The organism is Flagellimonas sp. S3867, from assembly GCF_014698935.1.
Lineage (GTDB): Bacteria > Bacteroidota > Bacteroidia > Flavobacteriales > Flavobacteriaceae > Flagellimonas.
Genome location: NZ_JACVMN010000002.1, coordinates 692,060 through 922,745, shown reverse-complemented (window position 1 = coordinate 922,745; position 230,686 = coordinate 692,060). Strand labels below are relative to the sequence as shown.

Annotated in this window: 214 protein-coding genes, 2 tRNA genes and 1 pseudogene (2 of these 217 cut by a window edge); 100 read left to right on the top strand and 117 right to left on the bottom strand. The window is 38.9% G+C overall.

The annotated features are described in order from the left end of the window. Positions 1–2,139, bottom strand: the 5' portion of a protein-coding gene (locus IAG46_RS11880; protein WP_190810567.1) for a glycosyl hydrolase. It extends 996 nt beyond the left edge of the window; only the first 2,139 of its 3,135 coding nucleotides appear in the window; the start codon lies at positions 2,137–2,139; the stop codon falls past the left edge of the window. 221 nt (positions 2,140–2,360) lie between these two features. On the opposite strand from IAG46_RS11880, the gene IAG46_RS11875 reads away from it, so the two are divergent. The 8 genes from IAG46_RS11875 (at position 2,361) to IAG46_RS11840 (ending at position 10,688) form a co-directional block, all read left to right on the top strand. Continuing rightward, positions 2,361–3,494, top strand: coding sequence for an SPFH domain-containing protein (locus tag IAG46_RS11875; RefSeq protein WP_190810566.1), 1,134 nt, complete (start codon positions 2,361–2,363; stop codon positions 3,492–3,494). 63 nt (positions 3,495–3,557) lie between these two features. Further along, the gene (locus IAG46_RS11870; protein WP_190810565.1) at positions 3,558–4,646 is read left to right on the top strand and encodes a DNA helicase PriA; all 1,089 of its coding nucleotides are present in this window, start codon (positions 3,558–3,560) and stop codon (positions 4,644–4,646) included. A gap of 102 nt (positions 4,647–4,748) precedes the next feature. Next, positions 4,749–4,955, top strand: coding sequence for a hypothetical protein (locus tag IAG46_RS11865; RefSeq protein ID WP_190810564.1), 207 nt, complete (start codon positions 4,749–4,751; stop codon positions 4,953–4,955). Between the two features lie 18 nt (positions 4,956–4,973). Beyond that, on the top strand, positions 4,974–5,591 hold the full coding sequence (locus tag IAG46_RS11860; RefSeq protein WP_190810563.1) for a hypothetical protein: 618 nt from the start codon (positions 4,974–4,976) through the stop codon (positions 5,589–5,591). A gap of 153 nt (positions 5,592–5,744) precedes the next feature. Continuing rightward, complete coding sequence (locus IAG46_RS11855) at positions 5,745–6,506, top strand: LytTR family DNA-binding domain-containing protein (RefSeq protein ID WP_190810562.1); 762 nt, start codon at positions 5,745–5,747, stop codon at positions 6,504–6,506. Positions 6,507–6,601: 95 nt separating this feature from the next. Further along, the gene (locus IAG46_RS11850; protein ID WP_190810561.1) at positions 6,602–8,827 is read left to right on the top strand and encodes a DUF5916 domain-containing protein; all 2,226 of its coding nucleotides are present in this window, start codon (positions 6,602–6,604) and stop codon (positions 8,825–8,827) included. A gap of 11 nt (positions 8,828–8,838) precedes the next feature. After that, positions 8,839–9,303 carry a DUF4440 domain-containing protein gene (locus tag IAG46_RS11845; RefSeq protein WP_190810560.1) on the top strand — a complete coding sequence of 155 codons (465 nt, stop codon included), beginning with the start codon at positions 8,839–8,841 and terminating at the stop codon, positions 9,301–9,303. 98 nt (positions 9,304–9,401) lie between these two features. Beyond that, positions 9,402–10,688 (top strand): SMP-30/gluconolactonase/LRE family protein, encoded by a 1,287-nt coding sequence (locus IAG46_RS11840; protein ID WP_190810559.1) that lies wholly within the window; start codon positions 9,402–9,404, stop codon positions 10,686–10,688. Between the two features lie 6 nt (positions 10,689–10,694). Here the strand turns inward: IAG46_RS11840 and IAG46_RS11835 are convergent, their stop codons facing one another. Next, positions 10,695–11,798, bottom strand: coding sequence for a lactonase family protein (locus IAG46_RS11835; protein ID WP_190810558.1), 1,104 nt, complete (start codon positions 11,796–11,798; stop codon positions 10,695–10,697). Positions 11,799–11,879: 81 nt separating this feature from the next. Here IAG46_RS11835 and IAG46_RS11830 point away from each other — a divergent pair, with 81 nt between their 5' ends. From IAG46_RS11830 to IAG46_RS11820, 3 genes are all read left to right on the top strand, one after another. Continuing rightward, on the top strand, positions 11,880–12,893 hold the full coding sequence (locus IAG46_RS11830) for an AraC family transcriptional regulator (protein WP_190810557.1): 1,014 nt from the start codon (positions 11,880–11,882) through the stop codon (positions 12,891–12,893). Between the two features lie 75 nt (positions 12,894–12,968). Continuing rightward, positions 12,969–14,129 carry a PQQ-dependent sugar dehydrogenase gene (locus tag IAG46_RS11825; protein ID WP_190810556.1) on the top strand — a complete coding sequence of 387 codons (1,161 nt, stop codon included), beginning with the start codon at positions 12,969–12,971 and terminating at the stop codon, positions 14,127–14,129. Positions 14,130–14,142: 13 nt separating this feature from the next. Then, complete coding sequence (locus IAG46_RS11820; RefSeq protein ID WP_190810555.1) at positions 14,143–14,568, top strand: nuclear transport factor 2 family protein; 426 nt, start codon at positions 14,143–14,145, stop codon at positions 14,566–14,568. A 6-nt stretch (positions 14,569–14,574) separates the two neighbouring features. Here the strand turns inward: IAG46_RS11820 and IAG46_RS11815 are convergent, their stop codons facing one another. Both IAG46_RS11815 and hemH read right to left on the bottom strand, forming a co-directional pair. Beyond that, positions 14,575–15,960, bottom strand: coding sequence for an MATE family efflux transporter (locus IAG46_RS11815; RefSeq protein ID WP_190810554.1), 1,386 nt, complete (start codon positions 15,958–15,960; stop codon positions 14,575–14,577). Then, positions 15,961–16,992, bottom strand: coding sequence for a ferrochelatase (gene hemH, locus IAG46_RS11810; protein WP_190810553.1), 1,032 nt, complete (start codon positions 16,990–16,992; stop codon positions 15,961–15,963). It lies immediately after the preceding gene. Positions 16,993–17,123: 131 nt separating this feature from the next. Between hemH and IAG46_RS11805 the strand changes: the two genes are divergently transcribed. Beyond that, positions 17,124–17,972 (top strand): N-acetylmuramoyl-L-alanine amidase-like domain-containing protein, encoded by an 849-nt coding sequence (locus tag IAG46_RS11805; protein WP_190810552.1) that lies wholly within the window; start codon positions 17,124–17,126, stop codon positions 17,970–17,972. Here IAG46_RS11805 and IAG46_RS11800 read toward each other — a convergent pair. After that, positions 17,958–18,704, bottom strand: a complete 747-nt coding sequence (locus IAG46_RS11800) for a ThuA domain-containing protein (RefSeq protein WP_190810551.1) — start codon at positions 18,702–18,704, stop codon at positions 17,958–17,960. The two genes, IAG46_RS11805 and IAG46_RS11800, sit on opposite strands and share 15 nt — an antisense overlap. A 9-nt stretch (positions 18,705–18,713) precedes the next feature. Then, positions 18,714–19,592, bottom strand: coding sequence for an AraC family transcriptional regulator (locus IAG46_RS11795; RefSeq protein WP_190810550.1), 879 nt, complete (start codon positions 19,590–19,592; stop codon positions 18,714–18,716). A gap of 211 nt (positions 19,593–19,803) precedes the next feature. On the opposite strand from IAG46_RS11795, the gene hemA reads away from it, so the two are divergent. The 13 genes from hemA to IAG46_RS11730 are packed head-to-tail and all read left to right on the top strand — an operon-like array spanning position 19,804 to position 30,994. After that, the gene (hemA, locus tag IAG46_RS11790) at positions 19,804–21,060 is read left to right on the top strand and encodes a glutamyl-tRNA reductase (protein WP_190810549.1); all 1,257 of its coding nucleotides are present in this window, start codon (positions 19,804–19,806) and stop codon (positions 21,058–21,060) included. Beyond that, complete coding sequence (hemC, locus tag IAG46_RS11785; protein WP_190810548.1) at positions 21,057–21,983, top strand: hydroxymethylbilane synthase; 927 nt, start codon at positions 21,057–21,059, stop codon at positions 21,981–21,983. The genes hemA and hemC overlap by 4 nt, the downstream gene beginning before the upstream one ends. After that, positions 21,961–22,626, top strand: coding sequence for a uroporphyrinogen-III synthase (locus IAG46_RS11780; protein WP_190810547.1), 666 nt, complete (start codon positions 21,961–21,963; stop codon positions 22,624–22,626). Before hemC ends, IAG46_RS11780 begins: the two co-directional genes overlap by 23 nt. Beyond that, positions 22,619–23,644, top strand: coding sequence for a uroporphyrinogen decarboxylase (hemE, locus tag IAG46_RS11775; protein WP_190810546.1), 1,026 nt, complete (start codon positions 22,619–22,621; stop codon positions 23,642–23,644). Before IAG46_RS11780 ends, hemE begins: the two co-directional genes overlap by 8 nt. A 13-nt stretch (positions 23,645–23,657) precedes the next feature. Beyond that, positions 23,658–24,203 (top strand): GNAT family N-acetyltransferase, encoded by a 546-nt coding sequence (locus IAG46_RS11770; protein ID WP_190810545.1) that lies wholly within the window; start codon positions 23,658–23,660, stop codon positions 24,201–24,203. Next, entirely contained in the window at positions 24,200–24,697 is a 498-nt protein-coding gene (locus tag IAG46_RS11765) for a hypothetical protein (RefSeq protein ID WP_190810544.1), read from the top strand. The genes IAG46_RS11770 and IAG46_RS11765 overlap by 4 nt, the downstream gene beginning before the upstream one ends. Further along, complete coding sequence (gene hemF / locus IAG46_RS11760) at positions 24,694–25,596, top strand: oxygen-dependent coproporphyrinogen oxidase (RefSeq protein WP_190810543.1); 903 nt, start codon at positions 24,694–24,696, stop codon at positions 25,594–25,596. The genes IAG46_RS11765 and hemF overlap by 4 nt, the downstream gene beginning before the upstream one ends. Before the next feature lie 27 nt (positions 25,597–25,623). Next, entirely contained in the window at positions 25,624–26,412 is a 789-nt protein-coding gene (locus IAG46_RS11755; RefSeq protein ID WP_190810542.1) for a PhzF family phenazine biosynthesis protein, read from the top strand. A 14-nt stretch (positions 26,413–26,426) separates the two neighbouring features. Further along, positions 26,427–27,035: a hypothetical protein gene (locus IAG46_RS11750; protein WP_190810541.1), complete on the top strand. Its 609-nt coding sequence runs from the start codon at positions 26,427–26,429 to the stop codon at positions 27,033–27,035. A gap of 12 nt (positions 27,036–27,047) precedes the next feature. Next, entirely contained in the window at positions 27,048–28,037 is a 990-nt protein-coding gene (hemB, locus tag IAG46_RS11745; RefSeq protein WP_190810540.1) for a porphobilinogen synthase, read from the top strand. Positions 28,038–28,060: 23 nt separating this feature from the next. Continuing rightward, positions 28,061–29,359: a serine hydrolase gene (locus tag IAG46_RS11740; RefSeq protein ID WP_190810539.1), complete on the top strand. Its 1,299-nt coding sequence runs from the start codon at positions 28,061–28,063 to the stop codon at positions 29,357–29,359. Between the two features lie 43 nt (positions 29,360–29,402). Continuing rightward, positions 29,403–30,524 (top strand): CNNM domain-containing protein, encoded by a 1,122-nt coding sequence (locus IAG46_RS11735; RefSeq protein WP_190810538.1) that lies wholly within the window; start codon positions 29,403–29,405, stop codon positions 30,522–30,524. Further along, a complete protein-coding gene (locus IAG46_RS11730) occupies positions 30,524–30,994 on the top strand; it encodes a methylated-DNA--[protein]-cysteine S-methyltransferase (RefSeq protein ID WP_190810537.1) in 471 nt (156 codons plus the stop codon). Before IAG46_RS11735 ends, IAG46_RS11730 begins: the two co-directional genes overlap by 1 nt. Here the strand turns inward: IAG46_RS11730 and IAG46_RS11725 are convergent. Further along, positions 30,991–32,094 (bottom strand): hypothetical protein, encoded by a 1,104-nt coding sequence (locus IAG46_RS11725; RefSeq protein WP_190810536.1) that lies wholly within the window; start codon positions 32,092–32,094, stop codon positions 30,991–30,993. The genes IAG46_RS11730 and IAG46_RS11725 overlap by 4 nt on opposite strands. 80 nt (positions 32,095–32,174) lie before the next feature. Between IAG46_RS11725 and IAG46_RS11720 the strand changes: the two genes are divergently transcribed. Continuing rightward, on the top strand, positions 32,175–32,888 hold the full coding sequence (locus tag IAG46_RS11720; RefSeq protein WP_190810535.1) for a 3'-5' exonuclease: 714 nt from the start codon (positions 32,175–32,177) through the stop codon (positions 32,886–32,888). A gap of 77 nt (positions 32,889–32,965) precedes the next feature. On the opposite strand, the gene IAG46_RS11715 is transcribed toward IAG46_RS11720, so the two are convergent. Continuing rightward, positions 32,966–35,161, bottom strand: a complete 2,196-nt coding sequence (locus IAG46_RS11715; protein WP_190810534.1) for a S8 family serine peptidase — start codon at positions 35,159–35,161, stop codon at positions 32,966–32,968. Positions 35,162–35,421: 260 nt separating this feature from the next. After that, on the bottom strand, positions 35,422–36,369 hold the full coding sequence (locus tag IAG46_RS11710) for an endonuclease (RefSeq protein ID WP_223826665.1): 948 nt from the start codon (positions 36,367–36,369) through the stop codon (positions 35,422–35,424). Between the two features lie 96 nt (positions 36,370–36,465). Here IAG46_RS11710 and hflX point away from each other — a divergent pair, with 96 nt between their 5' ends. Continuing rightward, positions 36,466–37,671, top strand: a complete 1,206-nt coding sequence (gene hflX, locus IAG46_RS11705; protein WP_190810533.1) for a GTPase HflX — start codon at positions 36,466–36,468, stop codon at positions 37,669–37,671. 2 nt (positions 37,672–37,673) lie between these two features. Here hflX and IAG46_RS11700 read toward each other — a convergent pair whose 3' ends face one another. The 4 genes from IAG46_RS11700 to IAG46_RS11685 form a co-directional block, all read right to left on the bottom strand. After that, complete coding sequence (locus IAG46_RS11700) at positions 37,674–38,093, bottom strand: hypothetical protein (protein ID WP_190810532.1); 420 nt, start codon at positions 38,091–38,093, stop codon at positions 37,674–37,676. Positions 38,094–38,125: 32 nt separating this feature from the next. Next, a complete protein-coding gene (locus IAG46_RS11695; RefSeq protein ID WP_190810531.1) occupies positions 38,126–39,100 on the bottom strand; it encodes a carboxypeptidase-like regulatory domain-containing protein in 975 nt (324 codons plus the stop codon). Between the two features lie 151 nt (positions 39,101–39,251). After that, complete coding sequence (locus tag IAG46_RS11690) at positions 39,252–42,188, bottom strand: tetratricopeptide repeat protein (RefSeq protein WP_190810530.1); 2,937 nt, start codon at positions 42,186–42,188, stop codon at positions 39,252–39,254. Between the two features lie 460 nt (positions 42,189–42,648). After that, positions 42,649–43,581 carry a DUF3078 domain-containing protein gene (locus IAG46_RS11685; RefSeq protein WP_190810529.1) on the bottom strand — a complete coding sequence of 311 codons (933 nt, stop codon included), beginning with the start codon at positions 43,579–43,581 and terminating at the stop codon, positions 42,649–42,651. A gap of 154 nt (positions 43,582–43,735) precedes the next feature. Here IAG46_RS11685 and IAG46_RS11680 point away from each other — a divergent pair, with 154 nt between their 5' ends. From IAG46_RS11680 to IAG46_RS17675, 3 genes and pseudogenes are all read left to right on the top strand, one after another. Then, on the top strand, positions 43,736–44,110 hold the full coding sequence (locus IAG46_RS11680; protein WP_190810528.1) for an IPT/TIG domain-containing protein: 375 nt from the start codon (positions 43,736–43,738) through the stop codon (positions 44,108–44,110). After that, positions 44,088–44,252, top strand: a pseudogene (locus tag IAG46_RS17850) (Ig-like domain-containing protein); the annotation flags it as partial. The gene IAG46_RS11680 and the pseudogene IAG46_RS17850, both read left to right, overlap by 23 nt. 645 nt (positions 44,253–44,897) lie before the next feature. Continuing rightward, on the top strand, positions 44,898–45,221 hold the full coding sequence (locus tag IAG46_RS17675) for a hypothetical protein (protein ID WP_223826664.1): 324 nt from the start codon (positions 44,898–44,900) through the stop codon (positions 45,219–45,221). 5 nt (positions 45,222–45,226) lie between these two features. Here the strand turns inward: IAG46_RS17675 and IAG46_RS11670 are convergent, their stop codons facing one another. The 11 genes from IAG46_RS11670 to IAG46_RS11620 all read right to left on the bottom strand — a co-directional run bounded on the left by IAG46_RS11670 (position 45,227) and on the right by IAG46_RS11620 (position 55,530). Continuing rightward, the gene (locus IAG46_RS11670; protein ID WP_190810527.1) at positions 45,227–45,730 is read right to left on the bottom strand and encodes a DUF2480 family protein; all 504 of its coding nucleotides are present in this window, start codon (positions 45,728–45,730) and stop codon (positions 45,227–45,229) included. A gap of 67 nt (positions 45,731–45,797) precedes the next feature. After that, positions 45,798–46,127: an SUF system Fe-S cluster assembly protein gene (locus IAG46_RS11665; protein WP_190810868.1), complete on the bottom strand. Its 330-nt coding sequence runs from the start codon at positions 46,125–46,127 to the stop codon at positions 45,798–45,800. 7 nt (positions 46,128–46,134) lie between these two features. Next, positions 46,135–46,557 carry a SufE family protein gene (locus IAG46_RS11660; RefSeq protein WP_190810526.1) on the bottom strand — a complete coding sequence of 141 codons (423 nt, stop codon included), beginning with the start codon at positions 46,555–46,557 and terminating at the stop codon, positions 46,135–46,137. Positions 46,558–46,629: 72 nt separating this feature from the next. After that, positions 46,630–47,856, bottom strand: coding sequence for an aminotransferase class V-fold PLP-dependent enzyme (locus IAG46_RS11655; RefSeq protein ID WP_190810525.1), 1,227 nt, complete (start codon positions 47,854–47,856; stop codon positions 46,630–46,632). A 30-nt stretch (positions 47,857–47,886) separates the two neighbouring features. Then, positions 47,887–49,203, bottom strand: a complete 1,317-nt coding sequence (gene sufD / locus IAG46_RS11650; RefSeq protein WP_190810524.1) for a Fe-S cluster assembly protein SufD — start codon at positions 49,201–49,203, stop codon at positions 47,887–47,889. 64 nt (positions 49,204–49,267) lie between these two features. Then, complete coding sequence (sufC, locus tag IAG46_RS11645) at positions 49,268–50,020, bottom strand: Fe-S cluster assembly ATPase SufC (RefSeq protein ID WP_190810523.1); 753 nt, start codon at positions 50,018–50,020, stop codon at positions 49,268–49,270. A gap of 17 nt (positions 50,021–50,037) precedes the next feature. Beyond that, the gene (locus tag IAG46_RS11640; RefSeq protein WP_190810522.1) at positions 50,038–50,916 is read right to left on the bottom strand and encodes an N-acyl homoserine lactonase family protein; all 879 of its coding nucleotides are present in this window, start codon (positions 50,914–50,916) and stop codon (positions 50,038–50,040) included. Between the two features lie 44 nt (positions 50,917–50,960). Beyond that, positions 50,961–52,406, bottom strand: coding sequence for a Fe-S cluster assembly protein SufB (gene sufB / locus IAG46_RS11635; protein ID WP_190810521.1), 1,446 nt, complete (start codon positions 52,404–52,406; stop codon positions 50,961–50,963). Between the two features lie 39 nt (positions 52,407–52,445). After that, positions 52,446–52,775, bottom strand: coding sequence for an iron-sulfur cluster assembly accessory protein (locus IAG46_RS11630; protein ID WP_190810520.1), 330 nt, complete (start codon positions 52,773–52,775; stop codon positions 52,446–52,448). A gap of 121 nt (positions 52,776–52,896) precedes the next feature. Further along, the gene (locus tag IAG46_RS11625) at positions 52,897–54,237 is read right to left on the bottom strand and encodes a hypothetical protein (RefSeq protein ID WP_190810519.1); all 1,341 of its coding nucleotides are present in this window, start codon (positions 54,235–54,237) and stop codon (positions 52,897–52,899) included. A gap of 12 nt (positions 54,238–54,249) precedes the next feature. Continuing rightward, positions 54,250–55,530, bottom strand: a complete 1,281-nt coding sequence (locus IAG46_RS11620; protein WP_223826663.1) for a choice-of-anchor B family protein — start codon at positions 55,528–55,530, stop codon at positions 54,250–54,252. Positions 55,531–55,594: 64 nt separating this feature from the next. On the opposite strand from IAG46_RS11620, the gene thiL reads away from it, so the two are divergent. Next, a complete protein-coding gene (gene thiL / locus IAG46_RS11615; RefSeq protein WP_190810518.1) occupies positions 55,595–56,641 on the top strand; it encodes a thiamine-phosphate kinase in 1,047 nt (348 codons plus the stop codon). A gap of 124 nt (positions 56,642–56,765) precedes the next feature. On the opposite strand, the gene IAG46_RS11610 is transcribed toward thiL, so the two are convergent. After that, entirely contained in the window at positions 56,766–57,020 is a 255-nt protein-coding gene (locus IAG46_RS11610; RefSeq protein WP_190810517.1) for a hypothetical protein, read from the bottom strand. A gap of 270 nt (positions 57,021–57,290) precedes the next feature. Here IAG46_RS11610 and brnQ point away from each other — a divergent pair, with 270 nt between their 5' ends. Next, complete coding sequence (brnQ, locus tag IAG46_RS11605) at positions 57,291–58,562, top strand: branched-chain amino acid transport system II carrier protein (protein WP_190810516.1); 1,272 nt, start codon at positions 57,291–57,293, stop codon at positions 58,560–58,562. Here the strand turns inward: brnQ and IAG46_RS11600 are convergent. The 7 genes from IAG46_RS11600 to IAG46_RS11570 form a co-directional block, all read right to left on the bottom strand. After that, a complete protein-coding gene (locus tag IAG46_RS11600) occupies positions 58,559–59,209 on the bottom strand; it encodes a LamG domain-containing protein (RefSeq protein ID WP_190810515.1) in 651 nt (216 codons plus the stop codon). The genes brnQ and IAG46_RS11600 overlap by 4 nt on opposite strands. Before the next feature lie 181 nt (positions 59,210–59,390). Then, entirely contained in the window at positions 59,391–59,801 is a 411-nt protein-coding gene (locus IAG46_RS11595; protein WP_190810514.1) for a hypothetical protein, read from the bottom strand. 256 nt (positions 59,802–60,057) lie between these two features. Then, positions 60,058–60,264 carry a hypothetical protein gene (locus IAG46_RS11590; RefSeq protein ID WP_190810513.1) on the bottom strand — a complete coding sequence of 69 codons (207 nt, stop codon included), beginning with the start codon at positions 60,262–60,264 and terminating at the stop codon, positions 60,058–60,060. Positions 60,265–60,856: 592 nt separating this feature from the next. Beyond that, the gene (locus IAG46_RS11585; RefSeq protein WP_190810512.1) at positions 60,857–61,096 is read right to left on the bottom strand and encodes a hexameric tyrosine-coordinated heme protein; all 240 of its coding nucleotides are present in this window, start codon (positions 61,094–61,096) and stop codon (positions 60,857–60,859) included. Positions 61,097–61,227: 131 nt separating this feature from the next. Then, positions 61,228–61,398, bottom strand: coding sequence for a hypothetical protein (locus IAG46_RS11580; RefSeq protein ID WP_190810511.1), 171 nt, complete (start codon positions 61,396–61,398; stop codon positions 61,228–61,230). 72 nt (positions 61,399–61,470) lie between these two features. Further along, positions 61,471–62,763: an aminopeptidase P family protein gene (locus IAG46_RS11575; protein ID WP_190810510.1), complete on the bottom strand. Its 1,293-nt coding sequence runs from the start codon at positions 62,761–62,763 to the stop codon at positions 61,471–61,473. 95 nt (positions 62,764–62,858) lie between these two features. After that, positions 62,859–63,140 (bottom strand): hypothetical protein, encoded by a 282-nt coding sequence (locus tag IAG46_RS11570; RefSeq protein ID WP_190810509.1) that lies wholly within the window; start codon positions 63,138–63,140, stop codon positions 62,859–62,861. Between the two features lie 177 nt (positions 63,141–63,317). Between IAG46_RS11570 and IAG46_RS11565 the strand changes: the two genes are divergently transcribed. The 4 genes from IAG46_RS11565 to IAG46_RS11550 all read left to right on the top strand — a co-directional run bounded on the left by IAG46_RS11565 (position 63,318) and on the right by IAG46_RS11550 (position 68,449). Beyond that, positions 63,318–66,161, top strand: coding sequence for a sialidase family protein (locus IAG46_RS11565; RefSeq protein ID WP_190810508.1), 2,844 nt, complete (start codon positions 63,318–63,320; stop codon positions 66,159–66,161). After that, positions 66,162–66,779 (top strand): hypothetical protein, encoded by a 618-nt coding sequence (locus IAG46_RS11560; RefSeq protein WP_190810507.1) that lies wholly within the window; start codon positions 66,162–66,164, stop codon positions 66,777–66,779. 133 nt (positions 66,780–66,912) lie between these two features. Next, a complete protein-coding gene (locus IAG46_RS11555; protein ID WP_223826662.1) occupies positions 66,913–67,773 on the top strand; it encodes an AraC family transcriptional regulator in 861 nt (286 codons plus the stop codon). A gap of 118 nt (positions 67,774–67,891) precedes the next feature. Beyond that, on the top strand, positions 67,892–68,449 hold the full coding sequence (locus IAG46_RS11550; protein ID WP_190810506.1) for a hypothetical protein: 558 nt from the start codon (positions 67,892–67,894) through the stop codon (positions 68,447–68,449). Positions 68,450–68,489: 40 nt separating this feature from the next. On the opposite strand, the gene IAG46_RS11545 is transcribed toward IAG46_RS11550, so the two are convergent. Genes IAG46_RS11545 through IAG46_RS11535 form a run of 3 tightly spaced genes read right to left on the bottom strand, consistent with a single transcriptional unit; the run spans position 68,490 to position 70,929 of the window. Then, positions 68,490–69,083, bottom strand: a complete 594-nt coding sequence (locus IAG46_RS11545; RefSeq protein WP_190810505.1) for a DUF1080 domain-containing protein — start codon at positions 69,081–69,083, stop codon at positions 68,490–68,492. A 6-nt stretch (positions 69,084–69,089) separates the two neighbouring features. Next, entirely contained in the window at positions 69,090–70,061 is a 972-nt protein-coding gene (locus tag IAG46_RS11540) for a succinylglutamate desuccinylase/aspartoacylase family protein (protein WP_190810504.1), read from the bottom strand. Continuing rightward, positions 70,039–70,929 (bottom strand): RimK family alpha-L-glutamate ligase, encoded by an 891-nt coding sequence (locus tag IAG46_RS11535; protein WP_190810503.1) that lies wholly within the window; start codon positions 70,927–70,929, stop codon positions 70,039–70,041. The genes IAG46_RS11540 and IAG46_RS11535 overlap by 23 nt, the downstream gene beginning before the upstream one ends. Before the next feature lie 240 nt (positions 70,930–71,169). Between IAG46_RS11535 and IAG46_RS11530 the strand changes: the two genes are divergently transcribed. From IAG46_RS11530 to IAG46_RS11520, 3 genes are read left to right on the top strand one after another with little or no spacing between them, the layout of a single operon-like run. After that, entirely contained in the window at positions 71,170–71,838 is a 669-nt protein-coding gene (locus tag IAG46_RS11530; protein WP_190810502.1) for a succinate dehydrogenase cytochrome b subunit, read from the top strand. Positions 71,839–71,840: 2 nt separating this feature from the next. Continuing rightward, positions 71,841–73,844 carry a fumarate reductase/succinate dehydrogenase flavoprotein subunit gene (locus IAG46_RS11525; RefSeq protein WP_190810501.1) on the top strand — a complete coding sequence of 668 codons (2,004 nt, stop codon included), beginning with the start codon at positions 71,841–71,843 and terminating at the stop codon, positions 73,842–73,844. A gap of 5 nt (positions 73,845–73,849) precedes the next feature. Beyond that, positions 73,850–74,596: a succinate dehydrogenase/fumarate reductase iron-sulfur subunit gene (locus IAG46_RS11520; protein ID WP_190810500.1), complete on the top strand. Its 747-nt coding sequence runs from the start codon at positions 73,850–73,852 to the stop codon at positions 74,594–74,596. An 83-nt stretch (positions 74,597–74,679) separates the two neighbouring features. Here the strand turns inward: IAG46_RS11520 and IAG46_RS11515 are convergent, their stop codons facing one another. Beyond that, positions 74,680–75,267, bottom strand: coding sequence for a YceI family protein (locus IAG46_RS11515; protein WP_190810499.1), 588 nt, complete (start codon positions 75,265–75,267; stop codon positions 74,680–74,682). A 107-nt stretch (positions 75,268–75,374) separates the two neighbouring features. On the opposite strand from IAG46_RS11515, the gene IAG46_RS11510 reads away from it, so the two are divergent. From IAG46_RS11510 to IAG46_RS11500, 3 genes are read left to right on the top strand one after another with little or no spacing between them, the layout of a single operon-like run. Beyond that, a complete protein-coding gene (locus IAG46_RS11510; RefSeq protein WP_190810498.1) occupies positions 75,375–76,250 on the top strand; it encodes a helix-turn-helix domain-containing protein in 876 nt (291 codons plus the stop codon). A 15-nt stretch (positions 76,251–76,265) separates the two neighbouring features. After that, the gene (locus IAG46_RS11505; protein ID WP_190810497.1) at positions 76,266–76,745 is read left to right on the top strand and encodes a very short patch repair endonuclease; all 480 of its coding nucleotides are present in this window, start codon (positions 76,266–76,268) and stop codon (positions 76,743–76,745) included. Then, positions 76,738–77,883: a methionine aminotransferase gene (locus IAG46_RS11500; RefSeq protein ID WP_190810496.1), complete on the top strand. Its 1,146-nt coding sequence runs from the start codon at positions 76,738–76,740 to the stop codon at positions 77,881–77,883. The genes IAG46_RS11505 and IAG46_RS11500 overlap by 8 nt, the downstream gene beginning before the upstream one ends. Before the next feature lie 104 nt (positions 77,884–77,987). On the opposite strand, the gene IAG46_RS11495 is transcribed toward IAG46_RS11500, so the two are convergent. After that, positions 77,988–78,686: a helix-turn-helix domain-containing protein gene (locus IAG46_RS11495; protein ID WP_190810495.1), complete on the bottom strand. Its 699-nt coding sequence runs from the start codon at positions 78,684–78,686 to the stop codon at positions 77,988–77,990. A 146-nt stretch (positions 78,687–78,832) separates the two neighbouring features. Between IAG46_RS11495 and IAG46_RS11490 the strand changes: the two genes are divergently transcribed. Further along, entirely contained in the window at positions 78,833–79,153 is a 321-nt protein-coding gene (locus IAG46_RS11490; protein ID WP_190810494.1) for a hypothetical protein, read from the top strand. Here the strand turns inward: IAG46_RS11490 and IAG46_RS11485 are convergent. After that, the gene (locus IAG46_RS11485; protein ID WP_190810493.1) at positions 79,142–79,657 is read right to left on the bottom strand and encodes a GNAT family N-acetyltransferase; all 516 of its coding nucleotides are present in this window, start codon (positions 79,655–79,657) and stop codon (positions 79,142–79,144) included. The genes IAG46_RS11490 and IAG46_RS11485 overlap by 12 nt on opposite strands. 498 nt (positions 79,658–80,155) lie before the next feature. Further along, positions 80,156–80,503: a helix-turn-helix domain-containing protein gene (locus IAG46_RS11480; protein ID WP_190810492.1), complete on the bottom strand. Its 348-nt coding sequence runs from the start codon at positions 80,501–80,503 to the stop codon at positions 80,156–80,158. Between the two features lie 106 nt (positions 80,504–80,609). Between IAG46_RS11480 and IAG46_RS11475 the strand changes: the two genes are divergently transcribed. Together IAG46_RS11475 and IAG46_RS11470 are read left to right on the top strand one after the other, a co-directional pair. Next, positions 80,610–81,677 carry an alkene reductase gene (locus IAG46_RS11475; protein WP_190810491.1) on the top strand — a complete coding sequence of 356 codons (1,068 nt, stop codon included), beginning with the start codon at positions 80,610–80,612 and terminating at the stop codon, positions 81,675–81,677. Between the two features lie 24 nt (positions 81,678–81,701). Further along, positions 81,702–82,169 carry a RidA family protein gene (locus IAG46_RS11470; RefSeq protein WP_190810490.1) on the top strand — a complete coding sequence of 156 codons (468 nt, stop codon included), beginning with the start codon at positions 81,702–81,704 and terminating at the stop codon, positions 82,167–82,169. A gap of 53 nt (positions 82,170–82,222) precedes the next feature. Here the strand turns inward: IAG46_RS11470 and IAG46_RS11465 are convergent, their stop codons facing one another. The 6 genes from IAG46_RS11465 to IAG46_RS11440 all read right to left on the bottom strand — a co-directional run bounded on the left by IAG46_RS11465 (position 82,223) and on the right by IAG46_RS11440 (position 88,781). After that, positions 82,223–82,876, bottom strand: a complete 654-nt coding sequence (locus tag IAG46_RS11465) for a CoA transferase subunit B (RefSeq protein WP_190810489.1) — start codon at positions 82,874–82,876, stop codon at positions 82,223–82,225. A gap of 2 nt (positions 82,877–82,878) precedes the next feature. Continuing rightward, positions 82,879–83,580, bottom strand: coding sequence for a CoA transferase subunit A (locus tag IAG46_RS11460; RefSeq protein ID WP_190810488.1), 702 nt, complete (start codon positions 83,578–83,580; stop codon positions 82,879–82,881). A 99-nt stretch (positions 83,581–83,679) separates the two neighbouring features. After that, on the bottom strand, positions 83,680–86,010 hold the full coding sequence (locus IAG46_RS11455; RefSeq protein WP_190810487.1) for a penicillin-binding protein 1A: 2,331 nt from the start codon (positions 86,008–86,010) through the stop codon (positions 83,680–83,682). 2 nt (positions 86,011–86,012) lie between these two features. After that, the gene (locus tag IAG46_RS11450) at positions 86,013–86,501 is read right to left on the bottom strand and encodes a gliding motility lipoprotein GldH (protein ID WP_190810486.1); all 489 of its coding nucleotides are present in this window, start codon (positions 86,499–86,501) and stop codon (positions 86,013–86,015) included. After that, positions 86,491–87,648 (bottom strand): regulatory iron-sulfur-containing complex subunit RicT, encoded by a 1,158-nt coding sequence (locus tag IAG46_RS11445; RefSeq protein WP_190810485.1) that lies wholly within the window; start codon positions 87,646–87,648, stop codon positions 86,491–86,493. Before IAG46_RS11445 ends, IAG46_RS11450 begins: the two co-directional genes overlap by 11 nt. Positions 87,649–87,749: 101 nt before the next feature. Then, positions 87,750–88,781 (bottom strand): rhodanese-related sulfurtransferase, encoded by a 1,032-nt coding sequence (locus tag IAG46_RS11440; protein WP_190810484.1) that lies wholly within the window; start codon positions 88,779–88,781, stop codon positions 87,750–87,752. Between the two features lie 287 nt (positions 88,782–89,068). Between IAG46_RS11440 and recA the strand changes: the two genes are divergently transcribed. The 5 genes from recA (at position 89,069) to IAG46_RS11415 (ending at position 94,840) form a co-directional block, all read left to right on the top strand. Continuing rightward, positions 89,069–90,076 (top strand): recombinase RecA, encoded by a 1,008-nt coding sequence (recA, locus tag IAG46_RS11435; protein WP_190810483.1) that lies wholly within the window; start codon positions 89,069–89,071, stop codon positions 90,074–90,076. Between the two features lie 95 nt (positions 90,077–90,171). Next, positions 90,172–90,594: a hypothetical protein gene (locus tag IAG46_RS11430; RefSeq protein WP_223826661.1), complete on the top strand. Its 423-nt coding sequence runs from the start codon at positions 90,172–90,174 to the stop codon at positions 90,592–90,594. 28 nt (positions 90,595–90,622) lie between these two features. Then, positions 90,623–91,153, top strand: coding sequence for an RNA polymerase sigma factor (locus tag IAG46_RS11425; RefSeq protein ID WP_190810482.1), 531 nt, complete (start codon positions 90,623–90,625; stop codon positions 91,151–91,153). Continuing rightward, positions 91,146–92,771 (top strand): outer membrane beta-barrel protein, encoded by a 1,626-nt coding sequence (locus tag IAG46_RS11420; protein WP_223826660.1) that lies wholly within the window; start codon positions 91,146–91,148, stop codon positions 92,769–92,771. The genes IAG46_RS11425 and IAG46_RS11420 overlap by 8 nt, the downstream gene beginning before the upstream one ends. 206 nt (positions 92,772–92,977) lie before the next feature. Continuing rightward, a complete protein-coding gene (locus IAG46_RS11415) occupies positions 92,978–94,840 on the top strand; it encodes a sensor histidine kinase (RefSeq protein WP_190810480.1) in 1,863 nt (620 codons plus the stop codon). Here IAG46_RS11415 and IAG46_RS11410 read toward each other — a convergent pair. Further along, positions 94,837–95,580, bottom strand: coding sequence for a 1-acyl-sn-glycerol-3-phosphate acyltransferase (locus IAG46_RS11410; protein ID WP_190810479.1), 744 nt, complete (start codon positions 95,578–95,580; stop codon positions 94,837–94,839). The two genes, IAG46_RS11415 and IAG46_RS11410, sit on opposite strands and share 4 nt — an antisense overlap. A 57-nt stretch (positions 95,581–95,637) precedes the next feature. On the opposite strand from IAG46_RS11410, the gene IAG46_RS11405 reads away from it, so the two are divergent. After that, positions 95,638–95,880 (top strand): GlsB/YeaQ/YmgE family stress response membrane protein, encoded by a 243-nt coding sequence (locus IAG46_RS11405; RefSeq protein ID WP_190810478.1) that lies wholly within the window; start codon positions 95,638–95,640, stop codon positions 95,878–95,880. 79 nt (positions 95,881–95,959) lie between these two features. Next, positions 95,960–96,928: a tryptophan--tRNA ligase gene (gene trpS / locus IAG46_RS11400; protein ID WP_190810477.1), complete on the top strand. Its 969-nt coding sequence runs from the start codon at positions 95,960–95,962 to the stop codon at positions 96,926–96,928. On the opposite strand, the gene dprA is transcribed toward trpS, so the two are convergent. Beyond that, positions 96,925–98,031, bottom strand: coding sequence for a DNA-processing protein DprA (dprA, locus tag IAG46_RS11395; protein ID WP_190810476.1), 1,107 nt, complete (start codon positions 98,029–98,031; stop codon positions 96,925–96,927). The two genes, trpS and dprA, sit on opposite strands and share 4 nt — an antisense overlap. Before the next feature lie 105 nt (positions 98,032–98,136). On the opposite strand from dprA, the gene IAG46_RS11390 reads away from it, so the two are divergent. After that, positions 98,137–99,081, top strand: coding sequence for an SPOR domain-containing protein (locus tag IAG46_RS11390; RefSeq protein ID WP_190810475.1), 945 nt, complete (start codon positions 98,137–98,139; stop codon positions 99,079–99,081). A gap of 58 nt (positions 99,082–99,139) precedes the next feature. Continuing rightward, complete coding sequence (locus IAG46_RS11385) at positions 99,140–99,652, top strand: acyl-CoA thioesterase (protein ID WP_190810474.1); 513 nt, start codon at positions 99,140–99,142, stop codon at positions 99,650–99,652. 4 nt (positions 99,653–99,656) lie between these two features. On the opposite strand, the gene IAG46_RS11380 is transcribed toward IAG46_RS11385, so the two are convergent. Genes IAG46_RS11380 through IAG46_RS11350 form a run of 7 tightly spaced genes read right to left on the bottom strand, consistent with a single transcriptional unit; the run spans position 99,657 to position 106,397 of the window. Further along, entirely contained in the window at positions 99,657–100,493 is an 837-nt protein-coding gene (locus IAG46_RS11380; protein ID WP_190810473.1) for an aldo/keto reductase, read from the bottom strand. Between the two features lie 3 nt (positions 100,494–100,496). Next, complete coding sequence (locus IAG46_RS11375) at positions 100,497–101,720, bottom strand: murein hydrolase activator EnvC (protein ID WP_190810472.1); 1,224 nt, start codon at positions 101,718–101,720, stop codon at positions 100,497–100,499. Position 101,721: 1 nt separating this feature from the next. Further along, positions 101,722–102,507 (bottom strand): DUF4292 domain-containing protein, encoded by a 786-nt coding sequence (locus IAG46_RS11370; protein ID WP_223826659.1) that lies wholly within the window; start codon positions 102,505–102,507, stop codon positions 101,722–101,724. Then, a complete protein-coding gene (locus IAG46_RS11365) occupies positions 102,507–103,415 on the bottom strand; it encodes a lipopolysaccharide assembly protein LapB (RefSeq protein ID WP_190810471.1) in 909 nt (302 codons plus the stop codon). Before IAG46_RS11365 ends, IAG46_RS11370 begins: the two co-directional genes overlap by 1 nt. 37 nt (positions 103,416–103,452) lie before the next feature. Continuing rightward, entirely contained in the window at positions 103,453–104,469 is a 1,017-nt protein-coding gene (locus IAG46_RS11360; protein WP_190810470.1) for a sugar phosphate nucleotidyltransferase, read from the bottom strand. 34 nt (positions 104,470–104,503) lie between these two features. Then, the gene (dut, locus tag IAG46_RS11355; RefSeq protein WP_190810469.1) at positions 104,504–104,938 is read right to left on the bottom strand and encodes a dUTP diphosphatase; all 435 of its coding nucleotides are present in this window, start codon (positions 104,936–104,938) and stop codon (positions 104,504–104,506) included. Next, positions 104,928–106,397, bottom strand: coding sequence for a lipopolysaccharide biosynthesis protein (locus tag IAG46_RS11350; RefSeq protein WP_190810468.1), 1,470 nt, complete (start codon positions 106,395–106,397; stop codon positions 104,928–104,930). The genes dut and IAG46_RS11350 overlap by 11 nt, the downstream gene beginning before the upstream one ends. A 112-nt stretch (positions 106,398–106,509) precedes the next feature. Here IAG46_RS11350 and IAG46_RS11345 point away from each other — a divergent pair, with 112 nt between their 5' ends. Then, positions 106,510–108,147, top strand: coding sequence for a sulfatase (locus IAG46_RS11345; RefSeq protein WP_190810467.1), 1,638 nt, complete (start codon positions 106,510–106,512; stop codon positions 108,145–108,147). A 193-nt stretch (positions 108,148–108,340) separates the two neighbouring features. Here IAG46_RS11345 and atpG read toward each other — a convergent pair whose 3' ends face one another. The 11 genes from atpG to IAG46_RS11290 all read right to left on the bottom strand — a co-directional run bounded on the left by atpG (position 108,341) and on the right by IAG46_RS11290 (position 118,401). Continuing rightward, the gene (gene atpG / locus IAG46_RS11340) at positions 108,341–109,201 is read right to left on the bottom strand and encodes an ATP synthase F1 subunit gamma (RefSeq protein ID WP_190810466.1); all 861 of its coding nucleotides are present in this window, start codon (positions 109,199–109,201) and stop codon (positions 108,341–108,343) included. A gap of 12 nt (positions 109,202–109,213) precedes the next feature. Beyond that, complete coding sequence (atpA, locus tag IAG46_RS11335) at positions 109,214–110,794, bottom strand: F0F1 ATP synthase subunit alpha (protein ID WP_190810465.1); 1,581 nt, start codon at positions 110,792–110,794, stop codon at positions 109,214–109,216. A gap of 2 nt (positions 110,795–110,796) precedes the next feature. Continuing rightward, positions 110,797–111,336, bottom strand: a complete 540-nt coding sequence (gene atpH, locus IAG46_RS11330; RefSeq protein ID WP_190810464.1) for an ATP synthase F1 subunit delta — start codon at positions 111,334–111,336, stop codon at positions 110,797–110,799. A gap of 6 nt (positions 111,337–111,342) precedes the next feature. After that, a complete protein-coding gene (locus IAG46_RS11325) occupies positions 111,343–111,843 on the bottom strand; it encodes a F0F1 ATP synthase subunit B (protein WP_190810463.1) in 501 nt (166 codons plus the stop codon). 81 nt (positions 111,844–111,924) lie between these two features. Further along, positions 111,925–112,116: an ATP synthase F0 subunit C gene (gene atpE, locus IAG46_RS11320; RefSeq protein WP_045801726.1), complete on the bottom strand. Its 192-nt coding sequence runs from the start codon at positions 112,114–112,116 to the stop codon at positions 111,925–111,927. A gap of 70 nt (positions 112,117–112,186) precedes the next feature. Next, positions 112,187–113,311: a F0F1 ATP synthase subunit A gene (gene atpB / locus IAG46_RS11315; RefSeq protein ID WP_190810462.1), complete on the bottom strand. Its 1,125-nt coding sequence runs from the start codon at positions 113,309–113,311 to the stop codon at positions 112,187–112,189. 116 nt (positions 113,312–113,427) lie between these two features. Further along, positions 113,428–113,820, bottom strand: a complete 393-nt coding sequence (locus tag IAG46_RS11310; protein WP_190810461.1) for a DUF6168 family protein — start codon at positions 113,818–113,820, stop codon at positions 113,428–113,430. Next, positions 113,820–114,050 (bottom strand): AtpZ/AtpI family protein, encoded by a 231-nt coding sequence (locus IAG46_RS11305; protein ID WP_190810460.1) that lies wholly within the window; start codon positions 114,048–114,050, stop codon positions 113,820–113,822. Before IAG46_RS11305 ends, IAG46_RS11310 begins: the two co-directional genes overlap by 1 nt. Then, positions 114,028–114,462: a polymer-forming cytoskeletal protein gene (locus tag IAG46_RS11300; protein WP_190810459.1), complete on the bottom strand. Its 435-nt coding sequence runs from the start codon at positions 114,460–114,462 to the stop codon at positions 114,028–114,030. The genes IAG46_RS11305 and IAG46_RS11300 overlap by 23 nt, the downstream gene beginning before the upstream one ends. Positions 114,463–114,468: 6 nt before the next feature. Then, positions 114,469–117,015 (bottom strand): lipopolysaccharide assembly protein LapB, encoded by a 2,547-nt coding sequence (locus tag IAG46_RS11295; protein WP_190810458.1) that lies wholly within the window; start codon positions 117,013–117,015, stop codon positions 114,469–114,471. Between the two features lie 372 nt (positions 117,016–117,387). Then, positions 117,388–118,401: a GlxA family transcriptional regulator gene (locus IAG46_RS11290; RefSeq protein WP_190810457.1), complete on the bottom strand. Its 1,014-nt coding sequence runs from the start codon at positions 118,399–118,401 to the stop codon at positions 117,388–117,390. A 110-nt stretch (positions 118,402–118,511) separates the two neighbouring features. Here IAG46_RS11290 and IAG46_RS11285 point away from each other — a divergent pair, with 110 nt between their 5' ends. The 5 genes from IAG46_RS11285 to IAG46_RS11265 are packed head-to-tail and all read left to right on the top strand — an operon-like array spanning position 118,512 to position 120,528. Continuing rightward, positions 118,512–118,826 (top strand): hypothetical protein, encoded by a 315-nt coding sequence (locus tag IAG46_RS11285; protein ID WP_190810456.1) that lies wholly within the window; start codon positions 118,512–118,514, stop codon positions 118,824–118,826. Position 118,827: 1 nt separating this feature from the next. After that, positions 118,828–119,154, top strand: a complete 327-nt coding sequence (locus IAG46_RS11280) for a TfoX/Sxy family protein (RefSeq protein ID WP_190810455.1) — start codon at positions 118,828–118,830, stop codon at positions 119,152–119,154. A gap of 2 nt (positions 119,155–119,156) precedes the next feature. Beyond that, the gene (locus IAG46_RS11275; RefSeq protein WP_190810454.1) at positions 119,157–119,447 is read left to right on the top strand and encodes a putative quinol monooxygenase; all 291 of its coding nucleotides are present in this window, start codon (positions 119,157–119,159) and stop codon (positions 119,445–119,447) included. A 12-nt stretch (positions 119,448–119,459) separates the two neighbouring features. Then, positions 119,460–120,119: a DUF2461 domain-containing protein gene (locus tag IAG46_RS11270; RefSeq protein ID WP_190810453.1), complete on the top strand. Its 660-nt coding sequence runs from the start codon at positions 119,460–119,462 to the stop codon at positions 120,117–120,119. A 37-nt stretch (positions 120,120–120,156) separates the two neighbouring features. After that, complete coding sequence (locus IAG46_RS11265; RefSeq protein ID WP_190810452.1) at positions 120,157–120,528, top strand: nuclear transport factor 2 family protein; 372 nt, start codon at positions 120,157–120,159, stop codon at positions 120,526–120,528. A gap of 47 nt (positions 120,529–120,575) precedes the next feature. On the opposite strand, the gene IAG46_RS11260 is transcribed toward IAG46_RS11265, so the two are convergent. Both IAG46_RS11260 and IAG46_RS11255 read right to left on the bottom strand, forming a co-directional pair. Further along, the gene (locus tag IAG46_RS11260) at positions 120,576–121,271 is read right to left on the bottom strand and encodes an ABC transporter ATP-binding protein (RefSeq protein ID WP_190810451.1); all 696 of its coding nucleotides are present in this window, start codon (positions 121,269–121,271) and stop codon (positions 120,576–120,578) included. A 41-nt stretch (positions 121,272–121,312) separates the two neighbouring features. Then, a complete protein-coding gene (locus IAG46_RS11255) occupies positions 121,313–122,782 on the bottom strand; it encodes a DUF5687 family protein (protein ID WP_190810450.1) in 1,470 nt (489 codons plus the stop codon). Between the two features lie 125 nt (positions 122,783–122,907). Here IAG46_RS11255 and IAG46_RS11250 point away from each other — a divergent pair, with 125 nt between their 5' ends. The 4 genes from IAG46_RS11250 (at position 122,908) to arsS (ending at position 126,622) form a co-directional block, all read left to right on the top strand. Beyond that, on the top strand, positions 122,908–123,957 hold the full coding sequence (locus tag IAG46_RS11250) for a ferredoxin--NADP reductase (RefSeq protein WP_190810449.1): 1,050 nt from the start codon (positions 122,908–122,910) through the stop codon (positions 123,955–123,957). 277 nt (positions 123,958–124,234) lie between these two features. Beyond that, positions 124,235–124,936: a DUF2064 domain-containing protein gene (locus tag IAG46_RS11245; RefSeq protein ID WP_190810448.1), complete on the top strand. Its 702-nt coding sequence runs from the start codon at positions 124,235–124,237 to the stop codon at positions 124,934–124,936. A 187-nt stretch (positions 124,937–125,123) separates the two neighbouring features. Next, positions 125,124–125,459 (top strand): arsenosugar biosynthesis-associated peroxidase-like protein, encoded by a 336-nt coding sequence (locus IAG46_RS11240; protein WP_190810447.1) that lies wholly within the window; start codon positions 125,124–125,126, stop codon positions 125,457–125,459. A gap of 74 nt (positions 125,460–125,533) precedes the next feature. After that, positions 125,534–126,622 carry an arsenosugar biosynthesis radical SAM (seleno)protein ArsS gene (gene arsS, locus IAG46_RS11235; RefSeq protein WP_223826658.1) on the top strand — a complete coding sequence of 363 codons (1,089 nt, stop codon included), beginning with the start codon at positions 125,534–125,536 and terminating at the stop codon, positions 126,620–126,622. Between the two features lie 229 nt (positions 126,623–126,851). Here the strand turns inward: arsS and IAG46_RS11230 are convergent, their stop codons facing one another. From IAG46_RS11230 to IAG46_RS11220, 3 genes are all read right to left on the bottom strand, one after another. Next, positions 126,852–127,226: a hypothetical protein gene (locus IAG46_RS11230; RefSeq protein WP_223826657.1), complete on the bottom strand. Its 375-nt coding sequence runs from the start codon at positions 127,224–127,226 to the stop codon at positions 126,852–126,854. Between the two features lie 374 nt (positions 127,227–127,600). Further along, entirely contained in the window at positions 127,601–128,548 is a 948-nt protein-coding gene (locus tag IAG46_RS11225) for a hypothetical protein (RefSeq protein ID WP_190810446.1), read from the bottom strand. Beyond that, positions 128,548–129,954 (bottom strand): MBOAT family protein, encoded by a 1,407-nt coding sequence (locus IAG46_RS11220; protein ID WP_190810445.1) that lies wholly within the window; start codon positions 129,952–129,954, stop codon positions 128,548–128,550. The genes IAG46_RS11225 and IAG46_RS11220 overlap by 1 nt, the downstream gene beginning before the upstream one ends. A 297-nt stretch (positions 129,955–130,251) precedes the next feature. Here IAG46_RS11220 and IAG46_RS11215 point away from each other — a divergent pair, with 297 nt between their 5' ends. Further along, positions 130,252–130,869, top strand: coding sequence for a TetR/AcrR family transcriptional regulator (locus tag IAG46_RS11215; protein WP_190810444.1), 618 nt, complete (start codon positions 130,252–130,254; stop codon positions 130,867–130,869). Here the strand turns inward: IAG46_RS11215 and IAG46_RS11210 are convergent. Genes IAG46_RS11210 through IAG46_RS11200 form a run of 3 tightly spaced genes read right to left on the bottom strand, consistent with a single transcriptional unit; the run spans position 130,866 to position 133,474 of the window. After that, positions 130,866–131,915: a glycosyltransferase family 9 protein gene (locus IAG46_RS11210; protein WP_368668179.1), complete on the bottom strand. Its 1,050-nt coding sequence runs from the start codon at positions 131,913–131,915 to the stop codon at positions 130,866–130,868. The genes IAG46_RS11215 and IAG46_RS11210 overlap by 4 nt on opposite strands. Then, positions 131,899–132,504 (bottom strand): DUF4254 domain-containing protein, encoded by a 606-nt coding sequence (locus IAG46_RS11205; RefSeq protein WP_190810443.1) that lies wholly within the window; start codon positions 132,502–132,504, stop codon positions 131,899–131,901. The genes IAG46_RS11210 and IAG46_RS11205 overlap by 17 nt, the downstream gene beginning before the upstream one ends. 37 nt (positions 132,505–132,541) lie before the next feature. Next, a complete protein-coding gene (locus IAG46_RS11200) occupies positions 132,542–133,474 on the bottom strand; it encodes an EpsG family protein (RefSeq protein WP_190810442.1) in 933 nt (310 codons plus the stop codon). A gap of 39 nt (positions 133,475–133,513) precedes the next feature. Here IAG46_RS11200 and IAG46_RS11195 point away from each other — a divergent pair, with 39 nt between their 5' ends. After that, the gene (locus tag IAG46_RS11195; RefSeq protein WP_190810441.1) at positions 133,514–133,735 is read left to right on the top strand and encodes a uracil phosphoribosyltransferase; all 222 of its coding nucleotides are present in this window, start codon (positions 133,514–133,516) and stop codon (positions 133,733–133,735) included. Here the strand turns inward: IAG46_RS11195 and purD are convergent. From purD to IAG46_RS11110, 17 genes are all read right to left on the bottom strand, one after another. Next, positions 133,730–135,001: a phosphoribosylamine--glycine ligase gene (purD, locus tag IAG46_RS11190; RefSeq protein ID WP_190810440.1), complete on the bottom strand. Its 1,272-nt coding sequence runs from the start codon at positions 134,999–135,001 to the stop codon at positions 133,730–133,732. The two genes, IAG46_RS11195 and purD, sit on opposite strands and share 6 nt — an antisense overlap. Before the next feature lie 58 nt (positions 135,002–135,059). After that, positions 135,060–136,046 carry a UDP-glucuronic acid decarboxylase family protein gene (locus IAG46_RS11185; protein ID WP_190810439.1) on the bottom strand — a complete coding sequence of 329 codons (987 nt, stop codon included), beginning with the start codon at positions 136,044–136,046 and terminating at the stop codon, positions 135,060–135,062. A 2-nt stretch (positions 136,047–136,048) separates the two neighbouring features. Then, the gene (locus tag IAG46_RS11180; protein WP_190810438.1) at positions 136,049–137,419 is read right to left on the bottom strand and encodes a sugar transferase; all 1,371 of its coding nucleotides are present in this window, start codon (positions 137,417–137,419) and stop codon (positions 136,049–136,051) included. 21 nt (positions 137,420–137,440) lie between these two features. Beyond that, positions 137,441–138,187 (bottom strand): glycosyltransferase family 2 protein, encoded by a 747-nt coding sequence (locus tag IAG46_RS11175; protein ID WP_190810437.1) that lies wholly within the window; start codon positions 138,185–138,187, stop codon positions 137,441–137,443. Further along, positions 138,184–138,837, bottom strand: a complete 654-nt coding sequence (locus tag IAG46_RS17845) for an O-antigen ligase family protein (protein WP_223826698.1) — start codon at positions 138,835–138,837, stop codon at positions 138,184–138,186. The genes IAG46_RS11175 and IAG46_RS17845 overlap by 4 nt, the downstream gene beginning before the upstream one ends. Before the next feature lie 608 nt (positions 138,838–139,445). Further along, a complete protein-coding gene (locus IAG46_RS11165) occupies positions 139,446–140,321 on the bottom strand; it encodes a glycosyltransferase (protein ID WP_223826656.1) in 876 nt (291 codons plus the stop codon). Between the two features lie 272 nt (positions 140,322–140,593). Then, entirely contained in the window at positions 140,594–141,808 is a 1,215-nt protein-coding gene (locus tag IAG46_RS11160) for an O-antigen ligase (RefSeq protein WP_190810434.1), read from the bottom strand. 27 nt (positions 141,809–141,835) lie between these two features. Next, positions 141,836–142,822: a D-glucuronyl C5-epimerase family protein gene (locus IAG46_RS11155; protein ID WP_190810433.1), complete on the bottom strand. Its 987-nt coding sequence runs from the start codon at positions 142,820–142,822 to the stop codon at positions 141,836–141,838. A 43-nt stretch (positions 142,823–142,865) separates the two neighbouring features. Then, positions 142,866–144,005 carry a glycosyltransferase gene (locus tag IAG46_RS11150; RefSeq protein ID WP_190810432.1) on the bottom strand — a complete coding sequence of 380 codons (1,140 nt, stop codon included), beginning with the start codon at positions 144,003–144,005 and terminating at the stop codon, positions 142,866–142,868. Continuing rightward, positions 143,989–145,509, bottom strand: a complete 1,521-nt coding sequence (locus IAG46_RS11145; RefSeq protein ID WP_190810431.1) for an oligosaccharide flippase family protein — start codon at positions 145,507–145,509, stop codon at positions 143,989–143,991. The genes IAG46_RS11150 and IAG46_RS11145 overlap by 17 nt, the downstream gene beginning before the upstream one ends. Positions 145,510–145,558: 49 nt before the next feature. Continuing rightward, a complete protein-coding gene (locus IAG46_RS11140) occupies positions 145,559–146,257 on the bottom strand; it encodes an FkbM family methyltransferase (protein ID WP_190810430.1) in 699 nt (232 codons plus the stop codon). Between the two features lie 33 nt (positions 146,258–146,290). Then, entirely contained in the window at positions 146,291–147,169 is an 879-nt protein-coding gene (locus IAG46_RS11135; protein WP_190810429.1) for an SDR family oxidoreductase, read from the bottom strand. Between the two features lie 63 nt (positions 147,170–147,232). Further along, positions 147,233–148,246, bottom strand: a complete 1,014-nt coding sequence (gene pseB / locus IAG46_RS11130; RefSeq protein WP_190810428.1) for a UDP-N-acetylglucosamine 4,6-dehydratase (inverting) — start codon at positions 148,244–148,246, stop codon at positions 147,233–147,235. An 82-nt stretch (positions 148,247–148,328) separates the two neighbouring features. After that, a complete protein-coding gene (locus IAG46_RS11125; protein WP_190810427.1) occupies positions 148,329–149,321 on the bottom strand; it encodes a hypothetical protein in 993 nt (330 codons plus the stop codon). Between the two features lie 2 nt (positions 149,322–149,323). Next, entirely contained in the window at positions 149,324–151,009 is a 1,686-nt protein-coding gene (locus tag IAG46_RS11120; protein WP_190810426.1) for a hypothetical protein, read from the bottom strand. A gap of 57 nt (positions 151,010–151,066) precedes the next feature. Beyond that, positions 151,067–152,563, bottom strand: coding sequence for a GH3 auxin-responsive promoter family protein (locus IAG46_RS11115; RefSeq protein ID WP_190810425.1), 1,497 nt, complete (start codon positions 152,561–152,563; stop codon positions 151,067–151,069). Beyond that, positions 152,564–153,436: a M23 family metallopeptidase gene (locus IAG46_RS11110; protein ID WP_190810424.1), complete on the bottom strand. Its 873-nt coding sequence runs from the start codon at positions 153,434–153,436 to the stop codon at positions 152,564–152,566. It abuts the gene before it with no gap. Between the two features lie 169 nt (positions 153,437–153,605). Between IAG46_RS11110 and tatA the strand changes: the two genes are divergently transcribed. From tatA to IAG46_RS11095, 3 genes are all read left to right on the top strand, one after another. Further along, on the top strand, positions 153,606–153,800 hold the full coding sequence (tatA, locus tag IAG46_RS11105) for a twin-arginine translocase TatA/TatE family subunit (protein WP_305069276.1): 195 nt from the start codon (positions 153,606–153,608) through the stop codon (positions 153,798–153,800). A 230-nt stretch (positions 153,801–154,030) separates the two neighbouring features. Further along, on the top strand, positions 154,031–156,094 hold the full coding sequence (locus IAG46_RS11100) for an OmpA family protein (protein ID WP_190810422.1): 2,064 nt from the start codon (positions 154,031–154,033) through the stop codon (positions 156,092–156,094). 257 nt (positions 156,095–156,351) lie between these two features. Then, on the top strand, positions 156,352–156,522 hold the full coding sequence (locus IAG46_RS11095) for a DUF6747 family protein (RefSeq protein ID WP_190810421.1): 171 nt from the start codon (positions 156,352–156,354) through the stop codon (positions 156,520–156,522). An 88-nt stretch (positions 156,523–156,610) separates the two neighbouring features. Here IAG46_RS11095 and IAG46_RS11090 read toward each other — a convergent pair whose 3' ends face one another. The 3 genes from IAG46_RS11090 to pgk form a co-directional block, all read right to left on the bottom strand. Beyond that, a complete protein-coding gene (locus IAG46_RS11090; RefSeq protein ID WP_190810420.1) occupies positions 156,611–157,597 on the bottom strand; it encodes a DUF4837 family protein in 987 nt (328 codons plus the stop codon). 12 nt (positions 157,598–157,609) lie between these two features. Further along, positions 157,610–159,241, bottom strand: coding sequence for a lytic transglycosylase domain-containing protein (locus IAG46_RS11085; protein ID WP_190810419.1), 1,632 nt, complete (start codon positions 159,239–159,241; stop codon positions 157,610–157,612). Between the two features lie 119 nt (positions 159,242–159,360). Then, positions 159,361–160,551 carry a phosphoglycerate kinase gene (pgk, locus tag IAG46_RS11080; RefSeq protein WP_190810418.1) on the bottom strand — a complete coding sequence of 397 codons (1,191 nt, stop codon included), beginning with the start codon at positions 160,549–160,551 and terminating at the stop codon, positions 159,361–159,363. A gap of 132 nt (positions 160,552–160,683) precedes the next feature. Between pgk and IAG46_RS11075 the strand changes: the two genes are divergently transcribed. The 3 genes from IAG46_RS11075 to IAG46_RS11065 are packed head-to-tail and all read left to right on the top strand — an operon-like array spanning position 160,684 to position 162,765. Beyond that, the gene (locus IAG46_RS11075; protein ID WP_190810417.1) at positions 160,684–161,835 is read left to right on the top strand and encodes an ATP-binding protein; all 1,152 of its coding nucleotides are present in this window, start codon (positions 160,684–160,686) and stop codon (positions 161,833–161,835) included. Positions 161,836–161,847: 12 nt separating this feature from the next. Next, entirely contained in the window at positions 161,848–162,243 is a 396-nt protein-coding gene (locus IAG46_RS11070) for a DoxX family protein (protein WP_190810416.1), read from the top strand. A gap of 30 nt (positions 162,244–162,273) precedes the next feature. Then, positions 162,274–162,765 (top strand): YdcF family protein, encoded by a 492-nt coding sequence (locus IAG46_RS11065; RefSeq protein ID WP_190810415.1) that lies wholly within the window; start codon positions 162,274–162,276, stop codon positions 162,763–162,765. Between the two features lie 26 nt (positions 162,766–162,791). Here IAG46_RS11065 and IAG46_RS11060 read toward each other — a convergent pair whose 3' ends face one another. Next, positions 162,792–163,724 (bottom strand): AraC family transcriptional regulator, encoded by a 933-nt coding sequence (locus IAG46_RS11060; protein ID WP_190810414.1) that lies wholly within the window; start codon positions 163,722–163,724, stop codon positions 162,792–162,794. A 131-nt stretch (positions 163,725–163,855) separates the two neighbouring features. Here IAG46_RS11060 and IAG46_RS11055 point away from each other — a divergent pair, with 131 nt between their 5' ends. From IAG46_RS11055 to IAG46_RS11015, 9 genes are all read left to right on the top strand, one after another. Continuing rightward, positions 163,856–164,320 (top strand): YHS domain-containing (seleno)protein, encoded by a 465-nt coding sequence (locus IAG46_RS11055; RefSeq protein WP_190810413.1) that lies wholly within the window; start codon positions 163,856–163,858, stop codon positions 164,318–164,320. Positions 164,321–164,445: 125 nt separating this feature from the next. After that, positions 164,446–165,009 carry a Crp/Fnr family transcriptional regulator gene (locus IAG46_RS11050; RefSeq protein WP_190810412.1) on the top strand — a complete coding sequence of 188 codons (564 nt, stop codon included), beginning with the start codon at positions 164,446–164,448 and terminating at the stop codon, positions 165,007–165,009. Between the two features lie 76 nt (positions 165,010–165,085). After that, positions 165,086–165,865, top strand: coding sequence for a sterol desaturase family protein (locus IAG46_RS11045; protein WP_190810411.1), 780 nt, complete (start codon positions 165,086–165,088; stop codon positions 165,863–165,865). Between the two features lie 124 nt (positions 165,866–165,989). Beyond that, positions 165,990–166,967 carry a PHB depolymerase family esterase gene (locus tag IAG46_RS11040; protein WP_190810410.1) on the top strand — a complete coding sequence of 326 codons (978 nt, stop codon included), beginning with the start codon at positions 165,990–165,992 and terminating at the stop codon, positions 166,965–166,967. Between the two features lie 42 nt (positions 166,968–167,009). After that, entirely contained in the window at positions 167,010–167,567 is a 558-nt protein-coding gene (locus tag IAG46_RS11035) for a hypothetical protein (RefSeq protein ID WP_190810409.1), read from the top strand. Positions 167,568–167,698: 131 nt separating this feature from the next. Further along, on the top strand, positions 167,699–170,050 hold the full coding sequence (locus tag IAG46_RS11030) for a TonB-dependent receptor (protein WP_190810408.1): 2,352 nt from the start codon (positions 167,699–167,701) through the stop codon (positions 170,048–170,050). A gap of 40 nt (positions 170,051–170,090) precedes the next feature. Continuing rightward, the gene (locus tag IAG46_RS11025; RefSeq protein WP_190810407.1) at positions 170,091–170,732 is read left to right on the top strand and encodes a class I SAM-dependent methyltransferase; all 642 of its coding nucleotides are present in this window, start codon (positions 170,091–170,093) and stop codon (positions 170,730–170,732) included. A gap of 73 nt (positions 170,733–170,805) precedes the next feature. Then, the gene (locus IAG46_RS11020) at positions 170,806–171,615 is read left to right on the top strand and encodes an AraC family transcriptional regulator (protein ID WP_223826655.1); all 810 of its coding nucleotides are present in this window, start codon (positions 170,806–170,808) and stop codon (positions 171,613–171,615) included. Positions 171,616–171,709: 94 nt separating this feature from the next. Next, entirely contained in the window at positions 171,710–172,060 is a 351-nt protein-coding gene (locus IAG46_RS11015) for a cupin domain-containing protein (RefSeq protein ID WP_190810406.1), read from the top strand. A gap of 70 nt (positions 172,061–172,130) precedes the next feature. On the opposite strand, the gene IAG46_RS11010 is transcribed toward IAG46_RS11015, so the two are convergent. The 5 genes from IAG46_RS11010 to IAG46_RS10990 form a co-directional block, all read right to left on the bottom strand. Beyond that, positions 172,131–172,640 carry an OmpH family outer membrane protein gene (locus IAG46_RS11010; RefSeq protein ID WP_190810405.1) on the bottom strand — a complete coding sequence of 170 codons (510 nt, stop codon included), beginning with the start codon at positions 172,638–172,640 and terminating at the stop codon, positions 172,131–172,133. Between the two features lie 239 nt (positions 172,641–172,879). Further along, positions 172,880–173,710: a class I SAM-dependent methyltransferase gene (locus IAG46_RS11005; protein ID WP_190810404.1), complete on the bottom strand. Its 831-nt coding sequence runs from the start codon at positions 173,708–173,710 to the stop codon at positions 172,880–172,882. A 112-nt stretch (positions 173,711–173,822) separates the two neighbouring features. Beyond that, the gene (gene mnmG, locus IAG46_RS11000) at positions 173,823–175,691 is read right to left on the bottom strand and encodes a tRNA uridine-5-carboxymethylaminomethyl(34) synthesis enzyme MnmG (protein ID WP_190810403.1); all 1,869 of its coding nucleotides are present in this window, start codon (positions 175,689–175,691) and stop codon (positions 173,823–173,825) included. Between the two features lie 2 nt (positions 175,692–175,693). Next, positions 175,694–176,113, bottom strand: coding sequence for an rRNA maturation RNase YbeY (ybeY, locus tag IAG46_RS10995; RefSeq protein ID WP_190810402.1), 420 nt, complete (start codon positions 176,111–176,113; stop codon positions 175,694–175,696). Next, a complete protein-coding gene (locus IAG46_RS10990) occupies positions 176,106–179,528 on the bottom strand; it encodes a hypothetical protein (RefSeq protein ID WP_190810401.1) in 3,423 nt (1,140 codons plus the stop codon). The genes ybeY and IAG46_RS10990 overlap by 8 nt, the downstream gene beginning before the upstream one ends. A gap of 129 nt (positions 179,529–179,657) precedes the next feature. Here IAG46_RS10990 and gltX point away from each other — a divergent pair, with 129 nt between their 5' ends. Continuing rightward, positions 179,658–181,172: a glutamate--tRNA ligase gene (gltX, locus tag IAG46_RS10985; protein ID WP_190810400.1), complete on the top strand. Its 1,515-nt coding sequence runs from the start codon at positions 179,658–179,660 to the stop codon at positions 181,170–181,172. An 86-nt stretch (positions 181,173–181,258) separates the two neighbouring features. Further along, positions 181,259–182,185, top strand: coding sequence for an SPFH domain-containing protein (locus IAG46_RS10980; RefSeq protein ID WP_190810399.1), 927 nt, complete (start codon positions 181,259–181,261; stop codon positions 182,183–182,185). A 261-nt stretch (positions 182,186–182,446) separates the two neighbouring features. Here the strand turns inward: IAG46_RS10980 and IAG46_RS10975 are convergent, their stop codons facing one another. Beyond that, a complete protein-coding gene (locus IAG46_RS10975) occupies positions 182,447–184,132 on the bottom strand; it encodes a glutamine--tRNA ligase/YqeY domain fusion protein (RefSeq protein WP_190810398.1) in 1,686 nt (561 codons plus the stop codon). A 263-nt stretch (positions 184,133–184,395) separates the two neighbouring features. On the opposite strand from IAG46_RS10975, the gene IAG46_RS10970 reads away from it, so the two are divergent. The 7 genes from IAG46_RS10970 to IAG46_RS10940 all read left to right on the top strand — a co-directional run bounded on the left by IAG46_RS10970 (position 184,396) and on the right by IAG46_RS10940 (position 204,134). Then, on the top strand, positions 184,396–186,657 hold the full coding sequence (locus tag IAG46_RS10970; RefSeq protein WP_190810397.1) for a gliding motility-associated C-terminal domain-containing protein: 2,262 nt from the start codon (positions 184,396–184,398) through the stop codon (positions 186,655–186,657). 5 nt (positions 186,658–186,662) lie between these two features. Then, on the top strand, positions 186,663–188,732 hold the full coding sequence (locus IAG46_RS10965) for a PorP/SprF family type IX secretion system membrane protein (protein WP_190810396.1): 2,070 nt from the start codon (positions 186,663–186,665) through the stop codon (positions 188,730–188,732). A 1-nt stretch (position 188,733) separates the two neighbouring features. Further along, complete coding sequence (locus IAG46_RS10960; RefSeq protein ID WP_190810395.1) at positions 188,734–202,479, top strand: T9SS type B sorting domain-containing protein; 13,746 nt, start codon at positions 188,734–188,736, stop codon at positions 202,477–202,479. Between the two features lie 19 nt (positions 202,480–202,498). Beyond that, on the top strand, positions 202,499–203,449 hold the full coding sequence (locus tag IAG46_RS10955) for a type IX secretion system membrane protein PorP/SprF (protein ID WP_190810394.1): 951 nt from the start codon (positions 202,499–202,501) through the stop codon (positions 203,447–203,449). Between the two features lie 40 nt (positions 203,450–203,489). Next, a complete protein-coding gene (folB, locus tag IAG46_RS10950; RefSeq protein ID WP_190810393.1) occupies positions 203,490–203,846 on the top strand; it encodes a dihydroneopterin aldolase in 357 nt (118 codons plus the stop codon). A 58-nt stretch (positions 203,847–203,904) separates the two neighbouring features. Continuing rightward, positions 203,905–203,979, top strand: a tRNA-Cys gene (locus IAG46_RS10945). An 84-nt stretch (positions 203,980–204,063) separates the two neighbouring features. Beyond that, positions 204,064–204,134, top strand: a tRNA-Cys gene (locus IAG46_RS10940). Positions 204,135–204,147: 13 nt separating this feature from the next. Here the strand turns inward: IAG46_RS10940 and IAG46_RS10935 are convergent. Genes IAG46_RS10935 through rnr form a run of 3 tightly spaced genes read right to left on the bottom strand, consistent with a single transcriptional unit; the run spans position 204,148 to position 207,741 of the window. After that, complete coding sequence (locus IAG46_RS10935) at positions 204,148–204,822, bottom strand: LysE family translocator (protein ID WP_190810392.1); 675 nt, start codon at positions 204,820–204,822, stop codon at positions 204,148–204,150. A 5-nt stretch (positions 204,823–204,827) separates the two neighbouring features. Then, entirely contained in the window at positions 204,828–205,508 is a 681-nt protein-coding gene (locus tag IAG46_RS10930) for a head GIN domain-containing protein (protein ID WP_190810391.1), read from the bottom strand. A gap of 34 nt (positions 205,509–205,542) precedes the next feature. After that, the gene (gene rnr, locus IAG46_RS10925) at positions 205,543–207,741 is read right to left on the bottom strand and encodes a ribonuclease R (RefSeq protein ID WP_190810390.1); all 2,199 of its coding nucleotides are present in this window, start codon (positions 207,739–207,741) and stop codon (positions 205,543–205,545) included. Between the two features lie 682 nt (positions 207,742–208,423). Here rnr and IAG46_RS10920 point away from each other — a divergent pair. The 9 genes from IAG46_RS10920 to IAG46_RS10880 all read left to right on the top strand — a co-directional run bounded on the left by IAG46_RS10920 (position 208,424) and on the right by IAG46_RS10880 (position 214,221). Then, positions 208,424–208,855 carry an RpiB/LacA/LacB family sugar-phosphate isomerase gene (locus tag IAG46_RS10920; protein ID WP_190810389.1) on the top strand — a complete coding sequence of 144 codons (432 nt, stop codon included), beginning with the start codon at positions 208,424–208,426 and terminating at the stop codon, positions 208,853–208,855. A gap of 5 nt (positions 208,856–208,860) precedes the next feature. Beyond that, the gene (locus IAG46_RS10915) at positions 208,861–209,778 is read left to right on the top strand and encodes a cation diffusion facilitator family transporter (RefSeq protein ID WP_190810388.1); all 918 of its coding nucleotides are present in this window, start codon (positions 208,861–208,863) and stop codon (positions 209,776–209,778) included. Then, positions 209,778–210,218 (top strand): GNAT family N-acetyltransferase, encoded by a 441-nt coding sequence (locus IAG46_RS10910; RefSeq protein WP_190810387.1) that lies wholly within the window; start codon positions 209,778–209,780, stop codon positions 210,216–210,218. The genes IAG46_RS10915 and IAG46_RS10910 overlap by 1 nt, the downstream gene beginning before the upstream one ends. Positions 210,219–210,231: 13 nt before the next feature. Continuing rightward, on the top strand, positions 210,232–211,047 hold the full coding sequence (locus IAG46_RS10905) for a helix-turn-helix domain-containing protein (RefSeq protein WP_190810386.1): 816 nt from the start codon (positions 210,232–210,234) through the stop codon (positions 211,045–211,047). A gap of 73 nt (positions 211,048–211,120) precedes the next feature. After that, positions 211,121–211,606: a VOC family protein gene (locus IAG46_RS10900; protein WP_223826654.1), complete on the top strand. Its 486-nt coding sequence runs from the start codon at positions 211,121–211,123 to the stop codon at positions 211,604–211,606. 423 nt (positions 211,607–212,029) lie between these two features. Further along, on the top strand, positions 212,030–212,425 hold the full coding sequence (locus IAG46_RS10895; protein ID WP_190810385.1) for a hypothetical protein: 396 nt from the start codon (positions 212,030–212,032) through the stop codon (positions 212,423–212,425). A gap of 36 nt (positions 212,426–212,461) precedes the next feature. Continuing rightward, positions 212,462–213,328, top strand: coding sequence for a HEPN domain-containing protein (locus tag IAG46_RS10890; protein WP_190810384.1), 867 nt, complete (start codon positions 212,462–212,464; stop codon positions 213,326–213,328). 11 nt (positions 213,329–213,339) lie between these two features. Further along, complete coding sequence (locus tag IAG46_RS10885; RefSeq protein WP_190810383.1) at positions 213,340–213,762, top strand: hypothetical protein; 423 nt, start codon at positions 213,340–213,342, stop codon at positions 213,760–213,762. Positions 213,763–213,879: 117 nt separating this feature from the next. Further along, a complete protein-coding gene (locus IAG46_RS10880) occupies positions 213,880–214,221 on the top strand; it encodes a hypothetical protein (RefSeq protein ID WP_190810382.1) in 342 nt (113 codons plus the stop codon). Between the two features lie 57 nt (positions 214,222–214,278). Here IAG46_RS10880 and IAG46_RS10875 read toward each other — a convergent pair whose 3' ends face one another. From IAG46_RS10875 to IAG46_RS10840, 8 genes are all read right to left on the bottom strand, one after another. After that, positions 214,279–214,893: a hypothetical protein gene (locus IAG46_RS10875; protein WP_190810381.1), complete on the bottom strand. Its 615-nt coding sequence runs from the start codon at positions 214,891–214,893 to the stop codon at positions 214,279–214,281. Further along, positions 214,865–216,109 (bottom strand): DNA (cytosine-5-)-methyltransferase, encoded by a 1,245-nt coding sequence (gene dcm / locus IAG46_RS10870; protein WP_190810380.1) that lies wholly within the window; start codon positions 216,107–216,109, stop codon positions 214,865–214,867. Before dcm ends, IAG46_RS10875 begins: the two co-directional genes overlap by 29 nt. Before the next feature lie 14 nt (positions 216,110–216,123). Further along, positions 216,124–216,612 (bottom strand): GDYXXLXY domain-containing protein, encoded by a 489-nt coding sequence (locus IAG46_RS10865; protein ID WP_190810379.1) that lies wholly within the window; start codon positions 216,610–216,612, stop codon positions 216,124–216,126. After that, on the bottom strand, positions 216,599–217,675 hold the full coding sequence (locus IAG46_RS10860; RefSeq protein WP_190810378.1) for a DUF4401 domain-containing protein: 1,077 nt from the start codon (positions 217,673–217,675) through the stop codon (positions 216,599–216,601). Before IAG46_RS10860 ends, IAG46_RS10865 begins: the two co-directional genes overlap by 14 nt. Next, positions 217,663–218,613 (bottom strand): DUF2157 domain-containing protein, encoded by a 951-nt coding sequence (locus IAG46_RS10855; RefSeq protein ID WP_190810377.1) that lies wholly within the window; start codon positions 218,611–218,613, stop codon positions 217,663–217,665. The genes IAG46_RS10860 and IAG46_RS10855 overlap by 13 nt, the downstream gene beginning before the upstream one ends. 118 nt (positions 218,614–218,731) lie before the next feature. Next, complete coding sequence (locus tag IAG46_RS10850) at positions 218,732–220,171, bottom strand: sulfatase-like hydrolase/transferase (protein ID WP_190810376.1); 1,440 nt, start codon at positions 220,169–220,171, stop codon at positions 218,732–218,734. 111 nt (positions 220,172–220,282) lie between these two features. Further along, the gene (locus tag IAG46_RS10845) at positions 220,283–220,726 is read right to left on the bottom strand and encodes a hypothetical protein (RefSeq protein WP_190810375.1); all 444 of its coding nucleotides are present in this window, start codon (positions 220,724–220,726) and stop codon (positions 220,283–220,285) included. 302 nt (positions 220,727–221,028) lie between these two features. Next, complete coding sequence (locus tag IAG46_RS10840) at positions 221,029–221,457, bottom strand: MarR family winged helix-turn-helix transcriptional regulator (RefSeq protein ID WP_190810374.1); 429 nt, start codon at positions 221,455–221,457, stop codon at positions 221,029–221,031. Between the two features lie 128 nt (positions 221,458–221,585). On the opposite strand from IAG46_RS10840, the gene IAG46_RS10835 reads away from it, so the two are divergent. Continuing rightward, positions 221,586–222,194: a hypothetical protein gene (locus IAG46_RS10835; RefSeq protein ID WP_190810373.1), complete on the top strand. Its 609-nt coding sequence runs from the start codon at positions 221,586–221,588 to the stop codon at positions 222,192–222,194. Between the two features lie 2 nt (positions 222,195–222,196). Here IAG46_RS10835 and IAG46_RS10830 read toward each other — a convergent pair whose 3' ends face one another. From IAG46_RS10830 to IAG46_RS10805, 6 genes are all read right to left on the bottom strand, one after another. After that, a complete protein-coding gene (locus tag IAG46_RS10830; RefSeq protein WP_190810372.1) occupies positions 222,197–223,954 on the bottom strand; it encodes an arylsulfatase in 1,758 nt (585 codons plus the stop codon). Positions 223,955–224,003: 49 nt separating this feature from the next. Continuing rightward, complete coding sequence (locus IAG46_RS10825; RefSeq protein ID WP_190810371.1) at positions 224,004–225,197, bottom strand: hypothetical protein; 1,194 nt, start codon at positions 225,195–225,197, stop codon at positions 224,004–224,006. A 3-nt stretch (positions 225,198–225,200) separates the two neighbouring features. Further along, on the bottom strand, positions 225,201–226,829 hold the full coding sequence (locus IAG46_RS10820; RefSeq protein WP_190810370.1) for a S41 family peptidase: 1,629 nt from the start codon (positions 226,827–226,829) through the stop codon (positions 225,201–225,203). Continuing rightward, entirely contained in the window at positions 226,807–227,208 is a 402-nt protein-coding gene (rnpA, locus tag IAG46_RS10815) for a ribonuclease P protein component (RefSeq protein ID WP_190810369.1), read from the bottom strand. Before rnpA ends, IAG46_RS10820 begins: the two co-directional genes overlap by 23 nt. A 116-nt stretch (positions 227,209–227,324) precedes the next feature. Further along, the gene (locus IAG46_RS10810) at positions 227,325–229,181 is read right to left on the bottom strand and encodes a M1 family metallopeptidase (protein ID WP_190810368.1); all 1,857 of its coding nucleotides are present in this window, start codon (positions 229,179–229,181) and stop codon (positions 227,325–227,327) included. 1 nt (position 229,182) lies between these two features. Next, positions 229,183–230,686, bottom strand: the 3' portion of a protein-coding gene (locus tag IAG46_RS10805) for a S8 family peptidase (RefSeq protein WP_190810367.1). 146 nt of this gene lie beyond the right edge of the window; 1,504 of the gene's 1,650 nt are visible here — the last part of the coding sequence; its start codon lies beyond the right edge, outside the window — the gene reads right to left on this strand; it ends in the stop codon at positions 229,183–229,185.

Below are 230,686 nucleotides of genomic sequence, written 5' to 3'. Positions count from 1 at the left end.
ATCTGTAATGGGAACAATGGGAAGGTTCAATTGGAACTTTTGCCAGTTTCTTCCATCATTAAAGGAAATGTACATTCCTGTTTCTGTTCCAGCATACAATAGGCCTTTTCGTTTTGGGTCTTCTCGAAGTACTCGGGTAAAATGTTCACTATTTATTCCGTTGGTAATCTTAGTCCACGTCTTTCCGAAATCTGTGGTTTTGTATAAATACGGTTGAAAATCTCCCAACTTATATCGTGTTGCTGCCACATAACAGGTGCCCTCATCAAAAGCCGAAGGCTCAATACTATTGATCATATTCCATTCGGGCATATTGGGAGGTGTAACATTTTCCCAGCTTGCACCTCCATCTTTGGTTACATGAATCAATCCGTCATCACTTCCTACCCAAAGTAAACCTTCCTTAATTGGACTTTCGTTCGCCGCAAAAATGGTGCAATAATATTCCACACTAGTGTTGTCCTGTGTGATTGGCCCTCCACTGGAAACCAACTTTGTTGGATCGTTTCGGGTTAGATCATCGCTCAACACTTCCCAGCTTTGTCCCTCGTTGGTGCTCATGTGCACATGGTTGGAAAAAGTATAGAGCTTCTTTGGGTCATGCTTACTAAAAATGATAGGAAAATTCCATTGAAAACGATATTTCATAGCCTCTGCCCCGTGCCCCATTGGATTATCTGGCCATACATTAATACCTCTTACGGTTTTGTTTTTATGGTTGACACGAGTCAAAAACCCATCATAACTACCTCCATAAACAATTTCGTTATTGGTAGGGTCAATAGCAATATGTGCCGACTCTCCTCCGGCAGTAGACTCCCAATCATCCTCACCAATAGATCCATCATCGCTTCGGTGATTGATTCGGATGGTGGAATTGTCCTGCTGCGCAACATAAATGCGATATGGAAAAGCGTTGTCCGTGGTTACCCTATAAAATTGAGCTGTAGGTTGATTGTAGTATGTACTCCATGTTTCACCTCCGTCATAGGAAACTTGAGCTCCCCCATCATCGCCAATAATCATACGTTTGGAGTTTTCTGGTGAAATCCATAAATCATGATGGTCACCATGAGGTGCATTAAAAGTGTTGAAGGTTTTTCCACCATCTGTGGATTTATGGTATCGGACATTTAACACATAGACCACATCCTCATCTTCAGTATCCGCATATACTCGAGTGTAATACCATGCACGTTGTCTTAATTTGCGTTCGCTATTTACTTGGGTCCATTTCTTTCCGCCATCATCTGAACGATACAAGCCTCCCTTTTCCTTGTTCTCCACAATGGCCCATACCCTATCACTGTTTTTGGGCGAAACGGTGACACCGATAATTCCTAAAGTGTCTTTTGGAAAGCCTTCATTTTTAGAAATCTCTTTCCAAGTTTCGCCACTGTCTGTACTTTTCCAAAGTGCTGAGCCATCACCTCCACTGCTTAAACTATAGGGTGTTCTTTTGGCCCTCCAAGTAGAGGCATATAAAATTCTAGGGTTATTTGGGTCGAAGGTTAAATCTACAGCTCCAGCCTGGTCATTAACAAAAAGTACCTTTCTCCAATTTTTTCCTCCATCCGTGCTTTTATATATTCCTCGTTCATTGGTAGGTTTGTAAATATTCCCCAATACCGCCGCATATACTGTATTATAATCAGTTGGATGAATTCTTATTCTAGGCACATGCCGACTATTTTTAAGTCCGGCAAAAGACCATGTCTTTCCGGCGTTTTCAGTTTTCCAAATCCCATATCCACTTGACACGTTTCCGCGTAGCGTTTTTTCACCCCCGCCCACATAAATTACATTCGGGTCGCTTTTGGCCACCTCAACTGCGCCTATGCTTCCGCCAAAATAACCATCGGATATATTTTCCCAGGTGCGACCACCATTAGTGGTTTTCCACACACCTCCCCCAGTGGCTCCAAAATAAAAAAGATTGGGCTCTCCTGGCACTCCGGTCACCGCTGCAGAACGCCCTCCGCGGAACGGTCCCACCAAACGATATTCCAAACTGGAGTATAGTTCCTCAGGATATTCAGGGACAGTTTGATTTTTCTGTTTTCTTTGGGACTGGACAGGAATAACTAACAGGCAAAGTGCAACCAATAGCACTCCCTTTTTGGAAAGCAGTTGTTTCATTTTTTTGATGCTGAATTAGTCGGTCTTAAATGTAGGGAAAAAGTAGATACTTTTTTGAGGAATTAACACGACATTTTCCTTTGATTTTTTATGATAATTCGAATTCCGACAACTCCAAAATGACACCAATTGTAACAATGTGGATAATTTTATACTAATTCATTGGAGGAAGTAATCATCCTATTTCTTACTTTAGAAACATTAACACAAAACACTTTACCATGGATATTTTTAGCAAGATCAAAGAAAAACTCACTCATGAGTTTATTGATATAATTGAGTGGCTCGATTTCACCGATGACACTATAGCTCATCGATTCGAGCGCTACCAAAACGAAATTAAGAACGGAGCTAAGCTCATTGTTCGGGAAGGACAAACCGCAGTCTTTGTAAATGAGGGACAACTAGCTGATGTCTTTACTCCAGGCACCTACAACCTCACCACCAAAAACCTACCTATTTTGTCAACCCTTAAGGGTTGGAAGTACGGGTTCAATTCACCTTTTAAAGCAGAAGTCTATTTTGTAAACACTCATTTGTTTACTGATGAAAAATGGGGTACAAAAAGTCCCATCACTTTGAGTGATGAGCGTTTTGGTTTAGTGGAAATTAGAGCATTTGGCACCTATGCCTTTAAAATTTCTGATGCAGGTAAATTCATAACCGATATCGTTGGAACGGACAATAACTTCACCAATTTTGAAATCAATGAGCATTTAAAAAGTTTGATTGCTACTCGATTCACGGATACCGTTGGCGAAGCCAATCTTCCCATCGAATTATATGCCGCAAATACTTCTGAACTTTCTGATACTTGCAGGGAAGTAATGGCGCCAGAATTCCAAACTGTTGGAATCTCCTTGGAGAAATTCTATATTGAAAATGTCTCCATGCCCGAAGATCTCAAAAAAGAAATCTTTGAGTACAGCAGAATCGATAAATTGGATTTGGACAAGTTGACCAAGTTCAAAACTGCCAAAGCTATTGAAGCCGCCGCCAAAAATGAAGGCGGAACAGCTGGTGCCGGAATGGGTATGGGTATGGGTTTCGTATTGGCTCAGCAAATGGGGGGCATGATGAATCCACAAATGGGAGGAAATCCCCAAATGCAACAAACAGGAGCTCCACTACCTCCACCAATACCAGCAGCCATTCAATATTTTTATGCAGCAAACGGAGCTCAACAAGGACCGGTTTCTTTTGAACAGTTGCAAGCGCTTTTTGCAGGTCGTACCATAAATCGGGACAGTTTGGTCTGGAAACAGGGCATGGCCGGTTGGACAGCCTTAAAGGATGTTGAAGAGTTAAAATCGTTCTTGGGAGGAAATACCCCACCGCCTTTGCCGAACTCATAATATTATTTCTATTAAAACAGGACTCCATAATAATTTGATTTCCGCCTTCGCGGGAATGACAGCATGGATGAAACAGTAAAAAAAACAGAGTTAAAAAAATCCTGTGTCAATTGCGGTGCAGAGCTCAAATACAAACCTGGAACTACCAACATTAGTTGTGAATATTGTGGACATGAAGAGTCCATCAAAATTGATGAAAATGGATTCGAGGAATTAGAGCTATACCCCTATTTACAGGAAATGGGTGCCCAAAAACACAGCGAGGAGATTTCCATGCTCCATTGCAAAAATTGTGGGGCCAATCAGCATGTTGAGGAAAATTACAAATCACTGCATTGTGTGTATTGCAGTATGCCTTTGGTCGTTGAAGATGCCTACAAAGAGGATTGGATCTTGCCTGGGGCCGTACTCCCTTTTCAGGTTGAAAAGGAAAAATCTTTTCTTATTTTTCAGAAATGGGTGGATCGTTTATGGTGGGCTCCCAATAAATTGAAAAAGGCAGCGCTTGATCCTCAATTCACCAAAGGCTTGTACTTGCCCTATTGGACTTTTGATGCGCAACTCTCCGCTTCCTACACCGGGCAAAGGGGTGAATATTATTATGAAACCCAGCGATACCGAGATAATAATGGCAAAACCCAGACACGACAAGTTCGTAAAACGCGGTGGTATCCAGCTTCGGGACATGTATCCGGTTTTGTTGATGATACTCTGATTGAAGCATCTAAGCAACGTTCCGGTAGAATTCCAAATAAAATTGCACATTGGAATTTAAAAAAATTGCAGCCTTTCAACAGTAGTTTTTTATCTGGTTTTGTCACCGAAAAGTATACGATTCCTTTAAAGGAAGGCCATCTCCATTCCAAAGACGAAGCGCGAAATATTGCAGATAGATGGTGCAGGCAAGATATTGGTGGGGATACGCAACGGATCACCAGTATGGATATGAAATTGACTGAAGAGACATTCAAACATATTTTACTTCCAGTGTATGTGAGTGCCTATCGCTATAAAGGCAAGGAGTATAATTTTTATATCAATGGGGAAAACGGACAAATATCTGGAACTCGTCCGTACAGTTTCTGGAAGATTTTTTTCGCTGTTGTCCTTGTTTTATTGGTCATCGCCCTACTAGTTTTTTTAAATGGATAGCAAAGGTTGGTGCAAGCCTATTTTTACCATAGAAAGTGACCAAACGTCTTCTATCGTGTCTTAATCCGTATATAATTCATATTAACCATTAAATCACATAATATGCTGACTAAGAAACTAATGGCCTTCATTATGATGTTTGGCTTTGTTGTTATGTCCTGCAAGGACACCAAAAGGGAGCAGGAAGAGCTTAACCAAAAACTGGAGCAAATTGAAGCTGTTGAAACAGCCGTTGACTCGACACTCAGTGTGGTAAACGAAAAAGCAGAACAAGTAGAAGAACTTATTAAAGAACTGGACAGTATTTAATCCCAAAAACGAGAAAAAATGAAAAACATAGCAAAATCTATATTCCTTTTAATTATGATGTTTGGTCTTGTTGTAACTGTAAATGCACAAGGTAAATCCCAAGAAAAAGGAAAAAGCAAGGCTAAGACCGAAAAAGTAAAAAAAGGCAAAAAGGAAGTTCAAGATACCGCCGAGGATGCTCAGGAAGTAGGTGAGAAAATGAAGGAGAAGGCCCAAAAAACGAAAGGAAAGGGAGAGAAAGATGTTGGGGAGGTGGAGAGTGAAATTGAAAAAGCTGAAAAGGTAAACAAAGGAAATGCCTACGGTAAAAACAAGGGTGACATGTCAGGAAAGGAGTTTGGTCAATACCGTGCTTCACAGGCAAAGGAAAAACTAATGGCTTCTGAAAACATGCTCCATGAAGACGAAGAGGTTCTTAAAAGAGGCAGAAAGTCATTAGAAGATGCCAAAAAGAGGGTTGAAGAGGCAAAAGAAAAAGGAGAAGAGCCTGAGATAATTGCCCAAAAAGAGGAGAAGCTTAAAAAGGTGGAGGAAAAACTGGATGACCTGGAAGTTTCCATTAAAAGAGGAAGGGAAAAGTTAAAGGAAAAGACGGAACAACTTAAAAAGGTTATTGAACCAGAAGTAAAACAATAAATCTCTTTATCAAATAAACACTTGAGACCACCTGTCCATTAAAATGGGCGGGTGGTTCTTTTTAAATTGGTTTTCTATTAACCCACAAGCTATATTCGCCAACTAAATCTTAAAGTTTTGGCTGTCAGCCCTTAGAATCCTTACTTTTAGCTTATGTCAAAACAGATTTCCCTTATTTCCATTTTTGTGCTGTTGAACATGGGTATTGGCCGCATGTTCCAAGAAAGTTTGGGTGCTACCTGTTTTTCTGAGCTATCCATTCTTGCCATTACAAGCTTTTTCTTTTGGAATGTTTCTGCAAACCAGATTAAAGTATTAGCATCGAAATGGGCAGTAGATTCGACAGGAAAAAACATTCTAGTACAGGGAGGAATTGGACTTTCTGCCTCTGCCATAAACATTCTGGTTGGGCAGGTGCTAGTGGTTTTTCTCATGACCACGATATACAATTGCACTTCTCCCAGTTTCAATATGCTCAATGCAAGCCTTACCAATAACATTGCGGTGAATTTGCTCTGCTATTTTTCGTTGCTCTTTTATTTTGTAGGCATTAAAAAAGATACTTCTCTTTCTAAAAATACCAATGGAACCGAGCAAAAAAGTCGTGTTGCCGTTTCAAAAAGAGGGTCACAGTTTCTTTTGGAGCCCCGCGAAATTGTTTATGTGGAAACCAGCAATAACTGCATTGTTTTGCATACCCAAAAAGGCAAGTTTGTAAAATATCAAAGCCTTCGTTCATTTTCAGAAACACTTTGCCCAAACACTTTTAAACGAATTCATCGCTCGTATTTGGTCAATTCGGAATTTATAGATCAAATCCAAAAAAACAATAGCGGAGATGGCAAGCTTCGCTTGAAAACCGGGGTTAATTTGAAGTTCAGTAGAACCTACCTGCAAGAACTATCACATATTTAGATTCCGCAACTCGCCCCTTTTTTCCCGCAGCTTACGTAGCTATTTTTTATTCCCCGCCGGTACACAGCTAGTTTTGGCAAAAACTGGTTTTGCTAATGCGATATCTTTACATGATTCCTGTGCTGTTGGTTTCGACAATTTTGTTTTCCCAAGATTATCTAAACAGTAGTGAAAGCATTCACGGAACGAAAGAAAAACTTGATCTTGATGGTTTTTTGAACGAGACACTTTGGAAGAACGCACAAAGTTTTCCATTTATGGAATGGCAACCAGATTGGGGAACACCTGATAGTCTAACAACACTTTTCATCACCTTTGATAATAACTATTTGTACGTAGGTTTAGATGCCAAAGACCCAAATCCTGATAAAATCATAAGCCGAAATTTAGTGCGTGATGGGTGGTATGGTGATGATTACTTTGCCTTTCAAATTGACCCCAACCGAACCAAAAAAAATGCTTTTATTTTTAGTATCTACCCTTCGGGCAGTAGGTATGATGATGCCATATACAATGACAATGTTCCTTTAGGCAATGCACCCTCCACACCTGCTTATGACATGATCTGGGAGGGCAAAACCCAAATAACCGAAGAAGGCTGGCAGGCGGAGTATCGAATTCCATTGTCCAATTTACGGTTTGAGATCAGGGATGGGGAGGTTTTAGGGGGTATCTCGGCACAACGAACAATCAATTATGATAATAAATTGTTAGTGTATCCAAAAGTTCCACAAAATATTACAGGGGCCAATGGCAAACCCTCTCTTAAAAAACCGGTTCGTTTTGTAGGGTTACAACCCAAAAAGGACCTGCAGATCACTCCATATCTTTTAGCATCGACCCAAACCCAATTTCAACTTTCCGAAGATGAAGCCCAATATCAAGAAAATGCATTCAACGAGCTGGATGTCGGTTTGGATGTCCGCTATGGCATAACTCCAAATTTGACTTTGGACCTGACTTTGAATACCGACTTTTCGCAGGTGGAAATCGATGATCAAGTAGTAAATCTAGGACGTGTTTCCATCTTCTTACCAGAACGTCGGAAATTCTTTTTGCAGCAGTCAGGCCTTTTTGATTTTGACCTAGGCATTCTTTCCCAACTTTTCTACAGCAGAACTATCGGCATAAACAATGGGCAGTTAACACCCATCATCGGCGGGGCAAAATTGACAGGGGAATTGGGAAATTGGGATTTGGGCTTCCTCTCATTACAGACCGAGGGAACAACTATAAATGACAATGCTTTGCCCACGGAGAACTTTTCCGTTTTACGACTTCGACGCAAAGTATTCAACGATAGATCTTTTATTGGATTTATGGCCACTAATCGGATTCGTGAGGATTATGTAAACACTGCCTTGGGTGTGGATGGCGTCATCGATGTGGGTAACGAGAATTTTATCATTACCTCTCTGGCCACAACAGTTGAAGGTAAAAACTATTCCAATTCGAGTTTTAATTTGATAGATAATTCCCGCTTTGCCTTCCAGTTTGCCAAACGAAAGCGCGATGGTTGGTTTTATAGAACTGCCTATGAATACTCAGGAGAAGAGTTTAATCCTGGCATGGGCTTCTTGCTTCGTGAAAAGCACCACAACGTTTATTTGGGTCTCAACCATGGAAAGTTTAAGACCAATAATGAAGAAAACACCTTTCAGTATAGAAGGTGGATGCCCGTTAACTCGGACCTATACTTTACCACAGATTTCAGTAATGTGCTCACTTGGTACAACCGAAGTCAATGGACAGGAAGGTTTTTCAATAACGATGAAATCTCCATTTTCGGGCAGTTGCAATATGAGTTTTTGCAGGACCCTCTGGTATTCTCTAAGGAGATAACCATCCCCGAAGGGGATTATTTCTTCACCTTCTTTGGCGCATCATATTCCAGTGGGTTTCAAAGGGCATTCAAAATTCCCATTTCTGCAGAATATGGAAGTTTTTTTGATGGCGAAAATTTGGAGTTCCGCATAAGCCCGGAATGGAGCATCAATGAGCATTTTACTTTGGAAGGTTCTTGGCGCATAAATTATCTCAACTTTAAAAAAAGAAATGTGGATGAATGGATCAATGTGCCCCAACTTCGTCTAAATTGGGCATATAATCTTCATCTTTCAGGTAGTATGACCGCGCAGTACAATTCTATTCAAGATCAAGTTTTTGCAAGTGCTCGCCTACGTTATAATTTTAAAGATGGACATAATTTGTACATGGTCTTCAACCAAGATTACAATACAGGTTCAGCTCAAATGGGTATTCCATTGCCACGATTCAACAATCGCTTGTTAACACTAAAATATTTATACACCTTTTTCTAAATCAACATATTATGAAAAATTTGATTTTGCTTTTATTTATTTTCATGCTTTCATTCTCCTGCGATCAACAAAACTCTGAAATGGGACAAACATCCATAATTAGTGCTGAAGACCAAAAAATCTTACGAAACTTTAAAGAAGTACAATGGCCAAAGGCATATCGTGAACAGGACACTGTTTTGCTCGACAAAATTTTAGGTAATGATTTTCAAATGATCGATGATGCGGGCAACTGGTCCGACAAAACCAAAGAACTTGAATGGATCAAGGAGAATGCCATGGAAAATGATTCGTTCTTTTATGAAATAAAACGTTTGGATGTACTTCCCAACGGGACTGCACTGATTTGCGGAACGGGACATATTTTTAACGATAGTACCGAGACCATTTATCAGTCCAGTAATGTTTTGATCAAACGCAAAGGAGCATGGAAAGCGGTTGCTTCGCATGTTTCTGGTATCAACAAGCTGGATTGATTATAAGCGTCTGGTTCACTTCATCCCAATTTTAGTTTAACATATTTTTAAAAAGACAAGACTATTTATCACTTAAATTGGAGGAAACAATCAACCCTATGAGAAAACTTTTATGGGCATTCATTTTCATTTCTTCATCCCTTAAAGCTCAATCGGTTGCGTTGGATTTTGAAAAAGATCTGATTCCAGAAGGCATAGCGGTGCACATCGCATCAAACAAAGTATACCTAAACAGTTTAGTAAAGAATAAGATTGTACGTTGCAACCTAGATGGTTCAAACCCGGAAGATTTTGTAAGCACTGATCAGTACGGTTATCTTGCCGGATTTGGAATGATCATAAAGGGCGATATCCTATTCGCTTTGGGAAACAGTCTCCCAAAAATCAACAACACATCCATTTTGTTGTTGCTGGATGTTGCCTCTGGCAAATTGATCAAATCCTATCCCCTAAATATTCCTGATTTTATCTATCTCAACGACATTGCTATTAGCTCAAGCGGAGCTATTTTCATTACCGACTCGGAAAGCAACAATATCTACACGATAAACGAGTCCACTGACAAGCTGGAGGTCTTTTTCTCCAATGACGAAATCAAACATTCCAATGGAATTGCCATTTCTCCTGATGATAAGTTTCTCTATTTTGCCTCATACACCAGTGGGATTCGTATTTTGGATATTGCCACTAAAAAGCTGGTCAATCAACCTAACGACCATAAAGGAATTGATGGCATGAAATTTTACAACAACAGTTTAGTTGGTATAGTAAATGGTAGACGAGACAGAACCCTAAATGGTGTTTATCGCTTTCATTTAAATGAAAATAAGGCTGAAATCGTACATAAAGAAAAGCTACAGAACTTCCCGCGCTTGTCAGATATTCCGACCACTTTTGATTTGCACGGAGACACCATGTATTTTGTTACAGATTCCCAAATGGATTTGCTGGACCAAGAAACCAATGAAATTACAGATGCTTTAAAATTGGAAAACTATCAGTTGTTGATTTCAAATTTGGTAAGCCATAGCAAAAACAATGAAAAAAGTAATGTAATCTCCAAAAGATACTGCACCGAAATTGGCCGTTTTGACCTGCTTTTTGATCATGACGAGGTAGCTGGGGCATATTTTTTAAAACATAAAAGTGTGTTGGGTGGCGTTTGGGGAAAATTGAAGGACAATGTTATGACAGGCCGTTGGCAAGATTCAGACGGAGAGGGTGATATTATCATCACCTTTACAGACGATTTTTCGTTTTTTACTGCAGATTATTGCGCGGACAACGAGCCCGATAAGTGGTACAAAGACACCTGGCATGGCGCACTAAGGCCCAACGAAAATGCTTCCTTTGATTTTAATGGTAAAACCTATCGATGTGAGTAAGTGTTGTTAATCCAAAAACTCCAAGCAAACAGGACTTGCCAGTTGTAGCTCATTTAAGAACTCAAGAGTACCTTTTTCAATATCTCTTTTGTATATGGTAATGTTGTTGCTCCTTTGATTGGCGACCAATAGAAAATTTCCGGAAGGATCCAAAGCAAAATTACGCGGCCAATCACCTCGAACAGATTCCCTTCCCACCAAACTCAGTTTTCCAGAATTGGGATGAACCTCGAATATTACAATAGTGTTTTCACCTCGGTTAGACCCGTACAAAAATTTTCCGTCGGGTGAAAGATGCACATCGGCACAATAGCTTTTTCCTTCAAAGGCCGCGTCAAGTGTACTTTGTGTTTCTATTTCCTTAAAGGAACCATCCATTTTTTGTTTGAACACTGTAATGGTAGAATTCAACTCATTGATCACATACAGAAATTTGCCATCATCAGCAAAAGTGAAATGCCTTGGTCCGGCCCCTTCGGCTAAATTAAGCGTAGCTTGTTCTGATGAAGCAAAAAAATGATTCAAATTGCTGTAGCGTTTGAGCGCATCAAGTCCCAGATCGGCTACAAATAGATCATTCCCTCTAAATTTTGCCATATGGGCATGGGATGTTTTTGTGGTATCCAATATCTTATGATCAATTATTTGAGAGGATAATACAAGCGATCCACTTTCTCTCAGCTTAAAGACAGCAACATTTCCGCCAGAATAATTTGAGGCGGCCAAATAACCATTTCCTGAAAGCGCAACGTGACACGGATGCTTTCCAGCTGTTCCCATACTGTTCAACAGCTCCAACTTGCCATCCTTCAATTTAAACGCAGTGACACCTCCTCCCAAACTGTCATAATCTGCGGTTTCTTGAACGGCATACAGGTTCTTCTTGTCCTTAGAGATTTTGATAAAAGATGGATTGGGCAAAACCGCAGCTAAATTTTTATTCGTCAGTTCTCCTGTACTCCCATCAAAAGTGAATTTATAAATGCCTTCGCTATCTCCATCCGTATAGGTCCCAACAAATAATTGAAACTCCTTTTTTACTTCTTTCTTTTCAGAACATCCAATCAAACCCATCAGCGAAACACTTAATATCAAACTAAAAATTCTCATCTTTTAAATTGTCTTTTGCTAAAAATAACAACTAAATCTGGAATGCGGATTTTATTCATTCCATCTTTATATTTTTGAAGCATGACGAAAGAGGCCATAATATTGGTTTTAAGCTGCCTGGGAGTTGTCCAAGCGCTTTTTCTTTCGGGATATCTCTTTACGCTTAATAAAGGCGATAGGAAGGCTAATATCTTCCTGGCTTTTATCATTTTGGGCTTGACCATCCGTATTGGTAAGTCGGTGCTCAATGTTTATCTGGACTTAATGCCTTGGCAACGTAATCTTGGACTTTCAGGAATCCTTTTGGTAGGACCCTTTTTATGGTTCTACGGAAGAGTATTATTATCAACGACAAAAATAATTCCTCGTAAAGATTATCTCCATCTGGTTCCATTCGTTCTTTTCGCTTTGTTGTGTGATTTCATTCCAAACACTAGGTCATCCGCTTCATATATTATCTATCTCATGGTTTTTGGGCATTTGGCGATCTACATTGGCTTATCGTTCTTCGTGTTCTTTAAATACCGGATGAAAGTACATTCACAACGTGCAAAATGGTTTAGAAATTTAGTTCTGGGGGTGGCACTCATTTGGATTTTTTATATGGGCAATTTGGCCGGGGTATTTTCCTATTACATAGGTGGCGCTCTTTTCTTTTCTTTACTGATATATATATTCTCCTTTCTTTTTCTTCAAAAGCATGCCTTTCAATTGGGCAAATACAATACTTCAACGCTAGACCCATTATCTGCAGAACAGCTTATGTCGTCATTAAAAATACTGTTTGTAGAACAGGAGGTTTTTCTGGACAACTCCATTTCTCTTGAAAGAATAGCAAGAAAATTAGATGCTTCTCCAAGAAAGTTGTCACAAATTATAAATGAAAAAGAGCAAAAGAATTTTTCGGATTTTGTGAATGGCTATCGAATAGAAAAAGCCAAAGCTTTGTTATCCGACCCAAAATACAATAAAGAAAAAATTATTGCCATTGCTTATGATTGCGGTTTTGGAAACGTAACATCCTTCAATTTGGCGTTCAAGGCAAAAACCCAACTAACACCTTCTCAATACCGAAACAAATCCAAAAACCTTTGATTTTCGTTTTAAGAATCATGATTCTTAAAGAAATTCCGAGCTAGTTTTTCATCATTTGCATGAAAATTATAGCTAATGAAGAAACTTGTTCTTTCCTTGTTTGTTCTTTTTTTAAGTTGTGAAAGCCACAAAAAAGCTTCCAATTTAAAATCTATTTCGCCCATTCCCACAAAACAAATTGTCATGGATGGGCTTAACCATCCATGGAGCATCGCTTTCTTATCCGACAAACAGGCTTTGATCTCTGAAAAGGACGGTAACCTATTGAGGGTTAACCTCCAATCAAAAGAAAAACATGTCATTAAAGGATTCCCATCTGATTTAACGGATAGCATTCGCGCAATACATTTTGGTGACAACTCAGGCATCTTTGAGGTTTTGATTGACCCAAATTTTGAAACGGAGTCTTGGGTCTATATGAGCTATGCGGCCAAAAAGAAAGGGTTGGGTACAACTACCAAAGTAGTTCGGGCAAAGTTGGAAAATGATTCGCTTTTTAATCATGAAATCCTAATTGAAGCTGAACCTTATACCCGCGAATATTTCCATTATGGTGGTGGAATGGTGTTTGGGCCTGATGGAAAACTTTATGTGACCATTGGGGAACGATTGTTTTGGGAACGTGATGAACCCGAGGTTCCCATCGCTCAAGACTTATCTGATAAACGTGGAAAAATCTACAGAATAAATCTGGATGGAAGCATCCCAATTGATAACCCTGATTTTGGAAAAGACGCAGTGCCTGGACTTTATGCCTTGGGAATTAGAGCTGCCCAAGGAATAGTGGTACAACCCAAGACAGGCAAAATTTGGTTCAGTGAACATGGAACCATTCAAGGTGATGAAATAAATGTTTTGGAGGCAGGGGCCAATTATGGATGGCCTAATGTCACTTCTGGAAAATTAAGGAGTTCCGATTATACTCCCCCAAAGTTGGAAGGCGTCACTTTTACGCCCCCAGTTTGGTTCTGGCATCATACCATGGCTCCGACTGGACTTACATTTTATACGGGAGATGAATTCCCTCAGTGGAAAAACAACCTGATTGTGCCCGGACTCTCACGCGGTAGTCTATGGCGATTCCGAATAGAGGATGAAACTATTAAAAGTGCTGAAGAATTATTCTTGGATGACCGAGTCCGAATCCGAAAGGCCAAACAAAGCCCTGATGGAAAACTCTACATTCTTACCGACTCAGATAATGGTAAACTTATTCAAATAACCCCTCAATACTAAATTAAAAACAATTATGCGTATACTAATTCTAACACTTGCTTTTTTATTTTCAATGATAACTGTAACAGCCCAATCAGAAGAAGCTGCGATTCGAGAAACCATTCAAAAATATCTTGACGGCTCTTCTCACAGCGACCCTAAATTGATCACTTCGGCATTTTATCCCCATGCAGATTTGTTCCTCTCAAAAAAAGATCAGGAACTCTGGGTACTTTCACCTGAAGAATACGCTAATCTTTTTAAGAATAGGGAAAAAGGAAAGTTCAATGGAAGGTTTGGAAAAATTCTGAATGTGGACTACGCAAACAATATTGCCAGTGCTAAGGCTGAGATTGCCATCCCTTCTAAAAACCTTTTGTTCATTGATATTTTTCTTTTGAAAAAATTAGAAGGTGAATGGAAAATTATAAGCAAAGCTGCAACTGCGGTTAATCCATAAAAGAAGCTATCCTTGAGGAACCAATTTTGTTTTGATTTCCTTCCAAAGATAAAATCCAGTTACTATGGTGGCCAATATATCGGCAATGGGAAAAGAAAGCCAAACTCCCAATTCGCCAATGAAGCTGGGCAGTATTAAAATCAACGGGATAAAAAAGAATCCTTGTCTGGTCAAGGTTAGTAATAAGGCCGGAATCGCTTTCCCAATGGCTTGAAAGTATGCCGCTCCAATAAGTTGCAAAGCAATAATCGGGGTAGCCGCAAAAACCAATCGCATTGCCAAAGGTGCGTGCTCCATTACAAAAGCATTGGTGACCAATTCTTCAGGTGGTAAATCTGGTCTACTGCTTAAAAACAAAGACGTAAAAGCATCTGGAAAAACCATGAGCACAATAAATACCAGTGAAGCCACAAAGGCTGCATATTTTATTGCCGTGTAGATGGATTCCTTTACACGGTCGTACTTAACGGCTCCGTAATTGAATCCTGCAATGGGTAAAAACCCTTGGGTAACGCCAAAAACAGGGAAAAAAGCGAACATCAACATCCTTCCAATGATTGCGTAAACGGCCACCATGGCTTCTCCTCCCAAATTGAATAATATATTGTTCATGAGCAGGTAGGTGATACTGGTAACAGCCTGTCTTGCCAGTGTTACAAAACCGAGTGCACCAATTTCTTGTAGGATGGGCATGTTCAACCCAAAGTGAGGGAGGCTAATTTTTAATTCAGAGTTTTTGGAAAGAAAGAAATAAAGGATATACCCAAAACACAACAGATATCCCACTGTGGTTGCCCAAGCAGCGCCCTGCATTCCCCAATCAAAGACATAGATAAACAGGTAGTCCAAAAACAGGTTTCCCACGGATGGAATTATCATGGCCACCATAGCAAACTTTGGTTTCCCCTCTGCCCGAATTACGGTGTTGCCCATCATACAGAGTGCTAAAAATGGAACTCCGTATAGAATAATGGTATAGTAGATTTTAGCAGGGTCAAAAATTGCGCCCTTACCACCGAAAGCAGGAATAAGATCATTTACAAAGTAAAGTCCCAACACCACCATCCCCGTGGTTACCAAAAACGTCAACGTTATTTGGTTTCCGAATGTTTTAAGTGCTTTTTCCTTATCTCCTGAACCCAGTGCTCGGGAAATAATACTTGATCCACCAATACCTATGGCCATTCCAAGAGCCGCGATAAAAAATGAGACTGGAAGTACTACGTTTATGGCTGCAATGGCAATGGATCCAATCCAGTTGCCCACAAAGATGGAATCGACCAGAACGTTCAGGGACATGACCAAAATACCAATGGATGCAGGTACGGCTTGCTTGATCAGTAATTTACCGATTGGCTCAACCCCTAATTCGTCTGAAGATACTTTTGCCATTTACACGGGCAAAATTTCCGTGGTTTGCCAATCATTGACCCATTTGGCCATCAATGAAACCCAAGCATCATTGTCATTAAGGCATGGGATATGAATATAGTTTTCACCTCCTGCTTTTTTGAACTGTTCCTTGCCTTCCATGGCAATTTCTTCTAAGGTTTCCAGGCAGTCGCTCACGAAAGCCGGAGTGATGACAGCCAATCTTTTCTTACCTTCTTTAGCCAGTCGTTCAAACTCAAAATCAGTAAAAGGCTTTAACCAAGGATCATTGGGTAATCTAGATTGAAAGGAAATACTGGTTTTGTCTTCTGGCAATCCTAGGAATGCTTTTACCTTTTGGGTGGTATTAAAACATTGATGCCTGTAACAGGTATGGTGCGCCACAGAATTGGTCGTGCAACAACTATTATCAATTTTACAATGAAACTTAGTTGGGTCTGATTTTCGGATGTGTCTTTCAGGGATGCCGTGATACGAAAACAGGATATGATCGTATTCAAAATTCTTTAATCCTCCAGCAATACTTTCCGACAATACCTTTATATAATCTGAATTGCCATAAAATGCCGGTAATGTGGTGAGCTGCATTTCAGGAAAGTGGGCTTGTTGTTGTTCCATGGTCTTTACTACGACTGTTTCAAAAGAACTCATGGCATATTGTGGATACAAAGGCACCAATAAAACCTCGTCAACCTTCTTATCCTTTAATTCTTGAAGCGCATTTTTAATGCTCATGGAGCCATATCGCATGCCCAAAGCAACTGGCATATCAGTCTGATTCCGTACTTTCTCGGCAAACCTTTCGGAAATAACAATAAGTGGTGAGCCTTCTTCCCACCATATTTTGGAGTAAGCTTCGGCTGATTTTTTGGGTCTGGTTTGCAGAATAATACCTCTTACGATGATATTTCTAAGCCATTTTGGGGTATCAATGACACGTTCATCCATCAAGAATTCATCCAAATAGGGCTTTACATCTTTTGCCGTTGGACTGTCCGGGGAACCTAAATTGACCAATAATACTCCTTTCATAGCGCTGAGAATGGTTTTTATTAGAAGCGATAAAAATACTACTTGAAGATGATTTAACATTTGATTCCCCCAATTTGTTTCTTTATAATTCCATAGATAATCCTAATTTCGAAGGACAAATCGAAAGCCATATGCTTACAAGAATCCTGTTTTTATTTCTCTTTGCTGTTTCCATAACTAGCAAAGCTCAAATTACCTGTACTCCTTCGGATTCTTCTCTTTTCATCTCTAAAATGAAAGCGTTGCACCAAATTGAGGGTAAAAACTTAGGTGATAGCTTGGTGTTGGTTGGAAAGTCCTTTTTGGACACTCCTTATGTTGAAAAAACATTGGAAGTTGGTGATAAGGAGACCTTGGTTGTCAATCTAAGAGGACTTGATTGCACCACATTTGTGGAGAATGCTTTAGCATTCACTTCCATGCTAAAAAAAGAACAATTGGATTTTGACAATTTCATCAAAAATTTAAAAACCATTCGGTATAGAAATGGAATTTTGGATGGATATCCATCTCGTTTACATTACTTTACGGATTGGATACGCAACAACGAAAAAAAAGGCTTGGTCCAAGATATCACTTCAGAACTTGGTGGCAGGGAACATAAAAAGGTCATTAATTTTATGGGTACGCATCGCGATTTATATCCATTTTTAGAGCAGGACAAAAACTATAATGCCATTTTAAAAGCAGAGGCTGAATTGGCAAAAGAAAGTCTTTGCATTTTAGCACAAGATGAAATTCAAAACAATGAACATTTAATTCAGTCGGGTGATATCATAGCCTTGGCAACTTCCATAAAAGGGTTAGATGTGACCCACACCGGAATTGCTATTCGTAAAGCAGATGGAAGAATTCATTTACTGCATGCATCCATTTCAGGTTCAGTAAGAATCACCAAAAAGCCTTTGGTAGATTATCTCAAAAAAATAAAAAGCAATGTCGGGATTATTGTGGCAAGGCCAACCTTACTTTCTCCTTAGGCACCATTCAATTGCTCCCAGCAAATGCTGTTTAAAATCAGCGTCATCATAAGAAGCTTCGGTATGGCCCAGGCCAGTGTAAAAAGATCTTCCACCATCAAACTCGTGATACCAGGCTATTGGGTGGTTATCTCCATTGGTTCCTCCATTGTAAGTGGATTCATCCAATTTCATGAGCACGTTAACTTTTGGGTTCAGATTTTTGAAATTGTACCATTCATCAAAGTGCAACCATTCGTTTTTTAAATGAACTGTTGAAGGATGGGTTCTGTCTACAACATCAATCTTGGCATTTTGCTGTTCTGGATGGCTTTCAAAATACCCTCCGACCAATCTACCGTACCAAGCCCATTCGTATTCAGTATCTGCTGCGGCATGGATTCCCATAAAGCTCCCCCCATTTTTAATATAATTTTCTAAAGCTCGTTGCTGTTGACCATTTAGAACATCCATAGTAGTGCTCAAAAAAATCACCACTTTGAAATTTTTCAGGTTTTGTGGATTAAAATCTTCTGCTGTTTCGGTTTGCAGAGCAATAAAACCATTAGTTCTACCTATTTGTCGTAAAGTACGCGCTCCTTTTTCAATAGCTTTATGTCGGTACCCTGCTGTTTTGGTAAAGACCAATACCAAATCGGGCATTTTTGCTCCTTCTTGAATATTTATAGGCTCTTGGGCATTGGCCATCAAAGCAAAACAAAAAGTAATCAGAGAAAATTTTATTGGGCGCATGGTGTGGTTTTAAGCGCTTGAAGTTAAATATTTTTTGGGTGTGGTACCATATTTCTTTTTAAATGAAGCGATAAAGTGGCTAGCTGTGCTATATCCAACTTTTAGGCCCACCTCGTTCACATTATGGTTTCCGGTTTCCAACATTTTCCGGGCGTATTCCATTTTATAATCGAACAGAAACCCATAAACGGAGTCCCCGTAAATTTGTTTAAATCCTTCCTTCAATTTCTTTAAACCAAGCCCAATTTCTTGTGAAAGTTCGGCCAAAGTGGGTGGTTCGGCCATTCGGGAAATCATAATTTCCTTGGCCTCTCTAATGCGCCTTACGTTATCCTCATCTGCCAAAAAGGGACATTGCTCTAAATCAGCATCAGGGGTTTTGTTGAAATACAATGAAATCAACTCGTATATTTTCCCTTTGATGTATAGTTCTTTTATGGAAGGATGGAGGTTATAGTTCATCATTTGGCTCAGTACAACCGCAATGGTTGGAGTCACCACCTCTTGGGAATAGTATTTTTTTTCTTTGTTCTCATCGCTCAGAAATGGAATATAGTTAGCTTCCGAAGAGAAAAGGGAGTGAAATTTTCCGATGGTCATAATCACGGACAACAACCATGAATTTGGTGAAATCCGAAGATTTAGCGGTAAATCTTTTTGTGTATTGTAAAGCAAGAGCGAATTTTCTTCAGAAACTTCCAAGTTGTAATTACCCTCATTGAATTGAAACTGTCCCTTTCCCTTCAAACAAAAATGAAATTGGATAAAAGAACTGTCAATTTCTCGTTCCAAGCTAGCATTTTCCTTGCTATCATTCTGAATCTTAAGCACATAAAACCCATCTTCAATTAAAATCTCCTCATAGGAACCTTTGGCGACATTTTTCATACAAAACTTTGGTCAAACGAATCAAAATATTCTATTTATAACGATTCTAAATTATATGTTATCTTATCAAAAGTATCAATAAATGCACTGTTTTTGAAACTTTTTGGCCAAAAACACATCTAAAAGTACAGGAGGTGTTATTTATAGTTCCTCTAGCGTTATTTTTTATATACCAGTGCGCCTATTTTTGTGGTGCGATTTTAAATCCTTTATGAGGAGTTATCATATTTCAAAACATAATTCTTTTTATGCCATTGGCCTAAGCTATAAAAAAGCAGATGCCGAGGTTAGGGGAAAATTCAGTTTGGATGTTCCCGCCATAGATAGAATCATGCTCCAAGCCAAAGAGCTGGGCATTGATGGTCTTCTGGCCATTTCTACTTGTAACCGCACTGAATTGTACGGTTTTGCCCAACACCCTTTTCAACTGATAAAAATGCTCTGCGATGAAACAAAGGGCAGCGTTGAAGAGTTCCAAGAAGTGGCCTACGTCTATAAGAACCATGATGCGATTTCCCATATGTTCAAGGTCGGTACCGGTCTTGACAGTCAGATTTTAGGGGATTTTGAAATCATCAGTCAGATAAAACAAGGTTTTTATCGCGCCAAAAAGCACGAAATGGCGAATCCGTTCCTTGAACGATTATGCAACTCGGTCATCCAAGCAAGTAAGCGCATAAAAAATGAAACGGAATTATCGTCAGGAGCAACATCGGTCGCCTTTGCATCGGTGAAATATATTTTAGATCACGTTTCTAACATCTCTGAAAAGAACATTCTGCTTTTTGGTACGGGCAAAATAGGTAGGAACACTTGTGAAAACCTCATCAAGCATTCCAACAATTCGCATATAACTCTAATTAATAGGACCCGTAAAAAAGCTGAAGCTATTGCGGGGAAGTTTCACCTTACCGTAAAGGATTATGGTGATCTTCAAACGGAAATCCGAAAGACGGACATTCTTGTGGTAGCCACTGGGGCGCAATTGCCAACAGTTTCCAAAGCATTGATCTATCCCAAAAAACCATTATTGATATTAGATCTTTCGGTACCCAAAAATGTTTCGGACGATGTAATGGAACTGGACAATGTTTCCCTAGTTCACCTAGACCAACTTTCCCAAATTACCGACGATACATTGGCCAAAAGAAAGGAATTTGTTCCCAAGGCCGAAGCAATTATCGAGCAGGTGAAAAAAGATTTTCTAAAATGGTTGGAAACCCGAAAATTTGCGCCGGTCATTAAGGCCCTCAAAAAGAAGCTCAAAACGATGAAGGCCGAAGAAATTGATTTTCAGTCAAAAAAAATTTCAGATTTTAATGAAGACCAGGCCGAGGTAATTTCGGAACGCATCATTCAAAAAATCACCAAACAATTTGCAAACCATTTAAAGAGCTCGGAAGTCGATACAGAAGATAGTTTGGCACTTATCCAAAAGGTGTTTCAATTAGAAATCGATTCCCAATGAGCAAAATCATAAGAATTGGCACGCGTGATAGCGAATTGGCATTGTGGCAGGCACATACCGTGCAACACAAACTGGAGGAACTGGGGTATGACACCACTTTGATTCCCATAAAATCTACCGGAGACCAGGTCTTGGACAAACCGCTTTACGAACTCGGAATTACCGGAATCTTTACCAAAACTTTAGACGTTGCCTTGCTAAAAGGACAAATTGATATAGCCGTACACTCCATGAAGGATGTACCCACACAATTGCCCAAGGGAATTGTTCAGGTTGCAGTTTTGGAACGAGCAGTTACCCATGATATTCTTGTGCACAAAGGATTGGATTTTCTGGAATCGGAAGAACATTCAATAATTGCCACAGGGAGTTTGCGCCGAAAAGCTCAGTGGTTACATAAATATCCCAATCATAATGTGGTAGACCTAAGGGGAAATGTGAATACCCGTCTTTTAAAACTTATTGAGAATGATTGGAGTGGGGCCATTTTTGCTCAAGCTGGATTGCAACGGATAAAATTGCTGCCTAAAGATGCTCTAGTGCTCGATTGGATGGTTCCAGCGCCAGCGCAAGGTGCCATGATGGTAGTAGCCCAAGAAACTGATGATTTTTCTAGAGAGGCTTTACAAAAGCTGAATCATCTCGGTTCCGAAATTGCCACTGGCATTGAACGAGAGTTTTTAAGAACTCTTGAGGGCGGGTGTACTGCGCCAATTGGAGCCTTAGTTCAAATTAAAAACCAAACAGTTTATTTTGAAGGGGTGTTGTTTTCGCTTGATGGGAAAGAAAAAATAAGTATTGAAAGGAATATTCCACTATCTAAGGCCAAAGGTTTTGGTCAAACTTGTGCCAAAGAAATTTTGGATAATGGTGGAGATAAACTGATGGAAGCTCTAAGAAATGAAAACAGTGCTCTCCACTAAAATACTCGCCCCTTCGCAAAAAGAATTATTACTGAATTCTGGAATCGGTTTTGTTGAGTATAATGCACTGGAGTTTGAATTTTTAGATGTTGAAATTCCAACGGATTATTCAAATCTCATCTTCACTAGTAAAAATGCCGTAAAGGCTTTTTTTAGACGTTCCAATAAATCTGAGTTTTCGAAATACCTTACTTATTGCGCTGGCGAAAAGACCAAATTGTTTTTAGAAGAAAATGGACTTAAAGTCATAAAAATGACTCTAAATGCAGCAGAATTAGGTGATTTTATAGTAATTAACCACCAAAATGAAGCTTTTTTATTCTTTTCTGGGAATCAAAGAAGACATGAGTTGCCCAAAATATTGACAAAAAATAACATTCGGTATAAAGAAGTTCAGGTGTATAAAACCCACCTAAAACCTAAAAAATTCAATCGAACTTTTGATGGTATTCTTTTCTTCAGTCCCAGTGGGATTCGTAGCTATTTGCAAGAAAACCAGATTGATCAAAGTCTCGCCTTTTGCATCGGGTCAACCACATCAACGGAAGCTGAAAAACATACCAATCAAATTATAATAGCTAATAAACCAACCGTGGAAAACGTGTTGGTTCAGGCCATAAAACATTTTAAACAATATGATTAAAAACGACTTATTCCTTAGGGCCCTAAAAGGTGAAACTGTGGACAGACCACCTGTATGGATGATGCGTCAAGCTGGACGTTACCTTCCAGAATTTATGGCCCTAAAAGAAAAGTATGATTTCTTTACCCGCTGCCAAACTCCCGAATTGGCCTCAGAAATAACGGTTCAGCCCATTCGCAGATATGGAATGGATGCAGCCATTCTGTTCAGTGATATTTTGGTCATTCCCCAGGCAATGAACATTGAAGTAGAGATGAAACCCAATTTCGGTCCTTATTTGCCCAATCCCATCCGTTCTACAAAAGATTTGGAAAAAGTTGTTGTTCCAGATGTTAAAGACTCATTGGGCTATGTGCTGGCTGCCATCACCCAAACCAAGGAAAAATTAGAAGATGAAATTCCGTTGATTGGATTTGCTGGTTCTCCATGGACTATATTGTGTTACTGTGTTGAAGGGCAGGGAAGCAAGAGCTTTGACAAAGCCAGGGGGTTTTGTTTTACCCAACCTAAGGCAGCACATGAATTGCTTCAAAAAATAACAGATACAACCATTGCCTATTTAAAAGCAAAGGTAAAGGCTGGAGTAAATGCCGTTCAGGTCTTTGATTCTTGGGGAGGAATGCTTTCCCCTCAAGATTATCAGGAGTTCTCTTGGAAATATATTCAACAAATTGTTGATGCCTTAAAAGATGAGGCCCCTGTAATCGTATTTGGAAAAGGATGTTGGTTCGCACTAAGAGAGATGGCCCAATCCGGAGCATCTGCTGTGGGTGTGGATTGGACATGTTCCCCTAAAAATGCGCGCTATTTAACTGGCGGAAACATTACACTGCAGGGAAATTTTGATCCGGCCAGGTTGCTCTCGCCTCCACCCGAAATTAAAAGAATGGTCAATCAAATGATCCGCGAATTTGGAAAAGATAAATATGTTGCCAACCTAGGACACGGGATTCTTCCACATATTCCTTTAGAAAATGCGAAGGCGTTCATTGACGCCGTTAAAGAATACAAAGAATAAATTAAAAGATTTAATGCAAATCGAATTTGAAAACTACAGCATAAGTCCCATTCAAGAAAAAGATGCCTGGCGCATCTGCGACTTTGTGGTTTCCAATGAAGAAAGACTTAAAGACTATTTTCCCAAGACCCTAGAACAAAATCTCAATCCAACGCTATCGCAGTTTTTTGTAACAAAAATGACCAAAAAATTCATAGCCCGTGAAGAATTTCTTTTTACCATAAAAGAAAACACCAATAGGACTATAATTGGATTAATCTATGTAAAAGAGCTAGGTCCAGAAAAAAGCCAGGGCGAGTTGGCATTTTGCATCGGTTATCAATACGAGGCTAAGGGCATAATGAAGACAAGCATTAAAAACTTGATTCCATGGTGTTTTAACGATGCGAAATTGAAAACCCTTCAGATCATAGTACATAATAGCAATTTAGGCAGTAAAAAAATTGCGGAATACAATGGATTTCAATGGAAGCAAACTTTATTGAAAGAACACACCACTGGCGATGGCGAAACTTTAGATATGGAATTGTATGAACTTCAAAATCCAGTTTTGGAATGACGAACGTCCTGAAAACATTGAACAGGGTAAGTTTAAAAAGCTTTTGGGCTTTGATAAAACTATGCCTAAGGTTTCCACTTTTTGTTTTTCCAACGCTATTTGCCACCAAAGAATGCATGTCAACCTCAACCGAACTATATAGTCGCTTACATTACAAAAACGGACCAGCCAATGCCTTCAGACATGCCTTTTGGAACTATCTGATTGCCAAAAGATGTTTTAGCTGGCAAAAAAAGGTTGATGGAGTGCTAATTTGGACCAAGAAAATCACCGATTGGCATGAAAATGCTTTTCCCAATCGCAAGTTGGCTAAGAAGATGGATTTGCATAATAACGAAATAGGCCGTACGATTTTCAAAGAGCATTTGTCCAAGATGGAAAATCAAGTGGTGGACATTTTGAGGGAAATGACCTCAAAGGCTATTAAAATAGATACTCAAACCGATTTTACTTTAGTAAAAAACCAATTGGTTTATATAATTGACGACGAATGAAGGACAAGTTTTACAATTACATACAACAGCTTCAAGATACCATTACAAGCAAATTGGAGGAAGTCGATGGCGTAGCAAAATTTCAGGAAGATTTGTGGAAAAGGCCCGAAGGTGGTGGTGGAAGAACAAGGGTTATAGAAAACGGAGCAATCTTTGAAAAAGGTGGTGTCAACATCTCTGCAGTGCATGGAGCTCTTCCTCAAAGTATGCAAAACTATTTTGGGGTAAAAGATGCTGATTTCTTTGCCTGCGGACTTAGTTTAGTACTTCATCCTAAAAGTCCTATGATTCCAACTGTGCATGCTAATTGGCGTTACTTTGAAATGTACGACAAAGAGGGAAACATTGTTGATCAATGGTTTGGCGGGGGTCAAGATTTAACGCCCTACTATCTTTTTGAGGAAGACGCGATGCACTTTCATTCCGTTTGCAAAAAAGCCTGTGATGCCCATAACCCTGAATTTTATGCCAACTACAAAAAACGCTGTGATGATTATTTTTGGAACAGCCATAGAAATGAGGCCAGAGGAGTAGGCGGATTGTTCTTTGACTATTGCAAGGCAACGGATGGAATGTCAATGCAAAATTGGTACAACTTCGTAACCGAGGTCGGAAACAGCTTTTTAGAAGCATATGTACCAACTGTTATAAAAAGAAAAGAGCTTCCCTATACCCAAAAACAAAGGGATTGGCAGGAAATTAGACGTGGCAGGTATGTGGAATTCAATTTGGTTCACGATAAAGGCACTTTGTTCGGTTTAAAGACCAATGGACGTATTGAAAGCATATTAATGAGTCTTCCCCCACATGTGCAATGGCACTATGATCATCATCCAGAAGAAGGCAGCGAAGAGGAAAAATTGATTCAAGCATTGCAAAAGCCTAAGAATTGGGTTTAATCAGTAGTTTTGTTTTAAATCAAGCCTATGAAACAAAAAATATATCAAATAGACGCTTTTACAGATCATGTCTTCGGAGGAAACCCAGCTGCGGTTTGTATTTTGGAAAACTGGCTCGATTCCAATGTCATGCAAAAAATTGCTCAAGAAAACAATCTAGCCGAAACTGCTTTTGCAGTTAAAAATGCAGATGGTTACGAACTAAGGTGGTTCACTCCTGAAATAGAGGTTGATTTATGTGGTCATGCCACCCTGGCAACAGCATACGTACTTTTCAATAACTACAATATCTCTGCAAATGCCATCAAATTTCATTCACCTCGAAGCGGTGAGTTGATTGTTGAGCGAGGAGCAGATGGACTTTTAACATTGGATTTTCCTGCTGATGATACCGTTTCCATCCGTGGAATTCTTGAAATTGATAATGCCATTGGACTTACTCCTATTAAAACTATAAAAGGAAAAACAGACTATTTGCTGATTTATAATTCACAAGAAGAAATTGAAGCCATAACTCCAAACCTCCACCTATTAAATCAATTGGATTGCAGAGGCGTGATAGTATCTGCTCCAGGAAAGGAAGTGGATTTTGTTTCCCGTTTTTTTGCCCCACAATGTGGCATCCCGGAAGATCCGGTAACCGGTTCCGCCCACACAACTTTAACTCCATATTGGGCCGGCGTATTGGATAAAACCAAAATGACCGCCAAACAACTTTCGGAACGTGGAGGAGATTTAATTTGTGAATTTTTAGGAGAACGAGTAAAAATTTCGGGAAAAGCTATGCCTTACCTGAAAGGTGAAATAGAACTCTGATTCGACCCAAACAAATGAAAAAGCTAAGATTAGAATATTCATCCCTTTTACAAGGCGAATTTTCTCTCGGAAAGCGAAACTTGTTGTTCACTTTTCAGGTGAATTGTCCAGGATGTTTTTTCTATGGCTTTCCAGCAATGAATGAGCTGTTTAAAATGTATGACGAACAAATAAACTTTTTAGGCCTATCCACAGCTTTTGAAGATTTTCAATTTAACACCTTGGAAAACACTAGGCTTTTATTGGATGAAAAAAAGCTTGTTGGCGAAACTAAAAAAGCTTTTGACACACATCCTGATGAGTTCCAGCTCTCCGACATTGATTTTCCCATTGCAATGGATGTTTTGGGTGACAAAACGTTCATCACACCAGAAAATGTCGAATACATCGGGAATCATTTTGCAAATTATGGTCAATCCTCTGATGCGAAGCGTGAGCAATTTGATCATAAAATCAAGGATTATTTGAACATGAATCCCATAATCCCCGTTACTTTTACCTTGAATCAATTCAGGGGAACGCCCACCTTTGTACTTTTTGATAAAGATCATACCATTCTAGAGCATTGGTTTGGGCATAAACCCTATGAAGAAGTAGAAAATATTATTAAAAATTGGCTTTAAATATCCTTTCAAATGTTTCCACTAATACGAAATAGAAGACTCCGCTCATCCGAATCCATAAGACGTTTGGTTCGTGAAACTATGGTCTCCCCTGATGATTTTTTAGTACCACTTTTTGTAGTTGAGGGCAAGGGCATCAAAGAAGAAATTCCATCTATGCCTAATTATTACAGGATGAGTTTGGACAATCTCGAAAAAGAAACCAAAGAACTTTGGCAAATGGGCCTTTGTGCTGTTTTGCTTTTTGTGAAAGTCCCTGATAACCTCAAAGACAATAAAGGCTCTGAGGCATTGAATCCCGATGGGTTGATGCAACAAGCCATCAAAATAGTAAAAAATGCCTGTCCTGAAATGTTGGTTATGACCGATGTTGCCCTGGACCCCTATTCCTCTTACGGACATGATGGTATCGTAGCCGAAGGTCAAATCTTAAACGATGAAACTTCTGAGGTTTTGGCTGAGATGAGCGTTTCACATGCACAAGCCGGAGCCGATTTCGTAGCTCCAAGCGATATGATGGACGGCCGCATTTTGACCATTCGAGAAGCCTTGGAAGATGAAGGTTTTCAAAACACTGGAATCATGAGCTACTCCGCCAAGTATGCCAGTGCTTTTTACGGGCCTTTCCGAGATGCGTTGGATTCCGCCCCTGTGGACATTGCCAATGTACCCAAGGACAAAAAGACCTACCAGATGGATTTTTCCAACCGTTTTGAAGCCATCCGCGAAACCCAAATGGACATTGACGAAGGAGCGGACATTGTAATGGTAAAACCTGGTCTGGCCTATTTGGATATTGTTCGGGAAATCAAAAACGAAGTTGATGTCCCTGTAGCAGTCTATCAAGTTTCTGGTGAATATGCAATGTTAAAAGCTGCAGCAGAAAAAGGGTGGCTGGATCATGATAGGGTTATGATGGAGCAGTTGGTTGCTATCAAAAGAGCTGGAGCAAATATCATTGCTAGTTATTTTGCAAAAGACTTTATTCGGGTTTTAGGTTAACTTTATAACCTATTCAACCCAAAATGAAAAGGTCAATCCAATTTCTATTTCTTTTCTGTGTTGTGCAATCTGCTGTTGCGCAATTTAGTTCGGAACCTCCTATTCCGTTAAAAATGGAAATTGATGAAGCCTACATCAACCATCAGGTCGACTCCATAATGACTTTGGGAATTCAAGAACAAGCATTTCCTGGGGCACAGATTCTCGTAGCCAAAAACAACAAAGTAATCTTTCACAAAGCATATGGCTATCATACCTATGACAATGTTCAGCGTGTTGGTTTGGATGATATCTACGATTTGGCCTCCGTAACCAAAATCACCGGTCCCTTACCCGCCCTCATGAAGCTGGTAGATGAAAAAAAGCTTGATTTGGATGTGCCCTTCAGTACCTATTGGAAACCATGGGTCAAAAGAAAAAGCAAAAAAGACCTTACGTTACGACAGATTTTGAGCCATCAAGCTGGTTTGGTGCCCTATATTATCTTTTTGAACAAGGTGATGAAAAATGGGAAAATAAAAAAGAGGTTCATCAAGGAAAAACAGAGCAAAAAATTCCAAAGGCAGGTTTATGATGGTCTTTTTGTGAAGAATCGTTTTCAGCGAAAAATGCATCGCATCATAAATCGTTCAAAAGTATCTCCGGAAAAAAAATACAGATACTCGGGGCTTACCTTTCTTATTTTCCCTGAATTGATTTCCCAATTGACGGGAACCGATTACGAAACCTATTTAAAAAAATCATTTTACGAGCCATTGGGTTGTCAGACCCTAGGCTTTAATCCTTTGAAAAAGGACTTTCCAAATAAGATTGTCCCGGCAGAACAAGACACGCTATTCCGAAAAACTTTGGTGAAAGGATGGGTTCATGACGAAAATGCCTCGTTGTTAGGTGGTGTTTCTGGAAATGCCGGTTTATTCGCTACAGCTGAGGATATGGCCAAAATCATGATGTTTTATCAAAATTATGGTGAAGTTGATGGGAAGCAAATAATTTCAGAGGGAACCGTCAAAGAGTTTATTCGGGTTCAATTTCCGGAAAACGAAAATCGTAGAGGGTTGGGTTTTGATAAACCATTGATTGGTAACGACACCTTGGCGTTAAACGATGCCTATCCAGCCCCATTGGCAAGTAAAACTAGCTTCGGACATGCCGGATTCACTGGCACATTTGCATGGGCTGACCCTGAAAACCAAGTGGTATTTATTTTTCTTTCAAACCGGGTATATCCATCAAGAGATCATCGAAAACTGTATGAATTAAATATTCGAACAGCATTGCATCAGGTTTTTTATAATGCCTTGGTCAATTCGCAAGAGTAGAATTCATTCCTAATCATTACCTTAGTACAACTAGATAAAACGCATGGGCCTCCTCCTTTTTTACGCATTTATTTCCATTTTCTTTTCATTTCTCTGCTCCATATTGGAAGCAGTTTTGTTGAGTATTACCCCCACCTTCATCAATGTTAAAAAGCAGGAGGGCAAGGAATACGCAACTTTGCTAGAAGGATTAAAAAAGGATGTGGACAAGCCGCTTATCGCAATACTCACCTTAAATACCATTGCACATACCGTAGGTGCAATTTTGGTTGGTGTACAGGCAAAAGTTGCCTATGCTGACCTTTATGGAACGACAACACGGAGCTTGTTTGGATTTGAGTTCACCGAGGATTTAATGGTAGGAGTGGTTTCTACCCTAATGACCATTTTGATTTTGGTTGCCTCAGAGATCATCCCGAAAACCATAGGGGCCACTTATTGGAAACAGTTGGCCAATTTTACGGCCAAAGCGCTAAAGTTGATGGTATTTATCCTTAAATGGATCGGACTACTTTGGGTATTGCAATTATTTACCAAACTTATCGGTAAAAAGGGGCACCATGGAAGTGTCCTAAGCAGGGAAGATTTCACGGCCATGACCGATATCGCCCATGAAGAAGGGGTTTTTCAGGAATCAGAATCCAAAGTCATTAAAAACCTTCTAAAATTTGATGAAATTCTGGCAAAGGATATTATGACGCCAAGAACGGTCATGAAAATTGCCTCGGAAGATACTACCATACAAGAATTTTTTGAAGCCAATCGTCCGCTCCGGTTTTCAAGAATCCCCCTTTATAAAGATCGGATGGACAACATCACCGGTTTTTTCCTTAAAGATGAGTTGTTGGAAGCGATTATCAACAAAAAAGGAAAACAAACCTTGAATGCCATTAAAAGGGAAATTTTGGTCACCAATCGGAGCAAGCCCATTCCAGAGCTTTTTGAGAAATTTGTGGAAAAACGCGAACATGTTTCCTTGGTTGTAGATGAATATGGTTCGGTAAGTGGATTGGTCACTATGGAAGATGTCATAGAAACCTTGCTAGGATTGGAAATTATGGACGAAAGTGACAATGTGGAAGACCTTCAAATACTTGCTAGAAAGAACTGGGAGAGTAGGGCCAAGCGTATTGGAATTATTGAAGTTAAAAATGACCTAAAATAGTGGAATTTGCTTATTTACAAACACCTATGGGTATAGCAGAGCTTGAAGGTGATGAAAATGGGCTTGCAGCTATCCGCGTTTTAGACGAAGAAAAACCTATTGGTATAGTTCCAGAGGTTTTAGAAGATGCAGTTTATCAATTTCAGGAATATTTTGAGGGTAAACGCGAAAATTTTGACCTGAAATTGAATCCATCAGGGACAGATTTTCAAAAAAAAGTGTGGCAAGCGCTTAAAGAAGTCCCCTTCGGAAAAACGCTTTCCTATATGGAGCTTTCCAAGAGATTAGGTGACCCAAAAGCCATTCGTGCAGTAGCCGCTGCCAATGGCAAAAATCCGCTTTGGATTGTGATTCCTTGTCATAGGATTATTGGGAGCAACGGAGACCTTGTTGGATATGCAGGAGGACTTCATCGGAAAAAATGGCTTCTCGAACATGAAAGCCCATCTCCCCAACAATCCCTCTTCTAATTTCTAACAAAATAAGTGGGGAAAAAAGGCAAAGTAATATTCTCTAACAATTTACCATCTGTAGAAGCTTGAAAAACGCCTCCTAGCACATCATCGCCTACGGTACCATAGCCTGTAAGAAAAACTTTCTCGGATTTATGATAAACTTGAGTAGTTATTTGTAACGTTTGGCCGATTTCTTCCTCTACCTCATTAGTTAATGCGAACAAATCTAAAATTGCCAATTCTTGGCTATTTAAATCATAAATCGCAGGGCCAGTTGCAAACCTTGAAGGTTGTGGGTATCCAACATTAAAATAGATCTTGTCATCTATTAAAAACGCGTCATCGACCGGGCCAGGAGAAAATCCCAAGTTTATATCCAACGTAACATTCTCGATAAATGCTAGACTTTTTGAATCATATATTTCCAAAGTAGGACTCACCTCATTTTTGAATATCGCCAAATCCCCATTTTCAGTTATCAAAAAGCTAAATGCTGTGGCACCAAAATTCAAAATAGTGCCCACAGTACCTAAATTGGTATCATAAATCGTTAATTTATAATTTCCTTGAAGGTCTCTGTATGATATGTACAGGATACCATCATACAGCATGGGACCCAAGGTTCTTTCAACATTAAAATCGACATTGGCATCTATTTGATTGGATCCATCCAAATCAGCGGCCAAAATTCCTAGATTACGGGAGCCTGCTGGTCCAAAATATGCAAAAAACGCAGTGGTTTCATTATTTACTCCCCAAGCCACAGATCTATCCGCAATATTGTTGTAAAAACTTGGAAAAGTGTTTACTGCACCTGTGGAAATATCTTTGGTAGCCAATGAGAAAGCTCCTGTTGAGAAGGTATAAAAAGACAACAAATCCTCTTTTTGACCTAATGTCAAATACGTGGGAGGAATCCCGAGTTCCTGGGTGAGGTCAAAAGTAATCCCGCTATCGGAAATTGCATTATAATTATATTGAAAAACCTTGTTCAAATCCTCACCCACCGCAACGAAACTCCCTTTTTTAGACGCAGGAGTATCTTCTTGCAGTTGGTCGTCGGAAGAACATCCGGCAAGGCAAAAAGCCACGGCCAACCATATCCAAGTTTTCAATTTCAAAGCATTTATCAATTACAAGATACGATTTATTAGATCATGCAATCGGCATGTCGATTAAATTAGTATTTTCCATTATGCTCAAAAAACTACATATAGAGAACATTCTCTTTTTGGATATTGAAACGGTGCCCCAACAGCCGAACTTCAATGATTTGGATGAAAATACCCAAGTGCTTTGGGAACAAAAATCGCAGTACCAGCGAAAAGATGAAATTTCGGCCGCAGATTTTTATGATCGCGCTGGAATTTGGGCGGAATTTGGAAAAATCGTCTGTATTTCGGTTGGCTATTTCACCTTAAAGGGGGATGCCAGAAATTTTAGGGTTACTTCATTTGCTGGTGAGGAGCAAAAGTTGCTGAAACAGTTTAAACAATTACTCCAAGAACATTTTAGCAAAGCAATGCATCTTTTATGCGCCCATAATGGTAAGGAGTTCGACTTTCCATATATCGCCAGAAGGATGCTGATCCATGATATTGAACTTCCCTATAAATTAAATCTATTTGGAAAAAAGCCTTGGGAAGTTCCTCATTTGGATACCATGGAATTATGGAAGTTTGGTGATTACAAACATTTCACTTCTTTAAAATTGTTGGCCCATGTGCTGGGCATTCCTTCTCCCAAGGAGGATATGGACGGCAGTATGGTGAAAGATGTTTTTTATCAGGACAAAAACTTAGATAGAATTGTAAGCTATTGTGAACTCGATGTTGTCACTACCGCACAGGTACTTTTACGGCTTCGCAACGAAGAATTACTGTCTGAAGATGAAATTAAAAAAGTATAAAAAAGATCAAGGAGTACAAAAAACTTGACCTTTTAGAAGTTTGTGGCACAATCTTAAAATTGGCGATACTATACATTCTAATTCTTATAAAACTTGGTACTTTTTATTCCAGAATAATCTTGAACCACCAATACGTAGAGTCCCGATGCCAAACCTGAAACATCGATGGACGCATCGGCCCCTCCACTTTGTATGGTATTACCGGAAGTCGTTATTATGGAATAGACCGCATCAGCCGATAATTTAGCATCCAATGTCAACCAGTCCGTTGCAGGGTTTGGGTATACCGAAATCTGTAATTCCTCATTAAAAGAAAATGGTTCATTAACAAAAATCTCGGTTTCGGTTCCTTTAAACACAAACTGAATGTCATCTGAAAAATCGGAGGTGATATTTTCAGTACATATGGCTCTTACTTTGGCTTGATAAGTAGTCCCAACCTTAAGGTTGGGAAGTTCAAAATTACTTTCCCATATCGTCTCATTTTGCCAAGCAGTTTCGTTCAAAGCTTTGTATTGCACCTCATAAAAAGTATCTTCGGTATTGGTCCATGAAACGGTTGCTGATTCTTCCGTTGCAACAAGCAATTCAAAATCAGATGGACTGTTAGCCATGCAATTTGTAACCTGTGCCCCTGATACAATTAAGGAAAAATCTTGGGTGCCAAGTTTCAACATTCCTTTATGACTAATGGTAATGGTATAATTTCCTTTTGCATTGGCAATCTCAATACGCTCAAAGGGATCCACACTGTTATCTCCTTTGGTGGCAGCATCATTGGCATTAGCGGGATTTAATTTCCAAGGTAGGTAGGTTTTCCCATTTTGAGTGATTCGAACATCAAGGTCATTAATCAATGCAGGCGTGCTATTGTTCATATCTCCTCTATTGATAAATTCACCCTCTGGGTCGGTCCAGCTAATGGATACCAAAAGGTTTTCAGAATCATTTGCACGTATTTTCAGTTCATATGTATTTCCTTCGGAAAGGTTTTCTTCATGAATCAGGCTACTATAGTCTTTATTTTGTAAAAGTTCCGCTGCAGTTTTGGCATTCATGACACCCCATCCCATTTTGTAATCAGGGCCTTTGGCATTTACGTCATCTGCTGTATGTAGCGCAAGTCCCTTCAAGGTAGCTGCCTTCATATAAGTTCCATACAGTTCTTCGTGATATTGTTGTAATAAAAGCAGAGATCCCGTTACCCCTGGAGTAGCCATTGATGTTCCCATGGAAGTATCATAGCTGGAGTTACTGCTTGAACTTGTTGAAAATATTGAAGAGCCATCTCCAGCCAAATCAGGTTTTATCCGCCCATCATCTATAGGGCCCAAACTACTGTAACTGGTGACATTGGCTTCTTTGAGTTCTCCCTTGTTACCAATTTTTGTGTTTGCCCCTGCTATTGTTAATCCATTTTTGGAAGTGGCAAATCCAAGTAAGAGGTCAAACCCTTCCGCTGTTTTACCAAAATTGGGTGATGCATTGTCATAAGATCGTTGTGCATTACCTGCTGCCGAAACCATTAAATAATAGGGCGCGTTGTACATGATTTTATCCCAATCCTGGGACACTTTAATATAAGAACCGAAATACCAATCAGGAACCCTATCCGATTTTATTCCGTAGGAATGGTTGCTTAACAACAACCCATTTGCGGCAGCTTCAGCCACTTCTATTTTATCCCTCGTCCAATCGTGTGATAAAACCTCAGCGCCATAGGCCACCCCTTTTGCATTTGGCTTTATTCCAGAAGAAATAAGGTGTCCTGTCACTCTGCTGGCGTGCAGACTAACTTCTTTTGAATTGTCAATACTCCTCGCCCGAGTGTCAAATTCCTGGTGTGATGTTAGCGCGCTTCCAGCATCCCAGACCCCAACCTCCAGACCATAACCGTCCAAACCTAAATTCAAAAGTCCATTGGAATACAACGTATTTGCTCTTGAAACTTGTTTGGATGGGTCGTTCAAAGTTGTATAAAAAAGAGGCGTGCCATCCGTTCCAATATCCTTCAATTCCACAACAGTTCCATCCTTCTGCTTTTCCAATCGTTTCCATGCTTTGGTTTTAAGGAGCTGGTTAATTTTGGCTTCATTGGATCTATACTCTGCCTTCATTGCAGTGACCAAAGAGAAAATCTGATGCTTATTATATGTTGATTGAATGAGTTTTTTGTTGGCATCAGACTGGCCAAAAGCAAAAAAAATTCCCAAAAAGAAAAATATGAGAGGCGAAAAAGTTCTTGTTGCCGAGGGCGTTTTTTTGCAATCCATAATTAAGGTTGAGTAGGATTTGGACTACAAAACTATTATTGAATCAAAAAAATGTCGACAAAAAACCCTTTTATTTCGATGAATTACATCACTTTTAAAGACGAGCTGTTGTGAAATCCCATTTTTATGTGGTGTAGTATTTTTCTTTCTTTCAAATCGATCCCCCTCAGGCAACCTATCCTTCATCAAGCTCAGGATGACATTGGTATCAATTTGTGGAATTCGAGTCAAACACTTTACCTTTCATCGAACTTCCACAATCATTTATTCTCCTTTAAAACCACATATACCGGAAAGTGGTCACTATAACCGCCCAAGTATTTTTTTCCCACAAATGTTCGGAACGGATTACCCTTATACTTGCCCTTCCATTCCTTTAAAAATTTAGGTGAAAATATGTTGGCCTTTTTAAAGCTGTGTGTGCCGTTCTCATAATTGAGAAAGCTATGCGATATTAAGATTTGATCAAACAAACTCCACTCACCTTTATAATTGGCACTTCCAGAATTCGGTGACAACAATTTTTGCATCGGATTAATAAATAATCCTGTTTCCATCAATTTTTGAATGCTCTCCGAGTTTGGGTCATCATTAAAATCGCCCATAATAATGCAATTGGGATTCTTTTCTGTCATTATATTTAATTTTCCGATGATGGTTTCTGCCGCCTTGATCCTTTTGTGTTGGGTTTCATCGGATCCAGCCCTTCGGGAAGGCCAGTGGTTTACAAAAACATGTACTTCCTCATTATGTAATTGCCCATGAACATATAATATATCTCTTGTCATGTCCCGGTCCCCATCTTCATCCTCAATAAGAAGTGGAATAATCTCAGCTTCCAAGACTTCAAAATGTTCACGATGATAAATCAATGCGGTATCTATGCCCCTTTCATCCGGAGAATCAAAATGCACATAATAATAGTCCTCATCCCGCATTGCCTTTGATCCCAACAAGGCATTAATGACATTTTTGTTTTCTACCTCCGCAATGCCAACAAGTATTGGGGCTGTTTCACTATCTTCCAAGCCTATCTGCGAGATGGCCTTGGCCATTTTTTTTACTTTTTTTCCAAATTTGCGGTCGTTCCATACCTTCCTCCCTTCGGGAGTGAAATCATCATCCAACGTGTGGGGGTCGTTCTTAGTGTCAAAAAAGTTCTCAAGATTGTAAAAGGCGACAGTATAATGGTCTTTTAGTATACTCAATATAAAATGGTTTGGTGTGTATTTCTAAAGTTATTAAAACCCAATGTACAAAACAGCTTCGTAAACATTGTTTAGATTTGCACTTTAATTGATTCCATGCTAGAAAAGAAGGTTACAAATTATGAAAAGGCGGTGCTCATCGGTGTAATCAACCGAGAACAAGATGAGCGCAAGGTACAGGAGTATTTGGACGAATTGGAGTTTCTTACCTATACTGCTGGTGGGGAAGTCTTCCACAGATTTACACAGCGCATGGACGTGCCCAATCCCAAAACCTTAATTGGTAGTGGGAAAATGGAAGAAGTGGAAAAGTACGTGAAAGAAAATGATATAGGCTCGGTAATTTTTGATGATGAGCTTTCTCCTGCACAACAACGAAATATTGAAAAGCAACTTCGATGTAAAATTATAGATCGAACAAGCTTAATCTTGGACATTTTTGCACAACGGGCACAAACTAGTTATGCACGTACCCAAGTAGAATTGGCACAATATGAATATCTATTACCTAGATTGACCGGACTGTGGACTCACTTAGAGCGACAAAAAGGGGGTATTGGAATGCGAGGTCCGGGTGAAACAGAGATTGAAACGGATAGACGAATTGTTCGTGATAGAATTTCCCTTTTAAAAAAGAAACTTACCAAGATCGACCGTCAGATGGAAACCCAACGTGGAAATCGTGGTGCTCTGGTAAGGGTGGCTTTAGTGGGATATACCAATGTGGGTAAATCTACTTTGATGAACGTCATCAGCAAAAGTGATGTCTTTGCAGAGAACAAACTTTTTGCCACTCTGGACACCACTGTGCGTAAAGTGGTCATTGGCAACCTCCCTTTTTTGTTGAGCGATACGGTTGGTTTTATCCGAAAATTGCCCACACAATTGGTAGAGAGTTTTAAAAGCACTTTAGATGAGGTTCGCGAAGCAGATTTGTTATTGCATGTGGTGGATATTTCCCATCCCAATTTTGAGGAACACATTGCTTCGGTAAACCAAATTTTGGATGAAATCAAAAGCGCCGACAAAAAATCAATAATGGTTTTTAACAAGATTGATCAGTACGTTCCTGAAACGATTGACGAGGATGATCTGGTGACTGAACGAACAAAATCTCATTTCACCTTGGCGGATTGGAAGAAAACTTGGTTCAACAAAATTGGGGATCGGGCGCTGTTTATTTCAGCATTGAATAAAGAGAATTTGGATGATTTTAGAAAACGGGTCTATGACGAAGTCCGTGATATCCATGTGACCCGTTTTCCGTATAACAATTTCCTTTATCCGGAGCATTTGGAATAAATCTAATTTGCTCCAGCAGGTTTGTTTATCCGTACTGTTGTTGCATTGCTTGAAGTGTCTTCAGAACCTTCCAATGTTACTTCATATTCTACCCAAGTTTGGGAGCCAAACCTAAAGCAAGAAGCCCAAACTACGCTACTCCCGTTATCGGTAAACTGCGAATTTGTTTTGTTCTCTGAACCTCCATCAGAAACTTTGGTTTTAATTTGAAGTCTTTGGATATCAACTTCATCAGAAGAAGTATAAGGAATAGTCATAACAAATGTGCTTCCGGAACCACTTGAAGTATTGCAATTATTAAGTCCATTTAGCTCAAAAGTCTGCGCACTAGCGGTTATTGATGTGTTAGGTCCATCATCTTTGCTACAGTTAACAAAAAGGAATGCCGCTGTACAAACCAAGATATTTTTTATTTTTTTCATCTTTTAAAATTATGTGTTCTCTTTTGATTCAATTATTGAAAATATGCCAGCATATGAACCATTTCTTCTGGGTCAGGCACATGACCGCCGCCAAAAGTCTTGCCGTTTATATGGTAAAGAATGGGTATGACCAGGGCAGCCTCATCGGTAAGAATACAGGAGTCATGTTCCAAAACAACATTGATATTTCCTCCGGCATCGGCAATAGCAATATTCTCAGATCCATTTGAAGCTCCAATCGGTGGATTGGTCTGATTCACAAAATCATTCATAAAGTCAATTGCTTCTCCAACTTTTCGGGTTTTGTTCAGGTAAGCCAACCAAAAAGTGTAGGTGCCATTCGGAATCATGCCTTCCAAAGCGACATTGACAATAGCGCCATCACCTTCACAATGCACATTTAATTCTCCCTTGGCCATTTTAAATTCTGAAAGCGTTACATGGTGGCCATCAGGAGCTTTTATTGCGGTAAGCAATCCCAAAGGCTGGTCAAAAATGTTCGCAGCATAAAGCGGTTCATTGGAGGCTACTGGAGTATTTCCATTTTCATCCATTATTTCCTCCAAAATCTGTACACTCCCAAAATTTAAATGGGCTTGGACTGGCTGTGGCTGAATAACAAAATCTACTTTGGATTCATTGTTTGCCACAATTTGTACAGCGACCGAAGCGCTGGTAACCGCTGCGGTGGACAATGGTAACTCAAGGCTAAGCTCATGAGCTCCGTTCGACTTTCCTTTTAATAAAAACTCCCCATCAAAACCAGTAGGTTGAATTGAGGTTTCAGTGCCCTTTTCAAGTGTTATTCGAGCACCAGGATACACATTGCCGTCTTCATCTTTTACAATTCCAGTTACAGATCCCGGTTGTCCATTATCCGGATTTGGGTCTTGTATATCATCTCCGCTGCTACAAAAAAGCAGGGTAAGGATCAAAAGAGAAATAAGTGTTCCCTTTAAAAACTTCATTAAGATTCCCCAATAAGGAATATGTTCTTTTACATACATAGCTCAAATTTTGCGTTATAAAACTTGGGGAACATTCTACACTTCAAAACTAGATTGTGCTGTCCGGGCGTGCTATAAGTAAAGTGCCAAATGGTAACACTGGGGTTCCACTATTTGGAGATATGATCAAAAGGAAGCGGGCAATGGTTATTTAATAGGAAGACGGTGGGACTCCATAGAGTTCCTTAAAGCATTTGGCAAAATAGGAAAGGTTGTTAAATCCAACTGCGTAGGCAATTTGGGTAACCGTATCGGCTTTTTTAGTAAGAAGTTGGGCAGCTCTTTTCAATCGAAAATTTCGAAGCAGTTCGCCCGGTGCTTCATTGGTAAGTGCTTTTAATTTTCTATGAAGTTGCGTCTTGCTCATCGCCAAAGCTTCTTGCATCTGAGTAGTTCCAAAACTAGCATCAAAATGTCGCTCTTCAAGCAAAGTCAAAACTTGTTCCATAAACTTTTGATCAAGGGAGGTAACCGTTACCATTTTTGGATCAATGGTTGATTCGCTTTGAACAAAAAGCTCTCTTAGTTTTCTTCTTTGCTCGATAAGGTTTTTGACCCTGGCCAACAATTCTTTGGGCTCAAAAGGTTTTGTTAGGTAATCGTCCGCCCCTGTTTCCAATCCTTCAATTTTGTTTTCCACTCCTGCTTTGGCGGTCAACATAACTATGGGAATATGGCTTGTGTCCAAATCAGATTTTAAGGTTTTACAAAGCTCAACCCCATCCATTACGGGCATCATCACATCTGTAATAATGAGGTCAGGTGGATTTTTCCTTGCGGCGGCCAACCCTATTTTTCCATTGGTCGCTTCCTTAACATTATATCTGTTCTGAAGGTGTTCTTTGATGAAGAATGACATATCAGGGTTGTCTTCAACCAGCAAGAGTGTGGGCAAAGTCCCGGAATCTTTCAGATTAAACTCATAGGGTTTCTTCTCCATAACCCCGCTAGCATCGGTTTGGAAAGCTGGTGCTTCTTTTAAAGTTCCAGTTTTTATTTTTTGAACTGGCAGTGCCACCGTAAAAATTGTTCCTTTATTAATTTCACTTGTAGCTGTTATGGTGCCATCCATGAGTCCCACCAATTCCTTTGATAACGAAAGCCCAATTCCCGAGCCCTCATGTTCTCTTGTTGTTCCTCCTTGAACTTGATAGAAACGATCAAAAATAAAGGGGAGTTTTTCTTCAGGAATTCCCTTGCCTGTATCCGAAACAACAAGTCGTAAATCATCATTCAAATAGCTCACAGAAAAGGAAATTGTACCTCCGTCATCGCTAAACTTAAATGCGTTACCTAGAAGGTTATAGACAATTTTTTCCAATTTATCTCTATCGAAAGAGGCCCATAACACTTCGTGCGGAATCTGAACTTTATAATCAATACCTCTTTGGGCTGCATGCGAGGCAAAGGAGGACGCTGCTCCCCGGAGGCATTTGAACACTTCTCCCTCAGCTTGTTCCAATTTAAGGTTGTTTTTGTCAATTTTTGACAAATCCAATAGCTGATTGACCAACTGCAATACACGATTGGTATTTCTTCGAATCATTTTAATGCTCTCTAATTGGAGTCCTTCGGATGGATTCTGTTCCATTTGCTCAATAGGTCCTTTGATAAGAGTCAATGGCGTTCTAAACTCATGGGAGATATTAGCAAAGAAATTGGATTTTAATCTATCCAACTCCCTTAACTCCTTATTGGTTTTCTGTTTTATTCGATATAGATTGTAAAGAAGGCCTGCCAGTAGCAGCAAGATAATTGTGAAAGCGATAATGGCATTGCGTTCGTTTACACGTTTGGTAAGTTGAAGGGTTTGTAATTCTTTCTCCGATTCGAGCAAGGTAATTTCTTTGGTTTGTTCTTCATTTTGGTACTTTGCTTCGATTTCTGTTGCGAGGTCTCTTTTTTCTTTGGTGTACAAACTATCCCTTAAAATGGCATACTGATTCTTGCTTTCATAAGCTTTAGTAAAATTGCCTTCTTTAGCGTATGTCTTTGCTAGGGATTCGTACGTCCGCATTTGCCCTAATCTATTATCTGATGCAATGGCAACTTCCAAGGCTTTCAGGTAATTTGATTTGGATTTACTGGCTTCTCCCAATTTTCCATGGCAGTCTCCAATTACCCTGTATGCTGTTGAAATACCTGTGGAGTCTTTTATATCAATGGAAGTTTGCAGCTTTTTTTGAAAATGCACCAAGGCCAAATTCAACTTGTCCTGTTTGAAGTAAATATTCCCCAAAGCATAATTGATCTCTGCCGCCTGACTTCTATTTCCCATATGCTCATAATTGGCAAGAGCCTGTTTATTAAAATCAATCGCCTCTTCCAAATTGCCCGTCTTGCTGGAAATCAATGCCAGGTTGGTCAGCACAAAAGCTCTTCCTGGCCTGAAGTTTATCTCATTAAAGACACTGTCGCTTTTTTTGAGGTATTGTTTTGCGCTATCGTAATTTTCCAATTTTCTTTGGAGCATTCCCATATTTGAAAAGTTGATAGCATAATCTCTTAGGTTTTTTAGCCCCTCATGATTTTTGGAGGACAAAACATAGTTTTCCATTGCTTTTGTGTATTCCCCCATTTCGTTATATACACTACCTATTGCTCCATAAGACCAGGCCATCCTTAGCGTATCTTTCATCTTAATTGATACCTCCAGATTTTTTTGATGATACATTAATGCCTTTTTATAATTGCCTTTTCGCAAGTATATATAACCGAGTCCATTAAAAATATCTGAAATGGATTTTTGAAGATTTGCTTTTTCAGCAAGCTTTGCGCTAATGGCATATATGCTTATGGCAGAATCATTATACGATTGCGTCCTTAGAAATTCAGCATATCTATTATAGCTCGTTACTTGTAGATCTATGTGCTCCGTGTTGTTTGAAAGTTGTATTGATTCTAGCAAAACCTCTTTCGCCTTTTCCGGTGAATCGTAACGGTGGTATTTGTACAGTTCTAGAAGTGCTTTTATTTTAACCGTATCCAAAGTTGTATTGGCATATACCCGTTGCAGGCTATCAATTTTTGATTGCGAAAACAACAGGGAAGTAAAAAAGAACAGGCCAAGGAGGTGTAATTGTTTCATCTCCAAAATATTAAGTTATTAAAGGTACCTTTTTTTTGGGCAGCTTAGCTCAATACAATGTGATGGAAAAAGTAAGATATCGCTAACACTGGGGTTTCAAATTGTAACAAGAAACCGATGGTTAAACCAAAAATCTACTTTAAAAAACATCATAACAATAGTTTGACGGATAGAATCTCGAAATTTACTTCCTAAGTGCATCAGACGATATGTTTTGGTTTCCCGATGAAATACAAGCGTTAACATTTTCTACCACATCTTTTTGCCCGTTCACAACAAAAATTTAGGACCTAACCACAGAAAAATTACTTTCATACTGTTTTTAAGTGATAGTGTTACAGCCTGATCTACTATAAACTTAACCTACTTGTAATATGGCTTAAAAACACCCCAAAATCGTATATAACCCCATAAAAAAGCCCTCCATTTTGAGGGCTTTTTTAGTTTTAAGGATAGCCTATTAAAATGTATAACTCAATCCTAGTGTCCAATAGGTTTGCAACTCATTATCGATAGTATCGAACGTGGCTGTTGGGTCAGGAGTGGGTGCATTGTTCACAATATAGTTCAAGGTCTCTTGCTTGTTGTTTCGTAATCCAAAATCAAATCCAACACCAATAACCTTCCATAGGGTATAAGCAAAAGAGTTGGTCCAGGTCCAATTGCTCAAGTCTCCACTTTCATAGCTTTGGAACATGGATAGGTTTGTTTTAAAACTTACAGCACCAATCTGCTTGGTGTAATCTGCTACAATTTTTGCACCCAAAGACGAGTTAAAAATGGTGTCCTCATCACTAAAAACAAAATTATAATTGAGTGGGTGAATCACCACAACCAAATCGGCAATTGGGGTCCACGTGCCACCCACACCAACATCCAAATATCCGGGGTCATTAAAATTGCTTAGAATGGTAGTCCGGTATTCCCCAAGTGTGGAAATCGCAAACTTATCATTCAATTTATACCCATAGAGCGAAGTGATGTTGAATACATCGGTTGACTCTCTAAAACCATCTTCGTCATTGGGGTCATCCTTGTCATCTAATTTTACCCAGTTCAGGTTGACGTTGGCCGCGTTTCTCCAAAAGAATTTCTCTTCTTGTTGGTTGGCAAATGCATTTACCGTAAATCCGATTGTTCCTGACGAGTTGTTCGGAATACCTTGCGAAAACCAATTGTTAAAGCCTGAAAGGCTTCCCCCAATGGTCCCAAAGGCTCCGATTTTCCAACCTGGTAAAGCATCCAATTGTGCCTGAATTGCATTTACACGGCCTTGAATAGCGGCAATGGAATCTTTTTTAGGGCCTATTTGGGCTTTTAGTTCTTCTTCAGTTTGTGCATGCGCAGCTACTAGCACAAAAAATGCAGTAGCAGCATAAAGTAGTTTTTTCATAGAATGGAGTTTTGTGTTTAGAAACGCAAAATTAAGAAATGTCACCTTCAAAATGGGGAAGCATCAATTGAAATCGAGGCTTGGTCAATTCCCTGTATAAACTTTAAACCGTTTGTTCTTTCTTCACCTTCCTAATTTTTAGAATCAATTTTTCATGAGAAAGATTATCTACTATAATATTCTTTTCTTTGGATTGTTGCTGCTGGGATGTGGAAAGGATGATAACCCAGAACCAACAGCTGAAGAAAACCCCAAGATTAATAGTTTTAGTCCAACTTCAGGTCCAGTGGGAACCAACATTTGGATTACCGGTCAAAATTTTGGTGCCACGCCTGCTGCCAATGTCGTAAAAATTGGAGAAACAACAGCTACTATTACCTCGGCTAAGGCCACCGAAATATTTGTCACCGTACCCGAAGGGGCCACTACCGGAAAAATAAGCGTAATCGCAAATGGCAAAACCAATGTTGGCGGCACATTTACAGTGACCAAAGAGGCAGAACCGGATTGCAGAGAGCATTTCACTTGATAAAGAAGCTTTAGAATTACATACCAATGACAGTGCTACCCTTATTGCAACAGTTACGGGTGAAACCAATTCTGCTGTAGTCTGGAGCTCAGACAATACCGAAATACTTACTGTTGACAATGATGGTAATTTAGCCGCTCTGCAATCCGGTTCTGCGACAATAACCGTAACCGTAGATGATAAACAGGCAACTTGCATTGTAACGGTAAACCCTGACATCTATGTTGCTGGAAGAGAAGTAGAGGATTCCGGCGCGCTTATTCCAAAATTATGGTATAACCGCAATGCCACAGACCTTGAGGGCTTTCATGCGTTTTCCATTTTCCTTACTAATGCCGATACTTACGTAGCTGGTTATCATATCATTAATGGGGATAGGGCTATTCTGTGGAAAAATAGTGAACCTACATATCTCACAGACGTTGGTAATAACTCTCAAGCATTTTCCGTATTTTATTACGAAACGGATGTTTACGTTTGTGGATTTGAAACAATAAATAATAATAGAGTTGCCACATTATGGAAAAATAGTGAACCAATATATCTAAGTGATGGTTCCAAAGATGCAATAGCACGCTCCGTATATGCAAATGAAACAGGTGTTTATATTGGAGGATTTGATGGAAGGATAGGTAAGGTTTGGAAACTAAATGGAGAAACAACCGTATATCAAGAAGAAAACAGTATCGGTATTACTTCTGTGTTTGTAAGTGGCTCGGATATTTACACTGCTGGTTACGAATATGGTAATGGTGGTATTTTTATTGCTAAAGTATGGAGGAATGAAATGCTACTTTATAATTTAACTGACGGCGCAAAAAATGCAGGGGCTGAATCCCTATATGTATCCGATACAGATATCTATGTTGCAGGTTTTGAACGTAGTGAAAATAATTTGAATGTAGCCAAACTTTGGAAAAATGGTGAGGCAATTGATTTAAGTGATGGGCAAAATACCTCTACCGCACATGCAGTGTTTGTCTATGAAAAAGATGTATATGTCGCTGGAAAAGATGGAAAAAAAGCTAAGGTTTGGAAAAATGAGAAAGTCCTTTATGAATTGAACAGTGGTTCTAGATCGGCTAGCGCATATGGCCTATTTGTGAAATAACCGAATTATTTTTTCTTAAACAACGGAACAGCAGAACAGGCTTCGCCATACATCACGCTTTTGGCCACTTGCTGAATTTTGGACATCGCCAGGATATAGGCATTTTCGGGAACTGGTTTGTTGGAGCATCCTTTTATGATCACCGGTCTATCCTTAAATGGTGACAAATCCAATACTTCAAGAATGGTTTGATAAAGTGACGTTTCCAAATCTTCGAGCTTCCCAATAACCACTTTTTTAGCGAATGGATTTAGTTTGGATGCAACCAACATAAAGGCCCATCCGGGAACAATGGCATCGGTGGAACAGGTCAATGCAACATAAGCATCTTGGTAAGCGGACCAGTCCTGATCATCCAAAGCACCTCTAAATTCCTTTTCTTTTAGAATTATGCCTTCGTGGAGCCAATCTTTAATGTCCAATACAACCCTGCGACCTTCGGGATATAATTCCTCTAGATCAAAGGTTATTAGTTTGCTTTGTGCTACTCTGTTAATAATTTCAGACATGAGATTTGAGTATTGAGATTTGAGTATTTGCAGTTCTCACTACTCAATACCCATATCTAACTTCTTTTTACAACATTCCAAGCTCAAGCTTTGCTTCTTCGCTCATCAGTTCTTGTGTCCAAGGTGGATCAAAGGTGATTTCCACTTCCACGTCCTTCAATTCGTCCAAAGACTTTACTTTTTCCTCAACCTCAACGGGCAAAGTTTCAGCAACGGGGCAGTTCGGAGATGTTAGGGTCATTAAAATTTTGACATCATTATCTTCATTCACAAAAACATCGTATATCAGTCCCAATTCGTAAATGTCAACCGGAATCTCTGGGTCATAAATGGTCTTGAGTACCCTTACGATTTTCTCTCCCAGTTCTTGTGTGTCTATGGTGATTTCTTCGCTCATCATTATATTAGTTTAATTGGGTCTGATAGGCAATGGCATACAATTTTAATTGCTTTACCATACTTACCAATCCGTTTGCACGGGTGGGTGACAAATGCTCTTTTAGACCAATTTCATCAATAAAATTAGTGTTGGCATCTATGATGTCCTGTGGTTTTTGATTACTGAAAGCTCGAATCAATATGGCAATTATGCCCTTGGTGATGATGGCATCGCTATCTGCTGTAAAAACCAATTTGTCATTATCCAGTTCAGCGTGCACCCAAACTTTGCTTTGACAACCTTTTATAATATTGTCTTCTGTTTTGTATTGTTCTTCAATCAATGGAAGGGATTTTCCAAGCTCAATCATATATTCATACCGCTGCATCCAATCATCGAACATCGAAAACTCGTCTACAATCTCCTCCTGTATTTCTGTTATGGTCATTTATACGTTTTGTTCAAAAGTACGATTCGGGCAATTGCCAGTCAAAGCCTTTAAGAGAAAGATAACTTCTTGTTACAGCAACATGTTTCTGGCTCTTTTGACCCCCTCTACCAATACATCTACTTCCTCTTTGGTATTGTAAAAGCTAAAACTGGCCCTTACTGTACCAGGAATCTGATAAAAATCCATAATAGGCTGTGCACAATGGTGTCCGGTACGCACTGCAATTCCCAATTTATCTAAAATAGTTCCAATATCATACGGATGGATTTCTTCTATATTGAATGAAATTACCGAAGTCTTATGTGCTGCTGTGCCATATATTCGCAATCCTTCAATCGCCAATAATTGCTCTGTGGCATAGTTAATCAGTTCATCTTCATATTGCGTAATGGCATCAAATCCGATGGAATTCATATAATCCAACGCTGCTCCAAAAGCAATTCCTCCGCAAATATTGGGTGTTCCTGCTTCAAATTTATGAGGTAGATCGGCATAGGTTGTCTTTTCAAAAGTGACCTCTTCAATCATTTCACCACCGCCTTGGTATGGAGGTAGCTTTTTCAGCCATTCCTCTTTGCCGTACAACATTCCAACTCCGGTCGGTCCGCACATTTTATGGGCGGAAACGGTATAGAAATCCACATCCAAAGCTTGCACATCAGGCTTTATGTGCGCCGCCGCCTGGGCTCCATCAATTAAAACAGCAGCGCCTACTTTGTGTGCAGCTTCAATAATTTCTTCAATGGGGTTTATGGTTCCCAAAGCATTGGAAACATGGTTGCAGAACACCAGTTTGGTCTTTTCTGATAGTAGTCCATGGTATTCATCCATGATCAGCTCCCCATTTTGGTTCATGGGAATCACTTTCAATACTCCACCGGTATGTTCGCACAACATTTGCCAAGGCACAATATTGGAATGGTGTTCCATGGCGGAAACCAAAATTTCATCTCCTTCCTTTATAAAGGAAGAAAATCCGTTGGCCACCAAATTTATACTATGGGTAGTTCCTGAAGTTAGGATAACCTCATATGGTTTTGCTATGTTGAAATGTTTTTGGATTTTCCCTCTGGCAGCCTCATACGCATCCGTAGCTTCTTGTGAAAGGCTATGTACACCCCTGTGAATATTGGCATTGTAACCCTGATAATAATCTACAATCACATCGATTACCTGTTGTGGAGTCTGCGAGGTTGCCGCATTGTCCAAATACACCAAGGGACAACCATTTACTTCTCTATTTAAAATAGGGAAGTCTTTTCTTATGGTTTCTATATTGAATGATGTTTGTATCATGGGTATTCCTTCTGTAGTTTTTACAAAAGACTAAAGCTCAAATCCAACACGAACCCCAAGCTTATTCGCAATAATCTTGTTGATTCTAGTTTTTAACTCGGGAATACGGACACTTTCCAAAACGTTATTGGCAAAGGCATACATCAATAATGCTACCGCTTCCTTTTTTGGAATTCCTCTGGATTGCAAATAAAACAAAGCATCTTCATCCAATTGCCCAATGGTGCATCCATGAGAACATTTTACGTCGTCCGCAAAAATTTCCAGCTGCGGTTTGGTATTGATAGTTGCCTTGTCACTGATCAAAATATTGTTGTTTTGCTGAAAGGCGTTGGTCTTCTGCGCAATCTTGTCCACAATGATTTTACCGTTGAAAACTCCGGTTGATTTCTCCCCAAAAATACCCTTGTAATCTTGATGACTTTCACAATTGGGTTGTGCATGGTGTACCAAGGTATGATGATCTACATGTTGCTTTTCACCAAGGATAGTAACTCCTTTGAGAACGGAATCAATTCGTTCTCCGTTCTGATAAAAATTCAGATTGTTCCGGGTCAATTTTCCTCCAAAAGAGAAGGTGTGAACGCGAACAATACTGCTATTTTTTTGCGAGATGTAGGTATTATCTATCAACGAAGCATTATCCCTGTCATTTTGAACTTTGTAATAATCTACAATGGCATCTTTGGCTGCAAAAATTTCTGTAACGGAATTAGTGAACACTTCATTGCTTGTCAAGCTTTGGTGTCTTTCTATAATTTGTACCTCCGCATTCTCCTCAACCACTACCAGGTTTCTTGGCTGTAACATTAATGCTGCTTCATTTCCTGTGGCAAAATGTATAATCTGAATGGGCTTTCTTGGTGCCTTGTTCTTTGGAATATAAATGTATGCTCCTTCTTTACTGAAGGCGGTATTTAGCGTGGTCAAGGATTCATCCTTTGAAGCAACTTTATTAAAGTACAGTTCAATGATTTGGCGGTACATCGGTTTGCTAAACGCAGCGCTCATCAAACAAACATCGACCCCATCATGTGTGGTTTCGGATAGATACGAACTGTACACCCCATCGATAAATACAATCTTATAGGTGTCAATTTCGTGAAGGAAATATTTTTTAATGTCCTTATAGTCCAGCGTGTTCTCCTCCTTTGGAAAAACACTAAAGTCTACCTTTTGAATATTGTTCAAGGAAGTATATTTCCAAGCTTCATCTTTTTTGGAAGGAAATCCTTTGGTCTCAAAATTTTTGATGGCCTCTGAACGTACTTCGTGCACCGGATGATCCAAATCCACATTGTTCTCGAAGGCTATAAATGATGATAATAGTTTATCTTTTAAATCCATGTGCTCAGTGTTCAGCTATCAATACTCAGTGTTCAGTTTCCTGAAACCTGATGCCTGATATCTTTTATACTACAGATTCCTGCTTTAACCAGTCGTATCCTTTTTCCTCCAGTTCCAAGGCCAATTCTTTGGTGCCGGATTTTACGATCTTACCATCGTGCAAAACGTGCACAAAATCCGGAATGATATGTTCCAATAGTCTTTGGTAATGTGTAATTACGATGATGGCATTATCCTTTCCCCGTAATTTGTTCACTCCATTAGCCACAATTCTTAAGGCATCAATATCCAATCCAGAATCCGTTTCGTCCAAAATCGCCAATTTAGGTTCTAACATGGCCATTTGGAAGATTTCATTTCGCTTCTTCTCTCCTCCCGAAAAACCTTCGTTTAAAGAGCGTGACAAAAACTTGCGATCTATTTCCAACAATTCGGATTTCTCACGAATCTGTTTAAGCATTTGATTGGCCGGCATATCTTCCAAACCTCTTGCTTTCCGAGATTCGTTGATTGCCGTTTTCATAAAATTTGTAACCGTAACCCCTGGGATTTCCACAGGATACTGAAACGAAAGGAATATTCCTTTGTGTGCTCGTTCTTCCGGAGCCAATTCTTCCAAATCTTCTCCTTCCAGAAACACACTCCCTTTATTTATTTCAAATTCTTCCTTACCAGCTATGACTGAAGCTAACGTACTTTTTCCTGAACCATTCGGGCCCATAATGGCATGTACCTCTCCTGCATTTACCTGCAGATTGATTCCTTTCAAGATTTCTTTATCCTCTACGCTTGCGTGTAAATTCTTAATTTCTAACATTGTGTTCTTCTTCAATATTATTTTAAATAGTTGGGTGCCTTGGGCAATTTTTCAAAGTCACCTTTAGCATGCTGTAGGTACACTTTTGCTCCTTTTTCTTTTGCAAAGGTTTCAAAAGCTAACATACTGGCCTTAGTCTGTTCTACATCGGTATTAAAAATTGGGATTCTTTTGTGCTCCCTGTTTTCGTAAAAATGGTACATATCACCAGAGAGGAGCAGAGGTCCATGCTCACCTAAATCTAAAAACAAAACTTGGTGTCCAGGAGTATGCCCCGGCATAGATTTTATGACAACACTTCCATCCCCAAAAACATCGTGATCACCATTAATTTTTTGGATATTCTTCAATTCTTTAATGGCGTTATAATTATCGGCTCTGTTTTCTTGCGCTTCTTCGTTGGCCACAAAATCGTATTCAGGTTCTTGAACGATCCATGTTGCACCGGAAAACACGTTGGCATGTCCCGTATGGTCAAAATGGGTGTGCGAAAGGGTGATGTAATCAATATCTTCAACCTTCAGACCAATACTGGCCAACTGATTGGCTACGGAATCCTTTCTGGAAACTGTAAAAGCTCCGCCTGGAGCTGTAAAAGGTTCCGGCTGACCTACCAAGCCTTCGGGAAGACCTGCATCCCACATTAAATTTCCTTTTGGGTGACTGATCACATAAAATGCATCGGCAAATTCTTTGGATTGACCTGTATAGGTAGTATCCTGAGAAAAAAGTTCCAATTTATTGGCTACTACAGTGCCACCACTAAACGTGTACAGTTTAACTTCTGGTTTTGCAACCTCTGCGGTTTTATCTGCGGAGGCATCTGCTTCTTTTTTTGTTTGTTTACAACTTGTGATGGTTGTAAGCAATAATGTAAGTAGTAGTAGTTTTTTCATTTTGTTGTTTTATGGAAAACACCCCTAAAGGGGGCAATCCAATTTTATCCAACTGAGCCTTCAAGGCTGATTTCTAATAATTTTTGGGCTTCAACAGCGAATTCCATAGGAAGTTTGTTCAAAACTTCTTTACTAAATCCGTTTACAATCAGGGCAATTGCTTTTTCGGTATCGATACCTCTTTGATTGCAATAGAAAATTTGATCTTCTCCAATTTTACTGGTTGTGGCCTCGTGCTCTATTTGTGCTGTCTTGTTTTTTGCTTCGATATATGGAAATGTATGTGCTCCGCATCGATTGCCCATCAACAATGAATCGCACTGCGAAAAGTTTCTGGCATTTTCTGCCCTACTGTTCACTTGCACCAACCCTCGGTAACTGTTTTGTGATTGTCCGGCAGAAATTCCTTTGGAAATAATGGTGCTCTTGGTGTTTTTACCCAAGTGAATCATTTTGGTCCCAGTATCTGCTTGTTGAAAATTGTTGGTCACTGCAATGGAATAAAACTCACCTACGGAGTTATTTCCTTTTAAAATACACGACGGGTATTTCCAGGTTACGGCCGAACCAGTTTCGACCTGGGTCCAAGAAATCTTGGAATTTGTCTCACACAAACCACGTTTGGTCACGAAGTTATAGACCCCACCTTTTCCATCTTTATCTCCAGGGAACCAATTCTGGACTGTAGAATATTTGATCTCTGCATTATCCAAAGCAATAAGCTCTACAACAGCAGCATGTAACTGATTTTCATCTCTTGATGGGGCGGTACATCCTTCCAAATAGCTTACATAGCTACTTTCATCTGCAATGACCAATGTGCGTTCAAACTGTCCTGTGCCTCCCTCATTAATTCTAAAATATGTTGATAATTCCATAGGACAACGCACTCCTTTGGGGATGTAACAGAAAGAACCATCAGTAAATACAGCTGAGTTTAAGGCTGCATAGAAGTTATCCGTTTTTGGAACAATTGTTCCCATATATTTCTTTACCAACTCCGGATGTTCCTGAATGGCTTCTGAAATAGGCATGAAGATAATTCCCTTTTCTGCCAAGGTCTTTTTGAAGGTTGTGGCCACAGAAACAGAATCCACTACAATATCAACTGCAACATTTTGCAATCTCTTTTGCTCATCAACGGAAATGCCCAATTTTCGGTACATTTCCAATAAATCGGGATCTACATCTTCCATGGATTTGTTGGGGTCCGCTGCTTTTGGAGCAGAATAGTAACTGATTGCCTGAAAATCCGGTTTTTCATAATGGACATTTGCCCATTGGGGTTCTTCCATTTTTTCCCAAACACGAAAAGCATCCAAACGCCATTCCGTCATCCATTCCGGTTCGTTCTTTTTCTTTGAAATTGCACGAACAATATCTTCGTTTAATCCCTTTGGAAAAGTATCGGATTCAATATCTGTATAGAAACCATATTCGTATTCTTTGGTTTCCAGCTCTTTTTTTAATTCTTCTTCTGTATACGCCATACTCTTCAATCCGTTAATGACCAATGGTCAACTAACAATTTATAGTGAAAAACTCTCCCCGCATCCGCAAGTTCGCTGTGCATTTGGGTTATTGAAAACAAACCCTTTTCCGTTCAACCCGCCGGAGTATTCCAAAGTGGTTCCTACCAGATATAAAAAGCTTTTTTTATCAACAATGATTCGCACTGCGTTATCTTCAAAAACTTTATCGGTATCTGTTGTGGATTTATCAAATTTTAATTCATAGGACAATCCGCTGCAACCTCCGCTCTTTACACCCACACGAACAAAATCCGTAGAAGCATTATAACCTTCTTCGGTCATCATGGTTACCACTTTTTGTCTAGCTGTTTCTGAAACTTTAATCATTCTTACTTGGATTTATTCTAAATAGCTTACAAATATATGGTATAAGTAGGGTTTTACCACATTTCCTAACATTATAATAACGAATGATTCAATAGGGGTTATCTATGGAAAAGTATGGGGATTATTTGATTTTGATAATGACCAGGTCGGTCATCCCCTTGGATTGAAGTTCAGGAAAATCACTGCTTGCTGTTTCCCCAGCTAAAATCAGGCTTCCCTCAGTATTTTCGATGGCATCAAAACCATAATCCAAGCCGGACCCGCCAAATGTTTTTTGATACTCGATATTGCCCTGGGCATCTGTTTTAATGATCCATAAATCATTTTCGCCCATATTTTCCGTGGTGTCGCCGTCAATGCTTTTAGAATTTCCGGCAATGACAAAACCTCCATCAGTGGTAGGGCTTAGCCCCCTAGCGGCATCAAAAGCGGTCCCACCAAAGCTTTTTTCCCAAACGAGGTTCCCATTGTCATCAATCTTAATCAGCCAAACATCAGACTCGCCATTGTTTTTTGAAATATCGGTATCGGTGCTGAAAGTGTTTCCGGTGACAACATAGGCGTTATCGCCAGTTTTGGCAATGTCGTAAGCTTTATCAATGCCCGTTCCTCCAAAAGATTTTTGCCAAAGCATGTCCCCTTTGTCGTTAACCTTAACGACCCAAAAATCGTAGCTTCCTTTAGGGTTGGTAATATCAAAATCGTTGCTTTCAGATGCTCCGGCCATAACAAATCCGCCATCATTTGCCTGAAGCACACCAAATGACCGGTCGTTATTGGTGCCGCCAAAGTATCTGCGCCATAGTAAGTTTCCATTGGCATCCAACTTGGTGCCCCAGAACTCGCCTACGCCATGGCGGGTTAGGTAACTTCCCTTCCCATTGTTTCCGTCACCTCCAGAGGAGGTCACATCCAGAAATCCTGAAAAGAAGAATCCACCATCATCCGTTTGCACAACATCATGGGAATGGTCATGTCCTGAAAAGCCAAAGCTCTTTTCCCATAATATATTGCCATTAGAATCAAGTTTTAGAATCCAATTGTCGTGAAAGCCTTCGTTGTTGCTTCCATCACCATCATCGCTCATGGCATAACCAACAATCGCATACCCCCCATCGATAGTTTGGATTACCGTTTGTCCGCGATCGTCCTTACTTCCACCATAGGTTTTGTTCCACATGAGATTTCCTTCCGCATCCAACTTTAGCAACCAATAATCATTAACATCGGTGGTTTTCCCAACAATATCACCATCAATGCTATTGCTGAATCCCAAAACGGCGTAGCCTCCATCGGAAGTCTGAATTACAGATTGTGCAGTGTCTTCGCCTGTTCCACCAAAGTTTTTGATCCAGTCAACTTCACCCAGAAAAGTAACCTCGTCTACCACCATGGCTTGATCATCGTCATTGTTACATGAGATGATAAAAACCCACAGTAAAACACTTAATATCTTCTTCATTGGAAAGGGAACTTAGTTGGATTTTTTTACCACAAACAACCCGGAGTTGATGTCGTTTATGATAATTTTTCCGCTACTGAAAAAAGGATATACACTCCAAACTCCATCAAATTGGGCAACATTGCTCGATGGGTATGTGTCGAAGAACGCCTTTTCGCTAATATTTTCATTTTCAATATCTGAAATATCCAAGACCCGCATTCCTGCGGTATAGTTTGCCAAGAAGAATTCATCACCGACCACATATCCATTATGATCAATAGCACTTGTTGGGCCTGTGTAGGTTGTATGTAATTGTGGGTCATCTAAATCCGCCATATCAAAAATCAATGTGCGGGAATTGAATCCAAAATCGGTTTCATCCAATTCGTCCCCAAGAATAAAGAATCTATGATCATCGGTAAACCAACCTTGGTGGGTATACCCAATATTACTATAGCTAAGGGTCCCTATTTGTGTTGGATTGGCCTTGTCTGTAATATCTGCTATCGCAATGAAGTTCTCATTTGCTCCTATAAAAATCTCGCGCCCAGTGTAATCAGCATCGGGTCCATTATAGGTGATTACTTGGGCATCATGGGTGTATCCATTCGTGCCATATCCTCCTACTCCATTAGGACTGGTAGGGTTTTGGATGTCAATAAAGTGTACTCCTCCCAAAAAGGTGTCGTTTCTAGCCGTTCCCACGGGATAGGCAAAACCATTCGCTTCATTTACCACTACATTATGGGCGTTGCCGATTCCGGTGTATCTAGCATCCGAAGTAAATTCTTCAGGTGGATTGCCAACATTTCTAAGTCTTTTTAAATCGAATATTTGCATGCCGTGGTTACTTGCTTCGGCTACAATAAGTGCAAAATCTCCGTAAACTTTAACATCTCGCCATGGGCTAGCAGCGGTAGCCGTTGGTAGTTTTCCTAAATACACAGGGTTTTCCTCATCGGTAATATCTACAAATGCAGTACCGTTGTCAAAAGCGACAATTGCATATTCATTATTGGTAGTGGTATCTGTCCATCCCCATATATCATTTCCTGAATTGGCAGCAAAAGACCCAAGGTCTATTTGAAATAAAAGGTCATATCCGTTGCAAGGATAAATAGCTGCCATTCCACCTTCGCAGGAGGTAGCACCACGGGTTACAATACCCGTTCCAATGTCAATTCCTCCATTTCCGTTACCGGAACCGCCATTGTTGTTACCATTTCCTTGATTGTCATCACTGCCATTATCACTTGAGCATCCAATAACCATGAATGCCACAAGAATCATTTGAAGAATCACTCTTGGCATGCTATAGCAATTTTAAGTTTTTATTAAAGATACAACTTATAATTATCCTAGTTATTTTTGCCGAATGCTAGAAGATAAAAGTCCACAACGAACAGCTTTGGAAAACATGGGTGAATTTGCTTTGATCAAACATTTGACCCAGCACTTTGAATTGAAACACGAATCCAGCGTCTACGGTATTGGCGATGATGCCGCCGTTTTGGATTTCAAGGGAAAGAAAACTGTAGTCTCCACAGATTTGCTTGTAGAAGGGGTGCACTTTGATCTAAGCTATATGCCTTTAAAGCATTTGGGGTATAAGTCTGTGGTCGTAAATCTTTCAGATGTATATGCAATGAATGCCCAGGCAACCCAAATAACAGTTTCCATTGCCGTTTCCAACCGATTTCCTCTGGAGGCTTTGGAAGAGTTTTATGCTGGAGTGGCCATGGGCTGTAAAATGTATAATGTGGATTTAGTTGGTGGCGACACCACCTCTTCAACAAAAGGAATGTTGATCAGCATCACTGCCCTAGGTATTGCCGAGGAAAAGGAGATTGTATATAGAAATGGTGCAAATGCCAATGATCTTTTGGTGGTAACCGGGGATCTTGGTGGTGCATATTTGGGACTTCAAGTTTTGGAACGGGAGAAAGAAGTTTTTAAGGTAAATCCAAACAGTCAACCCGATCTTGAACCGTACTCATATATTGTAGAGCGACAACTAAAACCGGAAGCACGAAAAGACATTGTTGAATTGCTGGAAAAATTAGAGGTGAAACCAACCGCCATGATCGATATCAGTGATGGGCTTTCTTCCGAAATTTTACATCTCTGTGAACAAAGCAAGGTGGGCTGCAATCTGTTTGAAGATAAAATTCCATTGGATCCTACGGTGATTTCAACTGCGGAAGAATTTAAAATGGATTCAACCACTATAGCTTTAAGCGGAGGGGAGGATTATGAGTTGCTTTTTACCATAGATCAAGCTGATTTTCCAAAAATCAAGGCCAATCCAAACCTTACGGTAATTGGACACATAACGGATCAGAAGGAAGGTGCTCATTTGATTACACGTGGGGAGACAAAAATTGCGTTGACGGCACAGGGTTGGAATTCTTTCGAAGGATAGCAATCAAAAATCCCGAAAACCAAGAACATTACTCACTAAACGGTCTTGGGGCACGCGACTGAATAGCATGAGGTGTTTGCTCAATCTCCGGGATAAACCTTAAAATTGTATAAATCAGAAATGATCAGGCCACATGTTGAACATGTCTGCCTTGTCTTTTGCGATACATATCTTCCAAAGTACTGTTAATATCCTGCATCTGTGGTGTTAAAGCTGAAAGCTTTCCACTAACATCGGTGGTCACTTGTTTTTGACAGTGCAAGCACTTGTACTCTTTAATGTGCTTAGTGACTTTTTTGGATACTACATAATGATGCCCGAACAAATTGCAGAAGAAAGAAGAAAATTTGTTGCCATGGGAGGTAGTTGTTGTTTTCATAAGTCGGTTTTGTTTGGGTGGAGCATTGGTACGATTTGGGGATCGAAAATGCCTAAATTTCTGTAATTCTATTTTATAATCTTAATATTTACATTTAGACCTTATATTTTAGCAACGGATGTTGATAACTTTTTATTTCATAAACTTTTGCTGAAAGTCTATTTTTCGATGAAATACACAATAATCGACAAAAAGCTGTATTCATCAGCCGAAATACTGATTTGAAATATAGTATATTGATTTATCTTATCAAAAATTTATTAACAATTTATGAGCAGAAAAACCATAGCCATAACCGCCTTTGCACTTTTCTCTTTATTCTTTGGAGCAGGGAATTTGATTCTTCCTCCACAACTCGGTTTTAAATCGGGCAACTTATGGTGGTTGGTCGCCTTTGGTTTTTGCCTTTCCGCAGTGCTAATTCCCATTTTGGGGATTTTGGCCCACGCCAAACTACAGGGCACCATGTTCGACTTTGCCAAAAAGGTGTCACCAACATTTAGTGTAGTGTATTGTTATATTGTATATGTCATTTCCATTGCCTTACCATCTCCAAGAACGGCATCAGTAACACATGAAATGGCCATTCAACCCATTTGGGATTCTGCTTATTTGCTTACGAGCATTATTTATTTTGCTCTGGTCTATGTTTTTGTAGTGAATCGTTCCAAGATCTTGGATGTGATCGGCAAGTTTCTCACTCCGGGAATTTTGATTGTCTTGATGTTGATCATTGGCGCGGTCATCTTTAACCTCGATTTCAATTTTGGCATTACCGAATTCAAAAGTCCATTTAGCCACGGTGTTCTGGAAGGATACCAAACCTTTGATGCCATTGGGGCAGTGGTTGTAGGTGGCGTGATCATTATTTCCATAAATCTAAAAGAAAAAAAGGCTTCCTATGAAGTCAAAAAAAGCTTGATACGAAAAGCAGGTTGGTTGGCCGGACTGGGTCTGTTCTTGATCTATACCGGTCTTATTTTCACAGGAGCTCTCTTCCATGATGCTTTTGATGCCGATGTGTCCCGAACGGCACTTTTAAGTGGAATCAGTACAAAAACATTGGGAAACACCGCCAACCTTGGTTTAAGTATTTTAGTTGGGTTAGCCTGTTTTACCACTGCGGTGGGTATTGTAACGGGAACGGCGGATTTTATAAAAGGCCGATTTAATGATTCCCCATTGGCTTATCGGATTACGGCGATCATCGGTTGTGTACTAGGGGTATTGATGGGTCAGTTTAATGTAGGCTACATTATCGCTGTTGCCATCCCTGCGTTGATGTTTATTTATCCCATTACCATTGTATTGATTCTCTTAAATGTAGTTCCTGATAAATATGCCTCTCCTAAAATCTTTAAATGGGTGATAGTAACAACGATGCTTTTTAGCGTCCCTGATTTTGTGGCCAGCATTGGTCATGCAGATGCCATTGCCTCTTTTACCTCATGGATTCCCTTAAGGGAAAATCACTTGGGGTGGGTATTGCCTGCTTTGGTGGTTTTTGGAACAGGCAATACAATCCAAAAAAAAACATGCTAATTGAGCAATCTTTTTATCTGCCTATCACTGAGTGCTTTATTGTAAAATTTGATTTGATCCAAAAACCCTTCAAAATAGTAGTGAGATCCCTTATGTCCGATTATTGATCTACCTAATTCCAGAGGTTGAATACTCTTGATGCCAGGCCTTAGGGTTTCCGTTTCCACTTGGTTCTCTAATTCACCATCCACCCACAAGGACCATGTATTATCCTTCCATACACAAACCAAATGATGGGGTTTCCCATCAGCGATGAAGGTTCTTCCTTTGCACCGAACATACTCTCCTCCTTTATCTCTTCCATTAAACCTTGCTATTCCATCAATCAAAACCAAGTGGTATCCTGCATCTGTGCTCCAATCGTATTTACCAACTATCCATTGAAACTCCTTGGATTTGGTTTTCATCATTAAAGACAGAGTCAAACCATTTCCAACTTCCAGCGAAAGTGTATCGAGATTAACATACTGATTCCTTCCATTAAAATGAAAATCACTAGAATTATTATCGGTATCACATTGGATATCTATCCTTCTATTATCCCTTATATTGATATTTCCATTTTCTAACGCTATGATTTGATGTTTTGATGTACCACAACCTGAAACAAGGATTAGAAACAATCCAACAACTGATCTTTTAAACATGTAGTGTTTTTTGATTTTAAAACAAGTTCGATGTTTTCACAACAAAATCAGAACCAGATTGACCAGCTAGCATTTTGAAGTGATAAAACTGCAACCCGAATTGACTTCATAAAATACCCTTTAGGGAAACACTCTGCACAAATATGTTATGAGAGACTATGGCGATCTATGGACTACAAGCCTATTTTATATAATAATTTATATCCCCGTTAAGAACTAGCTTCCCTTTCTTGGTTTCAAACTTTATGATTTTCTCAATCTCATCAGAGGATAGAAAGTCTGTTTCAACATTATTTTTCTCTATAAATACCCATAGTCTTTTTGCATCAAATCCTTTGATCTTGCCATTCTCACCAAAATCAAAATCAATCCAAAACTCATCGTTAGAAAAAGTAAGCCCATACCCATGTGGAAATAGCTTAAAATCGTCTTTAAAACTTTGAAGTTTGTTATAGTGTATACTGCTCCAGAATGACCAGCCCAATCCGCTTTTAGGAATGGTACCAAATTGCTTTTCCAAAATTTCAATTACTTCTTGTCGCCTTTTATTAAAAAGGTCGATAATAGCATACAATTCATTTGATTTTTCCATAATTGGATTTAAAAAAAACTTATGCCCCTGAAAACGGATTGAAAACCAATTTTTGCGCTCGAGGCAATAAAATATATGGTGTCCAGCCAGCTCTCCAATTTGCATGAACTGTTGCATTTGGTGAAATTTGCAACAACAGTTCCATCGGTGATTCACATTCGGGACATTCATTCCGACCATTACACCAATGGGGGTAACCACCAAGATTCAATCCCAACTACATCTGAAAGGCTTTTTTTCCAACCAAAAGCTTTATCTATTTTATTGGTATTGAAAAATGATTTATGATTTTCCAAACCGCATTCCCAACAATAAAAAAAAGAAAGAAGTCGAAAGGTTGGGCATGGCCATAAATAGATGAATGCACCTGTACCACAAATTTAAATGGGCTTCCAAATCCATCACCATGCGGCCATTCCATTCCTGTTTTACCTGCGGGACGGCCACCAAAATGGGTTCCCAAAAAATTTGTTGACCGCTCAACACCTTTTTGTGAAAGAATTATGTCCTTTCTTTAACAACATGTTTCAATACTCTTAAAATATGCACCTCATCTACTGATTGGAAAAGTCTACTTGGTCCTTCTTTTTCTATAAAGCCAGATTGATTGACCCAAATAAAATAACCATTGAATCCCAATGGCAATTATCCAGTAGGTCAAAATTGCTATCCCCTCCAATCCTCTGCTATTATGCAAGCTATACCAGAAAAATATGGGATATCCTAGTTACATACTAAGATGCATGGCAGCATTTTTTATTTTCATTGTGGTCAAGCGAAGAACAAAGGCCAATGTTATCCAATTGACCAGATAACATCCAAGTAGAATTATGGCGTCCTCACTAAGAGTAAATAGATTTTCATTCATAACCAATGAGTTATTAAGTGGAATTTGCTCAAGCTACAACCAGAAACAGCTAATGAAAGACTAAAGTTCCTCTATTTAGGCATGAAGATCCAAGCGAAATTCACAAATGGGTGCTCTGAGGCAATAATCCCTTATTTATAATTGACCAGAACACTCTTCCATGACGGAAATATCATTTGTATGCCGATTACCTCCAATAATTATTCGCTTGTGCAATAATTGCAAATTCGGCCGCAACTGTTTGCCCAACGGCAATCAACATAGCAGCATCATTGGCGTAAGTTGGACGGAGTTTCTCCCTAACCTCAGCATCGGGTTGTGTAATTTTTATGGTAAGCCTGGCTATTTTTACAGCAAGTGCCCTTCCTTCTTCAGGGGTCTCGGTGATCAGGGAATTTCCTGGAATCAATTGTGTTTGTTCAGACATAGGTGACATGTTTTATTTTGCACAAAACTAGCGTCCATACACTTGCGAAACAGTGACTTATGTTACTTTAGAGCACTTTTATTTTTCATCCTTGATTTCCAACCTTTCAGGGATAGGTTTTGGTTCTAATGCTAACCCCTCCTCTTTTTATTGTAATGATATATGGCATAGGCGATGACCACTAAAGCAATAAAAGGCAAGTAGGATCCAATGACGACCCCAACTTCATAGGCGCTGTCCGGAGCCTCGTTCATTTTTTCTTCAATGTTAGGTTGTTGTAATAAAAAAAGTATGAATCTCATGACTGCCTAAATTCTGTCCATTTTCAATTCATCCTTCGACAGGCTCAGGATGACAACAATTTTTTCTATGAATCAACCATTCATCAACTCCATAATCTCTTCGGCTTCAATCGGGATGTTGCGCATCAAATTAAAGGGTTCTCCACTTTCTTGAACCACCACATCATCTTCCAAGCGAACTCCAAAACCTTCATCAGGAATATAAATCCCAGGTTCTACCGTGAAAACCATATTGGGTTTCATTGGGGTTTTAAGTTCACCATAATCATGTGTATCCAACCCAATGTGATGACTGGTGCCATGCATAAAGTATTTTTTATAAGCCGGCCAGTTGGGGTCTTCATTCTTAACATCGGCCTTATCCAACAAACCGAGACCCAATAATTCTGAGGTCATGATCTTACCCACTTCTTTGTGGTATTCTGCCCAAATAACTCCGGGAACCAACATTTTGGTTGCTTCATTTTTAACCCGAAGCACAGCATTGTAAACTTCTTTTTGACGGTCAGTGAATCGTCCATTGGCCGGAATGGTTCTGGTCATATCACTAGCATAGTTGGCATATTCTGCTGCCAAATCCATTAGAATTAAATCCCCATCCTTTAGCTGTTGGTTGTTTTCTATATAGTGCAATACGTTGGCATTGTTGCCAGCTGCAATAATCGGGGTATATGCAAACCCTTTGGAACGATTTCGAACAAATTCGTGCAAGAACTCTGCTTCCATTTCATATTCCCAAACCCCTGGTTTGGTGAACTGTAAAATTCTTCGAAACCCTTTTTCGGTAATATCGCAAGCCTGCTGCATCAAGGCTATTTCCTCTGGTTCTTTTACCCCTCTAATTTGCTGCAAAATGGGATTGCCCTTGGCCCATTGATGAGCTGGAAAGTCCTTTTTGCATTTTTCAATAAAACGGTCTTCACGGGTTTGGGTGACAACAGCTTGACGATAATGTTCATTAGTGTTGAAATAGATGGTATCGGCTTCAGTCATCAAATCAAAAAACACCTTGTCAAAATCCGTTAACCAATAAACGGTCTCAATTCCCGAAACCTGGGTAGCTTGCTCTTTTGTGAGCTTGGCTCCTTCCCAAACTGCAATATGCTGGTTGGTTTCCCGCACAAATAAAATCTCATGGTGTTTTTTGTCCATGGCCTCAGGAAAAAGCAACAAAATGGTTTCCTCCTGATCAGCTCCGCTCAAGTAAAAAATATCCCGATGTTGTTCAAAAGCGATGGTACTGTCGGCACTAATCGGATATATGTCATTGGAATTGAACACCGCAATGCTTTTAGGCTTCATCTGAGTCATAAACTTTTTACGATTTTTAATAAAAAGCTGGTTGTCGATTTGATGGTACTTCATTGATAAAAACTATTTGTTCAAATGTAGAAATTTGATAATCGGCTACAAACAAAAAAGGAGCCAATATGGCTCCTTTTACACTTCGTATAATCCGTTTACTTGGACATAGCTCCTTTTATGGCTCCAACAATGGCCATGATAACGCCACCACCAACACCACCTCCGGCAATGCTTCCAAGAATTCCCGTGACATCCATTCCGCCATCGGTCCCTAGACCAAGCATACCTAAAAGATATCCGCCCAATCCACCACCAAGGATTCCGGAAATGGAATTGCCCAGTGTCCCAAGATTGAGTTTTGGTAATAGTTTTGCTGCTAAATTACCTCCAACGGCGCCCGAAATTAGTTGAATAATCAACGGTAAGTACTCTTCCATATTTATAGTTTAAATGGTTAATTCGCAGAAATTAAGCATTTTTTTGTGAATTTGATAAAATCAATTGGCAAAAAATTGCGATTTTCTAACATTTAATCACCTGGATTTCATTTTCCGCAGTTTGTTCCTGCGCCTACTTATTCATACCTTGATCAAAAGAATTTAACCCTGATTTCGATGAAAAAACTTTTTACTTTCTGCCTCATTTTTATTTTCCAAAGCTCCATCGCCCAACAATCTGCAACTATAGCTGATCAGGTAATGAATGGCTTGGTTCAAAAAGCCAAAATGGCCGAAACCTCATTGGTAAAAAATATTCCCATAGAAAATATTGGCCCATCGGTGATGAGCGGACGGGTAGTAGATTTAGAGGTGAATCCGAACGACCCTACAGAATTTTATGTGGCCTACGCTTCAGGTGGGTTGTGGCATACCTCCTCTAATGGAATTTCGTTTGACCCGATTTTGGACAATTCGAACACCCAAAATATTGGAGACATTGCTGTGGATTGGAAAACAGGAACTATTTGGGTAGGAACCGGGGAAAACAATTCATCACGTTCATCCTATGCCGGTATCGGCATATTAAAATCAACCGACAGCGGAAAGACTTGGCAAAACGTGGGACTACATGATTCGCACCATATTGGCAGAATCTTGGTCAACCCAAATAATGCCAACGAAGTTGTGGTCGGGGTTACCGGTCATTTGTATTCCCCTAATCAAGAAAGGGGCATTTACAAAACCATGGATGGAGGTAGCACATGGACACGAACACTTTTTGTAAACGATGCCACGGGAATTATAGATGTTGCCCACGCACCCAATAACTTCAACATTCAATATGCCGCTGCATGGGAAAAAGATAGAAAGGCCTGGAATTTTTCAGGAAATGGCGCTGCTTCTGGAATCTATAAAAGTGTAGACGGCGGTGCAAGTTGGACTTTGGTCACTTCCGAAGGAAGTGGTTTCCCCACGGGAGATGGTGTGGGCCGAATTGGATTGGCGGTTTTTGACGATGATACTGTGTATGCCGTTCATGACAGTCAATTTAGAAGAGATGAAAAATCCGCCAAGAAAAAGGAAGGCCTGACCAAGGATGATTTTAAATCCATGAACACGGAGGCGTTTCTTGCCTTGGAGGAAAAAAAGCTGAACGACTACCTAAAGACCAATGGTTTCCAGGAAAAATATCGCGCCGAAAACGTAAAACAAATGGTTAGAAGTGGGGCGGTAAAGCCCATTGATCTTGCTAAATATTTGGAGACTGCCAATTCACTTTTATTTGATACCCCAGTTGTTGGGGCAGAAGTTTACCGAAGTGACAATGCAGGGACTTCTTGGAAAAAAATTAACGAGAATTATATTGATGATCTCTTTTACAGTTACGGCTATTATTTTGCCCAAATCCGGGTAGATCCCAATAACAAAGATCACATTTATTTGGCTGGGGTTCCCTTGATCAAGTCCGAAGATGGAGGAAATACCTTTACCTCCATTGGAAAAGAAAACGTACATGCCGATCATCATGCGCTTTGGATAAATCCACAAAAACCGGGGCACCTTATCAATGGAAATGATGGAGGCGTCAACATTACCTATGATGATGGAGGTAATTGGATGAAAAACAATTCGCCAACCGTGGGACAATTCTATGCCATCAACATCGACCATGAAAAACCCTATAATGTGTATGGTGGATTGCAGGATAATGGTGTTTGGAAAGGAGCTCATAATAGTGAAGAAAATAGACATTGGCACCAGACCGGAAAAAATCCGTGGAAGATGATCATGGGTGGGGATGGTATGCAAGTACAAATTGACAACAGAAATTCCAATATTGTTTACACTGGCTTCCAGTTTGGAAATTACTATCGATTGAATCTGGAAGATGGAAGCCAAAAATACATTCAACCCAAACATGAATTGGGTGAATCTCCGTATCGGTTCAATTGGCAAACTCCCATATTGCTCTCTAAGCACAATCAAGATATTTTGTATTTGGGAGGCAACAAATTACATCGTTCCTTAAACCAAGGGGATGACTGGGAAGCCATTTCCAACGATTTGACTCAAGGTGGTAAAAAAGGAAATGTAGCTTACGGAACGCTTACCTCCATTTCAGAATCTCCATTCAAATTTGGTTTGATTTATGCGGGTAGTGATGATGGTTTGATCCAGGTTACAAAAAATGCAGGTGGTAGTTGGGAGAAAATATCCAATTCCTTCCCAAAAGATTTATGGGTAAGTGAAGTTGCTGCATCCAAACATAAAAAGGAACGAGTTTACGCCGCCTTGAACGGCTATCGCTGGGACGATTTTACTCCTTATATATATATGAGCGATGATTATGGGAAAAGTTGGAAAAATATTTCGGGCAATATTCCGACCTCGCCGATCAACACCCTGGTTGAAGATTCTGAAAATGAAAATCTGTTGTTTGCAGGAACAGATAATGGGCTGTACGTAAGTTTTGATCGCGGTGCATCATGGGAATTATTTCAAAATGGAATGCCCAATGTGGCGGTGCATGACCTGGTAATTCAGCCCGAGGCCAAACATTTATTGGTTGGCACACACGGCCGAAGTATCTACAAAGCGGATATTGCTTCCCTACAGCAGATAAAAGTCGATGTGCTTTCCAAAGATTTGGTTGTTTTTGATGTTGAAAATATTGAACATTCTAAAAATTGGGGCAATGCCTGGAGTTCTTGGGCCAAACCAAACACCCCTGGGCTGGATATCAATTTTTATTGTTCAGCATCCGGACCTTGCACAGCCAAAGTAATGACCGTTAACGGAACAGAAGTGAGCTCCACAGAAATGCAAGCCAATAAAGGATTGAACCTTTTGTCATATGACCTAGCCTTTTCCAAAAAAGGAAAAAGCAACTTTCTCAAAAAGAATAAAATGAAGTTGGAAGAAGCAAAAAATGGAAAAACTTATTTGCCCCAAGGCAATTATGTGGTTGAAATCTCTGTAAATGGAAATACAGAAAAAATTGAATTCAAGATAGAATAAATGAGATACTTTTTATGGGTTTTTCTGGTGATGCAATGCTCGCTTTATGGGCAAGAGCGTCCCCAACTTTTCTTTCGGGAAGATTTTAAGGAAACCCCTGCTGAAATTCCAGTAAGCCAAAAACATATCAGCAATACGGATGTGGTCATCAATTTATATGGTGAAGATTCGGACCAACTCAAAAAAAGTCATCATGATACACCGAAAGATGACCCCTATTATGTGTGGTCGGGATTATGCAGAAGCACTTGGGCAGTCACATTGAAGCATCGGTCAAAATATGTTGACCTTTCCCGGTTTGGAAAGATTAAATGGCGCTCAAAACAATCTGGCTTTCGTCAACTTCGAATTGTACTCAAACTGCCAGATGAATCTTGGTTGGTCAGTGATGCTTCTGATGGGCCATCAACCGATTGGAGAGTTCGAGAGTTCAATATTTCAGATATTAAATGGAAGTCTTTGGATATGGAGCTGATCGCTGAAACAAAACTGGTGCAAAATCCAGATTTGACCAAAGTAGAAGCAATCGGGTGGACAGATCTAACAGTTGGCGGCAATTCTGATGCATGTTCACGGATAGATTGGATTGAGGTATACGGTTATCCCGTGGAAAAATAAAAGCGCAAGAAAAAGACAACCAACAATATTGTCAGCACCATTCAAACCAATCATAGGGAAAAGTGGTGGCTAAGCTATTTATAGCTTGATATAGTAAAAGTACTATCGGTTTTAAAATTGCTAATTTTAAGGTATGATAGTGGATATTCAACAGTATTTTAGGAGGCATTCAAGGTACAATAAGCTGGTTGGCGACGACTATCTTTTTGTTGAGTATAAGTGTCCTATAGATGTTGAAAATTTTCAATTGTTCACAGATTCCCACATCATTAATTATGTGATAAGTGGCAGAAAAGATTGGTTCTCTCCGGACCAGACTTTTGAAATACAGGGTGGAGACGCTCTTTTTGTTCGCAAAGGGGTTTACACTACGCGTCAACACTTTGAAGTGGATTACTGCGTGATGCTCTTTTTTATCAATGATACTTTCATAAACAACTTCTTTCGAGAACATCCCTCCTTAAAGATTCCCGCCAAACAGAAAGATTATGATCAAATCTTTGAAATTGATATAAATGATTCTTTTGAATCTTTGATTCATAGCATCTTCAATTATTTTAAACAAGCTGGTGAGATTCCAAAAAGTTTGGTCGAAATAAAATTCCGGGAACTGCTGTTCAATATCCTACTGAATCCCAAGAACCAGATGTTGGTCGAATACCTGTATTCCCTTAGCAATTCTGAAAAAGCCGATATGGAATACATCATGCTAAAACACTTTCAGTATGACCTCGGCTTGGATGAATTTGCAAAACTGTGCGGTCGAAGTCTTTCTACATTCAAAAGAGATTTCAAAAACCATTTTAAACAAACCCCGGGCAATTGGATCAAAAACAAACGGCTTGAATGCGCAAAGACCCTGCTTCATCAATCAACATTGAGCATCAATGAAATCTGTTATGAAAGTGGGTTTAAAAATCCATCACATTTCAATAAAGCGTTTAAAGAAAAGTACCATCTGCCACCTCAACAATTCAGGTCTTCACTCCCATAGTTTTACTTTTTAGATTTCCTTTTTTTGTTTGACCCTTAAAACAAATAGTTTGGACTTTTAGGGAAATCCAAAGCAAACACATTGTCCCAATTTTGCATTGTAATCAAATAGCAAAATCATGGAAAATTTTAAATTAAAAGAAAGTAAGAATCTAATAAGCAGCATTTTTGTTTCAGCTATGCTCTGTTTGTTGGCAACAACTGCCAATGCACAGAAAAATGACCTATTGGTGTTCAACCACAATTTTGAAACACGCAGTTACCGCTCATTATCAACAAATCCTAAAAGTGATTATCTCGTCAAGGTATCTGAAAAAGGACAATCGGCCTATCTATCGGCATTGCAACAGAGGGTAATTAATTTTGACATAACCAAGCTTGAAGAATATTCCATCGAGGAGCCATCGACCTACAATGTGGTTTTTAAAGAAAAAAAAGCTTCGGTCTACGCCAAGTATGATAAGAATGGAAACCTTGTTAGCAGTATTGAACGGCATGTGAATATTAAAATTCCATCGGCCATAAGTCAGAAAATTGCAAAACAATTTCCTGGGTGGTCCTTTGAAAAGAGCATTTATTCTGTGAAATACCATAAACACTCGGGTTCTGAAAGAACCATAAAGGTGTTTCTTAAAAAAGGTGGCCAAAAAAAGATAGTAAAAATGGAATTGGATTAATGAACAAAAAGGAGCAGGGGAATACCCTGCTCCTCATAATTTAGTCCGTTATTTTTTTGAGCTTGATATTTCGAAACTTTATGGTTCCATTACCCATGGCTTGAAGTCCGATATGCCCTTCCATCAAAGTGTCTTTTTCTATACTTGAGGTAAGCACATCATTCACATAGACCTGGATGTTACCCTCTTTTGTAATAGCTTTATAGGTATTCCAAACGTTCAAGGTCTCCACAATTTCATAGGGTTTTACTTTTGTCACTATAGATCCAGTTCTAAAATCCTGGTTAGGGTGCAAATCCCAAATATTAAGTTCGTGACAGTCTTCGGCAGACATTTCTGGCAGCGCGCACTGAACAAAGACGCCTGAATTGATTGTACTGTCAGGTTGAAACTCCAAACTCAATTCAAAATTTCGATATCTGTCATTTGTGATTATAAAACCAGAGGTGCTATCCGCTATTCCAATAAGTTCGTTGTTCACAAATTCCCATTTTGAGTCTCCATCAACGAACCATGCTTCGCTATTTTCTTCAAAAAGTGACATTGTTTTGGACTCTCCCGACTTGCATCCAAGACAAAAGACAAAGGAAACTGCCATTAACAGTATTCCTGCAAAAAAGATTGATTTTTTCATTGGTTTTTATTTAGCATTTTTACTTCCAATATGGAAAAGGGCGTCACCTTGATTTACCACCGCTTGATTATTAATACAAAAGACATAACCTTCAAAAGGAGCCTTTACTTTTTTATTCTTTTTGGCATATGTATCTGTGACCAGACCCAAAATCTGACCTTTGGCTACCTGCTCTCCATTTTGCACCTCTGGAACAAACATTCCTGCTCTTGGAGCTCTCACCCATCTCGTATATTCCAAATGAACCGATGCTTTCTGTTTTGAAGTTCTTTTTTTGGTCATCATTCCCAGTGCAGTGAGCACATTTTGGATTCCCTCTGCTCCTTCTTGAATAGATTGCTCATCAAACCGCATACTTTCCCCAGCCTCAAAAACAATGGTCGGGATACCCATTTTAAGTGTTGTTTTTCTAAAAGAACCTCTGATCAATCGAGAGGCAAAATAGAATGGGGCATCAAAAGTTTCAGCCAGTTCCTTGCTCCGATCATCTTCTTTCGAATATCGTATCTGCGGAAAATTGTGCCGTTGACTTCCACCCGTATGCAAGTCAATGCCAAAATCGACCTGAGGTAAAATCTCCGAAGTATAAGTATGCGCAATTCTGCTTGCCAAGGAACCTGTCCTTGTGCCCGGAAAGCTTCGGTTTACATCTTTTCCATCAGGCACGTCCCTTGAAAAATGGATAAACCCAAAAATATTGAGGATTGGAACCACGATAACAGCTCCTTTTTTTATGTTGAAAACATTTTCTTGAAGCATACGTCTTAAAGTTTCCACCCCATTGATCTCGTCACCATGCAATCCTGCTTGAACCAGCACTGTTGGACCTGCTTTTTTGCCATTAAAAACATGCACCGGAATATCGATAAGTGTTCCGGTGGGCAGGCGCGAAATTCCAATGCGGACCAAGCTGTTTTGTCCGGGGGAAATGGCTTCGCCATTTATGGCTATTGTCTTATTTTCTGCTTCTATGCCCATTTTTTTCCACAAATTGAATGATTTGTTGTGCCACATTAACGCCCGTTGCACCCTCGATGCCCTGAAGCCCGGGCGATGCATTTACTTCGATCAAAACCGGACCTTTTTTGGAGCGCATGATATCTACACCCGCCACACCCAGTCCTAGATATTTGGTCGCATTTAGGGCAATAAATTGCTCTTTGGCTGTGGGCTTAATTGCCTCAGTCTCCGCTCCCCGGTGCACATTGGACCTGAAATCATCCAGATCACTTATCCGTTTCATGCTTGCCACAACCTTGTTGCCAACAACTATGATTCGGATATCTTCACCATTGGCCTCTTCGATATATTTTTGGAGTAAGATGCTCGTATCCATTTTGTAAAAGGTATCGATTATGGATTTTGCGGATTTTTTGGACTCCGCTAAAATAACCCCGCTTCCATGCGTGCCCTCTTGAAGTTTAATAATTACCGGTGGCCCTCCCAATAATTCTATCTGCTCGCCAATATTATGTGGATTGATGGAAAATAGTGTTTCTGGAATAGGGATTCCCTTCCGGGCCATGATCTGCAGCGTTCTTATTTTATTTCGAGCCCGCATTATACCCAATGATCTTGCCGTACTAAACACATTGTTCATTTCAAATTGTTTCACAATGGCCGCACCGTGCTTGGTAACCTTGGCCCCAATTCTTGGAATAATGGCATCAAATTCATCCGTTACATTTTCCTCCCCCAAATAAATTTGAGGTTTGCCCTCACCCAATTTCACCGAGCATTTGGTATGATCTATCAATTCGACATAATGACCTGCTTTCTGCCCTTCTTCCACAATTCTTTTTGTAGAATGCACATTGAGGCTAACAGATAGAATGGCAATATCCAATTAGTTTGGTTTAGTTATAAAACGACCTTAATATCGGATAAAATTTGCAGAATTGCCTTGAAATTGAAATTTTAAGCCATAAATGCGACCAAGTTTTGTAGGCCATAGAAATCCTTTTCAATCAATTGGCTGAATAAACTAACATACAGCTTAAAATCGGTCTAAATAACCCATTTTACAAGGTTTAATGCTTGTTAAAAACTAGGCCGTGCCGTAAATTTGTATATAAAACCAACACTAATGAGTGGATTGATAAAATCTTCGATTGCCCGTAAAGTAGTGATGGCACTTTCGGGACTTTTCCTAGTATCTTTTCTTGTAATACACGTCACCATCAACCTAGCATCCGTAATCTCTCCAGATTTTTTCAATGAAGCATCCCATTTCATGGGCTACAATGTTTTGGTGCAATATATCATGCAGCCCATTTTGATTGCAGGAGTCATTGTACATTTTGTAATGGGTTTTGTTCTTGAGATTCAAAATAGAAATGCCAGGGGAGTAGGTTATGTTCAATACAAAGGCAGCGCTAATGCGCCATGGGTATCTAGAAACATGATTTATTCAGGATTGGTTATTTTGGCGTTCTTGGGACTTCATTTTTATGATTTCTGGATTCATGAAATGACCTATAAGTATATTGAAGTGAGTCCTGAAAATCCAACACGATATTATGCCGAAACCGTAGAAAAATTTGCTCCTTTATGGCGTACAATTATTTATGTGATTTCATTTGTGTTACTGAGCTTGCATTTATGGCATGGCTTTTCTTCATCGCTTCAAAGCATGGGGGTCAACAACAAGTATACCCCAGCACTAAAAACTTTTACAAAATTATTCGCAGTAGTGGTACCATTAGCATTTGCTTTTATCGCTTTATACCATCACCTTAACCCAATAACACATTAATTATGGGCATATTGGATTCTAAAACTCCATCCGGTCCTTTGGCCGATAAATGGACCAAGCATAAGAATGACATTGATCTTGTAAACCCCGCTAACAAAAGAAACATTGATATCATTGTTGTGGGAACAGGATTGGCAGGTGGGGCCGCAGCGGCAACTTTGGCCGAATTGGGTTATAACGTAAAAACATTCTGCTATCAAGATTCACCACGACGAGCACACTCCATTGCCGCCCAAGGTGGAATCAATGCCGCAAAAAACTATCAAGGCGATGGTGATAGCCATTACCGATTATTCTACGATACCATTAAAGGTGGTGACTACCGATCCAGGGAAGCAAACGTGTATCGTTTGGCCGAAGAATCCGTAAACATCATAGATCAATGTGTGGCACAAGGAGTTCCTTTTGCACGTGAATATGGCGGACTTTTGGACAACCGCTCCTTTGGAGGGGTTTTGGTTTCCAGAACTTTTTATGCAAAGGGACAGACAGGTCAACAATTATTGTTGGGTGCATACGCTGCCATGAACCGTCAAATCAACCGTGGAAAAATCCAAGCCTATAACCGTCATGAAATGATGGATTTGGTTTTGGTTGATGGAAAAGCTCGTGGAATCATTGCAAGGGATTTGGTTTCCGGTGAAATCCAAAGACACAGTGCCCATGCCGTGGTTTTGGCCACAGGTGGATATGGGAATGTTTTCTTCCTTTCCACAAATGCCATGGGAAGTAATGTAACCGCAGCATGGCGAGCACACAGAAAAGGTGCGTTTTTTGCCAATCCTTGCTATACACAAATTCACCCTACCTGTATTCCTGTTTCAGGAGAACATCAATCCAAACTGACCTTGATGTCCGAATCCCTTCGGAATGATGGCCGTATTTGGGTACCCAAACGCAAGGAAGATGCTGTTGCCATCCGAGAAGGAAAATTGAAACCCACACAACTTGGTGAAGAAGAGCGCGATTATTATTTGGAACGAAGATATCCTGCATTTGGTAATCTCGTACCTCGCGATGTGGCTTCAAGGGCAGCAAAGGAACGTTGTGATGCCGGATTTGGTGTCAACAAAACGGGAGAAGCTGTTTATCTTGATTTTGCTGCTGCCATTCAACGTTACGGAAAAGAAAAAGCACTGACATCCGGTATTAAAGATCCGGATAAGGAAACCATAATCAAATTGGGAGAAGAGGTCATAGAAGCCAAATACGGAAACCTCTTCCAGATGTATGAAAAAATTGTGGATGAAAATCCATATAAAACCCCAATGATGATCTATCCCGCGGTACACTATACTATGGGCGGACTTTGGGTTGATTATAACCTGCAGACAACCATTGAAGGCTGCTATTGTGCCGGTGAGGCCAATTTTAGCGATCATGGTGCCAACCGTTTGGGAGCTTCGGCATTGATGCAAGGTTTGGCCGACGGTTATTTCGTTCTGCCATACACCATTGGCGATTATCTTTCCGATGATATCCGAACCGGACCTATTCCAACAGATTCTCCGGAATTTGATGCCGTGGAAAAAGAAGTGCGTGACCGTATGGAAAAATTGATGTCGGGAACTGGAATCCACTCTGTGGATTATTACCACAAGAAACTGGGCAAGATCATGTGGAACAAATGTGGTATGTCCAGAAACGAAAAAGATTTGAAAGAGGCCATCAAGGAGATTTCAGAATTGCGCAAAGACTTTTGGGAAAATGTAAAAATTCCAGGAGAAGCTGGGTCCAAAAATCAAGAACTTGAAAAGGCTGGAAGGGTTGCCGATTTTATGGAGCTTGGTGAATTATTTGCCAAGGATGCGCTACACAGAAATGAATCGTGTGGAGGTCACTTCCGTGAAGAATACCAAACCGAGGAAGGCGAGGCACTGCGTGATGATAAAAACTTTAAGTACGTAGCTGCTTGGGAATTTAAGGGTGAACCCAAAGATGCTGAATTGCACAAAGAAGATTTGGTTTACGAAAACATTGAATTAAAGACGCGTTCTTACAAATAAAAGTTATGAAGCTAACATTAAAAATATGGCGTCAAAAAGACGCTTCTTCAAAAGGTCAAATGGTAGATTATACACTTGATGGGGTTGAAGGAGATATGTCTTTTTTGGAAATGCTGGACATCCTCAATGAAGAGCTTATTTCAAAAGGTGAAGAGCCTGTTGAATTTGACCACGATTGTAGGGAAGGTATTTGTGGAACTTGCTCATTGCAAATCAATGGAGAGCCACATGGACCTGACAGATTGATCACTACTTGCCAATTGCATATGCGTAAGTTCAATGATGGAGATACTATTGTTATTGAACCGTTTAGAGCGAAAGCTTTTCCCGTAATCAAGGATTTGATTGTAGATAGAAATGCATTTGAACGTATTCAGCAAGCTGGTGGGTATATTTCGGTCAACACTTCTGGAAATACTGTGGATGCAAATGCCATTCCTATTGATAAGCATGCGGCTGATGCGGCCATGGATGCTGCAACCTGCATTGGTTGTGGTGCCTGCGTAGCTGCCTGTAAAAATGCAAGTGCCATGCTATTTACCTCCGCAAAAGTTTCTCAGTTCGCTTTATTACCTCAAGGACAGGTAGAGGCTGCAGACCGGGTACAAAACATGGTGCGTCAAATGGACTTGGAAGGTTTTGGGAATTGTACCAATACGGGGGCTTGTGAAATCGAATGTCCTAAAGGCATTTCCTTGGAGAACATTGCACGCATGAACCGTGAGTATCTTTCAGCTTCCGTTAAGGGATAAGGAACGTAACCGAAAATAGAATATTGAAAAAGCCCAAATTCCAAATGGAGTTTGGGCTTTTTTAATGCTTTAACTCTTAGCAATCAACATCCTCGAAATCCAAAAACCAGGATTACCTCAAATTCAATGGCATCAGAAATGATATCATCTTTGACACTCCCGATTATTCCTTTGGATTCGTAACTGATGCCCCATCGTGTTCTATCAATTATAAATTTTGATTTAAGCATAGTTTCATTGGGTCCTTTTTCCCAGGTAGAACTAAATTTTATGGGTCTGGAAATTCCTTTTATGGTTAACAAAGCATCAATTTCTATCTGCCCATTGTCTCCATGTTTTATTTGGCGGATCTCCAATTTAGCCTCTGGATGTTTTTCAACATCGAAAAAATCTTGATGCTTTAGATGGGAAACCAACATTTCATTGTATTTACCATCGGTATTCATTATGCTGTTCATATCCACAACAAATTTTCCTCCAGATATTCCATCCTCATTCATAGAAATCTCCCCGCTTGAGAACTTCACAGTGCCGTAATGTTGGTTAAACTTAAAAAGATTGGATCCTTTCCACTTGATCACACTCTTTGCTGTGTCAATTTTTATAGTACCTTGTCCTTGCGCTATTGAAATAGTGCTAATGCTTACCAATAAGATGATGATTTTTTTCATTGTCCTGATTTTGGGACAAAACTAGCATTGGGCAACTCCCAAGTCGTGAATAAAATGTAAATGAAGTGCAAAAAAATGCAATTTTTCGCCTGCGAAATTTTATAAAAATGAAAACGCTTACTTATCTTATTTTTTCATTCTTTTTGATAGTGCTTGCATTTGTAATAAGCGGTTATGCAACAAATGATACTAATGAATCTTTCTCAAGTCTGGCCAAAGTTGCGTTAAGAAATACTGGTAACACATTGTTATTGCAAAGCAATGACTCTACCTCCCTGGTTTTGCCAGTGACTCAACCCAAGAAAAATAGTTTTGAACTATCATTTCAAAAAGAGCTATCAATAGCACCGGATAGCCTAGTAAAAGCAATCACAGAAAATTTTGATGCTTTAGAACTTCCTAATGAATACTTGGTAGAGGTAATCGATTGCAAAAGCCAAGAGGTCTCCTACAGCTATTCTGCATCCAACAACGAAGAAAAAAACATCGTTCCCTGTTTAGGACGGGAACTACCTATAGGTTGTTATGCAATTAAAGTGTCTTTCAGCAATAATGTTACATTAATGGGATTAAATTTTGGGCCTTCTTGGTATGCGTTGGTTCTTTTGGGAATAATGGGCATGGCTTTACTTTATTGGACGAAAAAGAGACAGGTAACGGAAACGCATGGTGCATTGACATTTATGGCCATTGGGGATTATAAGTTCTATAAGGATCAAAATGAATTGGTAAAGAATGACTTAAATATTAAGCTTACTTCCAAAGAATCTGAATTGCTCCAAATTTTTTGTGCCAATCCTAACGAAGTGGTAAAGCGTGATTTTTTATTAAAAGAGGTATGGGAAGACAAGGGTGTCTTTGTCGGTAGAAGTTTGGACACTTTTATTTCAAAACTTAGAAAGAAATTTAAGGAGGATGATCATATAAACATTCTTAACGTTCATGGAGTGGGGTATAAATTGGAAGTTTTAAAGAAGCCCTGAAAATAATCATTATCAATGTCCAAAAAGTACCCGGAAGAACGTATCAAAGTTCCTCGTTTTAATGAGGAATCTGGTTTTTACACTACTCCTGAGCGCTCCAAAATCATGGGTAAGATCCGTGGTAAAAACACCAAGCCGGAACTGGCTTTCCGGAAAGCGTTGTGGGCAGCTGGTTATCGCTATCGTATCGATTATAAAAAGCTCATTGGTAAACCGGACATTGTCCTAAAAAAATATAAGACCGTGATTTTTATTGATGGCGAGTTCTGGCATGGTCACAATTGGGAAGAACGTAAACGAAAAATAAAGACCAATCGTGAATTCTGGATTCCGAAAATCGAACGCAACATTCAACGAGATCAAGAAGTCAATTCTGCCCTTGAGGAAATGGGCTATACCATATTCCGATTTTGGGAAAGCGAGATAAAGAAAAATCTGGACGCTTGTTTGCAAAAAGTCCTAAAGTCATTAAATAGCCATTCCATTGATGAATAAAATCAAATCCAAATTGCCTAATGTGGGCACCACCATATTTACCACTATTGGTCAGTTGGCCAATGCTCATAATGCAGTGAATCTGTCCCAGGGATTTCCCAATTTTGATCCTGACCCAAAACTTTTGCAGTTGGTGACTCAAGCTTTTACCAAAGGCTACAATCAATACGCCCCTATGCAAGGTGCCTTTTCTCTTCGTGAAACGATATCGGAAAAGATTGAAAGCTTATATGGAAAATACTATCATCCAGAATCTGAAATCATAATTACCGCCGGCGCCACACAGGCCATTTTTACAACTATTTCGACATTTGTTCACCCCGGAGATGAGGTGGTTGTGATTAAACCGGCTTATGATAGTTACGAACCTTGCATCGAACTTTTTGGTGGTAAAATTGTTCAGGTAGCTCTTGAGGGTAATGCTTTTAAAATGAACTGGCAGAAATTTAAATCCGTAATTGGGCCCAAGACCAGAATGGTGATCATTAACACCCCTCATAACCCTACGGGCACTATTTGGTCTGAAAACGATATGCTACAACTTCAAGAAATTCTTAAGGGAACCGACATTCTCCTGCTTAGCGATGAGGTTTATGAACATATTGTTTTTGATGGAAAACAACACGAGAGTGCTGCCAAATATACTGACTTGGCTTCACGAAGCATTATCTGTTCTTCGTTTGGAAAAACCTTTCATGCGACGGGATGGAAAATGGGATATTGTACGGCACCCAAACCATTGATGCAAGAGTTTCAAAAAGTGCATCAGTTTAACGTTTTCTCCGTGAACCATGCTATCCAAATTGCGTTGGCTGAGTATTTAAAATATCCAGAGCATTATTTAAACCTTGGAAACTTCTATCAAGAAAAAAGGGATTACTTTTTAAATGCCATCCAAGATTCCCGTTTCAACATTGCGCCTTCCGCCGGCACTTATTTTCAGTTGTTGGACTATTCAAATATTACGAAAGAGAAAGACACCGATTTTGCAGAACGATTAATTAAGGAACATAAACTTGCGAGTATTCCGGTTTCTGTGTTTTGCGGAAAAGACTATGATAAAAAGTTCCTTCGCTTTTGCTTTACGAAGACTGAAGACGTTTTAGATCAAGCTGCTGAAATTTTACTTCAGATCTAATTGTCCTTCGACAGGCTCAGGATGACATTCGTGAAAATTTGTACAATTAGTGTCAACCTCTTAATTGTACTTTGATAAACTCAGAACAATCTAAGAAGTAAAATCTATAGTTGTTTTTTGACAATTCTAAAAATTTCCAAGATATCATCCAGCGCTAAATCAAAATCCTGGTATTCGGGAGAAGTATTTAAGTTTTGACATTGAATAGCTTTTTTTGAAGCATTGAAACCGGTCACCTTTTTGCAAATAATTCTGTCTTTGCAAACAAGAACATATGATTTGTTAATCATTATGTTGTTTTCTTTGGTAAAGTTCTCCTTTCTTTTTTTAACTCCCAATACAATAGCTTTATTCGGAATTGCATTGATACTTCCATCGTTCATAGAATTACCAGAGACTTCGAATGCCTTAAGCGGGTCATCTTCTAAAAAATCGATTATAAAACCTGTTTTATATGGACTATTGCCCAAGCGGGTTTCTTCTAGGCTTTCTATATAGTTCTTTTGGCGCTCTACCAATACCAAAGGTGTTAAAACATGGTGTTTATTATCCTCCATTGGATAGAAAATGCAACCGTGCTTTATAAAGGCTTTTTGCTCGGCATAAGTTTCATGCTCTTCTTGCAAATACAATTCGGGAATACTCAGGTCGAAGTAAGCCGCAATTTTAGACAGATTTTTGGTTGGAATATTGGCATTTTTTTTCTCATAATTCTGAACAGTGCGCAGGCTTACCCCAACAACTTCTGCCAATTGGGTTTGACTGATGCCTTTTTTACGTCTTAACTGCTTAATTGTTCGCATACTTTTCTTGAATATGTGTAGTTATTTTTCGTATATTTGAATCTGCGCAGCTAGGATATACATTTCTGTAATTGGGTTACAGACCAAATATAGAAAATAGGATTTGACCCCGACACATTAATTGATAAACCACAAAAAACATCAATATGGGTTCAGTCAAAAATTTAGGTCTTGTGATCAACATCGACAGAGTATTTTCCAAAGAGGATTTCGGAAAACCGATTAGCGAACAACTCTCTACCGCCTTACGAAGAAATGTCACCAAAAACGATTATGCCAATATTGCTTCAAGGAGCAATGTGAGTTTTTCCACTATTAGGGATGTGGTGTACAGGACTAATAGTTTAACAAAGTCCAACGCAATGGCCATTTCTCTTTTAATACATGCCGCTTATGAAAACTCTATCGCCTTTAAGCTTCAAGCACAAGGAGATACAATGTTTTTAAATACTTTTTTAAAGGTTTAAGCGCATTAGCCAATCGGTTTGTTTGTCCTTCCCAATATAATAGGGGTGAGTATCAAACTTTTGAAAGCCATGTCTAAGGTAAAACCGGACTGCTGCTTGGTTTTTTTGCCAAACGCCTAGCCAAACATAGTTCGATGCTTCATTGCGTGCTATTTGTATCACTTGTTGAAGCAGCCAATTTCCAATGCCCTTGCCTTGAAATTGTTGTATCACATATATTCGTTCCAATTCTAAGGATTGGTCATCTTTAATATCACTTTGGGCTGGTCCTTTGTTCAGTTTTAAGTATCCGATAAGTTCATGTCCACTAAACACGAAGTAAAACCGTGTGTTCTTGTTCTCCAACTCCGAGCGAAGCCTTTCACTACTGAACGCTTCATTGATGTATGACTCAAAATCGGCGGGATTGTTGTCCTTTTCAAAAGCATCGATAAAAGTGGCTTTGGAAATCGTGACCAATTTTTCCAAATCCTCGATAACACAGCGCTGAAGCTTTAATTCCATTATACCTTTTTACTTTTCAAATTAAACCAAAAAAAAAGAGCCAGACATAATGCTGGCTCTTAATTTTAGTTAGGTTTAATAGTATTAAAGCATGAAAAGCTTTTTAATCAATAGTATAAATCCTGTAAAAAAGTCGTTTCTGTAAACCTGGACGGTATCGTCCAATGCGGTTTGGTTAAGTCTGGGTGCCATGCTGTTGATTTTTATGGTGTTAATTTGGGAAAAAATTCAATACTATCAAAACTAAATACAACTATTTATACTAAAAAATGTTTGTTGTGTAACTATTCTATTTTGTTGTAAGAAAAAAGTATTTAATCGTGAAGATTACGGGAAGATGATTCGACGATGAAATGTTAGATAGCCGTCCGGTGGCTATTGGGCGATCCGGATTTATTAAACAATCAATTTTCTTGTAGGTAGAATCTCCTCAAATAATGTAATGGGCTAGTGGAACCAATAATGCAACCGTACTATACCGCTTTTGGAGTATCCAAATCAGCCTGCTTTTTGATTTGTGTCATGAAGCTCAATGCCTTTGCTCCAAGCGCATAATTGGTTTAAAATAGGCAACAGTCTTGCCCCTTTTTCCGTTAAGGAATATTCTACCCTTGGCGGAGTTTCTGCAAAAGATTCCCTAACAACAATGCCCCTGAGTTCCATTTCCTTGAGTTGATCTGCCAAAACCTTTCTACTGATTTTGTCGATTCGAACAGCTAGTTCTCCAAATCTCAATTTTCGATCGGCTAACATATACACAATTATGGAAGTCCATTTATTTCCTATGATATTCATAGAATGGGTGATAGGACATTCATTTGGGTTCTCGATTAACTTTCTTGTCATATTAGTTACCTCTAGGTTACTACTTTTCTGTTTACAAAAATACAATAATCTATTTTATATACTAATAATAGTTACTTTTGGAAACTAATAAATATGAAAATTATAAATGAAATTATTTGACACATACCAAGTAGGGAAATTAAACCTGAATAACAGAATTGTAATGGCACCTCTAACAAGGTCTAGGGCCATTAACAACATCCCTAACGCGCTAATGGCAAAATATTACCAACAACGAGCAAGTGCAGGGCTCATTATTTCCGAAGGCACCTCGCCATCGCCCAATGGAATTGGATATCCGCGTATTCCCGGGGCCTATTCAAACGAACAAATTGAGGGATGGAAAAAAGTAGCGGATGCCGTACATTCCGAAGGGGGCAAAATATTTGTGCAACTTATGCATACAGGCAGAATTACGTCTAAAGCAAATATGCCTGAGGGAAGCATCACACTTGCGCCATCGAGCATTCAGGCAGCAGGAGAAATATTCACGGAAGAGGGGACGGCTCCACATGAAATGCCAAAAGCTATGACACTGGAAGACATAGAAGTTACTCAAAACGAATATGTCCAAGCCGCCAAACGTCTGGTAAACGAGGCAGGTGTTGACGGAGTGGAGCTACATGCTGCCAACGGATATCTAATGAACCAATTTATCAATCCAAGGTCCAATCAAAGAGAAGACCACTATGGAGGGTCGGTAGAGAACAGGACCAGATTTGTTTTGGAAACGGCCCAAAAGGTGGCAGACGAAATTGGGAATGACAGGGTCGGCATTCGTATCTCTCCTTATGGAGCATTCAATGATATGCAATCGGACTACGCTGAACTTGATAATACCTTCATTTATTTAGCCAAAGAGTTGGCCAATATTGAAGTGTTATATGTTCATGTAGTGGACCAACGTGTAGCTTTCGGGGCGCCTGATTTTACAACTGATATTAAAAAGACCATTAAGGAAAACTTCAAAGGAGTTGTTATATCCGGCGGAGATGTGAATACAGCCGAAAAAGGTGAGGCTATTATAGAAAATGGTTTGGATTTGGTTTATGTTGGTAGGCCCTTTATTTCCAATCCTGATTTGGTAGAAAAACTTCAGAACAATGCCGAACTGGTAACACCTGATTTTGATACCTTCTATACTCCTGGAGAAAAGGGATATACCGATTATTAACCAATAGATTGGAAATAAAATAAAATGGATCCATTAAAAAATCTCAAAGAATTAAAACTTGAACTGCCCGAAGTTTCCACTCCGGGTGGTTCATACGTTCCGGTAAACATTAGAGGGAATATTGCTTATATAGCAATCCAATTACCAATTAAAAACGGAGCTTTCTTTTATCAGGGTAGATTGGGAAATGAAATATCAACCGAAGAGGGTTCTAGCGCCATGGAACATTGTGCGTTAAACGTTCTAGCCCATATAAATGACAAGATTGGTTTTGATAAAATTGTAGGGTTAAACCATATAGATGTATACTATCAATCAGCTGAAAATTGGGATGACGCGCCAAGGGTTGTGGATGGTGCTTCGGACCTATTCTTAAAGGTTTTGGAAGAAAAAGGCAGACATTCCCGGGCAATTTTTGGTGTTGAAAAGTTGCCATTTAATTTTAGCGTAGGGTTAACCGCTTCATTTACATTGACCGAAGAATGGAATTAGGATAAGAGATTAACCAGCATCGAATGCCCTTTTAAAATAAAATGTTGTATTTGCTAAACTACCATCTCGGGTGTCTCTCCACTAACTTCAAGCTTGCCTTCTGTGGCCTGAACAATTTCCTCAACGGAAACACCCGGAGCTCTTTCCAGAAGTTTAAATCCATTTTCGGTGACTTCCAGAACGGCCAAATTGGTAACAATCTTCTTTACACAACCCACTCCAGTTAACGGAAGTGTGCATTTTTTGAGCAATTTGGATTTTCCAGCTTTGTTGGTGTGCATCATGGCCACTATAATATTTTCTGCTGAGGCAACGAGGTCCATTGCTCCTCCCATGCCTTTGACCATTTTACCGGGAATCTTCCAATTGGCTATATCACCATTTTCGGCTACTTCCATGGCACCCAATATGGTTAGGTCAACATGCTGACCTCGAATCATTCCAAAACTGGTGGCAGAATCAAAAAAAGATGCTCCAGGAAGGGTTGTTATGGTCTGCTTACCTGCATTGATGACATCGGCATCTTCTTCGCCTTCAAATGGAAATGGACCCATTCCCAAAACTCCATTTTCACTTTGAAATTCAACACTGATATCTTCTCGAACAAAATTGGCAACCAAAGTGGGAATGCCAATGCCCAAGTTTACGTAGTAACCGTCTTTGACTTCTTTTGCAATTCGCTTTGCGATTCCGTTTTTATCCAACATAGCTATCCTTTTTGTCTTACGGTTCTTTGTTCTATTCGTTTTTCATATTTCTCGCCTTGGAAAATGCGTTGGACAAATATTCCGGGTATATGGATTGCATTGGGGTCTAAACTGCCAGCGGGCACCAATTCTTCAACCTCAGCCACTGTTATTTTGGCCGCACCACACATGCACGGGTTAAAGTTTCGTGCTGTTCCCTTAAAAATTAAATTTCCAGCTTCATCGCCCTTCCAGGCTTTTACAAATGAAAAATCAGCTTGATAAGCCGGTTCCAACACATACATTTTTCCATCAAACTCACGGGTTTCTTTACCTTCTGCAACCTCTGTTCCGTATCCTGCCGGAGTATAGAAAGCAGGAAAACCGGCTTGGGCAGCCCTGCATTTTTCTGCCAAGGTTCCTTGTGGGGTAAGTTCCACTTCCAATTCTCCGCTGAGCATTTGGCGTTCAAATTCATCGTTTTCACCTACGTATGATGAAATCATTTTTTTTATCTGATGGTTTTGCAACAAAAGACCCAACCCAAAATCATCGACACCGGCATTGTTTGATATACAAGTGATATCCATTATCTCCAATTTTACCAATTGCGCAATAGCATTTTCGGGAATGCCGCATAGACCAAATCCCCCTAACATAAAGGTCATTCCATCCGCAACTCCTTCCAAAGCTTTATCTACGTCGGAAACTGTTTTTTTAATCATTCGGTGCTGTGTTTTCTTATTGCTGAAATTACGATATTAATAAAAAAGCCCCAAGGGCAAAATGCAACTTGGAGCTTATTTTTTTAGTTTTAAATAGTCTTAAAAACCGATATCTTCTTCTAGATCATCTTCTGTATCCTGTTCTTCTTTAAGCTCTTCAAGCACTTTCGTACAATCGACATTTATCGACATATCTTCAGGTTCTTCGAATGCATCTTGAGATACGCCTAATTCTTCATTCTTATAATTTTCCTTCATATACAAGGCCCAAATAGGCAACGCCATAGATGCACCTTGACCGTAAGCAAGTCTTTTAAAATGGACAGCCCGATTATCGCCTCCTACCCAAACTCCAGTAACCAGATTGGGCACCATGCCCACAAACCATCCATAACTTTGATTCTGCGTGGTTCCTGTTTTTCCAGCGATAGGGTTGTTCAATTCATAGGGGTATCCTGTGATGATATCCTTGTAAACTCTATCGTTTTTGGCAAAAGTATGCCTCAACCTTGTGCCTGATCCCCCTCTGGTAACACCTTCCATCAAATTAACCATGGCATAGGCAACATCCTTGCTCAAAACATCTTTGGTTTCTGGAACATATTCATAGAGCACCGTTCCGTTTCTATCTTCAATACGGGTGACCATTACAGGTTTTACATATACGCCTTGATTGGCAAAGGTGCCAAAGGCCCCAACCATTTCATATACACTTGCATCGGGGGTTCCCAAGGCAATAGAAGGCACCTCAAGAATCTCACTGGAAATACCCATGCTTTTTGCAATTATGGCCACCGATTTTGGCCCTACTTTATCCATCAACTGAGCGGTAACCGTGTTTACCGAATTGGCCAGTGCATGTTTAAGCGTCATGTTTTTTCCGGAATATTTCCCATCTGAATTTTTAGGACACCATGCTTCCATATTCCCATGCTTCAATGGCTCAATACAATATTGATTGTCGGGTAGTGAATCGCAAGGGGAATACCGCAGCTGGTCAATGGCAGCTGCATACACAAAAGGCTTAAACGTTGATCCCGCTTGTCTAGCGCCTTGGTAAACGTTGTCGTATTGAAAGTGCTTATAATCAACTCCGCCCACCCAGGCTTTAACATGGCCTGTCTGAGGTTCCATGGACATCATCGCTGTTCTTAAAAAAGTCTTGTAATACCGAATAGAGTCCATCGGTGTCATTATAGTATCTTTTTCATAGGAATCGCCGTTCCAATCAAAGACTGTCATTTCTGTTTTCTCATGGAATGTCTTTTCAATTTCCTTTGCTGTTTTCCCTTGACCTTTCAGGACCCTCCACCGGTCTGATCGTTTCATCGCCTGTCGCATTATGGTGTCGATTGCGCCTTTGGTCAAATCCAAAAAGGGAGCTGTTGGGTTACGTTCGGGTGTATTTTGATGGAAAAACTCCGCTTGTAGATTTTTCATATGGGCCTCAACGGCATCCTCTGCATTTTTCTGCATACGGGAATCTATCGTCGTAAATATTTTTAGCCCATCCAAATAGATGTTATATTTTTCGCCATCTGGTTTTGGATTTTCTTTTACCCATCCATTTAACCAGCGTTGCATATACATTCTAAAATAAGTGGCCAAACCTTCCCGGTGTGATTCTGGGTTGTAGTTCAGGTTGATTTCCATGGCCTGAAGTGAATCTCTATCTGCTTCGGTGATATACTCATACCTTGCCAATTGCCCCAATACAGTGTTTCTTTTTTTATGTGTTAGTTCTTCTCGTCGTAATGGATTATAAAGTGATGAGTTCTGTAGCATTCCAACCAGCATAGCTGATTCTTCTAATTTCAAATCTTTGGGTTCTTTTCCAAAATAAATTCTAGATGCTGAACGGATACCATCTGCATTGTTGCCAAAATCATAGATGTTCAGGTACATCCCAATTATTTCTTCCTTGGTATAACTTCTTTCTAAACGGGTAGCAATGACCCATTCCATGGCCTTTTGTTTTATGGTCTCAAATTTGTTTCTTGACCGTACCCCAACAAAAAGCTGCCTGGCCAACTGCTGCGAAATTGTACTAGCCCCTCCTCTTTTTCCTAAAAAGAACATCGCTCGCAGCGTTCCACGCGCGTCTATTCCTGCATGATTCTGAAAGCGGATATCTTCACTTGCAATTAAGGCATCAATCAAATTTTGCGGTAGGTCATCATACGAAACATCGGTTCGGTTATCTTCTAAATAAAATTTCCCCAATGTTTCTCCATCTGAGGAAATAAGTTCCGTGGCCAAATTGGTACTAGGGTTTTCTAAATGCTCAAATGTTGGCATTTCGCCAAATGCCCCCCAAGCTGCCAAAAGAAAAATCAATATGGCAACCAAAACTCCTGATCCGAAGAGAATCCAAAACCATTTAATGAATACGAAGAAACTTTTTTGTTCCTTTTTTTTCGTTTTTGCCATTATTAGTGGGTACTTTTTTCTATTTCCAAGCCTACATCGGTAATGCCATCCAAAACATGGATGCCGTCCACATTCCCATTCTTTCTCATGGCGTGGATAATGTTCAGTTTATATACGCCCGAATCGGAAAAAACGATCTTTTCATGGAACCAAAGTTTGTTTTCCTTAATGCTTCCCAGCCCCTTGCCCAACCACTCACCTGTTGGCTCTGCCATTTTATATTCCAGCGTGTCCTTGAAGGTTTCACCATCTGGATATTCCAGTTCGGTTATTAAAAAGAGGTTGTTGAATTGAAAAGTGTTATCGTTCCTGATATTGATGAACAGATTGTGAGGCTGCACGGAATCTAAAGATGAAAATTCAAAATTTACTGGTTTGTTCATATCCCATTTTCCATTCTCCATAGCCTCAAACTCGGAATAGACCAAGTTGTTATTACAGGAAACTATGCTCCAAATAACAACAAGGACAAGCAAGAATTTATTGTGCATTGGATGGATTTTTTGGCCTATTTTTTCTTCTTTTTTTGTTTCTCTTCTTATTCTTGGGCCTATCAAATCGAGTAAGACTATCTTGGCCTACGACATTTTCAAAGGCCATTTTTTCCTCGCTAATATTGTCTTGGGCGTATTCTTCAAGGCTGGCAATCTTTTTGTTGTTTTTGTTCAGCTCTAAAATCTCCAAAACCTGATCTTTGTCCAAAGCGTGCCAAGAGGCAGGGTCATCTTTATAGGAAAACCAAAGTGTTTCTTTGAAAATATCTGCTTTTTGGCAAAAGGCAATACCTTTTTCAGTCTTCAGTTTACTGTCTTGGGGCGGAAAATTCTTTAACGCCTCTAAATACATGTCCAACTCATAATTGAGACAGCATTTGAGTTTACCGCATTGTCCTGCCAATTTTTGAGGATTTAAAGCCAGTTGTTGATATCTAGCTGAAGCGGTACTTACTGATCTGAAATCTGTCAGCCATGTAGAACAGCATAGCTCACGACCACATGATCCAATACCTCCCAATCGCTGTGCTTCTTGACGGTATCCTATCTGGCGCATTTCGATTCTAATTCCAAAAGCCTTGGCCATATCTTTTATCAATTGCCTAAAATCTACCCGTTCTTCTGCAGTATAATAGAAAGTAGCTTTGGAGCCATCGCCTTGAAATTCAACATCGCTCAATTTCATTTGGAGTTTGAGTGAAATCGCTATTTCACGAGAACGTTTTTGAATTTCGGCCTCTTTGTTTCGGCATTTTTGCCAAATGTCGATATCACGCTGCGATGCTTTTCTATATATTTTGGGAACGGCTTCGTCATCATGCGGAACTTTCTTTCTCTTCATTTGCACCTTGACCAACTCCCCAGTAAGGGTAACTATGCCAACATCATGACCCGACTTGGCCTGTGTAGCAACCACGTCGCCTATTGCCAAGGGAAGGTTATCTACATTTCTGAAAAATTCCTTTCTGCTATTTTTGAAACGTACCTCAACGCAATCAAATGGTTTTTGACCGCTGGGTAACGACATATTGGAAAGCCAATCAAAGACCGTTAGCTTATTACAACCATCTGTGCCGCAAGTACCATTGTTCTTGCAACCACGCGGTTGTCCATCCTTGCCGGTTGAACAACTGCTACATCCCATATTTTTTATCTTGATTTAAGGAAATGCACTGCATTTTCTTAAAAAGGGTTCATAAAATTACTTGTGGTAAATATAGCACAATTTGTGGCAGCGGTGAAATGTTACCTTTTGTACTTCAACACTTCTGAACGTCCTTTTTTGAAAATTTTATTGCTTGCATGTTTGCCTTTGCGCAGCTTCTTTTGTTCTTCATAAGGCAGAGCATTGATTTCTTTGCATTCCTGTGAACAGCACTCGTTCATTGCTTCAGAACATTCTTCACATTGTATAAATAGCAAATGACAGGCTTCGTTGGCACAATTTACATGGATGTCGCATGGTTTTCCACATTGATGGCAATTGGCGATGACATCCTCAGATATCCGTTCTCCCCGTCGATGGTCGAATACAAAATTCTTTCCCAAAAATTTGTTTTCAAGGTCTTTGGCTTTTACCTGTCTTGTATATTCAATGATGCCACCTTCAAGCTGGTAAACATGCTTAAAACCTTTGTGTTTGTAATAGGCGCTGGCTTTTTCACATCGTATACCTCCGGTACAATACATGACCAATTTCTTGTCTTCTTTGTGCGCTGCCAAATCTTCTTCGATGATATCCAACGAATCTCTAAATGTATCCACATCTGGTGTAACGGCATTTTTAAAATGCCCTATTTCACTTTCATAATGATTTCGCATATCAACAAGAACGGTATCGGGATCCTCGATAAGCTCGTTGAATTGTTCCGCTCCTACGTGAATGCCCTTGTTGGTCACATCAAAAGTATCATCGTTCAAACCATCAGCTACAATCTTATTGCGGACTTTGACCTTGAGTTTCAAAAACGATTTGTTATCCTGCTCAATGGCAATGTTCAGGCGTACATTTTCTAAAAAAGAAATAGAATCAAGGTGTTCTTTGAATACTTGAAAGTTATCCGCAGGAACCGATAATTGTGCGTTTATACCTTCTTTGGCCACATAGATTCGGCCAAGTACATCCATTTCGTTCCAATTGATAAAAAGGTGATTTCTAAAAATTCCGGGGTTACCGATGTGTGCATATGTATAGAAAGAGATGGTCAACCGTTCTTTGCCGGCCTCCTCAATAAGTTTTTCTCTTTCTTTTGCACTTAATGTATTGTACAGTTGCATGCTATACCAATAATTTAAGTTAAAAAGTCTGAAATAAAATAAAGACAAAGGTACTATTCTTTAATGCAAAAAAGAAAGGGCCTCTTATTACAAGAAGCCCTTTCAACCACCATATTTCTTTTCATAGCGCAAATTTCCCTTTGCTGTGTGGTGTTGAATCGAAAACTCGATTCGATATGTCGTTTTTTGAATCAGTTGCTTGTTAGATACGTTCTTTTAAAAAGGTTGCGTTGCTTTTGTCGTATGTAGAAAGAAATGGTAATTTAGCCTTCCTAATTATGAGAACCATGAACAACGAAAACGAAGCAAAACTAAAAGCCTTAAAATTAACCCTGGATAAACTGGACAAAACCTATGGAAAAGGTGCTGTCATGAAATTAGGGGATAGTGTGGTAGAAGATGTAGAGGTCATCCCTTCGGGGTCATTGGGGCTGGACATTGCTTTGGGTGTTAGTGGTTATCCGCGTGGCAGGGTTATCGAAATCTATGGTCCTGAATCATCGGGTAAAACAACCTTGACCTTACATGCAATTGCAGAGGCTCAAAAAAATGGAGGCATTGCTGCTTTTATTGATGCAGAACATGCCTTTGATCGATTTTATGCGGAAAAATTGGGTGTAGATATTGACAATCTTATCATTTCCCAGCCCGATCATGGTGAACAGGCATTGGAAATAGCCGATAATCTTATCCGCTCAGGCGCCATTGATATTGTAATTATAGATTCGGTTGCAGCTCTTACTCCAAAAAGTGAAATCGAAGGTGAAATGGGGGATTCCAAAATGGGCCTTCATGCTAGACTAATGTCCCAAGCATTGCGAAAATTGACTGCCTCCATTAGTAAAACCAACTGTACGGTTGTATTTATTAACCAGTTGAGGGAGAAGATCGGAGTTATGTTTGGTAATCCCGAAACAACAACTGGAGGTAATGCCCTTAAATTTTATGCTTCGGTGCGTTTGGATATTAGACGATCTACCCAAATAAAAAACACCGATGGAACGGTTCTGGGAAACAAAACCAGAGTGAAAGTTGTAAAAAACAAAGTAGCTCCGCCTTTCAAAACTGCTGAATTCGACATTATGTATGGCGAAGGTATTTCCAAAGTTGGTGAGGTTTTAGATTTAGGCGTAGCATATGAGATTGTAAAGAAAAGCGGTTCTTGGTTCAGCTACGGAGATACTAAACTAGGCCAAGGAAGGGATGCGGTTAAAGCGTTATTGGCAGACAATCCAGAACTTTCTGAAGAATTGGAATCCAAAATCAAGGAAGCCATTGCCGCGGTTAATGCCTAATCTGGGTTTTACCTAACATTTTACTCTTTAACTTACGGGCAATACCACGCAACCCTTATCCTTACCATACATCTAGGGTGTAAAGAATTTTTTTAATGATGAAAAAGGTAATTGCACTGTTTGTGCTCTTTGGGATGGCTTTATCCATATCTTCCTGTGACTTGGATGATGGACAGAATTTCAATTTTACAACTCTTAGAGTTGTGGAAGCACAAATGCCAGCATTCTTTGAGCTAAATGAGACTTATGACATTGAGGTGACCTATCAACGACCCAATGGATGCACATTTTTTGAAGGGTTCGATGTTACCAAAACAGGGGATACGGACAGAGATGTGGTGGTAATCGGGACTGAGATACTTGATGGAAATACAGCCTGCACGCAGGCTATCGAAGAGGTAACCGCTATTCTTAAATTCAACGTAATTTTTAATGCAGAGTACCATTTTAGGTTTTATGCTGGCAACGATGGTGAAGGCAATGCTACATATATAGAATATACGGTTCCAGTGAACTAGACATCAGCAATCCAAAATTAACCAACATTTGGATCTTGAAGAATTAATACATAATTGTAAAAAGGGCAAAAGACAGGCGCAGGCCGATTTATACCGGAAATACTCCGGTATTCTTTTCGGTATGTGTCTTAAGTATTCCCGAAATAAAACTGAAGCAGAAGACAATCTGCATGACAGTTTTATGACAATTTTTAACAAAATCGACCAATTCAACTTTAACGGTTCCTTTGAGGGTTGGATCAAGCGAATCACAGTGAACACCGTACTTCAGAAATACAGAAAGGAACAGCACTTAAATGTGGTTTCCGAGAACATTGGAGAAGAATTGGACGTTGATACTGGGCAGGCAGATATTAGCCTAGCCACATTGTTGGGGTATATACAAGAGCTGCCAAACAAGTATAGGTTAACATTCAACCTTTATGTTTTGGACGGTTATAGTCATAAAGAAATAAGTGAGATGTTGGGAACATCCACGGGGACTTCAAAGTCAAATTTGGCCAGGGCCAAAATGATATTGAGGGAAAAAATAGAAAAAGAAAATATAAACATTGCTTAAATCATCTATGATGGGGAAAAAGAATTTAGAGCAATTGTTCAAAGAAGTATTTAAGGACTTTGGAGAAAGTCCTGACGAAAAGGTGTGGAAATCCATCGAAGCTTCCTTGGACAAAAAAGAGCAAAAGAAAAGAGTCATTCCAATTTGGTGGCGATTAGGAGGCATAGCTGCCTTGTTGGCCATTCTGTTTTATGTGATAAATCCGTTGGAACCTTCAAATGAAAACGGTGATGTTATTATTACTGAAACGCAAGAAGAAAATAATTCATCCAATAGTGATGATGGCCGTGAGGAAACCAAAAAATCCAAATCTTTCACAACACCAAGTACCGAACAACTTGTCGATTCTTCCAATGAAAACGATTCAGAATCTAACCAAAACACCGATTCTGACAAAGGTTCTGATGATGCTTTCATTAAAAACCAAAGTCTTGACTCCCAACCACAGTTGGTTGCTGTCCCTGACCAACAGTATTCGGAAAAGAACTTAAAAAATGACCAGGTTCAAAAAAACGAATTGGATGGCATAACTACTGCTGAACAGGAAGTTGCTGCCACCAATGTGGAAAAACAGAAAGAAAATCAGGCGGAAGATGAAGCGGTGACCATTGCAGAAGCAGATACTCCTGCGTTGAAGGATGTGGAAGCCGAGACAAATGATGCGCTTCCGTCCGAGAACAACGATAAAGAAGGTATTGTCCGTGACGAAGATCTTTTTCAAATTCCAAATAGTTCCGACACTGTTGCTGAAAACAAAATAGACGAGCAAAAAAATACGGATGAAAACATTGCCCAAAATGAGGAAGCGAATGATACTTTAGAAAAGAAGTCCATTTTTGAGGTGATTGAGGAACGTGAAGAAGAGGCCCTTGCCGAAAATACATCCCAAAAATGGTCTGTTGGTCCTTCAGTTGCCCCTGTTTATTTTAGTGCAACCGGTAATGGTTCGCCCATACACTCAAATTTTGCGGCAAACTCCAAATCAGGAAATATTAATTTAAGCTACGGACTTACCGTTGCTTATGAAATTGGCAAAAAGTTGAAAGTGCGCTCTGGGGTGCATAAAGTAAATTATGGATATGACACCAATGATGTAGTTTTTTCATCCTCTCTAGGTGCTTCGGCTAATGATATGATAGATAACATTGATTATAGCCAAACCGCCCGGACTGTCATCGTACAAAGCAAAAACAACGTTCCAGAAACTCTAGCCAATGATGCTTTCTTGGAATTGGCAGCCAATGAAAACCCTTCTTTGGATGGAAAAATGGTGCAACAACTGGGTTATATTGAAGTTCCGTTAGAAGTTGATTATGCGCTCATCGATAAAAAGTTTGGGGTAAACATAATCGGAGGGGTCAGTTCACTTTTCTTGGTGGACAATTCCGTGCTTTTAGAATCTGATGATTTGGTAACCGAAGTTGGAGAGGCTAACAATGCAAATTCTGTCAATTTTAGTACAAATGTCGGTGTTGGGCTCAACTATGAATTTTCTCCTAAAGTTCAATTGAACTTGGAGCCTGTTTTAAAATATCAACTAAATACGTTTTCCGAAACCGCCGGTTCTTTTAGGCCTTTTTCCGTCGGTGTTTATAGTGGAGTGCGTTTCAAGTTTTAATATATAAAGAAGTTGGTTAGGAAGATTGCTCCTTTAATGCAATCAATTAAGCACCTCGTTTCGGCGGGGTGTTTTTTGTGTACGAAATATCCTATGTTCAGATTTTTCTTAATTTATATTCGCTTTCAAAGTTTCCCATTTCAAGAAATAACCCCACAAAACAGAATAGAATCATAATTGTAACGGCTGTTCGCTTTTTCTAACCTATGCCAAAACCATCCATAAACCCAATACTCTCTGTATTTCTGCTCCTCGCTTTATCTTGTTTTGGATTTTCACAGAACGATTCCTTGGCGCAAGGAACGACTCTTCCGTTCAAAGTGCTAAAAACCACCGATGATGCTCTGACGATCAACGATATTATAAAATCGAAACACCCCTTTAATTATCTTAGCCATTTTGCCCAAAAAACCCATCCGGATGATTTTTACTGGATTCGAATAGATTTTGAGAAGGAGTTGGCGCATCTACAAACAAGCAACATTTGGCATTTAAAATTCAACTCTTTTGACTATGGCAAACTTCTCTATCAACATGATGGTACGATTCAGGAAAAGCCAATTGGCAAATTTGATCCGCATACACAAAGTGAAAAAGTAAAAGCCAATAAATACTTTTCTGAGATTTCATTTGATTCTGGAACTCTTATTCAAGATCGATATCTCTATTTAAAGGTTCGGCGAGTTACATTCTTTGAGCAACTTCAAAATTGGGAAATAAGTTACCAACAACAATCCATTAAAAACATTTATTCTTGGGATGATTTTAAAGCGCTTTTACCCATCTATATTTTTACAGGGGTGAGTGGTATTATGTCCTTGCTTGTGTTCCTATTCTTCATTTATCTAAGACGAATGGAGTTTTTTCTTAATTCATTTTATGTTTTTTGGCTGCTTGTTTTCATATTCAAGGAAGAACTTTTGCTCTATCATGACCTGTTTACTGATAATGAACTTCTTAAAAACTGGATGCTCGAAAATTTGGTTATAGTCATTGCCTTAGGCTATATGCTCTTCATGATTTTTTATTTGAACCTAAGAAAGGAATATCCTTTTGCTTTCAAAGTTCTTCAAGTTTCAATTTCCATTCATCTCCTAATATTAGTTGCAGATGCCTTTTTCTATTATTTTGAATTTTTTGTTGGTCGCATTTATATTCTCGAGATAGTTCCTATTTTGGATTCAACCACAGCATTTTTATCTGTTGGCTACATATTTCTTTTCAATAAAAACCTTCTGACCACCTTTTTTATTTTAGGTTCTGTGACATTTATGGTGGGGGTTGGATGTTTCTTTTATTTGGACACTGATTCAGACCCGTTGAATTACAATAAGCTTTATATAATTATTGGTTCCATATTGGAGATTACCATTTTTGCGCTGGGACTTACCTATAAAATCTTTATGGAGAACACAGAAAGATTAAAGTTCCAAGAGGAAGCCTTCATAAACAAGACCAAGGCTTTGCGAGCACAGATTAACCCTCATTTTATTTTTAACTCCTTAAATTCCATTCAGCATTTAATTACAAAAAACAATAAAGTCTCCGCCCTAAAATACCTTTCCAAATTTGGACGGTTAACCCGCAACATTTTGGAGAGTTCTTTTGAAACCAATGCCAAACTCGATGATGAAATAAAGTTGCTCACTGACTATTTGGAATTGGAATCTTTACGCTTTGATAATGCTTTTACCTACAAAATACAGATTGATGAAGCCCTGATTCCTGAAGAAATTGAAATGCCGTTTATGATTTTACAGCCCTTTGTTGAGAATGCCATTATCCATGGGCTATTACCCAAAAAAGGTGATAACAAAGAACTTTTGATCCGCCTTAAAAAAGAAAGTGATTTTATGGTTTGCGAAGTTGAAGACAATGGCGTGGGCAGACAAATGGCCAAATTAAGATTGCATATTTATCAGAAAGAAAAGAAATCTAGAGGGCTTGAGGTAACCAAGCAGCGATTGGAATCCATTGGTGAAAATCCCGAAAACCTGCAAATCATTGACAAAGTAGATGAAGAAAACAATCCGTTGGGAACAAAGGTCATAATCCGAATTCCAATTTAAACTTTTCCCTGTTGTAGCTCGCTCAGGATAATTTCTCGAACCTCTTCTCTCAATGTAGATTTATCTTCCTCACCCAAAATACCCGTTTCAAAAAAAGGATGCACCATTGCCCGGATTCTGCCCGGACCACCACTTAAAAAAGTAAATGAAAAACGCTTTTTGTTATCGTAAAATGTGATGGGTACCACAGGAATTTTATGTGCTATTGCCATTTTAAAAGCACCATCCTTGAAAGCGTCCAAAACAATATGCTCTTCTGGAACACCTCCTTCGGGAAAAATACATACGCTCAGCCCTTGATCCAATCTTCGCTGGGCTCTACGGTAAACCCCAGTGCGACTTTTGATATTATCCCGGTCAACCAAAATGCATACCCGCTTATAGAAAAATCCAAAAACCGGAATCTTCACCAATTCCTTCTTTCCCACAAAAACAAATGGGTTTTTGCTTACCACAAGCATAAACATAATATCCAACATGCTGGTGTGGTTGGCCACCAGCATATAGCTTTTTCCCTTTTCCATAGTTTGTTCCCTAACAATTTTCGGAAAACACCCCATACCATAAAGAATAGATTTGGCCCAAAGATTCCGAGCTAACCAAAAGAACTGCTTATAGGTTTTTTCAGAGAGAGTTGTCAACAATAAAAATGGAAAGAAAACAAAAATAGGAAGTGCTACCAATATATAGAACCAAATTCTGTATGCCGCATGACCTATGTTCTTGAAAATGGAAAGCATTCGCCAAAAGTAGAATTTTTGAATATCTTTATTGGAATAACCATAAAATCTTAAAAAATGGGATTACTATACGCTTTGTTGATTGGGGCAGCGGCCGGCTGGCTAGCTGGAAAAATCATGAAAGGTGGCGGCTTTGGAGCACTTATCAATATCATTCTGGGTATTGTTGGAGGTGTTGTGGGTAACTGGCTCTTTGGTGTTTTGGGTGTTCACATCGGTTCTGGAATTGTTGGCGACCTAATTACCGGAGTTATCGGAGCAGTAGTTGTCCTCTTTATTGCTGGCCTTTTTAAAAAATAACGCAAACTTCTTTAGACACTAGGAAGCACAACTTTTTTTATCCCATTTGGATGCTTACTTTTACGGGCAAAAATTAGGTATGGCCCGAATTTTAACCGGAATTCAAAGTACAGGCACTCCACACTTGGGAAACATTTTGGGGGCAATTATCCCGGCCATACAAATGGCCCAAGACCCCAAAAATGAATCCTTTCTTTTTATTGCGGATATGCATTCCCTTACCCAAATAAAAAATGGGGAGGAACTAAGAAGCAACACCTATGCCACCGCTGCTACATGGCTCGCTTTTGGACTGGATATTGAAAAAACCGTTTTCTATCGCCAAAGTGATGTTCCCCAAGTAACAGAATTAGCATGGTACCTCAGTTGTTTTTATCCATATCAGCGTCTTACACTTGCACATTCCTTCAAGGATAAAGCAAATCGGTTAGAGGATGTCAACTCTGGTTTATTTTCGTATCCAATGCTTATGGCTGCGGATATTTTATTGTATGATGCCAATATTGTTCCCGTAGGAAAAGATCAGCTACAGCATTTGGAAATGACAAGGGATGTAGCGTCAAGGTTCCACAACCAATTGGGAGAAACATTTGTGTTGCCCGAAGCCAAAGTCCAAGAGGAGACCATGTACATTCCGGGAACAGACGGGCAAAAAATGAGCAAGAGCAAAGGGAATACCATCAACATCTTTCAACCTGATAAGAAATTGCGCAAACAACTTATGGGTATTGTGACCGACAGCACGCCAATGGAAGACCCCAAGGACCCCTCTGCAGACAATGTCTTTGCCTTATACAAGATTTTGGCCTCCACCGAACAGATTGAGGAAATGAGTGCCAACTACCTGGCCGGAGGTTATGGTTACGGACATGCGAAACAAGCCCTTTACGAAGTAATCTTGGAAAAATTTGCCGAACCCCGTGAAAAATTTGACTACTACATGAACCATTTGGACGAGGTTGATGAAGCTTTGTCCATTGGAGCGGATAAAGCCAAAAAGGTGGCTGATGGGGTTTTGGAAAGGGTGAGGGAAAAACTTGGTTACTAAATTGCCTCAAACAATTTACCGGGCAAAGGCCGTATTACCCCTTTCATTTCCATGCTAAAAAGTGTTGATGATGTTTTATGGATGGGCAATTTACACTCCAGAGCAACCGTGTCCAACAATTGTTTCCCGTTCATCTGCAAATAGGAATAGATATACTGTTCTATTTGATTCAGTTCTACAAAAAGTCTTTTCTGAATGCTGGATTCCTCCTTCTTTTCTTCCAAATCCCATCCCAATAAATACACTAGTTCGGCTGCAGAAGTCAACATATGTGCTTTTTGGCGTTTGATCAAATCATTGCAACCCTTGCTAAATTTATCGGTTGATCTGCCAGGAAGGGCAAAGACTTCCCTGTCATATCCATTGGCTAAATCGGCGGTAACCAAACTACCTCCCTTTTCTGCTGATTCTACCACGATAGTGGCTTCACTTAATCCTGCAATGATTCGGTTTCGTTTTAAAAAATTCTCGCGGTCAGGGTTGCTTGTACTCCAGAATTCGGTAATAAAGCCACCGTTTTCCTCCACTTTTGACATATACTTTTTATGTGATTTGGGATAAATTTGATTTAGTCCATGAGCTAAGCAACCAATGGTTTGCAGACCAGCTTCCAGAGCCATTTTCTGAATTGTGATATCCACGCCATAAGCAAATCCACTTACAATAATGGGGTTTAATGGGGCGATTTGCTCAATAAAGGCTTCACAAAATGCATGTCCATAACTCGTAATGTTTCGAGTACCAACTACACTAATAATCTTTCTGTTGCTCAAATCTAAATTTCCTTTGCAAAAAAGGAGTATTGGTCCGTCAATACAATGCTTAAGTTTACTAGGATAGTCCTCATCTCCAAAATAGGAAAATGCAACATTTTTGTTTCGTATATACTCATATTCGGCTTCGGCTTCTTTTAAATGAATCGCATCGTGCAATCCCTTTAAGGTTATTCTGCCAATACCATCAATTTTTGTAAGGTGTTGCACTTTATCTTCAAAAATTGCATTTGCACTTCCGCAATGTGCAATTAATTTCTTAGCGGTGATATCTCCAATATTTGGAATTGCCTGCAGCCGCAGGGCCGCAATAATTTCAGGTTCAGTCATTTCGATTTGGGATTGTAGTTGTTCACAAAATACAGAATTTCAAATGTTAATAAAAAGTGATAAGCGCTATTTTGTTCTGCTGGTTTTTTTGCAATATTTGTGGCAATGCGGATTGAAGCTTATATAGAAGAATTACTTTACGATTACAATTGTGTCGTGGTGCCTGGTTTTGGGGCTTTTTTAGCACATGGAAAATCAGCAGAAATTGATTCCGTTGCCAATACGCTAAATCCACCTACCAAAACAGTTTCGTTTAATGCCCAGCTTTCCAAGAATGATGGTTTGTTGGTCTCCCATATTGCCAAGCAAAAGCGCCTTGATTATGAAGAGCTTTTGGAAGAGGTGGAAAATGTTTCGGAAACTTGGAAGAAAAGGCTTGAACAAGGAGAAAGTATTGAGCTTTTCGGTATAGGAAAATTGATGCTCAACCGGGAGCATAAAATTCAGTTTCAGCCGGAAAATAAAATCAACTATTTAACGTCTTCATTTGGTCTTTCGGCATTTGCGGCAACTCCGATTCAGCGGGAAGTTTTAAAAGAGGAGGTTGAAGAGCTTGAAGAAAAGATTCCATTTATCATTACTCCAGAAAAAAGGGAAAAGTCTTCATTTAGACCATGGTTAAAATATGCAGCCGTTATTTTATTGGCTGTTTCCTTAGGTTCAACATCATATCGTGCTTATGATGACCTTCAGCAAAAACAAGTATCGGTTCAGCAAGATGCCCAGCAAGAAGTTACGCGTTTGATACAGGAAGCTACTTTTTTTGAAAGTGCTCCTTTGGAACTTCCGGCATTGAGTATCAAAATCAACAAGAAAAAACTAGGCAAACATCATGTCATTGCCGGAGCTTTTCGGGTTGAACAAAATGCTGAAAAGAAAGTGGCACAACTCAAGAAAAAGGGCTATAATGCCATTTATTTGGGTGCCAACAAGTTTGGTCTGCATCAAGTAGCTTACGATAGTTTTGAAAATCCAAAAGAAGCACTCAAGTTTCTTAGAAAGGTAAAACGCACCGAATCTCCGGATGCTTGGATGCTATCGGAGAAATAATACTTCTTTCTTTAAAACCAGTTTTCACTTCAATATCTTTGCGCAAAATCCAACCCTTATGCGCGCGAAAAATCCGAGCGAATCTCGTACAGTAATGACAGATATGGTTTTGCCAAGTGAAACCAATCCCTTGAACAACCTTTTTGGTGGAGAGCTCTTGGCCCGCATGGATAGGGCCGCAAGTATTTCTGCACGAAGACATAGTCGAAGAATTACGGTTACTGCGTCTGTGAATCATGTTGCCTTTAATAGATCGGTTCCCCTTGGCAGTGTAGTCACGGTGGAGGCGTCGGTTTCCAGAGCTTTTAAAACTTCCATGGAGATTTATATCGATGTTTGGATGGAAGACCGGTTTACAGGAGAGCGCACCAAGGCCAATGAGGCTATTTATACTTTTGTTGCTGTGGATGAAACTGGAATTCCAACAGAAGTACCTCCATTGGAGCCAGAAACAGATTTGGAAAAAGAACGCTTTGCTGGTGCTCTTCGAAGAAAACAGTTGAGTTTGGTGCTGGCCGGTAAAATGGAACCCAATAAGGCCACAGAATTGAAAGCTTTGTTTACTTCCTAAGTCTTCAGAAATCGAAGTTATTAGGGTCGGGGCCAAAACGTTGTCCTCTATTCAACCTATCAAGCAGTTTGACATCTGCTTCGTTTAGCTCAAAGTCAAAGATATTGGCATTAGAAATAATCCGCTCTTTTTTGGAAGATTTGGGAATGGTAATTACCCCTTTTTGAATGTCCCAACGAAGAACAATCTGTGCTACTGTTTTGTCGTATTTGCCAGCTAAGTTTTTCAGCTCGGGAATATCAAAAATGATGCCTTGCATCATAGGTGACCAAGCTTCATATTGGATTCCATTATCGTTACAAAAATCAATCAAATCTTGTTGTACCAAATAAGGGTGAAATTCCATTTGATTAACCATAGGGACAATCTTCGCCACTGTCAGTAAATCTTCTAAATGATGCTGCATAAAATTGCTAACACCAATAGCTCGAATCCGTTTTTCTTCATAAAGCCGCTCCATGGCTTTCCAAGTATCCTTGGATTTTTCTCCTTTGGGCCAATGAATCAAATACAGATCTAAATAATCCAATCCCAAACGTTCAAGCGTATCGTCAAAGGCATTTAAGGTCGAATCGTATCCTTGGTCGCTGTTCCATACCTTGCTTACCACAAAAACATCCTTTCGGTCAACATTGCTTTTCTTAATTCCAATACCAACACCTTTTTCATTATCGTAAATGGCAGCGGTGTCTATATGTCGATATCCATGATTTAGGGCCTCTTTAACGGCGCTGACCACCTCATTCCCGTCTTTTGATAGGTATACTCCCAAACCAAAATAGGGCATCTGAACACCGTTGTGCAATTCAAAAGTTCCTTGTAAGTCTGTAATACTTTTCATGTACTAAAGCTGGTAAATCCAATCCTCCGGATTTAATCTATTGGAGTCTTCATAAAGATAGAACTTCAGTTTTGTTGTGCCATCAAACCGACTGGTATATATGTCGCCAATTACCTCCTTTGCCGCCACTCTATCACCTTTTTGGACATATAATTTGGATAAATTGTAGTAGGTGCTTATGTAATTACCGTGTTTAATCGTTACACCTCGGCTTCCTCCCGGAACTGAAATTATAGCGATTACTTCTCCTTCAAAAATAGCTCTTGCTTGGCTACCTTGATCGGTTGCAATGGTAACCCCGTTGTTTCTATGTTTTATTCCAGGATAAAGTTTATCTGCATAAACACCATATCCCTGACTTTTAATGCCCTTTTCAACCGGCCAAATCAGCTTTCCTTTGTTTGCCGAAAAGTTATTGGCCACCAATTGGGCCTCTGGAGTCAAAACAAATTTAGTCCTACTGGATTTTCCAGCTTTTTTATTGGTGCTTGCTATCGCATTTTTTATCAGTCTTTCTATCTCACGATCAATCTTTCTGGCTTCCTTTCGTTTTTGCGAAATCGCGGTTGTGTATTTGGACTCATTTTGTCGGATACTGCGCAAAAGGTTCTTTTGCGCTTCAATCTCAGTAAATAATTCGTTCTTTACCTTTCGATTTTCTGCCAACAGACGCTCCTTTGATTTTCTTTGACCAACCAAATCTTTGTTTAAGGCTGCCAGTTCATCCGTTTTCTTTATAATGTCCTCCCCCTGCTTTTTTCTATGCTTTGCATATTGCTCCATATATTGGAGTCTTTTGAAGGCCTGATAGAAGTTCTCAGCCGATAATAGAAACATTAATCTATTGCTTTGCGATTTGTTTTGATAGGACTTTTGAATAAGGTTGGCATAATCTTCCCTCAGAATTTTAAGGTCTTCACGAAGTTTGCTAATACTTCTGATATTTACATTGATTTGTCGATTGAGTAAATTGGATTGTTGATTGGTGACCCGAATAAGTTCTTGCCTCACATTAATTTTTTGGTCCAAAGCGTTCATTTGGTCAAGAACATTTCCTCTTTCCTTCTTTTCGGCAAAGAGTAATCGGTTGATTTCCTTTATCTCTTTTTGTAAACGTTCTCGTTTGGCCTCCAACGCTTTTTGCTCGCTTGTTTGGGCATGCAGAGGTACCGAAACCAAAATGGTAAGAATCAAACAATAAAGGTAATATGAAATTTTATTTGTCATATTACTTTAATATTATTTCATCAAATCCCTTAGGAATTTTATATGGAAAATTCAGCGTTCTATTGAGTTCCATGTTCTTAAAGTTCAAGCCAATTGTTGTTCGATCCATATTTTCCAAAGCAACAATATGGATTTCATTGGGCACTACCTTCCCTGAAATATCCTGATAAGTATATTTTGCCCTGAGCCTTCTATTTTCTTCGGGTTGAGCAATTTCTTGGGCGGCTATTTTAAAATTTTTCGGTTCCAATTGAAACAAAATCTTAAATAGCTCTTGCGCCTTTTTTGGTTTTAATTGATAGTTTCCTTCGTCTATCCCCGAAGCATATTTGCCTTCCCTTAAATCAAGGATTGCATCACCCAACAATAGACTTTGTACTTTATTGAAGTTTAACTCCGTCCCTAAAAGTTGACTCAAATAACCAAAATCTCCATCAAAATATTCATTTTGAAGTTTGTTGTAAAAAGACACTCTTTCAGGTGTAATTCGAGCTTTTACCACTCCAAGAGGAGCGCTTAACCAGATTACCTTATCTTTTTCCATTCGCAAACTGACACTAACTCCTTGATTACTTTTTCCATCTGAATAATCAATCTTTACCCTTCCACTTAGGGTTTTAAAATCAGTTTGATTGGCGTAATGATTTTCAATAATTCGCTTAGCAGACAGGCGAGAGTCTATCTCACCCCCCGTAATCGATTTGGTAGATTTGCACGATCCAAAAATCAACAAGCTCAAGAGCAAAAATATTGATTTTCCCATTTTATGAAATCGAAATGCGCGCATTATAAACCTGGTTTTACTTTGTTCAAATATTCTTGGGCCTTTGTTGCGTTGCCTATAGCGGTATAGGCCCTTGATAGTTCCTTGTATATTTTGTTGGCCAAAACATCATCATCTAATAAATAATCGATTGCGCTTTCTAAAACTTCCACCGCTTTAGCCGATTTAGAGCTTCTATTTAAAGCTGTTCCGTAAGCAAAATAAAAATAGGGTTGCAACGGGTATAGGTCCAATGCCTCCTCTGAGATGGACTCCATTTGCTTAAAGTTATTCGTAGCCAACAGTTCCTCAATCTTATTTTTATATTGTGTAGTTGGGTCTTCCTCTTCAGGCGTCTTCTTAGTAATTACAGTATTGGTTTTCTCTGTGTCTTGGTGAAGGGAATCATTAATTTTCAAGGTCAAATTTGTGGCAAATTTGGTGTTCCCAAGACCTTCTAATACTTTTAGGGCATCTTGGTATTTTCTTTTTTTAAAGTAAATCACCGCCAGATTTTCCCGTAGTTCTAGCTCTTGAAAAGGGATGCTCAGTTGAAAATTGTCCAAAGAACTTCCTTGTTTTTCCAAAATGTTCACCAAGCTTTCCAAATACCAAAAATCCGTTGGTTTAGTATTCAATGCCTCTATAGCAAATTCTTGAGCCTGAATGTATTTTTTATCAAGAAAGTACGCTTTTGCCAATTCATAATCAACTACGCTATTCAGGGGGTCCAAGTTTTTGCATTCCAAAAACAGTTTGATGGCCCTATCATAGTTTTGGATTCCCTTTTGCTTTAGTGCCTCAAAGAAACTTTCTTGAAATTCATCTGTGTATTCCTCTAAAAAGACTTCAGCGCTTTGCTCTTCATCTTGCGTATATGCGCAGAGAGAAAATATGAAGATAAACAGGTATGTGCTTACAGTCTTTTTCATTTTAATTTAGGTTCTCTTTTGGAGAAAGCTATAGCGCTTACTCCAATACAGAGTAATCTCCGATGCTAATAGTTTCAAAATTGCCATCAAAAACCACGTGATTACCAATCATCGCATTGTCCAAATTCGCATTAGTGATTTTACTCTTGCTCTGTATTAAGCTATTTTTTACGGTTGAGTTTTCCAATATTGTATCTGCACCAACAGAAACGTATGGACCAACCGTAGTATTCTTCAACACCACATTTTCGCCAATAAAACATGGCTCAACTATATTGGCGTTTTCTTTTTTAACCGAGTTGGCAATCAGCCCCTCACCATCTTTCTTCAAAAAGTTGAGCATGCGTTGATTTGTTTCTACTGTTACATTTTTATTTCCGCAATCCATCCATTCATCAACCTTACCTGGGACAAATTTCATGCCTTTTTCCATCATGCGTTTTATCCCGTCATTAATTTGGTATTCTCCTCCATTAATGATTTGGTTATCCAAAACATATTGTAATTCGTTTTTAAGTACTCCGACGTCCTTAAAATAGTAGATTCCAATCACTGCCAGATCAGAAACAAACTCTTGTGGTTTTTCAACTAGTTCTACAATCTCATTCTGATCACTCAATTTTACCACCCCAAAAGCTTCTGGTCGGTCTACTTGCTTTACCCAAATAACACTGTCTGCAGATTTGTCTAAATCAAAATCAGCTCGAATCAAGGTATCTGCATATGCTATCACCGCTGGTCCACTTAAGGAGTCTTTCGCGCTCATAATAGCATGGCCCGTTCCCAAAGGTTCATCTTGCCGATATATAGAGCCCTTGGCTCCCAAGCTTTCTGCCAATTGCATTAAACTTTTTACCACATCGTCCCCGAAAAAGGCTGGATCTCCCAAGATAAAGGCAACTTCTTCTATTTGCTCACCCAAAACCTTTGCAATATCACTCACCAATCTGTGCACAATCGGTTTTCCGGCAACCGGAATCAAAGGTTTTGGAACCGTTAATGTATGTGGTCTTAAACGAGAACCTCTTCCCGCCATTGGGACTATTATTTTCATAAGCTTTTTAGTATAACGTATTTAGTGTTTAGTTTTATTGTACGCCGGTGCTGCCAAATCCTCCTGATCCTCTATCAGTCTCTGAAAGAGCTTCTGTTTGAACCCATTCTGCACGTTCATGCTTGGCGATGACCATTTGGGCGATGCGCTCCCCATTTTCAATAGTAAAGTCATCTGTGGAAAGATTTACCAAAATAACCCCAACCTCACCGCGATAATCTGCATCGATAGTACCCGGGGCATTCAAAACTGTAATTCCCTTTTTTGCCGCCAAACCACTTCGTGGACGCACTTGAGCTTCATACCCTATTGGTAATTCGATAAAAAGACCAGTGGGTACAATGGTCCTTTCCAAGGATTTCAAGGTAATCGATTCTTTTATGTTTGCCCTCAGGTCCATACCGGCAGAAGCTGGTGTTTCGTAGTGGGGCAATTGATGGTCTGACTTGTTTATAATCTTAATTTTCACGCTGTAGAAATATGGTTCTTAACTTATCTCCTTCCAATCTGTAAACCAATGCCAAAAATAACAAAAGTAGCAGGCTGCCTGCTATTAAATTTCTGTGAAAAACGTAAAAAGAAAGTGCAGAAAATACTATTGAAATAGAAAGGTAAAAGATGATTTTGCGCATATTATAGGGAACTGGATAGTATTTTCTTCCAAAATAATAGGATAAAAGCATCATGCTTCCATATGCGGCCAAAGTTGCCAAAGCGGAAGCCATATATCCAATTTTTGGTATCAATGCGATGTTTATGATCAATGTGATCAATGCCCCAATGGATGAAATATATGCGCCAAATTTGGTTTGATCCGTGACTTTATACCAAACTGACAGGTTGTGGTATATCCCCAAGCAAAAACTCCCCAATAATATTATGGGAACTACATTAAGTGCTTCCCAATAAACTTCATTACGTATTAATAGTTTTCCGAGAACATCTACATAAACAACAACTCCAAGAAGAATTACGGAGCCAATAATCACAAAGTAATTGGTTATCTGGGCATAGGTTCTTTGCGGTTTTTCTGTTTTGGCATGGCTAAAGAAAAAGGGTTCCACCCCCATTCGGAACGCAGTGCCAAATAGGGTCATAAAAAGAGCAAGTTTGTAACATGCCCCATATTTTCCCACTTCAGATTCTGCAATATTGGAAGGTAATATTTCAGTTAATAAAATTTTATCCAATACCTCGTTGACTGTAAATGCAATTCCTGCTATCATCACGGGGCCGGCATATTTTAACATCTGTTTCCAAATAGCAGGGTCAAATTTATAGGACACTTTAAAATAAGTGGGCAGCAAAATCAGCAACGTAACCCCGCTAGCAATGATATTGGAAATAAAGATGTACTGAATTTCCCAACCTTCTTTATAAAAACTAGTTATAAAACTATCGCCACTTTCCTGGACCATTTTTGGAAGAATAAGTAAGAAGAAAACGTTGAAGGACAGATTTATGGCAACATTAATACTTTTTAAAACTGCATACTTCATTGGTTTTTCCTGTGCCCTCAACAAAGCGAAAGGAATAATCACCAAGGCATCCAAAACCAAAATATACGTAGTGAATTTTATAAAATCCACATTGATATTGGTGACACTTGCCAAAGTTTCTTTGATTGAAAGTGCAAACACCAAAAACAGCAACGAAGAACCCAACAATGAAATCAATGAAGTGGAAACAACTGCGCCCTTATTTTCTCCTTTATGATAAAATCGAAAAAAGGCCGTCTCCATGCCATAAGCCAAAAACACATTGAAAATAGCGATCCAAGCATATATATTGATATACTGACCATATCCTGATGCATTTTCAAAAACAGACGTATACAGAGGCAGTAAGAAAAAGGAAATTACCCTAGGCAAAACTGTTGCCAGGCCATAAATAAAAGTCTGTTTAAAAAGCCGTTTAAGAGGGTTCAATAGAGACTCTGTTATAAAATCATCATTAAGGTGTGCACAAGTTACGGAAAAGCCCTTAGTTATAGCTTCTGCTGAACAATTTGTACCTTTTTAAACTCAAACAATCCAACCAATGAACATTTTATCAAAACCTTTTGTAATTACGCTTTCCGCCTTCGTTCTAATTTCCTGTGCTGATAAGAAAAAGGAGGCTAAATCTTCTGTTCAGGAAAAACCGAACATTATTTTTATCATGTCCGATGATCATGCCTATCAGGCAATAAGTGCCTATAGTGATCACCTCATTCAAACTCCAAATATTGACCGTATTGGCAAAGAAGGTATTGTATTCACCAATGCTAGTGTGACCAATTCTATCTGCGCTCCATCAAGAGCAACTATTTTGACTGGGAAGCACACCCATATCAATGGAAAAGTAGACAATCTAATGCCGTTTGATACCACTCAGGTAACCTTTCCTCAATTATTCCAAAAAGCGGGATATGAAACTGCAATGTTTGGGAAACTCCATTTTGGAAACAACCCCAAAGGGGTTGATGATTTTATGATTTTGCCCGGACAAGGAAATTATATCAACCCTGATTTTATCTCTCAACGTGGTGATACCACAATAATCGGCTATGCCACAGACATTATTACCGACCTTACCATAAACTGGTTGGACCAAAAACGAACTCGAGAAAAGCCTTTTATGTTGATGTATCTTCATAAGGCCCCTCATCGACCTTGGTGGCCAACCCCAGAAAAATTCAAAGAGTTTTATGGAAAAGAATTCCCTTTACCTGCTTCTCTTTTTGATGATTATAGCAACAGAGGGTCAGCGGCTAAAACCGCAGAAATGAATTTATTGACCCACATGAAATATACATATGATACCAAAGTATGGCCAGAAACAATTGCCAATATGAATGGTGTGACTCCGGAAGTCCCGGATTTGGTCAATGCCTTTACCAATATTTACAACCGTGCCACGGACGAACAAAAAGCCCAATACAAACCTTTTTTAGATGCTATAAGTAAGGATTTTGAAGAAAACTGGCCGTCAATGACCTCAGAAGAAAAAATGATTTGGAAGTATCAACGCTATATGCAAGACTATTTGGCCTGTATTTCTTCGGTCGATGACAATGTGGGTCGTTTACTGAATTATATGGATGAAAATGGATTGTCTGAAAACACAATGGTGGTATACACCTCTGACCAAGGTTTTTATTTAGGGGAACATGGATGGTTTGACAAGCGTTTTATTTATGATGAATCTTTCAAAACGCCATTGTTGATTCGTTGGCCCAACAAAATAAAGCCCGGTATTACAAGTGAGGAAATGGTACAAAATCTGGATTTTGCCCAAACTTTTTTAGAGGTAGCTCAAATTGAAGCGCCAGATGACATGCAGGGCGAAAGCCTTATGCCTCTTTTAACCTCTAATGAGAAAGATTGGGCCCGGGATGCCGTTTATTATCATTATTATGAATATCCAGCAGAACATCAGGTGATGCGTCATTATGGAATTGTGACGATTGATTATAAGTTAGCTCACTTTTATTATGATGTAAATGAATGGGAACTATACGACCGTCAAAAAGATCCTCAGGAAATGAACAATGTCTACGATGACCCTGCATATGCCGATGTGGTAAAAGAGCTTCATAAAAAGCTAGAGGAACTTCGTATACAATACAAAGATTCGGATGAACTCAACCAACATTATATTGATTTGCACAATGCGAGAACAGCCGCTCGGCATTAATCTTGTCACGCTGAGCCTGTCGAAGTGTGTTAAACCATGAGTGATCCTAAACTTTGACCGTGATGTCTATCCTTCGACAAGCTCAGGATGACAGTCCGGTTTGGAATTTGTTCTCGACTGCTGTCGATATGACATAAAACAAAAGGGCCACTTCTAAAGAAGTGGTCCTTTTAATGAATTCATTTATTCTCTACTAATTGTTCAATGCTTCCGCACCTCCAACTATCTCTAGTATCTCATTCGTAATTGCAGCTTGTCTTGCTTTGTTATAGGTCAACTTTAGTTGATCTCTAAGTTCCGTAGCATTATCGGTTGCCTTGTGCATGGCCGTCATACGCGCACCGTGCTCACTCGCGAAGGAATCTCTAACAGCCTTGTACAATTGTGTTTTCAATGACTTTGGAATCAATTGCTCCACAATCTCAGGCTTTGAGGGTTCAAAAATGTAATCAGCAGCACCTGAAGTATCTCCTTCAACAGGAACTAAAGGCAAAAACTGTTCGGTCATCACAATTTGTGTGGCTGCATTTTTGAACTTGTTGTATACCAAATCAATTCTATCGTAGTTACCTTCGGTAAAGTGATTCATTAAATTTTGGGCAATTTCAGCAACATTGTCAAAAGTCAACTCATCAAAAACAGTGCTGTGATTTGCAACAACATTTCCTTTTTTACCTAGGATATCATTTCCTCTTTTTCCAATCGCCATAAAATCAACCTGCTTCCCCGAATAGGTTTCATCCAACAAAACACTGGATTGTTTTATAATGTTGGAATTAAAGGCACCACATAATCCACGGTTAGAGGTAATGGACACAACCAATACTTTGTTGATGGCCCTGTTATCAGTAAACTTGCTCCCTGCATCGCCATCCAAGCTTGCGCTAAGATTTTGCAACAGCTCCGTAAGCTTATTTGCATAGGGGCGCATTGCGGTAATGGCATCCTGGGCTTTTTTCAACTTTGCAGCAGACACCATTTTCATGGCACTGGTTATCTGCATGGTTGAAGATACCGAAGCTATCCTATTTCTTATTTCTTTTAGATTCGCCATTTATATTTGGACTTAAGCTCTATACTTTCCTGAAAGATCTTTACAAACCGCTGTCAAAGTATCGGTTACCTCATCTGTCAATTTTCCAGCTTTTAAGGTATCCAATACATCTCTGTGTTTTGCATTCATAAATTCTATAAAGTCTCTTTCAAACTCTTTTATTTTGTCAACAGGAACATCTCTTAACAAGTTTTTGGAACCTGCGAAGATGATAGCAACCTGATCTTCAACTGTAAAAGGATCGTTTTGCGCTTGTTTCAAGATCTCAACGTTTCTACGGCCTTTTTCAATAACGTTCAATGTAGCAGCATCCAAATCTGAACCGAACTTAGCAAAAGCTTCCAATTCACGGAACTGTGCTTGATCCAGTTTCAACGTACCTGCAACTTTTTTCATGGATTTAATCTGAGCATTACCACCAACACGAGATACAGAAATACCTACGTTAATTGCCGGTCTTACACCTTGGTTGAATAAATCTTGCTCCAAGAATATCTGTCCATCTGTAATAGAAATTACGTTGGTTGGAATATAGGCCGATACGTCACCTGCTTGCGTTTCAATAATAGGTAGCGCAGTTAAAGAACCGCCCCCTTTTACCATTGGCTTTAAGACATCAGGAAGATCGTTCATGTCTTTCGCAATTGTGTCATCGTTGATCACCTTTGCCGCACGTTCCAATAATCTAGAGTGTAAGTAGAAAACGTCACCAGGATATGCTTCACGTCCTGGAGGTCTTCTTAATAAAAGGGATACTTCACGATAAGCAACCGCTTGTTTTGATAAATCGTCATAGATGATCAAAGCTGGTCTACCGGTATCTCTAAAGTATTCTCCAATCGCTGCGCCTGCAAATGGTGCATAAACCTGCATTGGAGCAGGGTCAGATGCGTTTGCAGCAACTATAGTTGTATAGGCCAAAGCTCCTTTGTCTTCTAAAACTTGTGCAATGGCTGCAACTGTTGAAGCTTTCTGACCGATGGCCACATAAATACAATATACAGGCTCACCTGCATCGTAAAATTCTTTTTGATTCAATATAGTATCAATACAAACCGTGGTTTTCCCAGTTTGACGGTCACCAATAACCAGCTCACGTTGACCTCTACCTACGGGAATCATTGCATCAATTGCCTTGATACCTGTTTGTAATGGCTCGGTTACTGGCTCACGGAAAATAACTCCAGGGGCTTTACGCTCCAATGGCATTTCATAAGTGTCGCCAGATATAGGACCTTTTCCATCGATAGGAACACCTAAAGTGTTTACCACACGACCAACAATACCTTCACCAACATTGATAGATGCAATTGTTTGGGTACGTTTTACAACTGAACCTTCTTTCACATCACGTGAAGGACTCAATAGTACTACACCTACATTATCTTCTTCCAAGTTCAAAACGATACCTTTAAGTCCGCCTTCAAACTCTACCAATTCTCCGTATTGCACATTAGATAGACCGTATACACGTGCGATACCATCACCTACTTGCAACACTGTTCCCACTTCGTCCAAGGAAGCGGTAGCTTCGAATCCTGATAATTGCTTTTTCAATATTGCTGATACTTCAGCTGCTTTTACTCCTGCCATTTTTATAGACTATTTGTAAATTCTCTTTTTAATCCGTTCAATTTGTTTGCTACGCTGGCGTCATATTGTAAATCCCCTACGCGCAATACAAATCCTCCAATAATGCTTTCGTCAATCTTATTTTCAATAGTGACTTTATTCCCGCTCATTTTGACAACTTCCGCCAATATTTTCTTTTCCAGCTCTCCTGTGAGTGGAACTGCCGTGGTAACATAAGCCACATCTTCTCCTTTTAATTGCTCATGGAGAATAATGTATTTAAATGCTACTTCTTGTAGCATCCCAATTCTTTTATTATCTGTTAGCGTGGTAATAAGTCCTTTGGTAACTTCCTGTGAGCCTTTAAAAATTTCATGTAACGAATTTTTCTTTACCTCACCTTTTACTACTGGGCTCTCCAAAAGGTTTTGAAGCTCTATGTTTTCAGTAATTACATCTGCTATTTCCCGCATATCTTTTTCCACAGCGTCTGCTGCTTTCTTTTCGATAGCGAAATCCAGTGTTGCTTTTGCGTAGCGTATGGCTGCTCTACTCTCTTTCATCCTCTTCTAGTTCAATTTGATATCGCCCAACATATCGTCAACTAATTTTAGTTGCTTCTTCTTGTCGGACAATTCTTCTTTGATCACTTTTTCTGCAATCTCTACTGAAAGGTTGGCTACTTGTGCTTTTATTTCGGCAACAGCTGCCTTCTTTTCACTTTCAATGGTAGCTTGTGCTTGTTTCACCAATTTATCGCCTTCTACTTGAGCTTGCTCTTTGGCATCAGAAACAATCTTATCCTTTATTTCGCGAGCTTCTTTAAGCATAGCTTCTCTTTCTCCTCTAGCCTCTTTTAAAAGTTTTTCGCTATCTGCAGTAACGTTCTGCATTTCTTTTTTGGCATCTTCAGCTGCAGCCAAGGCATCCTTTATACCATCTTCACGATCATTTACAGCTTTTAGGATAGGTTTCCATGCAAACTTCCACATAAGGAACAACAATAGACCAAACAATAATGTTTGCCAGAAAAACAGTCCTACAGAAAACTCTTCTATTAACTTTGCCATAATTACTTTCTATTTGTTTGAATTTTTAAACAAAGCAAGGCTGCAACCAACCGTTACAGCCATTTGCCTTAGATGTTTTGATTATACTGCGAAAAGAGCAGCGAAACCAATACCTTCAATCAACGCTGCTGCAATCAACATCGCTGTTTGGATTTTTCCGTAAGCTTCAGGTTGACGGGCAATAGCCTCCATAGCAGAACCACCGATTCTACCAATACCAAGACCAACACCGATAACAACTAAACCTGCACCTACCATTACTGGAATTTCCATATCTATCTAGTTTAAAAATTAAAATTCAATATATAAACCCTTCGACAAGCTCAGGGTGACATTCTTATAATTAATGGGCAGCTTCTGCCTCATGTTCATGCTCATGTTCTTCGGAAGCAAATCCAAAGTACAATGCACTTAACATGGTGAAAATATATGCTTGTAGCAACGCTACCAATACTTCAATCAACGAAATGGCGAAGGCCAATCCAAAGGACAATGGGCTTCCCAACCAACTTTTAAAGATGAACATCAGTCCGATCAAACTCATTAGTACAATGTGTCCCGCCTGCATGTTTGCATACAAACGAATAAGTAGTGAGAAAGGCTTAATGATCAATCCTAATAATTCAATAGGGACCAAAATGATATATAATGGTATTTTGCCGTACCAAGGCAATGACTTCCCTAAAGGATCAAATTGGTGCATCCAATAATCCTTTGTTCCTGTAAAATTTGTTATCAAGAAAGTCATGATAGCCAAAGAAACTGTTATGGCTATATTTCCGGTTACATTAATTCCAAGTGGAGTCAATCCAAACATATTCAAGAACCAGATGAAGAAAAATATAGTCAACAAGAATGGCATGTATTTCCTGTAACGCTTTTCTCCGATGTTAGGTCTTGCGATATCATCTCTGATGTATAGTACAATCGGCTCAAAAAATCGGCCTGCACCCGTTGGTACTCCATTATTCTTTGCATATGATCTTGCCAAACTTGTAAACAACCACAACATCAACAAGCCTGTGACAATGATCATTACCACATTTTTTGTAATCGAAAAGTCTAAAGGTTTTACATTGGTTGCATGGTGCTCCTCATCATAATTGATGGTGCCTTCTGCATCCGTTTTGTAAATTTTACTGTGATAAAGTTTGTAATAGTTTCCATCTACCTCAGCCAATGTTTCTCCGTGATGGAATTTTGAAGAGGAAAAAACCTTTAATCCATTGTCCCATAAAATAACAGGCAATGGAAATCCAACATACTTGTGCTCCCCATTTTCTTTGGTGTATGAAAACAATGAAAAGTCGTGTGCATCCTGAAGGTGATGGGAGATATATTCCTTAATTTCTGTCTTAAGGTCCTTGCCCTGCTCGTTGGCATCTTCTTTGGTTTCACTTGCAAAAGTGAACTGACCTAAAAATAGTGCTCCAATAAGAAGAAATCTCGTAAAAAAAGTTTTTCGCATTTCGCTCAAAATATCGGTCTCTCAAAATCGGTGCAAATGTAATTCTTTCTTACAAAAAGAAAAAAGCTTTCAAACTTTTATTTTTGAGGATTTTGAGGGCGTTATTTTTTGATAGATTACTCTAAGTTTTTAAGCATTCTAGAGGTGAAAAATGTTTCCAAAAAAAGAGCTACTGCGTAAGGAATAAAAAAAGCGCCAAATTCAAGGCCCGACATATCTCCATCACTCTTATATGTGGGGTAGAACAAAAGAAAGAAAAAGAGAAATTTCAGAAGGCTGCCGCCCATAAACAGAAACCCAATCTGGTTTTTTAATTTTTGGCGAAACTTATAAAGCAGTGTGAAGATAATTGCTGCCAAAAGTCCATTGACGATATAAGAGCGAATAATCAGGTTGTCTAAAATTGGCAATTCCATGTTGGATAAGACCAGAATGTGCAATCCAAAGGAAATGAGCAACAACACACTCAAAAGGGCCAAAAACCGGGTGGGAAAATTGAGCTTGGGCATCAATATTTAATTCGTTTTAATTGTTGCAAAACTACCCAAATAGAAATTGCCACTCCCAATAAAGTGGCAATTACCGTAAAAATATTCTTTTCGTTTTGATAGTGGTCATCCAACCATTTCCCGCCTTTAACTGCTAGGTAAATTATGGCGCCCATTTCAAATGCAATGCCGGAGAGCATTGCCGCATTCTTAAAGTTGTTTTTCTTTTTAGGAGACTTTTGCTGGCTCATTTGTTTTTGTCGACTGAAGCTTGGGAGCGCTGGAAGTAGATGTTTCGACTACTCCTTTGCCCATTGTACAGGCGGCATTAAATGTCGCCCCTGGTTCCACAGCCAATTTTGAAACGCTCACTGTACCTTCAATTATGGCAGATGCTTTTAAAGAAAGTAGGTCCTTAACCGCCAATTCGCCATTGAATTTTCCTTCAATGTCTGCATTTACGCATTCTACTTTTCCATTGATATAGCCGTCCTTGCCAATCACTACTTTACCGGAAGTTTTTACATTACCTTCCAATTTTCCATCAATTCTAAAGTCAGCCTCGGAAGTGATGTTTCCTTTTATTTTTGTGTTCTTTTCAATTCTGTTAGGCTGTCCTCCAAATTCTGTCATAGGTCGCGGTTTTTTGTTGTCTGAAAACATGGTGTTCTAGGGTTTTGGGGTTGAAATATATTCTTTGTATGATTTTAAATTTTTATGGACTTGAATGATTTTGTAATTGTTGGATAAAACTACAAAATTCTCATCTTTGATTCGATAGTCCTTATTGTTTTTTATAAGTTCGGCATAGCCCAGTGCAAAATCTTTGGACCTGAAGCCATGCACCACCACAAATTGGTCTTCTAAATTATATATGTCCTTGGAAACAATGTTCTTATAGTTAAGATCCTTGATGGATGCTTCCAGCCTTTCTTTAAGGTTTAAAGCTTTTTCATTGTCTCTTATCTTAAACGGAAATACAACTTTCCAATTGCCTTTTGCAGTATCGTCCAAAAATATTTTGGATTCTAATTTCGGCAACTGATCTGCAACGATTTCCTCTGCTTTTTTCCCTTCTGGATTATTAGGATAGGTCAATGCAACATAATTGAGCGCTTCCTTGAACGGTTCAAAGCCCTGCAATCTGCCAATGGCGTTTGCCTTCAATATTTCAAATTTGGGCACAATTGGGTCACCGGTAAATTTATTTATGAACTCTTGGGAGAGGGTTATAACCTGAAGGTATTCCTGCTTTTCATATAATTTATACAAAGCAACGTATCGCGCATCCGGACTATCCGTGTTGCCCTGAAGCACCACTTGTGGGTTAAGCAATATCTCTGCATAACGGGTATTGGGATGGTTGGTAATGATATCCTGCTTCATATTGCCCGCTAAAGGACTTCCCGATTCTTCGTAGATTTTATAGAGATTATATTTTGATGGCAAAATCAATCGTTCCTCTGGATCAAGTTGCAATACCCTTTCCAATTTCGCCGCCGCCAAAAGGTTGTCCTTAAATTTTTCCTTGTAAATCAGTCCCAATTGATAATTGGCAAAGTTTCGTTCACCTCTTAGGCTATCGATAACGGTTACGTCGGAAGGGACTTGATCTAGATAAAAGTCCAAATCATATTTCTGCTCATCGGTAATTACAGTTTCTGATTGTTGATTCGCGGTAATCTCTTCACCCGTTGCCTCGGATGGCAAAGCTCGGGTCTTATTACTCCAGCGCCAGTCATCTTCCAGTTCTCTACTGCCCCAACGGGTTTTAAAGTCATTTTTGCCATAACCAAGACTTGTAATATTATAAAAGTAGAACTTGCCCTTGTTCTCCTTACCTCCTTTTGATTCGGCAAAGGCCGCAAATCCTGCTTTGGTTCTTTCCAACTCCTTTTGCGCAGCTTCTTCATCTTGCCGTTTGAGTTCAGCAATAAAGTCTTCGAAATAGGCTCGGCGTTCTGCCTCAGGCATTTCATAAAGCGTGATTACACTATCGGTGTATTGAACAACGTCTTCATATTTAATAACGTCTTCGAGGTTGTCCAACTTCTTTTTTATATTTCGATGTTTCTTTGTGTTTACAACAAGATTGGTCAAGGTGCTATCATAATAGGCCCCTGCTGTTTTGTATTCGTCCTTGTCAAAATTATAGTCGGCCAAGCTTTGATAGTTGAGCGCATTCAATTTGCGTTCGGTTCTGTTGGCGGTCAATGATTTGTTGTAATAGGCTATTCCAAGACTATCGGATTGATTGGCCATATGATATTCTGCAATCTGACGATAGATCTTATCTAAAAAAGGTCGATTTTCTCGATTTTCTTCCAATTCTGTCAGATACGCCAGCAGTGCTTCTCGATTTGCATCGGTAATCTCGGTATTCTGAATTTTTTTAAGGTGCGCATTGATCATATACACACGTGGTGATTTTCTGTTCAACGCAACCACTTTATCAAAAGCATAGTTGGCACTATCCTTATGCCCTAATTGGTTGTATAACTGACCTATGATGAATAAGTATCTTCCTTTTTCGGGATTCTTTTTGGTGTAGGCTTGGGCAATTTTTAATTTTTGAATAGCAGTGTCCTTCACTTTCAGGTTGATGTAACATTGTGCCAATACGGCATTCGCGTCCGCATATTCTTGATCTTTTAATCGTTCAAATTTGAAGAGTCTTTTCAAATTTTTGATTGCCAGTTCTGGATTGTCCAAACGCATGTTGGTCTTTTCCCGCCAAATAGTGGCTTCGTTCAACTTGTCGCTTTCAATATATTTCCGAAGTACATAATTGAAGGATTCTAAAGCAGGTATATAGCGTTGATCAAAGTAGCGTGCCTTTCCCAAAAGTAGGAACGCTTCATCGGTCTGAGGGTTACGTTCCTCGTCCTTGATGTCCATGCTATGTTTTTGAATTGCTTTGGTAGCTTTTTCTTCAGCAATTATGAAATTGGGGTTATTGTTCTCTGAATCAAGCTTGATTTCTTCTGTAACTTCGAGACGTTCAACCGGTAAAATTTCCCAAAAATCATCACGATAATTTGAATTCAGTTCTTCCCTTCCCTGTTCAAAGGCAATATTGCCATTGTACAGCACATTGTACTTGGTTTTTAAGGCATGCCAATTACGGTTGACAAAGGCATCCTTTTTAGTGGAACAGGAGTTGAAAAGTACTCCTGCCAATAGGCATATTATAAAAACTCGGTGTTGAAGCTTCAAAGTTATCGATAATCGTGTTTTACCTTAACTGAAAAACGTTCAGTTTATTATAAGGCTCATCGGTAAAATGCAATAATTTTTTTATGCAATCGAAACATGCGTAAAAATAGTATTGGTTGGGCATAATTTTGTTTGAGCTTTATTGTATATCATTTTTAAGATTATCTGTTCATTTTGTCTTGAAACAAAACGAACCAAAAAGTCAAGAAGATTTCAAGGAAATTTTTGTGATTTCATCACAAAACCACTGATAAATCCATACGCTTCATGCTCTTTTTTGCTGTGCAAAACGCATCTCTGCTCGATTTACACTTATCTCTAGGAAATCTCCGCCTCAAAATTCCATCAATCCAATCATCTAAAGCAGCTTATTTACCAAGTCGTTGGTCGCTCAAAATTGACCCTACTGCGATTGTATTTTGTTTTGTACGCTACCGGAGATATTCCTGCGTATTTTTTGAACACTGTTCTAAAGGCTTTTTGGTCTGCATAACCGACTTGGTACATCACCTCATTTACATTTTGCTCTGTGGACTCCAAACTACGCTTTGCGGCTTCAATCTTAACACGTTGAATGTACTCCAGCGGCGTATTCTGGGTAGCTTTTTTAAATCGACGCACAAAATTTCGACTGCTAATGGCGTATTTCTTGGCTAATTTTTCCACCGAAATTTTATCATTCACATTGCTTTCAATATATTTTTGTGCTTCTTTGATCGCCACATCATCGTGGTCTTTCTGTCCTTGAAAAATAGCAAACTGGTTCTGGTCAACTCGATCCATATCTATTTCAAAAAATTTAGAGATATAAATTGCCGTTCCCCTACCACAATATTTCTCAACAAGATGTAGCATGAGATTCAAGAAAGAAAAAGCACCTCCGCTGGAATAAATTCCATCCTCATCGGTCACAATTTTATTTGATACCAAATGCACTTTGGGAAACATTTTTTTAAAAAGTTCCATTCCCGCCCAGTGGGTTGCACATTGTTTGCCATCTATCAATCCGGTCTGTGCCAGCACAAAAGCGCCCATGCACATACTGGCTACCTCGGCATTATGAACATTACGCTGGTGCAATATCCAAGGAATAAAATCCTTATTATGTTCCAAGTCTTCATCTAGCTTATCAGGTCTAAGTGCTGGAATAAGCACTAAATCCGTTTTTTCGATATCAGCAATAGTGCTATCACAATGAATACTGAACAAGCCATCATACAAGGAATAGTCATTTTCCAATCCCACCAAATGGATGTCAAAAAAATTATCCTCCCTAGTCCTGGTTTGTTTTAAAAACTGATTCACGGCCATTAAAACCTTAAACGGCCCAACTACATTACTCAAAATAGCATTGCCCTTTGGCACCAAAATACTTACATGTTTCATTACCAACACTTTTAGTGCTATAAATGTAATGGTAATACTTGGCACATTCAACCCTTTAAAGTGTCTTATTTCCCCTTATTTTGCTTTAACCTCTTTTGTAGTTTTGGGATATGGAGTTAGAAAAGTTCTTAGAAATAAGAGCATCATTTTGTATTAAGTACCCCGAAGTCACCGAAGGAAAAATGATGAGTTCGCCTGCCATTCATTATAAAAAAAAGGTGTTCGCATTTTTCTCCAGAAAGCACAAAATGGTCTTTAAGCTGGGAAAGGAATATCCCTTGGATGAGCTAGGGGTTGAAGTTTCTGAATTCAATCCATTTAAGAACAAAAAACCGCTAGCGGGCTGGTTTGAGGTTGATTTTATCCACAACAAAAAATGGGAAATGATGGCATCAACAGCATTGGAACAAATTAAATCAAAGTGAAATGGGAGAAAAAGGTGATAAAATGACGAATGCTTCTGTACTGGCTGTAGAGTTGATGGTTCAAAAACTTGAATCCATTGGCTCGATCACTGCTAAAAAGATGTTTGGTGGCCATGGCATATTCCATGAGGGTAAAATGTTTGGCATTATCGATTCCAAAGGGGTCGCTTATCTAAAGTCTGACGCTTCTTTATCGAAGTTTTTTGAAAGTTCAGGTTCTCATAAGCATGGAAAAATGCCCTACTATTCCATTCCTGAAACTGTTCTGGGTGATAATAAATTGTTGGTTGAGTGGGCAGGGAAGTCAATCAAAATTTCAAAGAAATAATTATGGTCCATGTTTTTGTTCCTTATAAAGTAAAGTCAGCATCCGTTGAAAAGGTTAAAGTGATTGTTGCCAAATTCATTTCCGAAATTGAAAAAAATGAACCGGGAACCTTGTTGTACAAATCGTTTCAACAAACAGATAAGCCAACCCATTTTACCCACATAATGAGCTTTGTAGATTCAGAAGCGGAAATGCTCCATAAGAAGAGTGCTTATTGTCGTGAGTTTACGGATGTCCTGTATCCCGTATGTGAAATCATGCCCAAACCTGTTGCCCAAAATGAGATTAACTAAAATACATTTCTTATGATTACCAAAGCCTACACATCTTTCTTTAAAGAATTAGCAAGGAACAACAACAAGGAATGGTTTCATGCAAACAAAAAGAGGTATGAAGTCGATGCTAAAGAACCTTTTCTTAATTTGCTAGAGCATCTTTTGGATACTTTGGCAGATTGGGATTCTCGAATGCTAGCGGATCCTAAAAAAGCGATGTTCCGAATCAACAGGGACGTGCGTTTTGCAAAAGACAAAACACCGTATCATACAATTTTGAAGGCCGGATTTTCTCCCAATGGAAAAAAGTCAATGCTGCCCGGGTATTATTTGGGAATAGATGCCTCCAGTATTCATGTGGGCGGTGGCCTTTTTATGTTGCGCCCACCGGAGCTTTCAAAAATCAGAAATCATATTGCCGCAAATACTTCAGAATTAATCAAAATCACCACGGATACAACATTTGTCCAAAATTTTGGACAGTTGAGTGGCGAAAAGGCAAAGCGGTTGGATAAAAGCCTGCTTCCCATCACGAAAAAAACCGATTTAATCTATAACAAACAGTTCTATGCCATGGCAGAATTTCCTTTGGAACCCTTTTATGGTTCGGAAAAGTTAAACCAGGAAATCATAAGCCACTTTAAAGCTATTAAACCATTGAATACTTATTTGAACCATGCGTTCGATTGACAACAAGTTTATTTATTAATCATAAAACAAATACAAAATGACAACACAAGAAGTTGCAGACCAATTAGTAAGCCTTTGTAGGGAAGGAAAACATCAAGAAGCATATGGGTTATATGCAAAAGATGCCTGGAGCGTTGAAATGCCTGGAGTCCCCAATGAAAAAACACAAGGCATTGACAATATTTTAAAAGGTTATGAGCAATGGGCCAGCAGCATTGAAGAAATGCACGGAGGTTCTATTGGTGACCCAGTAGTCGCTGGCAACCATTTTACGGTTCCAATGATCAGTGATGTTACTTTTAAGGGGATGGGTAGATGCAAAATGGAGGAGGTTTGCGTTTACGAAGTAGAAGATGGAAAGATAAAGAAGGCACAATTCTTTTACGACCCTTCCATCTTTGGCGGTTAATTATATAATATCATCTTTAATGAAGGCGATGTATTCCATCGCCTTTTTTATTCCCCGAAAAAAGTTTCAAGCTCTTTTAAGGTCTCCGTTGAGGTTTGGATATCCTTTACAATTTCACCCTTGTTCAATACCACAATGCGTTCGCAAACTTCTGTCACATGAATAAGGTCATGACTTGATATTAAAACCGTGACATCTTGCTTGGCTACTAAATCTTTGATGATAGCTTTAAGTCTTATCTGGGTGGTAGGATCCAGATTCGCAAAGGGCTCATCTAAAATTACTACCTCAGGATTGCCGATAAAAGAGGCAACTATTCCAGCTTTTTTCTGATTTCCTTTGGAAAGATCACGGAGATACTTCTTTTGCCCCAAGATTTCACCGTGAAAAAAGTCCTCAAAAGAGGACAAGAGCTTGTCCACATCTGCATTGTTTGTCCCGCGAAGATCTCCGATGAAATAAAAATATTCTTCTGGGGTAAGGTACCCAATCAAAAAAGTTTCGTCGATAAAGGCAGAAGTAAATGGTTTCCATGCTTCACTTTTATCCACTTGCACCTCATTGTTGACAATATTGCCAGAGGTGGGTTGAATCAAATCCAACAGTAGGCTGAAAAAAGTTGTTTTTCCTGCACCATTGTTTCCGACCAATCCAAAACTTTGTCCTTTCGGTATCTCCAAGGTTTCAACATTCAACACCAGTTGTGAACCGTATTTTTTGGTTAGATTTTCAGTTGTGATCATATTTTTTTCAATTTAGTTCCCGGTATACGGAAATATACTTGTTAACTATTCTTTTCTTTGAAACCGGCAATCATGCCATATTTCTTTCTTCGATATTGCTCGGTAATCATATCCAATAATTTATTTTTTAGTGCAAATCCAATAATTCCTAAAAGAGAAAGAGCCAATACGCCCGCTTCCAAAGAAATTAGATAATAGAATACCGTAAAAATTAAAATAGGCAATCCTAAAACCGGAATTATTATCAGAAATTGGGTTGCACTGGTTCCCTGCATGTTCCCAATTGGGCTTTTCTCAAGATCGATTCGCTTTTTATTGAACGATCCAAAATATAGAATCACAGGAATATTGACCCCTAAGTTATAGAGTGCACATCCAAAGTTTATGGCCAGTTTGTCCCAACCAAAAAACACATAAGGAATCGTAAGCAAAAACATGACTACGACACTCACTGAAATCAGGCTTGCCTTGGACTCCAAATATTTGCGGAGGGGAATGTTCTGTGACATCATCATACTATAATAACTGCTGTCCCATGCCGGGATAAACTGTCCAAAGTTGGATAGAAAAATTCCGGTCATAAAAATTCCCAAAAAGGCAAACACCGGCACCATAGTTGCATAAATATCTTGGGTGTAAAAAAACAATCCGTAAAACACAAATAACAATGAAATAAACACCTGTGCCTTTGTTCTTTTATTTCGCCAAATCATCTTCAGGTCCAGCTGTAAAAAAGTTCCCATATCTCCAAAACGCTTGGTCCATGACAACTCGGAGGTCTTTGCCTCTTTTGTTTTTATTCGCAAGGAGGCATCTAAAAATAACTTGTTCTTTAAATAGCTGAAATTTATCCAATAGAGTACCAGTGCCAATATAACTGGAACTAAAACAGCAAAAGGATATTGGTATAGTCCGTGAAAAATAGGTCCAAAAAAGTCCTTAACCGGTAAAATTTGGAAGTAATCCAACCCATAAAGAAGCGCAATTATACCTCCAACAATAGCCAAAGCCTTTTCGCTTTTATTTATAATGAAGTTTGCATAGTTGATGCACATGACTGTGGCCAAAATCGAAATTAACCAAAGCCCTACATTAAGTGCAGGATACCCATGGAACAATAAAACTATCCCGAAAGGGACGAAAAAGCACAAAGCCAAAATATTGTATCCAGAAAAACTTGATCGACCAAGAATATAATGTGCTATACTACTTTTTTTAATAGGCATGGACAATAGCGGTTTGATGTCCATTACCGGAAGCTTTTGCATAAAATACCGAAAAAAAAGCTCTATAAGTGCCCAATACACCATATATCTGCTCAACATCCACATCGGGTTCTGATCTGGGAACACTTTTCTAAGAATTTCATATAAGAATGCACCAACAAATACCACTGTGGCCAGCATATAAAGTCCAAAAAAGATCATGACAATTTTCAAGGCCATACCCTTACCAAAGGATGAGGACCTGAAGAAGGCTTTCCATTGAAGGTTGATAAAGCGTTTAAACATGGGTTGGTAATTTTCAAGAGGTTAGTAACCATTTGGAGCGATTTGTTACAGTATTGTTTCTTTTTTTGAAATCTCAATCATCAAAATTGCCTTAATCCGTAGCTTTGCAAAAAAATTCATTCTACATGAGCGACTTTCATGCCCTAAAAATCTCTGCGGTTGATGCCTTGACCCCTAACGCAGTAGCTTTGACTTTTGAAATTCCGGATAATCTTACAGCTACTTTTGCCTTTAACGCCGGACAGTATATCACACTAAAGCACCAAGTAAATGGACAAGAAGTGCGCAGGGCATATTCTATCTCGTCAGCACCCTCTTCTGGAAAACTTACCGTTGGAATTAAAAAAGTGCCAAATGGTACGTTTTCGGTTTATGCCAATGAAAACCTTAAGGTTGGTGATCATATAGAGGTTATGCGTCCCGAAGGGCGATTTGTTTTTGAAAAAGACACTACCAATAAAAATGTAGCTGCTTTTGCTGCGGGTAGTGGAATCACTCCGATAATGAGCATTGCCCAAACCGTTTTGGAAAGTAATTCTGATAACACATTTGTTTTGGTTTTTGGGAACCAAACCCCACAAGAAACTATGTATTTACAGGCTATTCAAGAGCTTCAAAAAAAATATACCAATAGGTTTTTTGTTCAACATGTCTATAGTCGCTCTCAAGAAGAAGATTCACTTTTTGGCAGAATTGAAACCTCAACGGTCAATTTTATTGTAAAAAACAGGTTCAAGGAAACCACATTTGATGCCTTTTACCTGTGCGGACCTGAGGAAATGATCACAACGGTTTCAGATACGCTGAAAAAAAATGGGGTTGCTGAGAACAAGATTTTATTTGAATTGTTTACGTCATCGGATACAGAAGATACCCTTGCTGAAAATCTAGACGGAAAGACCAAAGTGGAGGTAACCGTGGACGATGAAAACTTTTCTTTTACCATGGACAAAAAATCCCTGGTCTTGGATGCGGTGTTGAAAGAAGATATTGATGCCCCTTATTCTTGTCAAGGTGGTGTGTGCAGCAGTTGCATTGCTCGAATTACCGAAGGAAAGGCTGAAATGGTGAAAAATCAGATTTTAACGGACAGTGAAGTGGCTGAAGGATTAATTTTGACCTGTCAGGCCCATCCGCTTACGCCGACCCTGAAAGTAGACTACGATGATGTGTAGTTTTTGGCGAAAAAAAGGTGTCAACTAAGCTGTTTCACTTCAATTTATTGAGATATTTACCGACCATACAGTTTGTTTTCTTTAAAAATGAACGCATTTTTTGCACTTCATCGATATTGCTTCGATTTTAATCTTGATGAATTCTTACCTCCGTTTTTTTAAACCGACTAGAGGGTCGGAATGTTAAAGTTCAGCTTAATTAGGCCTATATTGTAATTCAACTAGCCTCTTTTCGACTTAAAATTATTAATATAGGCTTGTGATAGAGGCTTAAATTTTGAGAAACATTAGTTTACAGGAAACAGCTGTTTTGATTTTTGCGAACTCTGCTGAGGCGGATGCTCGCTATAAGACTTCTATCCCTAAACCAGAGTTGTTTCATGAACTTACTGCACATACCCTCAAAATCGTAAAACAATCTGGTTTGCCCTTTTTCCATATTTCAGAAAAGGAGCAACTTGGAAACACTTTTGGAGAACGCTTTTCCAATGCTATCCAAAGTATTTATGACAGAGGTTATGAAAATGTAATCACTGTAGGAAACGATAGTCCAGAACTGAAGGTGCTTCATTTAGCTGAGACCAATAAGCAATTAAAGCTTTGCAAAACTGTTCTAGGGCCCACATTGGATGGTGGCTTTTATTTAATGGGATTGCATCGTTCCAACTTCAATGCCCAACTTTTCCAAAAACTCCCTTGGCAACGCGTAGGGCTGTTTAGCAAAATTTCCCAATTATTCAGGGCAAATAAATCAACGCTTTTCATGCTTCCTGTACTTCGAGATATAGATATTCTGGAGGATGTTACGGCTTTGCTGCATTTCGCTAGACGAATTCCGATAGCTATTTTCAAGATTCTAGTATTCCTCATCAAAAGAAACGCCCATTTTTTAAAAAAGCATGTTCCAAAACTGGAAATGCGCTTCATAACTTTTTCTTTCAACAAAGGTTCACCCAAACTTTTGCTATTATCCCAATAGCGCAAAATGGCTTCTGCCATTGCTGCACCCTCTTTTACACATTCTAAAAACTGACTTCTTGAAATTAGTGGACAAAACCAAATTTCCACCAATCGAAGAAAGCACGTAAAAGAAATTTATCTCAATTCAATAAAAAAATAATGTGCGATTCCTGCCTTCGCAGGAATGACAAACCAAAAACACAGAAATGGCAAATAGTTATTACGATCCAGCAGATCTTCGAAAATTTGGAAAAATCACCGAGTGGAGTGAGGAACTCGGCACCAAATTTTTTGATTATTACGGAAAAGTTTTTGAAGAAGGTGCCCTAAGTGCACGTGAAAAATCCCTTATCGCTTTAGCGGTGTCGCATGTGGTCAAATGCCCCTATTGCATTGATGCCTATACCAAAGATGGACTGCAAAAAGGAATCACCAAGGAAGAAATGATGGAAGCCGTTCATGTTGGAGCTGCAATTGAAAGTGGTGCTACCCTGGTGCATGGCGTTCAAATGATGAATAAATACAACAAACTAAGTATGTAATCCTAATTGTTTGTTGAAAGTTGACGATTAACGGTCGACTAATGCCCCCAGCAAGCAAGCACAAGACAAGAAAAATGGAACAAAGCATCATGCCCAAAATAAAAAAGGCTGCCAAAAAATCGCTTAAGGCACAGGATAATGAATTGGCGGCAACCAATAAACAATTGGAAATCCTTAATGGTAGTATTTTCGCCGAAGGTGAACTTCCTTATTTTAAGGATAAGATTGCTGAGATAGGTCATTTTCCACTTCGACCCAACAAATTGGAAATTCTACAGATCAACGTGGGTTATATGTGCAACCAAGTATGCGAGCATTGCCATGTGGATGCGGGACCAGACCGTAAGGAAATCATGACACGGGATACCATGAAGCAATGTTTGGAGGTAATTCGTAATACGGAAGCCCATACCTTGGATCTTACCGGAGGTGCTCCTGAGATGAATCCGGATTTTAGATGGTTTGTAGAGGAGGCCGCCAAAGCCGGTATCAAAGATTTTATAGTTCGCTCCAATCTCACCATTATCCGGGCCAACAAAAAGTACTACGATCTTCCAGAATTCTTTAAAAAGCACAATGTTCATGTGATTTCTTCTATGCCACATTATACTAGAGGCAAAACTGACAAACAACGTGGTGATGGAGTTTTTGATAAATCCATTAAAGCATTACAGGAATTGAATGCCGTAGGATATGGCATGCCAGAGAGTCCTTTACGGTTAGATTTGGTCTATAATCCATCTGGCGCCTACTTGCCAGGCGATCAAGCGGCTATGGAGCGAGATTTTAAAAAGGCATTGGATGAGGATTTTGGGATTCAGTTCCATAATCTTTTTGCTATTACCAATCTGCCCATTGCCCGATTTTTGGATTATTTGATCGCTTCAGAAAACTATGAAGATTATATGTATGCTTTGGTAGAGGCCTACAATCCGGCAGCAGTGGCCAATGTGATGTGCACCAACACCATATCTATAAGTTGGGATGGTTGGTTGTACGATTGTGACTTTAACCAAATGCTCGACCTAAAGGTCGCCAGTAAAGTGAAACATATTAAGGACTATAATGAGGATGTTTTAAACGACCGAAACATTATCATTTCACAACATTGTTATGGGTGCACTGCCGGGGCTGGAAGTAGTTGTCAGGGGACGGTGGCTTAACGCAAGAGCCAACGTTTTTAGAATGGCACTTATCGTCTCGGCTATGGTTAGTACGGGACTTAAAAGTAGTGAACTTTCGATTAAGCACTTAGCCAAAACTTTTTATTTTGTTTTATCTTTTTTTTATAAAGCCAAATCAAAAAGATTTGGCGTACTTAGTTAAAAAGCACTAAACTTTAGGTTAAGCACGAAATCCCGTATTAATTATAGCCATTGTTGTGCATAGTTTTTATTGTTCCACAACTCCGATGAACATTAAATATTCGATTTCGGTGTCATAGATTTCGATTAATTCGTCTTTTGTCAGTTCAACTTTTTCCTCATTCATAGCATATTCCGCCATTTGGTTAATGTCCAATTCTGCATTCGATTCAGGTTCACTTTCGGGATTCGGGTTTTCTGTTGTCAGTCCGATTTTACTCATATAGTTTTCCTCCGCAATTAGAGCACTGCGAATCAATTTCAAGTCAGACTTTTTCTTGTTCAGCTTTAAAGCAATGAAACAAGTTGCCTCGTCCAAATCATAAATTTCTTTTCCAGCGTTATTTTCATTTACAGTACAGATTGGTTCGTTTTTACAACCGAAAAATGAGAGTAGAGTCAAGATAAATATTTTTTTTACGTTTTTGTTTGGTTAAATTATGCACAACGGGTCGATATGAATCGTTTTAATGATTTATATCCAACGATAAGTGAAGTTCTGGAATTTTATTGTAAAAATCCAAGTCAAATTGGTGGGCAGGTCTTTTGGGTTGATGTTATTTATCCCCAAAAAGAATCGCTTAAACCGACCAGCTGGTCGGTTAGTTTTTTGGAGATAGGTTCTTTTGGGTTCTTTTTTTACATTTCACCGATTTTTCTTATAAATACACCCTTGAGTCTTGAGGCTGGGTTCAATCTGCAGAAACTTTGCAACAGACTTAACGGTCAAATTGTACCCAAAACCAATTTTGGTGGTTACATAATGATAAACGTTGTTTATTTGTAAAGTATTTGATTCATTTTTATACCTATAATTTTAGATAATTTTTCCGCAGACAAATAATGAAGATGTGATCCGTCATAAGATTTATACTCCGTTGTATTTATTTCAATCCAATGCCCTCCCATTTCTTCAATTTCCTTCCTAATTTTGTTCTCATCAAATTTAAATTTTTCATTTTCCCATTCTTGCATTTCCAGAGTTGATGGAGGTCTAAAGCAAATAACTTCAATACCCATTTCTACAAACTCCTGAATTCTAAATAATAAATTTTGATATACTTCATTACTAATTTGCATATTATTATCCTCAGCGAATTTTTTATACACGGGTAATGCCTCCATTGGATTATTAGGCACTTTGTAAGAAGCTACCCATCCATCTTCATAATACTTTGCGAAATAGTTTTTCCTGTCTTCAACAAAATTATGTCTGTTCTCTGCTGTTTTTTGAAAGATTCTGATTATCTCAGAAGGCTTGTAACTCGAAATGTTAACATATTCATTTAAATATAGAACTTTAAAAATCTCTGAATTACTTACACTCTTATATCTAGCAAAGCTTTTATTTTCGACAGCAATATCTGTTAGTGGCCCAACATCAAGTGCCAAAACAACAACTTTATTTTTTGATTTCAAATCAACTCTTGATAGCAAAAAGTCCAAATACTCATTGCTATATCCCAATGCTGAATATCCTAAGTTCACACCACTCAGTTTATTATCTAATCCGCTCTGTATGGCCTTTATCGATATCCCTCTATATATCCTTGAGTTTCCCCCAACCACAATGTTTTTTTTTTCTTTTTGATGTGTTTTTTTAATCCAAAAATCATTTGCGATTTCCGAATTACTTCTTTTTAATGGTAAGTACGTTTTAATAAGAACTACAAACAGACCTGAGAGTATTGCAGTAAATAAAACTTTTCTTTTCTGTATTGACATCAAAATTGAAAATAAATAAATTGTTCTCCCTCTCCTTTTAGAAAAATGATAGCTAAAATACAAAAGGTGATAGTTATTAAATCCACATGATATTTTCTAGAATATATTCTTATTTTATACGAATTTCTTCTTAAAAAGAAAACGTATTCTATTAGGACTGCCAAAATCAAATAAAATAGATTATCAAAATAGACGTCATAAAAATCAAAGTTAAAAGAATTAAAGAGAAATAATTTAGAGACTATTTCATTGCCTTGCGCAAAGTTTTCAGCTCTAAAATAAACCCATGCGACCAGCACCAGTATGAATACAATTAGAATACTAATTCTTTCATTTATTTTAATCCTTAGTTTTACAAGCTTTTCAATTAATAACAAAATAGTGTGTATTGTAGCCCATATTAAAAAGGTATAATTTGCACCATGCCAAAGACCTGATAATAGCATAGTCACTATCAAAGCTAAAATCATTTTTCCTAAACCACTTTTGGAACCGCCTAAGGGGATATATACATAATCTCTAAACCACGTGGATAAAGAAATATGCCAACTTGACCAGAACTCTTTTAGGTTTCTGGAAAGATATGGGTGATTGAAGTTCATCTTGAAATGATATCCCATATATTTTGCCAAACCCCTTGCAACTAAACTATATCCACTAAAGTCACAATAAATTTGAAATGAAAATGCAATCATCACCACCCACCAATACAAAGTGCCGTCAAAAGAAGACTTACCCTCAAAAGCTGAGTCAATGAAAAAGGAAAGGTTGTCAGCTATTACCATTTTTTGAAACAAGCCATAAACAACCAGCTTAAAAGAGTTCCATTTCTCCATATAATTTGGCACCCTATATGTTTCAAGTTGTTTCAAAAAATCCTTAGCTCTAACTATTGGTCCAGCAACTAGTTGCGGAAACATTGATAGATAACTAAAAAAATGAAATATGTTTTTTGTTGGATTTAATCTATTACGATATATATCTATTGTATAGCTTAATGATTGAAAGGTATAAAAGCTTATTCCAATAGGAAGAATTAGAGTAAACTCAGGAATATTGCTAATTAAATCAATATCTAGACCAAAGGTTCTAAAAACCTTTTCTAGTATAGATGCAAAAAAAACACTGTATTTAAAAATGGATAAAAGACCAAGGTTTGCGATTATCGAAATAGTCAAAAACAACTTTTTTCGCTTCACATTTTTCTGGATTCCAATCCCACAAAAAAAGTCAATAACTCCACTTGTTATTATCAAAAAAAGAAAGCGCCAGTCCCACCATGCGTAAAATATTAAGCTGGCTACAACAATAAAAATCCATCTAAGTTCAGACTTCTTCCTAAAAAAAGGCCAAAGAATAAAAAAGAAAAGACAAAATATTAGAAATTCAATGGAGTTAAATTGCATTTGAACTGGTTAGAATTTGCAAACAAATATATCCTTTTACTAACTTTTGTCGCCGCAGATATTTTTTGGGGAGAAAATTCATCGTTTTGACTTTTAAATTATAGTATTTTAACTATTAATGTTACACTTAAACCGACCAGCTGGTCGGTTAGTTTTTTTTGGAATCCATTGTTTAGGTTCATTTTTTACATTTCACCGATTTTTCTTACAAATACACCCTTGATTCTTGAGGTTGGGTCCAATCTGTAGAAACTTTGTAACAGACTTAACGGTCTAATTAACCCAAAACCCAATCTTATGGAACGAAACCTAAAAAGACGTGAAACCATGCACCGATTGCATGCTGTGGGCCTTGAAGTTTTTCACACTAAGGGCTACTACAACACTAGTTTGGATGATATTCTAACAGAGTTGTCACTTTCTAAAGGTGCTTTTTACTATCATTTTAAATCCAAGGAGGATTATTTTATCAGCATAGTGCAAAATCTGATTGTGCAAAAGGTATATGCCCTATTGGTAGAACCCTTAAATGAACAGGAAAATCCTTTACATGCTATTTTGGACAGTTTGGAGAAAGCTTTGGAACCTGGAAAAAGCAATGAAATGGCCTATGGCTTTATGCTAAATGACTTTATTACAGAATTCAATAAGCGTAATGCCGAAATCAGCTCTTATTTAAAGGATATACTTAAAGTATGGGAAGTAAACTTGGTTTCCGTATTGAAAAATGGAAAAACTGATGGTCATATCGCCCGTCATATAGACTGCGAAGGGGTTGCAACCTACATTATTGCCTCTTATTTGGGCATGCGCTCCTTATTATCTGAAACCAATGGCAGACAGTTGAAGTATCAATATCTGCAACAGCTAAAACATTATTTCAATTCTATTTCAGAAAGACAAACAGTAGCCTAACCATCCAATAAGGTGGTAATTTTATCCACCACCTGTTGAGGTGTTATGGTTTCCATTACGGTTTCGTACCCTTTTGGCAATTTATTGCCATATACCGAGGTCGGAATCAAAGGAAAACTATCCCGATCAGCCAACAGCGCATTTTCCATGCGCTGCCCAAAAGGATAAAACCCTGCAAAGGGATGGGTAACCCCCCAAAGTGTGACCACCGGAATTCCATAATTGGCTGCCAAGTGCGCATTGCCACTATCCATGGACAACATCACATCCAGATTTGAAATTAAGACCAATTCTTCTTTCAAATTCAACTTCCCGGCCATATTCAAAATATGTTCTCCGACCTCTGCAATTACCTCCAACTGCTGAATCTCATGGGCTCCGCCACCAAAGAGCAGTATTTTATACTCATCGGTATCATATAGTTCTCGAATGACATCTTTCATGAGATTCAGTGGGTACATTTTGCCCTCGTGGGCCGCAAAAGGCGCAATTCCCACCCATTTCTTTGTGTCTTGCTGTACCAACTCCAATATCTTATCCGATAGTTGCGCGCGTTCCAAAAGCTTTGCTTTTTCCAAATCAACAGGAAAACCCAAGGCTGTGAATACATCTGCATAGCGTTGATGGGTACTTTTAAGCTGTTTGAATACTTTGTTCTTGGCTCTGGTAAGTGCTTTTTTTTCAGTCCTTCCTTTATCCAACTGTGCAAAAGGAGTTTTGCCAAGTCTAAAGTATTTTTGCAGAATTCTGCTACGCAACACATTGTGCAGATCGGCAACAACATCAATTTGAAGTTTTCTTAGCTCTTGATAAAGCCTCCATAATCCAATAAGTCCTTTATGGCGCTTTTTTACATCAGCTTCGAAGACTGAAACATTTTCTATTCCAGAAAAAATAGGTAGAAAAGGCTTTTTGGTAAGGATGGTAACTTTAACCTGCGAATGTTGGTCAATCAATGCCCTCAAAACAGGAACGGTCATGGCCACATCACCCATGGCAGATAGGCGAATGACCAAAATATGGGTTTGTTTACCCTTTTTGTCCACGGAGCACCGGATTTAGCTCGTCGTCATTGTACATTTTCATCTGCTTGTAGACTTTCATATACTTTTTGCCTGCTTCAATATCTTCAAGCAGTTGGTCAATAGCGGAAGAAAGGTCCTTTTTTTGATCTAAAAGCACCGATAACTTTTTGCTGCACTTTTCAATATGATCAGCGGATGCATCGGTTCGATCCACCTCTTCTTGCATATGATAGATTTTTAACGCTAAAATGGACAGTCGGTCAATGGCCCAGGCCGGACTTTCGGTATTGATCGTAGCATCAGCTTTTACCTCAACATTTTTATGTTTATCAAGAAAATAACCGTCTATATATTCTACTAAATCAGTTCTGTCTTGGTTGCTGGCATCAATTTTACGTTTTAATTCCAACGCATCAACCGGATTAATTTCAGGGTCTCGGATGATATCTTCATAATGCCATTGCACCGTATCAATCCAATTTTTTCTGTATAGCAAATGCTCTACTTTGTCCTTTGGATAAGGGTTTGTAAATTCCTGGTAAACATCATCTTTAATATGATAGGTGTTTATACTCTCTTGAAAGATCTTAAAGGCAAAAGAACTGAACATGTGCATAAATTTGAGGCAAAGATATTGCTTTCTCCTTTTACAGCTTAAGGTCCAAAATAAAAAGTAAGAATGAAACCAGCACACAAATGCCGACAACCAGTTCTCTAAGTTTTGTTCTTTTGATGTTTTCTAAATAATTCGTCAAAAACACAGCGACAGGAAAGAAAGTAATCAAAACCGGGGATGTCTCATCAAACTTAAAAAAGCTCATTATGCTTCCCAAAACGAATACCAAAAACACCATCCGTAACAAAATCAATTTTCCGCCACCCTTTTTCCGTACTTTCAAAAAAACTAACAACATCAGCACCAACATTATAGAGGTATAGACAAGACGCTTTATGACTCCAGGATGTCTGAAAAAATCATTGTATAAAAAATCTATTTTGAACTGATAATGTTCTACAAAAAAACCGAGTGAGTCATTAAATTTTAATAGAGTGAACGATAAAATCAAAACTGTTATGATCGCTGCAAAAGGTACCATCCAATTTTTGACCGGTTTTCTATCATAAACATTGATTGCCACAAACACAAGTATCAAAAAAATCAGTGCCCAATCGTAAAAAAAACCGGCTACACATATTAAAAAGGAGGCGTCAAAAATTTTATGTTTTACATTTCGGACCGATTTAATTGCCAATAATCTCCAGATGGCCAGTAATAAAAAGAAGTTGGCGAAAATTGCATTTCTGTAGCCAAGAGTTTCCGAAAAAGCGACCAAAAGCAATGTAAAAAACAAAATTGCGAATGAACTGAGATCTGTAACCTTCTCAACCTTAACCATTCTGCTAATGATATACATGGAAAACAGGAGGATGCCAATTACCAAGACTTCTCCCGGAAGGGTATCTAAGCTAAGTCCTTGTCCGCCGCCGAAAAAAAGGTAAACAGCATAAAAAAGAAAGAGAAAAACGGATAAAACAATATAATTTATCGGTTTTGTTTTTCCGAAAAAGCTTGAAATCATGTTGGGTTTTACTACTTTTGCAAGGTAAATATAGCTAAGATGAGCAAGTTTTTTTATGGCATTGAAGACTTATTTGTAAATGGTCTTTTTGCTCCTTATGATTTCTTCAGATTTATGCAAAGCTGGTGGGCATCCAACTCAGTAAATTGGATTTTCGCAATCATCGGTTTTGTTGCCTTGATTTATTGGATGAAAGAGCTTAAGATTTTCAATGATAATGGTGAGGAGGATAAGAGCATTACCTCGCATTCTTACCTATAGGTCAAACCCAAGATCTTTTCGGTAGTACATTCCATCAAAATGTAGTTTTTCTATATTTTGATAGGATTTTTGCAATGCCTCCTTGAAATCATTTCCGAAGGAAGTAATGGCAATTACACGTCCGCCATTTGTTACCACATTCCCATCTTTTATTTTTGTCCCAGCATGAAAAACAAAGGAGTCATCAATGGCCTCTATTCCCGAGATTTGCTTTCCTTTCTCGTATGCTTCAGGATAACCTCCTGAAACAGCCATTACGGTTGTAGCTGCTCTCTCATCAATTTCCAAATTGATTTGATCCAATGTCCCTTTTGACATTGCGACCAACACTTCCAATAAATCCGACTTTAATCTGGGAATTACCACTTCGGTTTCTGGATCTCCCATACGAACATTGTACTCGATTACCTTAGGTTCGTCCCCAACTTTGATCAGTCCAATAAAAATGAATCCCACATAGGGCAAATTATCTTTTTTAAGGCCTTCTACGGTCGGTTTTACAATTTGACGCTCAATTTTTCGCATAAGGATCTCATCAGCAAAAGGAACCGGGGAGATGGCTCCCATTCCACCTGTATTGAGTCCAGTGTCTCCTTCTCCTATACGTTTGTAGTCCTTTGCAGTTGGTAAAATTTTATAGTTGGAACCATCAGTAAGTACAAAACAGCTTAATTCAATGCCATCTAAAAACTCTTCAATGACCACTGTGGCACTCGCTTCCCCAAATTTTGAATCAATCAACATGGCCTTCAGTTCTGATTTGGCCTCCTCCAAATCCTGAAGGATCAAAACTCCTTTACCTGCTGCAAGCCCGTCAGCTTTAAGCACATAAGGTGGATTCAAGGTTTCTAAAAAATCGTAGCCTTCTTCCAAGTTGTCTGAGGTAAAACTTTGATAGGCGGCGGTTGGAATATCATGGCGCATCATAAATTCTTTGGCAAACTCTTTACTTCCTTCTAGTTCTGCCGCAGCCTTTTGTGGTCCTATTACCGGAATGTTATTAAGCTCAACATCATTTAGAAAAAAATCATGAATCCCTTTCACCAATGGATCTTCCGGTCCTACAACAACCAAGTCAATATTCTCCTTTAAAACTAGAGCTTTAATGCCTTCAAAATCGTTAACGCCAACTTCAACATTGGTTGCAATATTAGCTGTACCGGCATTGCCGGGAGCAGCAAACAATTTTTCTGTTTTAGGGCTTAGTGAAATTTTATGGGCAATCGCATGTTCACGACCTCCAGAACCAAGGATAAGAATGTTCATCAATCAAAATTTTGGCAAAAATAGTTCAATTCAGATATCAGATGCCAGATATCAGCACTTATTTGCCATTTAGGCGTGAGAAATCACGATGCTCTTTTTCATGTAGTTCTTCAGGAGAAAGGGATTTGAAATATTCATATACCTTTTTCAGGCCTTCGGAACGATGCACTTTAGGCTCCCAATCAAGAATTTCTTTGGCTCTCGAAATATCTGGCTGACGTTGTAGTGGATCATCTACCGGTAACGGTTTAAAGATAATTTTTTGGTCTGTTCCGGTAAGTTTAATGATTTCCTCAGCAAATTCCAAAATAGTGGTCTCATCAGGATTTCCAATATTGATGGGCTCTACATAATCGCTCATTAACAAGCGATAAATCCCTTCCACTTGATCATCGATATAGGTGAAGGAACGGGTTTGGGAGCCATCTCCGAACACAGTTAAATCCTCTCCACGAAGTGCTTGACCCATAAATGCAGGTACAACACGCCCATCATTCAACCGCATGCGAGAGCCATAAGTGTTGAAAATCCGAACGATACGCGTATCCAATCCATGATGTCGGTGATAGGCCATGGTAATGGATTCCATAAACCTTTTAGCCTCATCATACACTCCTCGTGGACCAATAGGGCTAACGTTGCCGTAGTACTCTTCATTCTGTGGATGAACCAACGGGTCACCATATACTTCAGAGGTGGATGCAACAAGAATTCGAGCATTCTTTTCCTTTGCCAATCCCAATAAGTTAAGTGTTCCAAGTGAGCCCACTTTTAAGGTTTCAATTGGAATCTTTAGATAGTCAATAGGGCTTGCGGGTGAGGCAAAATGCAGAATATAGTCCAAATCACCCTCTAAATGAACAAAGGTTGATACATCGTGGTGGTGAAATTCAAATCGTTCTAAAGGGAATAGATGATTTATGTTTTTTAGGTCGCCTGTAATAAGGTTGTCCATGGCAATAACATGTTGTCCCTCTGCGATAAATCGATCACAAAGGTGTGAGCCAAGGAAGCCTGCTGCGCCTGTTATTAATGTTTTTTTCAAATTTAAACTCCTCTAGAAAAAAGTACCGTTGTTATTGTTTTAAAGATAATTCTTAAATCCAAGGTAATAGATTTATTCTTTATGTAATATAAATCATATTCAAGCTTTTTTATAGAGTCTTGTAAGTCTTCGCCATACTTATATTTGACTTGAGCCCAACCTGTAATTCCGGGCTTATACAGGTGGCGAATGCTATAAAATGGCATCATTCCGTCTAGTTGTTCAACAAATACCTTGCGTTCAGGTCTAGGTCCTATGAAAGTCATATTTCCTTGGATTACGGATAAAATTTGGGGAAGTTCATCTATCCTAAATGTTCTTAAAACCCTTCCAAAAGGAGTTATTCTAGCATCATCTTTAGAAGCCATTTTAGCTCCAGTTTTTTCAGCATCTATAACCATTGACCTAAATTTATAGATTTTGAATTCCCTTCCATATTGTCCAACTCTAAGCTGGGTGTAAAAAAGAGGTCCTCTATTAAGAAAAATATTGAAAATCCAAACCACTGGGCATACTAGAAAGAAAATAATTCCGATAAAAAAAGATAGTATAAAATTTACCATAAAGCTAAATACAACCTGCAAGTATCTTATTTTCTTATTCTTAAGTTGTAGCAGTTCATAGAAGCTATGATAATGAGATCGAATGGGCATTGCTTCATAAATATTTTCGTAAAATGATGTGTAAGACAGTATTTCTTTCCCTTTTAGAATAGACTCAAGCAATAAATTTTCAAGTTTTTTAGGTACCTGATTATAATCTTTAACATTTAAAATCCACGTGTCGACTTTTTCCACAGCTTCATTGAACGTTTTTTTGTCAATAGATAAGCCGTCCTTGTTCATTGCATATGTAAGTTTAACCTTGTAGAACGTATTTGTGCTTTCTCCATTTATATAATCAATGTTCTCGCGTAAACTTTCTTCTCCGTTTGCATCATATACGTAAAACACTTTTTTGACAGTGGGAATTATTCTAAATACATTTCCAAAAAATAACCTCCAAAGCCAAATCTCAATTGGTGTCAAAATAAGAAATGAAAAAAGAGGTATTCTCCAAAAGCTCACATCATATACAAAGACTGTAAGCACAAAAATCAGAAATACGAAGATTGTAGAAATATATACTGACTGCGACAAAATATAACGTCGTCTAGCTACTTTCTCCAAATTATAAAAATCCAGTATATAGGAAAGCCCAAGATAAATGAGTATGCCAAAGGAGAAAACAAATATTTTTAAGCCAAAAGTTATAAACTCTTTATCTATTGCATGGTTAACAAATAGATTTATTGATGAAACGATAATTAAAAGGTCTCCCATCAATAAAATAGATTTTCGCTCTAATGAGTTTAAAATTGACCGTCTTGCCATCTTATTGAATTTTCATAGTAATTAAAAATAGCTTTTCAATTTTATCACAATGGCAGAAAGCAAGTAAAATAGCGATTTGTACCATGGAAGTCCTTCTATTTCCCGATAAATTTTCCATTCATATTTCAATAAACCCAATTTATTAGCTGATATTGATTTGTTGCCTATTCGATAACTGGCTAGGCATTCATTCAGACCATAACCATTGGATTTTTTGAGCAACTTTAGCCACAGTGCATAATCTTGACGTTTGCGAATAGTGGGCATAAACTCTTTGCCATAAAAACCCACATTGAATATTACTGTAAGACAACCAATCGGGTTTTTGAACAGGGCACTATTATAAGAAACTTTAGGCTTACATTTTATTATTTTGGGTAATTTTTTTCCCTCTTCATTCACCAAATCATAATTAGTAAAAGTAAAATAATAGTCATTTTCTCTCATGAAATCCAATTGTTTTGCTAATTTATCAGGATACCATTGATCATCGCTATCCAGAAAGGCTATAAACCCTCCAGTTGCCTTTTCAATTCCTTTGTTTCTAGCTATACCAGCTCCTGAATTGACATCTAGACTAAGATATTTGATCCTTTTATCTTTGCTGGCAAATTTCATCACAATAAACTTGCTGTTATCACTGGAACAATCATCTACTAATATATGTTCCCATTCTTCATATGTTTGGCAGATTACAGAAACAATACATTGTTCTAAAAACTTTTCTGAATTATAGATTGGCGTTATTATTGAAACTTTATCATTCATGATATGGTTCTCTCAGTTTTATTTGAATAAAAGAATAGAAACGAAAAAAAAACGAAAAAAGTAACACCAAGTTGCAGATTCAAAACATGTTCCACCATCCCAATTAGCAAAAACACAAGTGTAAACATGAAAAAGATATAGTCGTTTTTTGCTTTCTTAAATAGAAGAAACATAAATCCTAACACTGTTAAAAGACCAAAAACACCATTTGCTAAGAATTCTTGGATAAACAAGTTATGCGTGTCCATAGCGAGGTTACTATCAATAGAATATTTGGACAATACGTTCTTAATATTATAATTGCCCACACCAACAAAGAAGTTTTCCTTTATTTCGAAGAAAGAGCTTTTATACAAATGAATCCTGTTTCTAATACTATTTGATAAAGTCCTAAATAAATCGGTTTTAAAAAACAGTGCCAAAACTATTATGCTAAACAAAATGAAGTAGCTCAGTAGTACCAGCGCTCTCCAAAACGGAAAGCGCCTTAAAAGATATGCAATTGTGGTCGCAAGAGTTATAAAAAAAACCAAAATACTAAACTTACTCCCTAAAAAAAATATTAGAAAGAATATTGACAAAACTCCAGCAATTGTTGTTTTTCGATTATAGCCACTTGATGTAAGCAACAAAAGGGCAGTAAATATCATAAATATTCCTAAATATGTATGATGAATAGCCCCTGGTAGATGGTGATAGAGTACATATTTAAGATAATAATCCAACTCAAGAGTATACTGTGAACTATTTTTCAAATAGAAAAAACATACAAATACAAGCGCGAATAGTAAATAAGAAAAGACACCAACAACAAATGCCTTTAATATTTTAGACTTATGCTTCGTAATAATGTCCTTGCCAAAAAAGAAAAAAACTGGTATAAGAAGAAATGATAACCTTACATCGTTCATATATATTGGGTCACTTCTTAGTATGCTTAATATAGGGTCCAGGAGGAAAAGTAAAATAGAAACCAAAATTAAAGGTTGTGACATCAGTGACATGATGCTTTGTTTGCTCCATTTTATTCCAAGGATTAAACCTATAAGAAAAATCGCCAATGCAAAGCTTTTAATTATTAAAGGTAGGGGTAGGGGTAGAGTAAATGGAAATAACAACAAACTGTATTTCTCTAAAGATTTTACCAAAACTTTTTTTGAACTAAACAACTTCAAATCTAAATATTGGAATTAATGATTAACAGCTTTTTCAACAACAAAATAATCTCGATATTATTTAAGCTTTTTTAGAATTTTAATTAGCTGGTTAATAGTACTTTGGAATAAAATTTCTTTAGCTTTGAATATTCGGATTCCCAACTATATTTTTCCGCAGCTTTGGATTTTCCTCTTTTCCCCATTTCCAAACACATCTTTGGACTTGTATAAAGTGTCAAAATAGCATTGCAAACTTCATTTACCGATGAAGGTTCCACGGCAATGCCACAATTACATTCTTCAACTATTTGTCTATACAATGGAAAGTTAGAAACTATTGTCGGAAGCTCAAGAAGCATATATTCAAATAGTTTAGTAGGGTATGATTCAATATAGTTTGGAGAATTTTGAAGAACAGCAAGTCCTGCATTACACTCAGCCATTTTTGACCACCCTTCCTCAGGTTTTAATCTTCCAAAAAAGGTGGCCCACCCCTCCTTAATTGAGTCTTGATAGATTTCTGTAGACGTTATTTCCTCATTATAAGGTCCAATAAAAACAACCTCGATATCATGTCCTTTTTTGACTAGTTCCTGTATAGCTCGTAATATAATTATAGTTCCCCTTTCAATATTTACACCCCCCATATAACCAAGCGTAAATTTATCTCGTTTTTCACCTTTAATCTTGTCTACCATTCGTAACAAAGGAAAATTTAAAATGGTTGTATGGAGACAAGTCTTTGGAAAGTGTCTATGGTATGAATTTTCAGCAAAAATTACAGGGATAAATCCAAATATCAGCTGCTGTGATTTTTTCGCAATTGTGCTTAAGGTTTTTTTTGCTAAAACAGGCATGTAAGTTTTTGTAAGAATTTGAAGAGGGAAATTCTCGTGCATGTCGAAGACAATTCTTTTCCCCAACATTCTGAAAAAAAAGGCCACTAGCATTAACTCTGGGTCATGAAAGTGGTACAAGTGGTACTTTTTTGTTACCAGTTGCTTGAACACTCGATAATTTCCGACAACAAATCTACCTAACCTTCCTTTAGGGAGTTGGCCTAAATCTAATATAGTCAAATTGTTATACCTAACCGATCCTTTCCCATCGGCTATGGCCAAACTAACGTCATAATCATCATCATCAGATAAAGTCAGGCAATATTTATACATAATTCTAACATCGAACCTGTAATGAACGGTACTAATATGTATAATTGATGTGGCCATTTTTAAAGCTATCGATTAATCTAATATTTTGTTGTTTTTACGTTCTTCGGCTTCATAATTTTATCGCTTGCAAAAATCAAAACACCAAATAAAATGAAAAGATTTCTGTCGTAAGCAAAACTTGAAGACTTTAGTGCGTTTAGAAGGGCAAATAATGCAATTAGCCGGATAGTGTTATTTCTCTTCAAGTAAAAAACTGTTAAAAAAATAAAAGCTAGGATTGCGAAACCAAAAAGTCCTAGTTCAAACCACACTTCAAGAAAAACATTGTGAGGGTATGCTTTTCCATCAACCCCGTTGTAAATAATGCCCCAGCTTCCAAGACCATGACCTATAATAAACCCTTTAGGCGATACAATTTTTTGTAAGGCAAATTCATATTGCAATAATCGATCCATTGAAGAATTGTCATCACCGAATTTAATCAATGATATAAATCGTGAAATTCCATAATTTGAATAAGAACTAATTTTGTTCCAAAAAACAATTAAAACAGCCAATATAGGTAAGCCATAAGCAAACAGTTGTCTCAAAAATCGCTTTTTGAATTTAAAATTATGTAGTCTCGCTGCAAGTTGTTTGAAGTTTACAACAATAATACTCAACCCAGCAAACAGCAAAGCTCCCCTGGAGCCCAAGCCAAGCATCAAAAAACAACCAATTGCAATAGTTAAGACATTTTTTTTAGAATATTCATTGGCCAATAAAACTAAAATTCCTAGCAAATAACCTAGGTTAAGATAATCTTGCCGATACTCTAAAAAACTTTGGCGATTGATAAATTGGTTCAAAAAGCCCCCATCGTTATAAAGTAAAAATTTAAACACAATGAACCATAAGCTTATTGGGATTATAATATATATAATTACCTTGAATAACAGCTTTAAATCAATTTTTTTCATAACACAGGGATACAGAAATCCAATAATGGGAATTAGGATAAAAGCAGCTTTTTCCCTACCATAGTTAATTGAAGGAGAGTATATCAAGGATATATAAGATAAGATAACAAAACAAATTATGAGAAAAATGAAGAGTACTTTTACTTTTTCGACGGTAATTCGAATCCCGCTTAAAAGAATAAATACAACATCTGTTATTATTCCAATAAGAATAAGTAGTGTTATGTCAGGTTTTATTTGATAATAGGAAAGAAAAGGTTTTATTGCTCCTGAAATAACCAATAACCAAAGAAGTAAATTTTGAATACGGTGATGTTCAATTGTAAATCTCATATTCCACTGAACTAAGAAGAAACATTTCTATCTTCTATATATTCTTTTATATTTAAGAATGTTGGAAATAAACACTTTAATAAAAAGTGAATATATTCTAAATAGGGTGTTCCTGTATTGTTTTTTAAATTTTTGACTATATCGTTTAAAGACTTCATCCTGGGTCAACAAATACAGAGCTTCAAGTAGCGCAATATGTTGTTCTTGATAATGGATACTGCAAATATTCTTGTAACTCTTTGGTAAGTTATACAATGACCAAAAGCCTAAATCATATTCCTTTAATTTAATTGCTAGAGTTTTCAACGTTCTATTGTAAATATCTCTTTTCTTTTCGATTGCTGGGTCACTAATCCCTGTGAGCTCAACATACTTAAGATAATCATATAGGCCCAATATAGAATAAATCCATCCATTGAGAACGTGTTTCATTAAATTTTGACTTTTTGGATACTCCTCTAAGAAAATATGTTCTCTGTCAACATAAACAAAACCGTTCTTGTTGATGAAATCTACCAAATAAGAATTTGAAACTTTCAAAATTAAATCTGGCAAGTTCTCATTTTTGTAGTTTAGGCTATATCGCGTCAAAAGAGATAAAATTTGACCTTGCCCCATTCCATGTACATAATATTCTTTGGAGGAGTTCTCGTTATATGTTTTCCAATAACTATATGCCAAATTACTTTTAAGAATCGTGCCTGTGGTAATGTTGACTTCAAGAAAATCAACAACAGTCTTTACTTTCTCTTTCTTCCCTTGTTCTATCAATGCAAAGCAGTATTCACACAATCCAGAAACATGAACTCGCTGTGCTAAGGGTGCTTTAAGTTTCTTTGTATACAAGCCCAATGGAATTCCATTTTCAACATCCCATTTACCAGTTTCAATGTTTTTTGAGTATCCGCTAACCCAGTATTTAATTCCGAAATCTTTGCTATTATGAACTTCATAATTAAGTTTTCGATTAAAGTACAATAGTAAATAATGCTTTATTTTGAATAAAAGGTTCATCAAATATTTTCTTTACGGCTTGGAAGCAAAATAAATCCTATTCTTAGAAAGGTAATTTGGTTTTCTCAACCTTATCATTTAGGACTGTTATCGCCTGTCCAATATCCTTAACATTTTGTTGAACAATTGTGCCCTTCTTCAATATCCTTGCCTTGAAAAGGCGATAAAATCTTACATAAAATTGAGATGCAAATGAAAAATAAAAAGATGTTTTATACACTTTAAAAGGAAAATTCTCGAATATCTTTGTTCTTAACTTGAAATGAAAGACATGTATTTTGGCATACATATAAGTGAAATTGAACGTGTCAATTTTGTCTTCAAAACCATTTGCTCTTAACGCTTTAATGGCAGATTCTGCCCAAATGGTTTCTCCGGTCCAATATCGTGGTATTCTTTCTTCCCAATATTCCGCTGTGTTTTTGGGTAAATGCGTAACATCTTCAATTTTTGAAATATGTTTGTGCAATACTCCCTGTCCTGCAATGCTGCTTAATGATCTGCCGCTGACAACCACCGGAAAATCTACATAAGTGTATTCATCCAGGTATATACAGAGAGCGGTCGCATTTGCCATATCTGGACTAGGGCCAGGAAAAAATGAACCTGCTTTTGCATATATTTTGTCAAGCGCCCTTCTCGAAGTAATCCCATGATAAAGACATGGCAAAAAATCAATATTAGTTCCCCCTTTATTTAACAAATACTCTAGCCCTTTTTTTGTGCTGTGTTTTTTTACACTATATCCAAATTCCCTATATTTTAAATTACCAGTGGTCATTTTAGGGTCTAAAATTGAAGTTGGTAATCCCGGCCAAACATAAAATGGTTTGTAGCCCTTAATCGATTCAATTGCTTTTTTTTTCATCCATTTCACAACATCGACGATATAGGGCATAACACCATCATCGTCTCCAATGAAACAAATATATTCACCTTTTGAATTTAAAACTGCCCTATCAGAATTGCCGGTCTGCGACAATGCTTCCTCGCTGTGGTAATATGAGAGTCTTGTCACTTTGTTATGGGACAGAAACTTGAGCATTTTTTTATTATCGTCACTGTTGTCCTGAACTAAAATCTCAATGCTATTTGAATCAATTGTGAGCAAATATTCCAATAATGGAAGAAGGGTATTGTATCTATTCTTTGTCGGGATAATAACACTAAGCAAATAGTTCATTTTTTATAAATTTTATGGTGTTCTTTACTTTTATCCTGAACATTAGCTTAAAGGAAAACAAAAAAATTATCAATGAACTAACTATTACATATAATATCCCAAAGATGGGATTTGAATCTAGTTCTGGCTTAATCAAGTAAAAAAAGAAGTTGCCCACAGAAATAAAGAGTAACGGTTTAACAAAATTCATAAGAATCCAGGTTCTAAGAGAAAAGTCTGTGGCTTTTTTCACGATTAAGACTATTAAAGCCGGTGTAATAATAAGGCTGTTTAACAACCATGATGCCGCTGCTCCCGCGATGCCATAGTATTTTGTTAAAACAATGACCAATGGTATAAATAATACAATTCCACAAGTTCCAGTTTTAATAATCGTTTTAGTATCACCTATTGCTATTGAAAGATTAAAGGGTATAACTTGAAATGATAACAACGTTTGACCAATCAACAATAACGCTGCAGGTAAAGCGGCTAACATTGAGATTTTGGTGTTCTGTGTCCATAGAAGTAGAAATTCGGAAGAATTCAATGCTAATGAGATGCCTGCTGAAGCTGTTAAAAGAAGTGTTAGCACAAACGAATTATTAAACAGTTCATACAACTTTTCGTTTTGGGATTTAGAGTGGTATTTCACAAACCTGGGGAACACAGCTATTGCAATAGGGGTTGAAATAACTATTGGAACCATAGCCAAGGAATACGACACCGTATAAATCGCTAATTCTGAAACGGAAAAAGTACTACTTATGAAAAACTTATCAAATTGATTATTTATGGCAGATATTATTGAAATGATTAACATCCCTGTTGCATATTTCCATACTTTCCTTAGAATCAATAGATCTTTAGATAGCAACCATACCATTGGTTCTTTCTTCTTTAAAATTCCAAAAAGAATTCGTCTTAAAACTATAACATAAACCAAATTACAGGCCGCTTGCCATAAAAAGAAAACTATAAGGGTTTTCCCTATGAACAATACAGCCAAAATTACACCCCCATTTTTCAACACACCCCATAGCACTTGAAGCGTATTCGATGCAACCTGTTTTTCCAGTCCTAACAACCCACCTTGATAAAGGGTGGAAAAAAAATTTAACCCTAAGGCAATGCCCATTATTTGAATGCTTCTTGTTGTGGCTACCAAATCGAGATCTTCAATATTTAACCACTTACCAACTATGAATTCTGCACTAAAAAAGACACATAGAATCAAAGCAGTTATAATCAGGAAATAAAGGAATTCAATAGATCTGAGAATCTTGTACTTGCTTTTTCTGCTTTCATTGGAATCATCCCCTTTTGCCAATTCTCGTCTTAAAGTAGCTGTCAATCCAGCATCAACAAAAATAATAACACCTTGAAGTATGGCATAAAAACTAATTATCCCATACATTTTAACCCCAAGAATTGAAATATAAATTGGAATAAAAATAAAGACAGAGAACATGCTCCATCCCCTGCCCAAAACATTGGCCAATATATTTTTATTTATCTGAGACATATTAAACTTATAGGAGATAGTGCAGTTCCCCTTTGGTGCTTATCTATTGTTAAATCCCTAAACAATTATTCAATTTGTAGAAAACGCCTGTGCATGTTTTATGATGCACTCCAGGGGAAAGACCCCAAAAAGGAATAAGTTTAAATCCGTTTTCGTAAAGATATTGTACTCCTTCAGAAAATTCTTTTTCATATTCAAGATTATCCACAATAATAACCCCGGAGTTACTTGCTCTTTCCAGTGCGTATTTAATAGAATTGTTTCTGTCTATGCCATCTACTACAATGATGTCATAAACAATATCTGTTTCCATTATATATTTAGAATAATCGGATTCACGACTGAAAGGAAGAAACGCTCTTTCATGAAAATCAATATTTTCATCAGGATATTTTCTTAGGGTCAGCTTTACATTTCCAGGAAAAGATGATTTTATATAATCATGCCAACTTTGATTGTGTTCAACGGAATTGACACTTTCAACCCTTGAAGAAAACCATAACGTAGAGTTGCCCGACCCATATTCAAAAACTTTCATGTCTTTTTTTAGCCTGGGTTCCAAGAATTCCAAAAAAGAATAGGTTAACCAAGGTATCGGTTTTCTGCTTCTATCAATTGGCTTTTTTGAAACAGTACTTTTTATCCATCCAGTAGTATATAAATAGCCCTTTTTTGGTAGGAATGCCTTTATCCAATCCAATCTAAGTGCTCTCAACAGTTGATCTATCACCCAAATAATCCTGCGCATAAAAATTTAAAGTTTTATTCGTTAATTTTCTAATTAATTATATCGTTTCCCGTAGCCATAGAAGTCATTGTTAGAGTCCATGAACTCTTTAAGCTGTATCAACATTACTTCATAACTCTTTTCCATTACATGTTCATCTATTCTTGTGTTCACCATACTCTTATCCTTAGCAATACTTTGAATCTTGTTAATACTCACTTGTTTTCTTTCCCAAATCTCTTTAAAAAGTTTAAGTAATTCGTATTTGGATATTTTTTTGCTATTCGTTAAATGAAAAATTCCAACAATATCTTTCTCTATAATCAAATCAATATTTTTAGCTAATTCTAAAGTGGTAACGCCACCCCAGAACATATTATCAAATCCATTAATCTGACCAGCTTGTGACATAAACCAATGAAACAGGCCTTCTCCCGTTTCTTTAAGTTCAGGTCCAATGATAGATGTTCTTATGGTTACATCGGTCCCATTTTCAATTTCACCTAACGCCTTAGACCTGCCATAAATATCGTCCGCATCCCTGAATGAACTTTCAACATATTGTCCAATATTTCCAGAAAAAACGCAGTCTGTACTAATGTGAACAAGTTTGCATCCTTGCTTTCTACAAAGTATTTGAAGAAAATGGGGAAAATAACCATTAATTAGTATCGCATTGGCAGAATCCTCTTTCGCCCCTCGTATCAAAACACCAACCGCATTTATGATAATATTGGGTCCAATTCTGTCTATTAAATTTTTGACTTCCTCAAAATTTGAAACGTCCAAAAGAATTGTGTTGTCATCCATCGGTGTTCTAAATGAAGTGCCATAAACCTCATAGCTGTCAAGAGTAGTCATATGGTGGTAAATCATGTGACCTGCCATTCCTGAAACACCAAAAATTAAAACTTTCTTTTTATCCTTAACCATTTAGTGCGCTATTGGTGTAACTATATTATCCATAATATTTTAAAGATTTTCACATGTTTTTAATTATACTTCAAAGCTTGAATCTACATGTTCCTTAATCAGTCTCCTTAGATTTTCGACTGTTTCCCATGTGTCGTTTTCCCCAGAATTGTATTTGAACCCTTCCGTAACTTTATGTGCATTAAATTTGTTTATGAACTCTTTCAAATTCCATTTATGCATAGCCGGCAAAACGACATAATATTTTCCTAAATCATAGGTGTAAAAAGAGTCAGACGTGGAAATCATCTCTTCATGGATTTTTTCTCCTGGACGTATCCCAACAATTGACTTCTCACATTCTGGAGCAATAGCTTCCGCTATATCCAGAATTTTATAGGATGGGATTTTTGGCACAAAAAGTTCTCCTCCCCATGCATGCTGAAGGGCATACATAACCATATCAACTCCCCCTTGCAAAGATATGTTGAAGCGTGTCATGTTTGAATCAGTTATGGGTAAAACACCTTCCTTACGCTTCTTTATAAAAAATGGTATAACAGAACCATTGGAGCCCATAACGTTTCCGTAGCGGACAACAGAAAAAACAATAGGGTTATTTCCCTTTAAGTTATTCGCCGCAATAAAAAGTTTATCAGAGGTAAGTTTCGTAGCACCATATAAATTTATAGGAGCACAGGCTTTATCAGTTGACAAAGCGACTACCCTTTGAACATTTGATTCCAAACAAGCAGAAACAACATTCTGAGCTCCCCCAATATTGGTTTTTACACATTCTTCTGGATTATACTCTGCTAAATGCACATGTTTCATGGCTGCAGCATGAATCACATAATCTACACCCTTTAATCCACTCAACAGTCTATCCTTATCTCTGACATCTCCAATGAAAAATTGAATCTGAGGGTATTTTTTGTGAGGAAATTCCTGAGCCATTTGGAATTGTTTTTGCTCATCTCTTGAATAAATGACTAACCTTTCAATTCCAATATGGTTTTTTAATATGTGTTTGGTTAGGGCTTTCCCTAAAGAGCCCGTTCCTCCTGTTATAAGTATTGATTTTCCTTTAAATGTCATGGTTACCTCGATAATCTATTTACAATTTTTTCTTATATCCTTTCAAAAAACGAAATGTAGTGTGTTCTGTTGAAAAATAATATTAGTTCAAAATTCTTTCAGTCATTTTATTGATATACTTCAAAAAAGACCCTAGGAAAAATACAATAACTAAAATCACAGGAACTAAAACAATTGTTTTTCCAAAAAAGGAGGTTTTGACCTCCTGTGCGTTTCCAAAATTTACAATACTCAAGGGTTCATCCTGCTCTTTGATTTCCAATTTTTTTCTTTCCATATCAAGAATAAGAGAGTTCTTTAGCCGAAAAAGACCGGTAACATCCATTTTTTCATTTCCCTCTAATACAATGCGTCCATCAATATTTGAGCTGTTATTCTTAGCCAAGTTTTGTGAATACGCATTAATCAATCCGTCAATCTGATTGATTAATGTTTCATTCTCTTTGATTTTTTCAATAGCATTCTCTTTAGATATTTCAACCAGCTCTTCATAATAGGAGTTTGAGTTGATATATGCCATAGCTTTTGGGGCAAAAACTTGTCCTTCAGATGAGTTTTTATAAAAAAAGGTGATTCTGTGATTGATTGCACTCCTGCTCAATAACTCTACTCTAATAACATCTGAAAATTGACCATTGTCCTGAAACTTTTCAAGAAGTTCGAGATATTCTAAATCTCCCTTTTTGTCTCTTTCTTGCTCTATGGGTTCAACCGAAACTTTAAACTGTGCTAAATTCGATATTGGAATCCCTATGCTTTCAAAAAACAATGTGTCCTTAGATTTAATATTATTGTTAATTTGTTCAACTACATCATACAAGTAGTTTTCACTATCCAAATTAGGTTTTACAATTACTTCTATTTTCTTTTTCTTGGTTGTAATCTTGTTAAGTCCATATCCTATAGCAAACCCTACAATTATAAGCCCAACTAATATGAAAGCGTTCTTCTTTAAATATAAGAACAAGCGCAAGAAAGTAACGCCCATTTTATTGAACCCTTTTCCAATAAGTTGAAACAATTGCCCCAAATCAATCTCATCCGAGTTATTCTGGTTTGATGGTTGCTCTGCCATATCTATACGTTAAATATTTGTTTTAAAATCCTGTCTGTAATTAAATACGTGGGTTTTACACCAGTGGTTCCCAGTCCTCCAGAAGCTAAGGTACTTCCTGTTTCCAATGGGTTGTCCGATGCGTAATATGCATATCGCACTTTTACTTCTTTATTGATACTCTTTCTAACTTTTGATGCGGATTGGATTGCTTTTTGGTAGTGCACCCCTTCCATTTCCAACCCGATGACGTTCCATGTAGATTCATGAAAAAATCGGAGTATGTCCTTGTTCTGCAATGATGTTCCCAAGACAGTAACCATGGTGCCTTCCAACACTTTTAATCCATAACCTTCAAAATCTGCTGCGCAAAGTTCGTTTATAAATGGATAATTATCCGCTGTACCTTCAAATATATGTGCTGAAGGAATCATTAAATCTCCTTTTCCTCCTTCCAAAATTCCTGCTTTACCCATTATGGATATGGAATCTACGTTCAGAAATTGTTTTCGGCCCTTTTCCTCTATTGGTTTTAACATCTCGTCTATGGTTTCATAGGCTTGCTCGCCAAAAGCATAATCCATAACGAAGATGACGGGTTTCTCATCATCCGAAATATTTTCCGGCAGGGCATAGCAACAGGTGTCTTCTCCAAACTTGGCGGAGTCAAAAATCTGCACATCGATATTCGCGCCGGAAGCGTCATCAATGAAAATCATTCCATTTTTTGAGCCGATGTCCATAACCTTCTTTCGTAAATCTTTATTGCCCGAAGAGCTCAAGGCTTCATAAATATCTAAAGACTCGGTATCCGGAAATTCCTTTGCAAGGGCTTTTTTGGCGAACAACGAATTCATAACGCTATGCATATTGGCACTAATGATATGGATTGGCCTGTGCAGCAAATTTTTCTTGTTCAAGGTTTCCTTTATCATATCCGACCACCGCTCACCATGGATATGGTGACCCAATCTTTCGCGTAGCAACGGACTAAATGTAATTGTCCGTTTGTTTCCTGTTGTTTCTTCTTCAATGGCCAATTTGCCCAACCAATAAATCACGTTCAAAAAACGGTCTGGATCTTGCTTGGTTTTAAGGCTGTTGTGCAGGTCCATCACCTCATCATATGTTCTGCCCAAAATATTGGCCGTATGAATCATGGCAATTTCCCTTTCGGATTCTTCCTTTTCTTCGTTCTTCACAAAATCTGCCAGTTTATCCCAGTCACGAATGGTAGCCGTTCCGTCTTCGACCAATACCCTTTTGCTGATTTTCCCTGATTCGATAAACAAAAAAGTTAGGTGGGTTAAAATGTCATAGATGTCGCTACGACCTCTAGTTATTTCAATGTTCATTTGCTCATCGTCAATCCGGTAGCAATTTCTTCTTCGTTTGGGTGGAACAATGGCCTTTAAATGGGATTTGGAGAAGCCCTCGTCCGAAGTAAGATTGATAAACCTGCACTCCTCGATGCCTTTTGGAAGTCTTTCCAATACATATATTAGTCCATTCAGTTCGGCCTTTTCCTCTGCAATAGAGCCATAAATTTCAGGTCGGAGCAATAATAGGGCATTTCGTAAGGCATTCCCGGAAACCCCCGAAGGTTTATAGAATCCACGATTGAGCAGGTGCCTCATGGTAATGTACATGCGCTCAATGGCATTGGTGGACTCTTGTGCCCGTGTAGTCTGTTTTACTTTGGTTGCCATAAATAGTTCTGGCAAAAATACATGAATTCCTACTAAAGTGGCATAGTTGTTTATTAACTAAAGTTGAAATGTGGCCAACCCGTCAGCCACCTTCCGATCATTAGACAGCCTTTGCACCTTGTTTTGACCTCCCAATTTGCCAATGGCCTTCATGTAATCCTGAAATCCACCTGTTTTAATTTTAGTGATTTTAAGGGGCTGCAATATATTTCCTTCAATTAAATCGAAATAATAACTGTTCTGCTTTTTCATGCTTTCTTCCATGACTTTGGAGAACTTCGACAAATCCGTAGGGGGCTTTTCAAACTCGATGAACCATTCATGATAAGGTAGCTCGTCATTTTGCGGAGAGGTCTGTGGGGCTACGGTGAACTCGTTTACCACAGCGTCCGCGCTTTCGATGGCCACTTTTATCGCTTCTTCAACCTCTTTGGCAATTACGTGCTCACCAAAAGCGGATATAAAGTGTTTTATCCTTCCCGAAACCACCACGCGGTAGGGGTTTAGAGAAACAAACCGAACGGTATCCCCAATATTGTAGGCCCATAGCCCTGCATCTGTAGAAACTATAAGTGCATAATCCACATTCAGTTCCACTTCGGCAATGGTCAATCGCTTAGGGTTTTCCCCAAAAAACTTATCGGCCTTTATGAACTCATAGAAAATTCCGGAATTCAAGAGCAAAAGCATCCCTTCTTCCTTTTGGGAGTCTTGATATGCAAAAAACCCTTCGCTAGCAGGGAAAAGTTCGATACTATCCACTCTTTTTCCCATTAAGTCCTCGAATTTAGCCCGATAGGGTTCGTAATTCACTCCTCCATAAATGAATAATTGAAAGTTTTTGAAGAGTTCTCCAACCTTTTTGCCTGATTTGGAGTTAAGTTTTTCAAAATACATTTGAACCCATGAAGGTATTCCGGCAATCACCGTCATATCTTCATTTTCTGTTTCCTCTATGATCTTGTCCACCTTGGTTTCCCAATCCTCAATGCAATTGGTTTCCCAGCTGGGCAGTCTATTTTTCTGTAGGTAACTGGGGATGTAATGGGCTGAGATTCCTGAAAGACGACCTAATTTGATGCCGTTTTTTTCTTCTAGAATAGGGCTGCCTTGCAGAAAGATCATCTTTCCATCCACAAAATCCGCATTCCCTGTCTCATGAATATAGGACAGGATCGCATTCCTAGATGCCTCAACCTGGTGTTTTATGGATTCTTTGGTGATCGGAATATATTTAGCGCCGGAGGTAGTACCAGAGGTTTTGGCAAAATAAATAGGCTTCCCTGGCCAGAGAACATCATCTTTTCCATCAATAATTTGTTGCACGTAGCTTTTTAGCTCTTCATAATCCCTAACAGGAACTTTCTGGATAAAGTCGTTATGGTTTTTAATCTCTTGAAAATTATGGTCCTGTCCAAATTTGGTATGTTTGGCTGAATCGATAAGGTGTTGAAATATATTTTGCTGAGTGCTAGTAGGGTTGTTGGCCCATTTAGCTGTTTTCTTGAAAATGTGTCTGGCAAAGAGCTTTGCCGCAAATACTTTTAACGACATTTAGTTGAAATCAATATAGTTCAAAGGGTTTGCTGGTTTCCCTTTTCTCCAAAGTTCAAAATGTAAATGCGGCCCTGTGGTCAGTTCACCTGTATTTCCAATGGATGCAATAATTTCACCCGCCTTTACCAAATCGCCTTGAGTTTTGCTCAATGATCCATTATGCTTGTAAACTGAGGTTAAATTATTGTCTTGGTGCTCAATAATGATAACGTATCCTGTTTCTGCGGTCCATTCAGAAAAAAGTACTGTTCCATCGGCTATCGATTTGACCGGAGTGTCCTTTGGAGCGACCACGTCCACTGCATAATGTTTGTTTTCTGGGTCATATCGCTGCGACAATGTCCCACTGACTGGTGAAAACAACAATGTTCCCACATTTTCAACATCCCGTTCAAATAAATTGTACTTATCTTCAAGTTCAACTTCCTCTCGAAGCAACAAATCTTCACGGATTGGTGTCAAATCAACCGTTGAAGGGTCCAACTTGTATTTTTCAAACAGGGAATCCCGGTTTACCTCATTATTTTCTATATCTCCTCGTAGAACCAATCTTACATTATCTAAATACCGATTGGTATAGTTAAGAACAGTAACCAAAGAATCCGTTTTATAGGTCAATTCGGTGGCCTGTCTCTTCAAACGGGTAGAGGAATATCCTGGGATATACTCCCTTAAGGGAGTAAATGCAATTATTAGGGTGGTAAGGCCTATTAAGACAATTATAAAAAGTGTTCCGGTCACAAAAACATTCAGTCTACTTAACTTAAAGGATATTTTTTCCTCAAAAGTGCTTTCATTTAATATTACAAGCCGATACTTATGCAGCAGCTTGCGTTTGATCTCTTTTCTCTTTTTCTTGTCCCGTGCCATAATGGACAAAGATAACCCTTGATTTTAATTTAAGTTGTTAAGCTTTTTAAAATGCTTCAACAGACCTTTTCTACCCTATAATAACAAGGAAATACTAATTTTCGTTAATGATAAGGGGGCTTACAGTTCTTTTTCGTAATTTTACCTCTCATTTAAAGGTGTAGATGTTATGATTGCTCAAACTTTTTTTCTCGGTATGCTCGGTCCTTGGCAAATTGTACTGATTGTTTTAGTGGTTCTTTTGCTATTCGGAGGCAAAAAAATTCCTGAACTCATGAGGGGCTTGGGTAGTGGCATCAAAGAATTTAAGGACGCCTCCAAAGAAGATGAAAAATTGGAGAGCGGCAAGGAGTCTGATTCCTAATTCCATTCTTTTATAAAGGTTTTTCTTACGCAATCAATGCCCCGTATCTAAAGGGGTCATCGATAAAAAACCACATATTTTACGCCTACACGCCGTAAATCACTTCATTCACAACAAAAAGTTATTCACGCTATTACCATATTTTATTTTAGCGGTTGAGACTTACGTCACTTTTGCGATGTTCGTTGCTTTTATCAATCACCACGATTTTTTGGTGTGATGGAAAGATTATGAAAAACCTCATTCTAATCCTAATTCTTCTAGGTTCTTTTGGGCTAAAATCCCAGGAGTTATCTCTTTTACAGTTTGAAGACGACGAGCTGTATACAAAAGAGGTTGCCTCTGCGGACAATGGCATGCCCTTGCAGACGCCATTTATGAAGCAATTGGATGGATTGAGCAATCGTGCGCTTGCCCGATTTATGAAGAAAAAGGGCATTACAGCCAAGCTTATCAAGATGGCGGATGGGTACTATGACAAAATGTGGTTTGCCGAAGCAGCACGTGTTTATGACATTGTACTTGAAAAAAGCACTGAAAAACACACGTTTATACTTCTTTCCAAAGCTGGTGATTCACACTACTACAGCGGAAATCTTGAAAAATCATACAAATGGTATCATGAACTCTATGAGCTATTTACAGATGAAATTACAGCAGATCGCTTTTTTAAATACACCCATACCTTAAAGGGAACCGGACGGTATCGTCGCGCCGCCAAGCTTACAAAAATGTTCCGACAGAAACGAAACGAACCCTTTCAAGGTATAGATGAAGATGTGGTGACTTTTAAAAGTCCAGTACAAGTGAAGATTAAAAATCTGGCGATTAATTCAAAGTATTCCGATTTTTCACCTATGTTTCATAATGATTCTGAAATCGTTTACGCCTCGGCTCTTGACTCTTCATTCTTGACAACACGGCGCTACCGATGGAACAATCAACCCTTCTTGGATCTGTACGTTGCCAAAAGTGATAACGAGGGAGAAGATCTGAACAGTTCCAAAAAGTTCTCCAAAAAAATAAATACAAAATATCATGAGGCTTCAGTAGCCTTTTCGCCAGATCAAAAAACCATCTATTTTACGCGAAACAATTACGGGAAAAAACTAAAAAGAGGTAAAAACGGGGTCAATCACCTTAAAATTTACCGCTCAAAATTTGTAGATGGCGAATGGACCGAGGCTATTTCACTACCATTTAACAGTGAAAACTATTCCAATGGACATCCTTCTATAAGTCCCGATGGCAAAAAAATGTATTTCGTATCAGATCGCCCAGGTGGTTATGGGGGTACCGACATATATTTGGTCGACATACTTGATAATGGAAGTTTTTCCAAACCAAAGAATTTGGGAAGAACGGTAAATACCAGTAAAAAAGAGATGTTTCCTTATATCACGGAAAACTCCTTATATTTTTCTTCAGACCGAAATATGGGAATAGGAGGTTTGGACATTTATCAAGCGGATTATGCAGGGGATGTTTTCGGAGTTGCTGTTAATATGGGCGAACCCATCAATAGTAACAGAGATGATTTCTCCTATATTATTGACAAAAATGGAGAGAAAGGATATTTTGCCTCTAACAGAAAAGGTGGAAAAGGAGATGATGATATCTACTCGTTTAAACTTATAGAAAATTTAAACGCCATCTCAGTTACCATTGAAGATGACGTTACCGGTGAAGCTATTTCAGAGGCAACAGTAGCCTTGTATAATAGGGATAAGCTAATTGTCGCCGAATCGAAAACCAGTCCTGAAGGGACATTTGTTTTCAAGAATCTGAAACCTTTCACCAAATACACGGTTAAAACCTTTAAGAAGGGCTATTTTGAAAATGAGGCTGGAATCTCCACCAAAAATAATATTACGGTAAGTATCAATCAATCATTGAAAAAGCTTGAAGAGATAATTGTTGAAGAGAAAAACGTCAAAAAGCTAGAGACAGAAACCATTTATTTCGACTTTGACCGATACAATATCAAAAGGCGGGCGGCAGATGAACTCGATAAACTTGTTGAGGTAATGCGGGAATATCCAGATATGGTGATAAAAATAGAATCCCATACGGACGCCATCGGTAAAAAGGCCTACAATAAATATCTGTCTGATAAACGAGCCAAATCAACCAGGGACTATATTATATCCAGGGGAATAGACCCGGTTAGAATTCAAAGTGCCATAGGTTACGGCGAAGAACGATTGCTCAATGATTGCGGCAACGGTGTCCGATGTTCCAGAACAAAACATCAAGAAAACCGGCGATCAGAGTTCATCATCGTAAATATGTGACGAAAAACTTAAAGTAAAAAGCCCCATCTCGGGGCTTTTTTTATACCCCTTTCCTTAAAACGTGTTGTTTATCGATGGTTCTACTCGATATCCTGTTTTTCTTACTATGCATTTCGCCGATGAAAAGTTATGTTTTAAAGGGTTTTAAACCTATCGCGGGCTTTCATCATTCATTTTTGGCTTTTCATCTGGTTCTTTTTCAGACCATCATATTTGACCCAATCTTTGCCTTGTCTTTAAATCTTAAAACTCGACTTATGAAAAAACTATTACTCGTAAAAGAAATTTATTTAGAAGGTTTCAGAAATCTCGGACATTTTCTATTAGAAAGATATTTTAAAATCTTTGCCTGGTTCAGTTTTGTAATGTTCTTTATTGTGCTTTACGCATTCGTTTATAGAATTGCAACCGGATTTGCATTTGACTAACAATTCCTTTTTAAGCATTTAAAGAACAAAAAAGCCCAGAACATCTGGGGAGATACCACTGGGCTTTTTTGTATTGCTTATTATTAAATCAGGAACCTAAGTCGAACTTTACGGTTTTTAAAATAGCCTCTAGTTCGAACATATAATCCCTCTTTTCTTCGGAGGGGGCAAAGGTAAATCCTTCAAGAATCAATTTCCGATTGTTTTCCTTGTCGTTTATGATATACGTCAAAAACGGACCTGCCATGGGATATCCGTTTATTTCCCAAACACCTCTTGCCTCAGCTGCTTTCTTACCACCAATCTGCGCCGGATAAATATAGGGCGAAAACGCCTTTTCAGTCATCATAAAAGTGCCTTCATATGGGCCTGGTATATATTTTTCCCCAATAGAATCCCTCATTTTAATAATATCAGTAACAAAAGTGGAATCATTGGTAAAGCTATTCCACGGCACGGAATAAGCCAAAATGTTCATGGTGCCTTTCGGAATTTGAATGTCCATCCAAACAAAGTTCTTTTCACGTCTTCCAAGTTTATACAGCGACGGAACCTTTAAGCTAATTCCAAGCTCTTCTTCAAAGGCTTTTTCCTTATTTAAAGAACGCGTAAATCGCTTTTGCGCTTCTCCAATCTCAACTTTTTTGAAAGCCGCAATGGCCATCCCCGCCAAAGAATCAATATTATTGGCGAAATCGTTATAGGTTTCTCCTTTAATAACCGCTACTTTTTGTGGCTTTGCATATACATTGGTCTTTATGTGTGCCAAGGAAAGCGTATCCTGTTCTACAAAAAGCACAGATCGGGAGTAGGCTGTTGCCCCTTTGAACACCTGTGGCGGAATCTGGGTAATCGTAAACTTGGGCTCGCTCTGTGGAAGGCCGCGAATTGGTGCCGCAAAATGTTCCCTAATCTTATCTCCAACACCGCTCTTCCACAATTCGGTGTCCATCACAACCATTAACGAATTGATTCCCCCAGTAGAAGGTGGAAGAAATCGTTTTTTAGGGCCGTTATTGCATGAGAACATCGCCAATGTTAGCATGGCAATGTATAGTATTCCTGTTTTTTTCATCTTGCTTTAAATTTACGAAGAACAATCGCACAATTTCAGTTTTGTGCCTGGTTTTAGGTTATTACTACTAAGACCGTTCCATTCTCGTAAATTCTCAATAGAAACTCCCGGATATTTTCTAGAAATTGTCCAAAGTGAATCACCTTCTTGCACTGTATGTACTTTTGAACCGCTTGCTATTGTGCCCGAAGTTGATTTTGAAGTGTTCTTTTTGGCTATAGTTTGTTTAGGGATATACGGCTTTCTGGGGAATATGGTAAGGCGCTGTCCTATTCTTAGGTTATTGCTCCGTAGGCCATTCCATCTTTTTATCTGACTTACACCCACACCGTATCTTTCTGCTATTTTTCCCAAATAATCTCCACTTCTTACTTTGTATCTTACCTGGTTCTTGGCTACAGATAATTGTGGCAAAGGTTTCTCCAAAGAATCCAATTCTTTTTTGGCATAGGCATAAATGGCCTCCTCGTTGCTCACAAACTTCCCGATTTTGGTTATCGGTAATCTTAAAGTGTATGTTTTTCCTTTAATCTTCGGAATAATGTTCAACTTGTAAGCTGGATTCAGCAACTCTAATTCCTCTTTACTTATATCGACCAGCTTGGATATCTGATCAAACGTAATAAGGTTTTTTACATGAACGGTATCGGTTTCAAAATAGGGGCGTTCAGCTTTTTTGTATTGAAGTCCATGTTCCTCTGCATATTCAAAAATGTACATGGTCGCCAAAAATGCCGGAAGATAGCCAGCAGTTTCACGCGGAAGGTTTCTTCTAATGTTCCAATAGTTTTTATACCCTCCTGATCTTCGAATGGCTTTGTTTACGTTTCCTGGTCCAGAATTATATGCCGCCAAAGCCAGATCCCAGTCATTAAAAATATCATGGAGTTTGGATAGGTATTTGCTCGCTGCCTTGGTGGCCAAAATTGGATCGTTTCTCTCATCAACATAGCTGCTCACATCCAAACCATACATTTTTCCGGTACCATACATAAATTGCCACAGTCCTTTTGCACCGACCCTAGATCTTGCACGTGGGTTTAATGCCGATTCCACAATAGCCAAATATTTTATCTCGAGCGGGATATCATTGTTATCCAGTTCTTGCTCAAAGAGCGGAAAATAAAATTGACTGGAGGTAATCATTCGCTGCATCAAACCCTTTTTTCGAACCAAAAAAGATTTGATCACACGTTCCAAAGATGGGTTATATGCAATGTTGAAAGGCGTTTTTTCGTCCATTCGCGCCAAACGTGCCTTCAAGGTATCCGTTGGCAAATCCACTACGGTTAATTCTTCAGCAGATGGGTTTTGAACCTCTAACGACATCTCACTAAACAACTGTGCGTTGGCATGAAGTTCCTTCAGCCAAAGGCTGTCGTAATCTCTGGCTTGTTGTACATCTTTTAGGTGGAATTTGTTGTCCATGGCCGCTTTCACAATCTGTCGTCCATCAATTTCATTGAGGTCGATTTTTAAATCCTCCATGGATTGTGCTGAAAGAGAATCGTTATCAACAGCAGCAAGTAATTCCTTTTTTGTCTCTTGTTGATTTACGACCGTAGAATCTGCTTCTTGGGCAGATAAGAATGAAGTTGAAACTAACAGCGTCGCCAATAGGGCGATTTTTAATTTTTGGTTCATTTTGGACAAGGTTTGGTTTTGGGGCAAACGAAAATGGTGTTTTTTTCTGAAATATTAAAGTTTTCAGTCTAAAACATCTCTTAAAATAGGGCCTTGCCTATTAGTTCATAACGTGAACGTTAGCCCAATATTGCAGCAATTCCTGGAAGTGTTCTCCCTTCCAAACTTTCGAGCATGGCACCACCTCCGGTAGAAACGTAACTTACTTTGTCTTCAAAGCCAAACTGTTTTACTGCTGCCACGGAATCGCCGCCACCCACAAGTGAAAAAGCTCCGCTCTGTGTTGCCTCATCAATAAAATTTCCGATGGCAATGGTTCCCTTGGCAAAGTTTTCCATTTCAAAAACCCCTACTGGTCCATTCCAAAGTATGGTTTTGGATTCTAGAATCACCTTTTTGAAGATTTCCAAAGACTGTGGCCCGGCATCCAAGCCTTGCCATCCATCCGGAATCTCATTGACATCAACAAATCGGGTATTTGCGCTATTGTCAAAGGCATCGGCAGCTAAAACATCAACTGGCAAATAAATTTTCACCCCTTTTTCGTCAGCCTGCTTTAAAATATCCAACGCCAATTCCATTTTATCGTCTTCACAAATGGAATCCCCTACTTGTCCGCCATTGGCTTTGACAAACGTATAGGTCATTCCACCACCAATAATCAAATTGTCAACTTTGTCCAGGATATTTTCTATGATGGTAATTTTTGAAGAGACTTTTGCGCCACCTAAAATTGCGGTCACCGGCTTTTCGCCAGTTCGCATTACTTTCTCAATCGCCTTTATTTCTTTGGCCAATAAATATCCAAAGCATTTGTTCTCTTCAAAATAATTCGCAACTATGGTAGTTGAAGCATGTGCTCTATGTGCGGTCCCAAAGGCATCGTTTACATAAATATCCCCATTTTTGGAAAGGGCCTCGGCAAAGCCCTGCTCACCCTTTTCTTCCTCGGCATGAAACCGTAGGTTTTCCAACAAAAGCACTTCTCCACTTTGAAGTTCTGAAATGGCAGAGGCCACTTCATCCCCAACACATTCGTTCACAAATTTTACCTGCACCCCAACAATCTCGGAAACCTTTTCACAGATATGTGACAAGGACATGTCGGAGTTCACCTGACCTTTGGGCCTTCCCAAATGGCTCATCAAAACAGCACTTCCGCCATCCTCCAAAACTTTTAAAATAGTTGGGGTGGCCGCCTCAATTCTGCTCGTGTCGGTAACATTGAATTCCCCATCCAATGGCACATTGAAATCAACTCGTATGAGTGCTTTTTTATCTTCAAAATTAAAATCGTCTATGGTCTTCATTTGTTTGATTTTATGGCAAGATCAAATGTAAAGATTTCCTGCTTTCTAGATTGATTGGGGTCCTTATATTTTTAGAGCTACAACAAAAAAAGCATTCCATGCATCAGAACCTAAAAAATGTATCTTTGAAATATGCTATTCAAAGATGTTTTGGGCCTTGAACATATCAAAAACCATTTGGTGTCCACAGCAAAATCAGGTCGGGTCGCCCATGCTCAATTATTCGTGGGAAGAGAAGGCACCGGAACCTTGCCTATGGCCATAGCTTATGCGCAATATCTGCTTTGCGGCAATAAGGGTGGAGAAAATGAAGGAGAAAACGAGGTCTGCAATGCTAAATGCAATTCCCTGTCTCATCCAGATCTGCATTTTGCCTTTCCTGTTTCTAATTCGGATAAAATAAAATCACACGCGGTAAGCGACAACTATCTTGCGGATTGGAGACAATTTGTTAACGAACAGCCCTACGGGAATCTATTCGATTGGTACAGATATATTGGTATTGAAAAAAAGCAGGGGCAAATTGGTGTGGATGAAGCTTTGGATGTTGTTAAAAAGCTTTCCTTGAAATCGTATGAGGGAGGTTATAAAATCTTAGTTATTTGGATGGCCGAAAAGATGAACATCTCGGCCGCCAACAAACTTTTAAAACTGATTGAAGAGCCTCCAGAAAAAACGGTGTTGCTTTTGGTCGCAGAAGAAGAAGAACAAATTATAAACACCATTAGATCGCGCTGCCAGGTTTTACATTTCCCGCCACTGGCCGAAAATGCCATTGCCAATGCGCTTTTAGCCCGAGGCGTTTCGGAAAGTGAAGCTAACTCCATTGCACATGAGGCCAATGGTAATTTCAACAAAGCTTTGGACCTTTTGAACAAAGATTCGGAAGATTTGGTCTTTGAGCGCTGGTTTGTGCAGTGGGTGCGGAGCGCTTTTAAAGCCAAAGGAAATAAAGGCGCTATTCAAGAACTGATTCTTTGGAGCGACGAAGTGGCCAAAACCGGAAGAGAGGTCCAAAAACAGTTTTTGAACTACTGTTTAAGAGCAATGCGACAAGCACTTTTGTTAAACTATCAGGCCACTGAGCTGGTGTACCTAAAGATACACATGGAAAAATTTGACCTAGCCAAATTCGCTCCATTTGTTCATGAGAACAATATTGAGCAGATCGTTGAGGAATTGGAAAAGGCCATTTTTCATGTGGAACGCAATGGCAACTCGAAAATTATATTTACAGATCTATCGATAAAACTCACTCGGCTACTGCATACAAAAGCGGCCTAAAATCAATTAACAATGGAACACATCTTCTCAAATGCAACCCAAATCCTCCTACTCCTTTTTTTGACCATAACTTTGTTGCAAAGTGGTATTGATAAAATCATGGATTGGAAAGGAAATGTGACCTGGCTCAAAGGTCATTTTTCCAAAAGCATCTTCAACGGCGCCGTTCCCGTGTTATTGGGAATTGTATTGTTGCTAGAAATGGTTTCGGGAATTTTATGTGCAGTTAGCGCTTTTCAATTTATTGCTTCTGGAGAAAGCGATATGGCCTTTTGTGGCGCATTACTTTCTGCAATTACATTGTTGTTCTTGCTTTTGGGGCAACGGGTCGCCAAGGATTACGAAGGTGCAAAAACCATTGTGGTTTATTTTATTCCGACCATTTTCCTTATTTATCTACTACAGTGACAACCTAAAAAACATTGCCAGACTAAAACTATGAAAGAGGTATTGATTGTTTTGGGTTCGCCAAACACTACTTCCGGAGAACTGAGTTCAATCTCTACAAGCCGACTTGATTGCTGCCTCGATTTGTTTAAAAAGGAAAGTTTGGTGCTTTGTACCGGTGGATGGGGCCCTCATTTTAATACAACTGAACATTCACATGCCCATTACGCTAAAGCATATTTAACACAAAAAGGGTTGCCAGAAAGTGCTTTTTTAGAATTTGCTTTGTCAAAAAACACGGTTGATGATGCCGTTAAAGCCAAAAACATATTATCCAAACTCGAAGATAATCTTTCGCTTACCATAATTACTTCAGGCTACCATTTGGAGAGGGTGAAAATGATTTTCAATGAAGTACTGAAGGGGTATACTATGATGTTTATTGGTGTTCCCTGCAAATTGGATGAAGATGAATATGCCATTTTACTGGCGCATGAAAAAAAAGCCATTACGTCCATTCTTCAAAAAGGGTTATACTATTAAAGGAAGGTTCACTTTTGGTCTGATTTTTAGAAATCAACCATTGTGTTAGGTTGCTCTGCAGCAACCGAGTTCTTGAACTTTTTAGGTGAGATGTTGAACGTCTGTTTAAAAACTCTATTAAATGCCGACGTGGAGCCATAACCAACTTGCTCGCCTATGTCGTTAAGTGTAAAATCGGAATATTTGAGTAATTGTTTTGCTTTTGTCATACGCCATGATTTGATATATCCTAAAGGAGTGTTGCCGACTGAATTCTTAAACCTTTCGATAAAAAGTGTACGGGAAATTCCTGAATGGAGGCATAATTTTTCAATGGTCAATGCTTCTTGAATGTTGTTATGGATATAGTTTATCGCTCTGTAAATTGCTTGGTCCTTGAACAAATTCATCGAGGACGTTGCCTTCTTGAGGTAATAATGTCTCAGGATTGAAATAAAGAGAATTTCGGCAAACCGAAGTGTCACAACCTCGTGACCCAACTTTTTTTCAGACAACTCTACTATCATCAAGTCAAGAATAGCGTTGATCATATCAAACCGACCATATTCCTCACTTTTGATAACGATACATTCGGGTAAATCCTCCAAAAGAAAATGGCTTACATCCCGATCCAGTTCATAATGCCCACAAACCAAATTAGTGTTTGCCTCTCCTTCGATAAAGGGACTGTTGTCATTCAAAATGCCTGTTACTACCTCTTTGCCCGGATAGCAAACTGCTTTTTTATCTGACTTAATTTGATGGTGGGTTCCATTAGGAAATATGACCAAGTCACCCCTGGACAATGTATGGTGTTCTTTGTTTACTTTCAAAGTACAATTGCCTCCGGACACGAAATGAAATTGGGCAAAATTCCCAGCTTCTACATTCATTCCCCAATTACCACAAAAGCCATGTTTAAAATATACCGCTGATTTGAATCTAACAGTTTCGAGTATGTCTGCAATAACATCTTTCATAGTACAAAGTTACATTCTTATCAACTTAATATTAGAAATTTTGTACTAATGGTCAATAAAAAAGGATTTTTAGCTTCATTTCAACCTTTTATTTGATTGAATTTTACATTGTAAACCTAAAATAATTTATAATGAAAATCTCAAGATCAATTTTATCAATCGCAATATTTGTTTTCGTGGTCGGTTCATCCTATTCTCAAAATAAGGTGGCAACAAATGCCGAGGATGTGGCCTTAAATGGTTATGATGTTGTGGCTTATTTTAAACAGCACCAAGCTGTCAGGGGCAACAACGCGAATGCCGTTAAAAAAGATGGGGCAACATATTATTTCAGTTCTGCCGAGAACGCCTCGGCTTTTAAGTCCAATCCAAAAATGTTTCAACCCGTATATGGCGGGTATTGTGCTTTTGCCATGGCCATGAAAGGTGCAAAAGTACCAGCTGACCCCAATACCTTTAAACTGAGGGACGGCAAACTATACCTGTTTTTTAACGATTATTATGAAGGCAAGCCCTTTAATACCATTGTACCTTGGAACAGCAATGAAAAGGAAATGATTGCCAAAGCAGATCAAAACTGGAAAGGTCAAAAATAACCTTCCATTGCTTTTGTTTGTTGGATGTGCACCTTACTCTTAAGAGTAAGGTGTTTTTTTGTCAATCAACAATCCACAACAAAAAAAAGCAGTAATTTAATTGCTGTTTTCAAGGACAGGATAAAATGCTATTTATTGATTTTTACAACACTGTTTTAAATACTTCGTTTACCTATGACGATTTACCTTTTCCCTTGGAATCTATAACGGTCGAAAAAGGAACTTGTTTAACCGCGTATGGGCAAGTTGAAGATTCTCTGTACTTTATGAACAAGGGCATTGTTGAGATGACCATTAAAAGTTATATGACAGAGAAGATCATAGACTTTTTTTTTGAGACCGAATTGTTCTGTGGGTACACTTCTTTTTTAGATCAACTTCCAACCGATGTTCAAATAACAACTTTGATGGATTGTGAAATCGAAGTCTTAAAGCGTGAAGATCTTTTCCCTGCCTATGAGTTTTCTCTTGAGGCGAACAAATTTGGGAGAATTTCAACCCAACATGGTTATATAAGAAAATCTAATAGGGAAAAGGACCTTTTAACAAAGACTGCTGAGGAAAGATATGCCGAAATGTTCCGAACACATTCCGATTATATTTCCTTTATCCCTGTTAATAAAGTCGCAAAATACTTGGGCATACACCCTGAAAGTCTCAGTAGAATTAGGAAGAAATTGAATTCCTAACATAGGTCAAGTCCATTTTTTAGTTTAAGCCTTTTACCACATATACATTTGTGGTCGAATTTTTAAACTAAAGATCATGGAAGAAATATTCTCACAATTACCAACCCCGCTAGAAATACTACTAGATCCTATTTCGCTCATTGTTTATGCCATTTTTGGCGGACTGTTCCTATGGGAGTTTATGTTTCCGGCTCGGCAACTCCCTAAGGTTAAGTTTTGGAAGTTAAGAGGCTTGATTTTCTTTTTGGCCTACATGCTTCTTACCACATATTTCCCTTTGTTATGGGATGGTTTTTTTGCATCCTACCAACTGATCGACTTGAGCTCGTTAAATGTGTTTGTTCAGGTTGTTCTGGGGATATTCCTTTTCGAACTGGTTCAATACGGCTGGCACATTAGCATGCACAAATCAGATTTCTTGTTCAGGGTTTCGCATCAAATACATCATAGCGCTGAACGATTGGATGTGCCCAGTGCCTTTATGCTCAGCATTAATGATATGATAGGACTTTCCCTTGTGGGGTCTGTCAGCTTCGCGCTTATTATGGGATTGGCTCCGCAGGCGATTACTATAATTGTTTTATCGCTCACTTTCTTTGGTGTTTTTCAACATTCAAACATTAATACTCCACACTGGATTGGTTTCATAATTCAACGTCCTGAGAGTCATAACCTTCACCACGCTAGGGGAATCCACAAATACAATTATACCGATTTACCCGTCATAGATATGTTGTTTGGCACTTTTAAAAATCCAAAAAACTACGAGCATGAAACGGGATATTACCTGGGAGCATCCAATCGGGTATTTGAAATGCTTCGGTTTAAGGATGTAACCTCAAAGAAAAGTTCATGAAAAATTTGAAAATAATATGGTTCGGTTGGGGCAATATCCAAAAGAGAAAACCTCAAACCATATCCAAATACACTGAAGACAAAACAAGAACTGCAAATTTCCCATCAATAAAAACAATAGCGTCATGAAACGTATAAAAAAACTTATCAATCCAGTACTTTCTATAGTGTTGTGCATGTCAACCATAAGCGCACAACGGGACCATGAAAAAAATGCGATTCAGGATTCCGTTATGATTGATGGTATTTGGAGGGTTTTTGAATTTCATGTTCCTCAATTCCCTTCTAATAATTCCAGATTGATTTTTGTTTTCCACGACGACAATATGAACACAAAGGCCATTCAAGAGATTACTGGTTTTGAGTTTAATAGGCTGGCAGATAAAACAGCCGGCAGCATTGTTGTCTACCCTCAAGGATATAAAAACGTCTGGAGCGATTGTCGAAAAGTGACATCAATTGAAGCAAAAAATAAGGGTGTAGATGATGTGGGTTTTGTTAAATCCATTGTTCAAAGAATGGAAAGAAGATACCATATTGACCGTAAAAATGTCTTTGCTGTTGGCTATTTCAATGGTGGAAATATGTGCTACAAATTAGCAGGGGAAACTCCAGATGTTTTTAAAGGACTTGCGGTAATTGGAGCAACTTTTTCAGCAAACTCAAAGAATAACTATACCCCAATAAGCAAGCCGGTTTCCATTATGATGATAAACGATGTGGCGGACACCATAAGCCCAAATAACAATGGAACGCTTGCCTTATTGGATGGGATTACAATGGAAAAAGTGAAACCCACAAATGAAACATTGAACCACTGGACAAAACTTCTTGAGCATAATGGAAGGATGCCAAAACCTACAATTTCTTCCATTGAAAAATCCAATTCCCATGCAATCCGATATGATTATTCTTCTTCGGAAAAGAACCAAAGGGTTTCACTTTTGAAACTTGTTAAAGGTGGTTATCACTTTCCCAATCCAAACGCTGAAAAATGGCCACAAATTGGTGGTAGTATAGAAAAGCACATCAATATTCCAGAAACAATTGTTCATTTTTTTTATGAGCTTCAATATAACAACCCATCCTACTTGGGTAAATAAATAATATTAATACAGATTTCATCAAAACAAAATTTCAATGTCATGAAGGTTGTCAAGTATATTTTTTTAGCATGCTGTTCATTTTTAATTCTTGCCTGTAGCAACGACGATTATAATAAAGATTCTCCAGAACCTAAGCAAACTCAGATAAAAGTTATCGGCCGAGGAACTGCGGTAGCGCAATCCAAGACCATAGTACACCCCAAGACAGGAGAAACCTTGGAGCCCAATTGTTTTTTAATGGATCTTATAGATCCAGAAACAGGAAACGTAATTGGAACATTACAAGACTGCGTAGTAGATAATGTTACCGACAGTGCTGGTATTATTGTTTCTAGAGTGATAACCACAATTAATATTAATGGCCGTGGAACCATTCAGGCTGAAAATCAAGTCACTCAAACGTTGAAACCTCCAGCTGAAGCCTTGAACTTTAAAACCGAATTTTTCCCAACAGAGAACAATATCATCGCCGCCGCTTTTGAATTTGAAGGCCAAGAAGGCACGGTTGCTCTGGATGGCGAAGTAAGTCTTTCAAATTTTGAACAAGGTATCGTTTCCTTCAATTGCAATTTCATTATCAACTTACAATCTTATTAGAGCCTAGTGTAGTAATTCTAATTTTTAGTTACTAAGTAGTGTTGGTTAGGTGCCCATTACTATTCAAAGTACATGGGCACTTTTTTATCACCACCGCCATAAGCGACACTATTAATCCATCAATTTTAATCATGAGAAAAAAAGCATGGGTAGTATTCCTATGTTGTTGTCCGTTATTGGCAATTGCACAAAACAATACTATCAAAGGGCAGGTCAAAGATAGTCTGAACAACCCGGTTCCCTTGGTACATATAATGATTTTACAAGCTGACACATTTGTTGTTGGAACCATTACAGATTCATTGGGAAGTTTTGTTATCGATAACCTGACGGCCGGCTCCTACCATCTAAAAATTGCTGCTATCGGGTATCAAGATTTTGACCAGCAATTCATCTACAAAGGAGACCGTTTGGATTTTGGTGTTTTGCAATTACAAACTGAATCCATTGTTCTTGACGGGGTGGAATTGGTAGGCAGAAAAAAACTGTACGAAAGAAGAACCAATAGTTTGATCATTAATGTAGAACAACAAATAACCAGCTCCGGGAGATCCACACTTGAGCTTTTGACCAATACCGCCGGAGTGTCTGTTAGTCAGCAGAGCAATACCCTTTCTTTGAATGGAAGGGGCCAAGTAGCCATTATGGTCAACGGAAAACTCAGTCGGGTAGACGGACCTGCTTTACTGAGTCTTTTGAAAAGTATGCCAGCTTCGGAAATTAAACATTTGGAGGTTTTCAATAATCCGCCCGCTAAATATGAGGCCAATGGTTCTGGTGGTATGATAAACATTATGACCAAATCCAAAAACACTGTTGGTACGGGAGGGACTTTCTCCTTTATGGGCGGTTATGGTAAAGGAGAAAAAACAGGCGTGTCAGCCAATTTCCACTCCCAAAAAGGCAAAATTGACTGGTCTGGAAGTTATTCATTTAATAGAAACCGCTCTCCTGAGGAATGGGGCTTGCAAAGCGAATTCAACAACTTGGCAGTCCGTAAAAAAGTATACACCACCAGTCTTCGCAAACCGACAACTATTTCACATAACTACTCATTGGGATTGGATTATGGTATATTAAAAAATACTGATGTGGGAGTAGCTCTGAGCGGTTATAGCTCAAAGTGGGATATGATCGCTTTTGACAAAGTAATCAATAGCAACGGTGCAGATGAATTGGAGTCATTGGACATTGAAACAAATGAAATTAATCACTGGAATCACATAGGAGGTAACTTTCGTATACAACAATCCTTAGGAGATGATCATAAGCTAATCTTCGATTATGATCATTTGTATTACCATGACAACAACCCAAGTTCTTATAAAATTGCGTCTGGTTTTACTGAAATCAAAAAAAAGACCCCTATCACTTTCAATATTTTTAGTTTGGATTATTCCTGGGCCCTTTCCAAAAATGTTGACATCGAATTTGGCGCCAAAAAAAGTAAATCAAAGTTTAAAAACACTGTAGAGGTAAGTTCAGATAATGGGCTTTCAAGTGTAACCCAAATGGAAGAAAGGGTAAATGCCCTCTACTCTTCATTTCAATTTCAATTGGGTGATAAAACAAGATTGGCCACTGGATTTCGCTTTGAACATACTAGCAATGAATTAACTGAGGAAGAAAATGAAAGTTTCATCCGTAGAAAGTATGGCAATTTATTTCCAAACCTCAGCATTGCCCAACAGATTACTGACAGACATAATCTAAGATTAAATTACAGCAAACGCATCAATCGTCCTAGCTTCAATAATTTAGCCCCATTTATCTTGTTCTTGGGCCCAGATGCGCTCTATTCTGGAAATGCCAATTTGCAACCTTCCCTAATTCATAAAATTGGTGTGGAATGGGGCTGGGTTGGAAAGTATATAACCTTGGAATTCATCATTGAGGAAGGTGCCATAATTGAATTTCAACCTAGACTTTCAGAAAATGGGGAGCAATACATTTTCAAAGCAGAAAATATTGACAAAAGAAACATCCTTAGCCTTTCCTTCAATGTTCCGTTTAGTGTTGCTCCTTGGTGGCAAAGTGAAACCCTTTTCAATTACCAATATGAGACTTTGGAAACGCTGTTCCTTGATTCTGAATTTAAAAGAAACAAAGGCATGTACAAACTAACTTCTTCCCAACAGTTTTCGATAAATCCAAATACACGGTTAGAACTTAGCGGGTACTACCAGTCTTCTTCATTATTTGGAATAAGCACTTTTGGAGCTAGAGGAGCATTTAACCTTGGGATTCAACACAAATTGAAAAAAAATTCTGGCACCCTAAATCTGTCTTTTAGCAATGTATTTGCTTCCGATAATTGGAAAATAAAAACCCTCCATTCAAATCCAAATATCAACACATTGGAAACATACTTCCCTGAATCTAGAATTATGGCTTTAACCTATACCAAAGGTTTTGGAGCAAATAAAAAGAAATCAAAACGCGGTCGAACAAGTGCCGACGAGGAAAAAAAGAGAATAAACTAGACCACAAATGTCCAAACAGTTTTAACACAAATAACAAAGTATGATGAGCAACGACTTTAAAAACAATACTATTCTAGGGCCTATTAATTCATGGATGTTCAAAATGCTTTCCGGGTATATGGATTACCTTTTTGGCAAATCAAAAAGAGAGCTTTTCAAGAATCACCCAGAAAAAGTGGTAGAAATTGGCCCTGGAGCAGGTGCAAACATGCGATATCTAGCAAAAGGAACAAAATTGATTGCCATAGAACCTAATATCCATATGCACAAAAACTTAAAAAAAAGTGCCAAGAAATATGGGATAACCCTTGAAATAAAAACCATCGTAGGTGAATCTATAGATTTGCCAGATAATTCGGTTGATTTTGTGGCATGCACTCTAGTTATGTGCTCTGTCTCCGACCCTGCCAAATGTATTGCTCAGATAAAGCGCATATTAAAACCTTCTGGTGTTTTTGTATTTGTTGAGCATGTAAAAGCCAGGAAAAATACACTTTTGGAACTGATTCAAAATGCAACCCATAAACCATGGCATTGGTTTTTTGAAGGGTGCAATACCAATCGAGACACAAAATCACTTTTGGAATCTGCTGGTTTTAGTTCTTTGGTATTGGAAGAATATAATTCCTATTCCCCATTTATTCCCATTATTCCTCAGATTCGAGGAAGGGCCATGAAATAGAGATTTCAAATAATACTGTTTTTAAAAACAGGGCAGCCTTCATACCTCTACCAATTTAAAACTATTATTACTTTTGGAAGAGGAGAAAACCATGGTTGAACTCATACGATTTAATTCCGAACTACTGCCCAAAGACCATCGAAGAATTAGAAAATATTTGGTGGTATGGTGTTCCACGGGAAAAATGGAAATGGAAATAGATCGTATCAATTTTGAAATTGGGGCCAATTCGCTCACCACAATCACTTCTGGACAATTCCATAAATTCAAAAATTCTTCCTATGCAAGGGGGGCCGTGATTCAATTCACCTTAGATTTTTTCTGCAAGGACGATGTGGATATTGAACTAATATTTCAAAATGGGCTTTTCTGCCATTTCGATAGAAATGAAGTCATTAACATCATCAACCACAAAAATGTTAGCGCGCATATGGATGCTATTGAAAAGGAACTGGAAGAAAAACCATATCAATATCAACAATCCGTTCATTCTAGGGTCAAATTGTTGTTGATCGAAATAAACCGTTCTAAAATTATAAATGGTGGAGAGGTTTGGAAGCCCTCTGCCCTTTTTCTAAAATTCCTTGAATTAGTCAGAGCTGATTTTAAGCATGATCTTCCTTTAAAATTTTATACTGACATGCTGATCACCACAGAACGGAAATTGAACCAGCTTTCTAAACAACATGCCGGCAAAACCGCCCGACAAATCATTCACGGGTTGATAGTTTCTGAAGCTAAGAGGTTGTTTTTCTACGAAAATTTATCCGTAAAGGAAATTTCTCATTGTCTTGGTTTTAATGACCCCTTCTACTTTTCAAATTTTTTTAAAAGGCATACGGGTATTTCTCCCAAAGCTTTTGTAAAGCAACTTAACGCTTAAAATTTACATGGATTCCGTAGAATTCTCTATTCCAAAATTTTGGCAGTCGTCTCATTTTTGTTTCATCTATTTATCTCTAACAAAAAGTAATATCATGAAAACAAAAATCCAGGATTATATCATGAAAACAGATTCCATAGATTGGAAACCCTTGCAAGAATCAGGCATTAATACTGCTGGCATATCTATAAAACCACTACGATTTGATCCTGATGGAAGACCTACAAGCTTCTTGCTTAAATTTGAAAAAGGAGCCAGCTACCCCTACCATAATCATCCCGCTGGAGAGGAATTGCTTGTTTTGGAGGGCAGTTGTATCATTGAAGGGGCCACACTTAAACAAGGCGACTATCTGTACACACCTCCAAACTTTAAACATGGTGTCATATCAAAAACCGGTTGTGTTCTGTACTTCATAGTTCCTGAAGAGGTTGAAATTCTTTAAAAGAATCTAATAATTAAAAAAGGCCCATTCTAAAGAATGGGCCTTTTTTAATCTTGCAACAATATACAGTCTATTTTTTGTATTTATCGTTTAAGATTTTAAGGACCGCATCGGTAAGGTTTTGTGCATCCTTTCCATATAATACCGCTCCACCAGCGCCTCCGCCTAAAATATAGGTGTAGCCATTTGCTTCTCCATAGGTTTTTATTTCACCTTTTACTTTGCTCACCAAAGAGTCCATTTCGGTTTGGCTGTTATTTTGCAATTGCTGCTCTTCTTGTTGCAGTTGTTGACCAACAAATTGTCCTCTTTGTTGCAACAAGCCATATTCTTCTTGCGCATTTTTCTGCGACATTTTTTGGGCTTTTGTTTGAAATGCCTGAAGCTCAAGTTGGAATGCTTGGGAAATACTATCCCTTTTTTTGGCCAAAGCTTCCACTTTGGTTTTGAACTTGGCCTCAATATCGATTTTTTCCTGGTAGCCATCCATCAACTTTACGTTGTCTACATACCCAATCTTGTTTTGTTGACACGCCACTGCTGTCAAAGCAACTATAAATAATACTATGCCTTTTTTCATTTCTCAAGTTTAAAGATGCGCAAAAATAGAAAAGCTTTTTTAATGACTGTTATTATCTTTTTAGGAATCGCAAAAGCTCTTTTTCCACCCAATAGAAAATACTTATTGGTTAAGTAAAAAATAATAAATTCTGTTTATTTTGTTGGGTTGCAGAGAACTAGCTTGTAACCGTTTTCTTTTTTGAAGAAGGTAATTCCATGAAACAATTGAAAAAGTACTCCAAAAACGCTTAAAAAAGCCTATTTCTTCTTTTTAATAACATAGATAAGAGAGGAATACTCTTTTGAAAAATACGCTTTGAAGTTCGACCAAAGCCCAATTAAGAGTGCATTGATCAAATACAGTTTGTTGCCTTTATATTTTTCGGAAAGAATTGAAACATAAAATGCATCAAAAATCATCGGCTTAATGGCTACCACTTCCAAGTTTTGTTTTTCAAAAAGTCGAATAATTGATGTTTTCGAAAAGTGCCATAGATGACGGGGCACATCATATGCCGCCCAATATTTACCATAATGTTTTGCGTCATATGATCTATAGTTGGGTACTGCAATGACCAAAGCCCCTTCTGAATCGAGCAAACTATTCAACTGTTTCACATGACTATCTAGATTAGGCAGATGTTCAAGTACATGCCACAAGGTAATTACATCGAATGTTTCATTTTGTATTTCCTTGGTGTCCTTAAATAATTGTATTCCCTTATTTGCTGCATTGGCCCTAGCCCTTGTATTGGGTTCTATTCCACTGACTTTAAATCCTTTAGCTTGTGATTCAATCAAAAAATCTCCTGTTCCAGCTCCAAAATCTAATAGCTTTTTTGAATTAACTATTTGATTTTCAACAAGTTGAATTTTTTTGTTGATGTTGTACCGTTTAACCCAATGGTACAACCTATCCGTAAGTGAGGCCTTGGAATCTGTATGCGAAATGTAAGCTTCACTATCGTAGTAAGAAGCTATATCGGTTGGTTGTGGATGAGTGACCAACATTTCCAGCTCAGCATCCAAAAGCAATTGAAAGTCTTCTTTTGAAACCGAAAAGTCTTTAGTTTGTAAAAACAACTTCATTATGGTTGATAGTATTCAAATATTCCTTTTTGAAGGCGTAAGATACTTCAAAAGCTCTAATCAAAAATCTGGAAAGAAACAAAACCAATGTTCCACGTGGAACAAAAAATACCTACCGTCCTAAAAAAACCAGCAACACACTAACGTCAGATGGCGACACTCCGCTTATTCGAGAAGCTTGAGAAATAGTAACCGGTTTTATTGCTTCCAACTTTTCTCTTGCTTCATAGGAAAGGGATTTAAGTTTAGAATAGTCAAAGTTTTCAGGAATCTTTACATTTTCAAGTCTATGCAGCTTATCTGCATTATTTTTTTCCTTTTCAATGTAACCAGCGTATTTTACCTGAATTTCAGCTTGCTCCAAAACCTCAGTATTAAATTCGTTTTCCTTGACAAATTTTGATACTGAATCTAAACTCAACATATGGTTCATGGTCACCTTCGGCCTGGAAAATACCTTGAAGAGTTTGTCGGACTGTTTTACAGTAGACGATGAAACAGATTCCAATATTGGGTTAATTTCATCCGGCACAAAACTCGTTTTTCTAAAAAACTCAACAAACTTATCTGATTTCTCTTGCTTCTCTTCCATCAGGTTCATGCGCTCTTTCGTGGCTAAACCAAGGTCAAAACTTTTTGGGGTCAACCTTAAATCCGCATTGTCTTGCCGAAGCAATGTTCTATACTCGGCTCTGGAAGTAAACATCCTATAAGGCTCTTCAGTTCCTTTTGTAATTAAATCATCAATAAGAACTCCAATGTACGCTTCGTCCCTCTTCAAAATGAATGACTCCTTTTCACTAATCTTTAAATGGGCATTGATGCCGGCCATCAAACCTTGGGAAGCTGCTTCTTCATACCCTGTTGTGCCATTAATTTGACCAGCAAAATACAAGTTATTGATCAACTTAGTTTCCAGGGTGTGCTTTAATTGTGTTGGGGGGAAATAATCATACTCAATTGCATAACCGGGCCTAAAGAATTTTACGCTCTCAAAACCCTTAACAGATTTCAAGGCTTTGTATTGAACATCTTCAGGTAGGGAAGTGGAAAATCCATTTACATACACTTCCACAGTATGCCATCCTTCGGGTTCAACAAAAATCTGGTGGGAATCCTTTTCCGAAAAGCGGTTAATCTTATCCTCTATAGAGGGGCAATAACGAGGTCCAATACTTTGAATTCTTCCATTGAACATTGGAGAGCGGTCAAACCCCTCACGCAACACATCATGAACCAACGCACTTGTGTGTGTCATATGACAATCTCGTTGGGTTTGTAAAACAGGTGTTTTCAAATATGAAAACTTATCTGGATTAGCATCACCTGGTTGAGGAATCATCTTGGAATAATCCAATGATCTTCCGTCCACTCGTGGAGGCGTTCCTGTTTTCATTCTACCACTATCAAAGCCAAAATCAACCAACTGTTCTGTGATTCCTGTTGCTGCTTTCTCACCTGCCCTTCCTCCGCCAAATTGTTTTTCTCCAATATGGATAAGCCCGTTTAAAAAAGTGCCGTTTGTGAGAACAACAGCTTTGGCTCGAATATCAATTCCAAGCGAAGTTCTAACTCCAACAACCTTATCCCTTTCCACCAATAAGCCTGAAACCATCTCTTGATAGAAATCGGCATTTGGTGTATTTTCCAAAGCCAAACGCCATTCCTCAGCAAAACGCATTCTGTCGTTCTGTGCCCTAGGGCTCCACATAGCAGGTCCCTTAGATTTGTTCAGCATCTTAAACTGAATGGCAGACTTGTCCGTTATGATTCCACTATAGCCGCCAAGAGCGTCTATCTCACGAACAATTTGCCCTTTTGCAATTCCGCCCATTGCAGGATTACAGGACATTTGTCCAATGGTTTGCAGGTTCATTGTAACCAGTAGGGTTTTTGACCCCATATTGGCAGCAGCCGCTGTTGCCTCCGCGCCAGCATGCCCACCTCCAACAACTATTACATCATACTCCTTTTCAAACATAACTATGGTTCCACGTGGAACAATTTTATCTTTTCATCCTCTTTCTTGCGCATAACTTTCTGCTCGTCCTCCTGCTTATCTCCATACCCCATTAGATGCAAAACCCCATGGCACATCACGCGCAAAAGTTCTTCTTTAAACTCAACTTTATAAGTCACTGCATTTTCGCTTACCCTGTCCACTGAGATAAAAACATCTCCCGAAATGACACTCCCACCGGAGTAGTCAAAAGTGATAATGTCAGTAAATGTGTCGTGCTTTAAATACTCCTGATTGATGTTCAATAGATAATCATCCGAGCAAAATATGTAGTCTATTTGTCCAACTTCAAAACCCTCTGAAACAATAACTCTAGTTGTCCAATCGGAAAATTTCGTTTTATCCATTAAACTAAACTCCGATTTGAAATGGAACTCAATCATTCTTAAAATAAACCTTTACCTTCTTATCGTAATTTTGCCGCAAAGGTAATACTTGTCTATTTAATATTTCAATGTCATTACTGTGTTTCCTAAGTACATCAGGTTTGGTAATAATTGGATTTGTAAAGCTGTCGAGGTTGGTGTTGCTTTTTCTTTCTTTTTGCTTCCCTTGCTTTAACGCAGCATTTTTAAGTTTCAATAATTGATGTTGAATAATATTTGCTTTGCTTTGTGTTCGTTGGGTAATGCCATTTTCCAATAAGTCATTCTCAAAATTCTCCATTTGTCTAATCAACTTTTTGGCCAAGTTTCTATCAGCACTATCAATCATATCCTGCAGTTGCTTTTCCAGTTGTTGTCTTAAATATTGTTGCTCCTTATAGATTTCATAAATTTCACTCAAACCCATTTCATTACTTCCTCCATCGCCGCCACCTTCTTGACTCCCCTCTTTTTTTCCATGACCATTTTGTTTTCCATCGCCTTCGCTATTTGAACTCTCTGCATCCTTCTCGCCGCCTTTGCTCCCATTTTCAGACTCTCCATTCTTGCCTTCGCCCTCCTTTCCTGTCTGGTTAGGTTTACCATTCTTTCCCTGTCCGGGACTATTCATTTTCTTTCCGATTCCTTCTTGTCCTTGTATGATATCCGGAAGTTGAAAGTCACCTCCACCCTGACCACTACCCTGACCAGATTGCATGCTTTGTTGCATATTGTCCAGGACGTTGGCCAGGAAATCAGCCAAAGCATTTGTTGCGTTAACCACATATTGCTGATATGAAGCTCCCTGATATACTTGATTGTCCGCAATACTTTCCAAGGATTTATCAATGTTGTAGTACACCTCAGTAATCTGCTCATTGACAAACTCCGACAGCTCAACCCTTCGTAAAGAAAGCGCAAACAAACTATCGTCAACGTGTTCAAATAAGCGTCTCAATTCTTTCTGGTCCCTTACCGTTCTGGAAAACTGTGAAATATCAGTATCAACATTCTCCACATTATCCAACAAGTTTTCTTGTTTAAAAGAAAAAGTGACAAGATTATCCAAAATCTGCCGTAACATTTCAGCATCTTCCGTGTCAGATGAACCTCCTCCGCCCATGGCACTTTGTTGCATGGACTGACTCATTTCTTTCATTTTCTGGGCGGCCGATTTTTGCTTTTGAGCTGCTGCTTTCTTAGCATCATTACCACTTTGCTTATCAGAGTTTTGAGCATCAGACTTCTTTTGTAACTCATTTAATGCATCTTCTTGATCACTTTTTATAGATTGTTGCTGCCTATCTGAAACCTCTATGTCCATAGGTTTCTTGAGCCGATCATTATCTTTTTTTAATTCATCAATTTCTTCGGACAGTTTTTGAAAATCCTTATTTAGTTCTTCCTGCTCCTTTTCTTCTTGTTTAGCAATTGAATCGTTAGACAGCTCCTCTTGCTTCTCTGAAAGCTTTTCCAATGCTTTGGAAAGTTGAGCCATTTTTTCGGTAACATAGTAGCGTTTTGTAAGCTCCAAAATTTGTTCCAAATTCCTGGCACCAGAACTCTGTTTCTTCCCAAGTTCTTCAAGCTTTTTCTTTAATTCTTCTTTGTTGATTTTTTCGGAAAGTTTGTTTAATTCTTCCAATAGCTTCTCATTCTTTCTAGCTTCCAATTCTTGACGTTCCAATCTTTCTTGGAGCATTTTCTTCATTTCCTCGGAACCCTCTTCATTGTTTAGACTTTCTTTTAGCTGTCTACTAAACTTTTCCATGAGCTGCTCCTGTTCTTCCTGCTTGTGCAGAAAGTCTTTAATCTCATTTTTATCATCAAAGTTTAAACTGTTTTCTTCCTTTTGTTTATCATTGATTTTGGAAAGTGTTTCTTGTTGCTCCTTGTACTTCTCCAAGGACTTGTCGAGGTTATTCAAAACATTGTTTTGAAACTCTAACTCCTTGTTTTTCAATTGATTAACATTCAAAAGAGTTGCATCAAATACCCTGCTTTTTGTTATCTTACCATTCCTAAGTCCGTCATTGTCAATAACTTCAAAAAATAACTTATAATTTCTTCCATCCTCTAATTTAAATCCAGAAGGAAACGTATAATAAAACTGGTGAACATTTGTTTTTGGTGACTCCAAAACAATTCTCTGAACATCTTCCCTATCGTCAAGCGGATAGCTAACAACTTGAATCTTATTCACCCTATAATCATCCGAAGCCTGTCCGGTGAAAAAAGATTGATTCGGGTTAATCGAATCCAAAATCTGCTCCACCTCAACAACTGGGAATGCATCCTTGATCACTTCCAATTGATAACCCAATCTTTCAAAGTCCTTAACATTTGTGTTTGAAGTGCTCAACTCATACGAGAAATTATTATAAACATGGTTGCTATTTATAAAGCTATTCTCATTTTTAACGAAAGCAATTGTGGTGTCGGTCAATGTCATTTTAATTTCATCAACATTTTGACCCTCTATCTCCCATATAACTTTTGTTCCTTCGGGAACAACTGCATTACCCGTGCCAGTTATCATATCGGAAATTCGCCGAAGATATTTCGGGTAAACAAAGTTCATCTTAAAATCGACAACGGAGGGTGTGCGAAAGCTTCTAATAGTATAATCCTTAGAATCCCAACCGTTGGCCGTAAGGTAAAAATCGGTCTCACTAACTGGGGCCTCAAAAGTATATGTGAATATGTTTTCACTTTTCTGAAGCAACAACTGTTCCCCATCAATTACCAAAAAAACGTTTTCTGGCTTTACATCTCCAATAATTTCCACCTGAACAGTCAACGGTTCATTATCCAAAACATTCAATTTGTCATTCAACACTCGAAAGGTAAAAGGTGCGGGTTGTTCGTAGGCCATGTCATAATTGACCACTCGAGTGTAGGAACTAAAAAAAGATGCAATGTCACCAGAAAGCCATATTATGGTGATTATTAAAATGGGAGCGATAGCATATTTGGCATAACCCATACTCTCTTTAAAATCAACAGCCTTTGCAAAAGTAAAATTGTCGAGATTTTGACTCTTCTGTTCAATACTGGCTAACAACAATTCGGACCTTTCTTGATTCTCAGAAAGTTCCAATAGATTGTACAGCTTGTCGTCTATGTTCGGAAAATGCTTGCCAATCAATTTTGCAGCCTCTTTGTAGGACAGTCCCTTTTTTACTTTGAAAAGATAGAATATGGGAATCAAAATGAACTTATAAAGCAAGGACAGCTCTACCAAAACAAAGATTAAAAACAAGACCAATCTCCAATTTTGATTTAACCAAAGGGTATACTCAAGTGACATTACCGCCAAGAAAAACAATAGCCCCAACGATAAAAACAATAGGGTTCCCTTTACCAATTGTTTGAGGTAGAACCTTCTAGTAAACTCGTTAAGCTTTCTTATAATGTTATTGTAACCTTCCAAATTGGTTCATTTTACAACCAAGATACCCGATAGCTCGGAATAGTCCTGAAAACATTTTGTTAAATCCCACTCTATTTCTAGTTTTTTACTGCACAGTCAAATAGTATCTTTGCGTTTCAAAATAGCACGATGAGTCAAAAAGTACGGGTTCGATTTGCCCCTAGTCCAACAGGGCCATTACATATTGGTGGTGTTCGTACCGCCCTTTTCAACTATTTGTTTGCTAAAAAAAATAACGGAGATTTTGTACTCCGTATTGAGGATACCGATCAAAATAGATATGTAGAAAGTGCGGAAGATTACATTGTTGAAGCCTTAAACTGGTGTGGAATTCCATTTGACGAAGGACCAGGAAAAGAAGGAAATGTTGGACCCTACAGGCAAAGTGAGCGTAAGCATCTATACAAAGATTATGCACTGGAGCTGATTGCCAAAGGCCATGCCTATTATGCTTTTGATACTTCAGAGCAATTAGATTTTCATAGAAAGGATTATGAGGGCAAGGGTAAAACCTTTATCTACAACTGGCATAATCGACTTAAGCTTTCCAATTCGCTTTCTTTGAGCGCAAAAGAAGTCCAACAAAAATTGGATGCTGGCGAGGAATTTGTGATTCGATTTAAATCGCCACAAGATGAAACCTTACTACTTCACGATCTAATTCGTGGCGAAATAAAAATAGACACCAACATTCTTGATGATAAAATCCTTTTTAAGAGTGATGGTATGCCCACCTATCATTTGGCCAACATTGTCGATGATCATTTAATGGAAATTACACATGTGATCCGCGGGGAGGAATGGTTACCTTCTTTGGCATTGCATCAATTGCTTTATAATGCATTTGGTTGGGAAGCCCCCCAATTTGCCCACCTGCCCTTAATCATGAAGCCAGTGGGAAAAGGAAAGTTGAGCAAACGCGATGGAGAAAAAGGCGGATTTCCCATTTTTCCATTATCCTGGAACGAATCGCAAGGCTATCGCGAAGCTGGTTATTTCCCAGAAGCTGTGGTCAACTTTTTGGCTTTACTAGGATGGAATCCTGGAACTGAACAAGAACTATTTACTTTGAATGAATTGATTGAAGCTTTCAGCTTGGAACGTGTTAACAAATCCGGAGCTCGATTTGATCCTGAAAAAACGAAGTGGTACAACCATCAATATTTACAGACCAAAAGTGATCCTGAACTGGCACAACTTTTTGCTGCAATCATTACTGTCAAGTCCAGCGCAGTAGAGACTTCGGAAAACATGGAATATATTGAAAAAGTTGTTTCATTAATAAAGGAACGAGCAAACTTTGTTTCCGACTTCTGGGAATTGAGTAATTACTTTTTTGAAGCTCCATCCGCCTACAATGAAAAAATGGTGAAAAAGCAATGGAAAGAAGGCACCCCTGAACTCATGCAAAAGGCGGCTGACATTTTACAGGTCTGTGACAACTTCGGTTCCTCGAATATTGAAACTCAGGTTAAAAACTGGATTACCGAAGAAGAACTTTCCTTTGGAAAAGTAATGGGGCCACTTCGATTGATTATTGTCGGTGATATGAAAGGGCCACATTTATTTGATATTTTAGAATTGCTAGGAAAAGAAGAATGTCTAAATCGGATTTCTACAGCAATAAATTCAATTGGCAATTGATGAATGTGTAACAAAACTTGATTATTGGCTACTCATATCTTACAGAGTTTCGTAATTTTCCTTTCTTAATTTAAATCTTCACAGCTATGGGTAATTTTCTTTTGATTCCGGTAATTTTCTTTGGACTTATCATCCTACTATCGTCCTTCTTTATAGTAAAACAACAAACCGCTGTTATTGTAGAGCGCTTTGGACGTTTTCAAAGCATTCGTCAATCTGGTTTGCAGATGAAAATCCCATTAGTGGATAGAATCGTAACTCGTGTTGGATTGAAAATCCAGCAATTGGATGTAATTGTAGAAACCAAAACTTTGGATGATGTTTTTGTAAAACTGAAAGTTTCCGTTCAATACGTTGTGATAAAAACCAAAGTATACGAAGCGTTTTACAAATTGGAATACCCACATGATCAAATCACGTCTTATGTTTTTGATGTGGTAAGGGCTGAGGTTCCCAAAATGAAATTGGATGATGTGTTCGTGAAAAAAGATGATATCGCCATTGCTGTAAAATCAGAACTTCAAGAAGCCATGTTGGAATATGGATATGATATAATCAAAACTTTGGTTACCGATATTGATCCGGATGCACAGGTGAAAGAAGCTATGAATCGAATCAATGCCTCCGAGCGTGAAAAAATCGCCGCACAGTTTGAAGGTGATGCTGCTAGAATCTTAATTGTTGAAAAAGCAAAAGCCGAAGCCGAAAGTAAAAGGTTGCAAGGTCAGGGTATTGCCGATCAACGTCGTGAAATTGCAAGAGGTCTTGAAGAGTCTGTTGAAGTATTGAACAAAGTTGGGATCAATTCACAAGAAGCATCTGCCCTTATAGTTGTTACCCAACATTATGACACTTTACAATCTATTGGCGAGGAAACCAATACAAATTTGATCTTGCTTCCAAATTCACCACAAGCTGGTAGTGATATGCTGAACAATATGGTGGCATCATTTACCGCTAGTAATATGATCGGAGAATCCATGAAAAAGACAAACGTTAAAAAAGAAGAGTAAAATTTATCATTCCAAAAAAAGTATAAAAAGAGAGCATTGTTTTGCTCTCTTTTTCTTTTCTAGCATTCAATAAGGTCTACCTTTTGGATTTGGTTCGCAAAAAGTGTGTTTTCTTTTTTCAAGGAACGCTGTCCTTGTTTCTTCCCTTTTAAAAGGCAATGGGTCAATAATTGAAAAATGCTGCTGAAACGGCCTTAATACAAGCTTATTTCAATAAACAAACCAAATGGTATTGTGCGATATAAATAGATAAATCTTATGCTAGGATTTTTGCTCTAATTTTGCCCAGGTATCCCTTAAAGTGACTGTTCTGTTGAAAACCAAATTTTCGGCTGTTGAATCAATATCAACATTAAAATATCCCAACCGCTGAAATTGGAATCTGTCTCCAACTTTAGCGTCTTTTAAGCTCGGTTCCAAATATCCAGTTATCTTCTCTAAAGAATTTGGATTAACAAAATCCATAAAATCTTTATCCTTATGTGTATCAGGTGAAGCATCGGTAAAAAGGCGATCGTACAATCGAACTTCAGCAGAAATTGCATGTGGAATGGATACCCAATGCAGAGTTCCTTTTACTTTTCGCAGGCTTTCTTCTGTTCCACTTCCACTTTTACTTTTGGGGTCATATGTACACTGTACTTCAACTATGTTCCCTTCACCATCTTTTGTACAGCTTTCAGCTTTGATGATATATCCATTTTTAAGTCGAACTTCGCCACCCAATTTTAATCTGAAGAATTTGCGGTTGGCTTCTTCACGAAAATCTTCTTGTTCAATATACAGCTCGCGCGAAAATGGAACTTTTCTACTTCCGGCCGATTCATCCCCTGGATTGTTCTCTGCTTCCAACCATTCCTCTTTGCCTTCATCATAGTTGGTTATGACCAGTTTTAGCGGATTCAATACTGCCATTACCCGAGGTGTAATTTTGTTCAGGTGCTCCCGTACATGAAACTCCAACAATGAAACATCAACAATATTTTCCCTTTTGGCAATTCCAATGGTATCGGCAAAGTTTCGAATTGATTCTGGCGTATATCCTCTTCTTCTTAAGCCTGAAATTGTAGGCATTCTTGGATCGTCCCAGCTATCAACAACGCCACTCTTCACCAACTGAAGTAACTTTCGCTTGCTAACAACCGTATGGCTAAGGTTCCTTCGGGCGAATTCCCGTTGTTTTGGGCGTAATCTATCAGAATCTACCAATTGGTCCAAAAACCAATTATAAAGCTCACGGTGGGGTAAAAACTCTAACGTACATAGGGAGTGCGACACTTGTTCAATATAATCACTTTCGCCATGGGTCCAATCGTACATAGGGTAAATACACCAATCGGTATTTGTTCTATGGTGTGGTCTGTGTAAGATTCGATACATGATGGGGTCACGCATCAACATATTGGATGAGGCCATGTCAATTTTAGCTCGGAGTACATGCGTACCTTCACCAAAATCACCATTTTTCATTCCTTCAAACAACTCCAAGTTTTCCTCAACAGAGCGATTTCGGAAAGGACTTTCCTTGCCGGGTTCGGTGGGTGTGCCCTTTTGCTCAGCCATTTCCTCAGAACTTTGACTATCTACATAAGCCTTGCCTTGGCGAATAAGTTCTATTGCCCAGTCATACAACTGTTGAAAATAATCTGATGCATAGCGTTCCGTATCCCACTCATATCCCAACCATTCCACATCTCTTTTGATGGCATCGACATACTCTTTTTCCTCTTTTGCGGGATTGGTGTCATCAAACCGGAGGTTGACAGGGGCATTATATCGTAACCCAAGACCAAAATTCAGGCAAATGGAGCTCGCATGGCCAATGTGGAGGTACCCGTTCGGCTCCGGAGGGAATCGAAAACGAAGGTCCTTTTGCCCATATCCATTCGTTAAATCATCCTCGACAATATGCTCAATAAAATTTAATGACCTCTCTTCTTCACCCATAACCAAAATTTGAAGCGCAAAGGTAGTAAAAACCAGTGTTTATAGTCGATGAATGGTTAAAGTGTATACAAAGAAGGCCATTTCACAACAGTTTTGGTGTCGGCTACAACAATATCTTTCCAATCGGAGAAAATAAAATCATATTTGTTATTAGAATATTATATGAAAAAGTCGGCAATTGGAACGGCCGGGAAGAACTGAACAACTTTAAGGGGCACAACAGGAAGGGCATTATTGCCCATAACCTCTTAAAACTAACGCTGATGGAGAAAACTAATTCATATAATCGCATTCTTGTGGCCGCTGTCGCAATCTTTCTACTTGCGGTCACCTATTCGGAAGCTCAAGTGCTTAACAAGCCTGAAGCTGCTGACAACCCCAATCTAGCAGGTAACTCCGCATGGACGGCTGCCTGTGCCTCTGATAGTTTCAATGAATACTTTGTAAACTTTACTTGGAACCCCCCTATGGTGGATTCCGATAACGAGTTTATTCTTGAATTATCTGACGCCAATGGTAATTTTGGATCTCCGAGGGAACTTACCCGTGTAGCAGATAAAAACACCGTTTTTGATTTCGAATTTCAATTTGCAGTTCCAACGGATGTCCGTGGTGAAAGCTACAAAATGCGTGTTCGAAGTACCAGTCCATCGAAAACGAGCCCTGCATCGGATGCATATCCCATGCACTATGTTGATTACAACTCACCTTTGTTGATAAGTCAAGATGCTAGTGGCAACATTCCTACAGGAGGTAGAATTCAGCTTTGCGGTGGTGGTTCCATAGTACTTTCTCCACATAACATCCCAAGCGCAGGCACATATAGATATAACTGGTATAGAAGTGGAACGCTTTTATCAGAAAAAACAGAAAGAATCACTGTTTCCACACCAGGAATGTATTATGTAGAGTTGGATTATGGATCGGTATGTTCCGGATCTGCCAATACACTTTCCAACACTATCGAAATAACAACAGGAACCAGTCAAGGCATAGCCATTAACGGCTCTTCAGAAATAGGGCTTTGTGTGGGTGACACACACTCGTTAGTAGCTAATATTAGTGGCGTTGGACTTACCTACACTTGGTACAAAGATGGCGTAGTTGTTTCTGGCCCAACCCTAGAAGCCCATACATTAAACGTGAACACTGGTGTTGCTGGGTTTGAAGGCAGCTATGAGGTAGAAATTGAAGGTCCTTCAGCTTGTTTAGAGCGTTCTACGGCAGTAACAGTAAGAAATTTAGGTGATTTCATGGTAACCAGGGAGAATGATGCAAATATTGTTCTACTACCATCACAGACCAAAACTTTGACAATTTCAACAACGGCTACGACACCAACCTACCAATGGTATAAAGATGGTGCGCCTATAGCTGGAGAAACAAATAGTACCGTAGAAATAAGCGAAACAGGAGTATATCATGCAAGGGTTACCGAAACGGGGGGAGGGTGCTCGGGTGCTCCAATAGATTCTGAAAGTACCACAATTGTTTCGCCAGATTCATTTGAGTTTGTTGTTGCATATGCTGGTGCCTATGCTTCTTGTCAAAACACAGATGCCACACTTAGCTTGTCAGTGATAAACGCTGTGGGTGGTTCCGGAGCCAAAACCGATGTTACCTCAGATTTGGAATCTGCATTCTCATATCAATGGATGCGTGACGGCAATGCCTTAAGTGGTGAAACTTCCAAAACAATAACAATATCAGATTTTCAACAAAACGGATCGTATAGGTTGGATGGAACATTGAATACCTTCGATTCTTCGTCAAATGATTTGGCTGTTTCCCTTGTAACCAACATATCATTGATAATCAGCTCAAACGGAACTGTTCTATGTGAAGGCGCGGACCCAATCGTATTTAATAGTTCAGAAGGTTTGACCGGCGAAACTTTCGAGTGGGTCAAAGATGGCTCAGTAATCGATACTTCTTCTGAAACCATTACTGCCACAGAAGCGGGCGTTTATCAACTAATTATAAAAACACACGATTGTCCTATTGTTTCCAATGAGGTGACCATCAATGCATTTGATGAATCACTTTTAGCATTGGACCATCCTGAAGAGCTAATAATTATTGAAGGTGAAACCGAAACTGTTACGGCAAGTGGTGCCGAATCGTATCAGTGGTATGATGCAAACAATACACTTTTGGGTACTCTTGACTCATACGATTTCCAGCTGGAAGGGCAATATCTATTAGTAGCAAGTTTCGGTAACTGTACAATAAACAGAGTTATTACGGTTACATATAGGGACAACTTTGCTATTCCAAATGTTATTACTGTAAACGGCGATGGTATAAACGATTTGTGGATTCTTCCTAATACGTATTCTCGAAAAAATGACGTTCTGGTCACGATATATGATGAGAGGGGCAAGGAAATTTTTAGTCAATCCAACTATGAGAATAACTGGCCAGAATCAACAACATTATTTAATAAACAAAGCATGGTTTTCTACTATACCGTTGCAAGGGGTGGTGAAAATCTAAAACAAGGAACCATAACGGTCATCAGATAAGCATAATGCAAACAAACAAACCTCAACTCTTACTACTGATTATCCTATTGCTTGCCTTTACCGGGGTAAAGGGCCAGGAAGAGAATCCTTTTGTGGCCTATAATGTACCATCACAAAACCTTTTGAAATTCAATAGGTTTTTGATAAACCCAACATTTTCCACGGTTAGAGAGGACAAGTCATATATTAATCTCTTTCATAGAAACCAATCAGTATCTTTTGACGATAACAACCAAGTCTATTTTCTAAGTTATAGTGGTAGAATAGGGGATCGCAGTGGAGTAGGTTTAAGTCTTTTTACAAACCGTGAAGGCCTTTTCAATAACTTTGGAGTGCATGCAAACTATGCTTATGGCGTACGATTAAGTCCAAAAAGTAATTTCACCTTTGGGGCCAATTTTTCATACTATCAAAGTGCCTTCAATCAAAATAGGGCAAATGCGGTTGATATAGATCCTTTTCTCAATACTTTGGAAAGTAGTTCGCTAGTAACTTTTCAACCAGGTTTCAATCTTTCCTTTGGGAATTTTGACATTGGAGGATTTGCCGAAAATCTATTCGATTATAATCTAAAAACAAGTGAATCCGTAACCGATTTTACGGAGAAAACATACTCTGGCCATTTACAATATACCCATCAGTTTAAAGATGGTGCGGGCCTTTTAGAGGAAGCTAGGTTAATGCCTTTGGCGCGTGTTCGAAAAACAGGCGAAGAAGACATCACTCTTGGGGGTAATCTAATTTTAGACCTTCCAAAACTTGGATGGTTACAGGCTGGTTATGATGATTTTTACGGTGCTTCAGCCGGATTAGGATTTAACCTTAACAAAAGCCTATCGATTGGGTATACCGTTGAAAAAGGATTGAGCAACAATTTTGAAAACTTTGGATTGAGCCATGAAGTTTCTTTGGCTTATTCTTTCACGCCAAACCTAACGGAAGATCGTGTGTTATTGGAAGACGACTATGAAGATTTGGTTCAATCCGACTCCATTCCCCAAGAAACGCTTACCCTTTCTGAAAAAGACCTTGAAATTCAACAACTGAAAGATAAGTTGGCCGAAAATGATGCCATCCTTGACGAACTTCTATTACGTCAAGATTCCATTGAGAGCACTCGCAAGCGTGACCTTGAAAGGCGTTTTGAGACCGTAATGAAAATGGTGCGTCGTGAAACAAGGGGCGAAATGCCACAGCTTGAAGAAAAAGCTAAAGAAATGTATTTCGCCAATGCGGATAGTGTAGATATTATCCCAAAGCGTCCATCCCAACCCTTGGCCAATCATGGGTTGTCCAACACTACGGCGGCTAAAAAAGTTATTCGTTTGGATAACAATAACAACGCGGTTACCAAAACTTCTTCTGTTAGACGAGATAAGACTACACGGAAACTTAAAAGAAATTCAAAGAGAAGGTTTAGATCATATGCCATTCCAAATGTTGAAAGTGGTCATTATCTAATTGCCAACGTATTTAAAAATCCAGGCAATGCAACCGCTTTTTTGGACAAATTGCAAGCTAAGGGCATTCAGGGTGGTTTCTTTATTAACCCAAAGAACGGACTCAACTACGTCTATTTAAAAGGCTATCAAAACAAAAAAGAGGCAATAAACGCTTATCACTCTAAACTTGATGGTTCATACAGTGGCGATGCTTGGGTCATGAATGTAAACGGAGTGGACTCGGGCTCGGGTAGTCCCCGATTAGTTGCCGTGAAAAACAAGACCAATTCCAAATATGATGACAATGTTCTTCATAAAAATGTTAATCCAAACAAAGGAAATCTATCACAGGTTTCTTATTCCACCTATAAAATAAACGGATTAGGTTCTGGCTTTTACATCATAGCCAATGTTTTTAAGAGCGCATCCAACGCACGACGGTTTGTAAAAGACCTAAATGCCAAAGGCTTGAATGCCAGCTATTTTATAAATCCAGAAAATAACTACAGGTATGTGTATTTGAAAAAACACCAAACCTGGAACAATGCACTAACCTCATACTATTCCAAACTTAATGCTTCGTATGACGACGAAATGTGGATCATGCGGGTAAAACCAAACTCCAATAGTTAAAATGACCAATCACTTTCTTAAAATACTCACATGCCTACTGGGCATTTGGTTTATCGGCTTAAAGGGGCAGGCCCAGGAAGTGCCATTTACGGCGAGGCTTTCAGACAACGGCAATACCTATATAAATATTAAGGGAGACTATACCTTCCTATCCAATAGTGTGATGAACAGCGTGTCCAACGGGCATGATGTAAATACACCCTATAACGGAAACGGTAGTAATAATAGCCTGCATGTAGAGTATGTAGATATAGATTCTGACCCTACAACATTTAACTCCAGTAGTTCAACACTATCATTGCCGGCTTGTTCCCAAATTTATTGGGCAGGACTGTATTGGGCAGGAAATTACGACGTAGAACGAGACGGAGATCATAGAAGTCGTTATGTAAGTGGTTATACCGATGATTCAAATCACTACGATGTAACCTCCATAAAATTTAGAGTGCCAGGAAGTGCAACTTATGTTGATATTCAAGCGGATACGGCAGCAGACCCTGTTGGCGATGAAGATGATATCATCGTTGACGGTTATAACATTCTACCCAATGACCCCTATGTTTGCTTTAAGAATGTAACCAACTTATTAACCCCATTGGCCGACCCAACAGGGGATTATTTTGTAGGTAATGTAAGAGGAACAAGAGGTGCCACAACGTATGGTGCCGCAGGATGGACATTGGTGGTCATCTATGAGAACCCAACTTTGACCGGAAAGTATATTTCGGTTTTTGATGGTTATGAAGGAATCACCACGCAATCAGGTAACAGTACCGCAGATATTACAGTATCTGGATTTAATACTATTCCTGTTGGTCCCGTTAATGCGAGACTTGGTGTAAGTACATTGGAAGGTGAGACTTCCTTGTCTGGAGATACCTTCGGCATCGTCTCCAATAGTAGCTCAACATTTACAGATATCTCAGATTCTGCCAACCCAAACAACAACTTTTTCAATTCAACAATCTCTGAAGATGGTGCAAACGTTACCACCAGAAATGTAAACAGTATCAATGCAATTGGTTTTGATTCTGACGTTTTTGATCTGAATAATCCAAGCAATAGTATAATTGATAACGGCGATACAAGTGCCACGCTCCGATTGGGAACAAGTGGGGATTGGTTTGCCTCCTTCCTTGTCACATTCGGTGTGGAAATAATTGAACCTGACATAGTTCTTGAAAAAAAAGTAGAAGATATTGGAGGTAACGATATCACAGGACAGGGTGTTAATCTTGGTCAAGTGCTTGACTACGTGCTCTCTTTTGTAAATACTGGTAACGATGATGCTGTAAATTATACTATTAGAGACGTATTACCCATAAACGTTACCTTGGATGAGACGGTCATGACTTTACCTCCTGGCGTTACATACACCTATACTCCAGCGACTCGTGAAGTGGTATTCAACATCCCAGATAATCTGGTCGAAGAGGGAGATCCCGTATCGGAAATCCGGATTCGAGTGGAAGTAGCACAAAACTGTTTCGATTTTATTGACGCTTGTACCGATATTATCCAAAACTTGGCGTATTCAACCTATGAAGGAAGCATTAATGCGAATCAAATTAGTGATGACCCCAGTGTTTCTGACTTCGATAATTGCGGTTTCACCACCCCAGGAGCAACCAACTTTCTGTTGGATGACCTTGATAGCTGTGACTTTTCTAGAACCGTGCAGCTCTGTGGGGATGATGTAGTATTAGATGCAGGTGACAATTTCGATTCCTATATCTGGTATTTGGATAATAATGGCAACTCAGTAATTGACGCAGGCGATACCGTTTTAAATGATGGCGACCCAGATACTGACCCAAGTACCTTATTGGTAACTGATACTGGGATTTATATTGTAGATAAAATTGTAGCTGATCCATGTAAAGGGTTCCAAGAAATAATAACCGTTGAGCTTTTCGGGATAACACAATCCAACCCGATTACGGCACTCATCAATGATACATCGAACACGGTAGAAGGAGAAATAGTTACCTGCCCTAACGATGGTAGTGAACTCCCTCAAATCTTTTTATGTGGCTTGAACGATACCGAGTTAGTTCAAATAAATATTCCAGATGCAACCAGCATTGTTTGGGAGCAATTGGATGAAACAAGTTGTACAGCTGCAACCCAAGATTGTGCCAACACCGATAATTCCTGTACTTGGAACACCGTAGGAACTGGAGGAGATTTTTTAGCTGCCGATGCTGGACAATATCGCGTTGTAATCAACTATTTGAATGGATGTTTTAGTCGTTTTTACTTCAACATCTTTAAGAATCCATTAGACCCACAATATACATCAAGAGACATTATTTGTACAAGTGATGGTAATATTACAGTTACCAATATGCCATTGGATTACGAGTACAGATTGATTGATCAGGGAACTGGAAATGTTTTAGTGGGATACAACTCAAATCCAAGTTTTGACATCACTACCAACGGTGCTTATACTGTTGAAATGAGGCAGCAAGGCGTAACCGACGGTTGTGTTTTTGTGCTGGATAACATTGGGGTTTTAACCCGAGATTTTCAAGTGGATGTCGTTCCTTCAGATACAGATTGTAATGGCTTGGGCGAGATAGCCATCTCTGTTCTGAACGTAGAGCCACAATATTATTATGAAATATCACAAGGTGGCACAACAGTAGACACCTTCGGTCCTTCGATAGATAACAACTACACCTTCCAGAACCTAAATGACGGAGTTTATGATGTTGATGTTTCAACCGATGATGGCTGCGTATACACAGAGCAGGTAACCATAAATGATCTGACTGACCTAGACCTTAATGCTCGGGTCTCCCAACACATCACCTGTAGAGAGGGTAATATTCAAATGGAATCAACCGGAGGACAAACTCCGCACACCTATGCCATTTGGTCATTTGTTGATGATGGAGGAACAACCGTTACTTCCTACCCAACAGTTAACGATATTCCTGCTAGCGAATACCAAACTAGTGTGATATTTGACATTCTGGACCCCGGGGATTATACCTTTGTGGTTGTCGACAGAAACAACTGCCACGCCTTTTCGAATACCGTTACCATCTTTTTTGAGCCATCTGTAGATTATACTACGGCTGCAACCGATGAAACTTGTTTTGGTGTTGAAGATGGAACCATTTCCTTTAACTTAATAAGCACCAATGGTTATCAGGTTGAGTTTTTTCTTATAGACGACTCAACTGGGTTAGAAATTGCTTCCAATACTTCAGGTTTGTTTACTAACCTTCCTCAAGGAAGCTATACGGTGCGTCTAAACCAAAGAAAAGGAAGTGCCTCTTGTGACTTCTTTGAAAATTATACCATTAGCGGGCCCACTAGCGGAGTATCCGGTGATGCTGTTCTAATTCAAGACTACACCTGTTTGCAAAATGGTATTATTGAAGCCCAAAATGTGGCTGGCGGTACCGCCCCTTACGAATATAGTATTGACGGTGTTAATTTCTTCAATGGAGTTGGTGCTGAGACATTCTCAAATCTCACCAACGGAACATACAATATCACCATAAGAGATGCTAACAACTGTACTTTTGTTACCAACGGAATAACCTTTGATCCGTTAAATCCACCTTCGGACTTAACCTTTGCTGCTACAACCCCAAACTGTCCTGCTTTGACATCTGATGTAACTGCAACAGTAGTAGACGGAAACACTCCTTTTGTCTTTGAAATAATTGCTCCTGCGCCAATTACGGCAACCTCAACCACAGGAGGTTCAGCTGATTTTGATGGACTGGCTCCAGGGACCTATACTTTTAGAGTGACTGATGATAAGGGCTGTACGTATGATGAATCTTTCACCATAAATCCAGTTTCTCAAATCAATGTTTCTGGACAATTGATAAGCAATATTTCTTGTTTGGGCGCTACTGACGGTGAAATTTCATTCGCAGTTGCAGACTTCAATACAGACTACGATTACGCGGTAACTGGACCAGCTAATTTTAATGGCAGCAACCAAACAGGAGCTACCATCCCATTAGCCGGATTGGCAGATGGAACCTACACCATTGTGGTAACTGATAATTTAACCAATTGTACTGCCACAGCCGATGTTACTGTAAATGCTCCCGCCGCCGCCTTGACCTTAAATGCCGCAGAAACGCAGCCAACCTGTATTTCTGATGGAAGCGTAATCCTTACTTCGACAGGAGGATGGGGAGGTAACTCATTCACCTTGACCAATCCAGATGCCACAACTTTTGGAACAAATAGCACCGGAGCCTTCACCGGATTAATACAAACCGGAACCTATAACGCTTCCGTAACAGACGCTAATGGTTGTGTGCTCAATACTGCCTTTACACTGAATGCAGCAATTCCGCCTGTATTGGCCATTGTGCCAAACGATACGTGTTACGATGATGCCGTTGGCTTAACGCTGACCGCAAACATAACTTCTGGTGGAGATGGAAACTTTGAATACAGTCTTAACGGAGGAGCTTTCGGAACAAATAACGTATTCGCTGGCCTAACTTCAGGATCATATACTATTGATGTTAGAGATGGGAACAGCTGTACAGATACTGCTTCCATAACTATAAACCCAGAACTATCTGTAATTGCATCCGCACCAAATATTACTGCATGTGCAACAGATACCGATGTAAATATTACTGCGGCAGGAGGCGATGGAAGTTATATATATGCAATCGTTGCTGATGGAGTAGCTCCGGTTCCTGGTGATTTTGCAGTAACCAACCCTGTTACCATTACTGGCGCAGGCGACTATGATGTTTATGTAAGGGACAATAGCGGAAATGCCGGTTATTGCGAAGCAAATTATGATCTTAACATTGTTCAAGATGCTCCTTTGGCTATAACTTCAGGCTTTACGCCTGTCAGTTGCTTTGGCGGTTCTGATGGAACCATAACACTAAGTGCATCAGGAGGTGAAGCCCCTTATCTGTTCAGTATAGATAATGGAACAAATTATCAAGTCTCTGGAAGTTTTGTAAACCTTCCAGCCGGGACATACAATATAAGAGTTCAAGATGCTAACAACTGTGAGGAGACAGATACCGTAACAGTTACACAGCCAAATCAATTGGCTGCAGAAGCACAACAAACTCAAGATTACACTTGTCTTCAGCTAGGTCAAATTACAGTAGGTGGTGTTACACCAACCTCAGGTGGGTCCGGTGACTATCAATATAGCATTAATGGTGGTCCATGGACCGCCTCAACAACAGGCGGAACAACATTTATTGATTTGACCGATGGAACCTATTCTATTCAAGTTCGTGATGCCAATGAAATTGGATGTACTTTAACCTTGCCCGATGTTATTATCGCACCACTTCCCACAGAGCCAACATTGAGTACTTCAGTTGCATACAATTGTGATGGTACAGGAAATATAACAGTACTTCCCAATGATCCTACCTACACCTATAGTTTGAATGGTGGCGCGGCACAGGCTAGCAACATATTCAATAATGTGGCTGTTGGAACACATACAATTGAGGTAGACTATGGCAGTGATTGTGTTACGCAAACTACAGTAACCGTAACATCAGGAAACGCCTTTGGTTCTTCTATTACATCCTTCTCCGATATTTCATGTAATGCCGGTACCGATGGGTCCATAACATTTGAAGTAGACAATTTTGATGCCATCAATGGTTTTGAATACCAAGTGAATGGCGGTGGCTTTTCTGCACCTCAAACAGCAAGCCCAGTTACACTTCCGGGTCTAGCAGCAGGAAATTATACCATCGAAGTTCGTGATGTCTTGGATAATACTTGTTCGGTTACGCTGAATCAAACCTTATCAGAGCCTAATGCTTTGGTTGCCTCCGCGTCCATTACCTCAGTAATGACCTGTACCAATGGAGGTGCCACAATAACATCCTCTGCAACCGACGGAACACCCGCTTATGAATATCAGTTGGAAGATGGAGTTGGAGGAATTATTGCTGGTTTTGATTATGCTACCAACGGGAACAATACCATTTTCTCAGGACTAGCTGCTGGTGATTACATTGTTCGTGTGAGAGATTCCAATCTTTGCGAAGACCCAATTGACACGGCATTGACAATTGTTTCGCCAACGCCAATAACTTTTACCTCAACGCCTACTGCTTGTTACAGTGGTAATAATGACGGCGCCATTGCTGTTAATGTAACCGCTGGTAACGGAGATTATCAATTTAGTTTGGACGGCGGACCTTGGATTACACCGTCTCCTGCAACCGCAACCACACATACATTTTCAGGGTTGACAGCGGGAAATTATACCATCAATGTAAGGGATGGCTTTGGTTGTGCTGGAACACTTCAAAATTTAACCATTACCGATGCTTTGGTGGCAACGGTTGATGTTGTAGATATCAGCACTTGTGCTGATGGTACTATTACCGTAACTGCCTCTGGTGGAGTTCCAAACTTGGAATATGCTTTTGTACCCACAACAACAAGTCCAACAGGGTTGTTCTCAACCACAAATACATTCGCAGTTACTGCAGGTAACGATGGTGATTATGACGTTTATGTCAGGGACAATTCAGCAACAGCACCATTTTGCGAATATGTTGAAACCGTAACGGTAAATCCTGCAACTCCGTTAACGGTTACCAATACCCCAACCGACCCATTATGTCATGACGGAACTGGTTCCATTTTGGTAGACATCACTTCTGGAATAACTCCATATACTATTCAAATTGTCGATTTAGATAATGGTGGTGCCAGCAATCAAACTGATACAAATGTTCTTGTAACAAATAGAACATACTATAATCTAATGCCTGGTGATTATACTATCAATGTAACCGATGCTACCGGGTGTACGGTTTCAGAAACACCAATAAACATTGCAAATCCAGATGAGCTAACAGCCACAATACTAGGAGTAACTCCAGCTACTTGTACTGGAAATCCAAATGATTTTGGCTTTGAGTTTACGGCTTATCCAGGAACCTTGGGAACCATTGAGTTTAGTGCAGATGGTGGTACCACATGGCCGGGAGACAACAGTGTTCCAGGAACCACAGATCGATTTACCGGATATGCTTCTGGCAACATTGTAAATCCGTCTATGAGAACTGTTGACGGCCTTGGAAATACAGTTTGTCAAACAGATTTACCTCCTTTTATCATTCCTTATCCATTGGATGATTTGGATATTACCATCCTCCCAATTGTTGTTAATTGTAATGAACTTCAAGTAACGGTAAGGGGACAAAACGGTACCGCGCCTTACGAATATTCCTATTCAGATGATCCAGCTAACTTTAACCCCGCCACGGCTACATGGACAGCTCCACTAGCATTAGGTGTTACACATACTTTTGTTGGATTGGTTCCAGGTAGAACCTACACTTTCTATGTTAGGGACTTTGCCGGCTGTGTTAGGGAAAGTAGTGTTAATGTAAACGACATCATTGCGGTTCCTTTGGAAATTACTTCTGCTATTACTCCTTCTTGTGACGGAGCTAGCAACGGAAGTATAACTTATACCGTAACAGATAACCAAGCCCCATTTGGAACTGAATTCAGGTGGGAAGTTTTTGACATGTCTACCGGTCTTCCTGTTTCAGTTGCAAACAGTGGTGGAAATGTACCTTACACCTCACCTCAAAATGTGACAGTTAATAGCCTTGCTGCAGGAAACTATTTCATTGAAGTAGTTGAGGTAGATGGTGGGGTCGATAGCTGTGTTGGAGCAACAGAAAACGAATTATTGGATGAGCTTGATCCTTTAACCGGTACTCCAGTAGCATTGCAAAATATCAGCTGTGATACCCCTGGTTTAATTCAAGTACAGAGTCCATTTGGCGGAGGTGGAACGTATACATACACCGTTACCGGTCCTGTTCCATTTGTAACTATCACTTCTACATCAGATAACCCAATTGAGATTCCTGCAAACTCACCTGCTGGCAACTATCATGTAACCATGGAAGACCAATACGGTTGTTCGTCTCCGCTTGGTAACGTAGCCTTGACATTAACTCCAAATCCAACAATCGACGCAATAGCCGTAGACAATTGTTCTGATCCATCTACAGTAACTGTTACAGCTTCGAGCGGTGCAGCACAAATATTCTACTCGTTAGATGGGGGAACGACATATTTAGATAATGGAGGTGTTTTCAACAACATATCCGCTGGTACTTACAACGTAGCCATTTTGGATAGCAATGGTTGTTCAGATACTAGCACGATTACAGTTCATCCTATTTTACAGGCAACCGCAACATTGACCAAACTATTGGATTGTTCAGTGAGTCCAGATGCAGAAATCACCATAGATATTCTAGCTGGTTCAGGAGACAATCTTGGTTTTGCTGGAAGCTATGACTATGAAATTGCTGACGGAACCGGAACGGTTGTGGCCAGAACTGTGTTGCCAAGTGACCCATTTGTATTCAGCACAACCACACCTGAAGATTACACAATCACGGTTTATGACAACAATACCGCTGGCCCAGAGTGTTCTAGAGTATTCAACATTACGGTAGACCCTGCGCTTATACCGGCCTTTAGCGTAACATCAAATACCGATGTCACTTGTAACGGAGATAACGATGGAACTATTGATGTAAGTGCCACGGATAACGGTATTGGCCCATATACTTTCGAAATCATCTCTGGCCCTGGAAGTTCCGCTATATTCCCTATTGCCCCATCTTCAAATAATGCTACAACGGCATTATTTACGGGACTTGAAGGTACGGCTGCTGGAATCACATATACCATTGAGGTAACCGCTGCAAACGGCTGTACATCAACACAAACGCAGACCATTACACAGCCAGATATCTTAGCCAATGTAAATACAAGTGTTGTAGAGTTTGGTTGTGTCGTAGGAAACAACATGGACAATGCATCCATAACAGTAGATACAGCTTCAATAACAGGAGGAAGTGGCGTGTATACGACATACGAATTCATCAATGACCAAGGCACCGTGCCAACTGGGGATGATATTGTGGTTCAGTCTGGACCGAACAATGTGTACATTGAAACGAATACCGCTGGAGGAAGCTACATTATCAATGTTTATGACAGCAACGGATGTGTAGGTACAACTACTGACACTATTGCTCCCTTTGACGAACTGTTATCAATAAGTACTGCCATAGATGCTGTAGCCACCTGTGTTTCCGGTGAGGATATTACCATTACCGCAACAGGTTCCATAACAAATTCTACGATAACTCCAGCCAATTACGAGTTCCGATTATTGCCTGCAGGTGTTTTCCAAGTTTCTGGAAGCTTTACAGGTCTAGCTGTTGGAGCACATAATTTTGAAATAAGAAATACCGTAACAGGATGTATCATAACAGCCTCCCATGTGGTTGCTGACCCTGAAGTGCTCGATTTGACCATAGTGAGCACCACCAATATAATATGTTTTGGTGACACCAACGGAGCTGTGGTTCTTGACTTGGTTGATGCTGGAAGCATCTCTTATCCAAGCGCGATAACCTATACCCTATATTATGATGTAAACAATACTCCAGGAAATTTAGCAGATGATACAACCACCGCAGGTGGAGATCCTGACGGAAGCTTTGCCATTTCTGGCCTTGCAGCTGGGAACTATTATATAGAAGTAGAGGACACAAACCCTCCAGGTTCTGCCTGTACTTATTCCGAAGCATTCACCATTGCCGGACCTAGTGTCGGAATATCCGCAAATACCCAGGTAACAGCTGTTACATGTGCGCTCAATGACGGAATTATTGAAGTCATCAACGCTGCTGGTGGATGGGGTGGATATACCTTCTTCGTAGACCTTGTCGCTAACCCTGCACCGACATTCCCAGGAAGCTATCAAGCCTCTCCGCAATTCTCTGGTCTTGCTGGTGGAGCGGGAGCGGGTACGGACTATCAAGTTTGGGTAGCCGACACCAACGGATGTGAATTCCAATTGCCCGATGTTAACTTAGTCGATCCAACTCCGATAACCGCCACGTTACAGATTAATCAAGAAAATTGTACGGCGCTTCAAGGAGAAATTGAAGTGGTTGGAACTACGGGTGGTCAAAATTCAAATTATACATATCAACTAATCCGTGGAGGAAGCAATGTTGGCTCCCCACAAACAAATCCTGTTTTCTCAGGATTGGGAGCTGGATCTTATGAAGTATTGATCGCTGATCAATGGTCTTGTACTACTACAGTAGGGCCTGTTGTTTTACTTGATGAAATGGTGGCCACGGCTACCGTGGTAAAACCCATAGACTGTACTGTTGACCCTGGAGGTCATATAACCATCACGGTTAATGGTGGCTCGGCCAATCTAACGTATGACGTTCTTTTCCCAGATGCGGTCACCGCAGCAAATAATACAACCGGTGTGTTTACAGGATTAACACAACCAGGAACCTATACATTCACCGTTACCGACGGAGATACAGTTACACCGTGTATCGTTGTGGTAACTCAAGATTTGGATGACAAAGTAGATCCGGTAATTACAAATGTTATTGCTGACCCAGTAAATTGTTTCGGGGGCGCAGACGGAAGCCTTTCTGTGGAGTTGGATGCTGTAACAGCAGTAAATCCTGTTTACACCTATGAGCTTTACGAAATTTCAAATTTGGCCGTTCCTTATAGACCTGCACAAACAAGTCCTATTTTTGATAACCTTCCTGCCGGAGATTATAGAGCAAGGGTTATTTCGTCAAGGTCTTGTGACAATTTCTTTGATCAAACGGTAACTGAGCCTGTAGCTTTGACGGTTTCTGCAAGCGCGACTCCTTTTGTTTGTAATCCGAACAACACGGTTAACACCTCAACTATAACAGTAACGGCTACGGACGGAACAGGCCCATATTTATATAGTATTGACAACATCAACTTCCAGACATCGAATACGTTCGCTATTCCAGACACTGGGGTTGCTCAAAACATTACGGTTTATGTTACTGATAGTAATTCATGCGCAGAAACGGATGCCGTAGTAATTCAACCTATAAATACTTTTACAGCCGCTGTAACCCAAAACACTGCTATTACATGTGCCAATCCGGAGGAAGTATTGATAACGGTTACCGATAATGGAAACCCTGGTAACACATATACTTTTGAGTTATTGCCGATAGGAAATCCGAATGGAAGTATTACAGGTACTCCAACCAACGTAACCGCAACTGCCGATTTAACTGCTCCTGGCAGTTATACCTTCAGAATAACAGACAATACAACGGGTTGCTATGTTGATACTGCACCATATGATATCGCTCCTTACGATGTAATTGACGTTGTGGCTACACCGACGGCACCTGCAATTTGTTTTGGAGATGCAAATGGTGCTCTAGAAATCAACATTACTGGCTATGCCGGAACATATGATTATCAAGTTTTTGATAGTTCCAACAATCCAGTAGGTCCTTTAGTGAATACTGATACAAGTGTAAATCCACGTCCAATTGTCGGACTTTCTGGTGGAAACTATTATGTGCGTGTAACGCAAACCGCAAATCCATTGTGTGTAGAAGATTCTAACATCATCACCATTGCGTCTCCAGACATGGCGTTAACAGCAACCCCTGTTGAAGTGGCCAATGTGAGCTGTACCAACAATCTGGGAGAAATAGAAGTTTCTCCAACCGGAGGATTTGCCCCTTATGATATTCAATTGACCAATACAACAACAGGTCAAATATATAATACCAACAATGTAGTGAGCTTTGTGTTCCAAGGTCTTTCTGCTGGTACTTTTGACGTTCAAATCACAGATGATGCAGGTTGTACGATCAATGAGCCTATCGTTCTTGTTCAGCCATTGCCAATAACCGCCGGTATTTCTGCTACTCCAACCTCATTAGTATGTTACGGAGACACAAACGCAACGGTATCTGCAATCAATGTGCTTAATGGCCAAGGAGTTTATCAGTACCAATTAAATGTTTATGATTCCGCTGGAGCTGTGATTACTTTTACTTCCGGAGCCCAAACTAGTCCAGATTTCAACAATCTTGGTGCAGGAATCTATAGCATAACAGTTTCCGATGGTTGGGGTTGTGATGTTGAAACAACGCAGGTAACGATTTCAGAGCCGGTAGAAGTACAGGCCAACCTTATTCAATTAACGCAGTTGACCTGTACCGCAAACGCTCAAATAGAGCTTTCTGCAACAGGAGGTACAGGACCATATGAATATAGTACGGATGGTGTAGCCTATGCACCAATGTCAGGAGGTAACACACATGTTTTTGCTGTTCCTGCAGGTCCTTACCAATACTATGTAAGAGATGCTTTTGGTTGCGATGCTTTAATCTCCAACCAAGTAACCGTAGATCCAATTGTTCCTTTGGACGTCATTATAGATGATAGTGCTGCTATTATCAACTGTACAGGGGAAGCCTCCGCAACTATTTACGCCGAAGCAATTGGTGGATTAGGAAATTATACCTACGAACTATTTACAGACCCTGGTTTGACCACATCTGTGGCTGGCCCACAAAACGATGGAGAGTTCAATGGGTTGATTGCTGGCTCATATTATGTGCAGGTAATCAGCATGGATTGTCAAGTAGTGAGTTCGGCCATAGATATTATAGATCCTGTTCCGCTACAAATTGATAGACAAGAGTCTACTGATGTCACATGTGCAGGACTTGATGATGGAACTATCGCTGTTGAGGTTTCAGGTGGAACCGGAGAAATCCTATATGCAATTACGCCAAACCTTAACCAATTTGATACCGTTAACACATTCACAGGACTTGCTCCAGGAATTTATGACGTAATCGCTCAGGATAGAAATGGATGTTTTGAAACGTTCCAGTTTGATATTCAGCAACCGGCGCCTATTCAAGCACAGGCTATTAACATCTTACATGAAGTTTGTTTTGGAAGTGCCGATGGCTCTTTTGAATTAGACATTACAGGCGGTACAGCACCTTATTCTTCAGCCTTGAACTCCAATGCAGATACCGATTTTGTTCAGGGTCAGATATTGTTCCAAAATTTACCCGCTGGTACACATGTAGCCTTCATTCGAGATGACCAAGGTTGTGAAACCAATGTTATTGTCGAAATAAATCCTGGTGTTAATCTAACAGCTACGGTAACCCCAGTCTACGAATGTGACGGCGACCTTCCAACCAATCGATTGGATATTGTGTTCGAAGATCAGACCGTTGTTCCCGATGTGCTCTATGGTTTGGACACCACAGATCCAGCATTAATGCAGTTAACGTCTGATTTTACCAACATTGCGCCCGGAGATCACAGTTTGACTATTTTGCACTCTAACGGTTGTGCCAATACCATAGATTTCAACATTATTGGATTCGAACCATTGACCCTGGTACTCGAAAACAGCAACATCAATGAAATAACTGCTAACATAACTGGAGGGTTGGAAGACTATACCATCTTCTTTGGGGATGACAACAACGGAACCGACAACACCTATATCATTAATAGAACCGATACGTATGTGGTTAGGGTGATTGACCAAAACGGTTGTGAAGTGACCGCTGAAATATTCATGGAATTCATCGATATTGAAATTCCGCCTTTCTTCACACCCGACGGTGATGGATTGAATGACACCTGGTTGCCAGACAACCTTGAGGCCTTCCCGAATGCACTAATGATCATTTTTGATCGTTATGGTAGAGAGCTCTATCGCATGGGGTATGGTGATGCCGGTTGGGATGGAATTTACAACAACAGTGAGCTGCCTACCGGAGATTATTGGTACGTCATTAAGCTGCGTGGTGAAAATGATGACCGAGAAATGGTAGGCCATTTTACCCTATATCGACAATGATACTTAACCTATTGAACCAATGTTGAAAAAAAGTTGTTCCATAATATTTATGATACTGTTGGCCCTTGGAGCTAGAGCTCAAGAGTTGACCATACCGCAGCTGTCCCAATATATTGCGGATAATCCTTTTTTGATGTCCCCTACCTATGCCGGTATTGGAGATCACATAAAAGTCCGATTGAACGGGTTAACACAATGGGTGGGAATAGAAGATGCTCCGGATACCCAAACCTTGGCCGCCGATGCCCGAATAGGGAATAGATCCGGATTGGGAATGCTCATGTACAACGATAGCAACGGAGAAACAAAACAAAGGGGGGCGAGGGTTTCTTTTGCTCACCACCTTACTCTAAATCGATACGATGATGTTTTTCTTTCTTTCGGTATTTCGTACAATTTCAATCAATTTAGGATTGACGTAGAAAATTTCACTGATTTTAATGGTCAGTTGCCCACTGACGATAAGGCAACTACCAATCATAATTTTGATCTTGGGGTTTTATATCGACTTGATAAGTTCTATCTAAGTCTTAATGCTTCCAATATTTTGCCAAAGAACCTCGAACAGTTCAACCCTGTTTTTGAACCAAATACGTTAAGAAACTATTATGCATATGCAGGATATAGCATCTCAAAAAGCAAGAACAGCAAGCTGGAAATAGAACCTTCGGTTTTCTTTCAATGGTTTGAAAGCGATGGCCGTTCTGTTACCGATTTGAATGCAAAGTTCCGTTTCCATGATTTTGAAGATTACTATTACATTGGTGCCACCTATCGTTTCTTGAACGACCAGCTGGGTAAACCACTTTATATTGCACCCATTGCCGGGTTAAAGAAAAGTAACTTCTATTTTGGATACTCATACCAGGTGATCACCAACGAAATTTTGGGATATAGCACCGGTACCCACGTATTAACAGTGGGTATGGACCTTTTTCAAGGTATTAGCAATTGTAGGTGCATGTATTAATTTGGTTTGGTCTATTTTTGTCCCGCTTAATTTTTGATTTGTGGGTAGGATTAGGATAAACAATATTAGGGTACACTCCAACCATGGTTGTCTAAAGGAAGAAATGCTCATCGGCAGTGATTATCGTGTAGATCTTGATGTGTTTGCCGACCTCTCACAGCCCTCCCAATCCGATAAACTTCAGGAAACCGTTGACTATGTCCATTTAAACAAGATTGTTCGTGAAGAAATGGCCGTTCGTTCAAATCTCTTGGAACATGTTGCCAAACGCATTATCGATCGTATATTTTCAGAACTTGATATGGTAAACAAGGCACAGGTTGAGGTTGCAAAAATAAATCCTCCGATGGGTGGTGATGTTGAAAGTGTTTCGGTGAAACTCGAATATTCTCGATAAACGGCTCTGTGACAAAACACTAAACCGTAACATTTTCTTTAATTTTGTTTCACAGTACGGCATTGTGGTCGAATTGGATAGACAAAATCTCGCAAAGGTTTTTATGGTGGTTCGAGTCCACCCGATGCCTCCAAGTTTGTTCCCCTTAAAATACCCTTACATTTAAAGCCTTTTCGGGCTTTATCTTTCGTAAAATATTTTTAGCTTTGCCAACTCTGGCATCGTGGCCGAGTGGCTAGGCACAGCTCTGCAAAAGCTTGTACAGCGGTTCGAATCCGCTCGATGCCTCTAAAACCCAACTTTAGGTTGGGTTTTTTTGTTCGCTTATACGCTCTATTCCTTCTTTAATGTTGAATTTTTCTTTCGGTAAGAAACCTTTGATAATCAGTACAATTCCACATGCAATCAGCACAATTCCCAAGGCTTTTTTAATCAACACTATTCTTTCTTGAGTCAAATATCTTTTTAATTGCTTGGCCAACAGTATCTTGAACAGGTCAGTGACAAAATATACTATTATTACCGAGCCGAAGAAAAGCCATATTCTGTTCGGATCATTATCCAAACTCGGGCCCACTATTACTATAAGTCCCAACCAAAAAGCAAGTACCCCAATGTTGATGAAGTTAAGCAAAAACCCTTTGACCATTAAGCCAAAATAAGTCCCTTTTGATGCTTTTACATTGGCCTTTTTTGATGCCTTTTTTACAAAGATCACAATTCCATAAACTAGAAGAATCATACCTCCGAAAACAAACAGTCCGGGTTGATTACTAAGGTTTTCCAATAATTGAAAACTACTGAAGTATGCAATCAACAGAAAAACAATATCTGCTATAATTACCCCTACATTAAAGCTGACTCCGGCACGAAAACCTTTGGTTGCACTGGTTTCTAATAAAACAAAGAAAACCGGACCTATCATAAAACTCAATAGAAACCCTAAAGGTGCCGCTGCCTGAATGTCTTCTAACATATTGCTTACTCCACTCGTTTGATTTTACCTCCGAAAACCTTTTTTTCATCCATTTTTTCAGGATTCCCATATACCAAAACTTCCCCACCTGCCTTTACATTGGCTTTTACGTAATTGGTAGCATAGATTTGGGCATTTCCTCCAGCGTTTACGGTAATTGTGGTAAATTTTGTTTTGAAGGTCTTGCCATTGTACACACCGCCGGTATTTATTATCACGTCTTGAGTGTCGGAAAATCCACTAATTTCAATTTCTCCTCCGGTGACCGTTTTCACCAAAAGTTGTTCGGTTTGACATTGTAAAACTAGTTCTCCACCTTCCTGCGCCCTAACATCGAGAATTTCTTGCACAAAAGTTTCTTCGGATGCAATGCGTGCATCTTCATTCACATCGATCACATTGAGCTCCTCCGTAAAATGCAAATCAATAAAGGTGCGGTATCCGCTGAATATCTTATCGATTTCCATGCGAAGCTTTAATACGCCATTATTATTTACAATGGCCACTTTTTTGGTGTTGACTCCTGTAATGACCGCCTTGTTGGTGTCTGATTTGATCAGGTTAATGGAAATACCATCGAACCCTTTTACTTCGGTAAATTTTCCAAGTTCGTGGGTGATTTTTTCACTTTGTGCACTTAGCATCTGAAAGCAAAGAAATACCAAAAAAATCTGTGTTGTTTTCATTGGTTATAAATTGACCCTCAATGGATAACAAATTCTATTCCAAAGTAACATTGTCCTTTTTCCCAATCAATGAAAAATCTAGATGTCGTTTTACCAAATCCGTGTCCTTGACCATCACATAAACTTCATCGCCCAATTGGTACATTTTATTATATCGCTCACCTATAATGGCAAATTGCCGTTCATCAAAAGTGTAATAATCATCTCTAATATCGCGAATCCTAACCATTCCTTCACACTTGTTCTCTATAATTTCTACATAAATACCCCATTCGGTCACCCCGGATATCACTCCCAAGAACTTTTTGTCCTTGTTGTCCTCCATGAACTTTATCTGCATATATTTTACAGAATCTCGTTCCGCATTGGCCGCCAACAGTTCCATATTTGAGGAATGTTTGCACTTTTCTTCATACGCAACAGCTTTTGGTGGTTTGCCACCTTCCAAATAATGTTGCAACAATCGATGCACCATTACATCGGGATATCTTCGAATAGGGGAGGTAAAATGGCTATAATATTCAAACCCCAAACCATAATGGCCAATATTTTCAGTGGTATAAATGGCCTTGCTCATGCTTCGAATGGTAAGGGTGTCCACCAAATTCTGTTCTTTCTTTCCCTTTACATCCTTTAGGAGCTGATTTAACGACCCGCTTATACTCTTTCCGTCACGAAGATTAATACTGTGTCCAAACTTCGAAATAACACCATTTAAGGCCATTAATTTTTCTTCATCCGGTTCATCGTGAATTCGATATACAAATGTCTTCTTTTGCTTACCAATAAATTCTGCCACTTTTTTATTGGCCAGCAACATAAACTCTTCTATAAGCTTATTGGCGTCCTTAGCTTCTTTAAAATATACACTTTCGGGCTCACTGGCAGTATTAAGGTTGAAACGCACCTCAATTTTATCAAAAGAAATAGCTCCTTCATCCATGCGCTTTTGCCGCATAATTTTAGCCAGCTTATCAAAAGTCAATGTGGCTTCGACCACTTCATTGGAAACGGTATAACTACCATTTCGAATTGAGATTTCTTTAGGAATTGTTGCTTCTCCCGTTTCAATGATATGCTGTGCTTCTTCATAAGCAAAACGTTCATTGGAATTGATCACCGTTCTTCCAAACCATTGATTCACAAGATTCGCTTTTTCATCCATTTCAAAAATTGCAGAGAAGGTATATTTCTCTTCATTGGGTCGAAGGGAACAGGCATTATTTGATAAAACTTCAGGCAACATGGGTACCACCCTATCCACTAAATAAACAGAAGTGGCACGTTCGTAGGCCTCCTCTTCCAATATCGAATCTGGCTGTAAGTAATGGGAAACATCAGCAATATGAACCCCTATTTCATAATTTCCATTTTCCAATTTTTGAAAGGAAAGAGCATCATCAAAATCTTTGGCATCCTTTGGATCAATAGTAAAGGTCAATACATTTCGCATATCCCTTCTTTTGGCTATTTCTGATTCCTTTATCGAAGTGTCCAATGTTTGCGCAAACTGTTCCACCTCGTATGGAAATTCATAAGGCAAACCATATTCCGCCAAAATGGAATGTATTTCGGTATTGTGTTCGCCTGGTTTTCCTAAAATTTGTGTAACCGCCCCATAAGGAGAATCCGCGTCTGCCGGCCAATCACCAAGGTCAACCAAAACCTTGTCTCCATCTGCAGCCTTTTTGAGCTTTTCAATGGGAACAAAAATATCGGTGTACATTTTCGGATCAGAAGGTCTTACAAAAGCGAAGGTCTTTTGCTTTTGAACAACACCAACATATGATGTTTTCTTGCGTTCTAAAACCTTGGAAATTTCACCTTCCGGTTTTTTTCCATTTTTCTTCGGTTTTAAAAAGATTTCTACACTGTCACCATGAAGAGCTTTGTTCAGTTTATGTTTAGGCACAAACACATCATCATCCATATCATCTACCACAACATAAGCGTTACCGCTGGTCGTTAAATCAACAGTTCCTGTAAAATAAGTATGTAATGATGGTTTCTTTTTGAACTTACCGCGTTCTACTTCCAAAATTCTTTCACTTGCATTAAGTTGACCCAAACGTTTAATAAGTTCATTCCTGTCCTTGGTTTCTGTAATACCAAGTTTTGATGCAATTTGTTTGTAGTTAAATGATTTGGAAGGTTCTTTTTCCAAAACCGTAAAAATGCCCTTTGTTATCTCATTCTTCCGCTGACCTCTCCCTCGTTTCTTCTTTTTTGACATTTACATTCTTAGTTTGGCGAAAAATACGAATTAATATCCTTGACAAGGTCAACTACATAATATCGTTTAAACAACATGCATTTTATTAACAACATACATTATTATATTTTTTCTTCTTTTTTAAATTAAATTAAAATGATGATTATGATTGCTTGTTGAAAAGGGGTATAAATTATTGATCAAAAACTTGTGTTGAACAGAAAAATAATTTTGTTCACATTGTTTACATTCATGAGAAGATTATAAATCAGGAAATTAGATTTTTTATACACCTTGTTTCATAAGTGTTGTTAACAGTAAATTATTGAAAACTAAATAGGGAACAAGTGTTAATTACGCCCAATAAATTTGTGATTACAGTTGATTAATTTTTAATGGAATGATTACCATTCCTAAAAATTTTATCCGTATTAAGTTTATATAATATAATATCAAAATTTAGTTTCCTTAACTTTTGAGTAAACCATCAACAATTATAGTTTTTTTATAAAGGATTGATAATTAGTTTTATGCAGGTTTTTGGTGATTCTTATCAACAGCACCCGATAAAAAGAATTGTACCTTTGTAAAACACCTATATCAAAACAAAAACCATGAAATGAGCCATGAGAATTCTTGATACCCATTGAGATAATTATTGGCGAATTCCATCTGACCGTTAAAAAGCAATAAATATAAAAAGATGAAAATAGCAATAGGCAATGACCACGCCGGAACCGATTATAAGCTTGCAATAATAGGCATGTTAAAATCCAAGAGCATTGAGGTAACCAATTATGGTACCGATGGCACCGACAGTGTGGATTATCCTGATTTTGTACACCCCGTTGCCAATGATGTTGAAGAAGGCAAAGTAGATATGGGGATTGTTATTTGTGGAAGCGGAAATGGCGCAAGCATGACCATAAACAAACACCAAAAAGTTAGGGGAGCCCTTTGTTGGACAAAAGAAATCACAGCATTGGCCCGGGAACATAATGATGCCAATATTCTGAGTCTTCCCGCACGTTTCATAGCCCTGCCCCAAGCTTTGGAAATGGTAGAAACTTTCTTGAACACCAAATTTGAAGGAGGTAGACACGAAAGAAGAGTAGAAAAGATAGCTTGTAGATAAAAACCATGGGACACCATCACAACCATGGCCACCAGCATTCCCATACCGACCTAAAGGGAAGAAACCTTCTCATATCCATCATCCTTAACATTGTCATCACCGTTTCCCAGGTAATTGGTGGCCTAATTTCAGGCAGTCTTGCCTTATTATCCGATGCGCTTCACAATTTCAGTGACGTACTTTCCTTAATTGTCAGTTATGTGGCCACGTTGTTGGGAAGGAAAAAGGCATCTACCCTTAAAACCTTTGGTTATAAACGAGCCGAGATCTTAGCTGCTTTTATCAATGCGGCAACCTTGGTTGTTGTAGCCATAATTTTAATGATTGAGGCTGTCGAAAGATTGTACGAACCAAAGGAAATTGCTTCCGACTTGGTAATTTGGTTGGCGCTGGTTGGTATTTTGGCCAATGGCTTCAGTGTGCTTTTGTTGAAAAAGGATTCCAAGGACAATATGAACATGAAATCGGCCTATTTACATTTGCTTACCGATATGATGGCATCCGTAGCGGTTTTAATAGGTGGTTTGTTGATGAAGTTTTTCCAAATTTATTGGGTAGATGCCGTATTGACCATGCTCATTGGAATCTATTTGATTTATATGGGATATGATTTATTAAAGGAATCAACAAAAGTATTAATGCTGTTCACCCCAAAATCCATAGAAATAAAAAAGATTGTGGAGTCCATTTGTACTTTGGAACCCATTAAAAATGTACACCATGTGCATATTTGGCAATTGAACGAAGAGGAAATTCATTTGGAGGCCCATATCGATTTTAAAGAGGATATAAAACTATCTGAATTCGATAAGATTTTGGTGGATATCGAAGAACATGTGTATCATAAACACGGAATAAACCATATCAATATTCAGCCAGAATTTGATAAGTGTGATTCCAAAAGCGTAATTGTGCAGGATTAATGGAAATTGTAACAAAGAAATTCGACGAATTATCAAAAACAGAACTGTACCAAATTTTACAGATGCGTAGCGAGGTATTTGTGGTGGAACAAAACTGTGCATATCAAGACGTGGATGGCAAAGACGAAAAAGCTTTACATGTAATCGGCATCAAAAATGGAAAAGTGGTCGCTTATACCCGTGTTTTTGGTCCGGGGGATTATTTTAAAAACACCAGCATTGGAAGAGTGGTGGTTGCCAAGGATGAGCGAAAATATGGCTACGGGAAAGTAATTATGCAGGCAACCTTGGAGGAGATTGGAACAAGGTTCCCGGAAAACACCATTGAAATTTCGGCCCAGACCTATCTTTTAAAATTTTATAATGAATTGGGTTTTGTAACCCAAGGCAATGAATATTTGGAGGATGGCATTCCACATGTGAGGATGGTGAAAAAATAGAAAATACCTACTGATGAACTACCAAACCTATCAGCCCCATCCTGATTTAGAATCCCTGGTCAGTTGCTATTGGACTTTGGAAGTCCCTGCAGCTGACGATGCTCAAAGACAACGGATAATCCCGGACGGCAAAATTGAAATGGCATTTCTCTTTTGGGACGATATCAAGCGCTACACCACCGAAGGTGATTTTATCCTACAGCCCCGGGCATTTGTGCTGGGGCAGACCCTTGAGCCTTTTTACGTAGAACCCACAGGTTATGTCAACTCTTTTTCCGTCAGTTTTTACCCCTATGGTTTTGCCAATTTTGTTTCGGTGCCCATTAAAACCTTGGCCAATAAGGAAACGCCAATTAAAGTCTTGTTCGGAGAAGAAGTGGCAACAAAGCTGGAACAGGAAATCATTGAAGCCGCAGACACCCAGCATCGGATAGCAATCGTCGAAGAGTTTCTGCTCAAAAGACTCAACGAAACCGCCACCGTGGACACTATTGTAAAATCCACGGTAGCCGCGTTATTGGAAACCAAGGGCAACACCTCCATAAATGCCATCCTAAAAGAAAATCCGGCCAAAAGAAGACAACTGGAAAGAAACTTCGCCAAACAAATAGGCATCAGTCCAAAACAGTTGGGCAAGGTAATTCGATTGCAGAGTGCTTTAAAAATGCTGTTGAACAAAGAAGGGGAAAGCCTTACCAACATTGCCTACGAAAGTGAGTACTACGACCAGGCACATTTTATCAAAGACTTTAAGGAGTTTACCGGCATAAGCCCAAAGGAATTTTTAGGGAACGAAAACATGGCACTTTCCGCAGCTTTCTATAAATAGAAAGGATGTCGCATTTTTACAATTTCACAGTTTAAGGTCGCTTTAGATTTGTGATTCATTTCAACCAAAGAACATGAAAAGAATACTATACGGCCTATCGGCAACCCTGATTGTCATGAGCTATACCGCTTGCCAAAACAAGCCTAAACCTGAGTTGGAAATACAACCAGAACCACAAAAAACAACTCCTATGAAAAGTTATGTATCCATTTTTGAAATCCCTGCCGCTGACATTACAAGGGCCATTGATTTTTACCAGGCTATTTTAAACATTAACATAGAGAAAATGGAATTCCCAGGGATGGAAATGGGCCTTTTGCCTTTGGAAGATCAAATGGTGGTTGGCGTGATTATGAAAGGAGAAGGATACACCCCGTCAACAGATGGTGTTACCGTTTACTTGAACGGAGGTAACGACCTTCAGGGAATTTTGGACAAAGTTAAAAGCAATGGTGGAAAAACCCTAGTACCCAAAACTCCGCATGCAGATGAGGTTGGGTTTTTTGCCATTTTCCTAGATTCTGAAGGCAATAAAATGGGGTTACATTCTCCAAATTGAACTATCAGGGTGCTTTAAAAGGATAAAATAATTCCTTATTTTGGTTTTAGGCTTTCAAAACTTGTCGCTGAAACGGTTCTACACAAGCAAATGAATATTTCTAAAATTATTTTTAATAAGTTATTGCTTCCGTTGCTGCCAGTGATTCTTATTATGGTTGGAAGTTTTCTTTTTGGGAGTATAACTTGGAAAAATTGGGTAAGTGACTGGAGTTTATTGATTTTGGTATGTTTTGTATTCCTTTTTTTTTATATGAACAATATACCTAAGCATATTAAAACATTTCAAGCTAGAAAAGAAAAACTCCTAAAACCAGATTTAAAAATACCTCCTCTCAATTTTGATGTGCCATCAAAGTAAAATGCCTTTGACAAAAGATTATCCATTAGTAAAAAAGTAGTCGATGTATCATTAAAAAACCGTGTGATTTTACATATAAACAAGGAGAAACAAAAAATAGAAGTGCTAAATACTTGGAGTAAAAAGAGCTTCCAATTTGACGAAATATCATATTTAATTGTCGACCACAATGTGTACGAAAGAGATTCTATAATTGAAACATTTTTTGGTGGCGAAGACGGTTCGCTACTAATTCAAAAAAGCGCATTGTCCAACACTTTTACTGCGGTTCTCAAAAATGGCAAACAAGAGATCCTTTTTAAAACAAAACTTTCTGAAAACCTTTACCCGCAAAGTCAAGATTTCGAAAACTCCAAAGCGAATCTGGAAAAAATGTGCCTTGAAAACGGCACTAAAGTGATTAAAATTTTAAGTTTTTTTATGAACAGAAAATATATGGTACTGGACAATAGAATTTAAAACCCACCAACCCAAATAATTTCTTACTTTGCGTTTGTGAACCATTTGCCCAAATCCAAACAAGAAGAACTTACTCTGCTCACCGAGCAGCTTTCCGCCCATAAATTGGTGGAAATGGTCATCCTTTTTGGCAGCTATGCCCGGGGCAACTGGGTAGAGGACCAATATGTGGAAAAAGGCATCACCTACGAATACCGCAGCGATTTTGACATCCTTGTGGTAATCACCCACGAAGATTTCAAACAAAAATTCCGGATAGAAGATAAGATTAAGGAAGAACTTGTTGCTACCGGAAAGGTCACCACACCCGTAAGCCTGATCTTTCATGGCATAAAGCAACTGAACGCTTCGTTGGCCATGGGCAACTACTTTTTTAAAGACATTAAAGAGGAGGGTTTGGTGCTGTACGATTCTAAAAAATTTAAACTCGCCCACCCCAAAAAATTGATGGCGGAGCAGTATAAACAAAAAGCACAGGACCATTTTGACCAGTGGTTCAAAAGTGCCAATGGCTTTCTTATCGATTTTCAACATGGGATGGATAGGGCAGATTTTCATAAAGCGGCTTTCTATTTACACCAAGCTGTTGAGCAATTTTACACCACTATTTTGCTCGTCTTTACCGATTACCGCCCCAAGGACCATAATTTGGAGAACCTGGGCATAAAAGTAGAAATGTGCGACCACCGCTTTGCTGTTTTCCCCAAGATCACCGACACCGAAAAACACCTTTTTGAACTCCTAAAACGCGCCTATATCGATGCCCGCTACAAAATGGATGAATACGAGATCACTAAAGGTGAACTGGAGGAATTGGCTGAACGGGTAAATGAACTCAAACGACTTACGGAGGAGATTTGCACGGCTAAGATTGGGGAGATAGGAAAAGATCTTGATAAGTAGATATAGAAGAAATGGGGATATTTAATTTTAAAAGGAAAAATCAAACTCCAAAAGCACTCCATAAAAACACGGAGTTAATAGGTATTTGTTCAATTCCAAATCATGATGAAGTGAACTTGGTGGAATTGGTTATTGAAGAAAATGTTGATGATTTTGACCCAGGAGAAATCACCCAGGAGCAAAAAGGACATGATAAATTGGATTGGCAGACCGCTTATAATGAGAAATACCTAGACGAAAATGGCTCCTCTATTATAGGTGATGATTTTGACAAGCCAACGGGACTAAATAAATTCAGGGTGGTCTTCTTTTTCCACTACCTTGATTTTAATAAACCATTGATTTGCCAATACGGGTTAGTTGAGATGAATAATCAAGTTACTGAATTGTCAGATAGGTTGAAAGGGATAATCAAATACGAATCAATAGATTAAAACTCCTTTAATTCGCAATGTTCTGGAACAAAAAGAAAATTACCTATCTAGTGCCACATGGTTCTAGGAGCCTATATTAAACCAAACAAGACAGTGATAATTTAAAGCTCTATTTGATTGACCAAAGAAGAACGAAGATGGTATTTCTACATATCTGCTATTATTTTAATAATAATTACAGGGCTGATAATTAATGAAAGAAAATCTTATTATTTAAAGAACGGAACAACAACAACGGGACGGGTTATCGATTTTCATTTTTGTAATAACAATTATTGCGGGACCTACGAATACATTGTAGATGGAAAAAAATATGAAGGAAGTTGGTCGGGAAGTTTTTTCAGATGTCCTAATGGAGCCAAAGGGTGTGTTGGAAAGGAATTTCCTGTTTACTATTCGGTGGAAAATCCAAGTATTAGTGAAATCTATTTAAAAGAATTTGACATCAAAAAAAATTGACAAACAACGGCTATAACCCTGTTGTAATGTTTTCTAATACACCAAAAAACATAGTAATTAAACAAACCTCCTACCCACACCAATTTTGACTAAAAAATCCAACTTTAATATTAGGTTTACCGGACTTTCAGCCTTGTTTCTTTTGGAAAAGAACAGATAACCCTCCGTTTTTGGGTCGAGATTTTCCAAAACCAGTTTTCCGTGCAATCCCTTGTTTAGTGAAATGATATTTTGAAAAAAGAGTAGGTTCAAGCCACGCCGCTTTAAGAATGCCACCAACTTTCTTCGATTTACAAAAGTGATGTTGCACGAGGTATAGGCTCCTTCCTCATCAGAAAAAATGCTGGTTACCAACGCATAAAAATGGGTTTGTTTGTGCTCATCAAAAAGCCATCCGGGTTTTTCAACGCCTTTCTTCTGATACAAAAGCTCAAAAGCAAAGGTTGGGAGCGATTCGTTTACATAATCCAATTGTGCTTTTTCATCCACAAAGAAGGTTTGCTGGGCTATTTTGTGCCGCAGAACAAGATCAATACCCTTCAGTTGTTGTTTGAGGTTGTGGACACGTTCAAAAGCATAAAACTTTAAATGTTTTTGGTAATAGGAATCCAATAAAGTGGTCAATCTTTTTTCTTTGGCCAGGTCAGCTTTGAAGTTGCTCTTCAAGGGCATCGATTTTCTGGAACAAGCCATTGCCCATTTGCTCCACTACACCCACCACAAGCGCATTGCCCATAAAAAAAGCTCTTTTGGTGTTGGAGATACCCTCCAATTTGGTGTGATTGTCAGGAAACATGTTCAACCGTTCCAATTCAACAGGAAAAAGTCTTCGCAGCCCTGTTGAGGTTTGGACCACGTGCTTAAACCGGGAGGGGGATTTACCGCCCTCACCGGTTATAATTGTTCTAGAAGGTTGATCAAGTGCGTCGGGAAAAACCATGCTCCCTTCGCTATAATTATATTCAAAACCATCTTTGGTCTTGCGAATTTCTTTTTTTGCGCCTTTTAAATATTCCCATTTTGGAATATCAGCTTCCGGAATATTAAACTCAGAATCTGGCAGTTGCTCTTCTAAAATGTCTGAAATAACCCCAGGAGGCCCATAATATTCGGCAGCAGTTTTTAGGGTATGTACTTCATTGCCCATACAGATACCGGAATTCAAAAAAGGAGAAAGCCCTTTTTCTAAATTGAAGGAATTGGAGAGGGAAACCAAATTTTTTTCTAAAGAAAAAGAAATAGGAACTCCTTGTTTTTTAACAGAGAAAGCGGAAGCGATAGTGCCCCGCTCCAAAACCCACTTTGTTGGTGAAGTCTCTTGGAGCGTTTTGTAAATTTCTGTGGATTTGTGGTATCCCAGAAAAAAAACGCGCCTTCGGCGCTGGGGCATGCCATATTCCGCCGCATTGATTACCCGCCATTCAACAGCATAGCCCAAATTGTTCAGACTTTTGAGCATTACGGCAAAATCCCTTCCTCTTTGGCTGGAAGGAGATTTTAACAAACGGTCCACATTCTCAAAAAAAAGATATTTAGGCTTATTCTCTTTTTCGGAAAGAATGCGATGGATAGACCACCACAACACTCCTTTTTTACCAATAAGGCCCTTTGAATTTTTTAAGGTTGTGGCCACCGAATAATCCTGGCAGGGAAATCCGCCCACCAAAATATCATGGTCTGGAATTTCGGAAGTTGGTACCTCCTCAAGGTTTGTATTGGAATGGTTTTCATGCCCAAACCGAGCTTCATAAACCAGGGAGGCATGCTGTGTTTTTGTTGAAGGTTCCCATTGGTTGCTCCATACCACCTCATACTTGCCAGTGTTTTCCAATCCTAATCGAAAACCACCTACACCGGCAAAAAGTTCACATACCTTCAGTTTTTGCATCTTCAAAAATAGGGTTATTCTATTTTTTTTAAATCTTCACCATACAATCCTACCAAAACACTATTCCCATCGCTATCAATTTTTAATCCACCATATTTTGCGACCTCATATTTTTCAGCTTCACCTTCTTGAAAGAAAAACGACTCAGCACCAATATTTATGCCCCACCAATTTTTTGAAGTAAACTCGATAAGGTGTTCGTTTTCATAAACCGGGGTCGTTTCTTCCTGCAAGCGAACACGTGCTGCGGTTCCGTTAGGCAACAGTTTGACCACACAAAAACCTCTTTTTGGTATACTGTCAGTATCTATATCATCGGAAATTGCATATCGCAGACGCATATAATCGCCCTGGATTAATGAGCGCGGGTCAACCGGAGCGAGTTCCAGAAGAACGAGCTGTCCATCCGATAAAATAGCTTCCTTTTTCACCACATTGTTGTTAAAGACCAACAACAGAATGACTAGATTTAAAAGGATAATAATCCATTTATACTTCTTCATTTTCTTTAAGAATTTTATGAATGAAAAAATAGAAAGCTAACAATACGATTCCTGATGAAATCAAGATGATGGACTTGGTCAATAAGGTAAAATTAAGATCATAATAATATTGCGAAACAAAGTAGACCAATGCAACAATTCCTATTACAAAACCAGTTTTATAATTGACAAGAAAGCTCAACAAAATAATTAAAATTGCCCCAGAAATTGATGGGCAGAAAATGGTGGGAAGCAAAAACAACACGATTAATCCATAAATCGCAGATCTATGTTTGGATTCACGCATTTTAACAACTTCCATGATGTTATACACAATTAACAACACCCCCGCCGATATTAAAATGGATGATATCCATATGTAATTGTGGTCCATGCGCATCAAATCCCTAACGCCAAGCGCAATTAAACCAAACAAAAACGAAATAATAATGCCTATTCGGATTGGGCTGTAGAGCAAGGATAATTTAGCTCTAGATTTGATGATTTTTGCCTCATTCAAAAACCAATAACCCATAATTGCTGCATAAAAAGCAACATATAAATGAACAAAATTGTAAAGGTCGTTGGCGATGATCAATATGAGCAGACACCCTCCGATAGTCACCGTGGAGACGAAGGACAACACATAATTCTGCATCACATAAAGACTGGTTGCTGCAATGACAATGATAATAAAGGTTACAATGTTTTCATCAAGGTTCAAATTCAACAGACCAAAAGCCAGGCTAACTACGCCAATAATAAAAATGGAAACACTAAAGGTGTCGAAAATGAGTTTGTCCACACTTTTGTTGAGCACCCATGCAAAAAGAATGGCACCAATTCCAACGGCCAATATCCCGTAATCGGAATCAAATACGCCAGCTATTCCCATAAAGCCAAAGAGGGCCAAAGAAGCCAGAAAACCACCAAAAACCGAAAGGAGTTTTATTGCCAAACCAGGCTGTTCCGCTTCTGGATTTTGATATGTGGAGAGAAGGGCCTCCTTATCAACAACAAAAGAGCTTCCTTCTTCGAATTGTATTTCATCCAATAACTTTTTTATAGCGTTTATCTTTTCCATTTTCTCTGGAGTTTAAGTAATGCCATAATTAATAAAGAGACACTGATAACAATAAAAAGGCCGACAACAAGAAACATGGCCGCACCATCCGATAATTCTATTAATAAAGCTGAAATTATAATGATTGCCCCAAATGGAATTAGCGAGATATAAATGATTTGTTCTCGTTTCAGACCATACCAAATGCCCAATCCGAAGAAAAGTAAAACCAATAGATAAAGGATAATGAACGAGGAATGCGGCCCATCAAAAATTCCTGAGATAACACCAAAGGTGCCAATGGAAACCACACTCAACAGCAGTAAATTCTGCAACCATTTTGGCGAATGAATTTTAAAATTGAAAGTGGATTCCAAAACAAAAATTAGAACAGTTATAATATTGATGGAAAAAAACAAAGTAAAAATAAAACCGGCAGACCAATCATGGGCCACTTGCCCTGTATACAATATAAAAGTCGTATTTATCAAAATGATGTAGAGCAACCACATGGGTGCAAAATTGGAAACTATCACCCAAAGGGTGATTAACAGAGTCCAACCCAAAAAGAGATCATATGCGTTGGCGCCGGTTTGATAGATTTGCCCGAACACAGCCAACAAAACACCGACCAATATTGAAGCCGCCGTGAGCAAAATGTTCTTGGTAAAACCACTGAGCCGCGAGAAGAGTACAACTAGTGTTATCGCCACAACCAAACCTTCGATTAAACCGATTTTTACAAACTTATGCAGGTCCTCCCAATTGTAAGCGAAGAAAAAGAGTATTCCAAAAGTGATAAAAGAAGCGCCTAAACCCAACAAAAAAAGTTTAAGGAATCGAAGCCAAGCCGTGGAGTCGTTGTAAACGTTTTCTTTTAAAGCTTTGGCAACACTTTTTTCAGACCAATTGCTGTACTTGTGAATAATCTGAATGTCTTCCCTGGTAATTTTAGCCATCAATAAGTTTTGAAGCACCCAAACAACTTTGTTGAATGGTACTTATCCTGAAATATAGTAAAAAATGGATTTGTGTCGACACACCAATTGACGTAGAAATGTTTTTATTTAATAGCGTTCAATTAAAATTGAACTGTTCCAAATCCAAAGGATCGTTCATTGTTTGTTGGAGTGCCAGCAATTCATTCCAAAGATCAGCTTTGGTGGCTGCATATTGTGCGTCATCAGCAAGGTCATTCATTTCAAGGGGGTCGTTTGTCAAATCGAACAACCTTAATTTACCCGCATTTGGGTAAGCAATCAATTTAAACCCATTGGCCCTGACCATACGTTGCGTGTTGGTATAGCATCCATAAATAGACTCATAATTACTGGAACGCTCACCTTTTATCAAGGGTATAAGGCTCTTAAATTGAACGAAATCTGGTTTTTCGGCACCGGCCATTTCCAAAATGGTCGGCATTACATCTTGAACGTAGACATCTGCATCAATTTTCTTGTTTTTAGGTATATTGGGCCCAACAACGAACAAAGGGGTTCTTACACTGTGGTCGTACATATTCTGCTTGCCTAGAAGTCCGTGTTGCCCGACGGATAATCCATGATCGGCAGTGAAGACAATATAGGTGTTATCCATTTTGCCAGATGCTTCCAGAGCAGCCATAATTTTCCCTATTTGTGCATCCATATGAGCAATTATGGCATAATATTCTTGTCGGTTCACTTTTACGGAATGTTCGGTACGCGGAAATGGCGCCAATCGCTCATCTCGCAACTTTCTTCCGCTTCCCATTTCTTCGTTATAGGGATATTCAGGCAAAAAGGTTTTGGGTAATTCAATACTATCTAAAGGAAACATTTGTACAAATTCTTCTGGGGACTGCCGTGGATCATGGGGCGCATTAAACGCCAAATACATGAAAAAGGGATTGTCTGTTTGGGAAGCTTGATTGATAAAAGCGGAAGCATCGTCTGCCACAACTTCGCTCCAATGTTTACCTCCTTTCCAGAACCCTTTTTTTGATTTGTCCCAAGGTCTCCAGAGTGTGTCGGTCTCACTTAAAGGTCGATTATATCCTGATTCGGTTTGATTTGGCATTCCGGGCCGAACATGGACCACGTTTTTAAAAACCGCTTCAGCTGGTTGGGTCACATGCCATTTTCCAGTCATGTAAGTTTCATAGCCCGCCTCCGCCATAAGATTTCCCCACATAGGCTTTTGATAGTTTTTGGCCCTCATCAACGAGTCGGCTTTGTGTGCATTCCAAATGTATTGACCCGTCAAAAGCATTGCCCTCGACGCTACGCAGATAGCTCCGTTCCACCCGCCCATGTTGTAGGTATGGGTAAATGTGACTCCATTATTGGCAAGTTTATCAAGACTGGGTGTGTGCACTTCAGCATTACCTAATGCTTTGATGGTATTATACGATTGATCATCCGCAAAAATGAAAACAATATTTGGCTGGTTTTGCTCCTTTGTTTTTTCCTTTTCCCTACATGAAAGGTTGAAAAGAATTAATGTTAGGAAACCGAAGAAATAGAAGAGCCTGTTCATGTTGGTAAAGTCTTAATGACATATAAACATAACAATTTAACAAGGAATGGAATTAACAGTACTTCGCGTTTTTGTGAAATACATTTTTGTATAGATGGCCCTGTACGGATTTCAGGCCCTTACTTTTTGAGTTAGTTGAACAATGGATGACACATGCAAAAACACAGCAAAAGGCATTAAAAATGTAGGCAGCAACAAATAAGGAAATTGATTGAACTCGAGGGGAATGCCGGCGTCACCCCATATAGTAGGGAAATAGAATGAAGTTATAAATATGAATGCAGCGAAAAGCACCACAAGAATTCCGATAATATTCCACGCCAGAAGGATTTGTTTTGAGGGGTTCGCCCGATGTGCATAAACTGCCATAGGTATGGCCGACAACCCTATTAACACATCATAATTAGCGCCTTCAAAAGTGACCTGAACAGGAAGGATTTCATTAAGAAAAGTAAAATAGAACAAAACCTCAATAACAGCTCTAAAACTTTGTACAGCAATTGGAAGTGCGAGAGGAATGGCGGTGAATATGCTGTGATTTCTATTCCGAAACATGAATGCCATTATAAAAAGAAATACGGGCAAAACCATAAATAATGGAATTCTTGGGGGTAACGACAGATTGTAATAAAACCCAGTATTCCACACAAAAAACTGCAGAGCCAACCAAGAAAGGATACCGAACGAAGTTAGGAGTAAGGCTCGATTTCTTGTCGAAGGAGTTGAACTCATTTTTTTAACGCACGGTTAAGGCCCCATAATAGGATAAACAACAGAGCAGCAAAAAGTAAAACATAAGAAGCTTTAATCATAATCACGAACTTTAAAGTTGCATATACAACTGATTGATAAAAAATTTAGCCGCTCAATTTGTTAAGGATCAAGTTGATTGCATTTTCTCCATCTTTTTCCAAAATTCCACGAACTTCTGCCATGGCATTGTTCCAATGTGGTAAAACGCCTTCAAGGAACTCTTTGCCATTTTCAGTTGTGAACAAAACTGATTCGTCATCCGTCGAGATATATTCCTTTTCGATTAATCGGGTCAAGTTTCTGTTTACTGTCGATTTTTCCATGTGGAGCTTTTCCGATATGCGCTTTTGGTTAACAGAATTTGCTTTGGTAATCACAAAAAGGATACTCAATTGGCTATCGGTAATTCCAAAAGGTCTTAAGTGCTTTCTAAAAATGTTGGCAATGATCCTTTTGCACTTCATGATGTTTCCTGAAATACAAGCGGAAGGGTTGCATTGGTCAATATTGGGATATTTTGAATCGGATGACATCAGTCAAAATTAAAGAAATATAGTTGTATATACAACTATATCATTGATTTTATAAACCTAAAACCAAGTTTCATCAATTTAGGCTCTTTGGCAGGCTTTTTTGACCTATGTTCAATAAAAATCACATTATGAAACTATATATTTTAAGCTTTCTGTTGTTTTTTGGATGTCTACCACAAAATTCTCAAACCAATAAAAAGAAAATCCAGAAAGAAGAAGTAAATACTGAAAACAAGGATGCTATTACTCTGGAAATAGAAGAACCTGAAGATTACGCAGGTTTGAGAGAGGCAACAGGAGATTCGATTGAGGTATTGTATATGGCTGCGCATAAATACTATGATTTCCTTTATCATCCATATGATTTCGATTTGGAAATAAGTAAACTAAAGAAAATTCTTGGAGAAGAAGCTACAGTATCGATCCAAATGGTTGAAGCAAATGAATATGATGAAGAGTACAGCATACATACAGTCAGTTATACGGAAACTAAACTTGTTTTTTATGATTTCGAAGGAAAACACTCCGCAACCATTACAACGCCATTGTTACCACTTATCAATGGAATAAAAGTGGGGATGACCCAGGAAGATTTCATAAAAACGATAAAATTGGAGGAAAAGGAAGCCCCCAAAACCAATGTTTATAGCATTTTTGATGACTATGGTGCAATGGACTTTTCATTTAGAGCTGATACACTGTATTTAATAAAGGGCTATTACGAAGAGGGTGATTAACATTATTTAATTCGCTCCAGTTCAACCCAAAAAGGAAAAATCCTTTTTCGTTGCACCATGTAGAAGGGAACAAGCGAGCCTTTCATTTCAGAAAGGTTTACATTTTTCATGTCAATGATATCGGTTTTGGCATCGTTTTTCATTTGATTGACGACCTCGCCAGTTTCTAGGAACATCCTTCCCCCCGCTTCAACAGGTTTAATGAATTTAAACTTGATATTGTATGTACCCTCTTTGATGTTAACCTCCCATTTTCCATAGATTTCTTCTTGGTCCCATATGCCACGTTGGCCAGAGGCATCATTTCTGTTTAGGATAATCGGGTTTTCAAACGTAGTACCTATTGAGATCAAGGGCTGGTTCACCATATTTTCCGAAGCAATGAGCTCTTGATACATTGTATCCATTTCATTTTTAAGAACATTGGCCAAATCCATATTGTCAGCTACAATGTTTTGCTGTTCATTGGGGTCTTTTTTTATATTGAACAGGCCAAAATCTTCAATCGAGGCATTATAATTTGTTTGCCCTACCAACTTATAATCTGCTTTTTGAAGGGCAATATTGTGATACAATTCTGGATACCTACGCGCCCAATAAAAAAACAAAGATCTGCCTGCCCAATCCACATTTTTATCATTCAAAAGAGGTAAAAGGCTTTTACCGTCAATTTTTCTGTCTGAAGGAGTTTCCACTTGGCATAATTGTGCCAGTGTGGGCAACACATCGATATGGGCCGAAGTGGTTTCAATGCTTTTATTTCCTTTATAACGAGCAGGATATCTAAAGAAAAAAGGAACTCGCACCCCGCCACGGTAAACGCTCCCTTTTAAACCTCGCATACCATCAACATATCTAAGTTGCTGAGGTCCATTGTCAGTCATGAAAATGACAATGGTATTTTCAGAGAGACCAAGGGCATCAAGTTTCTTCAATAATTTTCCTATGTTGTCGTCAATATTGGTGACCATTGCATAGACCTTTCTAGCGTCCTCTTTGTCTTTTTCACTCATTTTTCGGCGAGCGGAATTATTTTTTTCAAAGGCTATGGACGGGTCAACATCAGCATATTGTTTGTAATAACTTTCAGGTACTTGCAAGGGTGTGTGCGGAGCATTAAAGGAGAGGTAACAGAAAAAAGGATTGTCTTTGTTGTTCTCAATAAATTGAATGGCATTATCCGCAAAAATATCCGAACAATAGCCGTTGTATTTTTCTGTTTCACCATTGTGCCAAAGAACAGGATTATAATAGCTGCGATTCCCTTCAAAATAAGTGGTAAAATCACCTACTTGACCCATTCCGCCAGAAAGGTGAATAAGGGATTCATCAAAACCCTGATCGTTAGGCCTACTGGGATAATTGTCTCCCAAATGCCATTTACCAAAAACTCCGGTGCTATATCCACCCTTTTTAAGCATTTCCGCTATGGTAATTTCACTTGGAGCCATTATGGCCCCTCCATTATAGGTGTCGCGAACACCCGTACGCAAGGAATATCGGCCTGTCATTAAACTGGAACGGGTCGGTGCGCATACAGGAGACACGTAAAAATTGTTAAACCGGACACTTTGTTTGGCAAATTCATCCAAGATTGGAGTTTTGATCTGGTCATTTCCAGTAATTCCCAAATCACCGTAACCTTGATCATCCGTAATGATGACAATAACATTTGGACGTTGGTTTTCTTGGGAGAGGCTTGAGAAAATTGCAAATAATACCAGAAAAGCTGTAAAAAGAGGCCTTTTTTTGACAAACATGACTATGATTTCCCTAAAAATACTCTAAAATTTAAAGAATCGGTCATGGTTAGTTAGAGGAAGCGCGTAGCAAGTCCATAAAACGGTTTACCAGCACAGTAAGTTCTTCATTTTGGGTATACATCAAGTTGTTTTTCCTTGAATAGATTCGGGCAAAAAGGTCGAATTTTACTCGAAACGCCATTTTTTGAACCTCTTGATCTTCATTTTTACGCAAAGCATCCAGTTTAGAAAACTCCTTTTGCCACCAACTAAAATTGACCTTGTGTGGGTGTGCAAAATCTTCAGAGAGCTGGGATTGTAGCTTGCTTGCCAGTTTTACCTCTGTTTTAAGCGCAGCATCCAGAGATGCAACTTGTTTTTTGTACGCTCTTGATTTTTGAAGTTGTTTGTGCTGCTTAACAAGACTATCTATTTCAATAAAGCCCTTGTAATCTTGTAACATGCGCTCGGATTGTTCGGAGGCAAATAAAAGTGTCTGATTTTTTTTGAATTGCCTAAACAAAGTATGATCTGCATGGTATTGATGCAGAATTTTATCGGTAGCAGAATCTTCTTTTTTCAGCTTTTGAAGCTGCAACCATTCAAATGCGCGTAAAATTTGCTCTGGAGGGGGCCATCTGTGTTCACCGTCATAAGTGATGAGCGTGCTATTGAATTTTATTAATTTTAAATAATCTTTGTTTTCCAACATTTCTCTGTAGTTCATATCCCTATCACCGCAAAGACCCACATAGGAATATTGATGAGCAGCAGGCATCTGTTCGTGGGAATACGAAAACCCTGCACCACAACCAATAACTCCGGCAAACTTATTGGTCAATGAGGCAATTGAACTGGCCAAACGGGAACCACCAGAAAAACCAGAGAGGTACATCTCACTTTCTTTAATGTTGAAATTGGAAAAGATATGGTTGAAAAGCTTGTTTGCAATATCAAAATTGCGCTCATACGGTCCATTTTTGGCGTTGTTGGAACAGACCAGAACATGACCATATTTTTCGGAAGCCGAAATAAAAGGCCGGACACCAATAACACCTCTACCTGCAGGCTCAAAAATAAAAACAATAGAGTTTAACTGATTTTGATTGTATGATTCCGGAAGGTAAAGTGCAAAAGTCTGATCAGTTGTTCCGGATACCAAAACAGAATCTTGGACCTTTCCCTTCTTTACTGAGTTTTGACCATGCAGAATGCCCCCGATTATTAGAAAAAGACATAAAATGCGAAACTTAGGGTACATATCCTATTTCAAAATACCTTCGTACTTTGTGCCGTCATGCAATAATGCCTTGGCAGCCAAAATGGCGTCGTCATGATTTAGATAATATTGGTAGAGCCCTTCGCGATAGAAATAACGCTTGATAATTTCGTCTTCTAGATTCTTCTTTATTTCTTTTTTATAGGTGTCTAGGGCCAATATTTTGCCTTTATTCACCGCCAGCAACAAATCCTTGTATTTTTCCTGAACCGCAGGCCCGAGCAAATGCTCATCACCGTTTATAGCGTCTTCCAAAATTTCCTCTGTTTCTGTGCGGAAAGAAAAGTCTTGGGCCTGTGCATAGCGTTTGAAGGCATCAAAATCCGAATCGGAAAAGGCAAAGTCGTTGACAGAATCAAAAGAGTTATCGTAGTAATAGTCCGTTGAAAAATCAAAGACAACATTGTTTTGTTGTAGCGCATCGATAAGCGTATTGGATTTTAGCGAAGCAATTTCAATATCTGGCATTACCCCACCTCCGTCTTGTACTTTTCGGCCGTTTCTTGTGGTAAACTCCTTGAAATCTGTATTGCGAACGGCATTTCCTTCTTGATCCCTGTTCCAATAATCCAATGATTGGATGCATCGCCCCGAAGGGGTATAATATCTAGAGATAGTCACTTTTAACTGTGTCCCATAAGTGAGCTTTAAAGGTCTTTGTACCAAACCTTTTCCGAAACTACGAGCACCCATGATCACTGCGCGATCTAAATCCTGTAACCCTCCTGAAACAATCTCGCTGGCCGATGCACTTCTGCCATTTACAAGCACCACTAATGGAATATCTAGATCTTCCGGTTGGTTCCTGGTCTTGTACTCTTGGTTAAACTTCTTGACCTTGGATTTTGTGGTCACAATAAGCTCTCCTTTTGGCACAAAAAGATTGGTAACGTTTATAGCTTCGGAAAGCAATCCACCTGGATTTCCACGCAGGTCCAACACCAATTTTTCAGCTCCTTTTCCTTTTAGGTCCCTTATCGCTGATTTGGTTTGGGAAGAAGCCTTTCTATTGAATTTTGAAAGAACGATATAACCGGTTTTATCGTCGATCATATCGTAAAAAGGAACAGCATCAACCTCAACACCTTCTCGTTTTAGGGTTGCGGTCTTGGTCTGACCTTGTCTTACGAAAGTAATATCGACACTTGTGTTGTTGGCCCCTTTAAGCAGTTCACTCGCATTGTCGTCAAAATCGGAAACTTTAATATCCCCAATTTTAATGATTTCATCACCGGCTTTTAAACCGGCTTTATCGGCTGGATATTCTTTGTAAGGCTCAACAATGACCAATTTACTTTCGTATGAGCGGACCAAGGCACCGATTCCAGAATATTCGCCTGCATTATTGATTTTATACGCCTCGACATCCTGCTCGTTTAAAAAGCGTGTGTAGGGATCCAATTCGTCCAACATGTTTTTGATTGCGGAATCCATAAGTTCGGCCGGATTGGTTTCATCGACATAATTCATGTTGAGTTCCTTAAAGAGCGTGGTGAAAATCTCAATCTGCTTTGCAATCTCGAAGAAATCACTTTTGAAACTGCTGCTTATTGCCAAAAAGGCAACAGCTATAATGGGGACAATGAATTTTTTAGTGCGTATTCTTTTTTTCATGGGATTCTTTCTTTAGAAAAGCTTCCAAAAGCTTATTTATGGAACCATCAACTTCATCATAATTGGGCATGGTATTACCAAGGTATAAAAATAGAAACGCAAAATTTCCCTCAATCTTGTTAAAAACTACATGCTTGTTCAGTCTATAAGCTTCGCGTAATAGTCGTTTTACCCGGTTGCGCTTTACGGCGCTTTTAAATTTCTTTTTTGGTGCAACAACACCCACTTTGATATTTATGCCGTCATCAAAATCGGTTTTTGTATAGAGTAATTTTAAAGGAAATGCGGTCAGGCCTTTTCCTTCGACAAAAAGTTGCTCAAATACCTTTTTGTTTTTGAGCTTTTCTTTTTTTTTGAAAGTCGAATCTTTGGAATCCATATAAAAACCGTCCCCTCAACGGGACAATTAGAGTAACGGCAAGTTACACAAATACGATAAGCTAGTAACCGCATTCTTAAAGCCCCCTTATGGGACAATTACTTTAACAATATAACCTAATCAAGTAATTTTTGGTGCACATTGTTTTCTTCGTTCACGTCGGCCATAAGCTGTGAAGGGTCTATAACAATGGCCTTTATGCTTTCAATCGGCTTATTGATAGTGAAACCGTAAGTTGGATTGGCCCAAGCCCAATCTTCCAAAACGGTTCTTTTTAAATTGGGATAAGGATTATCTTTTTCACCACGCATCATGCGCAAGGGAACATAAAAGGTTTCTTGTGTACCATCAGCATTTACGACCAAAATATCCAAAGGCATGGGCATATCCCCAATACGCTCTAACACAACCTTTGTTTTTTGACCTTCCGACTCAACGCTCTTAACTGAGTAATCGATGGTATTTGTGGTCTGTGTCCAGTCCGTCAAATACCAATCCAGTTCTATTCCAGAGACTTTTTCAGCAGAACGTTTAATATCATTGGGCACAGGATGTTTGAATTTGAAGTCCTCATAATATTTTTGAATGGTCTCCATCAATTTGTCCTGGCCGATAACATAACCTAATTGGGAGAGAAAAATGGATCCTTTACTATATGCGCCAATGCCATAGGCAAAGTTTGTGGAAAAACGATCGGCATGGGTGGTCTGAGGTTTTTCCAAACCAGAATTAACCAGAGCATAGTATCCTTTATAGGAACCTTCGAAAGGGTTTTCCTTACCCTCATCCATAATCTCATTCATACAAAGGCTGCTGATAAAGGAGGTAAAGCCTTCATCCATCCATTCATGTTTGGATTCATTTGTGGCCAAAATGTGTTGAAACCAAGAATGTGCCATCTCGTGCACTGTAACTCCAACTAGACTGCCAAAACTTCTTTTACCTGTAATAAGGGTGCTCATAGCATATTCCATTCCTCCATCGCCACCCTGGATTACTGAATACTGTTCATATGGATAGTTTCCAATATTTTTGCTGAAAAAACGCATGGTTTCTTCGGTCTTGGGCTGTAACTTTTTCCAATTTTCAATGATGCCAGCATCATTTTTGTATAAAAAATGAAGGGTTGGGCCGTCCTCCATCTCAACAACATCATGAATATACTCTGGGTCAGCGGCCCACATAAAATCGTGCACATTGGGCGCTTTAAAGTGCCAGGTCAGTGTTTTTCCTTTGGTCTTTACCGTGGTTCCAGGAGCTTCATACCCATGGCCAATTTCTTGAGGGTTTTGTAGGTAACCTGAACCACCGACGGTATAGTCTTTGTCAATAGTCAGTTTTACATCAAAATTGCCCCAAACACCATGAAATTCCCTACCGATATAAGCGTTGGGATGCCAGCCTTCAAAATCATATTCAGAAAGTTTAGGATACCACTGACTCATAGAAAGTGCAACACCCTCTTTACTGTTTCTACCCGACCTTCTAATCTGTATGGGAACTTGACCATTGAATTCCATGTCCAACACCGTTTTTCCACCGGCGGGAATAGGTTTTGCCAAATTTACCACCAAAACAGTCCCTTCTTCATTGAACGAAACGGGAGTACCATCTTGGGTTAAAGAATGCACATGCAAATAGCCCATTTCCCTTTCGGATAGTGAAGCGATTCGACTTTTTCCATTTTCCATCATTCGTTTATCAGGGTCTTTTACACTTTGTAAGCGTGCGTCCATTTCGCTTCCTGGTTGAAATGCATTGAAGTATAAATGGTAATAAACCCTATTCAACTCATCTGGAGAGTTGTTGGTGTACACCAATTTTTGGGTCCCATGGTATTGAAAAGATTTCACATCCATTTTCACGTCCATGGTATAATCCACATGCTGTTGCCAATACGAAGTGTTGTTTTGGGCAGGAAGGATTAAGGTTCCGGCCAATAAAGTAAAAAAGGACAAAAAAGCTGTTCTCATTTTATTTTGTGTTCTTGGTCAAGGTCATTTTACCCTTTGAAATATTGTCTGCCAAAAGAAGTGCGTTATAGGCATTGACCATTTTACCTGATTTTGAAATTTTATCGAAAGTAGAGGCATTTTCTGGGTCACCCGAAACGATCACCGAGGCTTTTGAACTCAAACCAGATTCGATAATAATCTGTTTAACTTGAGAGGCAGAAAGCTGAGGGTAGTAAGACCGGATAAGGGCCGCAACTCCTGCAACAGCAGGGGCAGCCATAGAGGTTCCGCCCTGAAAATCATATTCGTTATTAGGCAGGGTAGAGTATATTCCATCTCCAGGGGCAAAAACGTCTACATTTTGTTTCCCGTAGTTGGAAAAGGAAGCCACCATTTTAGACCCATACGTACTGGTAAGTGCACCAACCGTAATTACATTATTGGTAAACTCTGCACCTCCGTAATTATGATCATTAGGGTAATTTGGGTTTTCTGCATCATCCAAATTGTCTCCATCATTACCTGCGGCATGCACAATTAATACATCACGGGACGCGGCATATTTAATCGCATCATAAACCCATTGTGCATTGGGCGAGAATGATTTTCCGAAACTACAGTTGATGATTTTCGCACCATTGTCTACTGCATATCGGATAGCCATCGCAATGTCTTTGTCATATTCGTCACCGTTGGGCACAGCCCTAACACTCATCAATTTCACATTTTTGGCTACTCCGTTCACGCCTTTTCCGTTATTGCGTTCGGCAGCAATGATTCCTGCTACGTGTGTACCATGACTTTCTGTATCGACCCTGTTTTTTGGGTTTCCGTTACCGTACGATTTATCATTTAGGTCATATGGATTATCACCAACAGGCGTCCTTCCGTCAAAATCCTTGTTGAGGTTATAATTGACTTGCTCTGTGAAATAGGTAATTCCTTCAGAAAGCTCTTCCATAACACTGGGGATGCTTTCGCCATAGGAGAACATTTGGTTAAGCACCGCAATGTTCTGTTTCATTTGCTCTGTTTTGGCTTCAATACCCGTCAATTCTTTTTTGGTATAGGAACTTTTGCCCAATTCTTTTTTTACCGCCTCGTCAGCACCTTTTACTACTTGAAAAATTTGCTCGTACTGCTGTTTGTTTTGAAGCGCTTTGGGATATTCGGAATCAAGTTTAAGGCGAGCTTTCGCCCTAGCTGAAGCATCACCAATATTCAATCTCAGCATTCGAACATACTCCAATTGCTCATTGTAGGCCTCCCCTAAAAAATTATAGCCATGTACATCGTCTATATACCCGTTTCCATCATCATCTTTGCCATTGTTGGGTCTTTCACCTTTGTTGGTCCAAAGCACATCGTCCAAATCTTCATGCTCCAAGTCCATTCCGGAATCGACCACCGCAACCACAACTGTTTTTCCGTGTCTGTTTTTAATGATTTCCCGATACGCTCTGTCCACACTCATTCCCGGAATTGTATCCGAGATTAAATCGGCATGGCCCCAAGTTTTCTTT

Bases quoted from the DNA above. Each gene is read 5' to 3' on its own strand.
- IAG46_RS11640 (WP_190810522.1), bottom strand. From the start codon at position 50,916: ATGAAAAAACTACTACTACTTACATTATTGCTTACAACCATCACAAGT.
- IAG46_RS11700 (WP_190810532.1), bottom strand. From the start codon at position 38,093: ATGAAAAAAATAAAAAATATCTTGGTTTGTACAGCGGCATTCCTTTTT.
- IAG46_RS10850 (WP_190810376.1), bottom strand. From the start codon at position 220,171: ATGAACAGGCTCTTCTATTTCTTCGGTTTCCTAACATTAATTCTTTTC.
- IAG46_RS11715 (WP_190810534.1), bottom strand. From the start codon at position 35,161: ATGGATTGCAAAAAAACGCCCTCGGCAACAAGAACTTTTTCGCCTCTC.
- IAG46_RS11660 (WP_190810526.1), bottom strand. From the start codon at position 46,557: ATGACCATAACAGAAATACAGGAGGAGATTGTAGACGAGTTTTCGATG.
- IAG46_RS11445 (WP_190810485.1), bottom strand. From the start codon at position 87,648: ATGGGATGTAGCAGTTGTTCAACCGGCAAGGATGGACAACCGCGTGGT.
- hemE (WP_190810546.1), top strand. From the start codon at position 22,619: ATGATTAAAAACGACTTATTCCTTAGGGCCCTAAAAGGTGAAACTGTG.
- hemA (WP_190810549.1), top strand. From the start codon at position 19,804: ATGAGGAGTTATCATATTTCAAAACATAATTCTTTTTATGCCATTGGC.
- IAG46_RS11455 (WP_190810487.1), bottom strand. From the start codon at position 86,010: ATGGCAAAAACGAAAAAAAAGGAACAAAAAAGTTTCTTCGTATTCATT.
- IAG46_RS11755 (WP_190810542.1), top strand. From the start codon at position 25,624: ATGAAACAAAAAATATATCAAATAGACGCTTTTACAGATCATGTCTTC.
- IAG46_RS11280 (WP_190810455.1), top strand. From the start codon at position 118,828: ATGGGAGAAAAAGGTGATAAAATGACGAATGCTTCTGTACTGGCTGTA.
- atpE (WP_045801726.1), bottom strand. From the start codon at position 112,116: ATGGAAATTCCAGTAATGGTAGGTGCAGGTTTAGTTGTTATCGGTGTT.
- IAG46_RS11500 (WP_190810496.1), top strand. From the start codon at position 76,738: ATGAATAAAATCAAATCCAAATTGCCTAATGTGGGCACCACCATATTT.
- IAG46_RS11800 (WP_190810551.1), bottom strand. From the start codon at position 18,704: ATGCGCCCAATAAAATTTTCTCTGATTACTTTTTGTTTTGCTTTGATG.
- IAG46_RS11090 (WP_190810420.1), bottom strand. From the start codon at position 157,597: ATGAAAAAAACAGGAATACTATACATTGCCATGCTAACATTGGCGATG.
- IAG46_RS11025 (WP_190810407.1), top strand. From the start codon at position 170,091: ATGATGAGCAACGACTTTAAAAACAATACTATTCTAGGGCCTATTAAT.
- IAG46_RS11560 (WP_190810507.1), top strand. From the start codon at position 66,162: ATGAGATACTTTTTATGGGTTTTTCTGGTGATGCAATGCTCGCTTTAT.
- IAG46_RS11495 (WP_190810495.1), bottom strand. From the start codon at position 78,686: ATGCGAACAATTAAGCAGTTAAGACGTAAAAAAGGCATCAGTCAAACC.
- arsS (WP_223826658.1), top strand. From the start codon at position 125,534: ATGGAACAAAGCATCATGCCCAAAATAAAAAAGGCTGCCAAAAAATCG.
- IAG46_RS11630 (WP_190810520.1), bottom strand. From the start codon at position 52,775: ATGATTAAAGTTTCAGAAACAGCTAGACAAAAAGTGGTAACCATGATG.
- IAG46_RS11490 (WP_190810494.1), top strand. From the start codon at position 78,833: ATGGGTTCAGTCAAAAATTTAGGTCTTGTGATCAACATCGACAGAGTA.
- IAG46_RS11875 (WP_190810566.1), top strand. From the start codon at position 2,361: ATGGATATTTTTAGCAAGATCAAAGAAAAACTCACTCATGAGTTTATT.
- IAG46_RS11260 (WP_190810451.1), bottom strand. From the start codon at position 121,271: ATGATCACAACTGAAAATCTAACCAAAAAATACGGTTCACAACTGGTG.
- IAG46_RS10860 (WP_190810378.1), bottom strand. From the start codon at position 217,675: ATGGAAAAGATAAACGCTATAAAAAAGTTATTGGATGAAATACAATTC.
- sufB (WP_190810521.1), bottom strand. From the start codon at position 52,406: ATGGCGTATACAGAAGAAGAATTAAAAAAAGAGCTGGAAACCAAAGAA.
- IAG46_RS11480 (WP_190810492.1), bottom strand. From the start codon at position 80,503: ATGACAAGAAAGTTAATCGAGAACCCAAATGAATGTCCTATCACCCAT.
- IAG46_RS11585 (WP_190810512.1), bottom strand. From the start codon at position 61,096: ATGTCTGAACAAACACAATTGATTCCAGGAAATTCCCTGATCACCGAG.
- IAG46_RS11040 (WP_190810410.1), top strand. From the start codon at position 165,990: ATGAAACGTATAAAAAAACTTATCAATCCAGTACTTTCTATAGTGTTG.
- IAG46_RS10955 (WP_190810394.1), top strand. From the start codon at position 202,499: ATGTTGAAAAAAAGTTGTTCCATAATATTTATGATACTGTTGGCCCTT.
- IAG46_RS11565 (WP_190810508.1), top strand. From the start codon at position 63,318: ATGAAAAAACTTTTTACTTTCTGCCTCATTTTTATTTTCCAAAGCTCC.
- IAG46_RS11285 (WP_190810456.1), top strand. From the start codon at position 118,512: ATGGAGTTAGAAAAGTTCTTAGAAATAAGAGCATCATTTTGTATTAAG.
- IAG46_RS11465 (WP_190810489.1), bottom strand. From the start codon at position 82,876: ATGTTGGATAAAAACGGAATCGCAAAGCGAATTGCAAAAGAAGTCAAA.
- IAG46_RS11180 (WP_190810438.1), bottom strand. From the start codon at position 137,419: ATGGCAAGACGGTCAATTTTAAACTCATTAGAGCGAAAATCTATTTTA.
- IAG46_RS11300 (WP_190810459.1), bottom strand. From the start codon at position 114,462: ATGTTTTCAGACAACAAAAAACCGCGACCTATGACAGAATTTGGAGGA.
- IAG46_RS11200 (WP_190810442.1), bottom strand. From the start codon at position 133,474: ATGATTTCAAGCTTTTTCGGAAAAACAAAACCGATAAATTATATTGTT.
- IAG46_RS11550 (WP_190810506.1), top strand. From the start codon at position 67,892: ATGGAAAATTTTAAATTAAAAGAAAGTAAGAATCTAATAAGCAGCATT.
- IAG46_RS10965 (WP_190810396.1), top strand. From the start codon at position 186,663: ATGCAAACAAACAAACCTCAACTCTTACTACTGATTATCCTATTGCTT.
- IAG46_RS11010 (WP_190810405.1), bottom strand. From the start codon at position 172,640: ATGAAAAAAGGCATAGTATTATTTATAGTTGCTTTGACAGCAGTGGCG.
- IAG46_RS11860 (WP_190810563.1), top strand. From the start codon at position 4,974: ATGAAAAACATAGCAAAATCTATATTCCTTTTAATTATGATGTTTGGT.
- IAG46_RS11365 (WP_190810471.1), bottom strand. From the start codon at position 103,415: ATGAAAAAGACTGTAAGCACATACCTGTTTATCTTCATATTTTCTCTC.
- IAG46_RS11255 (WP_190810450.1), bottom strand. From the start codon at position 122,782: ATGTTTAAACGCTTTATCAACCTTCAATGGAAAGCCTTCTTCAGGTCC.
- IAG46_RS11845 (WP_190810560.1), top strand. From the start codon at position 8,839: ATGAAAAATTTGATTTTGCTTTTATTTATTTTCATGCTTTCATTCTCC.
- IAG46_RS10960 (WP_190810395.1), top strand. From the start codon at position 188,734: ATGACCAATCACTTTCTTAAAATACTCACATGCCTACTGGGCATTTGG.
- IAG46_RS11525 (WP_190810501.1), top strand. From the start codon at position 71,841: ATGGGCATATTGGATTCTAAAACTCCATCCGGTCCTTTGGCCGATAAA.
- IAG46_RS11085 (WP_190810419.1), bottom strand. From the start codon at position 159,241: ATGAACCAAAAATTAAAAATCGCCCTATTGGCGACGCTGTTAGTTTCA.
- pgk (WP_190810418.1), bottom strand. From the start codon at position 160,551: ATGAAGACCATAGACGATTTTAATTTTGAAGATAAAAAAGCACTCATA.
- IAG46_RS11120 (WP_190810426.1), bottom strand. From the start codon at position 151,009: ATGGCAACCAAAGTAAAACAGACTACACGGGCACAAGAGTCCACCAAT.
- sufD (WP_190810524.1), bottom strand. From the start codon at position 49,203: ATGGATTTAAAAGATAAACTATTATCATCATTTATAGCCTTCGAGAAC.
- IAG46_RS11155 (WP_190810433.1), bottom strand. From the start codon at position 142,822: ATGAACCTTTTATTCAAAATAAAGCATTATTTACTATTGTACTTTAAT.
- atpG (WP_190810466.1), bottom strand. From the start codon at position 109,201: ATGGCGAATCTAAAAGAAATAAGAAATAGGATAGCTTCGGTATCTTCA.
- IAG46_RS11415 (WP_190810480.1), top strand. From the start codon at position 92,978: ATGCCAAAACCATCCATAAACCCAATACTCTCTGTATTTCTGCTCCTC.
- IAG46_RS11735 (WP_190810538.1), top strand. From the start codon at position 29,403: ATGGGCCTCCTCCTTTTTTACGCATTTATTTCCATTTTCTTTTCATTT.
- IAG46_RS11135 (WP_190810429.1), bottom strand. From the start codon at position 147,169: ATGGTTAAGGATAAAAAGAAAGTTTTAATTTTTGGTGTTTCAGGAATG.
- IAG46_RS10905 (WP_190810386.1), top strand. From the start codon at position 210,232: ATGAACTACCAAACCTATCAGCCCCATCCTGATTTAGAATCCCTGGTC.
- IAG46_RS11060 (WP_190810414.1), bottom strand. From the start codon at position 163,724: ATGAAAGATGTTATTGCAGACATACTCGAAACTGTTAGATTCAAATCA.
- IAG46_RS11870 (WP_190810565.1), top strand. From the start codon at position 3,558: ATGGATGAAACAGTAAAAAAAACAGAGTTAAAAAAATCCTGTGTCAAT.
- IAG46_RS11830 (WP_190810557.1), top strand. From the start codon at position 11,880: ATGACGAAAGAGGCCATAATATTGGTTTTAAGCTGCCTGGGAGTTGTC.
- thiL (WP_190810518.1), top strand. From the start codon at position 55,595: ATGCTAGAAGATAAAAGTCCACAACGAACAGCTTTGGAAAACATGGGT.
- IAG46_RS11485 (WP_190810493.1), bottom strand. From the start codon at position 79,657: ATGGAATTAAAGCTTCAGCGCTGTGTTATCGAGGATTTGGAAAAATTG.
- IAG46_RS11720 (WP_190810535.1), top strand. From the start codon at position 32,175: ATGCTCAAAAAACTACATATAGAGAACATTCTCTTTTTGGATATTGAA.
- dcm (WP_190810380.1), bottom strand. From the start codon at position 216,109: ATGCAAAAACTGAAGGTATGTGAACTTTTTGCCGGTGTAGGTGGTTTT.
- dprA (WP_190810476.1), bottom strand. From the start codon at position 98,031: ATGACTGAACCTGAAATTATTGCGGCCCTGCGGCTGCAGGCAATTCCA.
- IAG46_RS11770 (WP_190810545.1), top strand. From the start codon at position 23,658: ATGCAAATCGAATTTGAAAACTACAGCATAAGTCCCATTCAAGAAAAA.
- IAG46_RS10930 (WP_190810391.1), bottom strand. From the start codon at position 205,508: ATGAAAACAACACAGATTTTTTTGGTATTTCTTTGCTTTCAGATGCTA.
- IAG46_RS10875 (WP_190810381.1), bottom strand. From the start codon at position 214,893: ATGCCCTTGAAGAGCAACTTCAAAGCTGACCTGGCCAAAGAAAAAAGA.
- hemB (WP_190810540.1), top strand. From the start codon at position 27,048: ATGTTTCCACTAATACGAAATAGAAGACTCCGCTCATCCGAATCCATA.
- IAG46_RS10885 (WP_190810383.1), top strand. From the start codon at position 213,340: ATGGGGATATTTAATTTTAAAAGGAAAAATCAAACTCCAAAAGCACTC.
- IAG46_RS11835 (WP_190810558.1), bottom strand. From the start codon at position 11,798: ATGAGAATTTTTAGTTTGATATTAAGTGTTTCGCTGATGGGTTTGATT.
- IAG46_RS11305 (WP_190810460.1), bottom strand. From the start codon at position 114,050: ATGAGCCAGCAAAAGTCTCCTAAAAAGAAAAACAACTTTAAGAATGCG.
- IAG46_RS11825 (WP_190810556.1), top strand. From the start codon at position 12,969: ATGAAGAAACTTGTTCTTTCCTTGTTTGTTCTTTTTTTAAGTTGTGAA.
- IAG46_RS11045 (WP_190810411.1), top strand. From the start codon at position 165,086: ATGGAAGAAATATTCTCACAATTACCAACCCCGCTAGAAATACTACTA.
- IAG46_RS17675 (WP_223826664.1), top strand. From the start codon at position 44,898: ATGCTACTTTATAATTTAACTGACGGCGCAAAAAATGCAGGGGCTGAA.
- IAG46_RS11215 (WP_190810444.1), top strand. From the start codon at position 130,252: ATGGAACGAAACCTAAAAAGACGTGAAACCATGCACCGATTGCATGCT.
- IAG46_RS11345 (WP_190810467.1), top strand. From the start codon at position 106,510: ATGAACATTTTATCAAAACCTTTTGTAATTACGCTTTCCGCCTTCGTT.
- IAG46_RS11070 (WP_190810416.1), top strand. From the start codon at position 161,848: ATGGAACACATCTTCTCAAATGCAACCCAAATCCTCCTACTCCTTTTT.
- IAG46_RS10840 (WP_190810374.1), bottom strand. From the start codon at position 221,457: ATGTCATCCGATTCAAAATATCCCAATATTGACCAATGCAACCCTTCC.
- hemH (WP_190810553.1), bottom strand. From the start codon at position 16,992: ATGAAAGGAGTATTATTGGTCAATTTAGGTTCCCCGGACAGTCCAACG.
- IAG46_RS11850 (WP_190810561.1), top strand. From the start codon at position 6,602: ATGCGATATCTTTACATGATTCCTGTGCTGTTGGTTTCGACAATTTTG.
- IAG46_RS11680 (WP_190810528.1), top strand. From the start codon at position 43,736: ATGAGAAAGATTATCTACTATAATATTCTTTTCTTTGGATTGTTGCTG.
- IAG46_RS11375 (WP_190810472.1), bottom strand. From the start codon at position 101,720: ATGACAAATAAAATTTCATATTACCTTTATTGTTTGATTCTTACCATT.
- IAG46_RS10810 (WP_190810368.1), bottom strand. From the start codon at position 229,181: ATGAGAACAGCTTTTTTGTCCTTTTTTACTTTATTGGCCGGAACCTTA.
- IAG46_RS11240 (WP_190810447.1), top strand. From the start codon at position 125,124: ATGGCAAATAGTTATTACGATCCAGCAGATCTTCGAAAATTTGGAAAA.
- IAG46_RS11405 (WP_190810478.1), top strand. From the start codon at position 95,638: ATGGGATTACTATACGCTTTGTTGATTGGGGCAGCGGCCGGCTGGCTA.
- sufC (WP_190810523.1), bottom strand. From the start codon at position 50,020: ATGTTAGAAATTAAGAATTTACACGCAAGCGTAGAGGATAAAGAAATC.
- recA (WP_190810483.1), top strand. From the start codon at position 89,069: ATGAACAACGAAAACGAAGCAAAACTAAAAGCCTTAAAATTAACCCTG.
- IAG46_RS11545 (WP_190810505.1), bottom strand. From the start codon at position 69,083: ATGAAAAAATCAATCTTTTTTGCAGGAATACTGTTAATGGCAGTTTCC.
- atpA (WP_190810465.1), bottom strand. From the start codon at position 110,794: ATGGCAGGAGTAAAAGCAGCTGAAGTATCAGCAATATTGAAAAAGCAA.
- IAG46_RS11270 (WP_190810453.1), top strand. From the start codon at position 119,460: ATGATTACCAAAGCCTACACATCTTTCTTTAAAGAATTAGCAAGGAAC.
- IAG46_RS11250 (WP_190810449.1), top strand. From the start codon at position 122,908: ATGAGCGACTTTCATGCCCTAAAAATCTCTGCGGTTGATGCCTTGACC.
- IAG46_RS11310 (WP_190810461.1), bottom strand. From the start codon at position 113,820: ATGCCCAAGCTCAATTTTCCCACCCGGTTTTTGGCCCTTTTGAGTGTG.
- IAG46_RS11865 (WP_190810564.1), top strand. From the start codon at position 4,749: ATGCTGACTAAGAAACTAATGGCCTTCATTATGATGTTTGGCTTTGTT.
- IAG46_RS11460 (WP_190810488.1), bottom strand. From the start codon at position 83,580: ATGATTAAAAAAACAGTTTCCGACGTAGATAAAGCTTTGGAAGGAGTT.
- IAG46_RS11600 (WP_190810515.1), bottom strand. From the start codon at position 59,209: ATGTTTAAAAGATCAGTTGTTGGATTGTTTCTAATCCTTGTTTCAGGT.
- IAG46_RS10820 (WP_190810370.1), bottom strand. From the start codon at position 226,829: ATGAAAAAAAGAATACGCACTAAAAAATTCATTGTCCCCATTATAGCT.
- IAG46_RS11595 (WP_190810514.1), bottom strand. From the start codon at position 59,801: ATGGAAAAATCAAATGAATTGTATGCTATTATCGACCTTTTTAATAAA.
- IAG46_RS11610 (WP_190810517.1), bottom strand. From the start codon at position 57,020: ATGAAAACAACAACTACCTCCCATGGCAACAAATTTTCTTCTTTCTTC.
- IAG46_RS11795 (WP_190810550.1), bottom strand. From the start codon at position 19,592: ATGAAAAATGTCGCCAAAGGTTCCTATGAGGAGATTTTAATTGAAGAT.
- IAG46_RS11115 (WP_190810425.1), bottom strand. From the start codon at position 152,563: ATGTCGTTAAAAGTATTTGCGGCAAAGCTCTTTGCCAGACACATTTTC.
- IAG46_RS11065 (WP_190810415.1), top strand. From the start codon at position 162,274: ATGAAAGAGGTATTGATTGTTTTGGGTTCGCCAAACACTACTTCCGGA.
- IAG46_RS11510 (WP_190810498.1), top strand. From the start codon at position 75,375: ATGAAAACGCTTACTTATCTTATTTTTTCATTCTTTTTGATAGTGCTT.
- IAG46_RS10970 (WP_190810397.1), top strand. From the start codon at position 184,396: ATGGAGAAAACTAATTCATATAATCGCATTCTTGTGGCCGCTGTCGCA.
- IAG46_RS11540 (WP_190810504.1), bottom strand. From the start codon at position 70,061: ATGGGCATAGAAGCAGAAAATAAGACAATAGCCATAAATGGCGAAGCC.
- IAG46_RS11385 (WP_190810474.1), top strand. From the start codon at position 99,140: ATGCGCGCGAAAAATCCGAGCGAATCTCGTACAGTAATGACAGATATG.
- IAG46_RS11205 (WP_190810443.1), bottom strand. From the start codon at position 132,504: ATGTTCAGTTCTTTTGCCTTTAAGATCTTTCAAGAGAGTATAAACACC.
- purD (WP_190810440.1), bottom strand. From the start codon at position 135,001: ATGAACATTCTTATCCTTGGTTCTGGAGGTCGTGAACATGCGATTGCC.
- rnpA (WP_190810369.1), bottom strand. From the start codon at position 227,208: ATGGATTCCAAAGATTCGACTTTCAAAAAAAAAGAAAAGCTCAAAAAC.
- brnQ (WP_190810516.1), top strand. From the start codon at position 57,291: ATGAGCAGAAAAACCATAGCCATAACCGCCTTTGCACTTTTCTCTTTA.
- IAG46_RS11685 (WP_190810529.1), bottom strand. From the start codon at position 43,581: ATGAAAAAACTACTTTATGCTGCTACTGCATTTTTTGTGCTAGTAGCT.
- IAG46_RS17845 (WP_223826698.1), bottom strand. From the start codon at position 138,837: ATGATATTTACTGCCCTTTTGTTGCTTACATCAAGTGGCTATAATCGA.
- IAG46_RS11380 (WP_190810473.1), bottom strand. From the start codon at position 100,493: ATGAAAAGTATTACAGACTTACAAGGAACTTTTGAATTGCACAACGGT.
- IAG46_RS11530 (WP_190810502.1), top strand. From the start codon at position 71,170: ATGAGTGGATTGATAAAATCTTCGATTGCCCGTAAAGTAGTGATGGCA.
- IAG46_RS11005 (WP_190810404.1), bottom strand. From the start codon at position 173,710: ATGAAGTTGTTTTTACAAACTAAAGACTTTTCGGTTTCAAAAGAAGAC.
- IAG46_RS11325 (WP_190810463.1), bottom strand. From the start codon at position 111,843: ATGGCAAAGTTAATAGAAGAGTTTTCTGTAGGACTGTTTTTCTGGCAA.
- IAG46_RS10855 (WP_190810377.1), bottom strand. From the start codon at position 218,613: ATGGCTAAAATTACCAGGGAAGACATTCAGATTATTCACAAGTACAGC.
- hemF (WP_190810543.1), top strand. From the start codon at position 24,694: ATGAAGGACAAGTTTTACAATTACATACAACAGCTTCAAGATACCATT.
- IAG46_RS10920 (WP_190810389.1), top strand. From the start codon at position 208,424: ATGAAAATAGCAATAGGCAATGACCACGCCGGAACCGATTATAAGCTT.
- hflX (WP_190810533.1), top strand. From the start codon at position 36,466: ATGCTAGAAAAGAAGGTTACAAATTATGAAAAGGCGGTGCTCATCGGT.
- IAG46_RS11665 (WP_190810868.1), bottom strand. From the start codon at position 46,127: ATGAGCGAAGAAATCACCATAGACACACAAGAACTGGGAGAGAAAATC.
- IAG46_RS11570 (WP_190810509.1), bottom strand. From the start codon at position 63,140: ATGGAAGAGTACTTACCGTTGATTATTCAACTAATTTCGGGCGCCGTT.
- IAG46_RS11030 (WP_190810408.1), top strand. From the start codon at position 167,699: ATGAGAAAAAAAGCATGGGTAGTATTCCTATGTTGTTGTCCGTTATTG.
- IAG46_RS11225 (WP_190810446.1), bottom strand. From the start codon at position 128,548: ATGTCAATACAGAAAAGAAAAGTTTTATTTACTGCAATACTCTCAGGT.
- IAG46_RS11015 (WP_190810406.1), top strand. From the start codon at position 171,710: ATGAAAACAAAAATCCAGGATTATATCATGAAAACAGATTCCATAGAT.
- IAG46_RS11430 (WP_223826661.1), top strand. From the start codon at position 90,172: ATGATGAAAAAGGTAATTGCACTGTTTGTGCTCTTTGGGATGGCTTTA.
- IAG46_RS11840 (WP_190810559.1), top strand. From the start codon at position 9,402: ATGAGAAAACTTTTATGGGCATTCATTTTCATTTCTTCATCCCTTAAA.
- IAG46_RS11075 (WP_190810417.1), top strand. From the start codon at position 160,684: ATGCTATTCAAAGATGTTTTGGGCCTTGAACATATCAAAAACCATTTG.
- IAG46_RS10980 (WP_190810399.1), top strand. From the start codon at position 181,259: ATGGGTAATTTTCTTTTGATTCCGGTAATTTTCTTTGGACTTATCATC.
- IAG46_RS11095 (WP_190810421.1), top strand. From the start codon at position 156,352: ATGAAAAAACTATTACTCGTAAAAGAAATTTATTTAGAAGGTTTCAGA.
- IAG46_RS11440 (WP_190810484.1), bottom strand. From the start codon at position 88,781: ATGCAACTGTACAATACATTAAGTGCAAAAGAAAGAGAAAAACTTATT.
- IAG46_RS11125 (WP_190810427.1), bottom strand. From the start codon at position 149,321: ATGGCAGAGCAACCATCAAACCAGAATAACTCGGATGAGATTGATTTG.
- IAG46_RS11670 (WP_190810527.1), bottom strand. From the start codon at position 45,730: ATGTCTGAAATTATTAACAGAGTAGCACAAAGCAAACTAATAACCTTT.
- IAG46_RS11110 (WP_190810424.1), bottom strand. From the start codon at position 153,436: ATGGCACGGGACAAGAAAAAGAGAAAAGAGATCAAACGCAAGCTGCTG.
- atpH (WP_190810464.1), bottom strand. From the start codon at position 111,336: ATGAAAGAGAGTAGAGCAGCCATACGCTACGCAAAAGCAACACTGGAT.
- IAG46_RS11290 (WP_190810457.1), bottom strand. From the start codon at position 118,401: ATGAAACATGTAAGTATTTTGGTGCCAAAGGGCAATGCTATTTTGAGT.
- IAG46_RS11780 (WP_190810547.1), top strand. From the start codon at position 21,961: ATGAAAACAGTGCTCTCCACTAAAATACTCGCCCCTTCGCAAAAAGAA.
- IAG46_RS11805 (WP_190810552.1), top strand. From the start codon at position 17,124: ATGCTTACAAGAATCCTGTTTTTATTTCTCTTTGCTGTTTCCATAACT.
- trpS (WP_190810477.1), top strand. From the start codon at position 95,960: ATGGCCCGAATTTTAACCGGAATTCAAAGTACAGGCACTCCACACTTG.
- IAG46_RS11815 (WP_190810554.1), bottom strand. From the start codon at position 15,960: ATGGCAAAAGTATCTTCAGACGAATTAGGGGTTGAGCCAATCGGTAAA.
- ybeY (WP_190810402.1), bottom strand. From the start codon at position 176,113: ATGATTGAGTTCCATTTCAAATCGGAGTTTAGTTTAATGGATAAAACG.
- IAG46_RS11820 (WP_190810555.1), top strand. From the start codon at position 14,143: ATGCGTATACTAATTCTAACACTTGCTTTTTTATTTTCAATGATAACT.
- IAG46_RS11390 (WP_190810475.1), top strand. From the start codon at position 98,137: ATGCGGATTGAAGCTTATATAGAAGAATTACTTTACGATTACAATTGT.
- IAG46_RS11695 (WP_190810531.1), bottom strand. From the start codon at position 39,100: ATGTATGTAAAAGAACATATTCCTTATTGGGGAATCTTAATGAAGTTT.
- IAG46_RS11750 (WP_190810541.1), top strand. From the start codon at position 26,427: ATGAAAAAGCTAAGATTAGAATATTCATCCCTTTTACAAGGCGAATTT.
- IAG46_RS11520 (WP_190810500.1), top strand. From the start codon at position 73,850: ATGAAGCTAACATTAAAAATATGGCGTCAAAAAGACGCTTCTTCAAAA.
- IAG46_RS11150 (WP_190810432.1), bottom strand. From the start codon at position 144,005: ATGAACTATTTGCTTAGTGTTATTATCCCGACAAAGAATAGATACAAT.
- IAG46_RS11410 (WP_190810479.1), bottom strand. From the start codon at position 95,580: ATGCTTTCCATTTTCAAGAACATAGGTCATGCGGCATACAGAATTTGG.
- IAG46_RS10845 (WP_190810375.1), bottom strand. From the start codon at position 220,726: ATGTTTCGGAATAGAAATCACAGCATATTCACCGCCATTCCTCTCGCA.
- IAG46_RS11100 (WP_190810422.1), top strand. From the start codon at position 154,031: ATGAAAAACCTCATTCTAATCCTAATTCTTCTAGGTTCTTTTGGGCTA.
- IAG46_RS10900 (WP_223826654.1), top strand. From the start codon at position 211,121: ATGAAAAGAATACTATACGGCCTATCGGCAACCCTGATTGTCATGAGC.
- IAG46_RS11580 (WP_190810511.1), bottom strand. From the start codon at position 61,398: ATGAGATTCATACTTTTTTTATTACAACAACCTAACATTGAAGAAAAA.
- IAG46_RS10915 (WP_190810388.1), top strand. From the start codon at position 208,861: ATGGGACACCATCACAACCATGGCCACCAGCATTCCCATACCGACCTA.
- IAG46_RS11370 (WP_223826659.1), bottom strand. From the start codon at position 102,507: ATGCGCGCATTTCGATTTCATAAAATGGGAAAATCAATATTTTTGCTC.
- IAG46_RS11145 (WP_190810431.1), bottom strand. From the start codon at position 145,509: ATGTCTCAGATAAATAAAAATATATTGGCCAATGTTTTGGGCAGGGGA.
- rnr (WP_190810390.1), bottom strand. From the start codon at position 207,741: ATGTCAAAAAAGAAGAAACGAGGGAGAGGTCAGCGGAAGAATGAGATA.
- IAG46_RS10935 (WP_190810392.1), bottom strand. From the start codon at position 204,822: ATGTTAGAAGACATTCAGGCAGCGGCACCTTTAGGGTTTCTATTGAGT.
- IAG46_RS11555 (WP_223826662.1), top strand. From the start codon at position 66,913: ATGATAGTGGATATTCAACAGTATTTTAGGAGGCATTCAAGGTACAAT.
- IAG46_RS11275 (WP_190810454.1), top strand. From the start codon at position 119,157: ATGGTCCATGTTTTTGTTCCTTATAAAGTAAAGTCAGCATCCGTTGAA.
- IAG46_RS11620 (WP_223826663.1), bottom strand. From the start codon at position 55,530: ATGCCAAGAGTGATTCTTCAAATGATTCTTGTGGCATTCATGGTTATT.
- gltX (WP_190810400.1), top strand. From the start codon at position 179,658: ATGAGTCAAAAAGTACGGGTTCGATTTGCCCCTAGTCCAACAGGGCCA.
- IAG46_RS11265 (WP_190810452.1), top strand. From the start codon at position 120,157: ATGACAACACAAGAAGTTGCAGACCAATTAGTAAGCCTTTGTAGGGAA.
- hemC (WP_190810548.1), top strand. From the start codon at position 21,057: ATGAGCAAAATCATAAGAATTGGCACGCGTGATAGCGAATTGGCATTG.
- IAG46_RS11690 (WP_190810530.1), bottom strand. From the start codon at position 42,188: ATGAAACAATTACACCTCCTTGGCCTGTTCTTTTTTACTTCCCTGTTG.
- IAG46_RS11220 (WP_190810445.1), bottom strand. From the start codon at position 129,954: ATGCAATTTAACTCCATTGAATTTCTAATATTTTGTCTTTTCTTTTTT.
- IAG46_RS10835 (WP_190810373.1), top strand. From the start codon at position 221,586: ATGAAACTATATATTTTAAGCTTTCTGTTGTTTTTTGGATGTCTACCA.
- IAG46_RS11740 (WP_190810539.1), top strand. From the start codon at position 28,061: ATGAAAAGGTCAATCCAATTTCTATTTCTTTTCTGTGTTGTGCAATCT.
- IAG46_RS11505 (WP_190810497.1), top strand. From the start codon at position 76,266: ATGTCCAAAAAGTACCCGGAAGAACGTATCAAAGTTCCTCGTTTTAAT.
- IAG46_RS11765 (WP_190810544.1), top strand. From the start codon at position 24,200: ATGACGAACGTCCTGAAAACATTGAACAGGGTAAGTTTAAAAAGCTTT.
- IAG46_RS11360 (WP_190810470.1), bottom strand. From the start codon at position 104,469: ATGAAAATAATAGTCCCAATGGCGGGAAGAGGTTCTCGTTTAAGACCA.
- IAG46_RS11655 (WP_190810525.1), bottom strand. From the start codon at position 47,856: ATGATACAAACATCATTCAATATAGAAACCATAAGAAAAGACTTCCCT.
- IAG46_RS11035 (WP_190810409.1), top strand. From the start codon at position 167,010: ATGAAGGTTGTCAAGTATATTTTTTTAGCATGCTGTTCATTTTTAATT.
- mnmG (WP_190810403.1), bottom strand. From the start codon at position 175,691: ATGTTTGAAAAGGAGTATGATGTAATAGTTGTTGGAGGTGGGCATGCT.
- pseB (WP_190810428.1), bottom strand. From the start codon at position 148,246: ATGACATTTAAAGGAAAATCAATACTTATAACAGGAGGAACGGGCTCT.
- IAG46_RS11050 (WP_190810412.1), top strand. From the start codon at position 164,446: ATGCTATTTATTGATTTTTACAACACTGTTTTAAATACTTCGTTTACC.
- IAG46_RS10975 (WP_190810398.1), bottom strand. From the start codon at position 184,132: ATGGGTGAAGAAGAGAGGTCATTAAATTTTATTGAGCATATTGTCGAG.
- IAG46_RS11055 (WP_190810413.1), top strand. From the start codon at position 163,856: ATGAAAATCTCAAGATCAATTTTATCAATCGCAATATTTGTTTTCGTG.
- IAG46_RS10910 (WP_190810387.1), top strand. From the start codon at position 209,778: ATGGAAATTGTAACAAAGAAATTCGACGAATTATCAAAAACAGAACTG.
- IAG46_RS11160 (WP_190810434.1), bottom strand. From the start codon at position 141,808: ATGAGATTTACAATTGAACATCACCGTATTCAAAATTTACTTCTTTGG.
- tatA (WP_305069276.1), top strand. From the start codon at position 153,606: ATGATTGCTCAAACTTTTTTTCTCGGTATGCTCGGTCCTTGGCAAATT.
- IAG46_RS11450 (WP_190810486.1), bottom strand. From the start codon at position 86,501: ATGCACAATAAATTCTTGCTTGTCCTTGTTGTTATTTGGAGCATAGTT.
- IAG46_RS11855 (WP_190810562.1), top strand. From the start codon at position 5,745: ATGTCAAAACAGATTTCCCTTATTTCCATTTTTGTGCTGTTGAACATG.
- atpB (WP_190810462.1), bottom strand. From the start codon at position 113,311: ATGCGAAAAACTTTTTTTACGAGATTTCTTCTTATTGGAGCACTATTT.
- IAG46_RS11175 (WP_190810437.1), bottom strand. From the start codon at position 138,187: ATGAATGATAAAGTTTCAATAATAACGCCAATCTATAATTCAGAAAAG.
- IAG46_RS11475 (WP_190810491.1), top strand. From the start codon at position 80,610: ATGAAATTATTTGACACATACCAAGTAGGGAAATTAAACCTGAATAAC.
- IAG46_RS11195 (WP_190810441.1), top strand. From the start codon at position 133,514: ATGAGCAAGTTTTTTTATGGCATTGAAGACTTATTTGTAAATGGTCTT.
- IAG46_RS10865 (WP_190810379.1), bottom strand. From the start codon at position 216,612: ATGAAGAAGTATAAATGGATTATTATCCTTTTAAATCTAGTCATTCTG.
- IAG46_RS11625 (WP_190810519.1), bottom strand. From the start codon at position 54,237: ATGAAGAAGATATTAAGTGTTTTACTGTGGGTTTTTATCATCTCATGT.
- IAG46_RS11575 (WP_190810510.1), bottom strand. From the start codon at position 62,763: ATGAAGTACCATCAAATCGACAACCAGCTTTTTATTAAAAATCGTAAA.
- IAG46_RS10825 (WP_190810371.1), bottom strand. From the start codon at position 225,197: ATGTACCCTAAGTTTCGCATTTTATGTCTTTTTCTAATAATCGGGGGC.
- IAG46_RS11140 (WP_190810430.1), bottom strand. From the start codon at position 146,257: ATGCGCAGGATTATTTGGGTGATAGATCAACTGTTGAGAGCACTTAGA.
- IAG46_RS11515 (WP_190810499.1), bottom strand. From the start codon at position 75,267: ATGAAAAAAATCATCATCTTATTGGTAAGCATTAGCACTATTTCAATA.
- IAG46_RS10830 (WP_190810372.1), bottom strand. From the start codon at position 223,954: ATGTTTGTCAAAAAAAGGCCTCTTTTTACAGCTTTTCTGGTATTATTT.
- IAG46_RS11470 (WP_190810490.1), top strand. From the start codon at position 81,702: ATGGATCCATTAAAAAATCTCAAAGAATTAAAACTTGAACTGCCCGAA.